The sequence below is a fragment of the Leifsonia sp. 22587 genome (genome assembly GCF_052044215.1).
GTDB classification, from domain to species: Bacteria; Actinomycetota; Actinomycetes; order Actinomycetales; family Microbacteriaceae; genus Leifsonia; species Leifsonia shinshuensis_C.
Genome location: NZ_JBQENB010000001.1, coordinates 1,456,319 through 1,640,718 on the forward strand (window position 1 = coordinate 1,456,319; position 184,400 = coordinate 1,640,718).

Annotated in this window: 179 protein-coding genes, 4 tRNA genes and 1 pseudogene (1 of these 184 cut by a window edge); 77 read left to right on the forward strand and 107 right to left on the reverse strand. The window is 70.9% G+C overall.

Annotated elements, in window-relative coordinates:
* Positions 1–277, reverse strand: the beginning of a protein-coding gene (locus ACTJI1_RS07025) for a hypothetical protein (protein WP_440742036.1). Its footprint begins 416 nt before the window's first position; 277 of the gene's 693 nt are visible here — the first part of the coding sequence; it begins with the start codon at positions 275–277; the stop codon falls past the left edge of the window.
* Positions 278–414: 137 nt separating this feature from the next.
* Here ACTJI1_RS07025 and ACTJI1_RS07030 point away from each other — a divergent pair, with 137 nt between their 5' ends.
* On the forward strand, positions 415–846 hold the full coding sequence (locus ACTJI1_RS07030) for an NUDIX hydrolase (RefSeq protein WP_310129415.1): 432 nt from the start codon (positions 415–417) through the stop codon (positions 844–846).
* 9 nt (positions 847–855) lie between these two features.
* On the opposite strand, the gene ACTJI1_RS07035 is transcribed toward ACTJI1_RS07030, so the two are convergent.
* The 6 genes from ACTJI1_RS07035 to ACTJI1_RS07060 all read right to left on the reverse strand — a co-directional run bounded on the left by ACTJI1_RS07035 (position 856) and on the right by ACTJI1_RS07060 (position 8,208).
* On the reverse strand, positions 856–1,689 hold the full coding sequence (locus ACTJI1_RS07035) for a DUF3097 domain-containing protein (RefSeq protein WP_440742189.1): 834 nt from the start codon (positions 1,687–1,689) through the stop codon (positions 856–858).
* Between the two features lie 13 nt (positions 1,690–1,702).
* On the reverse strand, positions 1,703–4,756 hold the full coding sequence (locus ACTJI1_RS07040; protein WP_440742037.1) for a hypothetical protein: 3,054 nt from the start codon (positions 4,754–4,756) through the stop codon (positions 1,703–1,705).
* A gap of 133 nt (positions 4,757–4,889) precedes the next feature.
* A complete protein-coding gene (locus ACTJI1_RS07045) occupies positions 4,890–5,978 on the reverse strand; it encodes a VIT1/CCC1 transporter family protein (RefSeq protein WP_440742038.1) in 1,089 nt (362 codons plus the stop codon).
* A gap of 10 nt (positions 5,979–5,988) precedes the next feature.
* Positions 5,989–6,990 (reverse strand): helix-turn-helix transcriptional regulator, encoded by a 1,002-nt coding sequence (locus tag ACTJI1_RS07050; protein ID WP_440742039.1) that lies wholly within the window; start codon positions 6,988–6,990, stop codon positions 5,989–5,991.
* A gap of 57 nt (positions 6,991–7,047) precedes the next feature.
* On the reverse strand, positions 7,048–8,013 hold the full coding sequence (locus tag ACTJI1_RS07055; protein WP_440742040.1) for a cation diffusion facilitator family transporter: 966 nt from the start codon (positions 8,011–8,013) through the stop codon (positions 7,048–7,050).
* A gap of 110 nt (positions 8,014–8,123) precedes the next feature.
* Positions 8,124–8,208 (reverse strand) — tRNA-Leu (locus tag ACTJI1_RS07060).
* A 131-nt stretch (positions 8,209–8,339) separates the two neighbouring features.
* On the opposite strand from ACTJI1_RS07060, the gene ACTJI1_RS07065 reads away from it, so the two are divergent.
* Together ACTJI1_RS07065 and ACTJI1_RS07070 are read left to right on the forward strand one after the other, a co-directional pair.
* A complete protein-coding gene (locus ACTJI1_RS07065) occupies positions 8,340–9,659 on the forward strand; it encodes a M20/M25/M40 family metallo-hydrolase (protein ID WP_440742041.1) in 1,320 nt (439 codons plus the stop codon).
* 46 nt (positions 9,660–9,705) lie between these two features.
* Entirely contained in the window at positions 9,706–10,569 is an 864-nt protein-coding gene (locus ACTJI1_RS07070; RefSeq protein WP_440742042.1) for an undecaprenyl-diphosphate phosphatase, read from the forward strand.
* A 27-nt stretch (positions 10,570–10,596) separates the two neighbouring features.
* Here the strand turns inward: ACTJI1_RS07070 and ACTJI1_RS07075 are convergent, their stop codons facing one another.
* Positions 10,597–11,544: a proteasome assembly chaperone family protein gene (locus ACTJI1_RS07075; protein ID WP_310129402.1), complete on the reverse strand. Its 948-nt coding sequence runs from the start codon at positions 11,542–11,544 to the stop codon at positions 10,597–10,599.
* An 87-nt stretch (positions 11,545–11,631) separates the two neighbouring features.
* On the opposite strand from ACTJI1_RS07075, the gene ACTJI1_RS07080 reads away from it, so the two are divergent.
* The 10 genes from ACTJI1_RS07080 to lnt all read left to right on the forward strand — a co-directional run bounded on the left by ACTJI1_RS07080 (position 11,632) and on the right by lnt (position 22,083).
* Positions 11,632–12,372 (forward strand): HAD family hydrolase, encoded by a 741-nt coding sequence (locus ACTJI1_RS07080; protein WP_440742043.1) that lies wholly within the window; start codon positions 11,632–11,634, stop codon positions 12,370–12,372.
* Entirely contained in the window at positions 12,369–13,409 is a 1,041-nt protein-coding gene (locus ACTJI1_RS07085; protein ID WP_310129399.1) for a tRNA (adenine-N1)-methyltransferase, read from the forward strand. Before ACTJI1_RS07080 ends, ACTJI1_RS07085 begins: the two co-directional genes overlap by 4 nt.
* Before the next feature lie 40 nt (positions 13,410–13,449).
* Positions 13,450–14,367, forward strand: a complete 918-nt coding sequence (locus tag ACTJI1_RS07090; protein ID WP_440742044.1) for an FKBP-type peptidyl-prolyl cis-trans isomerase — start codon at positions 13,450–13,452, stop codon at positions 14,365–14,367.
* Positions 14,368–14,388: 21 nt separating this feature from the next.
* Complete coding sequence (locus tag ACTJI1_RS07095) at positions 14,389–15,492, forward strand: helix-turn-helix transcriptional regulator (protein WP_440742045.1); 1,104 nt, start codon at positions 14,389–14,391, stop codon at positions 15,490–15,492.
* On the forward strand, positions 15,485–16,480 hold the full coding sequence (locus ACTJI1_RS07100) for a helix-turn-helix transcriptional regulator (RefSeq protein ID WP_310129395.1): 996 nt from the start codon (positions 15,485–15,487) through the stop codon (positions 16,478–16,480). Before ACTJI1_RS07095 ends, ACTJI1_RS07100 begins: the two co-directional genes overlap by 8 nt.
* 9 nt (positions 16,481–16,489) lie before the next feature.
* Entirely contained in the window at positions 16,490–16,849 is a 360-nt protein-coding gene (locus ACTJI1_RS07105; protein WP_440742046.1) for a hypothetical protein, read from the forward strand.
* Positions 16,850–16,853: 4 nt separating this feature from the next.
* Positions 16,854–17,177 carry a Sec-independent protein translocase subunit TatA gene (tatA, locus tag ACTJI1_RS07110; protein WP_440742047.1) on the forward strand — a complete coding sequence of 108 codons (324 nt, stop codon included), beginning with the start codon at positions 16,854–16,856 and terminating at the stop codon, positions 17,175–17,177.
* A 43-nt stretch (positions 17,178–17,220) separates the two neighbouring features.
* Positions 17,221–17,973, forward strand: a complete 753-nt coding sequence (gene tatC / locus ACTJI1_RS07115) for a twin-arginine translocase subunit TatC (RefSeq protein WP_310129390.1) — start codon at positions 17,221–17,223, stop codon at positions 17,971–17,973.
* A 21-nt stretch (positions 17,974–17,994) separates the two neighbouring features.
* Complete coding sequence (locus ACTJI1_RS07120; protein ID WP_440742048.1) at positions 17,995–20,427, forward strand: DEAD/DEAH box helicase; 2,433 nt, start codon at positions 17,995–17,997, stop codon at positions 20,425–20,427.
* A 72-nt stretch (positions 20,428–20,499) separates the two neighbouring features.
* Complete coding sequence (lnt, locus tag ACTJI1_RS07125) at positions 20,500–22,083, forward strand: apolipoprotein N-acyltransferase (RefSeq protein ID WP_440742049.1); 1,584 nt, start codon at positions 20,500–20,502, stop codon at positions 22,081–22,083.
* Positions 22,084–22,131: 48 nt separating this feature from the next.
* Here lnt and ACTJI1_RS07130 read toward each other — a convergent pair whose 3' ends face one another.
* The 4 genes from ACTJI1_RS07130 to ACTJI1_RS07145 all read right to left on the reverse strand — a co-directional run bounded on the left by ACTJI1_RS07130 (position 22,132) and on the right by ACTJI1_RS07145 (position 24,873).
* Positions 22,132–22,503: an RNA polymerase-binding protein RbpA gene (locus ACTJI1_RS07130; protein WP_310129385.1), complete on the reverse strand. Its 372-nt coding sequence runs from the start codon at positions 22,501–22,503 to the stop codon at positions 22,132–22,134.
* A gap of 122 nt (positions 22,504–22,625) precedes the next feature.
* Positions 22,626–23,375: a glycerophosphodiester phosphodiesterase family protein gene (locus ACTJI1_RS07135; protein WP_440742050.1), complete on the reverse strand. Its 750-nt coding sequence runs from the start codon at positions 23,373–23,375 to the stop codon at positions 22,626–22,628.
* On the reverse strand, positions 23,372–24,376 hold the full coding sequence (locus ACTJI1_RS07140; RefSeq protein WP_440742051.1) for an SPFH domain-containing protein: 1,005 nt from the start codon (positions 24,374–24,376) through the stop codon (positions 23,372–23,374). Before ACTJI1_RS07140 ends, ACTJI1_RS07135 begins: the two co-directional genes overlap by 4 nt.
* Positions 24,373–24,873 (reverse strand): NfeD family protein, encoded by a 501-nt coding sequence (locus tag ACTJI1_RS07145; protein ID WP_310129381.1) that lies wholly within the window; start codon positions 24,871–24,873, stop codon positions 24,373–24,375. The genes ACTJI1_RS07140 and ACTJI1_RS07145 overlap by 4 nt, the downstream gene beginning before the upstream one ends.
* A gap of 106 nt (positions 24,874–24,979) precedes the next feature.
* On the opposite strand from ACTJI1_RS07145, the gene ACTJI1_RS07150 reads away from it, so the two are divergent.
* Positions 24,980–25,750: an SDR family oxidoreductase gene (locus tag ACTJI1_RS07150; protein ID WP_440742052.1), complete on the forward strand. Its 771-nt coding sequence runs from the start codon at positions 24,980–24,982 to the stop codon at positions 25,748–25,750.
* The gene (locus ACTJI1_RS07155; protein ID WP_440742053.1) at positions 25,747–27,741 is read left to right on the forward strand and encodes a S9 family peptidase; all 1,995 of its coding nucleotides are present in this window, start codon (positions 25,747–25,749) and stop codon (positions 27,739–27,741) included. Before ACTJI1_RS07150 ends, ACTJI1_RS07155 begins: the two co-directional genes overlap by 4 nt.
* Positions 27,742–27,797: 56 nt before the next feature.
* Here ACTJI1_RS07155 and ACTJI1_RS07160 read toward each other — a convergent pair whose 3' ends face one another.
* Together ACTJI1_RS07160 and ACTJI1_RS07165 are read right to left on the reverse strand one after the other, a co-directional pair.
* Positions 27,798–28,439, reverse strand: a complete 642-nt coding sequence (locus ACTJI1_RS07160) for an HdeD family acid-resistance protein (protein ID WP_310129374.1) — start codon at positions 28,437–28,439, stop codon at positions 27,798–27,800.
* A gap of 128 nt (positions 28,440–28,567) precedes the next feature.
* The gene (locus ACTJI1_RS07165; RefSeq protein ID WP_440742054.1) at positions 28,568–29,122 is read right to left on the reverse strand and encodes a TetR/AcrR family transcriptional regulator; all 555 of its coding nucleotides are present in this window, start codon (positions 29,120–29,122) and stop codon (positions 28,568–28,570) included.
* Between the two features lie 39 nt (positions 29,123–29,161).
* On the opposite strand from ACTJI1_RS07165, the gene ACTJI1_RS07170 reads away from it, so the two are divergent.
* The 5 genes from ACTJI1_RS07170 to ACTJI1_RS07190 all read left to right on the forward strand — a co-directional run bounded on the left by ACTJI1_RS07170 (position 29,162) and on the right by ACTJI1_RS07190 (position 37,427).
* Complete coding sequence (locus tag ACTJI1_RS07170; protein WP_440742055.1) at positions 29,162–29,884, forward strand: MBL fold metallo-hydrolase; 723 nt, start codon at positions 29,162–29,164, stop codon at positions 29,882–29,884.
* Between the two features lie 109 nt (positions 29,885–29,993).
* Positions 29,994–33,071, forward strand: a complete 3,078-nt coding sequence (locus ACTJI1_RS07175; RefSeq protein ID WP_440742056.1) for an FtsX-like permease family protein — start codon at positions 29,994–29,996, stop codon at positions 33,069–33,071.
* Complete coding sequence (locus ACTJI1_RS07180) at positions 33,068–35,767, forward strand: FtsX-like permease family protein (protein WP_440742057.1); 2,700 nt, start codon at positions 33,068–33,070, stop codon at positions 35,765–35,767. Before ACTJI1_RS07175 ends, ACTJI1_RS07180 begins: the two co-directional genes overlap by 4 nt.
* Positions 35,764–36,663, forward strand: a complete 900-nt coding sequence (locus ACTJI1_RS07185; protein ID WP_440742058.1) for an ABC transporter ATP-binding protein — start codon at positions 35,764–35,766, stop codon at positions 36,661–36,663. The genes ACTJI1_RS07180 and ACTJI1_RS07185 overlap by 4 nt, the downstream gene beginning before the upstream one ends.
* The gene (locus ACTJI1_RS07190; RefSeq protein WP_440742059.1) at positions 36,660–37,427 is read left to right on the forward strand and encodes an ABC transporter ATP-binding protein; all 768 of its coding nucleotides are present in this window, start codon (positions 36,660–36,662) and stop codon (positions 37,425–37,427) included. The genes ACTJI1_RS07185 and ACTJI1_RS07190 overlap by 4 nt, the downstream gene beginning before the upstream one ends.
* Before the next feature lie 29 nt (positions 37,428–37,456).
* Here ACTJI1_RS07190 and ACTJI1_RS07195 read toward each other — a convergent pair whose 3' ends face one another.
* On the reverse strand, positions 37,457–37,921 hold the full coding sequence (locus tag ACTJI1_RS07195) for an SRPBCC family protein (RefSeq protein WP_440742060.1): 465 nt from the start codon (positions 37,919–37,921) through the stop codon (positions 37,457–37,459).
* An 84-nt stretch (positions 37,922–38,005) separates the two neighbouring features.
* On the opposite strand from ACTJI1_RS07195, the gene ACTJI1_RS07200 reads away from it, so the two are divergent.
* Positions 38,006–38,764, forward strand: coding sequence for an SRPBCC domain-containing protein (locus tag ACTJI1_RS07200; protein WP_440742061.1), 759 nt, complete (start codon positions 38,006–38,008; stop codon positions 38,762–38,764).
* 94 nt (positions 38,765–38,858) lie between these two features.
* Here the strand turns inward: ACTJI1_RS07200 and ACTJI1_RS07205 are convergent, their stop codons facing one another.
* Positions 38,859–39,362: an NUDIX domain-containing protein gene (locus ACTJI1_RS07205; protein ID WP_440742062.1), complete on the reverse strand. Its 504-nt coding sequence runs from the start codon at positions 39,360–39,362 to the stop codon at positions 38,859–38,861.
* 61 nt (positions 39,363–39,423) lie between these two features.
* On the reverse strand, positions 39,424–40,008 hold the full coding sequence (locus tag ACTJI1_RS07210; protein WP_440742063.1) for a 2'-5' RNA ligase family protein: 585 nt from the start codon (positions 40,006–40,008) through the stop codon (positions 39,424–39,426).
* A gap of 104 nt (positions 40,009–40,112) precedes the next feature.
* On the opposite strand from ACTJI1_RS07210, the gene ACTJI1_RS07215 reads away from it, so the two are divergent.
* Positions 40,113–40,661: an adenylyl-sulfate kinase gene (locus tag ACTJI1_RS07215; RefSeq protein WP_440742064.1), complete on the forward strand. Its 549-nt coding sequence runs from the start codon at positions 40,113–40,115 to the stop codon at positions 40,659–40,661.
* Positions 40,662–40,704: 43 nt separating this feature from the next.
* Here ACTJI1_RS07215 and ACTJI1_RS07220 read toward each other — a convergent pair whose 3' ends face one another.
* A complete protein-coding gene (locus ACTJI1_RS07220; protein WP_440742065.1) occupies positions 40,705–41,529 on the reverse strand; it encodes a LysM peptidoglycan-binding domain-containing protein in 825 nt (274 codons plus the stop codon).
* 395 nt (positions 41,530–41,924) lie between these two features.
* On the opposite strand from ACTJI1_RS07220, the gene ACTJI1_RS07225 reads away from it, so the two are divergent.
* Positions 41,925–42,305 (forward strand): carboxymuconolactone decarboxylase family protein, encoded by a 381-nt coding sequence (locus ACTJI1_RS07225; RefSeq protein WP_440742066.1) that lies wholly within the window; start codon positions 41,925–41,927, stop codon positions 42,303–42,305.
* 617 nt (positions 42,306–42,922) lie between these two features.
* A complete protein-coding gene (locus ACTJI1_RS07230) occupies positions 42,923–43,447 on the forward strand; it encodes a hypothetical protein (protein WP_440742067.1) in 525 nt (174 codons plus the stop codon).
* Positions 43,448–43,489: 42 nt separating this feature from the next.
* On the opposite strand, the gene ACTJI1_RS07235 is transcribed toward ACTJI1_RS07230, so the two are convergent.
* The 5 genes from ACTJI1_RS07235 to ACTJI1_RS07255 form a co-directional block, all read right to left on the reverse strand.
* The gene (locus tag ACTJI1_RS07235) at positions 43,490–44,023 is read right to left on the reverse strand and encodes an AAA family ATPase (RefSeq protein ID WP_440742068.1); all 534 of its coding nucleotides are present in this window, start codon (positions 44,021–44,023) and stop codon (positions 43,490–43,492) included.
* A gap of 190 nt (positions 44,024–44,213) precedes the next feature.
* Positions 44,214–45,263 carry a glutaminase A gene (glsA, locus tag ACTJI1_RS07240; RefSeq protein ID WP_440742069.1) on the reverse strand — a complete coding sequence of 350 codons (1,050 nt, stop codon included), beginning with the start codon at positions 45,261–45,263 and terminating at the stop codon, positions 44,214–44,216.
* A gap of 30 nt (positions 45,264–45,293) precedes the next feature.
* Positions 45,294–45,635 (reverse strand): hypothetical protein, encoded by a 342-nt coding sequence (locus ACTJI1_RS07245; RefSeq protein ID WP_310129343.1) that lies wholly within the window; start codon positions 45,633–45,635, stop codon positions 45,294–45,296.
* Between the two features lie 61 nt (positions 45,636–45,696).
* Positions 45,697–46,422 carry an alpha/beta fold hydrolase gene (locus ACTJI1_RS07250; protein ID WP_440742070.1) on the reverse strand — a complete coding sequence of 242 codons (726 nt, stop codon included), beginning with the start codon at positions 46,420–46,422 and terminating at the stop codon, positions 45,697–45,699.
* Between the two features lie 91 nt (positions 46,423–46,513).
* Positions 46,514–46,783, reverse strand: coding sequence for a hypothetical protein (locus ACTJI1_RS07255; RefSeq protein WP_310129340.1), 270 nt, complete (start codon positions 46,781–46,783; stop codon positions 46,514–46,516).
* Between the two features lie 117 nt (positions 46,784–46,900).
* On the opposite strand from ACTJI1_RS07255, the gene ACTJI1_RS07260 reads away from it, so the two are divergent.
* The gene (locus ACTJI1_RS07260; RefSeq protein WP_310129338.1) at positions 46,901–47,503 is read left to right on the forward strand and encodes a TetR/AcrR family transcriptional regulator; all 603 of its coding nucleotides are present in this window, start codon (positions 46,901–46,903) and stop codon (positions 47,501–47,503) included.
* Positions 47,500–48,342 carry a class I SAM-dependent methyltransferase gene (locus tag ACTJI1_RS07265; RefSeq protein ID WP_440742071.1) on the forward strand — a complete coding sequence of 281 codons (843 nt, stop codon included), beginning with the start codon at positions 47,500–47,502 and terminating at the stop codon, positions 48,340–48,342. Before ACTJI1_RS07260 ends, ACTJI1_RS07265 begins: the two co-directional genes overlap by 4 nt.
* Before the next feature lie 18 nt (positions 48,343–48,360).
* Here ACTJI1_RS07265 and ACTJI1_RS07270 read toward each other — a convergent pair whose 3' ends face one another.
* Both ACTJI1_RS07270 and ACTJI1_RS07275 read right to left on the reverse strand, forming a co-directional pair.
* Entirely contained in the window at positions 48,361–48,672 is a 312-nt protein-coding gene (locus ACTJI1_RS07270; RefSeq protein WP_440742072.1) for a putative quinol monooxygenase, read from the reverse strand.
* A 133-nt stretch (positions 48,673–48,805) separates the two neighbouring features.
* Entirely contained in the window at positions 48,806–49,537 is a 732-nt protein-coding gene (locus ACTJI1_RS07275) for a flavodoxin family protein (RefSeq protein ID WP_440742073.1), read from the reverse strand.
* Positions 49,538–49,665: 128 nt separating this feature from the next.
* Here ACTJI1_RS07275 and ACTJI1_RS07280 point away from each other — a divergent pair, with 128 nt between their 5' ends.
* The gene (locus ACTJI1_RS07280) at positions 49,666–50,589 is read left to right on the forward strand and encodes a S1C family serine protease (RefSeq protein ID WP_440742074.1); all 924 of its coding nucleotides are present in this window, start codon (positions 49,666–49,668) and stop codon (positions 50,587–50,589) included.
* A 51-nt stretch (positions 50,590–50,640) separates the two neighbouring features.
* Here the strand turns inward: ACTJI1_RS07280 and ACTJI1_RS07285 are convergent, their stop codons facing one another.
* Both ACTJI1_RS07285 and ACTJI1_RS07290 read right to left on the reverse strand, forming a co-directional pair.
* Positions 50,641–51,255, reverse strand: coding sequence for an MBL fold metallo-hydrolase (locus tag ACTJI1_RS07285; RefSeq protein ID WP_440742075.1), 615 nt, complete (start codon positions 51,253–51,255; stop codon positions 50,641–50,643).
* 51 nt (positions 51,256–51,306) lie between these two features.
* The gene (locus ACTJI1_RS07290) at positions 51,307–51,798 is read right to left on the reverse strand and encodes an AAA family ATPase (protein WP_440742076.1); all 492 of its coding nucleotides are present in this window, start codon (positions 51,796–51,798) and stop codon (positions 51,307–51,309) included.
* A 64-nt stretch (positions 51,799–51,862) separates the two neighbouring features.
* Here ACTJI1_RS07290 and ACTJI1_RS07295 point away from each other — a divergent pair, with 64 nt between their 5' ends.
* From ACTJI1_RS07295 to ACTJI1_RS07310, 4 genes are all read left to right on the forward strand, one after another.
* Entirely contained in the window at positions 51,863–52,762 is a 900-nt protein-coding gene (locus ACTJI1_RS07295) for an arginase family protein (protein WP_440742077.1), read from the forward strand.
* A 44-nt stretch (positions 52,763–52,806) separates the two neighbouring features.
* Complete coding sequence (locus ACTJI1_RS07300; protein WP_440742078.1) at positions 52,807–53,457, forward strand: GNAT family N-acetyltransferase; 651 nt, start codon at positions 52,807–52,809, stop codon at positions 53,455–53,457.
* 125 nt (positions 53,458–53,582) lie between these two features.
* Positions 53,583–54,251, forward strand: coding sequence for a GAP family protein (locus ACTJI1_RS07305; protein WP_440742079.1), 669 nt, complete (start codon positions 53,583–53,585; stop codon positions 54,249–54,251).
* 72 nt (positions 54,252–54,323) lie between these two features.
* Positions 54,324–55,175 carry a G1 family glutamic endopeptidase gene (locus ACTJI1_RS07310; RefSeq protein WP_440742080.1) on the forward strand — a complete coding sequence of 284 codons (852 nt, stop codon included), beginning with the start codon at positions 54,324–54,326 and terminating at the stop codon, positions 55,173–55,175.
* A gap of 14 nt (positions 55,176–55,189) precedes the next feature.
* On the opposite strand, the gene ACTJI1_RS07315 is transcribed toward ACTJI1_RS07310, so the two are convergent.
* The 3 genes from ACTJI1_RS07315 to ACTJI1_RS07325 all read right to left on the reverse strand — a co-directional run bounded on the left by ACTJI1_RS07315 (position 55,190) and on the right by ACTJI1_RS07325 (position 56,663).
* Positions 55,190–55,633 (reverse strand): VOC family protein, encoded by a 444-nt coding sequence (locus ACTJI1_RS07315; protein WP_440742081.1) that lies wholly within the window; start codon positions 55,631–55,633, stop codon positions 55,190–55,192.
* Between the two features lie 209 nt (positions 55,634–55,842).
* Positions 55,843–56,319 (reverse strand): MarR family winged helix-turn-helix transcriptional regulator, encoded by a 477-nt coding sequence (locus ACTJI1_RS07320; protein ID WP_440742082.1) that lies wholly within the window; start codon positions 56,317–56,319, stop codon positions 55,843–55,845.
* The gene (locus ACTJI1_RS07325) at positions 56,316–56,663 is read right to left on the reverse strand and encodes a VOC family protein (protein WP_440742083.1); all 348 of its coding nucleotides are present in this window, start codon (positions 56,661–56,663) and stop codon (positions 56,316–56,318) included. Before ACTJI1_RS07325 ends, ACTJI1_RS07320 begins: the two co-directional genes overlap by 4 nt.
* A gap of 225 nt (positions 56,664–56,888) precedes the next feature.
* Here ACTJI1_RS07325 and ACTJI1_RS07330 point away from each other — a divergent pair, with 225 nt between their 5' ends.
* Positions 56,889–57,317 carry a nucleotidyltransferase domain-containing protein gene (locus ACTJI1_RS07330; RefSeq protein WP_440742084.1) on the forward strand — a complete coding sequence of 143 codons (429 nt, stop codon included), beginning with the start codon at positions 56,889–56,891 and terminating at the stop codon, positions 57,315–57,317.
* 43 nt (positions 57,318–57,360) lie between these two features.
* Positions 57,361–57,729 (forward strand): META domain-containing protein, encoded by a 369-nt coding sequence (locus ACTJI1_RS07335; RefSeq protein ID WP_440742085.1) that lies wholly within the window; start codon positions 57,361–57,363, stop codon positions 57,727–57,729.
* A 6-nt stretch (positions 57,730–57,735) separates the two neighbouring features.
* Here ACTJI1_RS07335 and ACTJI1_RS07340 read toward each other — a convergent pair whose 3' ends face one another.
* Positions 57,736–58,947 carry an RNA polymerase sigma factor gene (locus tag ACTJI1_RS07340; RefSeq protein ID WP_440742086.1) on the reverse strand — a complete coding sequence of 404 codons (1,212 nt, stop codon included), beginning with the start codon at positions 58,945–58,947 and terminating at the stop codon, positions 57,736–57,738.
* Positions 58,944–59,273, reverse strand: a complete 330-nt coding sequence (locus ACTJI1_RS07345) for a YciI family protein (RefSeq protein ID WP_440742087.1) — start codon at positions 59,271–59,273, stop codon at positions 58,944–58,946. The genes ACTJI1_RS07340 and ACTJI1_RS07345 overlap by 4 nt, the downstream gene beginning before the upstream one ends.
* A 193-nt stretch (positions 59,274–59,466) precedes the next feature.
* On the opposite strand from ACTJI1_RS07345, the gene ACTJI1_RS07350 reads away from it, so the two are divergent.
* The 5 genes from ACTJI1_RS07350 to ACTJI1_RS07370 all read left to right on the forward strand — a co-directional run bounded on the left by ACTJI1_RS07350 (position 59,467) and on the right by ACTJI1_RS07370 (position 63,665).
* Positions 59,467–59,874 (forward strand): hypothetical protein, encoded by a 408-nt coding sequence (locus tag ACTJI1_RS07350; RefSeq protein ID WP_310129304.1) that lies wholly within the window; start codon positions 59,467–59,469, stop codon positions 59,872–59,874.
* A gap of 27 nt (positions 59,875–59,901) precedes the next feature.
* On the forward strand, positions 59,902–60,273 hold the full coding sequence (locus ACTJI1_RS07355; protein WP_440742088.1) for a DUF7882 family protein: 372 nt from the start codon (positions 59,902–59,904) through the stop codon (positions 60,271–60,273).
* 28 nt (positions 60,274–60,301) lie between these two features.
* The gene (locus tag ACTJI1_RS07360) at positions 60,302–61,006 is read left to right on the forward strand and encodes a GAF and ANTAR domain-containing protein (RefSeq protein WP_440742089.1); all 705 of its coding nucleotides are present in this window, start codon (positions 60,302–60,304) and stop codon (positions 61,004–61,006) included.
* A complete protein-coding gene (locus ACTJI1_RS07365) occupies positions 61,003–61,713 on the forward strand; it encodes an ANTAR domain-containing protein (RefSeq protein WP_440742090.1) in 711 nt (236 codons plus the stop codon). The genes ACTJI1_RS07360 and ACTJI1_RS07365 overlap by 4 nt, the downstream gene beginning before the upstream one ends.
* Before the next feature lie 80 nt (positions 61,714–61,793).
* Positions 61,794–63,665 (forward strand): alkyl/aryl-sulfatase, encoded by a 1,872-nt coding sequence (locus ACTJI1_RS07370; protein ID WP_440742091.1) that lies wholly within the window; start codon positions 61,794–61,796, stop codon positions 63,663–63,665.
* A 40-nt stretch (positions 63,666–63,705) separates the two neighbouring features.
* Here ACTJI1_RS07370 and ACTJI1_RS07375 read toward each other — a convergent pair whose 3' ends face one another.
* Positions 63,706–64,335: an MBL fold metallo-hydrolase gene (locus tag ACTJI1_RS07375; protein WP_440742092.1), complete on the reverse strand. Its 630-nt coding sequence runs from the start codon at positions 64,333–64,335 to the stop codon at positions 63,706–63,708.
* 147 nt (positions 64,336–64,482) lie between these two features.
* Here ACTJI1_RS07375 and ACTJI1_RS07380 point away from each other — a divergent pair, with 147 nt between their 5' ends.
* From ACTJI1_RS07380 to ACTJI1_RS07400, 5 genes are all read left to right on the forward strand, one after another.
* Positions 64,483–65,304 (forward strand): cytochrome c oxidase assembly protein, encoded by an 822-nt coding sequence (locus ACTJI1_RS07380; RefSeq protein WP_440742190.1) that lies wholly within the window; start codon positions 64,483–64,485, stop codon positions 65,302–65,304.
* A gap of 117 nt (positions 65,305–65,421) precedes the next feature.
* On the forward strand, positions 65,422–65,826 hold the full coding sequence (locus ACTJI1_RS07385) for a PadR family transcriptional regulator (protein ID WP_440742093.1): 405 nt from the start codon (positions 65,422–65,424) through the stop codon (positions 65,824–65,826).
* A 2-nt stretch (positions 65,827–65,828) separates the two neighbouring features.
* Positions 65,829–66,209, forward strand: coding sequence for a DUF1048 domain-containing protein (locus ACTJI1_RS07390; protein ID WP_310129295.1), 381 nt, complete (start codon positions 65,829–65,831; stop codon positions 66,207–66,209).
* The gene (locus ACTJI1_RS07395) at positions 66,206–66,994 is read left to right on the forward strand and encodes an ABC transporter ATP-binding protein (protein ID WP_310129294.1); all 789 of its coding nucleotides are present in this window, start codon (positions 66,206–66,208) and stop codon (positions 66,992–66,994) included. The genes ACTJI1_RS07390 and ACTJI1_RS07395 overlap by 4 nt, the downstream gene beginning before the upstream one ends.
* A complete protein-coding gene (locus tag ACTJI1_RS07400; protein WP_310129291.1) occupies positions 66,994–67,758 on the forward strand; it encodes an ABC transporter permease in 765 nt (254 codons plus the stop codon). Before ACTJI1_RS07395 ends, ACTJI1_RS07400 begins: the two co-directional genes overlap by 1 nt.
* A 230-nt stretch (positions 67,759–67,988) precedes the next feature.
* On the opposite strand, the gene ACTJI1_RS07405 is transcribed toward ACTJI1_RS07400, so the two are convergent.
* From ACTJI1_RS07405 to ACTJI1_RS07415, 3 genes are all read right to left on the reverse strand, one after another.
* Complete coding sequence (locus ACTJI1_RS07405) at positions 67,989–68,399, reverse strand: YciI family protein (protein WP_440742094.1); 411 nt, start codon at positions 68,397–68,399, stop codon at positions 67,989–67,991.
* An 88-nt stretch (positions 68,400–68,487) separates the two neighbouring features.
* On the reverse strand, positions 68,488–69,231 hold the full coding sequence (locus tag ACTJI1_RS07410) for a class I SAM-dependent methyltransferase (RefSeq protein ID WP_440742095.1): 744 nt from the start codon (positions 69,229–69,231) through the stop codon (positions 68,488–68,490).
* A 33-nt stretch (positions 69,232–69,264) separates the two neighbouring features.
* The gene (locus tag ACTJI1_RS07415; RefSeq protein WP_440742096.1) at positions 69,265–71,124 is read right to left on the reverse strand and encodes a diguanylate cyclase domain-containing protein; all 1,860 of its coding nucleotides are present in this window, start codon (positions 71,122–71,124) and stop codon (positions 69,265–69,267) included.
* Between the two features lie 198 nt (positions 71,125–71,322).
* Between ACTJI1_RS07415 and ACTJI1_RS07420 the strand changes: the two genes are divergently transcribed.
* Positions 71,323–71,547, forward strand: a complete 225-nt coding sequence (locus ACTJI1_RS07420) for a hypothetical protein (protein WP_440742097.1) — start codon at positions 71,323–71,325, stop codon at positions 71,545–71,547.
* A 34-nt stretch (positions 71,548–71,581) separates the two neighbouring features.
* Here ACTJI1_RS07420 and ACTJI1_RS07425 read toward each other — a convergent pair whose 3' ends face one another.
* Entirely contained in the window at positions 71,582–71,971 is a 390-nt protein-coding gene (locus ACTJI1_RS07425; protein WP_440742098.1) for a RidA family protein, read from the reverse strand.
* 331 nt (positions 71,972–72,302) lie between these two features.
* On the opposite strand from ACTJI1_RS07425, the gene ACTJI1_RS07430 reads away from it, so the two are divergent.
* On the forward strand, positions 72,303–72,791 hold the full coding sequence (locus tag ACTJI1_RS07430) for an FBP domain-containing protein (protein ID WP_310129281.1): 489 nt from the start codon (positions 72,303–72,305) through the stop codon (positions 72,789–72,791).
* Positions 72,792–72,830: 39 nt separating this feature from the next.
* On the opposite strand, the gene ACTJI1_RS07435 is transcribed toward ACTJI1_RS07430, so the two are convergent.
* Positions 72,831–73,673 carry a class II glutamine amidotransferase gene (locus ACTJI1_RS07435; protein WP_310129279.1) on the reverse strand — a complete coding sequence of 281 codons (843 nt, stop codon included), beginning with the start codon at positions 73,671–73,673 and terminating at the stop codon, positions 72,831–72,833.
* A gap of 142 nt (positions 73,674–73,815) precedes the next feature.
* On the opposite strand from ACTJI1_RS07435, the gene ACTJI1_RS07440 reads away from it, so the two are divergent.
* Complete coding sequence (locus ACTJI1_RS07440) at positions 73,816–74,040, forward strand: hypothetical protein (protein ID WP_310129277.1); 225 nt, start codon at positions 73,816–73,818, stop codon at positions 74,038–74,040.
* Positions 74,041–74,052: 12 nt separating this feature from the next.
* Here ACTJI1_RS07440 and ACTJI1_RS07445 read toward each other — a convergent pair whose 3' ends face one another.
* The 5 genes from ACTJI1_RS07445 to ACTJI1_RS07465 form a co-directional block, all read right to left on the reverse strand.
* Positions 74,053–74,481, reverse strand: a complete 429-nt coding sequence (locus tag ACTJI1_RS07445) for a VOC family protein (RefSeq protein ID WP_310129274.1) — start codon at positions 74,479–74,481, stop codon at positions 74,053–74,055.
* Between the two features lie 101 nt (positions 74,482–74,582).
* Positions 74,583–75,650 (reverse strand): zinc-ribbon domain-containing protein, encoded by a 1,068-nt coding sequence (locus ACTJI1_RS07450; RefSeq protein WP_440742099.1) that lies wholly within the window; start codon positions 75,648–75,650, stop codon positions 74,583–74,585.
* Between the two features lie 203 nt (positions 75,651–75,853).
* Entirely contained in the window at positions 75,854–76,606 is a 753-nt protein-coding gene (locus ACTJI1_RS07455) for a 3-oxo-5-alpha-steroid 4-dehydrogenase (protein WP_440742100.1), read from the reverse strand.
* A 98-nt stretch (positions 76,607–76,704) separates the two neighbouring features.
* Entirely contained in the window at positions 76,705–78,978 is a 2,274-nt protein-coding gene (locus tag ACTJI1_RS07460; RefSeq protein WP_440742101.1) for a glycoside hydrolase family 3 C-terminal domain-containing protein, read from the reverse strand.
* A gap of 23 nt (positions 78,979–79,001) precedes the next feature.
* Entirely contained in the window at positions 79,002–80,312 is a 1,311-nt protein-coding gene (locus ACTJI1_RS07465) for an MFS transporter (RefSeq protein ID WP_440742102.1), read from the reverse strand.
* Between the two features lie 99 nt (positions 80,313–80,411).
* Here ACTJI1_RS07465 and ACTJI1_RS07470 point away from each other — a divergent pair, with 99 nt between their 5' ends.
* Positions 80,412–81,059, forward strand: a complete 648-nt coding sequence (locus ACTJI1_RS07470; protein WP_440742191.1) for a TetR/AcrR family transcriptional regulator — start codon at positions 80,412–80,414, stop codon at positions 81,057–81,059.
* On the opposite strand, the gene ACTJI1_RS07475 is transcribed toward ACTJI1_RS07470, so the two are convergent.
* Positions 81,019–81,091 (reverse strand) — tRNA-Val (locus ACTJI1_RS07475). The genes ACTJI1_RS07470 and ACTJI1_RS07475 overlap by 41 nt on opposite strands.
* 124 nt (positions 81,092–81,215) lie before the next feature.
* Positions 81,216–81,686 (reverse strand): peroxiredoxin, encoded by a 471-nt coding sequence (locus tag ACTJI1_RS07480; protein ID WP_440742103.1) that lies wholly within the window; start codon positions 81,684–81,686, stop codon positions 81,216–81,218.
* Positions 81,687–81,886: 200 nt separating this feature from the next.
* On the opposite strand from ACTJI1_RS07480, the gene aceE reads away from it, so the two are divergent.
* From aceE to ACTJI1_RS07510, 6 genes are all read left to right on the forward strand, one after another.
* Entirely contained in the window at positions 81,887–84,613 is a 2,727-nt protein-coding gene (gene aceE, locus ACTJI1_RS07485) for a pyruvate dehydrogenase (acetyl-transferring), homodimeric type (RefSeq protein WP_440742104.1), read from the forward strand.
* A 22-nt stretch (positions 84,614–84,635) separates the two neighbouring features.
* Entirely contained in the window at positions 84,636–85,835 is a 1,200-nt protein-coding gene (locus ACTJI1_RS07490; RefSeq protein WP_310134907.1) for a PucR family transcriptional regulator, read from the forward strand.
* Positions 85,836–85,932: 97 nt separating this feature from the next.
* Positions 85,933–86,853, forward strand: a complete 921-nt coding sequence (locus ACTJI1_RS07495) for an ACP S-malonyltransferase (protein ID WP_440742105.1) — start codon at positions 85,933–85,935, stop codon at positions 86,851–86,853.
* Between the two features lie 20 nt (positions 86,854–86,873).
* On the forward strand, positions 86,874–87,878 hold the full coding sequence (locus ACTJI1_RS07500; RefSeq protein ID WP_310129258.1) for a beta-ketoacyl-ACP synthase III: 1,005 nt from the start codon (positions 86,874–86,876) through the stop codon (positions 87,876–87,878).
* A 45-nt stretch (positions 87,879–87,923) separates the two neighbouring features.
* On the forward strand, positions 87,924–88,175 hold the full coding sequence (locus tag ACTJI1_RS07505; protein WP_018190963.1) for an acyl carrier protein: 252 nt from the start codon (positions 87,924–87,926) through the stop codon (positions 88,173–88,175).
* A gap of 104 nt (positions 88,176–88,279) precedes the next feature.
* Positions 88,280–89,515, forward strand: coding sequence for a beta-ketoacyl-[acyl-carrier-protein] synthase family protein (locus ACTJI1_RS07510; RefSeq protein WP_310129256.1), 1,236 nt, complete (start codon positions 88,280–88,282; stop codon positions 89,513–89,515).
* Positions 89,516–89,630: 115 nt separating this feature from the next.
* Here the strand turns inward: ACTJI1_RS07510 and ACTJI1_RS07515 are convergent, their stop codons facing one another.
* A complete protein-coding gene (locus tag ACTJI1_RS07515; RefSeq protein ID WP_310129254.1) occupies positions 89,631–90,134 on the reverse strand; it encodes a DUF3145 domain-containing protein in 504 nt (167 codons plus the stop codon).
* 187 nt (positions 90,135–90,321) lie between these two features.
* Between ACTJI1_RS07515 and ACTJI1_RS07520 the strand changes: the two genes are divergently transcribed.
* Positions 90,322–90,903 (forward strand): PadR family transcriptional regulator, encoded by a 582-nt coding sequence (locus ACTJI1_RS07520; protein WP_440742106.1) that lies wholly within the window; start codon positions 90,322–90,324, stop codon positions 90,901–90,903.
* A gap of 230 nt (positions 90,904–91,133) precedes the next feature.
* Here ACTJI1_RS07520 and ACTJI1_RS07525 read toward each other — a convergent pair whose 3' ends face one another.
* Positions 91,134–91,994, reverse strand: a complete 861-nt coding sequence (locus tag ACTJI1_RS07525) for a DUF1684 domain-containing protein (protein ID WP_440742107.1) — start codon at positions 91,992–91,994, stop codon at positions 91,134–91,136.
* 67 nt (positions 91,995–92,061) lie between these two features.
* The gene (locus ACTJI1_RS07530) at positions 92,062–93,801 is read right to left on the reverse strand and encodes a bifunctional 3'-5' exonuclease/DNA polymerase (RefSeq protein WP_440742108.1); all 1,740 of its coding nucleotides are present in this window, start codon (positions 93,799–93,801) and stop codon (positions 92,062–92,064) included.
* 113 nt (positions 93,802–93,914) lie between these two features.
* On the opposite strand from ACTJI1_RS07530, the gene ACTJI1_RS07535 reads away from it, so the two are divergent.
* Positions 93,915–94,250 carry a hypothetical protein gene (locus ACTJI1_RS07535; RefSeq protein WP_310129244.1) on the forward strand — a complete coding sequence of 112 codons (336 nt, stop codon included), beginning with the start codon at positions 93,915–93,917 and terminating at the stop codon, positions 94,248–94,250.
* 14 nt (positions 94,251–94,264) lie between these two features.
* Here the strand turns inward: ACTJI1_RS07535 and ACTJI1_RS07540 are convergent, their stop codons facing one another.
* Entirely contained in the window at positions 94,265–94,723 is a 459-nt protein-coding gene (locus tag ACTJI1_RS07540) for an NUDIX domain-containing protein (RefSeq protein WP_310129242.1), read from the reverse strand.
* Between the two features lie 76 nt (positions 94,724–94,799).
* Between ACTJI1_RS07540 and ACTJI1_RS07545 the strand changes: the two genes are divergently transcribed.
* From ACTJI1_RS07545 to ACTJI1_RS07560, 4 genes are all read left to right on the forward strand, one after another.
* Positions 94,800–95,279: an NUDIX domain-containing protein gene (locus tag ACTJI1_RS07545; RefSeq protein ID WP_440742109.1), complete on the forward strand. Its 480-nt coding sequence runs from the start codon at positions 94,800–94,802 to the stop codon at positions 95,277–95,279.
* Positions 95,280–95,344: 65 nt separating this feature from the next.
* Positions 95,345–95,707 (forward strand): hypothetical protein, encoded by a 363-nt coding sequence (locus ACTJI1_RS07550; RefSeq protein WP_310129236.1) that lies wholly within the window; start codon positions 95,345–95,347, stop codon positions 95,705–95,707.
* Between the two features lie 113 nt (positions 95,708–95,820).
* Complete coding sequence (locus tag ACTJI1_RS07555; protein ID WP_440742192.1) at positions 95,821–99,774, forward strand: Pls/PosA family non-ribosomal peptide synthetase; 3,954 nt, start codon at positions 95,821–95,823, stop codon at positions 99,772–99,774.
* Positions 99,771–101,075, forward strand: coding sequence for a M1 family metallopeptidase (locus ACTJI1_RS07560; protein WP_440742110.1), 1,305 nt, complete (start codon positions 99,771–99,773; stop codon positions 101,073–101,075). The genes ACTJI1_RS07555 and ACTJI1_RS07560 overlap by 4 nt, the downstream gene beginning before the upstream one ends.
* On the opposite strand, the gene ACTJI1_RS07565 is transcribed toward ACTJI1_RS07560, so the two are convergent.
* The 5 genes from ACTJI1_RS07565 to ACTJI1_RS07585 form a co-directional block, all read right to left on the reverse strand.
* Positions 101,045–101,695, reverse strand: a complete 651-nt coding sequence (locus ACTJI1_RS07565) for a 4'-phosphopantetheinyl transferase family protein (protein WP_440742111.1) — start codon at positions 101,693–101,695, stop codon at positions 101,045–101,047. The genes ACTJI1_RS07560 and ACTJI1_RS07565 overlap by 31 nt on opposite strands.
* A 42-nt stretch (positions 101,696–101,737) precedes the next feature.
* Positions 101,738–102,298 carry a hypothetical protein gene (locus ACTJI1_RS07570; protein ID WP_440742112.1) on the reverse strand — a complete coding sequence of 187 codons (561 nt, stop codon included), beginning with the start codon at positions 102,296–102,298 and terminating at the stop codon, positions 101,738–101,740.
* Between the two features lie 238 nt (positions 102,299–102,536).
* Positions 102,537–102,610: transfer RNA gene (locus tag ACTJI1_RS07575), tRNA-Ile, on the reverse strand.
* Between the two features lie 19 nt (positions 102,611–102,629).
* A complete protein-coding gene (locus tag ACTJI1_RS07580; RefSeq protein ID WP_310129224.1) occupies positions 102,630–103,883 on the reverse strand; it encodes a glycosyltransferase in 1,254 nt (417 codons plus the stop codon).
* A gap of 93 nt (positions 103,884–103,976) precedes the next feature.
* Complete coding sequence (locus tag ACTJI1_RS07585; protein ID WP_440742113.1) at positions 103,977–104,942, reverse strand: multidrug DMT transporter permease; 966 nt, start codon at positions 104,940–104,942, stop codon at positions 103,977–103,979.
* Between the two features lie 40 nt (positions 104,943–104,982).
* Between ACTJI1_RS07585 and def the strand changes: the two genes are divergently transcribed.
* Positions 104,983–105,549, forward strand: coding sequence for a peptide deformylase (def, locus tag ACTJI1_RS07590; RefSeq protein ID WP_440742114.1), 567 nt, complete (start codon positions 104,983–104,985; stop codon positions 105,547–105,549).
* Positions 105,550–105,598: 49 nt separating this feature from the next.
* Here the strand turns inward: def and ACTJI1_RS07595 are convergent, their stop codons facing one another.
* Together ACTJI1_RS07595 and ACTJI1_RS07600 are read right to left on the reverse strand one after the other, a co-directional pair.
* The gene (locus ACTJI1_RS07595) at positions 105,599–106,477 is read right to left on the reverse strand and encodes a sensor histidine kinase (protein ID WP_440742115.1); all 879 of its coding nucleotides are present in this window, start codon (positions 106,475–106,477) and stop codon (positions 105,599–105,601) included.
* A gap of 67 nt (positions 106,478–106,544) precedes the next feature.
* Positions 106,545–106,856 carry an SHOCT domain-containing protein gene (locus ACTJI1_RS07600; RefSeq protein ID WP_310129217.1) on the reverse strand — a complete coding sequence of 104 codons (312 nt, stop codon included), beginning with the start codon at positions 106,854–106,856 and terminating at the stop codon, positions 106,545–106,547.
* 187 nt (positions 106,857–107,043) lie between these two features.
* On the opposite strand from ACTJI1_RS07600, the gene ACTJI1_RS07605 reads away from it, so the two are divergent.
* The 3 genes from ACTJI1_RS07605 to ACTJI1_RS07615 all read left to right on the forward strand — a co-directional run bounded on the left by ACTJI1_RS07605 (position 107,044) and on the right by ACTJI1_RS07615 (position 109,276).
* Positions 107,044–107,247: a hypothetical protein gene (locus ACTJI1_RS07605; protein ID WP_310129214.1), complete on the forward strand. Its 204-nt coding sequence runs from the start codon at positions 107,044–107,046 to the stop codon at positions 107,245–107,247.
* 83 nt (positions 107,248–107,330) lie between these two features.
* Complete coding sequence (locus ACTJI1_RS07610) at positions 107,331–108,617, forward strand: histidine kinase (protein WP_440742116.1); 1,287 nt, start codon at positions 107,331–107,333, stop codon at positions 108,615–108,617.
* Complete coding sequence (locus tag ACTJI1_RS07615; protein ID WP_440742117.1) at positions 108,614–109,276, forward strand: response regulator; 663 nt, start codon at positions 108,614–108,616, stop codon at positions 109,274–109,276. Before ACTJI1_RS07610 ends, ACTJI1_RS07615 begins: the two co-directional genes overlap by 4 nt.
* 66 nt (positions 109,277–109,342) lie before the next feature.
* On the opposite strand, the gene ACTJI1_RS07620 is transcribed toward ACTJI1_RS07615, so the two are convergent.
* From ACTJI1_RS07620 to dusB, 11 genes are all read right to left on the reverse strand, one after another.
* Positions 109,343–109,415: transfer RNA gene (locus ACTJI1_RS07620), tRNA-Asn, on the reverse strand.
* A 78-nt stretch (positions 109,416–109,493) separates the two neighbouring features.
* Positions 109,494–110,492: a D-isomer specific 2-hydroxyacid dehydrogenase family protein gene (locus ACTJI1_RS07625; protein ID WP_440742118.1), complete on the reverse strand. Its 999-nt coding sequence runs from the start codon at positions 110,490–110,492 to the stop codon at positions 109,494–109,496.
* Positions 110,489–111,361: an ATP-binding cassette domain-containing protein gene (locus ACTJI1_RS07630; protein ID WP_440742119.1), complete on the reverse strand. Its 873-nt coding sequence runs from the start codon at positions 111,359–111,361 to the stop codon at positions 110,489–110,491. Before ACTJI1_RS07630 ends, ACTJI1_RS07625 begins: the two co-directional genes overlap by 4 nt.
* Before the next feature lie 10 nt (positions 111,362–111,371).
* Positions 111,372–113,060 carry a dipeptide ABC transporter ATP-binding protein gene (locus ACTJI1_RS07635; protein WP_440742120.1) on the reverse strand — a complete coding sequence of 563 codons (1,689 nt, stop codon included), beginning with the start codon at positions 113,058–113,060 and terminating at the stop codon, positions 111,372–111,374.
* Entirely contained in the window at positions 113,057–114,127 is a 1,071-nt protein-coding gene (locus ACTJI1_RS07640) for an ABC transporter permease (RefSeq protein WP_440742121.1), read from the reverse strand. The genes ACTJI1_RS07635 and ACTJI1_RS07640 overlap by 4 nt, the downstream gene beginning before the upstream one ends.
* Position 114,128: 1 nt before the next feature.
* The gene (locus ACTJI1_RS07645) at positions 114,129–115,226 is read right to left on the reverse strand and encodes an ABC transporter permease (protein WP_310129202.1); all 1,098 of its coding nucleotides are present in this window, start codon (positions 115,224–115,226) and stop codon (positions 114,129–114,131) included.
* A 93-nt stretch (positions 115,227–115,319) separates the two neighbouring features.
* The gene (locus ACTJI1_RS07650; protein ID WP_310129201.1) at positions 115,320–116,945 is read right to left on the reverse strand and encodes an ABC transporter substrate-binding protein; all 1,626 of its coding nucleotides are present in this window, start codon (positions 116,943–116,945) and stop codon (positions 115,320–115,322) included.
* A gap of 196 nt (positions 116,946–117,141) precedes the next feature.
* A complete protein-coding gene (gene dnaG / locus ACTJI1_RS07655; protein WP_440742122.1) occupies positions 117,142–119,046 on the reverse strand; it encodes a DNA primase in 1,905 nt (634 codons plus the stop codon).
* Positions 119,047–119,105: 59 nt separating this feature from the next.
* Positions 119,106–120,380: a DUF4282 domain-containing protein gene (locus tag ACTJI1_RS07660; protein ID WP_440742123.1), complete on the reverse strand. Its 1,275-nt coding sequence runs from the start codon at positions 120,378–120,380 to the stop codon at positions 119,106–119,108.
* A gap of 89 nt (positions 120,381–120,469) precedes the next feature.
* Positions 120,470–121,780, reverse strand: coding sequence for a deoxyguanosinetriphosphate triphosphohydrolase (locus ACTJI1_RS07665; RefSeq protein ID WP_440742124.1), 1,311 nt, complete (start codon positions 121,778–121,780; stop codon positions 120,470–120,472).
* A 1-nt stretch (position 121,781) separates the two neighbouring features.
* Positions 121,782–122,972: a tRNA dihydrouridine synthase DusB gene (gene dusB / locus ACTJI1_RS07670; RefSeq protein ID WP_310129194.1), complete on the reverse strand. Its 1,191-nt coding sequence runs from the start codon at positions 122,970–122,972 to the stop codon at positions 121,782–121,784.
* A 33-nt stretch (positions 122,973–123,005) separates the two neighbouring features.
* Between dusB and ACTJI1_RS07675 the strand changes: the two genes are divergently transcribed.
* On the forward strand, positions 123,006–123,524 hold the full coding sequence (locus ACTJI1_RS07675) for an aminoacyl-tRNA deacylase (protein ID WP_310129191.1): 519 nt from the start codon (positions 123,006–123,008) through the stop codon (positions 123,522–123,524).
* Between the two features lie 9 nt (positions 123,525–123,533).
* On the opposite strand, the gene ACTJI1_RS07680 is transcribed toward ACTJI1_RS07675, so the two are convergent.
* The 4 genes from ACTJI1_RS07680 to recO form a co-directional block, all read right to left on the reverse strand.
* Positions 123,534–123,656: a hypothetical protein gene (locus ACTJI1_RS07680; protein WP_310129188.1), complete on the reverse strand. Its 123-nt coding sequence runs from the start codon at positions 123,654–123,656 to the stop codon at positions 123,534–123,536.
* On the reverse strand, positions 123,653–124,324 hold the full coding sequence (locus ACTJI1_RS07685) for a DsbA family oxidoreductase (protein ID WP_440742125.1): 672 nt from the start codon (positions 124,322–124,324) through the stop codon (positions 123,653–123,655). The genes ACTJI1_RS07680 and ACTJI1_RS07685 overlap by 4 nt, the downstream gene beginning before the upstream one ends.
* Positions 124,325–124,386: 62 nt before the next feature.
* The gene (locus ACTJI1_RS07690) at positions 124,387–125,211 is read right to left on the reverse strand and encodes an isoprenyl transferase (RefSeq protein ID WP_440742126.1); all 825 of its coding nucleotides are present in this window, start codon (positions 125,209–125,211) and stop codon (positions 124,387–124,389) included.
* Positions 125,208–126,047 (reverse strand): DNA repair protein RecO, encoded by an 840-nt coding sequence (gene recO / locus ACTJI1_RS07695; protein WP_440742127.1) that lies wholly within the window; start codon positions 126,045–126,047, stop codon positions 125,208–125,210. Before recO ends, ACTJI1_RS07690 begins: the two co-directional genes overlap by 4 nt.
* Positions 126,048–126,118: 71 nt before the next feature.
* On the opposite strand from recO, the gene ACTJI1_RS07700 reads away from it, so the two are divergent.
* A complete protein-coding gene (locus ACTJI1_RS07700; RefSeq protein ID WP_310129179.1) occupies positions 126,119–126,880 on the forward strand; it encodes a trimeric intracellular cation channel family protein in 762 nt (253 codons plus the stop codon).
* Between the two features lie 201 nt (positions 126,881–127,081).
* Here ACTJI1_RS07700 and leuA read toward each other — a convergent pair whose 3' ends face one another.
* The 15 genes from leuA to hrcA all read right to left on the reverse strand — a co-directional run bounded on the left by leuA (position 127,082) and on the right by hrcA (position 145,104).
* On the reverse strand, positions 127,082–128,854 hold the full coding sequence (gene leuA / locus ACTJI1_RS07705) for a 2-isopropylmalate synthase (RefSeq protein ID WP_310129177.1): 1,773 nt from the start codon (positions 128,852–128,854) through the stop codon (positions 127,082–127,084).
* Between the two features lie 134 nt (positions 128,855–128,988).
* On the reverse strand, positions 128,989–131,490 hold the full coding sequence (locus ACTJI1_RS07710; RefSeq protein ID WP_440742128.1) for a bifunctional lysylphosphatidylglycerol flippase/synthetase MprF: 2,502 nt from the start codon (positions 131,488–131,490) through the stop codon (positions 128,989–128,991).
* Positions 131,487–132,833 carry an alpha/beta hydrolase gene (locus ACTJI1_RS07715; RefSeq protein WP_440742129.1) on the reverse strand — a complete coding sequence of 449 codons (1,347 nt, stop codon included), beginning with the start codon at positions 132,831–132,833 and terminating at the stop codon, positions 131,487–131,489. The genes ACTJI1_RS07710 and ACTJI1_RS07715 overlap by 4 nt, the downstream gene beginning before the upstream one ends.
* Positions 132,834–132,920: 87 nt before the next feature.
* Positions 132,921–134,366, reverse strand: coding sequence for an FtsX-like permease family protein (locus ACTJI1_RS07720; protein ID WP_440742130.1), 1,446 nt, complete (start codon positions 134,364–134,366; stop codon positions 132,921–132,923).
* Positions 134,363–135,118, reverse strand: a complete 756-nt coding sequence (locus ACTJI1_RS07725; RefSeq protein ID WP_440742131.1) for an ABC transporter ATP-binding protein — start codon at positions 135,116–135,118, stop codon at positions 134,363–134,365. The genes ACTJI1_RS07720 and ACTJI1_RS07725 overlap by 4 nt, the downstream gene beginning before the upstream one ends.
* A gap of 105 nt (positions 135,119–135,223) precedes the next feature.
* Positions 135,224–135,913 (reverse strand): response regulator, encoded by a 690-nt coding sequence (locus ACTJI1_RS07730; protein WP_440742132.1) that lies wholly within the window; start codon positions 135,911–135,913, stop codon positions 135,224–135,226.
* Entirely contained in the window at positions 135,910–137,775 is a 1,866-nt protein-coding gene (locus ACTJI1_RS07735; RefSeq protein WP_440742133.1) for a sensor histidine kinase, read from the reverse strand. The genes ACTJI1_RS07730 and ACTJI1_RS07735 overlap by 4 nt, the downstream gene beginning before the upstream one ends.
* Before the next feature lie 91 nt (positions 137,776–137,866).
* Positions 137,867–138,760: a GTPase Era gene (gene era / locus ACTJI1_RS07740; protein WP_310129163.1), complete on the reverse strand. Its 894-nt coding sequence runs from the start codon at positions 138,758–138,760 to the stop codon at positions 137,867–137,869.
* Positions 138,757–140,202, reverse strand: coding sequence for a hemolysin family protein (locus ACTJI1_RS07745; protein ID WP_440742134.1), 1,446 nt, complete (start codon positions 140,200–140,202; stop codon positions 138,757–138,759). The genes era and ACTJI1_RS07745 overlap by 4 nt, the downstream gene beginning before the upstream one ends.
* A gap of 8 nt (positions 140,203–140,210) precedes the next feature.
* The gene (gene ybeY / locus ACTJI1_RS07750; RefSeq protein ID WP_121260820.1) at positions 140,211–140,672 is read right to left on the reverse strand and encodes an rRNA maturation RNase YbeY; all 462 of its coding nucleotides are present in this window, start codon (positions 140,670–140,672) and stop codon (positions 140,211–140,213) included.
* Positions 140,673–140,679: 7 nt separating this feature from the next.
* A complete protein-coding gene (locus ACTJI1_RS07755; RefSeq protein ID WP_440742135.1) occupies positions 140,680–141,792 on the reverse strand; it encodes a PhoH family protein in 1,113 nt (370 codons plus the stop codon).
* A complete protein-coding gene (locus ACTJI1_RS07760; protein ID WP_440742136.1) occupies positions 141,779–142,135 on the reverse strand; it encodes a histidine triad nucleotide-binding protein in 357 nt (118 codons plus the stop codon). The genes ACTJI1_RS07755 and ACTJI1_RS07760 overlap by 14 nt, the downstream gene beginning before the upstream one ends.
* Positions 142,136–142,176: 41 nt before the next feature.
* Complete coding sequence (locus tag ACTJI1_RS07765) at positions 142,177–142,905, reverse strand: 16S rRNA (uracil(1498)-N(3))-methyltransferase (protein WP_440742137.1); 729 nt, start codon at positions 142,903–142,905, stop codon at positions 142,177–142,179.
* 5 nt (positions 142,906–142,910) lie between these two features.
* Positions 142,911–144,026: a molecular chaperone DnaJ gene (gene dnaJ / locus ACTJI1_RS07770; RefSeq protein WP_310129154.1), complete on the reverse strand. Its 1,116-nt coding sequence runs from the start codon at positions 144,024–144,026 to the stop codon at positions 142,911–142,913.
* A 55-nt stretch (positions 144,027–144,081) separates the two neighbouring features.
* Positions 144,082–145,104, reverse strand: a complete 1,023-nt coding sequence (hrcA, locus tag ACTJI1_RS07775) for a heat-inducible transcriptional repressor HrcA (RefSeq protein ID WP_310129152.1) — start codon at positions 145,102–145,104, stop codon at positions 144,082–144,084.
* Positions 145,105–145,261: 157 nt separating this feature from the next.
* On the opposite strand from hrcA, the gene ACTJI1_RS07780 reads away from it, so the two are divergent.
* Both ACTJI1_RS07780 and ACTJI1_RS07785 read left to right on the forward strand, forming a co-directional pair.
* A complete protein-coding gene (locus ACTJI1_RS07780) occupies positions 145,262–145,780 on the forward strand; it encodes a DUF4870 domain-containing protein (protein WP_310129150.1) in 519 nt (172 codons plus the stop codon).
* A gap of 94 nt (positions 145,781–145,874) precedes the next feature.
* Positions 145,875–146,255 (forward strand): DUF4870 domain-containing protein, encoded by a 381-nt coding sequence (locus tag ACTJI1_RS07785; protein ID WP_310129148.1) that lies wholly within the window; start codon positions 145,875–145,877, stop codon positions 146,253–146,255.
* Here the strand turns inward: ACTJI1_RS07785 and hemW are convergent.
* From hemW to ACTJI1_RS07805, 4 genes are all read right to left on the reverse strand, one after another.
* Positions 146,248–147,498, reverse strand: a complete 1,251-nt coding sequence (gene hemW, locus ACTJI1_RS07790; protein ID WP_440742138.1) for a radical SAM family heme chaperone HemW — start codon at positions 147,496–147,498, stop codon at positions 146,248–146,250. The genes ACTJI1_RS07785 and hemW overlap by 8 nt on opposite strands.
* On the reverse strand, positions 147,498–148,163 hold the full coding sequence (locus ACTJI1_RS07795) for a DUF1990 family protein (protein WP_440742139.1): 666 nt from the start codon (positions 148,161–148,163) through the stop codon (positions 147,498–147,500). Before ACTJI1_RS07795 ends, hemW begins: the two co-directional genes overlap by 1 nt.
* A 55-nt stretch (positions 148,164–148,218) precedes the next feature.
* Positions 148,219–150,069: a translation elongation factor 4 gene (lepA, locus tag ACTJI1_RS07800; protein ID WP_440742140.1), complete on the reverse strand. Its 1,851-nt coding sequence runs from the start codon at positions 150,067–150,069 to the stop codon at positions 148,219–148,221.
* Between the two features lie 111 nt (positions 150,070–150,180).
* The gene (locus ACTJI1_RS07805) at positions 150,181–151,401 is read right to left on the reverse strand and encodes an amidohydrolase (protein ID WP_440742141.1); all 1,221 of its coding nucleotides are present in this window, start codon (positions 151,399–151,401) and stop codon (positions 150,181–150,183) included.
* An 88-nt stretch (positions 151,402–151,489) separates the two neighbouring features.
* On the opposite strand from ACTJI1_RS07805, the gene ACTJI1_RS07810 reads away from it, so the two are divergent.
* Together ACTJI1_RS07810 and rpsT are read left to right on the forward strand one after the other, a co-directional pair.
* Positions 151,490–152,371, forward strand: coding sequence for an NAD-dependent epimerase/dehydratase family protein (locus ACTJI1_RS07810; protein WP_440742142.1), 882 nt, complete (start codon positions 151,490–151,492; stop codon positions 152,369–152,371).
* A gap of 190 nt (positions 152,372–152,561) precedes the next feature.
* On the forward strand, positions 152,562–152,822 hold the full coding sequence (gene rpsT / locus ACTJI1_RS07815; RefSeq protein WP_310129135.1) for a 30S ribosomal protein S20: 261 nt from the start codon (positions 152,562–152,564) through the stop codon (positions 152,820–152,822).
* A 126-nt stretch (positions 152,823–152,948) separates the two neighbouring features.
* Here rpsT and holA read toward each other — a convergent pair whose 3' ends face one another.
* The 5 genes and pseudogenes from holA to ACTJI1_RS07840 form a co-directional block, all read right to left on the reverse strand.
* Positions 152,949–153,989 (reverse strand): DNA polymerase III subunit delta, encoded by a 1,041-nt coding sequence (gene holA / locus ACTJI1_RS07820; RefSeq protein WP_440742143.1) that lies wholly within the window; start codon positions 153,987–153,989, stop codon positions 152,949–152,951.
* Between the two features lie 293 nt (positions 153,990–154,282).
* Positions 154,283–156,427, reverse strand: a pseudogene (locus tag ACTJI1_RS07825) (ComEC/Rec2 family competence protein); the annotation flags it as partial.
* The gene (locus tag ACTJI1_RS07830; RefSeq protein ID WP_440742144.1) at positions 156,427–157,143 is read right to left on the reverse strand and encodes a ComEA family DNA-binding protein; all 717 of its coding nucleotides are present in this window, start codon (positions 157,141–157,143) and stop codon (positions 156,427–156,429) included. The pseudogene ACTJI1_RS07825 and the gene ACTJI1_RS07830, both read right to left, overlap by 1 nt.
* Before the next feature lie 120 nt (positions 157,144–157,263).
* Positions 157,264–159,876 carry a leucine--tRNA ligase gene (gene leuS / locus ACTJI1_RS07835; protein ID WP_440742145.1) on the reverse strand — a complete coding sequence of 871 codons (2,613 nt, stop codon included), beginning with the start codon at positions 159,874–159,876 and terminating at the stop codon, positions 157,264–157,266.
* A 128-nt stretch (positions 159,877–160,004) separates the two neighbouring features.
* On the reverse strand, positions 160,005–161,405 hold the full coding sequence (locus ACTJI1_RS07840) for an anthranilate synthase component I family protein (protein WP_440742146.1): 1,401 nt from the start codon (positions 161,403–161,405) through the stop codon (positions 160,005–160,007).
* Between the two features lie 17 nt (positions 161,406–161,422).
* Here ACTJI1_RS07840 and ACTJI1_RS07845 point away from each other — a divergent pair, with 17 nt between their 5' ends.
* A complete protein-coding gene (locus ACTJI1_RS07845) occupies positions 161,423–162,232 on the forward strand; it encodes an aminotransferase class IV (protein ID WP_310129130.1) in 810 nt (269 codons plus the stop codon).
* 25 nt (positions 162,233–162,257) lie between these two features.
* Here the strand turns inward: ACTJI1_RS07845 and cydC are convergent, their stop codons facing one another.
* From cydC to ACTJI1_RS07865, 4 genes are read right to left on the reverse strand one after another with little or no spacing between them, the layout of a single operon-like run.
* Entirely contained in the window at positions 162,258–163,931 is a 1,674-nt protein-coding gene (cydC, locus tag ACTJI1_RS07850; protein ID WP_440742147.1) for a thiol reductant ABC exporter subunit CydC, read from the reverse strand.
* A complete protein-coding gene (gene cydD, locus ACTJI1_RS07855) occupies positions 163,921–165,570 on the reverse strand; it encodes a thiol reductant ABC exporter subunit CydD (protein WP_440742148.1) in 1,650 nt (549 codons plus the stop codon). Before cydD ends, cydC begins: the two co-directional genes overlap by 11 nt.
* Before the next feature lies 1 nt (position 165,571).
* Positions 165,572–166,603 carry a cytochrome d ubiquinol oxidase subunit II gene (cydB, locus tag ACTJI1_RS07860; protein WP_440742149.1) on the reverse strand — a complete coding sequence of 344 codons (1,032 nt, stop codon included), beginning with the start codon at positions 166,601–166,603 and terminating at the stop codon, positions 165,572–165,574.
* A gap of 13 nt (positions 166,604–166,616) precedes the next feature.
* Positions 166,617–168,029, reverse strand: a complete 1,413-nt coding sequence (locus ACTJI1_RS07865) for a cytochrome ubiquinol oxidase subunit I (protein WP_310134902.1) — start codon at positions 168,027–168,029, stop codon at positions 166,617–166,619.
* Between the two features lie 90 nt (positions 168,030–168,119).
* Here ACTJI1_RS07865 and ACTJI1_RS07870 point away from each other — a divergent pair, with 90 nt between their 5' ends.
* From ACTJI1_RS07870 to ACTJI1_RS07880, 3 genes are all read left to right on the forward strand, one after another.
* Positions 168,120–168,488 (forward strand): BlaI/MecI/CopY family transcriptional regulator, encoded by a 369-nt coding sequence (locus ACTJI1_RS07870; protein WP_310129124.1) that lies wholly within the window; start codon positions 168,120–168,122, stop codon positions 168,486–168,488.
* Entirely contained in the window at positions 168,485–169,441 is a 957-nt protein-coding gene (locus tag ACTJI1_RS07875; RefSeq protein ID WP_440742150.1) for a M56 family metallopeptidase, read from the forward strand. Before ACTJI1_RS07870 ends, ACTJI1_RS07875 begins: the two co-directional genes overlap by 4 nt.
* 283 nt (positions 169,442–169,724) lie before the next feature.
* On the forward strand, positions 169,725–170,417 hold the full coding sequence (locus tag ACTJI1_RS07880; RefSeq protein WP_440742151.1) for a DedA family protein: 693 nt from the start codon (positions 169,725–169,727) through the stop codon (positions 170,415–170,417).
* Here ACTJI1_RS07880 and ACTJI1_RS07885 read toward each other — a convergent pair.
* From ACTJI1_RS07885 to ACTJI1_RS07905, 5 genes are all read right to left on the reverse strand, one after another.
* Entirely contained in the window at positions 170,410–171,336 is a 927-nt protein-coding gene (locus ACTJI1_RS07885) for an ABC transporter substrate-binding protein (RefSeq protein WP_440742152.1), read from the reverse strand. The two genes, ACTJI1_RS07880 and ACTJI1_RS07885, sit on opposite strands and share 8 nt — an antisense overlap.
* A gap of 65 nt (positions 171,337–171,401) precedes the next feature.
* The gene (locus ACTJI1_RS07890; RefSeq protein ID WP_310129118.1) at positions 171,402–172,139 is read right to left on the reverse strand and encodes an ABC transporter permease; all 738 of its coding nucleotides are present in this window, start codon (positions 172,137–172,139) and stop codon (positions 171,402–171,404) included.
* Positions 172,136–172,825 carry an ABC transporter permease gene (locus tag ACTJI1_RS07895; protein WP_310129116.1) on the reverse strand — a complete coding sequence of 230 codons (690 nt, stop codon included), beginning with the start codon at positions 172,823–172,825 and terminating at the stop codon, positions 172,136–172,138. The genes ACTJI1_RS07890 and ACTJI1_RS07895 overlap by 4 nt, the downstream gene beginning before the upstream one ends.
* Positions 172,822–173,721 (reverse strand): ABC transporter ATP-binding protein, encoded by a 900-nt coding sequence (locus ACTJI1_RS07900; protein ID WP_440742153.1) that lies wholly within the window; start codon positions 173,719–173,721, stop codon positions 172,822–172,824. Before ACTJI1_RS07900 ends, ACTJI1_RS07895 begins: the two co-directional genes overlap by 4 nt.
* Positions 173,722–173,984: 263 nt before the next feature.
* Positions 173,985–174,641, reverse strand: a complete 657-nt coding sequence (locus tag ACTJI1_RS07905) for a TetR/AcrR family transcriptional regulator (RefSeq protein ID WP_310129113.1) — start codon at positions 174,639–174,641, stop codon at positions 173,985–173,987.
* A gap of 202 nt (positions 174,642–174,843) precedes the next feature.
* Here ACTJI1_RS07905 and ACTJI1_RS07910 point away from each other — a divergent pair, with 202 nt between their 5' ends.
* The 3 genes from ACTJI1_RS07910 to ACTJI1_RS07920 are packed head-to-tail and all read left to right on the forward strand — an operon-like array spanning position 174,844 to position 178,195.
* Positions 174,844–175,944, forward strand: a complete 1,101-nt coding sequence (locus ACTJI1_RS07910) for an App1 family protein (protein ID WP_440742154.1) — start codon at positions 174,844–174,846, stop codon at positions 175,942–175,944.
* A gap of 40 nt (positions 175,945–175,984) precedes the next feature.
* Positions 175,985–177,091, forward strand: a complete 1,107-nt coding sequence (locus tag ACTJI1_RS07915; protein WP_440742155.1) for a winged helix DNA-binding domain-containing protein — start codon at positions 175,985–175,987, stop codon at positions 177,089–177,091.
* A 9-nt stretch (positions 177,092–177,100) separates the two neighbouring features.
* Positions 177,101–178,195: an FUSC family protein gene (locus ACTJI1_RS07920; RefSeq protein ID WP_440742156.1), complete on the forward strand. Its 1,095-nt coding sequence runs from the start codon at positions 177,101–177,103 to the stop codon at positions 178,193–178,195.
* Positions 178,196–178,261: 66 nt separating this feature from the next.
* Here ACTJI1_RS07920 and ACTJI1_RS07925 read toward each other — a convergent pair whose 3' ends face one another.
* Positions 178,262–180,028, reverse strand: a complete 1,767-nt coding sequence (locus tag ACTJI1_RS07925; protein ID WP_310129108.1) for a proline--tRNA ligase — start codon at positions 180,026–180,028, stop codon at positions 178,262–178,264.
* A gap of 57 nt (positions 180,029–180,085) precedes the next feature.
* Here ACTJI1_RS07925 and ACTJI1_RS07930 point away from each other — a divergent pair, with 57 nt between their 5' ends.
* Positions 180,086–181,537: an RNB domain-containing ribonuclease gene (locus ACTJI1_RS07930; protein ID WP_440742157.1), complete on the forward strand. Its 1,452-nt coding sequence runs from the start codon at positions 180,086–180,088 to the stop codon at positions 181,535–181,537.
* Positions 181,538–181,541: 4 nt separating this feature from the next.
* On the opposite strand, the gene ispG is transcribed toward ACTJI1_RS07930, so the two are convergent.
* Complete coding sequence (ispG, locus tag ACTJI1_RS07935) at positions 181,542–182,675, reverse strand: flavodoxin-dependent (E)-4-hydroxy-3-methylbut-2-enyl-diphosphate synthase (protein WP_310134900.1); 1,134 nt, start codon at positions 182,673–182,675, stop codon at positions 181,542–181,544.
* An 88-nt stretch (positions 182,676–182,763) separates the two neighbouring features.
* Entirely contained in the window at positions 182,764–184,086 is a 1,323-nt protein-coding gene (locus tag ACTJI1_RS07940) for a M50 family metallopeptidase (RefSeq protein ID WP_310134897.1), read from the reverse strand.
* Positions 184,087–184,400: the final 314 nt, after the last annotated feature.

Consider the following 184,400-nt stretch of genomic DNA (forward strand, 5'->3'; position numbering starts at 1 on the left):
CCGCGCCGAAATCGGGCATGCCCACCACACCGCACCAGGCGCCGGCCGCGCTCGGACCGGCGAGCATCGCCATCAGCAGGGTGGTCGATCCCTGCACCGAGTAGGCCGCCCCCGCCTTGAGCGCGCCGCCGGGGAGGAGGGGCGAGAGCGCGGGATGCGTCTGCAGCGTCCGGCTCTCGAGCTTGGTCGCCTGCATCTGCCGGATGCGGGTCTGCAGCTCGTGCACCTGCGCCCGGTCGACGACCGGTTCGCTGAGTGAGGAGGCTGCGAGTGACACCCTTCTATTTTCGAACATATGTTCGAATCTCGCAAATGAAATCTGGCGGTATCGACCCGGTTTCGGAAGGGGGTCGAACCGGCGCAGAGCTGTGCCGTCACTGTACGCCGGACGACCGACAGCGGACACAATGGAGGGTGCGCACCACCTACCCTGCGGCCGTCTACCTCTGCCTCTTCGACGGCGATCGCCTCCTGCTGCAGCGTCGTATGGGCACGGGCTACCGGGACGGCGAGCTGTCCCTCCCCGCCGGGCACGTCGAGCCGGGGGAGTCGGCCACCGCCGCGGTCCTGCGGGAGACGCGCGAGGAGATCCGGGTGGAGCTCGACCCGGGCGACGTGCGGCTCGCGCTGGTCCAGCACGGGCGCGCGGACGGCGACGCCTACATCGACTTCTTCTTCGTCGCCGACCTTCCACCCGGCGCGCAGCCGACGATCGGCGAGCCCGACAAGGCGTCCGAGCTGGTGTGGGCGCATGTGGATGCGCTGCCCGCGGACGTCATCCCCGTCATCCGGAACGGCATCGAGGCGCTGCTGCGTGGCGAGACGTACACGGAGTACGGCTGGTAGCGCCGCCCGCTACGGTTCGGTGACGAAGTCGATGAGGTGCTCGACCCGGCCGAGGAGCTCCGGTTCGAGGTCGGAGAACGACCGCACTCGACCGAGGATGCGCTTCCACGCGCGGGCGATGTCGGCCTGGGTCTCGTGCGGCAGCCCGAGCGCCGCGCAGATGCCGTGCTTCCACGGCACCGAGCGGGGGATGGCCGGCCAGGCGTCGAGGCCGACCCGCTCCGGCTTGACCGCCTGCCAGATGTCCACGAAGGGATGCCCGACGACCAGGACATGCGCTCCGTAGGGCCCGCGCGCGACCTGCTCGGCGATCCGGCTCTCCTTCGAACCGGGCACCAGGTGGTCGACCAGCACGCCGATCCGACGGCTGCGGTCGGGGCGGAACTCCTTCACGATCGCATCCAGGTCGTCCACACCTTCGAGGTATTCGACGACGACGCCCTCGACGCGGAGGTCGTCCCCCCAGACGCGCTCCACGAGTTCGGCGTCGTGCCGACCCTCGACGAAGATGCGGCTGGCGCGCGCGACGCGCGCCTTCTGGTCGCCCACCGAGAACGACCCGGAGGCGGTACGGGCCGGTCCCCCCGCCGCGCGCGACGGGACGACGAGCCGCACCGGTTCGCCGTCGATCAGGAACGAACCGGTGAGCGGGAACACCCGCTTCTTGCCGAAGTAGTCCTCGAGCTCGACGGTCTGCGCCTCCAGGCGGGTGATCGCCCCGCAGAAGCCGCTCGCGGCATCCTCGATCACCAGGTCCCGCACGGCCTCGACGGTCGGCACGGCCTTGCGGCCCGCGTTTTTCCAGTCGCCGGACAGGACATCGGTTCCGTAGCGGTCGTCCATCACCCGATGGAGGCTATGCGACCGGATGCGCCTGGTGCGGGAGGCACGCCCGCCTCAGTCGAACACGCGGACCAGCCGCCACGACCGCTCGACGGCGTCGTGCCGGACGTCGAACACGTGGGCCACGCCGTCTTCGCTCGTGCCCTGGAACCGCCACCCGCCGATCTCCCGGGGCAGGCTCCCGATCGTGTAGCGATGCTCGCCGAACGGTCGCCACCAGGCGCACACCTCCGCCCAGACCGTGGGCGTGTCCGACACGCGGTACCGGGTGGACCGCCACACCAGGCGCGTGGGGACACCCTCGTCGGTCGTCCAGACGGCGACCGCCTCGTCGATCTCGGTCATGCTGCTCACCTCGCCACTCGAACAAATGTTCGAGAACGAGTGTAACGTCCACCCGCCGGCAGCGCACCTCCGAGTGCTCGCTCATCCGGCTCGCCGCCGTCTCAGCAGCAGGCAGGAGCCGAGCACTCCCGCGGCGCCCAGCGTGCCGCCTCCGGCGATGGTCAGCGTGTCCGTTCCCAGCCCGCCGGTGAAGGGGAGGGCGGGGACCGGGAGCTGTGTGTTCGCGATGTCCGGAAGCGCGACCGCGGAGTCCGTCCTCGACACCACGACCGGGATCGGGCGTGGATCCCGGAGGAAGCCCTCCGGCGCACGTGTCTCCACCAGCTGAGTACGTGATCGTCGCGCTCCCGCCCGGGGACAGAGAGCCTGTCCATCGCAGCGTGGGTGCCACGTAGGTCACCGTCCCCGTCGTCGCCCGCTGGTCGTCTGTCAGGGTCGCCTCCGCGAGCACATCGCTCAGGTCGTCGGTCACGACGGCCTCCGCGTAGGCCTGCGAACCCGTGTTCCGGATGAGGATCTCGTACTCGACGCGGTCGCCGGGCCGCGCGTCCTTCACAGAGGACGCCTTGGTGAGGGCGAGCGAGCACCGGGCGGGGTCCTGCCTGACCTGGAAGACGGCGGCCCCGCTCGAGTTGCCGCTCGGGGCGTCCGACCCGGCGGCCGAGGTCGTCACGGCGCTCGCCGAGTTCGACAGCGTCGGCGGCGCGGCGTCGTCGCAGGTGCTCGCGGGCGCGGTGGTGGCGAAGCACATCTGCGGCGGATCCCCCCACCAGGCGACGACGATCTGGGCCCCGCGGACGTTGGCGATGTCGGTCACGCCGTTGAGGGTGACGCTCGCCGTGAGCTGCGTCACCGTCCGTGGGATGTCCGAGATCTCCCAGGCGAGCGCTCCGGCGTTGAGGGTCAGGGCCCGGTCGTGCCATCCCGGGATGACGGATCCGTTCTGATCCTTGAGCGTCACGGACCCGGTCCGGTACGCGGCCGTGTCGAGGCCGGACAGGCTGAGGGCGTGCCAGAGATGGAACGACGCGGCTCCCGTGCCGCAGTAGAAGCTCTCGGGCTTCACCGTCACCGATGTCGTCGCCGGAGGGATGCACGCTCCACCGGTGACGGCGTCGAAGAAGGTGATCTGGCCGCCGTCGCCGGTCGCGACGAGGCAGTCCGGAGTGAACGACGTCGCGGGACGCGTGGTGTAGTTCTTGCTGTTCGCCGGCTTGGTGAAGCCGGCGCAGCTGGGCACCGTGCCCGACCCGGAGTAGCGCCCGAAGTCGAGGCAGGTCACGACGTCTCCGGCGGGCGCGTACACCTTCGTGCCGATCGTGTAGACGTCTCCCGAGCCGTTGCCGCCGGCGCCGATGATGGCGCCCGTCCCGGAGTAGGGGTTGGTCGGCTGCGCCACCCCGGTGAGGCTCCAGCAGGCGGAGGTCGTGCCGGTGCCGTTCGCCAGCGTGCAGATCCCGCTGAGTGCGCCGGTGGCCGACAGCCGCGGAGCGAACGGAGTCCCCGCTTTGGCGAGGGACGAGGACGTGGCCACCGGCCACGAGCCGGCGCACAACGCCTTCGTCGCCAGGTCGTAGCAATAGGTCTGCCACGAGCCGGCGCTGGTCTGCTGGACGCTCGCGAATACGTGGTCGCCGAACACCGCCGACGTGTAGACGTTCGCGGTGGTGACTCCGGTCGTCAGCCGGACCTGCCCGCAGGTCGCGGAACTCGGCGTGATGCAGACCAGGTAGGCGGAACCGGAGCCGACGGCACTCGCCCAGGTGTTGCCGTCGGATGCCGGGAGGCCCGTTCCTCCGATCGTCGCGGCGACCTGGGTGTTGCTGGTGGTCGCGCCGATCGGGACGGACGAGAGGCCGCAGCTGGTCGGGGTCGTGGTCGCCAGGTCGAGGCAGGCGATGACGACGCCCGAATTGTCGTCCGGCCCCATGTACCAGTGCAGTCGGGTGCCCTCCAGCCAGGTGCCGTTCTGCTGGGCGCTCTTGCCGGGGTAGACGATGTCCGTGCCGATCGGCGTCCCAGTGGTCGACGACCAGCTCTGGACGTTGCTCGACGTCGGCCACCCCGGGCACGTCGCGCCGGTGGGCGTTGCGCAATAGACGATCGCCCCCGAGCTGTGGTGCCAGATCGCGTAGATCTTGCCGTTGTGGACGACCGCGTTGTAGGCGTCGCCGCCCGCGACACGGAGGTCGACCGGAGGACTGATCGTGAACGGGGGCGACGCCTGCTGGGTGCGGGGGAGCATGCCGGACGCCTTGAACCCGACGCCGGTCGCATCGGCCGGCGGGGCGCCCGTCGCCCACGAGACGCCGCCGTTCGTCGAGTACTGCGGGGTCACCGCGCCGGCCGGATTCGACGGGGGCGGGAGAACCAGTGAACCGGGGACGTACGTTCCGGCCCGCGTCAGCACGTCGGTGAGCGACACCTCCGCGGGCGCATCGCTGTTGTTCTGGTAGCCGACGACCCACGACACCGTGTCTCCCGGCCGCGCAGTGCCGGTGGCCGGGCCGCCGGGTGCATCCGGCGCGGCCGCCCTCGATCCGTTTTCCGTGTCGGTGCCCGTGGCCTGGATGGTGGAGAGCGCGGTCGTCGATGCGGCGGCGAGCGGAGGCGGCGCAACCAGCGCAGCGGCGACGACTCCGACGGTGGCGCACAGGACCAGGCACGCGGCTGCCCACCACGCGCGCGGTCGTCGCGCCGCGGGCCCGAGTCGATGCGCCATGGTGAGTGCTGCCCCTCCGCCGTCGGGGACGGATGTGTCCCCGCTTAACGAAGACGACGGGGATGCGGTCGCATAACGCGGGTGGCGGTCCTATGCATTCAATGTTTCGGCGGCGCCGCTGAACCGCCCCCGGTCAGCCGACGGTCGCGCCGAACAGCAGCCCGAGCAGATACGTGGCGGCTGCGGCCCCGTACCCGATGAGCAGCTGGCGGATCGCGCGCTTGAGCGGCGACGCGCCCGACAGGAGCCCGACGACGGCACCCGTCCCGAGCAGCACGATGCCGACGAGCAGGGCCGAGACGATGATGGCGGCCGTGCCGGTGAGCCCGAACAGGAACGGCAGGATCGGGATGAGCGCGCCGGACGCGAAGAAGCAGAAGCTCGAGAGCGCGGCGTTCCAGCCGGTGCCGATCGCCTCGTGCTCGTCGTCGGCGGCGGCCGGAGCGATCGGGATCGGGGAGGTGACCGCCTGGAGGCTGGAGAGCACCTCGCGGGCGTGTGACGCCGCCTCGTCGGGGGTCATACCGCGCGCCCGGTAGACGAGCGTGAGCTCGTTCGCATCCACGTCGAGGTGGGGGAGCGCCGAGCCGGTCGCCGGGTTGGGGGTGGACGCCTCCAACAGCTCGCGCTGGGACCGCACCGAGACGTACTCGCCGGCGCCCATGGACAGTGCTCCCGCCAGCAGGCCGGAGATGCCGGTCAGCAGCACGACGTGCGTCGGGACGCCGCTGGCGCTGACCCCGAGGACCAGCGCGAGGTTGCTGACGAGTCCGTCGTTCGCCCCGAACACGGCCGCCCGGAACGTGCCGGACAGGCGCTGCCGGCCGCGCGCGGCCAGGGCGCGCACGACCTCCTCGTGCACCTGCTCGTCGGCCGCCATCTGCGGCGTCGCGTCGCTGTCGGACGCATAGGGGGAGCGGGCTTCGGCGCGCTGCGCCAGCGCCAGCACGAAGACCGAGCCGAAGCGGCGCGCGAGCCAGCCCAGCATTCGGGTGCGCACGTCGCCGCGCAGGGGCCGGCCGGCCTGTTCGCCGAGGAGATCGACCCAGTGCTGCTCGTGCCGCCGCTCCGCCTCCGCCAGGGAGAGCAGGATGTCGCGCTCCTCGCCCTCGCGACGGCTGGCGAGATCGCGGTACACCGCGGCCTCCGCGCGTTCGTCGGCGAGGTAGCGTCGCCACCTCTTGATGTCGGCGGGGCTCGGGGTGCGTGCTGCGGTCGTCATCCCCTCCAGTTTAGAGCGGGCCGTCCGGGGCCGGTCCGGGAACGGCCTCGATTCCCAGCGCCGCCGCAGATCGCGTGAAGCGCTCTCCCCACTCGGCGGCGGCGTGCACGGCCTCCTCCGGTCCGACGATCCGGAACGGGGCGTCGACCGCCGCCAGGCCGAACAGCGCCCAGTCGGAACTGTCCGCGGTGATGCGGACGGCGCAGGTGCCGTCGCCGTTGTCCTCGACGGTCGACCAGCGGCCGAGCACCTCGAGGACGCGATCATAGGGCGCTTCCACCACCGCCTCCACGACCAGGGGCTCGACGACATTGTGGAGCGATTCACGGACGTACTCGGCCGCATCCTCGGCCGGCAGGGCGCGCGGACGGAAGCGGGTGCCGGTCGGCCGGGGCTCCGCGATCCGGTCGAGCCGGAAGCTGCGCCAGTCGAAGCGGGTCAGGTCGTAGGCGACGAGGTACCAGCGCCGCTCGATGGACACCAGACGGTGCGGCTCCACGGCGCGCGTGGACGCCTGGCCATCGCGCGCGACGTAGGCGAACTCGATCCGCTCCTCGTCGCGGCACGCCTGCGCGAGCGCGGTGAGAATGGCGGCGTCGGCGGTCGGCGCCGGGCCCAGTGCGGTCGACAGGGTCGTCGTGCGCAGCGCATCCACCCGCCGCCGGAGCTTGGGCGGCATGACCTGGACGATCTTGGCGAGGGCGCGGACGGACGCCTCGTCGACACCGGCGATCCCGCTCTGCGCCGCGGTGCGGAGCCCGACCGCCAGGGCCACCGCTTCATCGTCGTCGACCACGAGCGGCGGCAGGGAGGCGCCCGCGGCCAGCTGGTAGCCGCCGGCGACGCCGCGCGTCGCGTCGACGGGGTAGCCGAGGTCGCGCAGTCTCTCCACGTCGCGCCGTAGGGTGCGCGGGGAGACGCCGAGCTTGTCGGCGAGCTCCTGACCGGGCCAGTAGCGATGGGTCTGGAGCAGGGAGAGGAGCTGAAGCGCTCGCGTACCGGTGCTTGCCATACTTCGATTGTGCACGGCAAGCGGTCGGAAGCTGGCCGCTATGACCGCAATAGCGGTTCAGTCCGCCGATTCGGGCACAGCCTCGAGGTGCAGCGCGGGTGCTCCGGGGCGTGACAGCGTCAGCACCGCCTCGGTCACCCAGGGGGACTCCTCGACCTCGGCCTCCACCCGCTCCAGATCCGCGGCGACGTCGGACTCCCGGTCGTCGCCCACGAGGTCGACCGCCGCGACGAGGTAGAACCGCTCGGGCCCGACGTACTCCAGGTGCAGATAGGTGACCTTCTCGACCTCGGGATGCTCCAGCAGCATCCCGAGCGCGGTCTGCCAGGCCCGGTCGGACCCCGGCTCGCCCAGGAGGAACCGTCGGTTGCGCTCGATCAGCACGACGGCGACGACGGCGAGGAGGACGCCGATGAGGATGGACCCCAGCGCGTCCCAGAACCCGTTGCCGGTGAGCTCGTGGAGCAGCAGCCCGAAGAATGCGATGACGAGCCCGATGAGGGCCGCCGAGTCCTCGGCGAACACCGCGCGCAGGGTCGGGTTGGAGGTGCGGAGCACGTGCTCGAACGTCCCCGTTCCGCTGGAGGACGCCTTCGCGTGGGCCTGGCGGTACGACTGGATGAACGAGATGCCCTCGAAGACGAACGCCGCGGCGAGCACCAGGTAGCCGACCAGGTAGTCGGTGTCCTCCTCCTTCGACGACAGCGCCTGGACGCCGTGCATGATCGACACCACCGCTCCCGCCGTGAACAGCCCGACGGCGGCGAACAGGCTCCAGACGTACGAGTCGCGGCCGTAGCCTCCCGGATGGGCGGAGTCGCGCGGCCTGGCCGCCGAGCGCTCGGCCTGGATGAGGAAGACCTCGTTGCCGGCGTCCGCCCAGGAGTGGGCCGCCTCGGCGACGAGCGACGCGGAGCCGGTGAGCACGGCGGCGATGGTCTTCGCGATGGCGACCAGGATGTTCGCCGCGAAGGCGAGCAGCACGGTGAACAGGCTGGAGGAGGACCGTTTGCTGCGGGACACAGCGACACCATAGTCCCGGACGGGGAGCGGCGCTCCCGGACGAGGTGGCGAAAAAGCGGAAGGCCCCGGTCTCGCGACCGGGGCCTTCTCTACTGTGTTCTGCTCTTCTGTGTCCGAGGGGGGACTTGAACCCCCACGCCCTATACGGGCACTAGCACCTCAAGCTAGCGCGTCTGCCATTTCCGCCACCCGGACAGGTGGACGGCTTCCGGACTCGTCCGGCTGCCGAAGAAAGACGATAGCACGGTTTTCCCCAGCGGCAGCACTTGTCCACACACCCCGGGCGTGGCGGGGCGGGGGCCGTGATCGCCCGGTAGCGTTGGGGGATGACCGACGAACTCCGCGCCTCCGGGTCCGGCCTCGACGAGACCGCGATCATCGCCCGTGACCTCATCCGTTTCGACACCACCAACTACGGCGAGGGCCGTTCGAACGGCGAGGCCGACGCGGCGGAGTACCTCGAGGCGAAGCTCGTCGAGATGGGGCTCGCACCGCAGGTCTTCGAGTCCGATCCCGGTCGCGCCAGCGTCATCGCCCGCGTCGAGGGCGCTGACCCGTCGAAGCCGGCGCTGGTGGTGCACGGTCACCTCGACGTCGTGCCCGCCGACCCGCGCAACTGGACGGTCGACCCGTTCGGCGGCGAGATCCGCGACGGACTGCTCTGGGGCCGCGGCGCGGTCGACATGAAGAACATGGATGCAATGATCCTGACCGCGGTCGGCGACATCCTGGCCGCCGGCGAGCGTCCGGCGCGCGACCTGGTCGTCGCCTTCTTCGCGGACGAGGAGGACGGAGGCCGCCGCGGCTCCCACTACCTGGTCGACACGCACCCCGAGCTGTTCGAGGGCGCGACGGAGGCGATCAGCGAGGTCGGCGGGTACTCGATCGACCTGGCCGGGCGGCGCGCCTACCTGCTGCAGACCGGCGAGAAGTCCCTGGTCTGGATCAAGCTGATCGCGCGGGGGCGGGCGGCGCACGGCTCGCGCCTGATCCGCGACAACGCGATCACCAAGCTCGCCGAAGCGGTCGTCGCGCTGGGTCGCGAGGACTGGCCGGTCCAGCTGACCGCGACGACCACCCGCCTGATCGACGAGCTCGGCCGCCTGCTCGACGTCGACCCGGAGCGCGTCGGACCCGACGAGGTCGTGCTGCGCACCGGCACCGCGGCGGGCTTCATCCTGGCGACGCTGCGCGCGACGACGAACCCCACGCTCCTCGAGGCCGGGTACAAACACAACGTGATCCCCGACACGGCGGAGGCGCTGATCGACATCCGCACTCTTCCGGGCGACGAGGACATAGTGCTCGCGCGGGTGCGCGAGTTGATCGGCGAGGACGTGGAGATCGAGGTCATGCACCGTGACATCGGCCTGGAGGCGGAGTTCGGCGGCGGTCTGGTCGACGCCATCACGGGCACGCTGCGGCGTCACGATCCGGGAGCACCGGTGCTGCCGTACCTCCTCTCCGGCGGCACGGACAACAAGGCGCTCAGCACGCTCGGGATCACCGGGTACGGCTTCGCGCCGCTGAGACTTCCGGCCGAGCTCGACTTCCCCGGCATGTTCCACGGCGTCGACGAGCGGGTGCCGCTCGACGCGCTAGTGTTCGGGAGGACCGTGCTCCGCGACCTGCTGCGCTCCTACTGAGCCGCGCTACCCGCCAGAACGCCCCTCCGGAACAGGACACCGACTCTTGGACTTCATCAACGCGCTCATCCTCGGCTTCGTGCAGGGGCTCACCGAGTTCCTCCCGATCTCGTCGTCGGCGCACATCCGCATCGTGGGAGAGCTGCTCGGCACGGGCGCCGACCCGGGCGCCCGCTTCACCGCCATCATCCAGCTGGGCACCGAGGCGGCCGTCCTGCTGTACTTCTGGAAGGACATCACGCGCATCATCGCGCAGTGGTTCCGCGCCCTGTTCGGTCGCATCCCGCGCAACGACCCCGACGCACGGATGGGGTGGCTCGTCATCATCGGCAGCATCCCGATCGTGGTGCTGGGGCTGCTCTTCCAGAACCAGATCGAGACGGTCTTCCGCTCGCTCTGGCTGGTCGCCACGACGCTGATCGTCTTCGGCATCCTGCTCGGCATCGCCGATTGGGTGGGTGCGAAGACCAAGCGGCTGCGCGAACTGACCTGGCTCGACGGCATCATCTTCGGCCTCGCGCAGGCCCTCGCCCTCATCCCGGGCGTCTCGCGCTCCGGCGGCACGATCACGGCGGGACTCTTCATGGGCTACCAGCGGCGTGCCGCCGCGCGGTACTCGTTCCTGCTGGCGCTGCCGGCGGTCTTCGGCAGCGGGTTCTACCAGCTGTACAAGGCGGTCAAGGAGCCCTGCACCCAGGCGCTCGCGAGCGCCGGGACGTGCACCCCCGAGGTCTTCGGTCCGCTCGAGACCGCGGCCGCGACCGTCGTCGCCTTCGTCGTCGGGCTGCTCGTGATCGCGTTCTTCATGGGCTACATCTCGCGGCGCAGCTTCCTGCCCTTCGTGATCTACCGCATCGTGCTCGGCGTGCTGCTGATGATCCTGCTCGCCACGGGCGTGCTGCAGGCCTAGCGGCTACCGGCCACCGGTGACCGAGCGCTAGCCGCGCCGCGGGTCGTCCGGCCCTCGCCCGGCGGTGCCGCCGTCGCGACCGCCGTCCCGGCCGTCCCCGCGCCGGCGCAGGTAGCGCTCGAACTCCTGCGCGATCGCCTCGCCGCTCGCCTCGGGGGAGTCCACGGTGTCGCGCGCCTGCTCGAGCTGCTGGATGTAGGAGGCCATCTCCTCGTCGTCCGCGGCGAGCGCGTCGATCCCCGACTCCCAGGCGGCGGCCTCGTCCACGAGGGTGCCGCGCGGGATGGTCACGTCGACGAGCTCCTCGAGCTTGTCGATCAGCGCGAGCACCGCCTTCGGGCTCGGGGCGTTGTGCACGTAGTGGGGCACGGACGCCCAGATCATGATCGTGGGGATGCCCACGTCCTCGGCGCCTTCGGCCAGCGCGCTCAGGATGCCGACCGGCCCCTCGTAGCTGGAGCGCTCGACGCCGAGCTCGGCCCGGACGGCCGCGTTCTCACTCGACGCGAAGACGGAGATCGGGCGGGTGTGCGGAACGTCGGCGAGCATCGCGCCGAGGAAGACGACCGCTCCGATGTCGGCGGCGAGCGCCACATCCATGATCTCGGCCGTGAAGCTGCGCCAGCTGCGGGAGGGCTCGGTGCCGAGCAGCAGGAAGATGTTGCCGGCGTTGTCGCCGGTGACCGTCAGCTCGGCGTCGCCCGCGAGGTCTTCGCCGATGTGCCCGGGGAGGGAGGGGCCGTAGACCACCGCGGACGGCCAGATCAGGCGCCTGCGCCCGTCGTCGTCGGTCACCACGGGCCGGTTGAACTGGAAGTCGAAGTAGAGCTCGGGGTCGACCTCGGCGATGGGGACCACGTCGAGCTGCTCCTTGAGCGTCTTCACCGCGCCGCTGGCCGCCTCGCCGGCGTCGTTCCAGCCTTCGAACGCCACCACCAGGATGCGGCCTCCGAGGATGTTCTGTCCGTCAGTCACGAAGTCGTCCCTCGTCCTTCCCGGCGTCCGGTCGGGGCGCCATCCCTCAAGAATAGGCCCGCCCCTCTCCGGATAGACTTGCCCGTTGTGACCGCGTCTTCCCCCCGCAGCGAACAGGCCCCTCTCGACCGCGAGACCGCCGGCTCGTCCGCCGCCGTCCTCCCCGCCGCCGTGCTGTGGGACATGGACGGCACCCTCGTCGACACCGAGCCCTACTGGATGGCCTCCGAGCAGGAGCTCGTCGGCTCGTTCGGCGGCACGTGGACGCACGAGGACGGCCTGCTGCTGGTGGGGCTCGGTCTCTGGAACTCGGCGGAGATCCTCCGCTCGCGCGGTGTGGCGATGGAGGCCGATGAGATCGTCCACTGGCTGACCGATCGGGTGCAGCAGAAGCTCGACGAGGAGGGCGTGCCGTGGCGGCCCGGCGCCCGCGAGCTGCTCGAGTCGTTGCGTCAGCGGGGCATCCCGACCGCCCTGGTCACCATGTCCGTCCGCCGGATGGCGGAGCAGATCGTCGGCCACATCCCGTTCGACGCCTTCGACGTCATCGTCAGCGGCGACGAGGTGGAGGAGCCGAAGCCGGCGCCCGAGCCGTACCTCCGCGCCGCCCGCCTGCTCGGCGTCGAGCCGCGCGACACCGTCGCCATCGAGGACTCGCTGGTCGGCCTGGCCTCCGCCGTCTCGTCGGGTGCCGCCACCATCGGGGTGCCGCACATCGTGCCTCTGCCCGAGTCCGACGAGCACACGCTGTGGGAGTCGCTGAAGGGACGCACCGCGGACGACGTCGTCGCCGTCGCCCGCGCGCGCCGCGAGGGGGAGACCCGATGAACGAGAGCCGACGCAGCTCCGGCCCGTTCCGCGCGGGCGACCGCGTGCAGCTGACGGGCCCCAAGGGCCGCATGAACACGATCACCCTCGAGCCGGGCAAGCTGTTCCACAGCCACCGCGGGGTGCTGGAGCACGACGCCATCATCGGCCTCCCGGACGGCTCGGTCGTCACGAACAACGCGGGGGTCGAGCACCTGGCGCTGCGGCCGCTGCTCACCGACTTCGTGATGTCCATGCCGCGCGGCGCCGCGATCGTCTACCCGAAGGACGCGGCGCAGATCCTGGCGCTGGCGGACATCTTCCCCGGGGCCACCGTGGTGGAGGCGGGTGTCGGCTCCGGCGCCCTGTCGCTGTGGCTGCTGCGCGCCATCGGCCCCGAGGGACGCCTGCTCTCGTTCGAGCGCCGGGAGGAGTTCGCCGACGTCGCACGCGGCAACGCCGCGACCTTCCTGGGCGGCGACCCGGAGAACTGGACGCTCACCGTCGGCGACCTGCAGGATGCGCTCCCGGCGGCGGTCGAGCCCGGCACCGTGGACCGCGTGGTCCTCGACATGCTCGCCCCGTGGGAGACGCTGGACGCGGTCACCGACGCCCTCAAGCCCGGCGGCGTCGTGATCTGCTACGTCGCGACCGTCACCCAGCTGTCGCGCGTCGCCGAGGCGATCCGCGCCTCCGGCGACTACACGCACCCGCAGTCGAACGAGACGATGGTCCGCGGCTGGCACGTGGAGGGCCTGGCCGTGCGCCCGGACCACCGCATGATCGCGCACACGGGCTTCCTGATCACCGCGCGCCGCCTCGCACCGGGAACCGTTCTGCCGGAGCTCAAGCGCCGGCCCTCCAAGTCCGACTACTCGGACGCGGATGTCGAGGCCTGGACCCCCGGCGCGCTGGGGGAGCGGGAGTCGAGCCCCAAGAGCCTGCGGAAGCGGATGCGCGAAGCGGCCGCGAGCGCCGATCTCGCGAAGTCGCGCGACACCGCGACCGTGCACGAACCCTCAGGCGACGCGGACGAGGACGCTCCGGGCGTCGGCTAGCATGAATGGGCTGCTCCCAGCCCCGATCGAAAGAGAACCCGTGCGCAGAGTGACCATCGGAAGAACGTCCGCGATCGTGGCCGCCGCCGCTCTGGTGGCCGTCGCGCTGACCGGATGCTCGACCAACCCGAACGCCGACTGCGGCTCCGCACTGCCCACGGGCAACGCGTCGAACCTCGTCGAGGCGACCGGGAAGATCGGCTCGAAGCCGAAGATCACCGTTCCGACGCCGCTCGACACCACGAAGTCGGAGCGCACCATCATCACCGAGGGCACCGGCGAGAAGGTCCAGCGCGGCCAGGTCGTCGAGATCCAGTACACGATCCTCGACGGTGCGACGGGAGAGGTGCAGCAGACCTCCTACGGCAGCGGCGACACGTACCCGCTCGCGCTCGGCTCGGGCAACGAGGCGCTGAGCAAGGGCCTGCAGTGCGCGCCCGTCGGCTCGCGGGTCGCGGTCGTCGTCTCGCCGAAGGACGCCGGCGGCAGCGGCGCGACGACGTCCGGCATCATCGTCGTCGACATCATGAAGGCGTACCTCCCGAAGGCGGACGGCGCCGTCCGTCCCTCGCAGAACGGCTTCCCGACCGTCGTGCTCGCCCCGACCGGGCAGCCGGGCATCACCATCCCGTCGGCCGGCGGCGCGCCGAAGACGGTCCGCACCGAGGAGCTGAAGTCCGGCGACGGCGCGTCCGTCAAGAAGGACTCCATCGTCATCCTCCAGTACACGGCCGTGGGCTGGGAGAACAAGAACGTCGTCTTCTCGAGCTGGCAGTCGGGTTCGCCCGACCTGGTGTCGATCAAGAGCGGCCAGAGCCAGCTCAACCAGGCGCTGCCGCAGGGCGTGCTGGATCAACTGGTCGGCAAGAAGGTCGGCTCGCAGGTCGTCATCAACGCGCCCGCCGAGGGCCAGGTTCCGGCCGCCGCCTGGGTGGTCGACATCCTCGGGGTGCGCTGACCCGCGGACTAGGATGGACGGGTGTCCCGTTCACCCGTCTCGCCCGCGCGCGTCCCCGTCGAGGAGCGTCTGTTCAGCCTCGTGCTGGCGTTGCTCGCGACGGAGAACGGCCTGACCAAGAGCGAGATCCTCTCGACCGTGCAGGGCTACCGCCAGCGGTATGAGCCGCACGGCGACAACAGCAGCCTGGAACGGCAGTTCGAGCGCGACAAGGATGACATCCGCGAGCTCGGCGTCCCGCTCGAGACGGTGGAGGCGCCCGAGGCGTCCGGCAACAATCAGCTGCTGCGCTATCGCATTCCCAAAGGGGCATACGACCTCCCGTCCGATGTGAGCTTCTCGCCGGAGGAGCTGACGCTGCTCGGTCTCGCCGCGGCGGTGTGGCGCGAGGGGTCGCTGTCGGGCGAATCCCGGCGCGCGCTGATGAAGCTCCGCTCCCTGGGAGTCGAAGCGGACGACCCGGTAGTCGGCTACGCACCGCGGCTGCGGGTGCGCGAGGCGGCGTTCGAGCCATTCAGCCAGGCGCTGGAGCGCCACGTCATGGTGCAGTTCCCGTACCTGAAGCCCGGCGAGAGCGCGTCCCGGCAGCGCACCGTCGCGCCGCTCGCGCTGGTGCAGCACCAGGGCCGCTGGCACCTCCAGGGCATCGATCAGGATGCGCTCGAGTCGCGCACCTTCCTGCTGTCGCGCGTCGTCGGTCCGGTGAAGCTCACCTCGCGGGTCTTCGACCCCGAGCAGTACCGCGTCGGCGGCGAGGCGTTCGCCGAGCGCGCCCTCCTCGAGCTGGAGCGGATCTGGGAGTCGAACGTCGCCGAGATCGAGGTCACGGCCGGCACGGATGCGGCGACCCGGCTCGGTAAGCGCTACGGTGACGCCGTCCCGGTGGGGGCCGACGGCGAGCCCGTGCGGCTCACCGTGAACTTCTCGGACAGCAACATCCTGGCCGACCAGCTGGCCTCCTTCGGCCCCGAGGTGCTGGTGCTGGCGCCGCAGGAGCTGCGGGAGCAGGTGCTGCAGCGGTTGGAGGCGGTGGTCGACGCTCACGCCGGCGCCACGAGCTCCGGCGCCGCACATTCCGGCGCCGCAGACGAAGGTGCAGCGACGGGGGAGCGCGCCGATGGCTGAACGGCGGAAACCGATGCAGGCGCAGGACAAGCTCGCCTTCCTGCTCGCCCTCGTGCCGTACCTGATGGACCGCGACCGCGTCAGCGTCGCCGAGGCGGCCGAGCACTTCGGCGTGGAGCAGGACCAGTTGCGCGACGCCGTCCGCCTGATCGCCGTCTCGGGCATCCCCGGTGAGACGAACGCGTACCAGCCGGGCGACCTCTTCGACATCGCCTGGGACGACTTCGAGGAGAACGACCAGATCGTCCTCACCCACCAGGTCGCCATCGACGACTCCCCGCGGTTCTCGGCCCGGGAGGCGGCGGCCCTGATCGCCGGGCTGCAGTACCTCACGGCGCTCCCCGAGAACGCCGACCGCGACGCGATCGGCTCGCTGATGGCCAAGCTGGCGCGCGGCGCGTCCGCCGCACCGAGCCAGCTCGCCGTCGCGCGATCCGAGACCGACGAGGCGCTGGCGACGATCCGGGATGCGGTCCTCGCGGGCGTGCAGGTCGAGTTCGACTACCTCAGCTCCCGTGGTGAGCGAGAGCGCCGGCGCGTCGACCCGCTGCGGATCGAGTCCGTCGACCAGGACTGGTACCTGCGCGGATGGGACCATCTGCGCACAGCGATCCGCACCTTCCGCCTCGACCGGATCGACGACCTCGTCGCCACGACGGAGCCGATCACCTACCGCCCGGGCGACGTGAAGCTGCCGGAGACGCTGTTCACCGGCACGCCGGAGGACCTGCTGGTGACGGTGGAGGTCTCCGCATCCGCCATCCCGCTGATCGAGGACTACATCCCCGAAGGCGCGGAGCGTCAGGAGCGCGGGGGCGTCATCCGCACGAGCCTGCGGGTCGCGCACTTCCACGGACTCAAGCGACTGGTCGCCGGCCTCTCCGGCGTGCTCACCGTGCTCGACCCGCCGGAAGCGCGTCAGGTCGTCGCGGGGTGGGCCCGGGCCGGGGTGGAGCGCTACCGCGACGCCGCGGAACCCGGCCGCTAGGCTGTCGGCATGCCCTGGTGGTCGTGGCTCGTGATCTGGACCGTGCTCGTGCTCGGTCTGCTCGGCGAGCTCGCGTACTTCGCCTGGTCGCTCTTTCGCAAGGTGGTCGCCGCAGGACGGGAGGCGGCCGCGCTGATGGACAAGGCCGAGGTGCTGTCGCAGCGGGCCGAGGAGCTCCACGACACCTTCGAACCGGCGGTACTCGCCGACGTGGACGTGCTGCGGGCGGAGCGCGAGCAGCACCTCACCGAGCGCGCCTATGCGCGGCAAGCTCGCAGGGACGCCCGGGTCCGACGCGGTAGACTACTGGTCGATGTGGATCCGGCTACGGTTCCGGATCGCTTCGCCCACCTTTTGAGAAGGACCTGATCTCATGTTCGCAGGACTGACCGGATGGCATCTGCTCATCATCCTCGCCGTGATCCTGCTGCTGTTCGGTGCGCCGAAGCTCCCCGCGCTCGCCAAGAGCATCGGCCAGTCGATGCGCATCTTCAAGGGCGAGGTCGACGAGCTCAAGAAGGACGGCAAGTCCGACCAGCCGGCCGACGGCTCCGCGCAGAACACCACCGCACAGAACACCGCCGCGCAGAACACCGCCGCGGCCAACCCGGTCGCGCAGGCTCCGGTGGCGCAGGCTCCGGTGGCGCCGACGGTCACCCCGGTCGACCCTTCGACCGAGCCCAACCCGAAGTCCTAGTCCGGTGGCCTCCACGAAGCGAGGCTCGAACCGCGAAGGACGGATGACGCTCGCCGAGCATTTCATCGAGCTTCGCAAACGCCTCTTCCGCTCGGCTCTGGCCCTCCTGGTCGGTTCCGTCGTCGGCTGGTTCCTCAGCGACTACGTGATGAATGCGATGCGCGGCCCGATCACGGCGATCGCGACGCAGCAGGGCCGTGAGGCGATGCTCAACTACGACAGCATCACCGGCGCCTTCGACCTGAAGATGCAGGTCGCCATCACGATCGGCGCCATCATCTCCAGCCCGGTCTGGCTCTACCAGATCTGGGCGTTCTTCGTCCCCGCGATGACGCGGAAGGAGAAGAAGTACGGTTTCGGCTTCTTCTTCACCGCCGTGCCGCTTTTCGTGGCCGGCGGCGTGTGCGGCTGGCTGCTCGTGCCGCACATCGTCAGCCTCCTCACGAGCTTCGCCCCGGAGGCGGACTCGGCGATCATCGGCGCGAAGACGTACTTCGACTTCATCCTGAAGCTCGTCATCGCCGTCGGCATCGCGTTCGTCCTGCCGGTGTTCCTGGTGCTTCTCAACTTCGTCGGCGTGCTCAGCGCGAAGTCGATCATCGCCTCGTGGCGCTGGGCGCTCATCCTGATCGCTCTCTTCACGGCCATCGCGACGCCCGCGGCGGACGTCCTCTCGATGTTCCTTCTGGCGATCCCGATGGTGGCGCTCTACTTCGCCGCGTACGGCGTCGCCTGGCTGCACGACCGGCGCGCGGCGAAGAACCAGCTGCGGCTCGAAGCCGAACTCGCCGCCTGATCGGAGGCATAGGCTGGTCGTGTGACCGACCAGACGCTCTCGCCGGCGGAGCGGTACGCCGCCTCCCGCGACCGGGCCCGCCAGCCCCTGCTCGAGACCTTCCGCGAAGGGCTCCGGTTCGATCTGGACCCGTTCCAGCGTGAGGCGTGCGCCTCGCTCGAACGCGGCCGCAGCGTGCTCGTCGCGGCGCCGACCGGCGCGGGTAAGACGATCGTCGCGGAGTTCGCGGTGTTCCTCGCCATGCGCGAGGCGAACGCCAAGGTGTTCTACACGACGCCGATGAAGGCGCTGAGCAACCAGAAGTTCCAGGAGTTCGTCGAAGCGTACGGCCCCGAGTCGGTCGGCCTCCTCACCGGCGACACCAACATCAACTCGCGCGCCCGGATCGTCGTGATGACGACCGAGGTGCTGCGCAACATGCTGTACGCCGACTCGGACCTGCTCACCGACCTCGCCTACGTCGTCATGGACGAGGTGCACTACCTGGCCGACCGCTTCCGCGGGGCCGTGTGGGAGGAGGTCATCATCCACCTGCCGTCGGAGGTGCGGATGGTGTCGCTCAGCGCCACGGTCTCGAACGCCGAGGAGTTCGGCGACTGGCTGCAGGCGGTGCGCGGCGACACGGACGTCGTCGTGTCCGAGGAGCGCCCGGTGCCGCTGGAGCAGCACATCCTGATGCGCTCGAAGCTGATCGACCTGTTCGACTCGTCGGGTCTGGCGGCGACGAACCGGGTGAACCCCGAGCTCGTGCAGATGGCCCGCTACGGCGGCCGGGTACTGAGCAGCCGGCAGATGCGCGACGTCGGGCGGTACCACTCGAAGGGCGGCCGCCCCGACAGCTTCCGGATGAACCGCGCGGACCTGGTCGCACTGCTGGATGACCGCAACCTGCTGCCCGCCATCTTCTTCATCTTCAGCCGCAACGGCTGCGACGCCGCGGTGAAGCAGGTGCTGCGCGCGGGGGTCCGGCTCACCGAGAAGCACGAGCGCGATGAGATCCGCGAGATCGTGGAGGAGCGCTGTCGCACGCTGCTCGACGAGGACCTTGCTGTGCTCGGCTACTGGGAGTGGCTCGAGGGCCTGGAGCGCGGCGTCGCCGCCCACCACGCCGGGCTGCTGCCGGCCTTCAAGGAGGTCGTCGAGGAGCTGTTCCGCCGGAAGCTCGTGAAGGTGGTCTTCGCGACGGAGACCCTCGCCCTCGGCATCAACATGCCCGCCCGCACGGTGGTGCTGGAGAAGCTGGAGAAGTTCAACGGGGAGGCGCGCGTCCCGATCACGCCGGGGGAGTACACGCAGCTCACCGGCCGTGCCGGCCGCCGCGGCATCGACGTCGAAGGTCACTCCGTCATCCAGTGGGAGGACGGGCTCGATCCGCAGTCGGTGGCGTCGCTCGCCTCCCGCCGCAGCTACCCGCTGAACTCCAGCTTCCGTCCGACGTACAACATGGCGGTCAACCTGATCGATCAGTTCGGGCGGCCGCGCACGCGCGAGATCCTGGAGTCGTCGTTCGCGCAGTTCCAGGCCGACCGCGCCGTGGTCGACCTGGCGCGCAAGGCGATGCAGCAGGAGCAGTCCCTCGCCGGGTACGAGGAGGCCATGGCCTGCCACCTCGGCGACTTCCGCGAGTACTTCAGCATCCGCCGCGAGCTCACCGACCTGGAGCGCAAGGGATCGCGCATCGAGAACGCGTCGAACCGCGAGCGGGAGCAGCGCCAGCAGCAGCTCGCGGCTCTGCGCAAGCGGATGAAGGACCACCCCTGCCACCGCTGCACCGAGCGGGAGCAGCACGCCCGCTGGGCGGAGCGCTGGTGGAAGCTGAAGCGCGACACCGATCGCCTGCGGTCGCAGATCCAGTCGCGGACCGGAGCGGTGGCGAAGGTCTTCGACCGCGTCTCCGACGTCCTCCTCGAGCTCGGCTACCTGGCCGACGAGGACGGCGAGACCGTGCTGACGGTGCACGGTCGCACGCTGAAGCGCATCTACGGCGAGCGTGACCTGCTGGTCGCGGAATGCCTGCGCCGCAACGTCTGGGAGGACCTCGACGCGCCGGGCCTCGCTGCGATGGCCTGCGCGCTCGTCTTCGAACCGCGCCGCGACGAGGGGCTCGCGAGCGAGCGCACGCTGCCGCGCGGCGCCTTCCGGCCGGCGCTGGAGAAGACCACCACGTTGTGGAGCCGCCTCGACGATCTCGAGCAGGAGAACCGGCTTCCCGGCAGCGAACCGCCGTCGACCGCGATCTCGCTCGCGATGTGGATGTGGTCCCGCGGCTCCGGGCTGGATGCGGTGCTGACCGAGGCCGACATGGCCGCCGGCGACTTCGTCCGCTGGGCCAAGCAGACGATCGACCTGCTCGACCAGTTGTCGCTGGTGGCGCAGGGGAACGTGGGCCGCGTCGCCCGCCAGGCGCTCGAGTCGATCCGCCGCGGGATCGTCGCCTACTCGTCCGTCGCCTGAGCGACGCGGCGCCGCGACGCCCCGGTAGTTCCTGAGCCGCCGCCACATCCGGATGCTTTAGGCTCTCCCTTCGTGCGCACCCCCTCCCGAGCCCCGCTTCCGCTCTGGCTCGCGGTGCTGCTGGCGGCGGCTGCAGGCCCTGTGCTGGACGCCGGTTTCCCGGACAAGGATGTGTGGCCGCTCACGTTCGTCGGCATCGCCATGGTGCTGCTGGCCCAGCGGGGACGCCGTGCCGGCTCGGGCTTCCTCGTCGGCTTCGTCGCGGGCGTCTCGTTCTACCTCGTGCACGTCGCCTGGACGGCCCTCTATCTCGGACCGGTGCCCTGGGTCGCGCTGTCGGTCTTGGAGGCGCTGTTCTGGGGCGCGGGCGGCGTCCTGCTGACCCTCGCGTACCGCTGGGTGCCGCGGGCGTTCCCGACGATGCTCGGGCGGCTCGGCCTGCTGCCCGTGGTGATCGGCGGCCTCTGGGTGCTGCGGGAGTTCGTGACCGGCACGTGGCCGTACGGCGGCTTCTCGTGGGGGCGCGTCGCCGAGTCGCAGTCGACCAGCCCGCTCGCGCCGATGGTCGCGTGGCTGGGGATCTCGGGCGTCAGCTTCGTGATGGTGTGGCTGGTCGCCCTCCTGGTGGAGTCGCCCTTCACCGTGGAGATGCGCTCGGCATCCCGCGCCCTGCTCGCCGGGATCGCGGTCGCACTGGTCTTCGCGGTGCCCGCCTGGCCGGCGACGACGCACGGGACCACGCGGATCGCGGCGGTGCAGGGGAACGGCCCCGCCGGGTACTTCGACAACGCGCCGGAGGGCGCCGTCTTCGACACGCAGGTCACCGAGACTCTGCAGATCCCGGCGAAGGAGCGCACCGGCGCGAACCGCGTCGACATGGTCGTGTGGCCGGAGGGGTCCGCGCTGCCGGATCCCACCCGCGATCCCCAGACGGCGGAGGCTCTGGATGCGCTCGGGCGGCTCTACAAGGCGCCGTTCATCGTCGGCACGATCACGCAGCGCGACGACAAGCTGTACAACACGTCGCTGCAGTGGGAGGCCGGGCGCGGCGCCGTCGACTACTACGACAAGAAGCACCCGGTGCCGTTCGGGGAGTACGTGCCGGACCGGGCGTTCTGGCGGCCGTTCGCGCCGTCGCTGATCGATTTGATCGGCCGCGACTACACGCCGGGGACCCGGGACAACGTGTTCGACGTGGGCGGAGTGCGCGCGGGCATCTCGATCTGTTTCGACATCGTGGACGACCAGCTGCTGACCGACATGATGCGCGGGGGAGCGCAGGTGATCCTGGCGCAGACGAACAACGCCGACTTCGGTGAGACGGACGAGAACCAGCAGCAGCTCGCCATCGCCCGGCTGCGGGCGATCGAGTCCGGCCGGTCGCTGGTCAACATCTCCACGGTCGGCAGCAGCCAGATCATCGGGCCGGACGGGAGCACGATCAGCTCCATCGCGCCGTTCAAGCCGGGTCACATGGTCGCGGACGTGCCTCTCGGGACGACGACCACCCCGGCGACGCTGCTCAGCCGGGGGATCGAGTTCCTGGTCGCGGGGCTGGGCCTGTTCGGGCTGTTCGCCGCGTTTGTGGGCCGACGGAACCCGTCACTGCTGCCTCTCGTTCCGCTGCAGGAGCCGCGGCGCACGCAGCGGACATGAAAAGGCCGTCCTCACCTCGACGGTGAGAACGGCCTCCGCCTGCTGATGTCAGGCGCTGTGCTTGTGCTCGCTGGTTCCCCGGCGCGCCCGCAGGTACTGCAGGCGCTCCTCGAGGAGCTCCTCCAGTTCGGCGCGGGTGCGGCGCTCGAGCAGCATGTCCCAGTGGCTGCGCGGCGTCTTGACGTCCGAGTGGTCGACCTCGACGGGGGTGTCACCGACGAGCAGAAGGGCCTCATGCCCGCAGTGCTTGCACTCCCAGGTGTCGGGGGCCTCGGCCTCGGCCGAGAACACCACCTCGGTGTCCTTGCCGCAGGCAGAACACAGGTAGGTGTAACGGGAACGCGGAGAGTAGACGACGCCTTCTTCGCTCTGTAAGCTCTGGGCGCCGAGTCTCATACCGCGCAAGCTTCGATCTGCCATTGTGTGGTCTCTCCTCTGTGCGCGAATCCTCACAGTTATAAACCGTCAAGCTGGGGATTATCTTTCCGGGGCGCCGTTTCTCCCAGTGCCCTCACAGAGTCACCGGCGCCGCGGCGGCGCGTTCAGCGGCGGGCGTCGACCGCCCGGCGGAGCACGTCGCAGCGGTCGGTCACGATGCCGTCGACGCCGGCGTCGAGCAGGCGGATCATGTCGCCGGGCTCGTTCACCGTCCACACGTGCACCTCTGCTCCAGCGGCATGGATGCGCTCCACCGTCCGCGGGGTCACGATGCGCAGAGGTCCGCGCCGCTCGGGCACCTGGACCGCGGCGAACGGGGCGAGCGAGCGGCGCACGAGGGCCGAGAGGCCGAGCTTGGCGCCGGCGATCACCGGCAGGAACTCGGAGACGGCGGGGGAGCAGGCGACGCCGGGCAGCTGATCGGCGACGGCCTTCCGCCGGTCGGCGGCGAAGCTGGTGATGAGCACGCGGTCGGTGGCGCGGGCCGCGCGGATGGCCTCCACCGCGGAGGCGGCGGCACGCGCATCCTTGACGTCGATGTTGAAGCGCGCGGCGGGGAACGCCTCGAGCGCCTCGGCGAGCGAGCAGAAGCTCTGGCCGTGACCGAGATCGATGCGGCGGAGCTCGGAGAGCGTCAGCTGCGCAACCTGGACGTTGCGTCCGGCGACCCGGGAGAGGTCCGGGTCGTGGGCGATGACCGCGACGCCGTCGGCGGACGCGTGGATGTCCGTCTCGAGGTGCGTCGCGCCCGCGTTGAGCGCGCGGAGGAACGCCAGGAGCGTGTTCTCCGGCGCGTCGAGTGCCAGGCCGCGATGCGCGATGACGCGCGGCGGCCTGCCGTCGAGGAAGCTCACGATCCGGGCGGGGGAGCGGGCGATTCCGTCGGTGCGATGGGCCCGGCGTCTGCGGTCGCCGCGGTCGCCGCGGCCGCCGCCGTCGGCGCACCGGCCGCAGGCGCCGCACCGGGCGCGAACGCGGTGCCGATGCCCTTGAGGGCCTCGGTGAGCTCGCTCGGGATGATCCACAGCTTGTTCGCGGGGCCGTCGGCGAGCTTCGGAAGCGTCTGAAGGTACTGGTAGGCGAGCAGGAGGTTGTCCGGGTTCCCCTTGTGGATGGCCCCGAACACCGTGGTGATGGCCTGCGCCTCGCCCTCGGCGCGTAGCACGGCGGCCTTCGCGTCGCCCTCCGCCTTCAGGATCGCCGCCTGCCGCAGACCTTCCGCGTTCAGGATCTCGGACTGCTTGGTGCCCTCGGCGGTCAGGATCACCGCACGGCGGTCCCGCTCGGCGCGCATCTGCTTCTCCATCGAGTCCTGGATGGAGAGGGGCGGCTCGATCGCCTTGAGCTCGACGCGCGCCACCCGGATGCCCCACTTGCCGGTGGCCTCGTCGAGGACGACGCGCAGCTGTCCGTTGATGTTGTCGCGGCTGGTCAGCGCCTCTTCGAGGTTCAGCCCGCCGACCACGTTGCGGAGCGTGGTGGTGGTGAGCTGCTCGACGGCGCCGAGGTAGTTGGCGATCTCGTAGGTCGCGGCGCGCGCGTCGTTGACCTGGAAGTAGACGACCGTGTCGATCGACACGACCAGGTTGTCCTCGGTGATCACCGGCTGCGGCGGGAACGACACCACCTGCTCGCGCATGTCGATGAGCGGGCGGACCTTGTCGATGAACGGCACGACCACATTGAGCCCCGGCATGAGCGTCTTGTGGTACCGGCCGAGCCGCTCCACCACTCCGGCGCGGGCCTGCGGGATGATGCGGATCGCCCGGAACAGCGTGACCAGCACGAAGATCGCGATGATCAGGACGATCACGCTCACGACGATGGTCACGACGAGCTGGGTCGAATCGGTCACGGCGCGATCCTCTCGGTAATGCCGTCGGTTCCAGCGGAGACCGGTGCGGGGGCGACGACGGCGGTGGCCCCCTCGATCGAGACCACGACGACCTGTTCGCCCGGCACGAGCTCCGTTCGGGAGCCGTCGGGGGAGTCGAGCCGCGCGGTCCACGTCTCGCCGACCTGCAGCTTCACGAGGCCCGTGGCGCGGGTGACGGTGGAGACGACGACGCCGCCCATCCCGATCAGCCGGTCGACGTTGCTCTTCGCCGGGTCTCCGCCGCGCTTCAGCGCATGCAGGAGGGGCGGCCGGATGAAGAAGATCAGCACGACGGACAGCACGGCGGCGATGATCAGCTGCAGCCACCAGGGCGCTCCGAACAGACCGGAGAGGAGCCCGCCGAGGCTGCCGATGGCCATCATGAGGAAGACGAAATCGAGGCTCAGCATCTCGATGATGACGAACACGAGGATGAGGACCAGCCACACGATCCAGGCGAAGGATGCGATGTCCATGGCGTCCCCCTTTCACTGCTTGATATGACCGTACCAGGACGCACCGGCGGCGGATCCGACCCACTTGGTAGTCTCAGGATGCAGACATCGACGCCGAGGAGTATTCGTGGCAAACCCCCTTCCCCCTGGTTCGCTGACGGGCAAGCGCGCCCTCGTCACCGGCTCGTCGCGCGGTATCGGAGCCGACACCGCGCAGTACCTCGCGGAGGCGGGTGCGAGCGTGGTGATCAACTACCGCAACAAGGAGGCGCGCGCGATCAAGCTCGTCGACTCCATCGTCGCGAACGGCGGCACCGCGATCGCGATCGGCGCGGACCTGACCGATCAGGAGTCGGTTGCGGCCATGTTCCGGTCCGTCTCGGACGCCTGGGGCGGCCTCGACGTGCTCGTGCTCAACGCGTCCGGCGGCATGGAGTCCGGCATGGCCGAGGACTACGCGATGCAGCTGAACCGCGACGCGCAGGTCAACACCCTGACCGCGGCCCTCCCGCTGCTCGGCGAGGGCGCCCGGGTCGTCTTCGTGACCAGCCACCAGGCGCACTTCATCCAGACGACGCCGACGATGCCGGAGTACGAGGCCGTCGCGCTGAGCAAGCGTGCGGGTGAGGACGCGCTGCGCGCGCTGCTCCCGCAGCTCGAGGAGAAGGGTGTGGAGTTCGTGGTCGTGTCGGGCGACATGATCGAGGGCACCATCACCGCCACGCTCCTCAACCGGCTCAACCCGGGCGCGATCGACGCCCGCAAGGAGGCGGCCGGACGCCTGTACAACGTCAGCGAGTTCGCGGCCGAGGTCGCCGCGGCCGTGATCGACCCGATCCCCGCCGATCACACCCGCCTCGTCGGCGACGTGTCGAGCTTCACCCCGATCGCCGAATGAAGGCCGCCGATCTCGACCTGCTGGTCGGCGTCTCGACCCCGACGGTCCACCCCGGAGGGGGCCGGGCCGTCGTCGCCGTCACGCACCCCTCGCTCAGCGCCGACGCGACGGTCGGTCAGCTGTGGACCATCCCGCTCGGCGGTCACGCCGCACCGAAGCTCCTGACGCGCGGCTTCCGCGACACCGCGCCGCGGTTCTCCCCGGACGGGCGGCTGCTCGCCTTCCTCCGTGCCGAGCCGAAGCGCCCGCCGCAGCTCTTCGTGGTCGACGCGGCCGGCGGGGAGCCCGTCGCGGTCACGGACCGCAAGCTCGGCGTGACCGAGTTCGACTGGTCGCCCGACGGCCGCACGTTGGCGTTCGTCAGCCGCGAGCCGGAGCAGGGCCGCTACGGCACCGTGGAGGGCATCGACCCGAACGGGGAGCCCGCGCGGCGCATCCAGTCGCTCAAGTATCAGGCGAACGGCGTCGGCTACACGATCGACCGGCGGGCGCACGTCTTCGTCGTGTCCGTGCCCGACGTCTGGGCGGCGCCGTCGCCCGTCCCGGCGCCTCGGCCGGACGGGTCCTCGGACCCGGCGCCCGCCGTGGCCGAGCCGCGTCAGCTGACCGACGGTCCGTGGGACGACGGCTCGATCTCGTTCTCGCCCGACGGGCGGAGGATCGCCTTCATCTCGGCACGCCACGCGAGCCGCGACGTCGACCTGCGATCGAACGTCTTCACCGTTCCGGTGGAGGGCGGGGACGCGCGCGACCTCACCGGGCCGCACGGGTCGTACAGCATGGTGGACGCCCGCTTCGCTCCGGGTGGCGCGCTCTTCTTCACGGCTCAGGATGTGGGCGAGAGCGGCCGCGACTTCGTCGCCAAGAACACGGCGCTGTACGTGATCGAGGCCGACGGCGAGACGCCCCGGAGGCTCACGGATCCGGAGCCGGTCGACCTGACCGAGTCGTCGATCGTCCCGGTCCGCGACGACGCCGTGCTGGTGCAGGACCGTCGTCGCGGAGCCCTCGTGCTGGTCGAGGTCGACGCGGCGGGGGAGAGTCGCGACCTGACGGACGAGCGCACCGTCGTCGGCGGCGCCGGCGTCGCGGGCGAGACCGTCGTGGTGTCCTTCGCCGACGCCCGGACCTCCGGCGACGTCGCCGTCGTGGACTCGGGCGGCCTTCACCGGCTGACCGACCTGTCGGCTCCGCTTCGCGCGACCGGCATCGTCGAGCCCGTCGAGCTCACGGTGACCGGTCGCGACGGCTACCCGGTGCACGGGTGGGTGCTCACGCCGGAAGGCGAGGGTCCGCATCCGGTGCTTCTCAACATCCACGGCGGCCCGTACGCGGCCTACACCGGCGCCCTGTTCGACGAGGCGCAGGTCTACGTCGCCGCGGGCTACGCGGTCGTGATGTGCAACCCGCGCGGCGCTGCAGGTTACGGGCAGGAGCACGGTCGCGTCATCCGTCAGCGGATGGGCACGGTCGACCTGGCCGACGTGCTGGACTTCCTCGACGGCGCCATCGCCGAGACGCCCGGTCTCGACCGGGAACGCGTCGGCATCATGGGCGGCTCGTACGGCGGCTATCTGACGGCGTGGACGATCGCGCACGACCACCGCTTCGCGGCGGCGATCGTCGAGCGCGGGTTCCTCGACCCGGACGCCTTCGTCGGGACGAGCGACATCGGCAGCTTCTTCGGCGACGAGTACACCGGCACCGACCCCGAGCTGATGCGGTCGCAGAGCCCGCAGGCGGTCGTCGACCGGGTGCGGACGCCGACGCTCGTGCTGCACTCGTCGAGCGACCTGCGCTGCCCGCTCAGCCAGGCCGAGCGCTACTACGCGGCGCTGAAGCGGCGCGGCGTGGAGACGGAGCTGGTCGTCTTCCCCGGGGAGGACCACGAGCTCAGCCGGAGCGGACGGCCGCGGCACCGCCGGGAGCGCTTCGACATCATCCTCGACTGGTGGGCGGAGCATCTGCCCAGCCGCAGCAACCACCGCTGAACGACGAACGGCCCCGCTCGCATCCCGAGCGGGGCCGTTCCGTGTCGTGCGTGCGGTCAGGCGACGCGCGGTGCGGCCGGGGTCGTGTCCGTGGCCTTGAGGACGTCGCGGCCGAAGGTGAAGGCGCGGACGATCCCGATGACGCCGAGGACGATCAGCGCGATCGCCGCGAACAGCAGCAGGAACGCGGCCGACGAGACCGGCAGGACGAGCACCACGATGCCCGCGAGGATGCTCAGGATGCCGAACGTGATCGACCAGCCCGCGGAAGCGGAGCGGCCGGCTTCGGCCAGCGCCATGACGCCCTCGATGATCCAGCCGACGCCGATGAACGCGACGGTGAAGATCACCAGCGTGACCGCTGCGGCGGAGACGTTCTTGAGCGCCACGATCCCGACGAAGATGAGCAGCACGCCGAGGATGATGTTGAGCGCACGCGCGCCCCCGCGCATCCCGCGGCTGAAGATCCCGACGCCGAGACGCAGGATGCCGGCGACCAGGAAGTAGATGCCGAGGAAGACCGCGAGCACGGCGATGGTCTTCTCGGGCCAGAACAGCAGCACGATGCCGAGGATCACGCCGATGGCGCCGCTGATGCCGAGCGCGGTGCGGATGGCGTTGATGGCGGAGCGCGTCATCTGACGGGCGTCCAGGGAGAACTCGTGCAGCATCGGGTCGGTGGGGTCGTTCACGCTCATTGCTTCATCCCTTCGCAGTGGCGGCCGCCAGTGTGGCGGTTGGTGCTGACATTAGCGCTCCGGACGCGCGGTGTCAGGAGGTGTTCTGCGGCGCGCTCGTAGGGTGGCACGGCGGGCAGGCCGCTGAGTCAGCGGGTGGCGGCGGAGATGATGCGTTCGAGGCCCCAGCGCCAGGCCTCGTCGACGTCGCCGCCGAGGCCGAACAGCCCGCCGAGTTCCATGGTGATGAACCCGTTGGCCCACGCGGTGAGCAGGCGGGCGGCGTCCAGGGCGTGATCCGGACCGGCCAGCTCGGTGACGGCGTCGAGGAGGGGAGTGGCGCTGCGCGCGACTGCGTCCGGGTCCGGTCGGGGTGCGCTGTGCGCGGCGAACACCAGTCCGAAGCCGGCGGGGCGCTCGTGCGCGAAATCGCGGAGCGCATCCGCCTGCGCCGCGAGCCGGCGTGCCGGGTCCGGCTCGCCACGCGTGTCTTCGAGGCGCGCGGTCAGGTCGTCCAGGGTCGCGGCGACGACGAGCGCCAGAAGCTCACGACGGTCGCGCACCCTCTTGTAGAGGGATGGCGCCCGCACTCCCACACGCTCGGCGACGGCCTGCATGGTCAGGCCGTCGAGGCCGCCGGTCTCGAGGAGCTCGCGCCCTGCGGCGACGATCGCATCGCGGGAGGTCTTATCGGGGGTCGGCATGCTTGCATCTCCTGCTCATAGCTAACTAGCATAGCCATCATGGAACTCGCACCGGGACTTCGCCGCATCGGCAACGACATCATCGCCGTGCACCTCATCGTCACCGACGAGGGGATGACCCTCATCGACACGGGCCTGCCGGGACACTACGCCGACCTGACCCGGGAGCTGGCGGCTCTCGGACGGCCGCTCAGCGACATCAAGGGCATCGTGCTCACCCACGGCGACAGCGACCACACCGGCTTCGCCGAACGCCTGCGGTCGGAGCTCGGCATCCCCGTCTATGTGGGCGCCGGTGATGCCGCGCGCGCCATGGGGGAGAAGCCCCCGTCGCCGCCCAAGGACCGGCGCCGGATCGGCCCGGTGATCGGCTTCTTCGCCTACGCGATCCGCAAGGGCGGCGTGAAGATGCCGCGGGTCAAGGAAGTCGTGCCGGTGGACGACGGGGATGTGCTCCCTCTGCCGGGAGCGCCGGAGATCATCGGGATGCCCGGTCATTCACCGGGCAGTGTGGCCATCCACGTGCCCGCTGCCCGGGCAGTGTTCGTGGGTGACGAGCTGACCACCCGCAGTGTTCTCACCGGCGAGAGCGGCCCTCAGCCGGCGCCGTTCACGGACGACCAGGCCGGGTCGTCGGCGTCGCTGGAGAAGCTGGCCGGGTTGGACGTCGACTTCGTCATCCCGGGGCACGGCCCGGTGTGGACGCAGGGCGCGCCCGCGCTGGTCGCCGCGTACCGAGCGGCGGAGGCGGCCCGCCGCTGATCGACGACGGGCGGTCCCGAGCGCTGACCTTCTGACGCGGCCCCCGGACACACGACGGGGCCGGTGCGCGGTGCAGGGACGCGGGGTGCTCTCGCGCTACGTTTAGAAAATGCGTGCAGACGACGGGCGGCTCGGTCGAGTCCGCCCGTTCTGGCTGCTGCGGAGCCGTGCGCAACGCGGGACGCTCGTGTCGACCGGTCTCGTGGTCGTGGTGATCGCGTTCCTCGCATCCGTGATGACCGGATTGGCGCTTCGCTCTCCCGGCACCGCCGTGCGGGCCACGCTGGAGCACGAGCCGTCAGCGGCGACGTCGCTCGCACTGCAGGCGTCGCAGGGCTCCGACCCGCGGGTTCAGGATGCGGCGGTCCGGTCCGTGGTGGCGCGGCAGTTCCGCGGTGTGCCTCTGCGGATCGCGCAGACCACGTTCGTCCCGACCGTCCCCGTGGCCGGCGGCGGCAGCTCGACGCTCCTGGTGGCGACGGATGCGCTGCATGAGCGGGTGCGGCTGACCTCGGGACGCTGGCCCGAATCCACCTCGACCCCGGCCGTGGGTGAGACGGCGCTCGACGCCGGCTTCGCACGTACGCACCGCCTCGCCCTGGGCGACACGGTCGTCCTCTCCGGACCGGACGGCCCCGTCACCGTCACGGTGGTGGGCATCTGGCTTCCGGTCGCCCCGGCGTCGCCGGCGTGGCTCGGACTCGCGAGCGGCGCCGCGGGGACCGACGGTCGAGCGATCGTCTCGAACGCCGTGGCGGACGAAGCAGGCGACGGCACCTCGGTGCAGTGGGTTCTGACCCCGGACCCGGCCCGCATCACCGCGGCGCAGCTCCCGCTGCTGCACAACGGTCTCGCCGACGTCGCAGACGCTCTGAGCGAGGACTCGACCGCGGCGGCCAGCCCGTTCTCGTCGAGCGGTCAGGCGCTCGCGACGACGACGGCGATGGAGCGTTCGGTCGTCGCACTGCGCGCCGTCATCCCCATCCCGCTGAGCGTGCTCGCGGTGTGCGCGGTGATCGCGCTCGCCCTGCTCGGCCGCTTGCTCGCCGACGCGCGCCTGGTCGAGACCCGCCTGCTCCGATCACGCGGTGTGACGCTTCCGCGGCTCGCCCGCGCTGCGGCCGTGGAGTCCGGCGCGGTCGCTCTGGTCGCGGTGATCGTCGGCACCGCTGCCGCTCAGCTCGTCCTCTGGACGCTCACCGGCGGCCCCACCGCCGGTCTTCCCGGAGCGATGGATGTGCTGCTCCCGCCGCTCGCCACTCTCGCCGCCGCGGTGGCCACCGCCACACTGACGGCCGTGCTGTCGGCGCGTTCCCTCACCGACGCTCCGGGTGCCGTCGAGGCGGGTCGCGGCCGGACGGCCGTCTCGGCGGGTCTCGCGGTGCTGGCGCTCGTCGCCGCGGCGGTGGCTCTGTGGCGGTTCGTGGTGTTCAGCTCCTCGACCGCCTCGGGAGGCGGGGGCGGGATCGATCCGGCCGGTGTCGTCGCCCCGGCGGCGGTTCTCTGCGCGATCGCGCTGCTCGGGCTGTCGCTCTTCGGTCCGGCCGCGGGAGCCGTCGAACGGCTCGCCGGCCGTGGACGCGGCGTCGCCGGGGTGCTCCCCGCCCGCCAGGTGGGCCGCGGGATCGCGCTGTTCTCCGGCCCGGTCGCCCTCATCGTCCTCACGGTGGGCGTGCTGACGTTCGCGGCGGGATACGCGGGCACCTTCTCCGGCTTCCTGCGCGACTCCACCCTGCTCACGACCGGGGGAGAGGTGCGGGCCGACCTCGGCGTCGGCGGCAACCCCAACGACGGCGGCGATCTGTCGGGGGCGGATCGCATCCGGGAGACCGGCATCACCGCGGCGCCCGCCATCGTCGACGACGCCACCATCGGCGACACGGACGCCACCCTGATCGTCACGGACGCCAGCCGCCTTGCTGCTCTGGTTCCCGTCGGTGGATACCTTCTCGACGCCGGTGACCTCGCGGCATCCCTCGCCGGCGGAGTGGGGCTTCCCGGTGCCGACCTTCCCGCCGATACGAAGTCGGCGATGTTGCGGGTGACGGCCGTCTCGGGGGACACCGCGGCAGCCGGCGTCGCGGCGCCGACGGAGGTGACGGTGTGGATGGCGACGAACGCCGGTGAGGCCGTCCCGATCATCGCGCGACCGGCGGCCTCCGGTGACGTGCTCATCGCTCTGCCCAAGGATGTCGGCCGACGTCTCGTCGCCGTCGACGTCACAGCCGAGGCCGCCGACGCGACCGACGTGACGGTCGCGGTGACAGGACTGCCCGTCGCCTCGAAGCCCGCGGGGGACTGGTCGCTTGCGCGAGCCGCGTTCGACTCCGACACGCCGTTCCGTGGAGCGGGGGCCGGGCGCGCGACCGCCGCACTGCTCGACGGAAAGGCGACCGCGCGTTTCGTGCCGGACGCCGAGCCGACGCTGCGCGTCGCCGTCACGACGGCTCTCGCCGCCGACGACTCACTCCGGGTGGGGCAGCAGATCGACGTGAACAGCCCGATCGGGGGACTGACCGCGACCGTGGCGCGCATCGTCCCGGCGCTGCCCGGGACGACCGCGGAGCGCGCCGTCCTCGCCGACTACTCCGCGGTGACCGCCCAGCTGCTCCGCACCACGCCGTCGGTATCGCGCGCGACCTCGATCTGGGCCACCGGAGACGACCCGGCAGCGGTGGAGCGCGCCGTCGCGGGCGTCGTCGGACGCGACGCGGTCGTCACCACCGCCGAGGGCGGCTTCGTGTCGCGCTTCCTCAGCGGCGCCGTGCTGAGCACCTGGCTGGGCGCGGCCGGCTGCGCGCTCCTGGCCGTCGCCGCGGTGGCCGCCTCGATCTCCTCGGCGCTGCGCCGCCGCCGTGGCGAGGTCGTCGTGCTGCGTGCGGTCGGCCTGTCGGCGAAGCAGCAGGCGTGGACGCGACGGGCCGAGGTGATCGGCGTCTCCGCGGCAGCAGCCCTGTTCGGCCTGGCCGGCGGCGTGGTCGTCGTGCTGCTCGTCGGCAACACGCTCGCGCGGCTCTCGGTCGTGACGGCGCCGTCGACCTTGTCCGTGCAGGGCCGGGTGGATCCGCTCGGCATGGGGGTCGGCGTTCTCGCGCTGGTCGCGGCCCTCGCCGTCGCCGTCTGGGCGTACGGGCGCTCTGTGCGGCGTCAAGCTCACGACACGGCCTACCGGGAGGAGACACGGTGAGCGCGCGTTCCCTCTCGGACCTCCAGCTGTTCCTGCGCTCGCTCCGGGCCTTCGGCGGCGGCCTCGCCCTGCTCGGCGTCGTCACTCTGGTGACCGCGACCGCCCTGGCCGCCTGGCCGCGCGTGAGCAGCGAGATCCTCGGCGGGGAGCTCCGCCACGAGCTCCAGCAGGCGGGAGCCGGCGGCCGCGACCTGACCACGGCGATCCGCACCGGGGTGGTGTCGAACGGGCCCGCCGTCGACCCGGCCCGGCTGTGGAACGCGCTGCCGGGGATCGCGGAGAAGGTGCGTGACCGGATGGCACCGACTCTTCGCGCCGCGACGGCACCGGGCGACAGCGCGGCGCGGAGCGACGAGCTCCCGACCTCGGCTCCCGTGGGCGCGGAGAGCAACAGCCGCTACACGGTCACCGTCGAGGCCTACCGAGACCTGCGGAAGACCGCGCACCTCGTCGAGGGCAGCTGGCCCACGTCCGCCGGGGGAACGACGGGAGCGCCCATCCCGGTGGTGCTCACGGTGGAGGCCGCGCGCTTGCTCGACTGGCACGTCGGCGAGGACCGGCGATCATCGGCGGAGCCCGGGCAGGACCTCTCCTTCCGTCTGAGCGGAACGGTCGCACCCGACGATCCCAAGGCCGACTTCTGGGATCTCGACGTCAGCCGGTCTCGCGGTCACTTCGTCGATGGCGGCGACTCCGGCAAGGAGTTCGGAGGGGTCGCGTGGGTCGATCCCGAAACCTGGACCGTGCTCGCGCCGCGCCTCGGCGCGACCTTCGCGTCGGTCTGGTTCCCCGTGGAGCCGCAGCGGTTCACCGCCGAGGCGCTTCCGGCCGTGCGGAGCGCTCTGGGGGGCTTCCTGGCCACACCGCTGTCGGTGACGGTGGGCGATGCGACCGTCCCACTCGCCATCGCCACGGCGGTGCAGGGGCCACTCGACGAGTTCGTCGCCCGTGCGCAGCCCGCGCAGACCTTGTTCGCGATCCTCATCAGCGGCCCTCTCGTGGTCGCGTTGACCGTTCTCGCGCAGGGCGCCCGCCTGGTGCTGGACCGGCGTCGGCCCGCACTCGCGCTGATGTCCGCGCGCGGCGCATCCCCGGTCCGTCTGCGCACCGAGCTCGGGATGCAGGGGCTGCTCGTCGCCGTCCCCGCCGCGGCGCTCGGACTGCTGGCCGCCGTGGCTCTCACGCCCGGCGGTGTTCCCTTGGCGCTGCCGGTCGCCCTCGCCTCGTTCTGCGCCGTCCTGCCCTCGATCGCTCTGGTGGTGGCGGCCGGGCCGCTGTCTCCCGCGGCAGGAGAGCGCGGTCGGGGTCGCTGGACGTGGGTCGCCGAGACCGTGGTCATCGGCTTGGCCGCGCTGAGCGTCGTACTGCTCACCCGGCGTGGTCTCGCCTCTCCGGGCGCGGGCCTCGAGGTCGACCCGCTCACCGCGGCCACCCCGGTCCTCGTGGCGCTTGCCGCCTGCGTGGTGGTGGTCCGGCTGACCCGGTACCCGATCGGGTGGATCGCGGCCGGCTTCCGGCGCGGTCGCGGCCCGGTGGCGTTCCTCGGCGCCTCGACGGCAAGGCGGTCGCGGTCAGGACTTCTCTGGCCGGTGTTCACCCTCGTCGCCGGAGTGAGCATCGCGCTCTTCTCGGTGAGCATGCTGGCGACGGCGACAGCCGGAGTGGGGGAGGGTGCGCGGATCCGGGTGGGCGCCGACCTGTCGCTCACTGCCGCATCCACCCTCAGTCAGCGGCAGCTCGACGCGGTCGGCGACCTCCCGGGCGTGCAGCGCACGGCGACGGTGGAGTGGGCCGGTGGGCTGCGCCTGACCGCGGGGGGAGTGTCTTCCGACGTCTCCGGGTACCTCGTGGACCCGAGGAGGCTCGACGCGGTGCAGGCCGACCTTCCGCCGGAAGCGCGGCTCTCCACCGCACTGACGGGCGGCATCCGCGGGCGCACCGCCGCCGCGCTCGGCGGCTGGTCCAGCCAGATCCCGATCACCAGCGCGCTCGTGGTCACCGGCGGCACCAACGTGCACCTCGGCGTCAAGGAGCTCGACTTCGTCCCCGGCGTTTATGTGCGGGACGCGGAGTGGGTCTACCTGGACGCCACGGCGCTGCCCGCGTCGAGCGACATCTCGGGCCGCCCGCAGACCGTGCTCGTGAAGCTCGCTCCAGGGGCGGATGCGGCGCGCGTCCACGCCGAGCTCTCCCGCATCGGCGGCAGGGGAGCCGTGGTCGGAGACGCGATCGCGGAACGCGACGCCCTGCGGTCGTCCCCCTTGGTCGCGGGCACGGAGCTGGTGGCCGCGCTGTCGATCGCGCTGACGGTCCTGCTCTGCGTGGCGGCGCTGCTGCTGACCCTGGTCATCAACACGTCGGCGCGGGTACGTCTCGTCGCGACCCTGCGGACCATCGGGTACAGCTCGCGCCAGACCGCCGGAGTGCTCGCCTGGGAGCTGGGGCCCGTGCTGGTGGTCGGCATCCTCGCCGGCGCGGTCGTCGGGCTGGTGCTGCCCGCGCTCGTCCTGGAACCGCTGGACCTGCGGGGTTTCACCGGCAGCCCCGTCCAGCCGCCGGTCGTGCAGGACCCGCTGCTCGTCTCCGCGGCGCTGGCCGGCTTCGTCGTCGTCGCCACTCTGGCGACGCTCGTCGCGCTCGCGACGGCACGCCGCCATACGGCGGCGGCCGTGCTGAGGAACGGAGGAGGAGAATGACCACCGTGACCGCCCCCGCCGACGCAGCCATCGACTGCACCGACCTGGTTCGCATCTTCACGGCCGACGGCATCGAGGTGCAGGCGCTGCAGGGGCTCACGCTGCGCGTCGAGAGCGGCGGTCTGGTCGCCATGGTCGGGGCGTCCGGCTCCGGCAAGTCGACGCTGCTCGGCATCCTCTCCGGCCTCGACAAGCCGACGGCCGGCACGGTCACCGTGGCCGGGCGCGACCTCCTGGCGCTGCGCAGTCGCGAGCGCGTCGACTATCGGCGCCGCACGGTCGGTTTCGTCTGGCAGCAGACGTCCCGCAACCTCCTCGGCTATCTGACCGCGCGTGAGAACCTGGCCCTCGCGATGTCCGTCGCCGGCACCGGCGACCGCGACCGGCGCGCGACCGAGCTTCTGGAGCTGCTCGAGGTCGGGCACTGCGCCGACCGTCGCCCCACGGAGATGTCGGGAGGCGAGCAGCAGCGTGTGGCGATCGCGGTCGCTCTGGCCAACGAGCCGCGCGTGCTGCTCGCCGACGAGCCGACGGGCGAGCTGGATGAGGCGACCAGCGCCGAGGTGCTGGAGGCGATGCGCGGGGTGAACCGCGAGCTCGGCGTCACCACACTCATCGTCACGCACGACCCCGCCGTCTCGGAGCACGTGGCGCGCACCGTCCAGATCCGCGACGGCCGCACGGCGACCGAGGTGCTCCGGCGCACGGGCGTCAACGAGGAGGGCCACGAGCACACCGTCGCCGAGGAGTTCGCAGTGCTCGACCGGGTGGGGCGGCTGCAGCTCCCGCAGGAGTACCTCAGCACCCTCGGGATGCGCGACCGCGTCCGCCTGGCGCTGGAGCAGGACCACGTGGGCGTCTGGCCGCACGTCGCAGACGAGGAGGAGCGCGCATGACGATCGCGGAGACCCGGACGGACCGAACGTCCGACCGGACGGACGTCCCGCTGCTCATGGCGGAGTGCGTATCCCGTACCTTCGACACCGCGGCGGGCCAGGTGACGGCGCTCGCGGAAGCGAGCCTGAGCGTCCGTCCGGGCGAGCTCGTGGTGGTGAAGGGTCCGTCGGGTTCGGGCAAGACGACCCTCCTGAACGTGCTGAGCGGACTGGACCGCGCGAGCGGCGGCCGCGTGGTCCTCGACGGCGTCGACCTGTCGACCGCGTCGGAAGCCCAGCTGGTCGAGTTGAGGCGACGCAGCACCGGTTTCGTCTTCCAGTCGTTCGGGCTGGTGCCCGTGCTCTCGGCGGCCGAGAACGTCGAACTGCCCCTCCGCCTGCTCGGCGTCGCCCCGGCCGAGCGGGATGCCCGGGTGGATGCGCTGCTCGACAGCGTCGGACTGTCCGGCCATGCGCGGCAGCGGCCGACCGAGCTCTCCGGCGGCCAGCAGCAGCGCGTCGGAATCGCGCGTGCGTTGGCGGGGGAGCCGCGCATCCTGTTCGCCGACGAGCCGACCGGTCAGCTGGACAGCATGACCGGGCGCGCGATCATGGACCTGCTGGTCGACCTCGTGCACGGCCAGGGAATCGCCGCCGTGGTGACGACGCACGATCCGCTGCTGATGGCGCGCGCCGACCGGGTGCTGGAACTGCACGACGGACGCCTGGGCGCCGGCACGTCACGCCCGCGCGGACGGCACGCGGCGCCCTCGGTGGAGGGCTAGGCGCGGCAGCGGATGCGCGGCAGACGGATTCACCGCGCAGAGACGAGCTGCGCCAAGTTGTCCAGCTCGTTGGCGCGCCCGGCGAGCAGCCGCTCGGTCCAGACGTCGTCGTGCAGCTCCTCGACCTGCATGACCACGCGCGTGCCCTCGCCTGCCGGCTCGAGGTCCACGACCGTGAGCTGCTCGTAGGGCTCGTGGTCGGGCACGAAGTCGATGACCGACCGGTAGGCGATCCGGCTGGGCTCACGGAGTTCGGTGAATACCTTCCGCGCCTGTGTGCTGAGCGGCAACCTGTTCTGCTCGAGGAAGGCGACCTGCGCCGGGTCCACCGCGGTCATCGTGTAGAGGAGCTCTCCATCCGGGCGGAGGTCGATGCGGTCGACCTCCGTACGGAAGCCGTCCGGCGCCCACCAGCGGGAGATGCCGTCGGCCGTGGTCCAGAGCTGCCATACGGTCTCGGGTGAGGCCGGGATGGTGCGCTCGATTGTCTTCATGGTTGCGTCCTCTCTGACTCGGATTGCGTCAGTGCAAGCCAGACGATATATTCGTTACGACGAATGTGTCAAGAGGGAGTCGAGATGGACGTTCAGCAGGCGCTCGCGGCGATGGGGGAGCCGACCAGGTTCCGCATCCTGACCCTGCTCGCCTCGGGCCCGCGCACGGTGGGGGAGGTGGCCGCCGAGATCGGCGCACTGCAGCCGCAGACCACCAAGCACCTGCAGCTGCTCGAAGCGGTGGGTGTCATCACGGTGGAGCCGATCGGCCGCCGCCGCCTGGCGCGCATCGACCGCGACGCCGTACTTGAACTGGCCGACTGGCTGGGCGGCCTGGCTTCCTCCACGACGGACGACGAAGCTCTGCGGCAGTATGCGGACGCCGTGCGCTCCGCCGGGACGGCAGTCGACATCCTGCTCGAGCGCACTTTCCTGACATCGCCCGAGGCGGTGTGGCGAGCCTGGACGGATCCCGCGCAGGCAGCGCGTTGGTGGGCTCCACGGCACTTCGACGTCGTCCGCTGCTCCGTCGCGGCCGAGGTCGGCGCGGCGGTCGAACTTGTGCTGCGGGAGGGCGACGGAACGGAGTACACGTCGGCCGGAGTCGTCCGGCTTGTCGAGCCGGGGCGCCGGATCGTCTTCGACCTGTCGCCGCTCGACGCCACCGGGCGGCCGTTCTTCGAGGTCGTCGTGGAAGCCGCGCTCGAGCCCTCGGACGAGAGCGTCGCCCTACGCGTGCGCATAGCGGCGGAGGGTGCCGACGCCGCCGCGGCGCCGATGCTGGCAGGGCTGGAGCCCGGCTGGAGTCAGCAGCTCGACCGGCTCGGCGCGCTCCTGCAATGAACGCAAGGTGCTACCGGCCGGGGTCGAGGCGCCGACGGATAGGGGAGTCATCCCGCGCGAGTCTGAGCGGGCTGGGCACCGACCAACTCGACCTCTACCTTCTGCACTGGCAGGGCGATGAGCTGGTGAGGCGAAGGAGATCGCCCGACCGTGCGACGGCGTCACGAATCCATTCGTTCGCCTCGCGCGGATAGAGCGGCACATCCAGGTCTGCGTCGTCGACCGGTCGCCATACGACCGGGGCCACTGAGCCGTCCGACTCCGTGAGACTTCCGCCTTCGGCTGCCGGTTCAGGATCCAGGATGCCCGCGTACAAGGCGACGATCTCGTGGCCGAGTTCACCGTTGAAGCGGAAGATGTTCTCGATCATGCCCAGATACGTCAGACCGAGGATCGCGGCGCCGAGTTCTTCGTCCACCTCGCGGACGATCGCCGCACGGTGCGTCTCGCCGAGTTCGACCCCACCGCCGACGAGCCGGTGGTATCCGAGCGGATTCTCGCTCGTGGGCGGATTGCTGCTGACGAGATGGCGTGAGCCGTCGGCGCTCAGCGCGATGAGCATCGCCTTGACGCGGATGCGGGAACGATCTACGGGCATACCGCCATCATCCTGGTTCCGCGGGGCGTGCGTCTGGAGGGCTTACGTCGTGCGGTGGAGGTCAGTCGGCCGCGATCCCCAGAGCGATCCTTTCGGTGTGCTCGGAGCCGTTCTGGTACCAGACGAATTCCGCCACGGTGAGCAGCTCGCTCGGACGCTCGACGACCTCTCGCGAGTTATTCGCGTATGTCTCCTGCCAGTCGTCACTGCTCAAGGCGTTGCAGTATGCGAGTGACATATGGAAAGTCCACTGGTCGAGTGGGAGCTCACCAATGCGCTGGAGGTCAGTGGCGTTCAACACCGAAGTGAGGCTCCCGTACGCGTCGACCAGTGACGCGGTTCGGTGGAGCCGCGCGATCAGGATCTGGAACGGCGTCGGAAATCCATCGACAGCCTCGACGCGGACCTCGATCGGCGCTTGCTGTCTTGCCCATGCCGTAATCGTGTCCTTCAGCTCGTGGACGCGCGTCGGCTCAGAGAACCCGCGCAGGGTCACGTGTCCTGTGTGTGGATGAGCAACCGCCTCCGGCAGCCGCGACTTCAACGACGTTTGCTCGGCCCGGTAAAACTCACCCACGGGACCGGTTGGCCTCAGCACGAGGTATTGCTGGCCCTCAAGAGAAGCCAGTAATCCCGGATCAGTCATGAATGCACGCGCCAACGGGGCCCTCCATCCGCTCAGTCAATCGACCGTATCGGGCCGCCATGCCCGGATGTGCAGTGTTACGAGGCGTGTGCCACGCTTGAGGTGTGAATGCTGACGCGCCCACCGAAGTGCTTTTCATCGGCGGCCGGGCTGGCGTGGGGAAATCGACCGTCGCGGCCGAGGCGTCTCACCTGCTTGCGTCCGCAAAGGTCCAGCACGCACTGATCGAGGGCGACAACCTCGATCAGGCATACCCGGAGCCCTGGCGCGGAGGCGTCGACCTGGCCGAGCAGAACCTGGCGGCGATGTGGAAGAACTACCGCAACGCGGGGTACCGGCGGCTCATCTACACGAACACTGTCAGCATCCTGCAAATTGAGCCGCTGATCGCCGCACTCGGAGGCACGGTCCGGAGCGTGGGCGTGCTGCTGATTGCGAGCGACGAGGCGACGCGATCCCGACTCGCACTGCGCGAAATCGGTTCTGCTTTCGAGGAACACGTGCAGCGCAGCGCTGCTGCTGCACGAAAGCTTGCTGCAGAGGCCGAACCCGCCATCCATCGCGTGGACACCGATGGACGGACGGTCAACCAGATCGCCCGCGAGATCGTTGGCTTGACCGGGTGGTCTCGTGCGCAAGATCGCTCCGTCTGACGCCGATGCCCGACACGACCCTTCTGCGTGCGAGCCGAAGGGCTCAGCGCCGACCGGGATCCAGGTTGACGCCGATCCCGTACTTCAGATAGGGCTGCGGCGAACCGATCAGCAGCTCCGGGTTGAGCCACACCAGCTGTGCCTCTGTGAGGCCGAAGCGGCGCGACACCTGGTAGATCGTGTCGCCCTGGCCGGGCACGTAGTAGGCGAGGGTTCCGCCGTCGAGGACGGTCCGGCCGCGGGCGTTCGCCACTGAGCCGTGGTCCGCCGCCGCGAGGCCCGGGTACGCCGGGGGCAGCGTCCAGTCGATGGTCGCGACGGCGAACACCCGCGCGTCGCCGGGCGGTGACTCCTCCAGCGAGTGCAGAAAGGTCGGGTCGCCGGCGGCGGGGGAGTCGAGCGGCAGCCTCATGACGAGGTCGCCGGCGGTGCTCGACGGGCCGGCCACGAGGCCGTAGTAGTTCTCGTCCTGGATGTTCTCGGGTTTGCCGTCGTGCCGCTTCCCGGTCATGGTCAGCATGATGTCTCCGAGGTTCACCGCCGAGGGGTCGTCCGGCGTGATGTGCACCTCCAGGCCGCGATCCTGACCGACCACGATGCGCACCGCGCCGGTCAGGGGATGGTCGGTGACCGTGCCCGGGATCGGCTCGTGCTCGATCACTCTGAGCTGACCGGTGCCGATGGTCTGGCCGGCCACAAGCAGGTTCGGGAGCTGCTGCGCGATCGGCACCGGATCCGGGTCGGGACTCGCCGTCGATGTCGTCGTCGGGTGCGCTGGAGTGTTCAGCAGCGTGCATCCTGAGACCAGTGCGAGCACCGTCGCAGCGCCGACCGCGACCATGGCCGCCTTCATCCCCCCGTGGATCATGTGTCGATACTAGTGAGCGGTGGCCGGGGCACTCCACCGGCACGCGTTCCGCACGTCAGGCGGGAACTATTGCTTCCGATCCGGCAGCCGCCGGGCGAGGATCGCTCCTTGCGGGCGAGCGCCCGCCTCTACCCGCTCAGACGTCTCAACGATTTCGAACCCTGCGGCCTCCACCTCCGAGGCGAGTCGGTTTAACGGTCTAGGCAGGCAGTAAACTTAGTGCAACGCAGTTGCATTACTTAGCGCAATGGTGTTTCATTAACTCATGAGTCGGGTGCGGCTCGCCACGGGGTCTGCGCGAGGCTTCGGTCGCGCTCTTGTTCTCGCGGCGGATGAGTCGTCGCGACCGCAACATCCCAAACCCCGAACGCAAGGAGATAACAATGTCAGAGTCAATGGATCGCGATTACGCGACCGCGCTCAACGAAGCCGAGAAGCTCCTCGGCTTCCGGCTCGAGCGCTTCCTCGAGACCGGCCCGTCCGAGCCGGAGAACGCTGAGGACTTCAAACGGATCGCCACCATCCAGGCGTTCGGAGACGCCTGGCCGCGCACCGACCACCTCGACACGCGCACCCGCGCGCTCGTGTCGGTGACCATCGCGGCGTCCCTCGGCGTCCTCGAACCGCTGCGCGGGCAGCTGCGGATCGCGCTCAACAGCGGAGCGACCAAGGAGGAGATCGTGGAGGTCTTCATCCAGATCGCCGCCTACGCCGGCGTCGCCCGTGCCTTCGAGGGCTACGGCATCGCGGCTGAGGTCTTCGCAGAGCAGGCCTGAGCGAGCAGGCGGATCTCGTGCAACCCGCGTGAATCGTATCGCTGATAATGCACATTATGTCAGGTTAAGGCGGGTGTACTTGCGAGTTCTGCAGGAACACCCTCCCCGGATAACCTCAAGCAAGCGACGTCGATTCGCTCAGGACCAGGTGTTTGGTGAGCAGGCGACATCTCTGGACTGCGACTTGAAGGGGAAATTAGCGGGTATAGAGAACGGGTACTGATCAGCGATTCTGTGTCATCCTGTTGCAGGAATTGCATCCCGTCTGCAATGTTTGCATTCGATGAGGTGGGTTGATGAGTGACCGGTCCGGGCGGCTGACCCCAACTTGGGCCGATCCCGAATTCAAATCACAGCAGTTCACCCCATCCAGAAAGAGAACCTCATCCAGGGCCTGAAGTTCGATGCGCGCGTGTTCCGCAATCAATATGAGAACGGGAACCTGGGCGAGGACGAGTTATGCAACGTGTGGGCGGCACAACCTTCTACACCGATCTCGATCAGTCGCTGGCACGGAATAACATGACTCTCTGGTGGTACCACGCCCAATTGGGCGACCAGCGATACCACGCGAGCCTCCGATCCGCGACAGCCGCCTGCAGCAAGGACTGGTGCACATGGTGAAAGACGACGACGTCATTCGGTCAATCAGTGGAGACCTTCAACACGTCACGGCCGACCGCAACCAATTGTCGCCCGACGAGATGCTTGCCATTGTTGAGGGCGGTGCTTCCGACCAGCGGCTGGAGCTAGCGCTGGCCGGCGATCTGCCCCAGGCCATTTCGTTACGCCTCCTTCACGACGACGGCCTCGGCGTTGTTGCCGCAGTTCTCTGGACCAACACCTTTGACACGGCGGATCTAGCTCAGCTCGAGGCGCGCCTGAGAGCAATGTCGCGGTCCGAGGACATCGAGGTGGTGCTCTTGCGCTTAGGGGAACAACCGCGGGCCAGCACTCGCGCGAAGCTAGACGTTCGGTTCAACGATCTTCAACGCGAAAGCATCCAGGACGCGCTGGACGAGCTCCGGGTGGTCGGCCCAGCTCGCGCGCGCGTGCTGGGGACGTGGAGAAAGAACAGCAAACGGGAGCGCTGGACCTTCCGCGAAGTTCTGACTGCGGCTGGCGTCGAGGCCGCCGGCTAGATGCTCTGCCTTATCTCCGGCGGCACGCGCAGTCCCACGCAATCAGTTGGTGAGTCGGTCCGCGATCAGAACGGCGAGATCCGCGGGGGCAAGGCTGGTGTTGTCGAGAACCAATTCGTCCGCGAACTGGACGTGTTCGAGAATCGCGGCTAGTTCGGGATGCCGCCTTTCATGCCACTCGAATTCGTTTGTGTTCTCGCCGTGCCGAAACTGCAGACGGGCGAGGGCCACATCAGCATCCAGAACCAGCCGCACCATTAGCGGGCGCTTCGAGCCGAGAGCACTCACGCAACGGTTGAACTGCTCAGTCGTCTCAACCACGCCGGCAGCCACGATCACCTTCGCGCCGCGTGCATGAAATTGCGCGGCGACGGCGCGGATGTTTGCCACGGCAAGGTCGAACTGGAACGGGTCTTGTTGTTGAGACGGCCAGGCACGACGGAGCCAGTCGACGTCGATAACCGCACCTGGAACGCCGCGCTTCTCTAGCTCCTCGCCCAGCTTGTCAGCCGTGGTGGTTTTGCCCGCGCCGACGCTCCCGTTGATCCACACTGCGTCGTGAATGGGTTGAGACATATGCGAAACCATACCGTCGCGCTGGGGGCCCATTCTGGGGCGTCCTGTAGCCAATGGTCATGCGGGCGGTCGGGGACGCACTCAAACGGTCGCCAGGTCGGCTTCCCATTTCCTGCAGGTCGCCCCTCCCCCGATACGGCCATGACCGGACTTGCGATTGCGTTTGACCAGCCGTTCGCGATCAAGCGGATCAAGTCCCACCCGGAGCCGAAGCGAAGATATCGAGCCCGAGCGAGTGAGAGAGGAACCGCGCCGCCCGCTGCCCCCGCACGCTGTTGCCGGCGGGGTCGAGGCGCGGTGAGAAGGTTCCGAGGCCACCCTTGCCCGGTGCGACCGTGACGATACCGCCCGAGACACCGCTCTTCGCTGGAATGCCCACTTCGAACAGCCAGTCCCCCGAGAACTCGTAGAGTCCGCTCGTCGCCATCACGGCGAGTGTGTCACGGCAGACGGATGCATCGATGACCTTCTCCCGGGTGATCGGATTGACGCCTCCATTTGCAAGAGTGGCGGCCATGACCGCCAGGTCCTCGGCGGTCACCAGGAGTGAGCACTGTCTCGTGTAGACGTCGGTCGCCTGAATCGGGTCGAATTGCATCCGCCCATAACTTTGGAGGAGCCGGGCGATCGCCATATTGCGCTGGTTGGTGGCCGACTCCGATGCGTAGACCTCATCGTCGATCTCGAGCCGCCGCCCGGCGAAGCGGGAAAGTCCCCGTTGGACGAAGTCCCACTTCTCTGCCGCCGTCGAGCCGGGCGCCAGGCTCGTCGTCGTGATCGCGCCCGCGTTCACGAGTGGATTCCTGGGGTCGCCCTCGCTCAGCTCGAGAGCCATGACCGAGTTGAACGGGAGGCCGGTGTTGTTGACGCCGACGCGGCGTGACACCTCCGAGTGCCCCAGTTCATGACACACCAGGGCGAACACGAACACCTTGGAGATCGACTGGATCGAGAAGGGGTGGCTGGAGTCACCGACACTCGTCGTCTGGCCCCCGACACCGCACACGCTGATGCCGAAGAGGGCCGGATCAGCTTCACCGAGCGACGGGATGTAGTCGGCGACCTTCCCGTCATCCAAGCCGCGGTAGCGTTCGTGGGCGGTTTCGATGAGCGCGTGGACTCGTTCGACGTCCGGAAGGGTGCCCGTGGAGACCACATTCTCCTGCGCGGGCACTTCGTCCGAATGGACGGCGTCGGTCGAGAAATCGGGCAGCGGAGTCTGTCGTTCAAGGTAGGCCATCGGGTCCTCCGTCTTGATGCGGATCGCGGTTCAGTTGGACCGCATCAGCCGCGCCAGCGCCAACCCGGCCGCTGAGACCAGCGGAGCGGCAGCGATGATCACGGCGACCGGGTTCGGGCGGAAGGTCGGCCCGTGGGGTCCTCCGATGTAGGCGCCGATCGGTATCGTGTAGCCGCCTCCACCTCCGCCGCTCCCCTCGCCTCGCTCGGCGCCGTCCGCATCCTCGCCGGAGCCCTCGCCGCCCCCGAAACCGAAAGCGACGATCGCGACCGGGAGGATGTCGTGGCCGTCGAGCGTTGTCTTCTCGCCGTACGCGAGCCGGGCACCCCAGGTGGGCACGGAGTCAGCCAGTCTTTCGATGAGCGTTGTCATGGCACCAGACCGTACGCGCGTCAGTGGCCGGCGACCACACTCAATTCCGCTCTTGCGTGGGTCAACTCGACGCGCCGCCGCTGCCGGCCACGGCGCGTTCGATGACGTCCGCGACGTCTTGCGGGTTGGTCTGCATCACCAGGTGCGGGGCCTTCAGCTCGGTGACGTCCGCGATGCCGGCGCGCTGGTAGCCGAAGCGTTCGACGTCCGGGTTGATCGTGTGGTCGTCGGCCGAGACGATCCCCCACGCCGGCTTGGTCTTCCATGCGGCCGCGGGAGCCTCCTCGTCGAACACGGACGCGGCCAGCGGTCGCTGGGAGACGGCGAGGACCTCGCTGACGCGCGGGTCGAGGCCCGCGGCGAAGATGCGCGGGAACGCGTCGATCTTCACGGAGACGTCGGAGCCGTCCTCCTGACCAGGGATGGGGAATGGCGTGAAGACGAGGTTCGCGATGAGTTCCGAGTCGGGGAATCCCCCCTGCAGCTTCGAGATGGTCTCTCCGGCGTCCAGGGCGTAGCCCGAGACGTAGACGAGCCCGACGACGTTGGCCGCCTCGCCCGCGATCGTGATGACCGCGCCGCCGTAAGAGTGACCGGCGAGCAGGACCGGCCCGTCGATGTGCTCGACGAGGGCCCGCAGGGATGTGGCGTCGGCAGCGAGGCTCCGCATGTACAGGGGCGGCGCGAGGACGGTGTGGCCCCGATCGAGCAGAAGGCGGGTGACGGGCGCCCAGCTGGCGGCGTCAGCGAACGCTCCGTGGACGAGGACAATCGTTGGGGACGGCATGACATTCTCCTATCGCTCTCCGTTTGGTCGGCAGGATAGGGCCGGCCAATCGTGGGCGGCAAGCGAACTCCTGCTGAACGGTCCCCGCGGCTCATCCGCTCGGGTGCGGGTTGGGCGGGCCGTCCCAGTAGCCGTGCGAGACGTTGTTGTCGTACCTCACGAGGTCGTCGGCGCGTTCGAGCGACGGGCACACCGCCATGAGCCGCCTCTTCGACGGATCCAAGTCCCATCGGATCAGCAGGTACTGATCGTGACCGCCCTTGTCCGTGTAGCGCCGGATCACAGCCTTCGGCACCACGACGTCGTCTCGCATCACCAGCCAGGTGTCTCTGTCGTAGCGGATCGGCTTCGGGCGGGTCACGATTCCATTAGAACATATGTTCGAATCTGCTGAAGGGGTGAACTCCCCCCTCAGGGCGCGAGAGCGACGCCGGATGTGTTATAAGTAACAGGTTAGTTACTTGCAGAGGAGACGCGAGTGGATGCTTCGACGACGGTTCGCCGGCGGGACGCGGCGGCCTCCACCGCGCGGCTGCTCGCCGCTGCGACCGAGGAGTTCGCGGCGCACGGTTACGAAGGGGCACGCGTCGACCGGATCAGCGCGTCGTCCGGCCTCAACCGCGCCCTGCTCTTCCACCGGTTCGGGGATAAGGAGGGCCTGTACCGCGCGGTCCTCGCCCAGGTGGCGCAGGATGCGGCGGCGACGAGGTCCGCAATCACCGCGGATCGATCCGCACCAGGCGATCGTGTCGAGTTCGTCGGGATGGTCCGCGAGCTCGTTCGCGCGACCGCTGACTTCTTGCTCGGCCATCCCGATGCTGCCCGAATCCTCGCGTGGGAACGCGCGGCGGGTTGGGCCGCGTTCCACGCTGCACGGCCGGAGTCGGACGACCCCGCCGCAGAGCAGATCACGGAATGGTTCCGACAGGGAGCCGAGCGCGGGTGGCTCAGAGAAGGGCCGTCCCCGGATCGACAGCTCGCCCTCGTCCTGGAGCTGGTGACGGCCGTACTCAGCGAGGGCCCGGAGTTCGTCAAGGACGCCGTTACAGCGGCGCTGATGCGGGAGGAGAAGACCCGGTGAATCGTCTGCCACTGCCCCCTGATCTGTCGCCGGTCGAGCGCTCGGCGCTGCTGCCCATCCTCGGACGTGCGCGTGACGCCGCCAGCGAGAGCCCCATCCTCGGCGACGTGTGGTCCCAGGTCGTGGTCGGTGCGTTGGCCGTCGACTGGGAGGACCTGGGCCTGCCCCGGAAGGAGGCGTCCAGCGTTGCCGCCCGCGGCCGACTCATCGACGATGGATGTCGTGCTTTCCTGGCCGCGAACCCCGACGGTGTCGTGCTCGATCTCGGCTCCGGTCTCGACGACCGGGCTCAACGCGTGCAGCCCCCTGCCGGCTCGCGGTGGTTCGATCTCGACCTCCCCGGCATCCTGGCCCTGCGCCGCACGCTGCCGGAGCGTCCCCCTGTGCGCGCCGACTACAGCGAAGTCGAGGCGGATGCGACGTCGTCCGACTGGATCTCCGCGCTGCCGGCCGATCGCCCGCTCGCGATCCTGGCCGACGGCTTCTTCCCGTTCCTCCCGCCCGACGCCTCCCGTCAGCTCGTCCACCGGCTGGTCGACCGTGCGCCCGCCGGAGAACTGCTCATGAACGGTTACACGACACTGGCGCGCTCGCTCATGCCGCGCGTGAAGGCCATCCGTGACCTCCACATAGACACCGCCAACGGCACCGCCTTCGACGACCCGCGCGAACCCGAGAGCTGGCATCCGCGGTTGAGACTGGCGGAGCGGACGATGCTCAGCCGCTCCCCCTACGTCGACCGGATGCCCCGGCGCGTCCAGAGAGCGATCCGGATCATGAACGCATTCCCGCGACTCGCCGAACGCAGCGACCTGGGCGTCCTGCGGTTCACCTTCTGATCTGGTCGGCGACTTCCGTCAGTCGCCGCTCTCGTGCTTGACGGCGAGCAGGTCGACGGTGTTCAACTCCGGGTCCTTCGCCAGCAGGTCCGGACCCACCTGGCCCAGAGCCTTCGGGATCTCTCCGTTGAGGTGCGCTTGACGCGCATCCTCGTCGGCGAACGTGTCGAAGATGCCGAAGTGCGTGTCGTCGATCTGGAAGGCGTACCAGGTGCGGGTTCCGGGCTCCTGGTCGACGATCGTCTTGCCGCCGATCAGAAAGTCCCTAAACTCCCCTGCCTTGTCGGGCTTCGCCTCGAGCAGCGCCAGTACGCCGAGCTTCAGGTCCATGTCATCTCTCCTAGCGGATCGGGACGTCTCGTCATCCGAATACCGAAGGCGTCAGGGCGGACGCTACCCCTCGGGCGGCGCGTCTGCCATTCCCTGCGGTCGCACGAAACGGGACGCTGAGGCCCGTGTCGTCCTACGACCGGTACTCCGGGTTCGGGAAGTCGAACCGCGTTCCCGCGTCCCACTCGCGGCGCTGGTTGCCGTAGTCGGGGAAGCCGCCCGCGTCCTTCAGGAGACGGGCCAGGTGGAGGAGGTTCCAGGTGAGGAAGGTCGTGTTCCGGTTGGTGAACTCGTTGTCGAATCCCACGCGGCGGCCGTCGCCCAGGTCATCGCCGTAGCTCGGGCCGGGGCCGGCCTCGCCGATCCAGCCCGCGTCCGCCTGCGGCGGCACCGCGAAGCCGATGTGCTGCAGGCTGTACAGCACGTTGGATGCGCAGTGCTTGATGCCGTCCTCGTTGCCGGTGATGAGGCAGCCGCCGGTCCGGCCGTAGTAGAGCCACTGGCCCTTCTCGTTCAGCTCGCCCGAGTGCGCATAGAGGCGCTCGATGACCTTCTTCGTCTCGCTGCTGTTGTCCCCCAGCCAGATCGGGCCCGCGATCACGAGGATGTCCGCAGCGAGCACCCGCGGGAAGAGCTCCGGCCACGCGTCCACCTCCCACCCGTGCTCACGCATGTCCGGGTGGACGCCCGTGGCGATCGGATGGTCGACCGATCGGAACTGATCGACCTGCACCCCCTGCTCGGCCATGATCGAGGCGCTCGCATCCACCAGCGACTGCGTGTGACTGCGCTCGGGAGACCGGGTGAGGGTGGTGTTGATGAAGAGCGCGCGCAGATCGCTGAAGTCGGTATCTGTGGATGCCATGGCTCACGGTAACGCGGGATGCACGCTGAGGGGCTGGCCGATCGTGACCGGCCCGGCGCCCGCTCCGCATCGGTAAGCCGCTGGCGAACGGTCCCCCGGCGTCGCCTCTGAACGCGCACACTCGTCTCATGTCGGATGCCGAAGCCCTGGATGCCTACTCCTCCGTGGTCGTGCGCGTCGCCGCCGCGGTCAGCCCGGCGGTCGCCGCCGTGACCGCGCGCACCGCACGAGGCGTGGGCCTCGGAAGCGCGACGGTCGTCTCGCCCGAGGGCCATCTCCTGACCAGCGCGCACGTCGTGGAGGGCACGACGAGCGTCGACCTGGCGTTCGGAGACGGGACCCGGGTGCGGGCGCAGGTGGTCGGCCGGGATCCGCTCTCCGACCTCGCCATCCTGAAAGCCGACGAAGCGACGCCTCCCCCGGTCGAGCTGGGCGACGCCGCCGCGCTCCAGGTCGGGCAGCTCGTCGTCGCGGTCGGCAATCCGTTCGGACTCGCGGGAAGTGTCACGGCCGGGATCGTGTCGGCGCTGGGCCGCTCGTTGCCGACCCGCGCCGGACGGGTGGTCGACGAGGTCATCCAGACGGATGCCGCCCTCAACCCCGGGAACAGCGGCGGCGCGCTCGCCGACAGCTCCGCCCGCATGATCGGGGTGAACACCGCCGTCGCGGGAACCGGCCTGGGTCTCGCCGTGCCCGTCAACGCCACGAGCAGGCGGATCATGGAGACGCTCATGCGCGACGGCCGCGTGCGTCGCGCCTGGCTCGGCATCGCGGGCGCCGAGATCACGCTGCAGGAGGCCGTCGCGCGGAAAGCCGGCGCGAGGACCGGCATCCAGGTGATGACGGTCGTGCCCAACAGTCCCGCGGACCTCGCGGGCGTCCGGCCCGGCGACGTGCTGATCTCCCTCGACCGGACGCCCATCCACTCGGTTGCCGACCTTCAGCGCCTCATGATCGCTAGCACGATCGGCCGGCGGCTCGAGCTGACCGTGTGGCGCAACGGCGCCCTCGTGGACGCGGTCGTCGAGCCCACCGAGCTCGCCGACGCGTGAGCGGGCCGGCGCCCCTTCAGTCCTTGCGCACGCCGGACGCCGAGGCGGTCGTTACGGCGTCCACGGCTCGTCGGCGTGCGACAGCCAGACCTGCTGCGGGTCCAGGGAGCGGATGAGGAGCTGGCCCTCGGTCTCCGGCTCGTCGAGCTGGGCGCCCCACACGGCCGTGTCCCCGGCGATGACGATGGGCCGCTCCCCCGCATCCACCACCACGATCTGCGATCCCCGGGTGTGCCCGGGTGCCGGGACGAGCCGGGCGCCGGGCAGCAGCTCCAATTCGCCGTCGACCGGGACGTAGTCGACACCCGGAGCATCCACCCACTCCCGGATCGTGTAGTCGTCCAGCGTCCGCGCGTCCTCGAGTTCAGCCCGCTGCACGTAGATCGGGCGGCCCGCGAAGAGGTGGTTCCCGCCGCAGTGGTCGAAGTGCAGGTGCGTGTTGACGACCGCGGTGATGCTGCCGAGATCCACGTTCGACTGCTCGTTCAGGGGCTCAAGCTGCGGGTCCATGTCCGCGACGGCAGGGTGCAGGGCGGTCAACCCGGTGTCGACGAGGATGCTGCCGTCCGGGTGATCGATGAGGTGGACGAACACCGGCAGCCGTTCATCCTCTCCCACGAGGAGGCTGGCGACACGGATCGGGGTGACGGTCACAGACGCGGTCATGCGGTCACTGTACCGGCCGGTGCGCCGTAGGGAAGGTCGCGCTCGCCCGCCTCAGCCAGCGGTGTGCACGGTGTACGCGTCGAACAACACCAGCTCGGCCGGCTCAGGCGCTTCGAACCTGTGCACGCTCTCCTCGAGGACCTCCTGTGTTATCGGCACGACCCCATGCGCCGGGGACGCGTTGCGGGCGTCGAGCCGGCTCCGCAGAACGTCCAGTGGGAGGTCGAAGTAGTGGAGTTCGACCCTGGCCTGGCGTGCGCTCGCGAAGCGGCGGATCTCGTCGCGTTCCGCACGCTTCCAGCTTCCGTCCTCGAGGATGACGCTGACCTGGTGTTCGACCAGTTGCCTCCACAATCTGTCAAGGCGGGCCTGCAGGCGGTCGCGGACCTGGTCGAAGTAGTCGAAGCCGAGATCAGCCATCCACTCGTCGGTGCTGAAACGGACCGCGCCCCTCTCCCGCTCCACCTTGCGCGCGAACGTCGTCTTGCCTGATCCCGGGAGGCCGCACAAGACGATCACCTCGGGCCGTACCTGAACGTCCATCCCTCGAAGCTACGCCGATCGGTCGCCGGGGACGCCGTGGCGCAGACCTCATAGAGTGGTCGCGATGATCACGCTCGTCTCCGCTCCCACCAACCTGGGACTCCGGCCACCGCAGCCCGGCGGCGTCCCCGGCGCGGCGAAGGCCCCGGAGGCGTTGCGCGAGGCCGGGCTGTACGACCGGCTCTCGTCGGCGGGTGCGCGCGACGGCGGTGTGGTGCTGCCCGGCCGCTACGTGGACGACGACGCGACGCGCGCACCGGGGAGGGTCCGGAATCAGGACCCCCTGGTCGATCACACGTGGCGGCTCGCCGAACGGATCGAGCGCGTCTGGGACGACGGCCGCACTCCCCTCGTCGTCGGGGGCGACTGCAGCGTGCTCCTGGGCGCCGGGGTGGCGACCGCTCGGCGCGGGCGCGCGGGACTCATCCACATCGACGGCCACACCGACTTCCGTCACCCGGGCAACAGCGACGCGTGCGGCAGCGTGGCCGGAGAGGACCTGGCCGCCGCCGTCGGCCTGCACTGGAGCGGACTGTCCGACCTCGCGGGCCTCTCCCCCTACGTCGAACCCCGCCGCGCCGCGCACATCGGGCACCGTGCGGACGATGAGTACGCTGCCGAAGCGCGCAAACGGCTCGGGTGCGTGCTGCCCGCCGCCGCCCTCTCCGAGGTCGGGGTGGAGGCGGTGAGCGAGCAGCTGCGGAGGGCGGCGGGACCCGACTACTGGGTGCAGGTCGACGTGGATGTGCTCGACCCGTCGATCATGCCGGCGGTGGACAGCCCGGACGACGGCGGGATCACCGCCTCCCAGCTCACGGACCTTCTGCGGGCCCTCGCCCCGGATGCGATCGGCGCCTCCGTGACGGTGTTCGACCCCGATCTCGATCCGCACGGGGACTACGCGCGGCTGCTCGTCGACATCCTGGTCCCCGGCCTGTCGTCGCTCGGCGGCGGTCGCCGGTGATCCGAGTGCGGACGTTCCGGCGCGAGGTCTGAAATGCTGGGGCGGTGACCGTGTCAGACCTCTCCAGCGCGTTCCCTCCGTTCGGCCTTACCATCCGGGCGGGGTCGCTGACCCTGCGCCCGATCACTGACGAGGTTCTTGCGCGGCTGATCCAGGTCGCGGCCGCTGGAGTCCACGACCCCGAACGGATGCCGTTCTACTATCCGTGGACGGACGCGGCCGCCGACCGACTGCCGACGGAATTCGCGCAGTACCACTGGGGTACGCGTGCAAGGTGGTCGCGCAGCGCCTGGACGCTCGAGTTCGCCGTCGAGGACGACGGGGTGATCGTCGGCACTCAGGCCTTCTCCACACAGGACTACCTCGTCACGCGCTCGGGCGAGACCGGGTCCTGGCTGGGTCTGCAGTACCAGGGACGGGGCATCGGCACGCGGATGCGGCAGGCCGTCTGCGCGTTCGTGTTCGATCACCTGGATGCGGAGGAGATCGTGTCGGGCGCATTCACCGACAACCCCGCATCCCTCGCCGTCAGCCGCAAGGTCGGTTACCGGACGAACGGGACCAAGCGGGTGGCACGTCGTGACGCCCTGGCCGTCGACCAGCGCCTGGTCCTGACGCCGGACGATTTCGTACGCGGCGATCCGATCGAGGTCACCGGCCTGGACGCGTTCCGTTCCTTCATCGGCCTCCCCTGAATCCATTCCTCAGTTTCTCCCGCGACACGCCGGCCGCACGTGGATCAAGTGAGGAAGCGATAGTGGAGGTGGGGCCTGTCCGGGAGGGGCGGGGCTGCCGTAGCCTCAGCGGCGAGGAGGGTCGCATGCTGAGCGTCATCGGACAGCTTCTGCCGCTGGCTGTCGCGGTCGCGCTGAGTTCCGTCCCGATCCTCGCGGTGCTGGTGCTGCTGCTGGAGTCGTCTCGGCCGCTGGTGCCCACGCTCTTCGTCGTCGGCTACGTGGTCGGCCTCGTCATCATCACGTCGCTGTTCGCGATCTTCCTGCACGCCATCCCGGCGAACACCTCCACCGGCCCGGAGCCTTTCGTCGGCGTGCTGGAGATCGTGGTGGGCATCGCCCTGCTCGTCTACGCGGTGATCGAGGTGCGCCGCCACCCGCAGGCGGCGGAACGCGAGTCGCTCCCCCGCTGGATGGTGGCCCTCGGCCGGATGCGCACGCTGCCGGCTCTGGGACTGGGCTTCGGGCTCAACATCCGGCCGAAGTCCGTCCTGCTCGCCATCGCGGCCGGCCTCGTGATCGGCCCGGCGCAGCTCCCGGTGTCGCAGGACGTCGTCGCCATCGCGGTCTACGTCGTGATCGGCGCCAGCTCGGTGGCCACGCCCGCGCTGTTCGCGCTGATCCGGCCGGACAAGGCCCGTCCGGCACTGGCCGCGACCCAGCGCTGGCTGCTCCGAAACGACACCACCATCGCGATCGTCGTCGCGACGGTGATCGGCACGGTCATCATCGGGAACGGCCTCACCCGGTTCTGACCCAGCCTTCTGTCTGCCCGGGGGCGGCCGCTGGGGAGTAGCTTGTGCCCGATCGAGAGAGCGGGCGCAAACATGGACGACCACACCGAACCGCATGCCGCGCGCGTGCACCTGCACGACCCGGCCCCGGCGGGCTTCGACCCGTTCGACGCGGCACCGCAGGAGCTGGCCCGGCACGGACTGCCCCGCCGGCCGGACCGCGGATCCGAACCCGATCTGGCGGCGCTCTGGGAACGGAAAGCCACGCACTACCGCGACTTCGAGCACCTGCCGCCGCTGGTGATCGAGCCGTCTCCCCCGCTGCCGGGCACAGGTCCCGCGCTCGGACCGGACCCGGTCGACTCGTGCGGCTACTCCCTCACCAGCAGCGCCGGTCCCTTCACGTCCCTCTTCCTCACCTGGACGATCCCCGACCTGCGGTTCGACCCCGACCCGTTCGGCATCAACAGCATCCACGTCTTCGCGGGTCTCGGCTTCCTGGACGTGCACACGCAGCTGACGGTGAACGCGGCGCAGACGGTGACGTGCTCACTCTGGGCGCAGGGCGTGGGGACCATCGGGCTCGGCGTGCGCCCCGGCGACGTGATCAGCGCATCCCTCTGCCTGAACACCAACGCGGCGGGCACTGCGGCGTACTTCTTCACGAACGAGACGACCGGCCAGACGATGAGCGTGAGCGTGGACACAGGCTACCCTCCGGCCGTCACGGTGGATGCGGGGGTGACGAGGGATGGGGTCCTCCGGCCCGGGCAGACGCTCGCCAGATTCGGGACGGTCTACTTCGACGAGATCAGCGCCTACAACTCGGCGGGCCACCAGTCGCTGCTCTCCGGACAGGCCATCACGATGACCGACGGCACCACGGTGCTCGCCACCCCGTACGCGCTCACGGACTACGCGTTCAAGGTCGTGAGAGGGCGATGACGGGCGGTTCCCGGTCAGTCTGAGGCGGGTCCGAGCGCCTGGGCGAGCATCAGCAGGAAGCCGTCGGGACCGCGCAGGTAGGTGAGCTTGTAGACGTCCTGGTAGTTCGCCACGCCGCGCAGGGGAAGGTAGCCGTGCCGGGCCGCGATCGCGAGCGACTCGTCGATGTCGTCGACGGAGAAGGCGACGCGGTGCATCCCGATCTCGTTGGCGAGCGTCGGGGTCGTCGGGATCGCATCCGGGTGCAGGTACTCGAACAGTTCGATGCGGCCGTGGCCGTCGGGGGTCTGCAGCACCGCGATCTTGGCGTGGTTGCCGTCCAGGCTGACGGCCGTGTCCGCCCACTCGCCGCTCACGGTGTCCCGGCCGACCAGGGTGAGGCCGAGGTCGGTGAAGAAGGCGATGGTCGCCTCGATGTCGCTGACGGCGATGCCGACGTTGTCGAGTCGGATGGGCATCGAACTCCTCGGGGGGTTAGTGCGGGCGGTGGCCGGGGGCGTTGGCCGGGCGACCGGGATGCCCGCCACACTACCGTCGGAGAAAGGGTCCCAAATCTCCGACGCAACGCTCTGTGGAGGGAGATTTCGGGCGGAACGCCCCGGATCTCCGACGTACGATCGCAGATCTCCGACGATCGGTGGGCGGTCGGGTGACGGATGCCCGGCAGTCACTTGGGGGCGGGCGTTTCGCGGGCCTGGGCGAGGTTCGTGCGGAGCCGGCGCGCCACCGCCGTGGCGGCGGCGAGCTCGGCCGGGTCGAACGGCGCCGCCGTGCGTTCGGCCCAGGCCAGGCGAGCGGGGCGGATGCGGTCGAGCGCCGCTCGTCCCTCCGCCGTCAGGGTGACCAGCGGTGCCCGGGCGTCCGCCGGATCGGGGGTGCGGACGACGAGGCCCGAACGCTCCAATGCGGCGACGCTCTCGGCGGCGGACTGGCGGCGCAGACCCCGGCGGCGTGCGATCGCGGCGACGCTGAGCGGTCCGTGGGCGACGGCGCCGAGGGTGAGCCAGCGCGCGGCGGTGAGTCCCTCCCCGGCAACGATGTCGTCGCCCGCGCGGGTCAGTTCGTCGGTGAGGCGGAACACCTCGTCGACGAGCTCCGTCAGCCGGCGGGCGGATGCGTCGCCGGCGGCGGCTCGCTCCGTCACTGCTCGACCAGGCAGACGAGGTGGCCGTCGCTGTCGCGCACCACGGCCATCCGCTCACCCCACGGCTGCTCGGCGGGAGGATCGACCACCGCTCCCCCGGCCTCGGCCCATCGCTCGACGACCCCGGAGAGGTCGGGCACCGCGAACGTGAGGGCCACAGCGGTGTCGGATGCGGTCGCGGGACGTTCGTGGACCATCAGCTCGACGCCGTCCGCGCTGCGCAACCAGGCGAATCCGTCGGCCGTGCGCTCGACGCGTAGCGCGAGCACTTCCCCGTACAGGGCGAGAGCGTCGGGCAGGGATGTGGATGACAAGACGATGCGGTGGAGGGAGGTGGTGGTCACTCGCCAATCGTGACGTTTCGACAGGTGCCTGTCAATACGGCGCTAGGGGCCGCTGGTCGTATTCGACCCGCTTCTATCGTCGGAGAAAGGGTTCCAAATCTCCGACGCAACGCTCTGTGGCGGGAGATTTCGGGCGGAACGCCTCGGATCTCCGACGCACGATCGCAGATCTCCGACGATCGTGTGCGGGGGCATGGCGGTCGCGCCGCATGGCACCATGGCGCCATGACCGCCCGTCTGAAAGGCCGCCGGCGCGAGGTGGCGCGCCTGCTCGGACGGTTCGCGGACTGGGCGGCGACCGACAGGGCTGTCGAGGCCGTCATCCTTGTCGGGTCGTACGCCCGGGGCGCCGAGCGGATGGCGAGCGATGTGGATGTGGTGATCGTCACGTCCGATCCGGACCGACTCGCACGGAGCGACAGCTTCGCGCCGGTCCTCCGCGGTGCCGTGCACCTCCGCGACGCCCGCTGGGGGCCGGTCCGTGAGCGCCGGTACCGCCTGCCGTCGGGGCTCCAGGTGGAGATCGACCTTGCGCCGCGCGAGTGGCTCGCGATTCCGCTGGACGCCGGGACGGAGCGCGTGCTCCGCGATGGGTACCGGGTCGTCTACGACCAGAACGGCCGGATGGACGCGACCGGGGTGGGCGCCCGCTGACGGCTGTCTACTGCCGACGGCGCCCGCGCTCTACGGTGATCCCATGATTCGCACGCGCAAGCTCACCGTGACCCTCACCGTCCTGGTCGCGCTCAGCGCGCTCGCCCTGGGTGGATGCTCGTCGGCGGGTTCCGGGTTCACCGGCTCGTGGGGTTCGACCGCCACCGGGCAGCCCCACCTGACGATCACCGCGGACGGGAGTTTCTCCGGGTCGGACGGCTGCAACGAGCTCTCCGGCACCGGCACCGTGAGCGGCGACACCTTCACGTTCGGGCCGTTCGCGTCCACCCTGAAGGCGTGCGAGGGCGTCAACCCGTGGCTGAGCCGCGCGCACACGGCGAAAGTGTCGGGCGACGAGCTCGTCGTGTACGCCAACGGCGGTCAGAAGGTCGGAACGCTGGCCAAGAAGTGACGACCCTCAGAGGTCGTCGCGCCGCCCGGCGAGGTAGGCGATCTCGGCGAGGTTCGCCGTTGTCGCGATCGCGGCGTCGTACGCGTCGCGCGCCTCCGCCAGGCGTCCCACGCGCACCAGCAGGGCCGCCCGCGCCGCGTGATACGCGTGGTAACCCGACAGCTCCGGTTCGAGCGCGTCGAACTCGGAGAGGGCCGACGCGGCGCCGTCGCGCTCGCCGAGGGCGACCGCCCGGTTCAGGCGGACGATCGGCGACGGGTCGAGCCGCACCAGCTGGTCGTAGAGGGCGACGACCTGGGTCCAGTCGGTCGTCTCGCCGTCCGTGTGCACCGCGTTGATCGCCGCGAGGAGCTGGTAGCGCCCGGGCGCGACACCGGACGCGAGGCGTTCGCGCACCAGGGCGTGTCCCTCCGCGATGAGCCGCGCATCCCAGACGCCACGGTCCTGCTCCGCCAACGGGACCAGCTCGCCGGCGGACGACACCCGCGCCGCACGCCGAGCCTCGATGAGCAGCATCAGCGCCAGCAGCCCGGCGACCTCGCCGTCGTCCGGGAGCAGGGTGTGCAGCAGCCGTGCCATCCGCAGGGCCTCGCCGGTGAGCTCCGCACGGACCGGCCCGGCGTCCGCGCTCGAGGCCAGGTACCCCTCGTTGAAGATGAGGAAGAGAACGGTGAGCACCGCATCCACCCGGCGCGGCAGGTCCTCGCGGGCCGGCACACGGTACGGGATGCGCGCAGCGGCGATCTTCGCCTTGGCGCGGGTGATGCGGGCGCCCATCGTGGTGTCCTGCACCAGGAACGCGCGGGCGATCTCCGGCACCGAAAGACCGCCGACCATGCGCAGCGTCAGAGCCACGCGGGCCTCGACGGACAGCGCCGGGTGGCAGCAGGTGAAGATGAGCCGCAGCCGGTCGTCGTCGATCGCGCCGACCGGCGCACGGTGCGGATCATGCACGAGCAGCGCCTCCCTCTGTCTCGCTTCTCCGATGCCCTCCCGGCGCAGGCGGTCGATGGCCTTGCGCGTCGCGGTGGTGCTCAGCCACGCGCCCGGGCTCGGCGGGATGCCGTCGGCCGGCCAGCGCTCGGCGGCGACTGCGAACGCCTCCGCGGCCGCCTCCTCGGCGATGTCCAGGCTGCCGAACCGCTTGGCGAGCGTCGCGACCACCCGGGACCACTCCTCGCGGTGCGCCCGGGTGAGCGCGTCACGCGCGTCGGTCACGCGACCAGCAGGGGTCGCACCTCGAGCCGGCGGTTGCACGCCTTGGAGCCGTCGGCCATGAGCGACAGTGCGACGTCGAGGTCGGGGGCCTCGATGATCCAGAATCCGGCCGCCCACTCCTTGGTCTCCACGAACGGGCCGTCGGTGAAGACCGGCTCCTCGCCGCGGCCGTCGATGACGGTGGATACGGCCGGATCGGCGAGCCCCGCGGCGAACACCCAATGACCACCCGCGCGCAGACGGTCGTTGAAGGCGTCGATGGCGACGGCCTCCTCCTCGGTCCCCGATTCGCTGCGGTTGTCGATGACGTTGACGAGATACTGCATGGTCACATCCTCCCTGGATCGCGTTGCCTCCGGCAGTGCCGGCCTCACCCCTGCTACGAACACCGACCGGGGATTTCGACAGCAGACTGGATCTCATCGTGCAGCACCCGCTTGACTGCTCCCACCGACACGGGTTGCGTACGCAGTGAAGACATGCCCCGGACACTGGCGTCTCACGACGAAAGGAGGGGACATGAAAACCGTCGCGACGCGATCCGCGTCCTTCCACACCGGCACCGCGATCGCCGAAGCGGTGCAGTCGTACGCCCTCGAACTGGCGCGCCGGGGTCAGGTCGACGTGGTCGACATCCCCGTGGCGCTTCCCGGCGGCGGCGTCGGCCGGGCGGCCTTCATGGTGGGCTGGCTGATGGATGCCAGCACGGTGGACACCGCCACCGCCGACGCACCCGTCACAGAACACGAAGCGTCCGTCCCGGCGACCGATCGCGCCGAGCTGGCCGACCGGGCCACGCTCGACGATCTGCGGACGCGCTCCGCACTGCTCGCCATGCCCCACGGCGTCCCGTTCTCGTTCGCCGACCTGGCCGCCGACTGGCCCGATCTGGATATGGACTTTCCCGCGGCGCGCGAGCACAGTTGACGTGGAGGGGATCGAAGGGAGCACCCCATGGGCACGCTGCGCTACGACGGGGTCATGATCGAGTTCGAAGACCGGCTGCTCGCCCACCTGCAGATCGTCATCGCGCAGAAGGTCCGCCGCGGGGAGAGCTTCTTCATGGCGTGGCGGGACTCGCCCGAGACCGGGGACGGCCACAGTTCCATCTGGATCCACCCCACCCAGAACCTGTACTTCAAGTTCAGCGGCAGCCGCTTCCCGAAGATCAACTCCGACTGGGTCGAAGCACTGATGAACTCCGCCAACAGCTCGAAGGGTCTGCTGATCATGACGGAGGACAGCGTGACCACGATCGAGACCGACTCCATCACCCTCGCGACCGCATCGCCGCATCTGCAGGATCTGCGGCCGCGGCACTCCTGAGCGTGATGGATTCGATAGCGTTGGCGGAATGGAGAGCGGCCGCATGAGCGACGACGGGCACGATACGGAGCTGGCGCGCGACGACTACGCCCGTGTCTTCATGGAGGCGCTCCCCGTGGCGGGAACCGCGGTCTCGACCATCGGCGACCTCCTCGGCACGGAGACGGTGTCCGCCAGCGATACTGTCGCCGCCCGCCTCGATGAACTGCAGTTCGACCTCGGCGAGGGGCCGTGCTGGGATGCACTGCGCTCGCGCCGCCCGGTGTTCGAACCGGACCTGCGGGAACGACCGACGTCGCTCTGGCCGACGTTCAGTCCCGCTGCGCTGGACGTCGGCGTCGCCGCACTGTTCGCCTTCCCGATGCTCATCGGTCCGCTCCAGATCGGCGCGGTCGACATGTACGCCCGGGAACCGCTGATGCTGGACGAAGCGGACACCCGGCACGCCGGCCGGCTCGCGGAGCTGGCGGCCCGCCGCATCCTGCACGACGCCCTGAGCACGATGTCCGACGAACTCCGGTCGCACGACGGCAACCCGTTCTCGCGCCGGGTCGTGCACCAGGCCACCGGGATGGTGCTGGCCCAGCTGGATGTCGACGCCGACGACGCACTGATGATCATTCAGGCGCACGCCTACGCGACCGATCGATCGATGATGGAGGTCTCGCGGGAGGTCCTCGAGGGACGGCTCGATTTCGGGAGCTCGAACGCAGGCGGGAGCGGGCCGCGATGACGCTGACAAGGGAGCAGGGCATGCTGCGGGCGTTCGCCGGCCTGGCGGACACGATGGTCGCCGACTACGACGTCGTGGACCTGCTGCAGAACCTCGTCGATTCGTCGAGCCGCTGGCTCGGCGCGTCGGCGGCGGGCGTGATGCTCGCCGACGAGAGGGGCGAACTGGACCTGATCGCGTCCACCAGCGAAGCCAGCCGGCTGGTCGAGGTGATGCAGCTGAGCGCCTACGCCGGCCCGTGCATCGAGAGCTTCACCTCGGGGGCCGTGGTGTCGGTGCCGGACATCTCAGAGGTCCCCGAGCGCTGGCAGGCGTTCCATGAGCGCGCCGACGAGCAGGGCTTCGCGGCGATCGACGCGATCCCCATGCGCCTTCGCGATCAGACCATCGGCACGCTCAACCTCTTCCGCACCTCCCCCGGCGACCTGCCCGAAGACGACCTGGTCGCGGCCCAGGCCTTCGCCGACGTGGCGACCATCGGCATCCTGCACCAGCGCACACTGGCGGAGAGCGATGCGATCCGTCAGCAGCTGCAGTTCGCGCTGAACAGCCGCATCGTGATCGAACAGGCGAAGGGCGTCGTCGCCCAGACCCGTGGCGTGTCGATCGACCGGGCGTTCGAGCTGATCCGCGACCACGCGCGACGCAACCGGCAGGGCATCTCGGTGGTCTCCTCCGCCATCGTGGAGCGGCGCGTGCGGCTCTGACCCGCGATGCGGTCTAGCCGCGGACCGCCGTCCGACGGGATGCTGTGCGCAGAAACCGCACCATCACGGGAGGGCGTGACATGCCGCAGAACCAGCCGACCGAATCCATCGTCACCGCGAACCGGGCGTGGCTCGACCGAGCGGAGTTCCGCGACACCGCGGACTTCGCGGACGCCGACCGCGGCTTCCTGGGCACCCGCGACGACCCCGCGATCCGGCGCGCCGACGGGACGGTGGTGTTCGACCCGTCCGACTTCGCGTTCCTCACCGGGGACGCGCCCGACTCCGTGAACCCCAGCCTGTGGAGGCAGGGCGAGCTCATCCGGCGCCACGGGCTGTACGAGGTGGTCGACGGGCTGTACCAGGTGCGAGGCTTCGACCTGTCGGTGATGTCGCTCATCGAGGGCGACACCGGCGTCATCGTCGTGGACCCGCTGGTGTCGCAGGAGACCGCCGCGGCGGCGCTCGAGCTCTACCGGGCGCACCGCGGCGACCGGCCGGTGGCCGCCGTGATCTTCACCCACTCGCACATCGACCACTTCGGCGGCGTGCTCGGCATCGTCGACCCGGCCGACGTGGAGGCGGGCAGGATCGCCGTGATCGCACCGGAGGGGTTCCTCGAGCATGCCATCGAGGAGAACGTCTACGCGGGCACCGCGATGGCCCGGCGGGCGAGCTACATGTACGGCGCGGTGCTCCCCCGCGGCCCGCTCGGCCAGGTCGGCTCGGGCCTGGGCCCGACGAACTCCATCGGCACCCCGGGCATCCTCCCGCCGACCCTGAGCATCACTCCGGACAGCCTCCGGCACACCATCGACGGGGTCGAGTTCGAGTTCCAGCTCGCCCCGAACTCGGAGGCTCCGGCGGAGATGCACTTCTACCTGCCGCGCTTCCGGGCGCTGTGCATGGCCGAGAACGCTACTCACAACCTCCACAATCTGCTCACGCTGCGCGGCGCGCTCGTTCGCGATCCCCGGATGTGGTCGCGGTACCTCACCGAGGCGATCGAGCAGTTCGCCGGCCGGTCGGATGTGCTGTTCGCCTCCCACCACTGGCCCACCTGGGGCAACGACCGCATCCTCCACTTCCTGGGCGTGCAGCGCGACCTGTACGCCTACCTGCACGACCAGACACTGCGGCTGCTCAACCAGGGGCTGAACGGCGCCGAGATCGCCGAGGGCTTCCGGATGCCGCCGGCGCTGGAGGCGGAGTGGAGCACGCACGGATACTACGGCTCGGTGTCGCACAACGTCCGGGCGATCTACCAGCGCTACATGGGGTTCTTCGACGGGAACCCGTCGCGGCTGTGGCCGCATCCCCCGGTGGAGCAGGCGCAGCGCTGGGCGGCGCTCGTCGGCGGGGTGGACGCGCTGATCGCCGGCGGCCGGGAGGCCTACGCCGCCGGCGACTACCGCTGGGCGGCGACCGTGCTCGACACGGCCGTGTTCGCCGATCCGCAGAACGACGAGGCGAAGGCGCTGCTCGCGGACACCTACGAGCAGCTCGGCTACGGCGCGGAGAACGCCACCTGGCGCAACTTCTACCTCTCCGGCGCCACCGAGCTGCGCGACGGCAACTTCGGGACGCCGATCCAGGCCAACGCGCCGACGATCGTCGCCCACCTCTCCCCCGACCAGCTGTTCGACGCCATCGCGATCCAGATCGACGGTCCGGCGGCCTGGGACCTCGACCTGGCGATGGACGTCACGTTCAGCGACCTGGGCCGCAGCTTCCGCATCACCCTGCACAACGGGGTCCTGGTGCACGTCGAGAAGGAGCCCGCCGCGGATGCGCAGCTGCACCTGACGGCGACGCACCCGCGATTCCTGGCCCTCGCCGCCGGAGACACCGCATCTCCGGGTCTCACCCTCGACGGCGACGCCAGTGTGCTGACGCGGCTCACCGCGGTACTCGACCCGGGCGACCCGGACTTCGAGATCGTGGTGCCGTAGGCGCGGAGACACGCGGCACGCGGCGCCGGCGCCGGCGCCGTCAGGCCGTGATGCGCCCCGGTTTGCCGTGGCCCGGGCAGACGAGGCGGGGTGAGCGGGCGGCGATGAGACGTTCGGTCTCCTCCGCCTGTGCCCGGTCGCTGGTGAGCACGCCCGGCATCTGCACAAGGCGGCCCTTCGACACGCGCACCGAGTCGCCCGCGAACACGATGCCGCGCCATGCCACGATGACATGGCCAGGCGTGTGCCCGGGCGCGGGAATGGCGACCACTCCGGGTGCGACCTCGGTCTCCTCCGTGGCGGACAGCTCCTGGAGGTCGGCGGGCACCTCGCTCCGCGGCCACACCCGGGCGAGGAAGCGGCGGAACCGGGTCGGCGGTGCATCCTGACCGCGCAGGATGCGCGCATCCCTCTCGCCGATCCACACCCGTGCGCCGGTCTGCCGCTGCAGCACCGCCGCCGTGCCCGCGTGGTCCGGGTCGTAGTGCGTCAGCACGATATCGGTCACCGGCGACACCCCGCGTTCGTCGCGCAGCTCGGCGGCCAGGGCGGACGCTCCCCCGCGCGTCCCGGTGTCCACGACGACCGACGACTCGCCGGTGTCGATCAGGTAGGCGTTGGCGCCGGTCGCCTTCTGCAGGCGGTACACGCCCTCGGTCAGGAGCTGCATGCGCTCAGCTTCGCACGACGCGCGGCACGGAGCACAGCGCCGGACGGGTGAGAATGGGAGCACGACGCCCACCGATCGGAGCAGCCCACGCCACCCCTCTCCGTCCTCCTGACGACCTGGTCGTTCGACCCCGCCGCGGCAGCCCTGCTGGCCGCGGCCGCTGCGCTCTACCTGCTGGGGGTGCTCCGGCTGCGGGCGCGCGGCCACCGCTGGCCCGCCCGGCTCACCGCGGCCTTCCTGGCGCTCGGACTCGGGTCGTACGCCGTCGTCTCCTTCGGGTTCCTCGGGGCGGAGAGCACCGACCTGCGCTGGGCGTTCACGACCCGGATCGCGCTGCTCCTGTTCGTCGTGCCCGCCCTCGTCAGCCTCGGCCGGCCTATTGCGCTCGCCCGGGTGGCGCTGGGACCGGCCGGCCGTCGGCGCGCCGACCGGGCGACGAGGTCGTGGCCCGCGCGGGTGTTCGGCAACGCGATCTTCGCGCCCGCCTTCGCCTGCGCGGTGTTCCTGGTGTTCCTGACGCCGGTCGCGGCGATCCTCCGCGACTCGGTGTGGTCCGAGTGGTCGATCTCGGTCCTCGTTCCGCTGTGCGGGCTCCTACTGGTGCTCCCGATCGCCGCGCACTCGGTCATCCGCACCGGGTTCTTCATCACGGTGGAGTTCCTGCTGGCGTTCGTCGAGCTGCTGCTCGACGCGATCCCCGGGCTGCTACTGCGGCTCAACGACGGGGTGCTCGATCACGCGCCGGCGATCCTCGGCCGGCTGCCGCTCTGGTTCCCCACTCCCCTGCACGACCAGCACCTCTCCGGCGACCTGCTGTGGTTCATCGCAGAGATCGCGGACGTGCCGGTGCTCGTCCTGCTCTTCGTGCGCTGGATGCGCCTGGACCGCCGCGAGGGCCGGCGCCTGGACGAGCTGAGCGACGAGGAGATGGCGGAGCTGACCCGCCAGCATCTCGGCCACCGCGGCTGACGCGCGGGCCCCTGTTTCGCATCCCCTCGAAATTCTTCGGTATTCAGTGTTGCCAAGTACCGGTACTCAGTGTTACTTTCTACCAGTAGTCAACATCACTGAGTAGGAGGTGACCCGATGGGCAACCAGATGACGGAGATGCTGAAGGGCACTCTCGAAGGCATGGTCCTCGCGATCCTCGCGGACCGGCCGGCGTACGGGTACGAGATCACCGCCCGCCTGCGGGACCAGGGCTTCACCGACCTCGTCGAGGGCACCGTGTACGCGCTCCTCGTCCGGATCGAGCAGCGCGGATTCGTCGACGTGACGAAAGTCCCGTCCGAGAAGGGTCCGCCGCGCAAGGTGTTCTCCCTCAACGACCAGGGCCGCGCGCAGCTCGACGAGTTCTGGACGACGTGGGAGTTCCTCTCGCAGCGCATCCAGTGGCTCCGCGGCGACAGCACCGACAGCACCGACAGCAGCACCAGCACCGACAGCACCGACACAGCGGCGGACGCCGCAGACACCGAAGGGAACGACTGATCATGGCAGCGAAGTGGTTCGAAGCCCTCACCGGCTCGCTCGAGCAGAAGAAGCAGTACAAGCAGTACGTCGCGCGCATCGACGCGCTCCCGGAGCCCTACCGCGGTTCCGCCAAGGCCTTCCACCGCTACTTCATGTACCAGGGCGGCCTGGTCGACGGCGAGGTGCTGGTCACCATGCTGGGCGACTTCGCCGACCTGTGGGAGCGCGCGGCGACGGACGGCACGCCCATCCGCGAGCTGGTCGGCGACGACCCGGCCGAGTTCGCTCAGACGTTCACCGAGGCCTACACGGGCCAGCGGTGGATGGACAAGGAGCGCGACCGCCTCACCCAGGCGATCGACACGGCCGTCGACGAGGAAACGAAGGGGAAGAACGCATGAGCACCGCAACACTCGAACCGGCCATCCGGGTCCAGGGCATCACGAAGTCGTTCAAGGACCTGGAGGTGCTGCGCGGCGTCGACTTCGAGGTCGCGCCGGGCACCATCTTCGCCCTCCTCGGCTCCAACGGCGCAGGCAAGACCACGCTCGTCCGCATCCTCGCCACCCTGATCGCGGCCGACGGCGGCGCCGCCTCCGTGCACGGCTTCGACGTGGCGTCCGCCCCGGCGGACGTCCGGAGGTCGCTCAGCCTCACCGGCCAGTTCGCCGCGGTGGACGAGGTGCTCACCGGACGCGAGAACCTCATCCTGGTGGCGAAGCTCCGGCACCTGCGCGACGCGGGCGCCGTCGCCGACCGGATGCTGGAGCGGTTCTCGCTCACCGAGGCGGGCGACCGCAAAGCCGGAACCTACTCCGGCGGCATGCGCCGGCGGCTCGACATCGCGATGAGCCTGATCGGCGAACCGCCGATCGTGTTCCTCGACGAGCCGACGACCGGCCTCGACCCGCAGGCGCGGATCGAGGTCTGGGAGACCATCACCGGTCTCGCCCGGAGCGGCACCACGGTGCTCCTCACCACGCAGTACCTCGACGAGGCGGAGCAGCTGGCCGACCGGATCGCGATCCTGCACCAGGGCACCATCATCCAGAACGGCACGCTCGCCGAGCTGAAGAAGCTCCTCCCGTCGGCCACGGTCGAGTACGTCGAGAAGCAGCCCACCCTCGAGGAGGTCTTCCTCGCCCTCGTCGGAGACGAGACCGGCACCTCACGGAAGGAACTCTGATGAGCACCTACGTCCTCAGCGACACGCGCACACTCACGGGCCGTTCGCTTCGCCACATCCTCCGCAGCCCGGACACGATCATCACCACCGCGGTCACCCCGATCGCGCTGATGCTGCTGTTCGTCTACGTGCTCGGCGGCGCGATCCGCATCGGCTCCGGTGAGTCGTACATCGACTACATGCTGCCGGGCATCCTGCTGATCACCATCGCCTCGGGGATCGCCTACACGGCCTACCGGCTGTTCCTCGACCTGCAGGGCGGCATCTTCGAACGGTTCCAGTCGATGCCGATCGCCCGGTCGTCCGTCCTCTGGGCGCACGTGCTGACGTCGCTCGTCGCGAACGTCATCTCGGTCGCGCTGGTGATCGGCGTCGCGCTGATCATGGGGTTCCGCACCGGGGCCTCCGTCGGAGCGTGGCTCGCGGTCGCGGGCATCCTGATCCTGTTCACGCTGGCGCTGACCTGGATCGCCGTGATCGCGGGGCTCTCGGCGAAGACGGTGGACGGCGCGAGCGCGTTCAGCTACCCGCTGATCTTCCTGCCCTTCATCAGCTCGGCCTTCGTCCCGACCGAGTCGATGCCGGCGCCGGTGGCCTGGTTCGCGGAGAACCAGCCCGTCACCTCCATCGTCGACACGATCCGGGCGCTGTTCTCCGGCCAGCCGGTGGGCACGGACATCTGGGTGGCGCTGGCGTGGCTGGTCGGCATCCTCGTCGCCGCCTACGCGTACGCCATCGTGAAATATCGGAGGAAGTTCAACTGATCACGCGACGACGCCGCCCGTCTCCCCCTCGGAGGCGGGCGGCGTCGTCGTCGTGGACGGGCCGTCCACCCCGTCAACTGTTGACGGTTTCTGTCCGCCGAATTGAGGACACGGCCCGCGGCTCGATAGCGTTGTCGAGGCCCGGGGATGCCGGCCCCGACGCGGAAACGAAATCCTTCGAACGGATACGTCTCAACCCGACGCGAACGGACGGCATCCCGGGGGAACCACTACCCGGCGACCGGCGCTGAAGCCTCCCGAGCCTCCGCCTCGGCACGCTGCTCGGCGCTGTGATCGACGAGCGGCTGCACCTGCACCCCGCTGTGGTCGTGCCGGGCCTCCGCGAGCAGCGAGGCGAGCGCGACGGCCGCCTCCCGGTCGGGGACGTCGATCACGTAGAACCCGCCGACGACCTCCTTCGCCTCGGTGAACGGGCCGTCGACCGCGATCGGCTCGCCGTCCGCGCCGCGGCGCAGTGTCACCGCCGTCCGCGGTCCCTGCAGCTCGCCGGAGGCGAGGATCGCCTCCCCCGCGCGCTGCCGGAACGTGCGGTGCGCCGCATCGATCTCGGCGCGGTCGGCCTCGCTCATCGACTCCCAGCGCTGCGCGTCCCCCTGGATCAGGATGATGAACTCGCTCATGACATGTCCTCCTTCGTCTCGGATGATCTCCTGACCAGACGTCGAACGGGAAGACCGCGGATCGACAGGGGTGCCGCTCCTGCGCCGGTCAGCCGGCCGGAGCGAGCACGATGAGCGGCGTGACGTAGTGCTCGACGACCGTCCCGCCCAGCTCGCGGACGGCCTCCGCCGCCTGCTCGGCCTCGGCCTCCGACCAGTCGCTGAAGGTGGTGAAGAGCGCCTGGATGCCGTCGGCGTCGAGCACGATGCTCCAGCGGAGCTCCTCGCGATGGTCGACGACGAACAGCCCTCCGGCCGTCAGCAGCCGCGCCCACGCCTCCGTCTCCGTCTCGTCGGGCCCGGGCCGTGCCGAAGCGTCCCGCCGGTCGGCGATGGCCTGGACCCGTCCACGGAAGGGCGACGGCGGCACGCTCGTGTCGCCGTACACGGTGCGCCAGACGGCGACGCGGCCACCGGGCGCGAGCGCCCGCCGGAGCGACGGGAGGACACGGCCGAGGTCGAACCAGTGCACAGCGGTCGCGATCGTGACGAGGTCGAGGGAACCCGGCTCCGGTACGTACTCCTCGGCCGTGGAACGGACGACGTGCACCCGGGGGAACCGCTGCTGCAGGATGTCCGCGAGGGCCGGACCCGGCTCGACGGCGGTGACGTCCATCCCTGCGTCCACCAGCAGTCGTGTCGCCTGACCGCTGCCGGCCCCGAGGTCGAGGGCGCGGCGTCCCGGCGTCAGGAGCCCGAGCTGCCGCAACCGGTCGCGCAGGCTGTCCGGGTACGGCGGCCGCGCGCGGTCGTAGAGCGCGGCGTGGCGATCGAAGTGCATCGGATCCGGCATGCCGCGCAGCCTACGCGGACGACGGCCGCGGGATCAGAGGGAGACGCGGTTGCGGCCGGAGTTCTTCGCGCGGTACATGGCCGCATCCGCCGCATCCACGAGCTGCTTCGCCGTCTGCCCCGGCTCGATCGCGATGACGCCGCACGACGCGGTGACCGTCATCGGGCCGCGGGCCGTGTCGATCGGGTCGGCGATGTCGCGCACCAGGCGGGCGGCGAACGCCTCCCCGTCCTCGTGGCCGGTGCCGCCGCTCAGCACGACGAACTCGTCGCCGGCGAGACGCGAGATGACGTCGGACGAGCGGCTGTCCCGGGCGAGGCGCTGGGCGATCGTGCGGAGCACCGCATCCCCCGTCTCGTGCCCGTGCCGGTCGTTGATCGACTTGAACCCGTCGAGGTCGAGGAACAGCAGCACGCCGCCCTCCCCCGCCGACACCGCCTTCTCGAGCTCGTGCTCGAACGACCGGCGGTTGTGCAGCCCGGTCAGGTGGTCGATCATCGCGAGCTGGGCGAGCTGCGCCTCCCGGCGACGGTCGAGCGCACGCGCCAGGTCGCGGCCCAGCTCGCGGGCCTCCTCGGCGACGGAGCCCCAGGGCAGCGCGCTGCCCTCGACGCTCTGGCGCCACTCGGAGAACGAGCGTCGCGGAGACAGGGCGGTCTCGCGGTTGGCGGCGGTCTGGTCGCCCAGCCAGCGGATCACGCGGGTCACTTCGTGGCGGAAGAACAGCAGGACGCCGTGGGCGCCCACCGGCACGACCATCAGCCCGGCGAACCCCGGCATCAGCGCCGCCAGTCCGGGGTGCGAGCGCTCCAGCTCGTTCGTGCTCAGCGACTCGGTGCCCGTGGCCGAGAGGAGCAGGCTGCGGTCGATCAGCGGCACGTCGCCGATGCTGCGGCTGACGCCGTCCAGCGCGAGGATCGCGCCGTCGGCGCCGACCAGCCGGCAGAGCTCCTCGCCGCTCTCGACGAGCGTCAGCAGCGGGTCGTCGGAGGACGGGACGCCGGCGAGTACCGCCGCCCGCTGCTCCCGGATGGTCAGGTCGCGGCGCAGACGGCCGATCGACTCGAGCGCGCCGAGCTGCAGGGTCAGCTGCGTCGCCAGCACCTCCAGGGCCCGGCGGAGCAGGATCGGCATCCGGCGCTGGCTCCGGTGCGCGCACGTGATCATTCCGACCAGGCGGTCGTCCTGGATGAGCGAGAAGGAGACGGTCGACGCCTGGCCCATGTTGCGCATGAACTGCAGGTGGTGGGGCGAGACGGCACGCAGCTCGGCGCTGCTGAGGTCGAGCGGTGCGGACTCCGCCACCGAGACGAGCGGCGTGCCCACATCCTCCGTACTGACGATCTGACGCGAGAGCTTGGTGAGGTAGAGCGAGCGCGCCTGCTGCGGGATGTCCGACGCCGGGAAGTGCAGGCCGCGGTACGACTCCATGTCGGGTTCGGACGCCTCCCCCGCGACCTCGCCGTGGCCGTCCTCGAAGAAGCGGTACACCATCACACGGTCGAAGCCGCTGATGCGCTTCACCTCATCGGCGGCCGCCTGGCGCAGTGCGTCCGCATCCGCCAGCAGGCCGAGCGACCGGATCGCGGCGACGACGGACGAGTTCGGCACGTCGGGTGCGTCGGCGGGCTCCAGCTCGATCAGCACCTGCTCACCGAGGCGGTGCGTGATCGCGTCATACGGCGCGCCCTGCAGGTCGATCCGGATCGGGTCCCCGTGCGTCTGCGCGGTCACGCTCCACTCGAGCGTCGGGCTGCCCAGCTCGGAGACGGATCGGCCCAGCCATTCGGCGGCGTTCTCGCTCGCGGTGACGATCTCGTACGTGGCCACATCGACCACGAACAGCATCCCGAACGATTGGATGCGGCCCGGCGTCCGGATCGGCTCTTTCACGCATTCTTCGAGCCTTCGACGCTCCGAAGCGTCGGACACGGCACCACCATCCACCACCACTCGACCCTAGTACAGGATCGGCAGAACATTCAGTTCGGTCGTTATTCGAATTGGGCGGGTGTGCTCTTCGCGAACGCGGGGGATGATGCCGGTGAGGGATATCCGGGACGCATGCGCCCGACGAGCGAGGAGGACGAGATGACGCACGACGACGCGAACAGCGACCGCAACGACGAGTACCCGGACGACGCCGGCTACCCCGACGGCGAGGGCACGCTCGACGAAGGCACCGGCGCGTTCCAGTCCGGTCCGACCGGTGACGAGGCCGCCGACGACGGCGGGCGCGACGACACCGGCGCGGAGGGCGAGGCGGTCGTGGAGGAGCTCGAGGAGTTCGACGGGCCGGACTCGCGGGACGAGTGACCGCGCGTCCTGTGACGCGTCCGGCCTGCTCGGCTCAGACCGGGACCGCCGCCACGGCGTCGATCTCCACCAGGGCTCCCGGCCGGGCCGGCGCCACGGTCAGCACGGTGACCGCGGTGCGGTGGTCGCCCCACACGGTGCGGGTCGCCCCGTAGGCCTCGGTCGGGTCGATCCCCGGTGCGAGGTGGATCGTCAGCCGGGCGACGTACTCGGGACCACTCCCGGCCGCGGCCAACACCGCCAGCAGATTGCGGAGCGCCTGCTCGGTCTGGGCCGCGAGGCCCTCGAGCAGTGCGCCTTCGGCGTCGACGCCGTTCTGCCCTCCGACGAACAGCAGCGGACCGGCGGGCGCGATCATCCCCTGGGCGAAGGCCGGGCTCCGGTACAGCTCCGGCGGGTCGACGGGGGTCACCTGGGCGGACATGAGGTCTCCTCTCGGTCGTGAGACCCATGGTCCCGCTCACCACCGACAGCGGGAAGACGCTCTCGGGCCCGCGGCGCCCGGGCGCGGCCGCGATAGAGTGGTGGCGTGAACCCGCTCATCTCGCAGCCCGCTGCAGCCACGGCCGTCGCGCCGTCGGCCGCTGGGCGTCTGGAGGTCGTCGGCGCGCTCAGCGCCGGCGCGAGATAGCACTGTCCCCCTCTCGGTGATTCCCGCGCGCCCTGGCGCGCACCTGTCGCTGCGGCATGCCCGGCGACCTCTCGCGGACCTTCCGTCCGCTCACGACCGATTCACGACAGTCAGGCGTTCATCCATGCTTCCGCTCACTGAGCAACAACTCCGTTCCTCCTTCGTCAACGCGTCACAGCGCGAGCGCAAGGAGCTCACCATCCCCGACCTCGCGGACATCCGCTGGGACCAGCTCGACTTCCTCGGCTGGCGCGACCGACGGCAGCCGCAGGTGGGCTACGTCGTCGCGGAAATCGACGGCGCGCCCGTCGGCGTTCTCCTGCGCCAGGCCGAGGGCCGCATCCGATCGCGTCCCCAGTGCTCGTGGTGCGAGGACGTGCACCTGCCGAACGACGTGCTGTTCTTCATCGCCAAGCGCGCCGGCCGGGCCGGGCGCAACGGCAACACCCTCGGCACGCTCGTGTGCGCCGAGTTCCAGTGCTCCGCGAACGTCCGCCGCCGCCCTCCGACCGCCTACGTGGGGTTCGATGTCGAGGCGGCGCGGCAGCAGCGGATCGACGCGCTCCGCGAGCACGTTGACGCGTTCGTGCGCAAGGTGATGGACGGCGACTGACCGTCGTTCAGCTGTGTTTCACCCGGGCGGGGCCGCCGTTCAGGCGGCCTCGTCCAGGAACGGCTCGTGGTGGTAACCGGACGCGTCGACGATCGCGAGGGTCGACTCCGGCACCTCGACGAAGGCGCCCGGGAGGTCGGTCAGCGGTTCCGACACCACGACCTTGGCCTTCTCGCCGAAGACCTCGAGGCGCGCCGCGTCCGGATACAGCTCACGGAGCTCGGGGATGTCGACCGAGTGGTAGAGCGTGCGGCTCTTGTGCGACGTGGAGTAGCGGAACGCCCAGAGCGTCGAGCCGTCCGACACCGCGACCGTGCCCTGCATCGGGAACTGGATGCCCTTGCTCTGCCCCACCTGCTCGACCATCCGGATGGCGCGCGCGAGTCCCGCGGCGGGGTCGTCCTGCAGGCCCATCGTCAGCGCGAGGTAGAACAGCACCTCCGTGTCCGTGGTCCCGTGGATCAGCGGATACAGCGACGGGTCGATCGCGAACGCGAGGTCGCGCTTCATCTTCAGGAATCCATCCAGGAAGCCGTTGTGCATGAACAGCCAGTTCTCGTGGCGGAACGGGTGGCAGTTCGACTGCTGGATGGGTGGACCGGCCGCCGCGCGGACATGGCCGAAGAAGAGCGGGCTCGCGATGGAGCTCGTCAGCTCGCGCAGGTTCTCGTCGTGCCAGGCCGGCTCGATGCTGTGGAAGAGAGCCGGCACGTTGCCGTGGCTCGTGTCCTCGGGGTACCAGCCGAAACCGAAGCCGTCGCCGTTGACCGTCTCCGCGCCGAGCGGCGAGTTCAGCGACTGGGCCACCAGCGAGTGCTGCGTGTCCAGGATCAGTTCGGAGGGCTTCAGCGGCTCTCCCCAGTATGCGAGCCAACGGCACATGACGACCTCCACGGCGTTCCGGATGCGGACGGCTGAACCATAGCTCCGCCCGGGGACGCGCGGGAATACAGCACTCCTCACACCCGCGGCTGTCAGCTGTCAAGGCCTGGCCGCAGAACGGCCGGTCCACTTGGCTGGTGTCATGAAAACGCACGCGAGGTTCGTCCGGCAGGGGCTGGAGGTGTCGGAGATCTCGGACCACGAGTGGCGGGTGAGCGACACCCGCGTCGCCGCGATCGGCGCGCCTCCCGTCGTCGGGTTCATCCTGCAGCTGGACGCCATGTACGAGGTGACGCAGATCGGCCGCCCCGGCCGCCGCACGTACTTCCGGTCGTTCGACGCCGCTCTCGCCGAGCTGCACGGCTGAGCGGGTCGGGCGTCAGCCCTGCTGCTCGGGCGGTGTGCCGGCGATGTTGACCAGCCACTGCACGCCGAACCGGTCGATCGCCATGCCGAAGCTGTCGCCCCACGGCGCCTTGTTGAGGGGCTCGATGACGTTGCCGCCCTCGACGAGCTTCTCCCAGTAGCCGGTCAGCTCGGCCTCGTCGTCTCCGCTGAGCGAGATGGAGATCGAGGAGCCCTGGGTGAAGTCCATGTGGGCCGGCACATCCGCAGCCATGAGCGTGAAGCCCGCCGGGCTGGTCAGCTGCGAGTGCATGATCAGGTCGTTGTCGGCCGGATCTTGGGCCATCTGGTATTCGGCGAAGGTGCTGCGCTGCACCTCCCCGCCGAAGACGGACCGGTAGAAGTCCATGGCCTCCCGGGCGGAGCCGCGGAAGTTGAGGTACGGGTTCAGGATCGACGGCATGGTGTCCTCCTCGTGAGAGCTGGTGGATGCCGGTTCGCCGCCCAGCGTAACGGCCCTGCGCGGCGGCCCACCAGAGGGCGGATGCCCTGAAATGCAGGCGTTCAGCGCCGGTAGGCGGCGACGAACAGCTCGCCCCGGATCTCCCCCAGCCGGTCCAGGATCCGCTCGACCAGCGCATCCGTGACCCCTCCGGCCTGCACGTCGTACGGCCCTAGCGGCTGGAGCTTGCCGCACCGCACGCGGACGACCTCCCAGCCGACGGCGCGCAGCAGCCGGTCCTTCCGCCGGTCGGACGTCTCGCGCGGCCCGACGTGCTCGAGCCCGTGCCGGCCGGTGGTGTCGTACTCGATCGCGACCTTCAGCTCGGGCAGCAGGATGTCGGGCCAGACCTCCAGATGCGAGTGGAACGGCGTCGCCACCCGAACCGCGTTCCTGCTCAGGTCGAGGTCGAGCCGTGCGGCCAGCCGTCGCTTGAGCTCGGGCTCGGCGGCGGAGGCGGGCGCCGGAGCCCAGCGGCTGATGAACGCTTCGCCGACGGGCACGCGGTCCGCGCCGCCGCGGGCGTGCCGGCAGATCGGGCACCGCCGCCCGCCCAGGATGCGCTCGATGCTCGCCTGATAGGACGGATGCCCGGCGTCGCACTGCCAGGAGTAGGTTCCGGCGGTTCCGTTCTCGTTCGACACGGCGACCCGCGCGCCGGGCGTCGCCATGCTGACCAGCTGCTCCCGCGTCAGGCTCTCGCGGTCGAGGCGGCGGCACAGGTAGCAGCGGTCGTCGGCCGGGTCCGCCTCGATGCGCCGCGGGTCGCGCGCGTGCCCGCAGACGTGGGTGCCCGCGTCGGGGGTCGGCGTCCGAACGGGGCGGGGCGCCGCCGCTTCGGCGCAGTCCGGGCACCAGGCCGACCGGCGCCGGGTTCCGCCCGGACGGGAGCGCTGCTCCTCCGGGGTGGCGACGAACCGGTGACCGGCGTCGCACTCCCAGACCAAGAAGACGTCGGCCGCGGGCGGCACCTGGGTCAGGGTGATCCCATGGTTGAGGTCGGGATGGTACTGCCGGACGAGCACCGGGTACCGCTCCCAGTCGCGGCGGTACCGTCCGATCTCGTAGGGCACGCTGGCGCCCTTCGACCACTGGCGGCGCGCCCACCACTGCTCGACGCTCTCCGGCACGGCATCCCTCCTCCCTCCGAGGCTAGAACGCACCACCGTCACTCCCGCCTCCCCACCCCGCCACATTCGTCACGAATGCACCTTCCGCGCCCGCCTGAGTCGACATTCGTGACGAATGCGCGCCCCGCACCGCCGCGGACATTCGTCACGAATGCGCGCTTCGGACCCGCGAGAGCGGACAATCGTGACGAATGCGCGCGGGGTCAGAGCACGAACGGAATGAGCGCGCGGCGCTCCGGCGGATAGTCCGGGAACGTCTCGCGGTACCAGCGGTGGTTCGCGAACGCGCGTGGCGCGAGGTTCGCGAACGTGTAGAGCGCGAAGGAGGCGCCGGCGAGCGACCAGGTGGCGACCGCCCATCCCGTCCACTCGATCATCTCGCCCAGATAGTTGGGGCTCGAGACGTACCGGAAACCACCGCCCCAGGGGATGCGGTACCCGCCTCCCGACCGCCGCAGCAGCCGCAGCGTGCGGTCGGAGCGCACGTTCAGCGCCAGACCGCCCGCGAACAGGACGACGCCGGCCCAGAACCGCCCGTCCGCGAGCCACGCCACCGGGTAGTCCCCGTACTCGGAGATCCAGCGCGCGTTCACCCACGCGTTCAGGAGGTTGAAGCCGATCGCCAGCAGCATCACGAGCACCGGCATCCGCGACCCGGAGCGCATCAGGAACGGGTAGACGAACGCCCGGTACACGTAGTGCACCAGCCAGAGCGCCAGGAACAGCAGCGGCACCGGTTCGAAGCGGTGCGACCCGAGCAGGTAGAACACCACGAACAGGATGGACGCGGGCGCCTCCATCACGACCCACCCGACCCGGGCGGGCACGGTCGGACCCCATCCACCGCGTCCGTGGCGCCCGCCGTAGGGCGCGACCACGAACAGCAGAGCGACGAACGTCACCGCCGCCAGTGCGAGCTCGGCGTACACGAACCAGCGGTACGGTCCCTCGGGCATGCGGTCAGGCTAGCGCGCGGCACCCCCGCCGGCACGGCACCGGCGCCGACACGCCGCGGCGGGTGCGCCACCGCGGCATGCCGGTTCCGGCCTCCGGCTCAGCCCTGCTGCGCGTTCGCCGCCGCCAGCAGGCCGTCGATCATCTCCGTCGTGACCTGGCCTCCGGCCATCATCCCGACGCGGCCGATCGGGAAGGAGTTCATCATCTTCTCCATCGACACCCCCTCCGGCATGATCGCCGAGGCGCCCTCCATCATCTGCGCCATGCCGGCCAGCGCCGACCGCACCATCGGGCCGGCGACGGGATGCGCCATCACCTCGCCGAGCGAGGACTCCCGCGTGAGCGGCAGACGCAGCTCATCGCCGTCGACGGACACCGTGGTGCGGGAACGCAGGTCGCGGCTGCTCGCACCCACCTCGACGGTGTACTCGCCGCCCTCGACCACCCAGCGCTCCGCGCGGATGTCCCAGTACGCCAGGTCCGAGCGACGGACGGTGATGACGACCTCACGCGACTCCCCCGCCGCGAGCTCGACCGAGGCGAAGCCCTTCAGCTCGCGCACGGGACGCTGCACCGACGAGTCCGCGAGCGACGTGTAGACCTGGACGATCTCGCGCCCGGCGCGGTCGCCCGTGTTCGTGACGGTGACCCGCACCTCCACGTCGCCGCTGCCGGTGACGGCCGCCGTCGCATCGCCGTAGGAGAAGCTCGTGTACGAGAGCCCGTGGCCGAACGGGAACGCGACGGCCATCCGCCGGGCGTCGTACCAGCGGTAGCCGACGAACAGCCCCTCGCCGTAGCGGACGTGGCCCTCCTCGCCGGGGAAGTTGAGGAACGCGGGGGTGTCCTCGAGTCGCAGCGGGATGGTCTCCGTCAGCTTGCCGGACGGGTTCACCGCGCCGAACAGCACGTCGGCGGTGGCCGACCCGCCGGCCTGACCGAGCAGCCACGCCTCGACGATCGCGGGCACCCGCTCCGCGAACGGCAGCGCGACGACGGCTCCGTTCGACAGCACCACGACGGTCCGCGGGTTGGCGGCGACGACCGCATCGATGAGGGCGAGCTGGTCGGCCGGGAGGTCGATGTCCTCCCGGTCGTAGCCCTCGGACTCGAGGCGTGCGGGCAGCCCGGCGAAGACCACGGCGACGTCCGCCGCAGCGGCGGCCTCGACGGCCTCGTCGCGCAGGCGGGCCGTCTCGTCCTCCGGCGCATCCGCCGCCAGCGAGAAGCCGGCCGCGTAGACGGCGTCCGGCGCGACCGCGCGGATCGCCGTGAGTGCGTCGTCCAACCGGGTCGGGTGGATCATCGACGAACCGGCGCCCTGGTAGCGCGGCTTCTCCGCGAAGGCGCCGATGACCGCGAGCGAACGGTCCGCCGCGAGCGGCAGGAGGGGCTCGGCTCCGTCGTTCTTGAGCAGCACGATCGACCGGGCCGCCGCCTCACGCGCCAGCTCGTGGTGCGCATCCACGTCGAGCGGACCCTCGACGCGCGGCGTCGCCGCCCAGCGCACGGCCAGGTCCGCGTTCCGCTGCGCGGACGCATCCAGCAGCGCCTCGTCGAGGCGGCCCTCCGCGAGGGCGGCCACCACCTCGGCGTCGGACTGGCCGCCGTTGCCCGGCATCTCCAGGTCCAGACCGGCGCGCAGAGCCGCGACGCGGTCGCTCACCGCGCCCCAGTCCGAGACGACGAGGCCGTCGAAGCCCCACTCCCCGCGCAGCACATCCGTCAGCAGCCAGCAGTTCTCGGACGCGAACACGCCGTTGATGCGGTTGTACGAGCACATGACCGTGTGCGGCTGCGCATCCTCGACCACCCGCTGGAAGCCGCGCAGGTAGATCTCGCGCAGCGGGCGCGGGTCCACGTCGGACGAGGAGCGCATCCGGTCGTCCTCCTGATTGTTCGCGGCGAAGTGCTTCAGCGACGCGCCGACGCCCTGCGACTGGATGCCGCGCACGATCCCGGCGCCGAGGACGCCGGAGACGATCGGGTCCTCGCTCAGGTACTCGAAGTTGCGGCCGCACAGCGGCGACCGCTTGATGTTGATGCCGGGGCCGAGGATGACAGCGACGTCCTCGATCGACGACTCGACCCCGAGGGCCGTGCCGATGCGCTCGGCCAGCTCGGCATCCCAGGAGGAGCCCAGCGCCACCGCGGGCGGGAAGCAGGTGGCGGGCACGCTGTCGCCGATCCCGAGGTGGTCGCCGCCCTCGCGCTGCTTGCGCAGGCCGTGCGGACCGTCGGTGAGCATGACGGACGGGATGTCGCCGACGGCCTTCGTGCGCCAGAAGCTCTCGCCGCTGGTGAGCGCCGCCTTCTGCTCGACGGTCAGGCCGGTCAGATCGGCGCGGGGGCCGGTCAGGGTGTCGGTCATGGGTTTCCTTTCGATGGTGATGGTCAGCGGGTCGCCTTGATGGGCCACACGGCCAACGCCCCCAGGATGCCGAGGACGATCGCGATCGGGAAGAGCGCGCTGTAGCCGAAGGCGAGGACGATGGCGCCGGCCACTCCGGGAGCCAGTGTCTGCGGCAGCGTCGCGGCGATGTTGACGACGCCGAGGTCCTTCGCGAACGACTTCGCGGACGGGAGCACCTCGCTCATGAGCGCCGTGTCGACGGCCTGGAACATCCCGAACCCGAAGCCGGAGATGATCGTCATGATGATCCAGGCGGTCACGTCCGGCCACACCCACGGCAGCAGGAAGCCCAGGCTGACGACGGCGGCGGAGGCGAACACGAACGGCTTGCGACGGCCGAACCGGTCCGAGAGCGGGCCGGAGACGACGGTGGAGACGATGATGCCCACCAGGCTGAGCAGTCCGAGGAGCGGGATGAGCTGCTCGGGATGCGCGACGTGGAAGTAGTCGGTGAGCAGGAAGAGCTGGAACCCGGTCACCGCGAAGTAGCCGGTGTACAGCAGCAGGCGGCCGGTGAACGCCCAGAAGAAGTCGGGATGCGCGACCGGGTTCACCCAGAACGTCTTGAGGAAGTCGACCAGCGTGAACGGCTCGCGCTCCAGCCGCGCGCTCGAGTAGTCCGGGTTCGCGAGGACGAACAGGCTGAGCACGACGAGCGAGAACACCGCGAAGAAGATGTAGCCGACCGTGAGGCTGTTGAAGAACAGCGATCCTACGATCTGGCCGCCGAGCGCGCCCACCATGAGGCCGATGCCGGAGAGCGCGGCGAAGGTGCCGCGGCGCTTCAGCGGCACGCGGTCGGGCATGATCGCGGTGAGCGGGCCCTGGGCGAAGTTGTAGCTGATCTGCACCAGGGTCCAGGCGATGACGACGCCGACCAGCGAGTTCGCGAAGGCCAGCCCGACCAGCGACAGGCCTCCGGCGAGCGACCCGATCACGATCCACGGTGCGCGGCGTCCGAAGCGGGAGCGCGTCCGGTCGGAGATCTGACCGGCGATCGGCTGGGCGATCATCGCGGCGAACGCGCCGATCGTCGCGGCGATCGCCAGGTTGGCGACCTTGTCCTGCTCCCCGAACAGCTGCGTGATCTGCTGCGGGAGCAGGATGCCGGGCAGCGCTCCCCAGATGAGGTAGATGCCGAGGTTGGCGGGGATGATCCACACCATCAGCCGGCGGAGGCCCTTGATGGGGGCGGGCGGGTCGTCGTTGCCGGAGGCGGTGCCGACGAAGGTGTTGGTGGTGACGGGTCCCGGGGCGTTCTCGCCCGTCGGTACGGAGGTGTCTGACGTCATTGTCGATGGGGTCCTCTCACCATCCGCCGTGGATGGTGAGCAAAACCTTACGTCACTCGGTTTTCAGAATGCAAGCGCCGTTCGGTTTATGGTGGAGGCATGGCACGACGTGGTTCCTACGCGAAAGGCGTGGCGAAGCGGGACGAGATCCTGGAGAGCGCCCTCGAGGTGATCGCCCGGGAGGGATACCGCGGCGCCTCGGTGAAGGAGCTCGCGGACGCCGTCGGCCTCAGTCAGGCCGGCCTGCTGCACTACTTCGACAGCAAGGACGAGCTGTTCACGGCCATCCTGCGCAAGAGGGATGAGGTGGACTCGCGCCGCTTCGGCGAGGTCGACGCCGATCCCACCCCCGAGCGGCTGCGCGAAGGCTACGTCGGCGTCGTGCGCCACAACGCCGAGGTGCCCGGGTTGGTGCAGCTGTTCTCGCGCCTGGCCGTGGAGGCCGGCGATCCGGCGCATCCCGCGCACGACTACTTCGTGGAGCGCAGCGCGGCCTTGCGTGCGATGTTCGCGCGGACGTTCGAGGCGCAGCAGCAGCGGGGCGAGCTCCCGCACTCCGTCGACGCCGACACCCTCGCGCGCCTGGTGCAGGCGGTCTCGGACGGCCTGCAGCTGCAGTGGCTCCAGGACCCCACCGTGGACATGGCCGCCGCCGTCGACGCGCTGTTCGCGCTGCTCACGCCTGGAGCGTCGTCCACTCAAGATGTGGGCCCTGCCGGGATCGAACCGACGACATCCACGGTGTAAACGTGGCGCTCTACCAGCTGAGCTAAAGGCCCTGAACGCCCTCCACCCTACCGAACCCGCCACCGCCCCGAAGATTTGTGCCAAATCGCGGTTATGCGACGCCCGTAACCACTATTTGGCACAAATCGTCGCCCAGCGGGGCCGACGAGGGGTGCGTCAGACGTGCGCGGGGAGGCGGTCGAGGGCGGCGCGGTAGGCCTCGATCGAGCGGGCCTCCCCCGGCGCCGTGATGAAGGAGGCGCGGATGATGCCGCGCTCGTCGATGAGGAAGGTCGCCCGGTTGGCGATCCCCTTCTCGGGGAGGAACACGCCGTACTCCTTGGCGATCTCGCCGTGCGGCCAGAAGTCCGCCAACAGCGAGAAGCCGTAGCCCTCCTGCTCCGCCCACGCGCGCAGCGTGAACTTGGAGTCGACGGAGATCGCCAGCAGCTCGACGCGGTGGTCCTCGAACAGGCCCAGGTTGTCGCGCAGCTCGCACAGCTCGCCCGTGCAGGTGCCCGAGAACGCCAGCGGGAAGAACACCAGCGCCACCGCCTTGCGCCCGCGGAAGTCGCTGAGCCGCACCGTCTCTCCGTACTGGTTGAGCAGTTCGAAGTCGGGTGCCTGGGTGTCGTTCTCGAGGGCCATCGGTCGTCCTTTCAGGCCGGCGCGACGTGGCTCCGCGCAGGCACGAGCACACAGCATAGACCCGCGTTCTCCGAGCGCCAAGCGACGGTCATCAGCACCTCCCGAGTGAGGCTAGGCTGAACGATGGTGCCCGCAGTTGTCGAGAACCGACAGCGCTCCGGCACGTCCACGATCCATCCGACACAAGAAAGAGGTCGAGGGTGACTGTAAACGACCAGGACCCGTACTCGGTGAACAACATCGATTCGGACCCGGAGGAGACCGCCGAGTGGCGTGAATCCCTCGACCAACTGGTTGCGGCCCAGGGCCACGAGCGTGCTCGCGAGATCATGCTCAGCCTGCTGAAGCGCTCGAAGGACCTGCACGTCGGCGTCCCGATGGTGCCGACTACCGACTACATCAACACCATCTCCCCCGAGAACGAGGCGGAGTTCCCCGGCGACGAGGAGATCGAGCGCCGCTACCGCGCCTGGGTCCGCTGGAACGCGGCCGTCATGGTGCACCGCGCGCAGCGCCCCGGCATCGCCGTCGGCGGCCACCTCTCCAGCTACGCCTCCAGCGCGACGCTGTTCGAGGTCGGCTTCAACCACTTCTTCCGCGGCCAGGACCACCCGGGCGGCGGCGACCAGGTCTTCTTCCAGGGCCACGCCTCCCCCGGCGTCTACGCCCGCGCCTTCCTCGAAGGGCGCCTGAGCGCCGACCAGCTCGACGGCTTCCGCCAGGAGAAGTCGCACGCCGGCGGCGGCCTCTCCAGCTACCCGCACCCGCGCCTGATGCCGGACTTCTGGCAGTTCCCGACCGTGTCGATGGGTCTCGGCCCGATCAACGCGATCTACCAGGCCCAGCTCAACAAGTACCTCACCAACCGCGGCATCAAGGATGCGTCCGACCAGCACGTCTGGGCGTTCCTCGGCGACGGCGAGATGGACGAGGTGGAGTCGCGCGGCCAGCTCCAGGTCGCTGCCAACGAGAAGCTCGACAACCTGACCTTCGTCATCAACGCGAACCTCCAGCGCCTCGACGGACCGGTGCGCGGCAACGGCAAGATCATCCAGGAGCTGGAGAGCTACTTCCGCGGCGCGGGCTGGAACGTCATCAAGGTGATCTGGGGCCGCGAGTGGGACGACCTGCTCGCCCGCGACACCGACGGCGCGCTGGTCAACCTGATGAACCAGACGCCGGACGGCGACTACCAGACGTACAAGACCGAGAACGGCGCCTACGTGCGCGAGAACTTCTTCGGCCGCGACCCGCGCACCCTCAAGCTCGTCAAGGACTACAGCGACGACCAGGTGTGGGGCCTCAAGCGCGGTGGCCACGACTACCGCAAGGTCTACGCCGCGTTCAAGGCGGCCGTCGAGCACAAGGGCCAGCCGACCGTCATCATCGCGAAGACGATCAAGGGCTACGGCCTCGGTCCGTCCTTCGAGGGCCGCAACGCGACCCACCAGATGAAGAAGATGACCCTCGACAACCTGAAGGCGTTCCGCGACGCCATGCGCATCCCGGTGTCGGATGCGCAGCTCGAGGAGAACCCGTACCTCCCGCCGTACTTCAACCCGGGCGCCGAGGACGAGACGATCCGCTACCTGCACGAGCGCCGCCGCGACCTGGGCGGCTACGTGCCGGAGCGCCGCGCGAAGTACACGCAGCTGAACCTGCCGGACGACTCCGCCTACGCGATCTCGAAGAAGGGCTCCGGAACGCAGGAGGTCGCCACCACGATGGCGTTCGTCCGCCTCCTGAAGGACCTGCTCCGCTCGAAGGACTTCGGCCACCGCATCGTTCCGATCATCCCGGACGAGGCCCGCACCTTCGGCATGGACGCGTTCTTCCCGAACGCGAAGATCTACAACCCTAACGGCCAGCACTACACGTCGGTCGACCGCGAGCTGCTCCTCGCCTACAAGGAGAGCCCGCAGGGCCAGATCATCCACGTCGGCATCAACGAGGCGGGCGCGCTGGCCGCGTTCACCAACGTCGGAACGTCGTACTCGACGCAGGGCGAGCCGCTCATCCCGGTCTACGTCTTCTACTCGATGTTCGGCTTCCAGCGCACCGGCGACGCCCTCTGGGCGGCCGGCGACCAGATGGCGCGCGGCTTCCTCATCGGCGCCACCGCCGGACGCACCACGCTGACGGGCGAGGGCCTGCAGCACGCCGACGGCCACTCCCCGCTGCTCGCGGCGACCAACCCCGCCGTCGTGCAGTACGACCCGGCCTACGGCTACGAGATCGGCCACATCGTGCGCGCCGGCCTCGAGCGGATGTACGGCGGCAACCACCCCGACCCGAACGTCATGTACTACCTCACGGTGTACAACGAGCCGATCGTGCAGCCAGCCGAGCCGGAGGGCGTGGATGTGGACGGCATCGTCCGCGGCGTCTACAAGCTCCGCGCCGGCGAGGGCGACGGGCCGAAGGCCCAGCTGCTCGCCTCCGGCGTCTCGGTGCCGTGGGCGCTCGAGGCACAGCACCTGCTCGCGCAGGACTGGGGCGTGTCCGCCGACGTGTGGAGCGTCACCTCGTGGGGCGAGCTGCGCCGCGACGGCCTGGCCGCAGAGGAGCACAACTTCCTCTACCCGCAGCAGGAGAAGCAGGTGCCGTACGTCACCCGCAAGTTCCAGGGCTCCGAGGGTCCGTTCGTCGCCGTGACCGACTACTCGCACGCGGTGCCGGACATGATCCGTCAGTTCGTCCCCGGCGAGTACGCCACCCTGGGCGCCGACGGCTTCGGCTTCTCGGACACCCGCCCCGCCGCCCGCCGGTTCTTCAAGATCGACGGACCGTCGATGGTGGTGCGGACCCTCGAACTGCTCGCCGCGCAGGGGAAGGTCGACCCGAACGCTCCGGCGTGGGCGATCGAGAAGTACCTGCTGCACGACGTGAACGCCGGCACCACCGGCTCGGCGGGCGGCGAGGCGTAACACCGCCGTGGCAGGCAGCCCGGTGGAGAGGACGAAGCCCGAGACGCTCGCGTGGTTGCGCAAGATCTCGGGTGAGCTGGCGACGACCACGCTCAAGCGACTCGAGGACACCCTTCCCTGGTACCGCGACATGCCACCGGGCCGGCGCAGCGCCGTCGGCCTGGTGGCCCAGGCGGGCATCTCGTCGTTCATCTCGTGGTACGACGACCCGCGGTCGACGCCGTGGATCGCCGCCGACGTGTTCGGCGCGGCGCCGCGTGAGCTGCTGCGGAGCGTGAGCCTGCAGCAGACGCTCCAGCTGATCAAGATCACCGTCGAGGTGGTCGAGGAGCGGGTGAAGAGCGGAGGCGGCGAGGACCTGCGGGAGGCGATCCTGCTGTACTCGCGCGAGATCGCGTTCGCCGCGGCCGACGTCTACGCCCGCGCCGCCGAGGCGCGCGGCCTGTGGGACGCACGGCTGGAGGCGCTGGTCGTCGACAGCATCCTGACCGGCGAGTACGACGACGAGCTCCCCAGCCGCATCGCCGCGCTCGGCTGGCACGGTCACGGCGAGGTCAGCGTCCTGGTCGGCACCGCGCCCAAGATGCTCGACGTCGACCAGCTGCGCCGCACGGCCCGCCATATGTCGGCGGATGTGCTGATCGGCGTGCAGGGCAGCCGCCTGGTGCTGGTGATCGGCCGCGCCTGGCCGAGCAACAGCACGCCCGAGGATGCGATCGGGCCCGCGCCGGTCGTCTCGTTCCTGGAGATCGCCCAGCAGCTGGAGCCGGGCTTCGGCGCCGGGCACCTGGTGCTCGGTCACGAGGTGCCCAGCCTGGTGGATGCGTCCAAGAGCGCGAAGGCGGCTCTCGCCGGCTTCGCGGTCGCCAAGGCGTGGCGCAACTGCCCGCGTCCGGTGCACGCCGACGACCTGCTTCCGGAGCGCGCGCTCGCAGGAGACGGCCTCGCCCGGGCCACGCTGATCAGCCGCATCTACCGGCCGCTGCAGGCGTACTCGACCGAGCTGCTGACCACCCTGTGGTGCTACCTCGACAACGGCCGGTCGCTGGAGGCGACCGCCCGCGAGCTCTTCGTGCACCCCAACACCGTGCGGTACCGCCTGAAGCGCGTCTCCGAAGTGATCGGGTGGGATGCGACCGGCGCGCGCGAGGCGCTCATCCTGCAGGCCGCGCTCATCGTCGGCTCGATCAACGAGCCCGACTCGCCCCGCCGCGGCGGGTGAGCACCGCCTCCCGCTTGTAGACAACCACAAGCATTCTCCGCAGACTTCGTATCCATCCGACACATCCGCCCCGCGGAAGATTGGCAGACTGGAAACCGTGATCGTCATCGTGTGCCCCGGGCAGGGATCCCAGACCCCCGGGTTCCTCACCCCCTGGCTCGCCGAGTCCTCGTTCCGCGATCAGCTCACCGGCATCTCCGACGCGGTCGGCATCGACCTCGTCGCGCACGGCACCGTGAGCGACGCCGGCACCATCCGCGACACCGCGGTCGCACAGCCGCTCATCGTCTCGGCCGGCTTGCTGACGCTGTCCGCCCTGTTCGCGGACGGCCGTCGTGACCGCATCGGCGGCATCGCGGGCCACTCGGTCGGCGAGCTCACCGCCGCGGCCGGTGCGGGCGTCCTCAGCGAGACCGACGCCGTCGCCTTCGTGCGCGAGCGCGGCACGGCCATGGCCCGGGCGGCCGCCGAGGTCGAGACCGGCATGAGCGCCGTGATCGGCGCCGACGAGACCGAGCTGCTGGCGCGGCTGGACGAGCTGGGCCTCTCCCCGGCCAACTACAACGGCGGCGGCCAGATCGTGGTCGCCGGCGCCCTGGATGCGCTGGCCCAGCTGGCCGAGAACCCGCCGGCTCGCGCCCGCGTCATCCCCCTTCAGGTCGCCGGCGCCTTCCACACCCGCTACATGGCGCCCGCCGTGCCCGCGCTGGAGCAGTTCGCCGCCACGCTGACCACCGGCGACCCGACCCTGCGGCTCTGGACCAACAAGGACGGCTCGGAGGTGACCGACGGCGCCGAGTTCCTGCGGCTGCTGGTCGGCCAGGTGTCCTCGCCGGTGCGCTGGGACCTCGACATGAAGGCCTTCGAGGAGGCCGGCGTCACCGGCCTGATCGAGGTCGCCCCCGCCGGAGCGCTCGTCGGCCTCGCCAAGCGCGGCCTCAAGGGCGTGCCGACCGTCGCCATCAAGACGCCCGACGACCTGGCCGCCGCATTCGACCTCATCGACCAGGCCGCGTAAGGCCGCAAGGAGCTCCCCCGATGACCCACCCCACCCTGCAGCAGTCCCACGGCCCGCAGTACACCCGCATCCTCTCGATCGGCGCCGCCCGTGGCGAGAACGTCGTCCCGAACGACGACCTGGTCGGCCCGATCAACTCGTCCGACGAGTGGATCCGCCAGCGCACCGGCATCATCACCCGCACACGGGCGGGCCGCGACGTGCTCGCCGTCGACCTCGCCACCGAGGCGTCGAAGGAGGCGATCGAGAAGTCGGGCGTCGACCCGAAGCTGATCGACGCCGTGATCGTCGCGACCGTCTCGAACGTGCAGCAGACCCCGTCCATCGCGGCCGTGCTCGCCGACCGGGTGGGCGCAAACCCCGCCGCGGCCTACGACATGAACGCCGCGTGCGCCGGGTACGCCTACGCCGTCGCCCAGGCGGATGCGCTCATCCGCACCGGCGCCGCGCACTACGCGCTCGTCGTCGGCGCCGAGAAGCTGTCCGACGTCGTCGACCCGACCGATCGCACCATCTCGTTCCTGCTCGGGGACGGCGCCGGCGCGGTCGTCATCGGCCCGAGCGACTACCCGGGCATCGCCAAGACGGTGTGGGGCTCCGACGGCTCGAAGGCCGACGCGGTCGGGATGGGCAACACCCTGCTCGAGTACCGCGACGGCGAGAAGCCGTGGCCGACGCTGCGCCAGGAGGGCCAGACGGTGTTCCGCTGGGCCGTCTGGGAGATGGCCAAGGTCGCCAAGCAGGCGCTCGACGAGGCGGGGGTCTCCCCCGACCAGCTGGCCGCCTTCATCCCGCACCAGGCCAACATGCGGATCGTCGACGAGTTCGCCAAGCAGCTCAAGCTGCCGGACACGGTCGCCATCGCCCGCGACATCGAGACGACGGGCAACACGTCCGCCGCATCCATCCCCCTCGCGACCCACCGGCTGCTCCAGGAACACCCGGAGCTGAGCGGCGGACTGGCGCTGCAGATCGGCTTCGGGGCCGGTCTGGTCTTCGGCGCGCAGGTCGTCGTGCTGCCCTAGACTGTTTCCCGGTCACAACGACACCCCCTCAAGGAGAGATAAACCATGGCATTGTCCACCGAAGAAGTTCTCGCCGGCCTGGCCGAGCTCATCAACGACGAGACCGGCATCGCGACCGACACGGTTGAGCTGGACAAGTCGTTCACCGACGACCTCGACATCGACTCGATCTCGATGATGACCATCGTGGTCAACGCCGAGGACAAGTTCGACGTCAAGATCCCGGACGAGGAGGTCAAGAACCTCAAGACCGTGGGTGACGCGGTCGAGTTCATCGTCAAGGCGCAGAACGCCTGAGCTTCGCGCATGCTTCCGCGCGGGCGGCACGCTGAGTGGCCGCCCGCGCGTGCGTCGCGCTCCCCTGAGCGCGTCGTCGTCCTGATTCACGGAGAGTTGCCGTTATGACCAAGAAGATCGTGATCACCGGCGTGGGCGCATCCTCGCCCCTCGGTGGCACCGCGCCCGAGAGCTGGGCCGCACTGCTCGCCGGCGAGTCCGGCGCGCGCACCCTGGAGCACGACTGGGTCGCCCAGTACGAGCTCCCCGTCACATTCGCCGCCGAGGCCAAGGTGCGCCCGGAGGAGGTGCTCGAGCGGCCGGTCGCCAAGCGCCTCGACCCGTCCAGCCAGTTCGCCCTCATCTCCGCGATGGAGGCCTGGGAGGACGCCGGCCGTCCGGACGTCGCCCCCGAGCGTCTCGGCGTCGACTACGCCACCGGCATCGGCGGCGTGTGGACGCTGCTCGACGCCTGGGACACGCTGCGCGAGCGCGGCCCTCGCCGCGTGCTGCCCATGACCGTGCCGATGCTCATGCCGAACGCCGCCTCCGCCGCGGTGTCCATGCACTTCGAGGCCCGGGCGTTCGCCCGCACCGTCGCCTCCGCGTGCGCGTCGAGCACCGAGTCCCTGGTGAACGCCTACGAGCACCTGCAGGCGGGTCTCGCCGACGTGGTGATCGCCGGCGGCACCGAGTCCGCGATCCACCCGATCACGGTCGCCTCCTTCTCGTCGATGCAGGCCCTCTCGCGCCGCAACGACGACCCGGCCCACGCCTCCCGCCCCTACAGCGTCGACCGCGATGGCTTCGTGATGGGCGAGGGAGCCGCCAGCCTGGTGCTGGAGACCGAGGAGCACGCGCTCGCCCGCGGCGCCCGCATCTACGCGGAGCTCGCCGGCGGCGGCGTCACCGCCGACTCGTACCACATCACCGCGAACGACCCCGAGGGCCGCGGCGCCAGCCGCGCGGTGCACATCGCCCTGGAGCGCGCGGGCGCCACCCCGGACGAGGTCACCCACATCAACGCGCACGCCACGAGCACGCCGGTCGGCGACCCGTCCGAGTACGTCGCCCTGCGCGAGGTGTTCGGCGAGCGGGTGCACACCATCCCGGTGTCGGCCACCAAGGCGTCCACCGGCCACCTGCTCGGCGGCACCGGCGCCCTGGAGGCCGTGTTCACCATCCTCGCCATGCGCGACCGTCAGGCGCCGCCGACGATCAACATCACCGAGATGGACCCGGCCATCCCGCTGCAGGTGAAGAGCGAGCCCCAGCCGCTCGGCGACGGGCCCCAGCTGGCGATCAGCAACTCGTTCGGATTCGGCGGCCACAACGCGGTCGCCGCGTTCCGCACCTACTGAGCGGACTCCCGTCGACAGCAGAAGGCCCCGGTCGTTGCGACCGGGGCCTTCTGCGTGTCACCGCCTGCGGGCGGCCGGAGCCCGGCCCGCCGCGGGACGTCTGGGGTGGAGCGGGTCAGCCCACGTTGTGCAGCCAGATCACCGAGGTGTCGTCGTGGGCGTGGCGGAACGGCTCCAGCTCGTCGTCCCAGGCCTGCCCGAGGGCCAGGCGCAGTTCGCGGTGCAGCTCGAGCGCGTTGGCGCCGGCGATCTCCATGGCGTAGCGGATGCGGTCCTCCGGCACGACCATGTTGCCAGCGGTGTCCACCTGGGCGAAGAAGATGCCGAGGTCGGGGGTGTGCATCCAGCGGCCGCCGTCGGTGCCGTGGCCGGCATCCTCCGTCACCTCGTAGCGCAGGTGCTCCCACCCGCGCAGGGCGGACGCCAGCCGGGCGCCGGTCCCCTGCGGGCCGTCCCAGAAGAACTCCGTGCGCTGGGAGCCCTTCAGCACAGGCTGTGCCTCCCAGGTGAAGTTGACAGCGCGACCCAGGGCGCGACCGGCCGCCCACTCGATGTGGGGGCAGAGCGCGCTGGGAGAGGAGTGCACGTAGAGCACCCCTCGAGCTGCGTGTGCCGACATGATTCTCCTCCGTTCGTTGGTGCGTCTTCCCCTACGACCAGGAACGGATGGGATGCTTCGGCGGTGTGAAGTTGGACGCGCTCACGCGCGTTGCCACGATTATGCCTGAGAACCGCGGGTAGTTACAAGATTGTGATTCGGCGATTCGGTCGCCTGGCGAACGCCGGAGCGGAATAGCATACCGAGTATGTCCGTGCAGAACGGTTTTCTGGCCCTGCTGACGCAGGGCCCCGCCTACGGGTCGCAGCTGCAGAGCGAGTTCCTCTGCCGCGCCGCCCACCGCCGCCAGCTCAACCCCGGCCAGGTGTACTCGACCCTCGACCGCATGACGGACCAGGGCCTGGTGGCCTCCGCCGGGGCGACCGACGACGGCCTCCCCCTCTACGAGCTGACGCCGGCGGGGCGCGAGGCGGCGGACGCCTGGCTTTCCGGCGGACCGGCAGACGGCCGCCCCGACTGGGATGAGATGCAGGACCAGGTGCTGATCGCCGCATCCCTCGACGGGGTGGATGCGCTCGCCATCGTCGACGGCTACCGCGCCGCCTACGCCGAGCGCATCCGCTACCTGACGCACGAGGCGGACTCGCGTGCCCTCCTCGCCGCGAACCGCGCGGCCGAACTGGGCGCGAAAGCGGCCATCGAGTGGCTGGACGAGGTCGCGGCGACCCTGGCGGCCCATCCGGGCGCGCTGGTGCAGGCCCGCTCGCCCGAGCGGCCGCGCCGCGGGCGCCGCCCCGCCGCCGAGGCGCCGGCCGCCACGGGCGGCTGACGCGGGGCGTTACTGCTACAGGGCGCTGCGTTGCCGTGCGTCGGACATCCGGCACGCTACGTCGGAGATCCGGAACGTTGCGTCGGAGATCCGGCGCGCTAAATCGGAGTCTTGCGGCGATTCGGCCACAGACTCCTGCCGCAGAGCGTTGCGTCGGAGATTTCGGGCCCTTTCTCCGACGGAAGGTCAGCCGGGCGCGCCGAGCACGACCGGCGCCGGCCGACCCGGGTTCAGTGCAGCAGCTCGCCCTGCTTGTTGAGGACGTTCTTCTCGCCGGCCTCGATCGGCACCGCGAAACGGTTCTGCGCCGGCGGCAGCGGGCAGTTGAAGTTGTAGCTGAACGCGCACGGCGGCAGCACGGCGAGGTTGAAGTCGAGGGTGACCGTCCCGTCGTCGTTCGGGACGACGAACAGGAAGCGGCCGACCGAGTAGGTGCTGTCGCCGTTCGTGGTGTCCGCGAACACGAGCTGCAGCGCACGGCCGGCCTTGAAGGCGGCGAGGTTGTAGTCGACGCCGTCCTTGGTGAAGGTGATCTCGCCGGGGACGACCATGTCGCGGGTCGCGCCGTCGTCCTTCAGGTGCTCGAAGCCGACGGTCTTGCCGCCTTCGATGGGGGTGAATGCCGCCTTGATGATCCACTCGGGGTTGAACGGGAACGCGTCGATCGAGCCGAACTCCTGGATGGCCTCGGAGTCCGCATCCCAGACGCGGAGGGCGTAGTCGCCGTCCTCGCTGGCGATGACGAAGCCGGTCTGCGTGTCGCTGAACCGGATCGCCGACGGGTTGGGGTCGTCCTTGCCGCGTACGATCGCGGACCCGTCCACCAGCACCTCGTCCACGAAGATGTTGTCGGTGGCGGAGGCGGTGACCTTGAGGCCCGACTGCCCCTTCGGGAGCGGCGACCACAGGCCCGGGACGCCCCAGATCGGCTGCTCGGTGTCGGGGTCGCCGGTGATCCACTGCGTGTTGACGAGCGCCAGGTTGCCCTGCGGGGCGGTGACCGCCTGCTCGCGGCGGGCTCGGTAGCGCGCCAGCACGTCGTCGGGAGTGGGCTTCGCGGTCTCGTCGCGGGCGGTGGCGGTGTCGGTCATGGTGTCCATCCTCGGTCAGGTCCCCAGTGAGAACCAAGTCCGACACTCGGGCATTCCGCCCGCGGACTCATTTCGCCTCGGCGTAGCTGTCGACGATCGCGGCGGTCACCGGGAACTCGACCGGGAAGGCGCCGAAGAGCAGCCGTCCCGCCTGCTCCGCGGCTGCCCGGACGGCCGCCGCGACCTCTTCCGCCCGGTCGGCCGGCGTGTGGACGATCACCTCGTCGTGCAGGAAGTACACGAGGTGCGGCGCCTCCGTGAGGGCGGCCCCCGGCGCCAGCGCCGTGAGGCGGTTGCGCAGCTCGGCCATCCAGCACAGCGCCCACTCGGCCGCGCTCGCCTGCACGACGAAGTTGCGGGTGAACCGGCCCCAGTCGCGCGCCCGGCTGCGGGCGCGCCGCTCGTCAGCCGCCGTCGAGTCCGCCGCGAACGCCGCCGCCTGTGCGGCCGCCCAGCCGGTGCCGGGCAGCGGCGAGCTGCGGCCGAGCCGCGACGTCACCTTCTCGCCGCGCTCCCCCGCGCGCGCGGCCTCCTCCACCAGGGCGACGGCCCGCGGGAACGCACGCTGCAGGCGGGGCATCAGCCGCCCGCTCTCCCCCGTCGTCGCGCCGTACATCGCGCCGAGCATGGCGACCTTCGCGTGCGCGCGCTCGTCCACCGCTCCGGACGCGACGATCCCCTCGTACAGATCCTTGCCGCGGCCGGCGGCGGCCATCGCCTGGTCGGCGGCGAGCCCGGTGAGGACGCGCGGCTCGAGCTGTGCCGCATCCGCCACCACCAGCTTCCAGCCGGGATCCGCGACGACCGCCCCGCGCACCTGCTTCGGCAGCTGCAGGGCGCCGCCGCCGCGCGTGGCCCAGCGGCCGGTGACGACGCCGCCGGGCACGTAGTCGGGCCGGAACCGGCCGTCGTGCACCCACGCGTCGAGCCACGTCCATCCATTCGCCGTGAGGAGCCGCGACAGCTTCTTGTACCGCAGCAGCGGCTCGATCACGGGATGCTCGATGCGGCGCAGCTCCCACGACCGTGTGGAGGTGGCCATCACCCCGGCGCGCTGCAGCGCCTTGAGCAGGTCGGGCGGGCTGTCCGGGTTGAGCTCGGGGCTGTCGAGCCCGTCGCGGATGTCGCGGGTGAGTTCTTCGAGCACCGCCGGCCGGCCGTAGGCAGGACGCGGACCGAGCAGGCCGGTGAGCAGCTCGTCGTGGCGCTGGGCGCTGTACGGAAGGCCGGCGTGTTGCAGCTCCACGCCGATGAGCGCGCCGGCGGATTCGGCGGCGAGCAGCAGGCGCAGGCGCCGCGGATCGGCGCTCTGCGCCACGGCGTCCTCCTGCAGGGCGAACTCGGCGCGGGCGTCACGGCCGGCGGTGGCGCCGACGGTCGCCGCCGAGCCCGTCGTGGATCCTGCGGGTTCGCCCGGCGCGTCGTCCAGGTCGAACAGTGCGGTGTGCCGCGGCGCCGCCTCCACCACCGGCTCCTCCATCGCATCCCACGGTCCCGGGTCGGCCGTGGCGAGGGCCGTCGCCGCCGTCAGCGTCGAGGTGCGCAGGATGGCGTGGCACAGCCGCAGGTCGACGCACCGCTCGACCCGGACGCCCGCCGCCAGCAGGGCGGGATACCAGCCGCGCGTGTCGTCCCACACCCAGCGCGGCCGCTCGCTCGCCGCTTCCTCCGCGGCGACCAGACCGGGCAGCTCGGCGAGCGGCACGATGCGGCTGCGCTCGGGAGCCGCATCCGCATCCCGTCGCGCGGACTCGACCCACGTGAGCCGCGCGGCGTCGCGCCCGGAGCGCTCGAGGAGGATGTGCACCCTCCCATTCTCGGGCCCGCCGCCGACACCCGTCGGCGCGTCTCTTGCGCCCGGCGCAGGGTGTGAGGATAATTCACGGAACGACGATGCCGACCCGAAAGGCATGATCGACGATGACCGTCTACCTGCATGACAGCCAGGGGGTCTGGATAGCGTTCCGGACCGACCCGAGGTCCCGCGACCTGTTCAACCCCGATGGCGACTGGATCGGCTGGTTCCCCTGGGGGGACGACGACGCCGTCACCCCCGAGGGCGACTACCTCGGCACGATCCGCGGCGACCGGCTGTTCGCCCGCAACGCCTACCACTACCGCGGCTCGCCCGGGTATCCGGGCGCCCCCGCGTATCCCGGCGCCGCGCCGTATCCGGGCGCCGCGTCGTACACGGGCCTCCCCGACGACTGCGAGGACGTGCCGAGCTCCCTGCTCTGGCCGCGCGTCGCATCCTGACGCGCGCCGCCGCGCTAGTCCGACAGGGCCGCCAGGCGCGCGCGCAGCGACGGCCAGGATGCGGCGAAGCCCGGGTGCAGCGGCAACGACACCACCTGGTCGACCGGCACCCAGCGCAGTTCGATGCTCTCGACGTCCGCCATGTGCGGCTCGAACGAGCGCACCGCCTGCGCGACGACCGTCGTGTACGACCAGAAGCCGAGATCGAGCACGCTCTCGAACAGCACGTGGAGCGCGTCGGGCGGCACCGCCGCCTCCTCGGCCGCCTCGCGGAGCGCACCGTCGACCGCGCTCTCCCCCGCGTGCCGCGCGCCTCCCGGAAGCCCCCAGGTGCCGCCGAAGTGGCTCCAGTCCGCCCGGTGCTGCAGCAGCACCCCGCGCCGCAGGTCGTGCACGAGCAGCCCGGCCGCGCCGAACCGGCCCCAGAACCGCTGGCCGTCCGGCCCTTCCACCCACGCGTCACCCGAGTCCACGTCTCCACGTTAGTCGCGCCCGCTGGGGCGGACGCACGAGGTGTCACACGGGGACGCGCGGTGGGAGGCTGTGCTCATGACCGTCCGCAGCGCCGCCCTGCTCCTGTACCGCCGTCGCGCCGGGGTGGAGGTGTGGATCGCCCACATGGGCGGTCCGTACTGGGCCCGCAAGGACGAAGCCGCGTGGTCGTTCCCGAAGGGCATCGTCGAGGAGGGCGACCTCGGTGATGAGCTGGCTGCCGCTCGGCGGGAGTTCATGGAGGAGATCGGCACCCCGCCGCCCGACGCCGACTACGTGCCGCTCGGCGAGTTCCCCGGGTCCGGCAAGACGATCGTGGTCTTCGCCGCCGAGAGCGAGTTCCAGCCGGATGCGGTGCGCAGCAACACGTTCGAGCTGGAGTGGCCGCCGCGGTCCGGCCGCATGAGGTCGTTCCCGGAGGTCGACGACGCCCGCTGGTTCCCGCTGGAGGAGGCGCGCCCGAAACTGACGAAGGCCCAGCGGCCCATTCTGGACGCGCTGCTCGCGCGCCTCGAGGAGGACGCGGAAATCCACTAGCCCGCGAAGCCTCCCGCGCCCGTATGGTTGGCCCCACGAGGGGGCATACCTGCGAAGGAGGCACCGTGGCGAAGAGCAAGGCCGAGAAGGCCGCCGAGAAGGCGCTGATGACGGCGCGCGTCGCCGTCGGCGAGGCCGAACAGGCCGTGAAGAAGCTCGACAAGAAGACCCGGCGGGAGGCCGAGGACCTGGCCGACCGGCTCGCGCAGGCCGCGAAGGACGCGAAGAAGGCGGTCCGCCGCGCCAAGAAGACGGCGGTGGAGGCGCGCACGTCCGCGACGTCGGTGGCCGAGCACGTCGCCGGGCCTGCGTCCAGCACCGGCATCCCGACCTTCCGCGAGCTGCGGGACCGCGCGAAGGCGCGCGGCATCCAGGGCTACTCGCGGATGAACAAGGCGCAGCTGCTGCACGCGCTCGGGGAGGGCTGACCACGTCCGGCGTTCACCGGCGCTTAACCCGCCGCCCGTAGCGTGCGGACGTGCCCGACGTGCCCGACGCGGTCCAGCGACCGACAGCCGACCTTCCGCTCGAGGACGACCCGATCGGGCCCGTCCGCGCCGCGGGTCCTTCTGCCGGGCTGCTGCTGCGCGGCGATGCCGCACCTCCCCCGCGGACGCTGATCGACATCCTCACCGACACCGCCCGGCGCTACCCGGACGCCTCCGCGCTGGAGGATGCCGCCGGCGCCTTGAGCTACCGCGAGCTGCTGGCCCGGGTCTGGGCCGGGACCGCCCGGCTGCACGAGAGCGGGGTGAGCCGCGGCGACCGCGTCGGCGTGCGGATGAGCTCGGGCACCCGGGAGCTGTACCTCGCCATCCTGAGCGTGCTCGCCGCCGGCGCGGCCTACGTGCCGGTGGATGTGGACGACCCCGAGGAGCGCGCCGAGCTGGTCTTCAGTGAAGCGGGTGTGCGTGCCGTGCTCACGGATGCCGGACTCCAGGTGCACGGCGAGGCGCGGCCGGAGCCGGTGTTCGCGGCCGAGGCCCCGCATCCGAGCACCGCCGCCGTTCCGGTCGTCGAACCGCCGACGCCGGAGGACGACGCGTGGATCATCTTCACCTCGGGCTCGACCGGCACGCCGAAGGGCGTCGCCGTCCGGCACCGGTCGGCGGCGGCGTTCGTGGATGCCGAGGCGCGACTGTTCCTGCAGGAGGAGCCGATCGGCCCGCAGGACCGCGTGCTCGCCGGCCTCTCCGTGGCCTTCGACGCGTCGTGCGAGGAGATGTGGCTGGCCTGGGGCCACGGCGCGTGCCTCGTCCCGGCGCCCCGGTCGCTCGTGCGCACCGGCATGGATCTCGGCCCGTGGCTCTCGGCCCGGCGGATCACCGTCGTGTCGACCGTTCCGACGCTCGCGGCGCTGTGGCCGGTGGATGCGCTCGACAACGTCCGGCTGCTGATCTTCGGCGGCGAGGCGTGCCCGCCGGAGCTGGTGAGCCGGCTCGCCGTGCCGGGCCGCGAGGTCTGGAACACCTACGGCCCGACCGAGGCCACGGTGGTTGCCTGCGCCGCTCCCCTCGTCGCGGGCGAGCCGGTGCGGATCGGCCTGCCGCTCGACGGCTGGGACCTGGCGGTGGTGGATGCGCAGGGCGCCCCGGTCGCGGACGGCGACAGCGGCGAGCTCGTCATCGGCGGCGTCGGCCTGGCCCGCTACCTCGACCCCGCGAAGGACGCCGAGAAGTACGCCCCGATGCCGTCCCTCGGCTGGGAGCGGGCCTACCGCAGCGGCGACCTGGTGCGCTTCGATCCGGATGGGCTGTTCTATCTGGGCCGCGCCGACGACCAGGTCAAGCTCGGCGGCCGCCGCATCGAGCTCGGCGAAGTGGAGGCGGCGCTCCAGCAGCTGCCGGGCGTCTCGGGCGCCGCGGCGGCCGTCCGGCGCTCCTCGGCGGGCAACGACGTGCTGGTCGGCTACCTGGCCGTGCCGGACGCCGGCGCGTTCGACCGCCGCGCCGCGCTGGCGCACCTGCGCGAGACACTGCCTGCCGCTCTGGTGCCGCTGCTCGCGGTGGTGGACGAGCTGCCCGTCCGCACCTCCGGCAAGGTGGACAAGGCCGCCCTCCCATGGCCGCTCGAGGATGCGGACGGCGGCGACGGCGCCGTCACCGACGACCCGATCGCGCAGGCGCTCGCCGACGACTGGCGGAGCGTCCTCGGCCTGCCCGTCTCGGGTCCGGACGACAACTTCTTCGACCTGGGCGGCGGGTCGCTGGCGGCGGCGCAGCTCGTGTCGCTGATCCGCCGGCGGCATCCCGACATCACGGTCGCCGACATCTACGCGACCCCGCGCTTCGGGGCGATGGTGCAGGCGCTGGCCGAGAGCTCGCCGTCGGCGTCCGCCGCCTCCACCCACGTGGTGCCGCCCACCCCGCTCCGGATGCGCGCGCTGCAGACCGTGCTCGGGGTGCCGTTGTTCATCCTGGGCGGCATCCGCTGGCTGCTCTACCTCCTGACGGCGGCCCTCCTGCTGCGCCCGGTCGGTGGCTTCGACGTTCTGCCCGTCGTCGACCCGGTCTGGCTGATCGCGGGGCTCATCGTGTTCGTCACGCCGTGGGGCCGCATGGCGATCGCGGTCGTCGCCGCCCGGCTGCTGCTCGCCGGGGTCAAGGCCGGCGACCATCCGCGCGGGGGCGGCGTGCACCTCCGGCTGTGGCTCGCCGAGCAGGTGGCGCACCAGATCGGCGCCGCCAGCCTCGCCGGTGCGCCGTGGATCCTCTACTACGCGCGAGCGCTCGGTGCGACGATCGACCGCGGCGTCGACCTCCACACCCTCCCGCCGGTCACGGGGATGCTGCGCATCGGCGCGGGCGCCTCCATCGAACCCGAGGTGGACCTCGCCGGGTACTGGATCGACGGGGACGTCGTCCGCATCGGGGAGATCCGGATCGGCGCCGGCAGCGCGGTCGGCGCGCGCAGCTCGCTGATGCCCGGCACCAAGATCGGCCGGAACGCGACGGTCGCCCCCGGCTCGGCGGTGTTCGGCCGCGTGCCCGCCGGCCAGAACTGGTCGGGCTCCCCCGCCGTGCGCGTCGGCCGCGCGCACGACTGGTGGCCGGCCGAGCGTCCGCCGCGGCGGACCCGCTGGGTGGCTGCGTACGCGCTCGCGTCCCTGGTCGTCTCGCTGGTGCCCGTCGTCTCGCTCGCGGCCGGCGCGGCGGTCGTCGCCGCGTTCGTCCGCGGCGCCGTCTCGTGGGGCGACGTCGCCGCCCGGGCGGCCGCCGGGCTCGTCCCGGGCACCCTGGCGGCCGGGCTGGTGCTCGCCGTCAGCGTGGTGCTGTTCGTGCGCCTGCTGGGCATCGGGATGCGCGAGGGCGTCTACCCGGTGCGCAGCCGCGTCGGCTGGCAGGCGTGGTCGACCGAGCGGTTACTCGACCTCGCGCGCACCGTCCTCTTCCCGCTCTACTCCAGCCTGTTCACCCCTGTCTGGCTGCGGATGCTCGGAGCGCGCGTCGGCAAGGACGTCGAGGCGTCCACGGTTCTCCTCCTCCCCCGGATGACCCGCATCCGCGACGGCGCGTTCCTCGCGGACGACACGCTGGTCGCGTCGTACGAGCTCGGCGGCGGGTACGTGCGCATCGCCGCGGTCGACATCGGAGCGCGCGCCTTCCTCGGCAACTCCGGGATGGCCGGGGCCGGCAACCGCGTGCCGCGCGACGGCCTCGTGGCCGTGCTGTCGTTCGCCCCCCGCAAGGCGAAGGCAGGGTCGTCGTGGCTCGGCTCCCCGCCGGTGCGGCTCCGCCGTCAGGCCCAGGATGCGGACCTCAGCCGCACGTTCGAGCCCCCGACGGCCCTGCGCGTCGCGCGCACCGCGTGGGAGCTGCTGCGCATCGTCCCCGTCTTCGTCACGTGCGCGATCGGGCTGGGCGTCGTGATCGGGCTCGGGGCGATCGACACGGCGTGGGGAACCGTCTGGGCGGTGGTCCTGAGCGGACCGGTGCTCCTGCTCGCGGGCGCGGTCGCGGCGGGCGTGAGCACCGCCGCGAAGTGGGCGCTGCTCGGCCGGCTCAAGCCCGGCGAGCATCCGCTCTGGTCGTCGTTCATCTGGCGCAGCGAGGTCTCCGACACGTTCACCGAGATGGTGGCGGCGCCCTGGTTCGCCTGGGCGGCGGCGGGAACGCCCGCACTGGTCTGGTGGCTGCGCAGCCTCGGCGCCCGCATCGGCACCGGCGTCTGGATCGACAGCTATTGGCTGCCGGAGGCGGATCTGGTCACGCTCGGGGACGCATCCACCGTGAATCGGGGCTGCGTCGTGCAGACGCACCTGTTCCATGATCGAATCATGAGCATGGACCAGGTCACCATCGAACGCGGCGGCACGCTCGGCCCGCACAGCGTCATCCTGCCGGCCGCCGACATCGGACCGGAGGCGACCGTCGGACCGGCGTCGCTCGTCATGCGCGGCGAGACGGTCCCCGCGGGCAGCCGCTGGAGCGGCAACCCGATCGGCCCGTGGCGCGAGGTCGTGGTGCGCGAGTACCGGGCGCGGGTCGGCGGATGACGGACGCCCCACCGCACAGCTACCTGCCCCGGTCGGGCACCCACGACTACTCGGTGCTGAGCTACGACCTCGACCTGAACTACCGGGTCGCGACCAACCGGCTGGACGCCACCGCGGTCATCCGTGGGCGCGCCACCGTCGAGCTGCGCGCCGTCGTGCTCGACCTCGTGCACCTGAAGGCGAAGCGCGTGCGGCTGGACGGCCAGAAGCGCGTCCGGTTCTCGCAGAACGCCACGCATCTGCGCGTCCTCCCGGGATCGCCCATCCCGGCTGGCGCCGAGTTCACGGTCGAGGTGGCCTATGACGGCTCCCCCGCTCCGCGGCGCACGCGCTGGGGCTCCCTGGGCTGGGAGGAGCTCACCGACGGCGCGATCGTGGCGGCGCAGCCGTCCGGCGCGCCCACGTGGTTCCCCTGCAACGACCGGCCGTCCGACAAGGCCGCCTACCGCATCCGCGTCACCACCGAGCAGGCGTACACCGTCGTCGCCACCGGCGAGCCGACCAGCCACAGCGTCGGCGGCGGACGCGGCACCTGGGTCTTCGAACGCGAGGAGCCGACCGCGACCTACCTCGCGGCCGTGCAGATCGGCCGATACACCCTCGAGCGGAGGCACACGGCCGGTGTCGAATGGGCTGTCGCCTACCCGCCCGCGCTCGCCCGGCGGGTGCTGCACGACTTCGAGCCGGTGGGGCGGATGCTCGAGAGCTTCCAGGAGCTCTTCGGGCCGTATCCCTTCCCGTCGTACACGGTCGTGGTCACCGAGGACCCGCTGGAGATCCCCCTCGAATCGCAGGCGATGGCGACCTTCGGGTCGACGCACGCCGACGGGCGTGGAGGGTCTGAGCGGCTGATCGCGCACGAGCTCGCGCACCAGTGGTTCGGGAACAGCGTGGGCCTCGCATCCTGGCACGACATCTGGCTCAACGAGGGGTTCGCCTGCTACGCCGAGTGGCTGTGGTCGGAGGCGTCCGGCGGGCTCTCCGCCGCGACGCACGCCCGTGCCCACCACGCCCGGTTGCGGATCGCGCCCAAGGACCTGCTGCTCGGCGACCCGGGACCGGACGCGATGTTCGACGACCGGGTCTACAAGCGCGGAGCCTGCCTGCTGCACGCGCTGCGGAACCGCATCGGCGACGAGCGCTTCTTCGGCCTGCTGCGCGAGTGGACGCGGATCCACCGCTTCGGGACGGTCACGAGCGCCGACTTCGAGGCGCTGGCCGAGCGGGTCGCCGAGGAGCCGCTGGGGACGTTCTTCGACGAGTGGCTGCGTCAGACGCGGCTGCCGTCGCTCTCCGGGTAGAGGGTGGCGGGGCGGCCGGGCGTGCCCGCCGCGCCACGCCCGTCCGCCGGAGGCAGCAGCTCGGCGACGGTGACGACGCACCCCGCGGCGTGCGTGGTGCGGACACGATATCGCCGGTCGTCGAGCCGTGCGCGGCGGAATCCGAGCCGCACCTCGCCGGGTGCGACGCGAAGGCCCCGGCCGTCGGCCTTCAGCACCGCCTCGGCGGCCGTCCAGCGGCGGAGCGGATGCGACCGGCCGGGCGCGAGGGCGTCGATGGCGGCGAGCCGTGCCGGCGGGGTCATTACGGGCTCCGCGTCGATGCCCACCGGGGTGCGGGACGCCACGGCGAAGGCCGCGCCGGCGGCGTGCGCGAGCGAGAGATAGAGCGGCGCCTCGGCACCGGGCGCCGTGGGCCGGCCGTGCGAGCGGCCGCAGTCCGGGCAGGTGGCGTCGATCAGGATGTCGCGCTCGCCCAGCCGCGCGGCGGCCAGCAGCAGGGCCGACCGGCCCGCGAGCAGACGCCGTTCCGCGCCCGCGTCGTCGCTCAATGCGGCGAGGCGGGCGCGGTCGCCGGGCGAGAGCGCCGCGACGATGGACGGGTCTGCGGTGTCGTAGGGCACCACGACGAAGGGGGGCATCGCGTCCTCCGTCCGTGCGTTCGACGGACCGATGCTACGGGATCAGCGGCCGGTCGTGCTGCTGCCGTCGTCGAAGCGGGGCGCCTCGTGGCGCGGCCCGCGCGCGGCGGAGTCGTCGACCGGGGCGGCCGGAGCGGCGGGAGCGGCGTCGGGCGCGGTGTTCGCCGGGGCGGTGCCGGCGGGTGCGGTCCCGTCGGGCGCTGCGCCTGCCGCGGCGCGGTCGTCGGCGGCACGCGCGCCGTCGTCGACGCGGTTGCCGTGGCGGTCGGTGCGCACGTCGGGGTCGACGTGGTCGGCCTTCCGCAGCTGCTCATCCGACTGGGCGCGCGCGTCGGCTGCGGCGGACTCGCGCTCCTGCGCCTCACGGCGCAGGCGCTCCGCGTCAACCTCGGCCTGCTTGGCGTCGGCGGCGGCACGGGCGGCCTTCGCTTCGCGCTCCTGCGCATCGAGCTGCGCCTGCGCGGCGTTCTGCCGCATCTCCTCGGCGCGACGGCGGTCCGCCTCGCGCTTGCGGTTGCGGCCGACGGTGGCGGCGATGATGGCGATCACCACGATCACGACCACCACGACGACGATCAGGATGATCCATCCAGTTGTGTTCATGAAGCGTCACGGTACTCCGGACGCGCGGAATAGCTAGGGGATTGAACGATCCGCCGTCGGCTGTCGCGGTGGTCGCCGGAAGCTGGGTTCGCCCAACCTGAACCTTCCCGCTCGCTTCAGGTTCATCCGTCTCTAGACTCCGACAGGAGAGGGTACAAGGAAGAGTGAGCGAGCAAGCCGCGCCGCGACATCCACGCTACGTTCCGGATACTGGCTGCTGGCGTCAAGCACGCGTGCGTAGGGCGGACGGGACTTGAACCCGTGACCGAGGAATTATGAGTTCCCTGCTCTGACCAGCTGAGCTACCGCCCCGGTCGCGCGACGGCCCCGGTCACTCCGGGGCGGACACGCTGGAGGCCGCTTCCGTCTCCGGGTCGGCCACCGGCTCACCACGATACAGGCTTTCGAAGGTGCTGATCGTGGTCTGGATGTCGTGCGCCGCGACGATGCGCAGCGACGCGTGCTTGAGGCGGTCGAGCTCCTCCTGGGGCAGCGTGAGGACGCTCTCCAGCTTGTCGGCCAGGTCCTGCGCGTCGCCCGGGCGGAACAGGTGCCCGTTCTCTCCGTCGTGCACCAGGTGGGGAAGCGCCATGGCGTCGGCGGCCACCACGGGGAGGGCGGAGGCCATGGCCTCCATCGTCGCGATCGACTGCAGCTCGGCGATCGACGGCATCGCGAAGACCGTGGCCCGCGTGTACGCCTGGCGCAGCTCCTCGTCGCTGACGTAGCCGAGGAACTCGACGCGGTCGGAGATGCCGAGCGTCTCCGACATCGTCTGCAGGTTCTTCAGCTGGTCGCCGCCGCCGACGATCTGCAGCCGCGCATCCAGGCTCTCGGGCAGCAGCTTGACCGCGTTCAGGAGGACGTCGATGTGCTTCTCGCCGGTCACGCGGCCGACGAAAAGGATGCGGTTGGCCGTGCGCGGGGAGAAGTCGGGCGTGTAGTTGTGGGCGTCGATGCCGCAGGAGACCGCGTGGACGCCGCGCAGGCCAGTCGACGCCTCCAGGAACTCGGCCGCCTTCCGCGTCGGCGTCGTGACCGACTCGGCGCGGTCGAAGCTCTTCCGGGCGTCGGCCCAGGCGAGCTTGACGAACGTCTTGCGCAGGAACTTCGGCAGCAGCGTGAACTCGACGATGTTGTCGGCCATCACGTGGTTGGTGGCGACGATGCGGATGCCGCGCTTCTCGGCCTCCGCGGCGAGACCGCGGCCGACCACGATGTGGGACTGGAAGTGCACGACGTCCGGCTTCACGGCATCCAGCACACGACGCGCGTTCGCCTTGCTCATCCACGGCAGGGCGAAGCGCAGCCAGTCGTGCGGGTACCAGCGCCAGCTGCGGAGCCGGTGGGCGGTCATCTTCTGACCCTCGTGCTCCTCGATCCACGTGCCGTGGGTGCGGCTGGCCGCGGGGGCCACGATGTGCACGTCGTGGCCGCGCTCGACGAGGCCGGCGGCGAGGCGCTCGGCGAAACGGGCGGCGCCGTTGACGTCGGGTGCGAAGGTGTCGCACCCCATGACGATGGTCAACGGCTTCTTGACTGCCGGGGCGGGCGGGGTGGGATGCGGTCCGCTCGTATCAGGCACGTGGTTCGTTCCCTACGGTCGTGGGCTTCGGATGGCGAATCCGGCGACGGCGTTCGCGGCCCGGGCTCGTGTTCGCCCGGTCGGTTCAAGCGCTTAGTCTAAGCCGCTTTGGCTCGCCACGTCCGTAATGCGGTCGGCCACCGGCGCGTCCGAGGCGCTCTGCGGGTGGTACTTCGCGAGCCGGAACACGCCGAGCACGGCGACGGCGCCGGTCACGGCGAACCCGACCATCGCCCACCACGGCGCACCGGCCGCCTCGTTGAGGACGACGATGCCGATCGTGACGGCGACCATCGGGTCGATCACCGTGAGACCGGCGATGACCAGGTCCGGCGGGCCGGACGAGTAGGCGTTCTGCACGAAGTACGCGCCGAGCACGGCGGCGAGCAGGAGGGCGACGATGCAGGCGACGAGCAGCCAGTCCCACTCCTGGTTGGAGATGCGGTCGATGGCCACCTTGGCGAGCGTCGCAACGAAGCCGTACAGCACGCCGGCGCCGACGATGTAGATGATCGCCTTGAAGCGGTGCCGCAAGAATGCGAACAGCACGCCGAAAGCGATGAGCACGACCGCCAGGATGATCAGGATGACGACCAGCGCCCGGCTGGTCACCGGCAGGTCGCGCGCGAAGACGGCGGCCAGCAGCACGAACGCGCCGACACCGCTGACACAGAGAGTGACGGCGATCACCGACTGGTGGTTGAGCTTCACACCGCTCACCCGGGCGTTCAGGATGCTGGTGATGACCAGTCCGACGACGCCGAGCGGCTGCACCAGGATGATCGGCGACAGCTTGAGGCTGACCAGCTGGAAGACGATGGAGAGACCGAGCAGCAGGGTCCCGATGACCCACGACGGCCGCGCGAGCAGGAGGCCCAGCTGGCGCGGGTTCAGCCCGCTCTCGGCGCGCCCCGCGGTGGCCTCGACCTTCGCGACACCGTGGTGCTGGAGCTGAGCGCCGACGGACAGGAACACGGCACCGACGAGCGCGACCGGGATGCCCAGGAGCTGGCTGGGCTGATAGGACAGGTCGAAAGCGTCCATCAGTTCCGTACCCACCCCACGACCCTACCGGGAATGATCCGGATAGTCTTGCTGAATGGCCGTCCTCCCCATCCGGATCACCGGTGACCCCGTCCTGCACTCCCCCGCCCGCCCGGTCGCGGAGATCGACGACGAGATCCGCACGCTGGTGGCCGACATGTTCGAGACCATGGATGAGGCCCCGGGCGTCGGCCTCGCGGCGCCCCAGGTCGGTGTGCCCCTCCGCCTCTTCGTCTACGGCTGGACGGACGACGACGGCGTGCAGCACCGCGGTGTCGCGATCAACCCGACGCTCTGGCTCAGCCCGGCGGCCGTCGGCGAGCCGGACGAGGACTCCGAGTCCGAGGGGTGCCTGTCGTTCCCCGGCGAGCGGTTCCCGCTGCGCCGGTCGCAGAGCGCCATCCTGCAGGCGACCGACCTCGACGGCGCCGCCTACGAGGTGCGCGCCGAGGGCTGGCTCGCCCGAATCTTCCAGCACGAGTACGACCATCTCGACGGCATCCTCTACGTCGACCGGCTGACGCATCCCTACGGCAAGGCCGCGTTCAAGACGCAGCGCAAGAACAGCTGGGGCGTGCCCGGGCTCAGCTGGCTGCCGGGGCGCGATCACCTGGAGGACTGACCTCACCCGCCGCGGGCTTCGGCAGAGGGCGGCGCCACCGCGCGCAGCGTCAGCGCCGGAGGTCGACCCCGTGCACGCCGTTGTGGTGGCGGAGAGCCGGGAACACGACCGACAGCGTGAAGCCGACGCCCGGGATGGTCTGCGCGGTGAGCGTCCCGCCGAAGAGGGCCGCCCGCTCGCGCATCTCGATGATGCCCGCGCCCTCGTAGTGCTCGGTCAGCGCTTCCACGTCATCGCGGATCGTGTAGGCGGTCGCCTGGTCCACGCCGTCGCGGTCCAGCCCCAGCCGGCGGGCGGCGGCGCGGATGCCGTCGTCCTCCACACTGACCTGCAGGCCCTCCGTGGTCCACGAGAAGGCGACGGATGCGTTCGTGCCGGGTCCGCCGTGCTTCAGCGCGTTCTCGAGGCTGGTCTGCAGGATGCGGAACACCGCGAGCTCCGCCCCCTGGCGCAGCTCGAAACGCTCCCCGTTCTCGTGGAACGTGACCGCCAGTCCGGCGTCGCGGAGCACGCGGAACAGGTCGCGCGCCGAATGGAGGCTGGGCTGCGGCAGCGCCGCATCCTGCGCCTCACGGGCGACCGCCTGGAGCCGGCGGAGGTCGCCGAGCGCCTCGCGGGCGGCGCTCTCGAGCGCCCCGACGGAGCGGACGGCCGCCGCCGGGTCGGCATCGGCCGAATAGCGGACACCCTCCGCCTGGGACACCAGCCGCGAGACGGACTGGATGGCCACGTCGCCGAGGTCGCCGACGATGCGGAATCGCCCCGCCTGCTCGGCGAGGTCGAGTTCGCGGTCGATGCGGTCCCACTCCGACTCCTGACGGGTGTCGCGCAACCGGATGCGGCGGGTGCGCTCCGTGAGCCACAGAACGAGGAAGAGGATGGCGGCGACGGCGGCGACGATGGCGGCCACCAGGGCGACGGCGTCCATCGCTCCTCCTCTCCGCCGCGCGCTGCGCGGCCCGGTCGATCCTACCGGGCCGCGCGGAGCGGGATCCTCAGGCGCTGTCGCGGTTGGCGCGCAGCACCTCCAGGCGGGCCCGGTACTCCTGCTCGTCGATGTCCCCGTTGGCGTACCGCTGGGCGAGCGTCTGCTCGGCGGAGCGGGTGGCGCCGCGCGGGCCCCAGCCGTCGTAGCCGCCGCGCATCGCGGCCGCACGGCGCCACCGGCGACCGGCGAAGCCGAAGATGAGGACGAACACGAGGATCCAGAAGATCGGGATGAAGATCCACCACCAGCCGACGAACGGCGGGCCGTAGGCGACGACGCACGGAGCGGCGGCGACGGCGGTGGCCAGTGTGCTGAGCATGATGTGTCCAATCGATGAGGGTCCGCGACTCTCGCGGACAGCACTGTCAGCCTCGTCCGCGGCGCGCTCCGGCGAATCCGCCGGCGGGTGCGACGCGGCCTACTCCCCCGGGAGCACGCGGAGCGTCGCCGCGCCACGGGAGGATGCCCCCTGTCGGAGCGCCGCCGCACCGACGTACGATGCGCGCATGGACCAGGACGAGGCACGGCACGACGACCACAGCACCGAGGAACCGGACGACGAGGTCGCGGCGTACGAGAACGACGACGCGGAGAACCGCGAATCGCTCGAACGGGAGGCCGGCCTGACGTCGTTCGGCGGCCCGACCTTCGGGCACCTGTTCGATCGCCATCCGGACGACGGCGGCTTCAACGCGCAGAACAACCCGTGAGGCGCCCGGGTACTCCCCCGGGAGTACCCGCGAGACACCGATCGGCCGACGTCCGCACAGGAGCGCGTGGCTAGCATGAGGAGATGCCCTGGAATGCGCCCGCCGATCGAGGCGCGGACGCGCGCTCCGGAGGTCCGGACGCCTCGGTGAGCGCGCCGACCGGCGGCTGGGGACGGCCGCCCTGGACCGACCGCGGCCGGCCCCGGGGTGCGCGCTGGTTCGCCGTCATCGTCGCCGTCCTCATCCAGCTGCCGGGGGTCGTCCTCGCGGCCCGGGACGCGGCGACGGATCCCGTCGCCCTCGGTTTCACGCTGCTCGCCTTCGCCGCCTCCTTCCTGCTCCTCGCCGGGCGCAGCCATCCCGGTCTCACGGTCGTGCTGGTGGCGGCCCTGTGCGCGCCGGCGATCGCGGTGACGACGGGCCCGCCGTTCTCGGCGGTCCCGCTGGCGTTCGCCGTCGTCGGTGCGGTCGTGCGCGGCGCCCGGGTCTGGGCCTGGTGGACGCTCGCCGGCTTCGCTGTGGCCGGACCGGCGGCCGCCTATCTGCTCCGCGGCCAGCCCGCGGCCATGATCCGGCCACTGATCGTCGCTCTGCTGCTGTGCCTCCTGGTCGGCGTGGGCGAAGCGGTCCGCAACCGGCGGGAACGGTACCGGGAGGTGGCCCGCTCCGTCGCGGCGCGCCGCGAGGCGGCGGCGGAAGCCGAGCGGCTCCGGATTGCCCGCGAGCTGCACGACGTGCTCGCCCACTCGCTGTCGCAGATCAGCGTGCAGGCGGGGGTCGGCCTCCACCTGTTCGACTCCCGGCCGGAGAAGGCGCGCGAGAGCCTGGAGGCCATCAAGACCACCAGCAGCCAGGCGCTCGAGGAGGTGCGCGGGGTGCTCGGCTTCCTCCGCGGCCCCGACGGGTACGCCGCCCGCTCTCCCGAACCCGACCTCGCCCGCGTGCCCGTGCTCGTCGAGACGTACCGGAAGGCCGGGCTGACGGTCGACTACCGGCCCGACCTGCACTCCACCCCGTCCGCCGCGAGCCAGCTCGCCCTGTACCGCATCGTGCAGGAGGCGCTCACGAACATCGGCCGCCACGCGCAGGCCAGCCGTGCGACCATCCTGCTCACGGAGGAACCCGGCTGGTACGTGCTGAGCGTGCAGGATGACGGGCGCGGCCTGCCCGGCGATGTCGCGGACGCCGACACGGGCAGCACCGGGCGCGGGATGCTCGGGATGCGCGAGCGCGCGGAGCTGCTCGGCGGCACCTTCGACGCCCGCACCCCGGCCGAGGGCGGTCTGCTGCTGGAGGCGCGCATCCCCGCCGCTGTACCCGCCGCGTCGTCCCGTCCGTCCTCGCCGTCGCATCCGGGCGGCCTCTCGTGATCCGGGTCGCGCTGGCCGACGACCAGCACCTGGTCCGGGCCGGCTTCCGTGCGCTCCTCGAGGCGGAGGACGACATGGACGTCGTCGGCGAGGCGTCGACCGGCCGCGACGCGGTGGAGCTCGTCCGCCGCGAGCACCCCGACGTGGTGCTGATGGACATCCGGATGCCGGACGGCGACGGCCTGTGGGCGACCGGCGAGATCGTCGGCGACGCGGCTCTCGCCGGCACCCGGATCGTGATCGTGACGACCTTCGAGCTCGACGAGTACGTCGCGCAGGCGATCGTCGCGGGCGCGAGCGGCTTCCTCGTCAAGGACACCGAGCCCGTCGAACTCATCCGCGCGGTGCGCGTGGTCGCGGCCGGCGACGCCCTGCTGTCGCCCGGCGTGACCCGGCGGCTGATCGAGCGCGTATCGGGCGGCCTGCGTCCCGCCCCCGACTCTGCGCGGCTCGAGCAGCTGACCGAGCGCGAGCGCGAGGTGCTGGCGCTCGTCGCGCACGGACTGACCAACACGGAGATCGGCGAGCGGCTCTACCTGAGCCCGCTGACCGCGAAGACCCACGTGTCGCGGATCATGACGAAGCTGGATGCGCGCGACCGCGTGCACCTGGTCGTGCTGGCCTACGAGACCGGCCTGGTGCAGCCGGGCTGGCAGTAGCCGCCGACGGTCGCCGGGCAACGAGAAAACCCCCGGTCTTCCGCAGAAGACCGGGGGTTTCGATCGCTCCCCGACTTGGACTCGAACCAAGAACCTGCCGGTTAACAGCCGGCTGCTCTGCCAATTGAGCTATCGAGGAATGCTTGATCAGCGAAGCTACTCTAGCAAGATTCGCCGCCGCTCCGGAAATCGGCCCGGCATCCCGGGTGCGTCGAGGTCAGTAGCCGGCCCGAGGGTCCACGACGCCCACGAAACGGCCGTCGTCGAGGAACGCACGGACGTTCAGCCGGATGCGCTCCGCCAGCAGCGGCGCCGTCATCTCGGGGGTGTCGGCCTGGTGCGGGGTGATGATGACCGTCGCCTCGTCCCAGAGCGGATGGCCGTCCGGCAGGGGTTCGGGATCGGTGACGTCGAGCCCCGCGCCCGCGATCGCGCCGCTGCGGAGGGCGTCGAGCAGCGCATCCGTGTCGACCAGTCCCCCGCGCGCGATGTTGACCAGGTACGCCGTGTCCTTCATCGCCGCGAACTCCGCGGGCCCGAACAGGTGCCGCGTCCCGTCGGTGAGCGCTGCGGCGATCACCACGAGATCGGCGGACGGGAGCACCTCGTCGAGGTGGTCCGCGGTCACCGTGCGGACGGCGCCGGCGACCGGCGACTCCGACCGGCGGACGATCGTCACCCTGACGCCGAACGGCTCCAGCAGCCGCATCAGCTCCAGCGCGATGCCGCCCGCGCCCACGATGACGACGTCGAGGCCGTAGAGCGAACGCCCCTCGGGCTCCGTGGCCCACGACCGGGCACGGACGCGCTTCGGCAGCACCCGCAGCAGCGCGAGGCTGAGCACGAGCGCGTGCTCGGCGACCGGCTGGGCGTACGCGCCCTTGGCGCTGGTCCAGACCAGCCCGGGCCGGTCCTCCTCGGCGATGATGCGGCTGAACGCATCCACACCGGCGAAGGGCAGCTGCACCCAGCCGATGCCGGGATGCTCCTCCAGCACCGCGGGGAACGCTGCGGCGTCCTTGTTCGACAGCCACACGACGCCGCGGGTGCGCTCCGACAGCGGTTCCACGGTGCCGCCGGCCGCTTCGACGGCGTCGACGAACTGCCGCTCGGGGTTCGGCAGCACGGCGATCGGACCCGGCTCCGGGCGCTGATCCTCGGGCAGTGCGGTGACCTCGTCCGCGAGCACCGCGCGGTGCCGTCCTTCGCCGTTCATCCGTTCTCCTCGGGTCTCGGGCGTGCCGCGGCACGCTGCGGTCGTCGCTCGGTGCGTCGCTGGGGCGGCTTGAGCGCGCGGGCGAGGCCGGCGACGAAAGGGTGCGCCGGGTCGGCGAGCACGTCCTCGATGGGCCCGTAGCCGACCGGCCGGCCGGCCTGGAGCACCAGCGACACATCCGTCGCACGGCGCAGCACGGCGAGGTCGTGGCTGACGACGACCGCCGTGAAGTCCTTGTGCTCGCGCAGCTGGCTCAGCAGGTCGATCACCGCGTCGCGCACGGTCGCGTCGATCCCGGCGGTCGGCTCGTCGGCGACCAGGATGCTGGGCCCGAGCACGAGCGCCCGCGCGAGGGCCACACGCTGACGCTGCCCCGAGCTCAGCTCGTACGGGTACTTGTTCAGCACGCTCAGGGGCAGGTGCACGGTGTCGAGCATCGTCGCCGCGCGCTCCCCCGCGGCCCGGCGCGGGTAGTGCTCGTCGCGCTCGAAGATCGGGAGGGCGACGTTGTCCTGCACGCTCAGCGAGGGCTCCAGCGTGGCGGCGGCCTCCTGCGGCAGGTACCCGACGTGGAAGGTCACCTCCGCCAAGTCGCGCTTCTTCGCCTTGCGCAGCCGGTGCCCCAGCACCGACGCCTCGCCGCCGCTGATCCGCGGCCCGGGCTCCGACGCGCGAGGCGGCAGCACCCGCCCGGCGAGCACCTGGGCGAGCGTGCTCTTGCCCGAACCCGTCTCACCGAGGACGCCCAGCACCTGGCCCTGCTCCAGACGGAAGCTGACCCCGCGCAGGGCGACGCACGAGGCGCTCGGGCCCCGCGCGGGGTACTCGACGGACAGGTCGCTGACGGCGATGGCGGGCTCGGAACTCACACCCTCGACCCTAGGCGCTCTGGGTCTGCAACCGGTGCAGCCCCTCCCGCCGGTCGGCCTGTTGGATCGGATCGGGCACGGGCAGGGAGGCGAGCAGGCGCTGCGTGTACGCCTCGCGCGGGTTGCCGAGCACTTCGGCGCCGGTCCCCTCCTCGACCAGCTTGCCGCGGTGCAGCACCGCGATGCGGTCGGCCAGGAGGTCGACCACGGCCAGGTCGTGGCTGATGAACAGCGACGCGAACCCGAACTCCTTCTGCAGGTCGGCGAAGAGCTCCAGCACACGGGCCTGAACCGACACATCCAGGGCGGAGGTCGGCTCGTCGGCGATCAGCAGGGTCGGCTCGAGCGCGAGCGCCCGCGCCAGGCTGGCGCGCTGACGCTGGCCGCCCGACAGCTCGTGCGGGAACCGGTCGCCGTACGCCTTGGGAAGCTGCACGGCCTCCAGCAGCTCGTCGACACGGCGGCGCGCCTCGAGGGCGTTGGATGCGCGTCCGTGCACCACGAGCGGCTCGGCGACGCACTCCGCGATGGTGAGCAGCGGGTTGAAGCTCGACGCCGGGTCCTGGAACACGAAGCCGATGTCGCTGCGCACCTTGCGGAACTGTCGCTCGCGTACGCCGTTCATCTCCAGGCCCAGCACCTGCAGCGAGCCGCCGGTGACCTTGTTCAGCCCCGCGATGGCGCGCCCGATCGTCGTCTTGCCCGACCCGGACTCGCCCACCAGGCCGAGCACCTCACCCGGCCGGATGTCGAACGAGACGCCGTCGACCGCGACGAACCCGGGACGGCCCAGCCGGCCCGGGTACTGGATGCTCAGATCGCGCGCCTGCACCACCGGTGCCTGCTGCGGGCGCTCGGCCCGCGCGATCGCGCGGTCCTGCGTCGCGGCGAGGCCCTGGCCGATCTTCGGAACTGCGGCGAGCAGCTTCTTCGTGTAGTCGGCCTGCGGCGACGCGAACAGCGTGCGCACGTCGGCCTCCTCGACAAGCTTGCCCTGGTACATGACCGCGACCCGGTCGGCGAGGTCCGCGACGACGCCCATGTTGTGGGTGATCAGCACGATGGCCGCGCCGAACTCGTCGCGGCAGCGGCGCAGCAGGTCGAGGATCTCGGCCTGCACCGTCACATCGAGTGCCGTGGTCGGCTCGTCGGCGACGATCAGGCCCGGGTTCAGCACCAGGGCCATCGCGATGACGATGCGCTGCTTCTGGCCGCCCGAGAACTGGTGCGGGTAGTACTTGACCCGCTTCTCCGGCTCCGGGATGCCCACACGGCCGAGGATCTCGATCGCGGTGGCCTGGGCCTCCTTCTTCGACAGCTTGCCGTGGGCACGCAGCCCCTCGGCGATCTGCCAGCCCACCGGGTAGACCGGGTTGAGGGCCGTGGACGGCTCCTGGAAGACCATCGCGACATCCGTGCCGCGCACCTCGCGCAGCCGGTGCTTGTCGATAGTGACGATGTCCGCCTCCGTCTTCCCGTCGCGGCTCCGCAGGACCACGGCGCCCGAGGCGGTCGCGGTCTCGGGAAGCAGGCCCAGGATGGTCTTCGCGGTGACGGTCTTGCCCGAGCCGGACTCGCCGACGATCGCGAGCACCTCGCCCGGCCCGACGGTCAGGCTGACGCCGTCGACCGCCTTGACGGCGCCGGCGTCGGTGGAGAAGGAGACCGACAGGTCGTCGATCCGGACGACGTCGCTCATGGACGCACCTCGATTCCGTGCTCGTCGAAGGACTCCCCGCCCTCGAGACCGTCCACCCCGCCGGGGCCGGCGGTGAGGGTTCCGCCCGGGACCACCGAGGTCTCGGCGACCTCCCCGGAGGCGGCGGCGGCGCGGCGGCGCCCGCGCAGCCGCGGGTCCGCCAGGTCGTTCAGGCTCTCGCCGACCAGCGTGATGCCGAGCACCACGAGCACGATCGCGAGGCCCGGGTAGATCGCCGTCCACCAGATGCCGCTGGTCACGTCGTCGACGGCCTTGTTGAGGTCGTAGCCCCATTCGGCCGCCGCGGTCGGCTCGATGCCGAAGCCGAGGAAGCCCAGGCCAGCGAGGGTGAGGATCGCCTCGGACGAGTTCAGCGTGAAGATCAGCGGCAGCGTCCGGGTGGAGTTGCGCAACACGTGACGCGCCATGATCCGGGTGTTGCTGGCGCCGACCACCTTCGCGGCCTCGACGTACGCCTCCGCCTTGATGCGGACGACCTCGGACCGGATCACCCGGAAGTACTGCGGGATGTAGACCACGGTGATCGAGATCGCCGCGGCCAGGATCCCGCCCCAGAGGCTCGACTGGCCGCCGCTGATCGCGATGGCCATGACGATGGCGAGCAGCAGCGACGGGAACGCGTAGATCGCGTCGCAGATGACGACGAGCACGCGGTCGAGCCAGCCGCCGAAGTAGCCGGAGATGAGCCCGAGGAACACGCCGAGGAAGATCGACAGGATGACCGCGACGATGATCACCAGGATGGCGGTCTGCGTTCCCCAGATCACGCGGGAGAACACGTCGTACCCGCCGGACGTGGTGCCCCAGATGTGCGCGGCGCTCGGCGGCTGCTGCGCACCGAACGACTTGCCGTCGGCCTTCGACTGCGCGAAGCCGTACGGGGCGACCAGCGGCGCGAAGATCGAGAGCAGGATGAAGACGGCCGTGAGCACGAGGCCCACGATGAGCATCCCGCGCTGCAGGCCGACGCTCTGCCGGAGCTGGTGGACGACGGGCAGGCGGTCCCAGAGCGGACGCTTGCGGGTGGTGAGTGATGCCGTCGACATGTCAGTACCTCACTCTCGGGTCGATGAGGGCCGCGATGACGTCGACCACGAAGTTGGTGAGGGTGACGATCACCGCGAGCAGCACGACCATGCCCTGCACGGCGACGAAGTCGCGCGCCTGCAGGTAGTGCACCAGCTGGAAGCCGAGGCCCTTCCACTCGAACGTGGTCTCGGTGAGCACCGCGCCGCCGAGCAGCAGCGCGATCTGCAGTCCGATGACCGTGATGATCGGGATGAGGGCGGGACGGTAGGCGTGCTTGCGGAGCAGCCGCGACTCCGTCACACCGCGCGAGCGTGCCGCATCCACGTAGTCGGTCGACAGCGTCCCGATCACGTTGGTGCGCACCAGGCGCAGGAAGATGCCGGCCGTGAGCAGGCCCAGGGCGACCGCGGGCAGGATCGCGTGCAGCAGCACGTCGCCGACCACCGCCGGGTCACCGGTCTGGAAGGCGTCGATCAGGTAGATGCCGGTCTTGTTCTCCAGCGTCTGCATCTCCAGCTCCGAGCCGGTGGATGCGCGCCCCGAGACGGGGAGCCAGCCCAGCCAGATCGAGAAGACGAGCTTGAGCACCAGGCCGACGAAGAAGACGGGCGTGGCGTAGCAGAGGATCGCGAAGACGCGGAGGCTCGCATCCTGGGCCTTGTCGCGGAAGTACGCGGCGACGAGACCCAGCGGGATGCCGACGATGAACGCGACGATGAGCGCGTAGAACGCGAGCTCCAGAGTCGCCGCGCCGTAGGTCAGGAGCACCTGGGTCACCGGCTGGTTGTCGGTGAACGTGGTGCCGAAGTCGCCGCGCAGCAGCTGGCCGAGGTACTCGAAGTACTGCACGATGATCGGCCGGTCGTACCCGGCCTCGTGCACGCGCTGGGCGAGCTGCGCGGGCGGGAGCTTGCCGCCGAGCGCCGCCGTGATCGGGTCTCCGGTCGACCGCATCAGGAAGAAGACGACGGTGACCAGGATGAAGATGGTGGGGATGATGAGGACGGCGCGGACCAGGATGTAGCGGCCGAGGCCGCCTCCCGATCGCCGCTTCGCCTTCGTCCGTTCGGGACCGGGGGCAGTTCCCGCGCCCGCGGTGCTGACAGTCGCTGTCATGGAAGCCAATCGTGGTGGTTCGTGGAAGGGGGTGGCTCGCTGCGTGAGCGAGCCACCCCCCGGTCGGCTCAGAGCTGGTGGCTCCGGGCTTTCTTACTTCGAGAGCGCCGCGTAGCGGAACTTGAACGACGGGTCGAGCGTCTTGTCGGCGCCCTTCACGTCCTTGCCGACGACGGCGACCTGCGAGCCCTGCAGCAGGGGCAGGGTGCTGAGGTCGGCGCCGACCTTGGCCTGGATCTCCTCGATCAGCTTGGTGCGCTCGGCCTTGTCGGTCGTGCCCGCCTGCTTCGCGATGAGGCCCTGGACCTCGGCGTTGTCGTAGTGGTTCGCCAGGAAGTTGTCCTTGATGAAGAACGGCGACAGGTAGTTGTCGGCGTCGGAGTAGTCCGGGAACCAGCCCAGCTGGTAGGCCGGGTAGACGTCGTTCGTGCGGTCCTTGGAGTACTGCACCCACTCGGTCGACTGCAGGTTGACCTTGAACAGGCCGCCGTTCTCCAGCTGCTCCTTGACCAGCGCGTACTCGTCACCCGAGGACGGGCCGTAGTGGTCCGGGTTGTACTGGAGGTTCAGCGAAACCGGAGTGGAGACGCCGGCCGCCTCGAGGGCCTGCTTGGCCTTGTCGAGGCTGGGGCCGCCCTTGCCGTCGCCGTAGAGGTCCTTCAGCACCGTGGTGGCGCCGGTCAGCCCGTCCGGGACGAACGAGTAGAGCGGCGTGTAGGTGCCCTTGTAGACCTGGTCGGCGATCGCCGAGCGGTCGACGAGGTCGGCGGCCGCCTGGCGCACCGCGAGGGCCTTCTTGGCGTCGGCGTCCGAGGTGGTGGCGCCGAAGGGCTGGGTGTTGAAGTTGAACACGATGTAGCGGATCTCGCCACCGGGGCCCTTGACGACCTTCACCTTGTTGTTGTTCTCCAGGCTCGCGATGTCGGTCGCCGAGAGGCTGCGGTAGGCGACGTCGATGGCGTTCTTCTGGATGTCGAGCTTCAGGTTCGACGACTCGGCGTAGTACTTCACGTTCACCTTGGCCGTCGCGGGCTTGCCGAGCAGGCCCTTGTAGCCGTCGAAGGCCTTGTAGGCGATCAGGTTGTTGAAGTCGTAGCTGCTGATGTCGTACTGGCCGGCGAACGGGTGACCCTTGACGATCGTGTTGTCCGGCGTGACCTTGTCGGCCGAGAAGACCTGCTCATCCACGATCGGACCGGCGGGGCTGGACAGCACCTGCGGGAAGGTCTGGTCGTTGGGGACCTTCAGCTTGAAGACGACGGTGGTCTTGTCCGGCGTCGACACGCTGTCCAGGTTCGCGAGCAGCGACGCGGGACCGTTCGGGTCGTTGATCTTGATCTGACGGTCGAAGGTGAACTTCACATCCGACGAGGTGAGGTCGTGGCCGTTCGCGAACTTGAGACCCGGCTTCAGCTTGACCGTGTACTCGGTCGGGGAGGTGAAGTCCGCGCTCTCGGCGATGTCCGGCTTGACGTCCGGGCTGCCGTACGGGGTGTTCAGGAGGAACGGGTAGACCTGGTTCATCACGGCGAAGGAGCCGTTGTCGTACGAACCGGCCGGGTCGATCGAGGTGATCTTGTCGGTCGTGCCGACGGTGAGGGCGCCACCGCCCCCGGAGCCGTTGTTGCTCCCCGAGCAGCCGGCGAGCACCAGTGCCGCGGCCGCGAACGCGGCGGAGACGGCGAGCAACCGCCGTCCGCCGTTGTGTGCGGATGTCATATCCGAATACCTCTTCCTGGTGTGGGATGCGCGGCGGCGTCGTTGCAGGCGTGCGTGATCGCCGTTTCGCGTGAGAACTTTCCTAGCACGGAATGCTCGTGGACCCCGCATCCGGAGGCGGATCCGGCCGTGATCTTTACACGGACGCAACAAAAGCGCGCTCATCCGCGCGGCCGACGGAGGATTCCGTCTGCCGTCACTCGCCGCGGAGGCGCCGCCGTTCGGTCTCGATGGCGACCATGGCGATGGAGATCTGGCGGCGCAGCTCCGGGTCCTCCGTGCGGCCCAGACGCGACGTGAGCTCCGCCTTCTCGCGGAGCAGGTCGCGATCGATCAGCCCGTCGACGATCGAGCGCGCGTAACGTCCCGGGTCGCCGCCCTGCGGCAGCTCGGCCACGGCCAGAGCGTTGACCGTCGGGGCGTACGCCTGCGGGACCTCCGCGAGCACGCGATCCACCCATCCCGGCTGGGCCATCGTCGGGAGCTGACTCGCGATGGCGTCGCGCACCACCGCGTGGGTGGGGTTCACGAAGGGCACCTGCACGGCGCGGGCGGCGCGCTCCTGGCCCACCTCGCCCGGGAGCTGCAGGAGGACCATGAGGCTCTCGCGCTCGGTGCGCTGGGTGGGGTCGGTCGGCTCGGCGAGCGGGACCGGGTGGGATGCGCCGTCGCCGGGGCGGTCGTCCGGGTACCCGCTGGACGTGGGTGCGCCGGGGGCGCTGTTCCGGCCGCCGTCACGGGAGTCAGCGCGGCCGTCGCGGCCGTTCCCGGCGCCGGTGCTGCGCTGGGCAGCTCGCACGGCGCGGATCGCGTCCTGGAGGTCGGCCCCCGACAGGCGGGCGAGTTCGCGGGTGTAGCCGTTCTGCGAAGCGGGGTCGCGGATCGTGGCCACGATCGGCGCTCCCGCGCGCAGGGCCGCCGTGCGTCCCTCCACCGAGTCGAGGTCGAAACGCTCGACGACCTGACGGATCATGAACTCGAACATCGGCTTGCGGGCGTCGATCATCCGGCGGACGGCGTCGTCGCCCTTGCTGAGCCGCAGGTCGCACGGGTCGAGCCCGTCCGGTCCGACGGCGACGTACGTCTGGGCGGAGAAGCGCTGCTCCTCGCCGAACGCGCGCGTCGCCGCCTTCTGGCCGGCGGCATCCGGGTCGAACGTGAAGATGACCGACCCCTGGCTGTTGTCGTCGCCCATCACACGGCGGATCACCTTGATGTGGTCGACGCCGAAGGAGGTGCCGCAGGTCGCGACGGCGGTCGTGATGCCGGCGAGGTGGCACGCCATCACGTCGGTGTAGCCCTCGACCACGACGACCTGGTCCTGGCGCGAGATGTCGCGCTTGGCGAGGTCGAGGCCGTAGAGCACCTGCGCCTTCTTGTAGACGGCCGTCTCGGGGGTGTTCAGGTACTTGGGGCCCTTGTCGTCGTCGAGGAGACGCCGCGCGCCGAAGCCGATCGTCTGCCCCGTGACATCGCGGATGGGCCAGACCAGCCGGCCGCGGAAGCGGTCGTAGACGCCGCGGTCGCCCTGCGACACGAGACCGGCCGCGAGCAGCTCCTCCGGCGTGTAGCCCTTGCTGCGCAGGTGCTTGGTCAGCTCGTCCCAGCTCTTGGGTGCGAAGCCGACGCCGAAGTGCGCGGCGGCGACCGAGTCGAAACCGCGCTCCCCGAGGAAGCGGCGGCCCGGGTCGGCGTCGGGGGCGGAGAGACGGTCGCGGAAGAACTCCTCCGCCGCCGAGTTGGCGGCGAGCAGGCGTGCGCGGTTGCCGCTGCTCTCGGAGGGACCGCCGCCGCCCTCCTCGTAGTGCAGCTGGTAGCCGATGCGGGCGGCGAGCCGCTCGACCGCGTCGGTGAACGAGACGTGGTCCATCTTGAGCAGGAACTCGTAGACGTCGCCGCCCTCGCCGCAGCCGAAGCAGTGGTACCGGCCGACGCCCGGGCGCACGTAGAAGCTGGGGCTCTTCTCGTCGTGGAACGGGCATAGGCCCTTCAGCGCCCCGACGCCGCCGGTCTTGAGGCTGACGTAGTCGCCGACGATGTCGCCGATGTTGGTGCGGGCCTTGACCTCTTCGATGTCGCTCTGTCGAATCCGGCCGGCCATGCTTCGATTCTAGTGAGCCGGACCGACGCTCATCCCGCGCACCGGCGCTTCGGCTCCCGTCACTCCCCCGGCGGCCGCCGGCGGCGCGTGTTCTGGGCGATCTCGATGATGGCGCAGAACACTTCGATGCCGACGCGGAGCAGCAGCACCGAGAGCATCGCCCCGACCAACGTGATCAGCACGCCGAAGAGGAAGACGAACGCGCCGATGGGCGAATGCGTCGCGATGGCCGACGTGAGCGAGTTCGCGAAGCCGACGACGATGCCGAGGCCGATCAGCACGAGCCCGACGACGTACACCGGACCGGCCAGCTTGCGCGTGACGTAGTTGGTGAACGTGAAGTCGAACAGCGACGAGAAGAAGCGCGAGTCGTCGAGCCGGTCGGCGAGGTCGTGGACCGTACGGCCCTGGTGGGCGGCGTGGGGGTCGGCGGGGTGGGTGCCGGGGGTATGGGCGTCAGCGTCTTCGGTAGCGGGCGGCGTCACGGCCTCGGTCTCGGCGGAGTCCGCGGCTGCGGTGGATCCGGATGCGGTGGATCCGGATGCGGCGGGCACCGCCGCGGGCACTGCGGCTGCGGCGGTCGCCGGTGCCACGTGCTCGCGCTCTTCGCCCGAAGCCGCGAACGGTTCCGGGTCGGGGCCGGCGGCGACCGCCTCGTCGGCGCCCGCGGGCACCTCGGCTGCGTCGGAGGCGGGCACTGCTGCGGGCACTGCTGCGGGCACCGCTGCGGGGGCGCTTGCGGACGCCTCCCCGTAGAGCTCGGCAGCGGTCGGGAGACGCTTCGTCGTCGCATCGCCCGTCGTGTCGTCAGCGGCGCCGTCCGTCTCCACCAGCGGTTCGGCCGGCGACGACGAGGTGTCGGTGCCGGTCGCCGTGGCCGGTGCCGGCGCGGGTGCGAGCGGCTCCTTGGCGCCGAGGGTCGCATCCATGATGCCGGGGGCCTCGCCTTCCGGGGCGATCGGGGCGGCCTTCGCGGTCGTCCGGCGCGTCCGCGGCGTGGTCGGCTTCTTCGCCGCGGTCGTGGCGGTGCCGGCGGGCTTGCGGGCAGCCGGAGCCTTGGCAGTTGCAGACGAGCCGCCGGCCGGCTTCTTGGCGGCGGGCTTCCGCGCGGCCGGGGTCTTCGGTGCGTCTTGCTCGGCCTGTACAGCGTCCGGGTTGGGGTTCGCGTCGTCGGCCGCTGCGGCCGCGGTGGAGCGGGAGCTCGAACGAGCGGCACCGGTCCCCGTGGACGCGCGCGGCGTGCGGCGGGGAGCCGCCGGCGTCGCCGGGCTCGCCTCCGCTGCTCCGCCCTGTTCGGGGCGGTCGCCGTCCGACGGTGGTAGTGCGTTGCTCATTCGTCTCCTCCCGAAGGCCTGACCTCAAGCATTCTGCACACGGTCACCGGTTTCAACCCCGGTCGTGCGCGCATCCCGTCGGCGGCCCGTCAATGCTGCACGAGTCGTTCGTACCAGCTGAGCGCGGACTGGTCCGTCAGGCTGGCCACCTGGTCCACGATCACCCGGCGGCGCTCGTCGTCGCTGCCGGCGTCGCGCCAGTCCTCCGCGAACCCGGGGTCGAGCTCGGCCGGTCCGCGCTGGTAGAGAAGGTCGGCCAGGGTGGTGAGGATCTGCCGCTGCTGCGCGTAGATCGGCTGACGGGTGTTCCGCGACATGACGAAGGTCGCGACGATGCCCTTCAGCACGGCGATCTCGGCGCGGATGCCGAGCGGCACCACGACGTCGGCGCCGAAACGGATGAGGTCGGTGCGGCCCGCCGCCTCCTTGGTCGCGTGGACGGCCGCGTGGGCGAAACGCCCGATGAGCTGGCTGGTCAGGTTCTTCAGGCGGGCCTGGGAGCGGCGGGAGCCGTCCCAGCCGTCCAGCCAGATGTCCATGCTGTCGAGCCGGTCGAACGCTTCGATGAGTTCCTGGTGGCTGACCTCGCCTCCGACCCACTCGTGCATGGACTCGACGAGGTCTTCGTGGTCGACCCGGCTGCCGAGCGCGGCGACGTCGATGTAGCCGTTGACGACCGCATCCTCGAAGTCGTGCACGGAGTAGGCGATGTCGTCGGAGAGGTCCATGACCTGCGCCTCGATGCAGCGCTGGCGGTCGGGCGCGCCGGCGCGCATCCACTCGAACACCGCCCGGTCGTCGGGGTAGAAGCCGAACTTCGCGCGTCCGCTGGGGTCGGCGACCGAGGACGTCGCGGGCCACGGGTACTTGCAGCTGGCGTCGAGGCTCGCGCGGGTCAGGTTGAGCCCGTAGGGGCGGCCGTCGCGTCCGAAGACCTTGGGCTCCAGGCGCGTGAGCAGTCGCAGGGTCTGGGCGTTGCCTTCGAAGCCGCCGATGTCCTCCGCCCAGGTGTTGAGCGCGCGCTCGCCGTTGTGACCGAACGGCGGATGCCCGATGTCGTGGGCGAGGCACGCGGTGTCGACGATGTCGGGGTCGAGGCCGAGGCTGTTGGCGAGCTCGCGGCCCACCTGCGCCACCTCGAGGGAGTGCGTGAGCCGGTTCCGCGCGAAGTCGAGGCCTGCCGTGGGGCTCAGCACCTGCGTCTTCGCCGCCAGACGGCGCAGCGCGCTCGAGTGCAGGAGGCGCGCCCGGTCGCGGGCGAAGTCGCTCCGGCGGTTGGAGTGGTGCTCGGGCAACCACCGCTCGCGGTCGTGCTCGGTGTACCCGGCGTGCGCTGATGCGTCGTGCGCCGCTGCGTCGGCACCCGCTGCGTTCGCCGCCGCCGCACGCGTGCTCGCCACGTCATCCACCACTGTTGTGCACCTCCGCGTCGGCGACCTCGGCGCGCTGCACGCCGTCGAGGTCGCGGCTCTGCAGCCAGCCGTCCGGCAGGGCCGGGCGCTTGGGAGAGCCGGCTCGTCCGCGCTGGCCCTCTGCGGCCTCGCCCGGGTACTCCTGGTCCCAGTCGAGGGTGGCGAGCAGGTCGTCGAGGTGCTGCAGTGTGTCGACGGTGGCGAGGCTGGCCCGGAGGTCGCCGCCGACCGGATACCCCTTGAAGTACCAGGCCACGTGCTTGCGGATGTCGCGGCAGCCACGCTCCTCGCTGTCGAAGAACTCGACCAGCAGTTCGGCGTGACGGCGGAACGTCTGCGCCACCTGCCCCAGCGTGGGGTGCGCCTGCGCGGCGTCGGCCTCCGCCTGGGTGAGCTCGCCGGCGCGGGCCCGGAAGGCCGCCGCCAGGTCGCCGAACAGCCACGGGCGCCCGAGGCAGCCGCGGCCGACCACGACGCCGTCGCAGCCGGTCTCCTCCACCATCCGGATCGCGTCGGCCGCGGACCAGATGTCGCCGTTGCCGAGCACCGGCGTCGACGTGACCGTCTCCTTCAGCTTCGCGATGGCCGACCAGTCGGCGTGCCCCGAGTAGAACTCAGCGGCCGTCCGCGCGTGCAGCGCCATCGACGCGACGCCCGCGCCCTCGGCGATCCTGCCCGCCTCGAGGTAGGTGAGGTGGTCGCCGTCGATGCCCTTGCGCATCTTGATGGTGAGCGGGATGTCGCCCGCCGCCTCGACGGCGCCCTCGACGATCTCGCGGAACAGCCCGAGCTTCCACGGCAGCGCGGCCCCGCCGCCCTTGCGGGTGACCTTGGGCACCGGGCAGCCGAAGTTGAGGTCGATGTGGTCGGCGCGATCCTCCGCCACGAGCATGGTGACGGCCTCGCGGACCGTCTTCGGGTCGACGCCGTAGAGCTGGATGGAGCGCGGCGTCTCGGACTCGTGGTGGGTGATCAGCCGGAGCGACTCGGGCGTGCGCTCGACGAGCGCGCGCGACGTGATCATCTCGCTCACGTAGAGCCCGGCCCCGAACTCGCGGCAGAGCCGCCGGAACGCCGTGTTGGTGATCCCGGCCATGGGTGCGAGGACCACGGGCACGTCGAGCGCCAGCGGACCGATGGTCAGCTGGGGGGCGTGGCTTATCGTTGCAGTGGTAGACATCTCACTCGATTCTCCCAGAAAGCGTGCTGAGCTATGGCCGAGAGCCCGGAATCCGTGGAGTACTCCCCCGACGGCGGTCCTGTGGACGAAGGACGGCAGCGTGTAGCGGCGGATGCCGCGGCCCGCGGCGTCGAGATCCGGATCGTCGAACGACCCGCCGCCCGCAGCCTCCACGAGGCCGCCGAGCTGCTCGGCATCCAGCCCGGTGACATCGTCAAGACGCTCGTGGTCAAGCGCAGCGACGACACATTCGTCTTCGCGCTCGTGCCCGGCGGCCGCAAGATCGCCTGGCCGAAGCTGCGCTCGGTGCTCGGCGTCAACAAGCTGCAGCTGCCCGACGCGAGCGTCGCCCTGGCCGCGACCGGCTACGAGCGCGGGACGATCACCCCGTTCGGCAGCACGACGGCGTGGCCCGTCGTCGCCGACGCGACGATCCCCGGGCGCACGGTCTCGATGGGCGCCGGCGAGCACGGCTACTCGCTCTACGTCGACGCGGACGCCCTGATCGCCGCCTTCGGCGCGACGGTCGCCGACATCACCGACCCGGAGTAGCCGGCCCGCTCACGGGATGACGCAGGTGTCGCCCTCGCAGGCGGCGGCCGGTGCGCCCAGCGGGATGAGGGACGGACGCGCAGCGGGAGCGGGAGCGGCCGCCTCGGGCGTGGCGCCCTGTGCGCCGCTCACGCGGTCACCGCCGCGCGCTCGGACCAGACCTGCTCCAGGACCTGCGCGAACGTCTGAGCGTCCTGGGCGCCGGAGACGCCGTAGCGGCCGTCGATCACGAAGAAGGGGACACCGTTGATGCCGTACTCGGCCGCGGTCGCCTGGTCGGCGCGCACGGCGGGCTCGAAGCGGGACGACTCCAGGGCCTCGAGGGCCTGCGCGCGGTCGAGGCCGACCTCGGCGGCGAGGTCGGCGAGGTCCTCGATGCGGCCGACGTGGCGTCCCTCGACGAAGTACGCCCGGAACAGGCGCTCGGCGAGCTCCAGCTGCTTGCCCTGCTCCTTCGCGAAGTGCAGCAGCTCGTGCGCCTTGACGGTGTTGGTGTGCTTGAGGTTGTCGAAGTCGTAGTCGAGGCCGACGGAGGAGGCGATGCCCGCCACGCGCTCCAGCATCTGCTCCACCTGGCCTGCCGGAAGACCCTTGTGGCCCGCGAGGAAGTCCACCTCGCTGCCCTCGAAGTCCACCGGGGTGTCAGGCGACAGCTCGAACGAGTGGTACTCCACCTCGACGCCCCGGCCGTCACCGGCGCCGGCGAACAGGCCGCTGCCCGCCTCGAACTTGCGCTTGCCGATGTAGCACCACGGGCAGGCGATGTCGGACCAGATGTCGATCTTGATAGGTTCGCTCACGCTGAGGACAACGCTGCAGTACTGCACCTATTCCGGCAGCGCGCCATCCGGCAGCCCGGCACTCAGGACGCGGCCTCCGCCGTTCCCGCGCGGGGCGCATCCACCGCTCCCCCGAACCGGCGGTTGCGGCTCAGGTACAGCCCGATCGCATCCCACAGGTCGGTCCGGCTGAAGTCGGGCCAGAGCGTGTCGAGGAACACCATCTCGGCGTAGGCGCTCTGCCACAGCAGGAAGTTGCTCGTGCGCTGCTCCCCCGAACTCCGCACGAAGAGGTCCACGTCCGGCATGTCGGGCAGGTAGAGGTGGCGCTGGATGGTCTTCTCGCTGACCGCGGACGGGCGCAGGCGACCGGCCGCCACGTCGTCAGCGATCGACCGCACGGCATCCGCGATCTCGGTGCGGCCGCCGTAGTTGACGCACATCGTCAGGGTGAGCACGTCGTTGCCGGCGGTCAGCTGCTGGGCATACTGCAGCTCCTTGATGACGGAGGACCACAGGCGCGGCTTGCGCCCGGCCCAGCGGACGCGCACGCCCCACTCGTTCAGCTGGTCGCGCCTCCGGTGCAGCACGTCGCGGTTGAAGCCCATCAGGAAGCGCACCTCCTCGGGCGACCGCTTCCAGTTCTCGGTGGAGAATGCGTACACGCTGAGGTGCTTCACCCCGGCCTGGATGGCGCCGGCGACGACGTCCAGGAGGGCCGCCTCTCCCGCGCGGTGGCCCTCGATACGGGTCAGGCCGCGGCGGTTCGCCCACCGGCCGTTGCCGTCCATGACGATGGCGACGTGCTCCGGGACGCTGCCCGCCGGGAACGCGGGCGGGTACACCCCGGTCCAGTCGAGCGGCCGGTATTCGACCGCATCCTTGTGCGTGTACGGCTTGGGACTCATCCACTCGCCTTCTGGTCGGTGGGCACGGGGTCGGTGAGCACAGGGTCGGTGGGCACGGGCTCAGCGGGCGGGATGCGCGTCGCGGCCGGCGCCGGAGCACCCGAGCGGGCCCGGTCGTGCTGCACGTGCTGCAGCGACCGCAGCCCGCGCTCCAGGTGCCACTGCGTGTAGGCCGCGACCACGCCGTTGGCGCGCCCCTGCGTCGTCTCGGACGCGGCCTCCGCCGCCTCCCAGTCGCCCGCCAGCAGCGCGCCGAGCAGCGCGATCGTCTCCGGGTCGACCCTCGGCGCACCCTGCGGGGCGCAGTCGGGGCACACGACTCCGCCGAGCTGGACGACGACCGCGGTGTGCGGGCCGGGGGCGCCGCAGCGCGAGCAGTCCTGGAAGCTCGGCGCCCATCCCGCCAGCGACAGCGCGCGCAGGAGGTACGAATCGAGCGTCAGGCCCGGTCCGTGCTCGCGCCGCGAGAGGGAACGCAGGGCGCCGACAAGGAGCAGGTACTGCTGCAGCGAGGCCTCGGCGTCGGTGAGCCGGTCTGCCGCCTCCACCATCGCGTTGGCGGCGGTGTAGCTGGCGTAGTCGTCCGCGATCAGGGCGCCATACGCGCCGAGCGTCTCGGCCTGCGTGATGGTGTCGAGGCTGCGGCCCTCGTACAGCTGCACGTCGGCGACCATGAACGGCTCCAGCCGGGAGCCGAAGCGGGACGCCGTGCGCCGCACGCCTTTCGCCACCGCGCGGATCTTGCCGTGCTGGCGGCTGAGCATGGTGACGATGCGGTCGGCTTCCCCCAGCTTGTGGGTGCGGAGCACGACGGCTTCATCACGGTAGACAGGCACACTCCAGTATCGCGCCTGCGGCTGACAGCGCGGCGGACGGCGCGGCGGACCGGGGATGGTACACATGAAGCGTGAGCACGACCGCCCTCAACATCGGCGCATTGGCCATCCCGCTGTGGGGCGACCTCCTCGCCGTCGGCGTGGGCAGCCTCCAGGGCGCGATGTTCGCCTCCGGCTTCCGCGACCGCCGGCTCGACCTGCTCGGGGTCGCGATCATCGGCGTCGCCACGGGCGTCGGCGGCGGCCTGCTGCGCGACATCCTGCTCAACGTGACGCCGGTCGCGCTGCAGTCGAACTGGTACCTGCCGATCACCGTGGTCGCGGCGCTGCTCGGGATGCTCTTGGTGCGGCTGTTCCGCCGGCTCGACCCGATCATCACGTTCCTGGATGCGCTGACCATCGGCCTGTTCGGCGCGATCGGCGCGACGAAGGCGCTCGCGCTCGGGCTGCCGGAGGTTCCGGCCGTGTTCGTGGGCGTCGTGTCGGCGGTGGGAGGCTCGATCCTCCGCGACATGCTGCTCAACCTGCCGATCGCACTGATGCACGTCGGGTCCCTCTACGCGGTCGCCGCGGGCGCGGGGACGATCGTGCTGGTCGTGATGGTGGACCTGGGCGTCCCGCTCATCCCTGCCGCGGTGGTGTGCGTCGTCGTGACGCTGATCATCCGGCTGCTCGCGGTGCGTTTCGGCTGGAGCCTGCCCGAGCAGCGCGAGCTGGGCCGCCTCCCCCGGATGCGCTGGCCGCGCTTCACGCGCCGCCAGAGCGCCGCGCAGACCGACGAGCGCACCGAGACCGGCGCCATCCCGCGCTACCGCATCGACCGCGGCGAGTAGCGCGCCCGGCTTCCGCCCGGCGGGGACATTCGTCACGAATGTCGCCTCCGCACCCGCGTAACGCGACATTCGGCACGAATGTCCGGCAGCGCAGCGGGACGCATTCGGCACGAATGCGCGCCCCGCACGCACGGAACCCGACATTCGGCACGAATGTCGGGTTCCGCAGCAGAAGCGAACGCGCACAGGGCGCGACCGGGGTCACACCCCGACGAGCTGCTCCTCCGAGCGGCCGGCGCCCGAGCGCACGGCGCGGTTGACGGCGGAGACGACCGCCTTGAAGGATGCCGTGGTCGTGTCCGCGTCGATGCCGACGCCCCAGCGGCGCTGGCCGTCGACATCCACCTCGACGTAGGCCGCCGCCAGGGCGGACTCGCTCGCCGACAGCGTGTGCTGCGAGTAGTCGTAGAGGTGGGCGTCCACACCGTGCTGGTGCAGGATGTCGAAGAACGCCGCGATCGGGCCGTTGCCTTCCCCTGTGGCCTTCGACACGGTGTCCCCGTCGCGCAGCGTCACCGTGAGCACGACGTGGTCGCCGGTCTCGTTCGACGTGGTGGTGCTGCCCAGCTCGAAGCGGCCCCACTTGGCGTCCGGGTCGGAGGTCGGCGCCGGCAGGTACTCGTCCTGGAAGATCTCCCAGATCTGGTCGCTGGTGACCTCGCCGCCCTCGGCGTCCGTCTTGGCCTGCACGACGCCCGAGAACTCGATCTGCAGCTTGCGCGGCAGGTCGATGGAGTGGTCGCTCTTCAGCAGGTAGGCGACGCCGCCCTTGCCGGACTGCGAGTTGACGCGGATGACCGCCTCGTAGCTGCGGCCCAGGTCCTTCGGGTCGACCGGCAGGTAGGGAACCGCCCACACCAGGTCGTCGACCGACACGCCCTCGCGCTCGGCCCGCGCCTCCATCGCCTCGAAGCCCTTCTTGATGGCGTCCTGGTGCGACCCGCTGAACGCGGTGAAGACGAGGTCGCCGCCCCAGGGGCTGCGCTCGCCGACGGGCAGCTGGTTGCAGTGCTCGACGGTGCGCTTGATCTGGTCGATGTCGCTGAAGTCGATCTGCGGGTCGATGCCCTGCGTGAACAGGTTGACGCCCAGCGTGACCAGGTCGACGTTGCCGGTGCGCTCGCCGTTGCCGAACAGGCAGCCCTCGATGCGGTCGGCGCCGGCCATGTAGCCGAGCTCCGCGGCGGCGACGGCGGTCCCGCGGTCGTTGTGCGGGTGCAGCGACAGGATGACGTTCTCGCGGTGGTTCAGGTGGCGCGACATCCACTCGATCGAGTCGGCGTAGACGTTCGGCGTCGCCATCTCGACGGTGGCCGGCAGGTTGATGATGACCTTGCGCTCGGGCGTCGGCTCGAACACCTCCAGCACCTGGTTGCAGATGTCGGCGGCGAACTCGAGCTCGGTCCCGGTGTAGCTCTCGGGCGAGTACTCGTAGTAGATCGTCGTTCCGGGAACCAGCTCTTCGAACTGCCGGCACAGGCGCGCGCCGCTCAGAGCGATGTCGATGATGCCCTGCTGGTCGGTGCGGAACACCACCTCGCGCTGCAGGATGCTGGTCGAGTTGTAGAGGTGCACGATGGCCTGCTTGGCGCCGACCAGCGACTCGTAGGTGCGCTTGATGAGGTGCTCGCGCGACTGGGTCAGCACCTGGATGGTGACGTCGTCGGGGATCGCGTCCTCTTCGATCAGGCTGCGGACGAAGTCGAAGTCGGTCTGGCTGGCCGACGGGAAGCCGACCTCGATCTCCTTGTAGCCCATCCGGACCAGCAGGTCGAACATGATGCGCTTGCGCTCGGGGCTCATCGGGTCGATCAGCGCCTGGTTGCCGTCACGGAGGTCGACGGCGCACCAGCGCGGCGCCTTCTCGATGCGGGCCGAGGGCCAGGTGCGGTCGGGCAGGTCGACGCGGATCTGCTCGTGGAACGGACGGTACTTGTGGATCGGCATGGCGCTCGGCGCCTGCGTGTTCTTCATGGTCTTCTTACTCCTCGCGGTGTGTCTGGAGAGCCGACGACGAACTCCGCGACGAGTGAGGCCCGGAACTAGGACTCGTCGCGGCAGCTAAGAAGGAGCAGACCGTACACAGCACCGAGAGTACCACCTCCGGGTCAGCCGCGCCCCCGCACGAACGTCGCCGCCTGGCGCACCGACAGCCCGGGCAGGTAGGCGCGGACCAGCGCGATGCCGATGGCCGGCAGCGCCACCGGGTCCGGGTAGGCCATGATCAGCGGGTGCAGTTCGGGCTGGAACTTCTGCTTGAACTTCAGCAGCGAGCGGAAGCCGTACACCGGCTCGAGCGACGAGCTGAGGTAGCCGAGGAGCCGGTCCGTCGTGTCCTTCTCCCCCTCCTGCGCCCCCGCGGTGTGGGCGAGCGGGGCGGCGGAGAGCGACATGAACTCGATGCCGTCCGCCTTCATCCGCGTCGCCGCCTCCGCGATCAGGAACTCCATGACGCCGTTGATGCTGTCGGGACGTCGGCGCATGAAGTCGAGCGTCCATCCGACCACGATGCCGTTGCGGTAGGTGGGCAGCCAGCTGGTGACGGCCTCGATGCGGCCGTTCTCCGGCCCGTCGCCCTCGTTGACGGCGAGCATGAGCCGCACCTCGGGGTCGCGCAGCTCGTCGAGCCCGCCGAGGGTGAACCCCATCTCGGGCAGGTCCTTCTCGGCCACCCACTGCTCCGAGATGTCGGAGAGCTGCACGGCCGCCGTCAGGCCCAGCGCGGCGAAGGTCGTCCACTCCGAGCGGATGCCCGCACGCTCGGCCCGGTTGATGGAGGAGCGGACGTCCTGCCACTTCTTGCCGGTGGTCGCCCACAGCTGCGGGCGGATGACCGTCTCCTCGGCGACCGTCATGGTCGACCAGCCGAGGCGCTCGAACAGACCGGCGTGGTGCGCCTCCACGCTGTAGAACACCGGGATCCAGCCGTTGTCGTCGCAGAACCGCGCGAAGCCCTGGATCCCTCCGTCCTTCGGGCCCGGGTCGCCGAACGGCCCGCCGGTGGTCAGCGCCACACGTCCCTCCACCCGGTACGCGATCGCTCCGCCCCCGATGGGGTCGAACCAGTACGAGTTGCCCGGCCAGGTCGCCATGAACGAGATCGCGTCCCCGCCGCCGCGGTGCAGCAGCTCGCGCACGTGCGCGGCCTCGCCCGTGCCGCGCCGCCGGAGGCCGCGGCCGAGCATCGCGGGGATGGCGCCGATGATCGCGACCAGCCAGAAGACCGTTCCGATGTTGTGGTAGACGATCGTCGCGAGCGGGGTGGTCGGCAGGTACTGCACCGGCTCCCGCCGCAGGAAGCTCACCGGGACGAAGCGTTCGAGGACGTCGTCGAACAGGTCGCTGAGGTCGATGGGCCGCGTGAAGCCGGTGTCCTTCTGCAGCCAGCCGACCAGCACGTACAGGCCGATCAGCGCAACGCCGGTGATCGTCACCAGGAACAGGTACCGCCGGACGGCCCGCGCCGAGGGCATCACGGTGAAGTGCCGGCGGAAGACGATCAGCAGCACCGCCATCGCCAACGGCACCAGCGTCGACAGGGCCAGGATGGCCGTGATCTCCCAGTACCGCGGCGACACCTCCGGGCGGGCCGACGCGATCGGCAGGATGCCGTAGTAGAGGGCGGAGAGGAGGGCGAGCAGGCCGTTCACCGCGACGGCGAGCCAGACGGCGAACCGCCGCCCGCGCAGGAGGCCGTATGCGGCGACCAGCAGCAGCAGGAGCGGGAGCACCGAGAGGAGGACCGGCCCGAGGCCGTTGATCCGCTCGAGGGTGAGGTCGCGCACGCACTGCCGGGTGACGGCGAAGGCCTGGCAGCGTTCGATCACAGAACTCGCGTTCGGCGCCTCGTTGCTGAACAGCAGACCGACCGGCGACAGCATCCCGTAGCGGGTGGAGCCCAGCAGGCCTATCACCGGTCCGAGCGCCGTGATGGTCACGGCGGAAGCCAGCAGCACCCGGACCTCGTGGTGGGAGCTGCGCAGCCAGTCCGCGGCGATCGTCGTCTGGCGGAGCAGCGGCCCGAGGGCCAGCCCGGTCAGCACGGCGAGCAGGCGGTAGAGGTCGGAGGGAAGCCCCGAGTAGAGCACGTACATGATCGCGACCAGGAGCGTGATCACGCGGATGCGGCGCCGCCAGAGCGTGCCGGCGAAGGCGCTCGCGGTCATGATCGTGCCGCCGATCGCCGTGAACGCGTCGAGCACGAGGAGGCCGTGCACGTTGCGCGCCCACAGCTCGCCGATGTCGTTGGCCGCGACCTGCAGCACAGCGCCGACGACGATCCCGACGACCGCGGTGCCGAAGAAGGCGAGCGCGGTGCGCCACGTCCCCATGAGCCGCTCGGACGCGCCCACGAGCACCACGGTCAGCACGAGCACGACGATCAGCTCGAGCAGGTCGTCGGTGAAGAGCACCGCGGTGAAGGGCGACCACCAGTGCCCGTCCAGCAGCTGGACGGCGCCGGCGCCGAGCCAGCCGCGGAGAGGTCGGTGCGGTCCGCGAAGGGGTCCGGTCGCCAGGGCCAGCACCAGGATGAGCAGCGTCACCCCGGTCGTGAAGGGATGCTGCGCGATCAGGCGGCCGGTCCGCGTGAGCAGAGCGGCCGGTTTCACGACCCCAGCCCCATCTGAGCGGCGATAGCTGGGAAGCCGTGTGCGAGCACGTAGCGGACGGTCTTCCAGTCGTGGGCGGTGCCCGGCGAGCTCAGCAGCTGGGCGCGCACCCCCGCGCGCTCCGCGTCGCCGTAGAGCGTCCGGGCGAACGCGCTGTACTTGGCGTCGTTCGCTCCGGCGCCGAAGACCATCACCGAGTCGCGGTACGGCGCGTTCTTCGTCATCATGGCGGCGGGCTGCGCCGCCTCGTAGGCGGCCTTCGACCCGTCGAACCCCGTGCTGATGGTCAGTCCCTCATCCCCCAGTGTCGGCCCCAGCTCGCTCGAGGAGGCCAATGCCGAACCGAACAGGTCCGGTCGGCCGCTCGCGAACTGGACGGCGCAGGTGGCGCCCTGCGAGTAGCCGAACACCCCCCATCCTGCCGGGTCACTGCTCACCCGCAGGTTCGAACGCACCCAATTCCGCACATCCGTCAGCAGATACGTCGCCGACTTGCCGTAGTCGCGCGAGTCGACGCACATCGGGTTGCGCCCGGGCCCGCCGAGCTGGTCGGCCGCGACGACGATCGGCGCGTAGCCGCCGTGCGCTGCGGCGAACCGGTCCATCGCCGCCCCCACGCCGCCGGCGGTGAACATGTCGGCGGGGGCGCCGGGCTGTCCGGAGAGCGCGTAGAGCACCGGAAGTGCCGGCGGGTTCGCGGTCAATGCGATCGGGGGCAGGTAGACGACGGCCTTCCGGGCCGGGAACCGCGACTCCGTGCCCGGGATGCGCACCGTGCCGACCTCCCCCTTGGCGGGGATCGCGCCGGGATCGCCCACGCCCGCCGTGGCCTTCCAATCCGTGCCGGCCACGACCTCCCCCCGCTCGGTGTGCAGGTCGAGCGCCTTGTAGGGCACCACGCCGAGCGCGTCGTTGAGGTTGCGGTAGGCGCCGAAGTCCACGTTGATCCCGCAGAACGCCGCGGCCAGGAACACCGGGATGCTGACGATCGCGATGACCTTGCGCCACCACCGCGAGCGGAACAGGTTGGCCACCGCGAGGCTCACGCCGCCGAAGCCGAGCGCCGTCCAGAGCGTGGTGACCGGTGTCAGCGCCACGCCGAACAGGTCCATCGCGTCGGTCAGCAGCCAGACCAGGAACCACCCGACGAGACCGCCGAGGAGTGCCGCGGTCAACCCGGCGAGCGTGCGCTTCCAGGTCGGGCGGATCAGCAGGTACAGCGCGAGAACGGCGGCGAGGACGTCGAGCGCGATGAGGAACGGCGGCTTGTCGATCCTCAGGGTCAGCAGCCAGTTCAGGGCGGGTCCTCTCGGTACGGGCGTGGATGCGGTGCTCGGCGGCACGGCCGGGTTCGATTATTCAGTGCCCAGTTCACCGATAGCTGAGGCTCTGTGAGAGTTCAGCCAACATTCAGCGGCGATCTGCGGCGGTCACTCGACCGCCAGCGCCTCCACCGGGGACACGCGGGTCGCCCGGCGGGTCGGCGCCAGCGCCGCCAGCACGGCGAGAGCCGCCGCGGCGACGACGATCGACGCGAGGAACGGCCATGGGAGCGCGGGCACCAGCAAGCCGCCGCCGGGGATCGTCCCGAGCAGCGACTGCGCGCCGATCCACCCGTACAACGTGCCGAGCACCAGGCCGGTGAGCACCGAGGCGACGGTCAGCTGCGCGCTCTCCGTCAGGATCATCCGTCGCACCTGGGCGGCGCTGAAGCCCAGTGCGCGCAGCAGCCCGAGCTCGCGAGCACGCTGGAGCACGCTCAGCGACAGGGTGTTGACGACGCCGCACGCGGCGATGACGGCGGAGAAGCCGACCAGCACCGTGAACACGGCCAGCGTGCCGCCGATCACTCCGTCGGCGCCCTCGTACATCCCCGGCTCCTGGGCGGCCGCCTCGTGGATCAGCTGCTGCCAGCTCGACGCCGCCACCACGAACATCGTGATGAGCGTGACGCCGATCACCAGGCCGATCGCGGTGCGCGAGCTGCGCTCGGGGTTGCGCACCGCGTTGGCCGCCGCGAGGCGGCCGGCGGCGCCGCGCCCCACGAGCAGGCCGACCGCCCGCAGCACACCGGGCAGGAAGAACGGCGCCGCGAGCACGATCCCGGTGAACGAGAGGATGCCGCCGAGCATCGCGACGAGCACCCCGTACGGCGACAGGGTGGCGAGGGTCGCACCGAGCCCGGCGAGCACGCCGAGGCCGAGCAGGAGACCCAGGGTCAGCAGTCCGCCACCGGCCACGATGAGCATGACGGAGACCGCGAGCCGCCCGCGGCTGCGCACCGAAGCGGCCGGCCGCTCCTGCGCCGCGCCGAGCGCCTGGATGGGCGTGACGGCGAGCACCCGGCGGCTGCCGACCCAGGAGGCCAGCCAGGTGGTCAGCACGACGATCACGGCCGGCGGGATCATCGTCCACGACAGCACCGGGTAGAGGGCGTCGGGCAGCACGCTTATGAGGACCAGCGCGCGGACCGCCACGAGCGCCAGGACGGCCGCCACCGCTCCGCCCAGCACGGACCCGAGCAGGCCGACGGCGAACCCTTCCCCGGCCACCGAGCGGCGCTGCGCACGTGCGCTCGACCCGATGAGCCGCAGGAGGGCGATCGTCCGGGTGCGTCCGGCGATCACCGTGGCGAAGGTGTTGGTGGTCACGATCGCGCCGACGTACACGGCCACGACGAAGAAGATCCCGGCCACCACGGTGATCGCGAGCTGCACGCTCCCGTGCTCCCCCATGGCCGATCGGCCGATGTAGGCGCCGAGCACGTTCACGCCGCCGACCAGGGCGACCCCGAACGCCGCGCTCAGGGCGGCGACCAGGAGGCCGGCGCGGTGGTCGCGGGCGTTCGCGCGGAAGGCGGAGAAGGGCCGGCTCACGCGCCCGCCTCCATCCCGAGCATGAACGAGGAGATCTCCTCGGCGCTCGATGCGGGACGCTCGGCGACGACGCGGCCGTCCGCGAGGAACACGATGTGGTCGGCGAAGCTGGCGGCGACCGGGTCGTGGGTGACCATGGCGATGCTCTGGCCGAACGTGCGCGCCGCCTCCTGCAGCACGCCGAGCACCTCGCGTCCGGTGCGCGAGTCGAGGTTGCCGGTCGGCTCGTCCGCGAAGACGAGGTCCGGGCGCGTGGCGAGTGCGCGGACGATGGCCGCCCGCTGCTGCTGCCCGCCGGAGAGCTCGTGCGGGCGGTGGGTCAGCCGTCCGCGCAGGCCGAGCGTGTCGATGAGGTGGTCGATCCACTCCATCTGGGTGCGCGTGGGCTTGCGCCCGTCGAGCTCGAACGGCAGCAGGATGTTGCCCCGCACATCCAGCGTGGGCACCAGGTTGAACGACTGGAAGACGAAGCCGACGCGACGGCGCCGCAGCAGCGTCAGCTCCGCATCCCCCAGGTGCGTGATCTCGGTGTCCCCGAGGAACACGCGGCCGCTCGTCACCGAGTCGAGGCCGGCCATCACGTGCATCAGCGTGGACTTGCCCGAGCCGCTCGGGCCCATGATCGCGGTGAAGGCGGCGGCGGGGATGCCGATGGTGACGTCGTCGAGCGCGTTCACGCGCCCGGCTCCGCTGCCGTAGGTCTTCGTGGCCGCTTCGACGCGCGCCACCGTTCCGGTGAGAGTCAGTTCCATGCCTTCAACGCTAGGGAGCGGGCCCGGTGCGGCGGATCGGGCGGCGGGCCGATCCTGTGTCCTCCCTGAGGATGACGCGGACCCGGCGCGGGCGTTCCCCGAGGGCTACTCCGCCGCGGTCAGACCGTGCTCGAAGGCGTAGACGACCATCTGCACGCGGTCGCGCAGCCCCAGTTTGGCGAGGATGCGCGAGATGTGCGTCTTCACGGTCGCCTCGCTGAGGAACTCCGACCCGGCGATCTCGGCGTTGCTGAGCCCGCGGGCGGCGAGCACGAAGATCTCGCGCTCACGCGAGGTGAGGGACGCGAACTCCGGCGGCTCCGGCCTGGTCGGCTGGGCGGACGAGAAGTACTCGAACAGCTCGCGCGTTGCACCAGCGGCGATGACCGCGCTGCCCGCGTGGACCGTCCGGATGGCGGCGAGCAGGAACTCCGGCTCCGCGTCCTTGAGCACGAACCCGCTCGCGCCGCCCCGGATCGCCCGTGCGGCCGCCTCATCGAGGTCGAAGGTGGTGAGCACGACGATCCGCGGCGGCGTCCGGCCCGCGCGCTCGGCGTCGGCGATGATGGCGCTCGTGGCCGCGATGCCGTCCATGACGGGCATCCGGATGTCCATCAGCACGACGTCGGGACGCGTCTCCGCGGCGAGCCGCACACCCTCCTGTCCGTTCCCGGCCTCGCCGGCGAACTCCAGGTCCTCCTGCGATCCCAGCAGCATCCGCACCCCGGCGCGGAACAGCGGCTGGTCGTCCACCAGCAGCACCCGGATGCGCGTGCTCACCCCGGTGCCGGTCATGCGGCCGCCCCCGGGAGGAACGCCGACACGACGAACTCCTGCCCGTCGGGTCCGGCGGTCAGCGAGCCGCCGGCAAGGGACGCGCGCTCGCGCATCCCGGGCAGGCCGTGGCCGATGCGCGACAACGAGCCGGTGGTGGTCGGTTCGACGGTGGTGTCTCTCATGGTGTTCCTCACGGTGATGATGAGTCCTTGACCCCGCTCCTCCGGGGCGTCGGCGAGCACGACGCTCGCGGGATGCGCGGTGTCGCCGTGGCGCAGGGCGTTGGTGAGCGCCTCCTGCACGATGCGGAAGGCGGCCAGCTGCTGCGCCGATCCGAGCGCCTCCCCGGTCGTGGTGCGCTCGAGGGTCACGTCGAGGCCAGCCGAGCGGATGTGCTCGACGGTCTGGTCGAGGTCCGCGAGCGACGGCTGCGGGCCGTCGTGCCCGGACGCGCCGCCAGCAGAGTCGGCGGGATGCGACTGCCGCAGCTCGGCGAGCAGCACGCGGACGTCGCCGAGGGCGGAGCGCGCAGTGGAGGCGATCGTGCTCAGGGCCTCGTCCACGGCATCCGGATCGGAGTGCCGGGCGTAGCGCGCGCCGTCCGCCTGCGCGATGACGACCGCGAGCGAGTGGGCGACCACGTCGTGCATGTCCCGCGCGATGCGGGTGCGCTCCTGCTCGACCACGACATCCTCGACGGCGCGGTCGCGGTCGAGCTCCGCCGCCTGCCGCGCGCGTCGCGCCACCCGGGCGTTCCGCCAGGTGCGCACCAGCAGGCCGAGAACCCAGGAGAGCCCGAGCACCGTCACGCTGACCACGAACAGGAACGCGAACTGCAGCGCGACGCTCGCGATGGCGCTCGACAGCAGGTCGTAGTACCCCTGGGCGACGGCCGCCGTCACTGTCAGATAGAGGGCCGCGACGAGGGCGCCGAGACCGGCGGAGATGAGACCGGCGGCCCGCACGATGCGGTCGCCGTAGGCCGCGGTGGCGTAGAGCACGATGAGCACGCCGAGGTCGCTGACCAGGATGCTGTGGCCGGTCGTCATCTGCACGACCGCCGCCAGCCACGCCAGGGAGAGCGCCACCGCCGGCGACATGCGGCGCAGGGCGACGGCCACCGCGAAGACGGTGATCACGACGAACGCCGTGCGGTCCTGCTCGCCGACGACGAGGCAGAACACCTCGAACACGACGGCGCCGATGATGTCCGCCGTCAGCTGGGTGCGCGTCAGCCGCCGCACCAGCTGGGCGCGGTCCGGGTCGTCCTCCACGACCTCCGCCCCTCCGCTCGACGCCAGCCACACCAGCACCGACGAACCGTCGGAGCCGGGCCCGGCCTGCGCGGCACGCTGCCGGGCGACCAGGAACCCGAGCAGCCAGCCGGCGACGAAGATCACCGCGAGCAGCAGGCTCATCAGCAGGAAGCCGATCCCCTGGCTGGTGTAATACCCGCCGATCACGGGACCGAACTGCGGAAACTTGAGCTCGCCGCGCACCGTGAACAGGTACGCCATCGCCGGGGCGAGCAGGATGGCCGACGCGAAGTCGACCCAGCGCAGCACGCGGCCGCTGTGCGCGGCGACGCCCACCAGCGCGGTCACCACGGCGATCGCCGCGATCACGCGGAACGCGCCGTGCGCCGACTCCTGCTCCGTCAGCTCCAGCAGCACCGCCACCCACACCAGCGCGAGCGACACGGCGGGCAGGATGCGCGACAGCGCGACCGCCCCGCAGTAGAACACGAGCGCGAGCGCCGCCGCGAGCTCGAACGGCAGCCCCGTCACGAACCACGCCCCGAACAGCGCGACGGCCAGCGCGGGCTCCAGCACCCAGCGGTACGGGGCCAGCGCGCTCAGGAGTCGGCGGCGGGAGGGCATGCTTCTACCGTAGAGTCCGTCCCTCCGGCTCCGGGCATCCGGGCGGCGGAATCATCCTCGGGATGTACGGGCGTGGCGCTCGGCCGCCGCCTCAGAAGCCGAGGCGCCCCAGCTGCTTCGGGTCGCGCTGCCAGTCCTTCGCGACCTTGACGCGGATGGACAGGAACACGTGCCGGCCCATCAGCTGCTCGATGGGTGCGCGGGCGGCGGCGCCGACATCGCGGATGCGGCTGCCGCCCTTGCCGATGACGATCGCCTTCTGGCTGTCGCGCTCCACGAAGAGGTTCGCGTAGATCTCCACCAGGTCTTTGTCGTCGCGCTCGACGATGTCGTCGATGGTGACCGCGAGCGAGTGCGGGAGCTCGTCCTCGACGCCCTCGAGCACGGCCTCGCGGATCAGTTCGGAGATGCGGTCCTCGAGGCCCTCGTCGGTGGTGGCCTCGTCCGGGTACAGCGGCGCGGGCGACGTCGGGAGCAGCTTCATGAGCTCCGAGGTCAGCGTCTCCAGCTGGATGTGGCTGACGGCGGAGACGGGCACGATCGCCTCCCACTCGCGCAGGGCGGACACGGCGAGGAGCTGCTCGGCGACCTGGGCCTTGCCCACCGCATCCACCTTGGTGACGATGGCCACCTTCTTGGCGCGCGGGTACTCGTCGAGCTGGTCGTTGATGAAGCGGTCGCCGGGGCCGATCTTCTCGTCGGCCGGCACGCAGAAGCCGATCACGTCGACGTCGCCGAGCGTCGACTGCACGAGCGTGTTGAGACGCTCGCCGAGCAGGGTGCGGGGGCGGTGGATGCCCGGGGTGTCGACCAGGATGAGCTGGCCGTCCTTCTGGTGCACGATCCCGCGGATCGCCCGGCGGGTGGTCTGCGGCTTGGAGCTGGTGATCGCCACCTTCTCACCCACCAGGGCGTTGGTCAGCGTCGACTTGCCTACGTTGGGGCGGCCGACGAACGAGACGAATCCGGCGTGGTACTCGGTCACGATCTTGTCTCCTGCGCGGTGTGACGGTGGTCGGTGCGGGCGGTCTGCCGCTCGGTCTGGTGCCGCTCTGACGCGTGCCGCTCTGACGCGTGCCGCTCTGATGCGTGCCGCTCTGATGCGTGCCGGTCGGGTCGGTCCTCGTCCTTCGGCATCGGGACGTGCCCGCCGTCGGGTTCCGGCAGCAGCGCCACATCCCGTTCGACCAGCACGGAGGCGACGTGCTTGTGCTTGCCCTCGATGCGGTCGACCGTGAAGCGGAGCCCGTGCACGTTCACGGTCGAGCCGACTTCGGGCAGCCGCCCCAGCGCCTTGGTGACGAGGCCGCCGACGCTGTCCACGTCCTCGTCCTCGATCTCCAGGTCGAACAGCTCGCCCAGGTCGTCGATGGGCAGGCGCGTCGCGATGCGGTAGCGTCCCTCGCCGAGCGGCTGGATGAGCGCGACCTCGTGGTCGTACTCGTCCGAGATGTCGCCGACCAGCTCCTCGATGAGGTCTTCGAGCGTGACCAGGCCGGCGATGCCGCCGTACTCGTCCACCACCATCGCCAGATGGTTCGACTCGCGCTGCATCTGCGCGAGCAGCGCATCCGCCTTCTGCGACTCGGGCACGAACAGGGCCGGCCGGGCGAGGTCGCGCACCGTCAGCTCGTCGGCGCCGAGGGGGCGCTCGAAACTCAGCTTGGCCGCATCCCGCAGGTACAGGATGCCGACCACCTCGTCCGGGTCGCCGCCGTCGATCACCGGCATGCGCGACACACCGGTGGAGAAGAAGAGCCCCATCGCCGTGCCGAGGCCCGCTGTCGCGTCGACGGTGATCATGTCGGTGCGCGGGATCATCACCTCGCGCACGACGGTCTCGTTGAACTCGAAGATGGAGTGGATGAGCTCGCGGTCGTCCTCCTCGAGCACATCGAACTCGGTCGCCTCGTCCACGATCGAGAGCAGCTGCTCCTCGCTGGTGACCGGGGCCGACCGGGCGCGGGACGGCGTGACGCGGTTGCCGAGCGCCACCAGCCCTCCGGGGATCGGGCCGAGCACCACGCGCACGAACCGCACGACGGGCGCCGTGAGGCGCAGCAGGAGCGTGGAGTTCGCCCGGCCGACGCTCCGCGGGCTGACGCCGACGAGCACGAACGACACGGCGGTCATGATGAGGGCGGCGAGGATGAGCGACACCCACCACTCGGCGAAGATCTGCTCGAACGCGAGGGTGACGAGCACGGCGGCGGTCGTCTCCGCCAGCAGGCGCGTGAAGCTGACGGCGTTGAGGTACGCCCCGGGGTCCTCCGCGATGGATCGCAGCGACTTCTTGGCGCGCGATGTCTCCGCCAGGTCTGCGATGTCGCCGCGCGACTGCACCGCGAGGGCGGAGTCGACGGCCGCCATGAGGCCGCCGAAGGCCACGAGCAGGAACGCGACGACGAAGAAGAGCGCCTGCAGCATCCCGCCCCCTAACGCTGTCGGTCGTAACGGGCGAAGCCCACGAGGATGTCGCGCTGGATCGCGAACATCTCGCGCTCCTCCGCCGGCTCGGCGTGGTCGAAGCCGAGCAGGTGCAGGATGCCGTGCGTGGTGAGCAGGAGCAGCTCGTCCATCAGGGAGTGACCGGCCGTCTCGGCCTGCACCTGGGCGACCTGCGGGCAGAGCACGACGTCGCCGAGGAGGCCGGCCGGGGAGGGCTCCTCCTCGGTGCCCGGGCGCAACTCGTCCATCGGGAAGCTGAGGACGTCGGTGGGACCCGGCTCGTCCATCCACTGCACGTGGAGCTGCTCCATCGCGGCCTCGTCGACCAGCACGATCGCGAGCTCCGCATCCGGGTGCACGTGCAGGATGTCGAAGGCGTAGGTCGCCAGCCGCTGCAGGGCGGCCTCGTCGACCTCGATGGTCGACTCGTTGTTGATCTCGATGCTCACTGCGGCCCTATCGTCGCTTCGGGAGGTGGTCGCGCGGGGTGCCGCTGCGGCGCTCGGCGCGGTTGGCGAACTCGGCCGCCTGCTCGCGCTCGTAGTGCCGCGCCTGCTGGCGCGCGTCGTACTCGGTGTAGGCGTCGACGATCCGGCCGACCAGGCTGTGCCGCACCACGTCTTCGCTCGTCAGGCGGGCGAAGTGGATGTCGTCGATGTCGTTGAGCACGCGCGTCACCAGCCGCAGACCGCTGGCCGAGTTGGGCAGGTCGATCTGGGTGATGTCGCCGGTCACGACCATCTTCGAGTTGAAGCCGAGGCGCGTCAGGAACATCTTCATCTGCTCGGGCGTCGTGTTCTGCGCCTCGTCGAGCACGATGAAGGAGTCGTTGAGCGTGCGACCGCGCATGTACGCGAGCGGGGCCACTTCGATCGTCCCGGCCGCCAGGAGCTTGGGGACCAGCTCCGGGTCCATCATCTCGTTGAGCGCGTCGTAGAGCGGGCGCAGGTACGGGTCGATCTTGTCCGTCAGAGTGCCGGGCAGGTAGCCCAGCCGCTCCCCCGCCTCCACCGCCGGACGCGTCAGGATGATGCGGGTGACCTCTTTGCGCTGCAGGGCCTGCACGGCCTTCGCCATCGCCAGGTAGGTCTTGCCGGTTCCGGCCGGGCCGATGCCGAACACGATCGTGTTGTGGTCGATGGCGTCGACGTACTGGCTCTGACCGAGCGTCTTCGGGCGGATGCTCTTGCCGCGCGCGGTCAGGATGGCCTGGCCGAGAACGTCGGACGGGCTGAGGTTGAGATCGCTGCCGAGCATGCGGGCGGAGCTGGTGACCTCGGCGGCCGACAGCTCCTGGCCGTTGCGGACCATCTGCAGAAGCTCTTCCACCAGCCGCTGCGCCGCAGCCACCTGGGTCGGGTCGCCCGCGAGCGTGATCTCGTTGCCGCGCACGTGCACGTTGACGAGGGGGTACTGCCGCTCGAGCGTGGTGAGCAGCCGGTCCTGCGGCCCGAGCAGGCGGACCATCTGCACACCGTCGACGCTCAGGTGCGCCTCGGCGGCGCTGCCCGGGTTGCCGGCGTCGCCCTCCGGGATCGCTCCGGGGGCGGTGGAATCAGAGTTGGCCAAGGCGTCCTTCCTCGAGCTGACCGCTCAGTACGTGCGCGTGGACGTGGAACACGGTCTGACCCGCGCCCGGTCCGGTGTTGAAGACGAGACGGAAATCACCGTCGGAGTGCTCGGCGGCGAGCTTCTCCGCCGTCGCGACGAGCTCCGCGAGCAGGTCGGGGTCGCCGGCGGCGAGCTCCGTCACATCGCGGTACAGCTCGGTCTTGGGGACCACGAGCAGGTGGAGCGGCGCCTGCGGCGCGATGTCGCGGAACGCGATGATCCGCTCCGAGTCGTACACCACGTCGGCCGGGATCTCGCCCGCGATGATGCGCGAGAAGATCGAACGCTCCGTCTCTGCCATGCCTCTATCCTATTCGCGCGCGCCGACAGCGCGCCGGGCGTTCACCAGCGGCGGAGCGCCGCGTTGAGCACGGCGAGGGCGGCAGGTCCCGCGGTGGAGGTGCGCAGCACCGTCCCGCCCAGCCGGACGAGCTCGGCGCCCGCGTCCCGGAGCGCTGCGAGCTCCTGCGGCGCGATGCCCCCCTCGGGCCCGACCACCAGCACCAGGTCGCGGTCGTCGGGCACGATGCCGGTCAGCGGCACCTCCGCATCCGGTTCGAGCACGAGCACGCGGGCGGTCGCCGCCAGCGCGGCCAGCTGCTTCGTCGTGGCCAGCTCGCCGACCTCCGGCGTCCAGGCGCGGATGGACTGCTTGGCCGCCTCCCGGACGATCGAGGTCCAGCGCTCCCGGCCCTTCCCCACCTTGGCGCCTTCCCAGCGCGAGACCGAGCGGGATGCGGACCACGGCACCACCGCATCCACCCCGAGCTCCGTCGCCGCCTGGATCGCGAGCTCGTCGCGGTCGCCCTTCGCCAGCGCCTGCACCAGCGTGATCGCCGGGGCCAGGCGCTCGACGCGCGAGACGGCCTCGACGTCGATCGTCAGCTCGGTGTTCGTCGCCACCAGCACCTCGCCGGACGCGACGAGCCCCCGGCCGTTGCCGATCAGCACCGACTCGCCGGGCCGCGTGCGGTTGACGGTCGCGGCGTGCTTCGCCTCGGCGCCCGTCAGCGACAGGCGCGCTCCGACCTCGACGTCGTCGAGGTCCTCGCGCAGGTAGAGGGACGCCATCAGGGTTACAGGTTGAGGAACCGGTCGCGGAGCTTCGCGAACAGGCCCTGCTGGAAGTGCGCCAGCGAGGGCTCCTGCGTCCGGTGGGACGCCGCGAACTTCTTGATCAGCTCCTTCTCCTTGTGGTCGAGCTTGGTGGGCGTGACCACCTGGATGCCGACCCGAAGGTCGCCGCGGCCGCTGCCGCGCAGGTGCGTGATGCCGCGGTCTTTGACCGTGATGATGTCGGCCGACTGGGTGCCGGGCTTGAGCTCGAGGCGGATGTCGCCGTCGAGGGCCTTCACATTCGCGGTCGTGCCGAGGATCGCATCCGTCATCGACAGCTCGAGCGTGCAGAGCAGGTCGTCGCCGTCGCGGCTGAACACCTCGTGGTGCTTGACCTTGATCTCCAGATAGAGGTCGCCATTGGGGCCACCGGCCGGACCGGCTTCGCCGCTGCCCGGCATCTGCAGGCGCAGGCCGGTGTCGACGCCGGCGGGGATGTCCACCGGCACGGTGCGGCGTGCGCGCACGCGGCCCTGGCCCTGGCAGGTGACGCACGGGGTCGCGATGACGGTGCCGTACCCGCGGCAGGTGCCGCACGGGCTCGACGTCATGACGTTGCCGAGCAGAGAGCGCACCGAGCGCTGGATGCTGCCCGTGCCGTGGCAGATGTCGCAGGTCACCGGCTGGGTGCCGGGCTGGCAGCACGAGCCGTTGCAGGTCTCGCACACCACGGCCGTGTCGACCTCGAGGTCGCGGTGCGTGCCGAAGATGACCTCGTCGAGGTCGACCTCCACCCGGAGAAGCGCGTCCTGGCCGCGCTCACGCCGCGACCGCGGACCGCGCCCGCCCGGGGCGCCGCCGCCGAAGAACGTCTCGAAGATGTCGCTGAACCCGGCGAAGTCGGCGCTGCCCGCGCCGCCGCCGAATCCCCCGGAGCCGCCGAGATCGTACTGCTGCCGCTGCTGCGGGTCGCTGAGCACGTCATACGCGTGCGTCACGAGCTTGAACCGCTCCTGCGCCTCGGAGCTGGGGTTCACGTCCGGGTGCAGCTCGCGCGCGAGCCGGCGGTACGCCTTCTTGATCTCGTCGGGGCTGGCGTCGCGCTCGACGCCGAGGACTTCGTAGTGGTCGGCCACGTGGGCTGTTCCTTCTTCTTTCGTCGCGTGTGGTGGTCGAGGGATGCCGGACGGCCTACTGGTCGCCGAGCAGCCGGGAGAGGTAACGGGCCACGGCGCGGACCGCCGCCATGTTGCCCGAGTAGTCCATGCGGAGCGGTCCGAGCAGTCCGACGCGGGCGACATCCGACCCCGCCGCACTGTAACCGCTGGAGAGGACGGATGCTTCCGTCAGGCCGAAGCCGGCGTTCTCGCGCCCGATGCTGACGGCGACGCCGTGCTGGTCGGAGGCCATCTCGTCGAAGAGCCGCAGCAGCACCACCTGCTCCTCGATCGCCTCGAGGACCGGGGTGATGGTGCCGGGGAAGTCGAGCTCGGTGCGCACGAGGTTCGCCGCGCCCGCCATGACGAGCTTCTCCTGCCGGTTCGCCGCGATCTGGTCGAGCAGGGCGCTGACCACGGGCTCCACCAGAGCGCGCGTGCGCTCCGTGAGCGCGCCGGGCAGCTCGCGCAGCCGCGTGGTCGCCTCGGCGAGGGTGAGTCCCGCCGCCGCGCCGTTGATCGCGCCGCGGATCTCGGCCACGTCTTCGTCGCTCAGCTCGGCGATCGGCTCGATGACACGCTGCTCGACCGCTCCGGAGTCCGTGATCAGCACGCTGAGCAGCCGGCGCGGGGCCAGGGCGACCAGCTCGATGTGACGGATGCGCGAGCGCGCGACCGTCGGGTACTGCACCAGCGCCACCTGATTGGTGAGCTGGGAGAGCAGGCGCCCAGTGCGCGAGAGCACGTCGTCGAGGTCGACGGACTGGCCGAGGAAGGTCTCGATCGCGGTCCGCTGCGCCGACGTGAGCGGCCGCATCTCTGCGAGGTGGTCGACGAAGAGCCGGTAGCCCTTGTCGGTCGGCACCCGGCCGGACGAGGTGTGCGGAGCCGCGATCAGCTCCTCCTCTTCGAGCAGGGCCATGTCGTTGCGGATCGTCGCCGCGGAGACGCCGAAGGAGTGCCGCTCCACGATGCTCTTGGACCCCACGGGCTCGCGCGACGCCACGTAGTCCTGGACGATGACGCGCAACACCTCGAGGCTGCGTTCCGAGACCATACCCGCCTCCCGTCGATCGATTAGCACTCGCTGATCCTGAGTGCCAATCCTACCGCGCCGAAACGCCCGCAGGATGATTGCTGGCTGAGACACGGCGGCAGTACCGTATGGGCACCGGTTCGACCCGCTCGCAACCGATCACGAAAGGGTTCCGCAGATGACAGACCCGAACCAGCCCGCCGACCCGGCAGGCGGCGTCCCGCCGCAGCAGCCCGGAGGCGTCCCTCCCCAGCAGCCCTACGGCAACGTGCCGCCCCAGCAGCCGTACGCGCAGCCGGCCGGAGCCGGCCAGCAGCCTTACGCCGCCGCGGGCGCCGCGCCCCTCGACCCCGCCCAGGACAAGCAGTGGGCGTCGTTCGCCCACCTGGGCGGCATCCTCTGGTTCCTGCCCTCGCTCATCATCTGGCTCGTCTTCAAGGACCGCGGCCGTCTCACCGACCAGGAGGCCAAGGAAGCCCTCAACTGGCAGATCACCTGGATCATCGCCTGGGTGGCCTCGCAGGTCATCGGGATCATCATCGGCAGCTTCACCTACGGCATCGGCTACCTGCTCTTCGGCCTGCTGATCCCGTGGGCGCTGTACATCCTGAACCTGGTGTTCTCGATCCTCGGCTTCGTGCGCGTGAACAGCGGCGGCACCTACCGCTACCCGGTGAACTTCCGCTTCATCAAGTAGCGGTCGCGCGTTCAGGCTCTTTTCAGCCTACGGCGCTGCGCCCTAGGCTGGATGGACCACGTCCACCCCTGGCCAGTCAGAGGAGAACAGCACCATGTCCGCCACACCCCCGCCGCCCCCGCCGCAGCAGCCTTACGGCGGCGCGCCGCAGCTCAGCCCGGCCGACGAGAAACTCTGGGCGACGCTCGTCCAGATCGGCGGCATCTTGTTCAGCTGGATCCCGGCGCTCATCGGCTACCTCGTCCTCAAAGACCGTGGGCCGTTCGTGCGCGCGCACACCGCGACCGCGCTGAACTTCCAGATCACCATCTTCATCGCGTACGTGGTGGGCGGCATCCTGTCGATCGTCGTGATCGGCATCTTCATCATCATCGCCGCGTGGGTGCTGAACATCGTGTTCAGCATCATCGCCGCGGTGAAGGCGAACCAGGGCGAGTTCTACACCTACCCGGTCGCCATCCGCTTCGTCAGCTAGCGGTCCGCTCCGCGGCGTCCTCGGCGAGCAGCCGGCGGACGACCGCGTCGGCCAGGAGCCGCCCCCGCAGGGTCAGCACGATCGACCCGCGGAGGGCGGCTCTTCCGTCGATCAGGCCGTCGGCGATGAGGGCCGGCACCTCGCGACGGCCGGCGTCGCCGAGCTCCGCGGTCCGCACACCCTCCCGGATGCGGCTCAGCAGCAGGACGCGCTCGACGTGCCGCGTCTCCGCATCCAGCGTCTCGCGCCCCGCCGCCGGGGACTCGCCGGCCAGCACGCGCTGCGCGTACGCGGCCGGCTGCTTGACGTTCCACCAGCGGACGCCGCCCACGTGACTGTGCGCCCCCGGCCCGATCCCCCACCAGTCGTGACCGAGCCAGTAGGCCAGGTTGTGGCGGGAGCGATGCGCCTCGTCGGTCGCCCAGTTGCTGACCTCGTACCAGTCGTATCCCGCGTCGGCGAGCCGCTGGTCGGCGAGCTCGTACATGTCGGCCTCGAGGTCGTCGTCGGGCTCGGCCACCTGGCCGGAGCGGATCTGCCGCGCCAGCTTCGTGCCGGGTTCGACGATCAGCGCGTACGCGGACAGGTGGTCCGGCTCGCACGCCAGTGCCGCGTCGAGGCTGCGGGACCAGTCGTCGAGCGACTCCCCCGGTGTGCCGTAGATCAGGTCGAGGCTCACCTGCAGACCGGCCTCGCGCGCCCAGCCGACCACGAGCGGGACGCGCGCCGGGTCGTGCGTGCGCTCCAGCGTCTCCAGCACGTGGGGCACGGCCGACTGCATCCCGAACGAGACGCGGGTGAAGCCCGCGTCGGCCAGCCGTCGCAGGTCGTCGGCGTCGACCGAGTCGGGGTTCGCCTCCGTGGTCACCTCGGCGCCGTCGGCGAGACCCCACGCGTCGCGGACCGCACCGAGCATGGCCGTCAGGTCGCCGGGCGGCAGAAGGGTCGGCGTGCCGCCCCCGAAGAACACCGTCGACACCGGGCGGTCGGGGACGCCGCTCGCGCGCAGCGCCCGCGCGGCGAACTCCACCTCGCGGACGGCATGACCGGCGTAGTCGGACTGGGAGACGCCGCGCAGCTCGGTCGCGGTGTACGTGTTGAAGTCGCAGTAGCCGCAGCGCACGCGGCAGAACGGCACGTGCAGGTAGACGCCGAAGTGCCGGTGGGCGGCATCCACCGCGGTGGATGCGGGCAGCAGGCCGTCGGCGGGTGCGGGGTCGCCGAGGGGAAGGGTGCTGGGCATCAGGCGGAGCTCACCGGGTGCAGTGCGCGCAGGTACTTGGCGGTGAAGCGGCGCTGCATGAAGGACAGGACCGGCGAACCCAGCCGGTAGAAGGCGTTGGACGGGCGGGACAGGGCGCGCAGCACGAACCAGACGGTGCCGTCCTCGCGCTGCTCAACCAGGAACAGCTCCTCACCGCTCTCCGGGTGCCCGTGCAGCGTCCCGTAGGCGAAACCGCGCCGGTGCGGCTCATCGACGACGTACACGACCCGGATCGGGGCGGACACGCGGAACGGGCCGAACGGGATCTTCAGCACCGCGGTCATGCCGTTGCGCACGAACGGCGTGCCGTCCTCGGAGAACACGTCCTCCTCCGGGCGGTTGGCGCGCATCCGCATCGGCGTGCCGTCGGGGCCGAACTCGACGCCCTCGTACTGCACGCCGGTGCCCTCGCGCACATCCGTCACGTGGATGCCGCTCCCCTTCTGCACGCCCCACGCCATGAGGGCGGTGGCGGAGGTCTCGAAGCGCTCGTCGCCGCTGCCCAGCCGGATGCTGCGCTCGAGCGGCTTGTAGCCCTTCGGCGGGTAGTACAGCAGATCGGCCGCCTGGGTGGCGCCGACCGCACCGTACGTGACGGGTTGGTCGGTGAAGCTCGAGCGGCGCATGTACTCATCTTCCGCCATGACGGAGGGGTTCGCGAAACGGGGTTCCGCCGCGCGCCGGGCGGCGCGCTGGAGCTTACTTCTTGTCCTTCTTCTCCGTGTCGCCGGAGAGCGCGGCGATGAAGGCCTCCTGGGGGACCTCGACGCGGCCCACCATCTTCATGCGCTTCTTGCCCTCCTTCTGCTTCTCGAGGAGCTTGCGCTTTCGGGTGATGTCACCGCCGTAGCACTTCGCGAGGACGTCCTTGCGCATCGCGCGGATGTTCTCGCGCGCGATGATGCGGGCGCCGATTGCGGCCTGGATGGGGACCTCGAACTGCTGGCGCGGGATCAGCTCGCGCAGCCGCGACGCCATCATGGTGCCGTAGGCGTAGGCCTTGTCGCGGTGGACGATCGCGCTGAACGCATCCACCGTCTCGCCCTGCAGCAGGATGTCGACCTTCACCAGGTCGGACTCCTGCTCCCCGAACGGCTCGTAGTCGAGCGAGGCGTAGCCGGCGGTCTTGGACTTGAGCTGGTCGAAGAAGTCGAAGACGATCTCGCCGAGCGGCATCGTGTAGCGGATCTCGACCCGGTCCTCGCCCAGGTACTCCATGCCGAGCAGCGAGCCGCGGCGGCTCTGGCACAGCTCCATGATGACGCCGACGTAGTCCTTGGGGGCGAGGATGGCCGCCTTGACGACCGGCTCCTCCACCTTGTCGATCTTGCCGCCGGGGAACTCGCTCGGGTTGGTGACCGTGACCGTCTTCTTGTCCTCGGTCGTCACCTCGTAGATCACGCTCGGTGCGGTGGTGATCAGGTCGAGGCCGAACTCGCGGGAGAGGCGCTCGGTGATGATCTCGAGGTGCAGCAGGCCGAGGAAGCCGCAGCGGAAGCCGAAGCCGAGGGCGACCGAGGTCTCCGGCTCGTAGACGAGCGCGGCGTCGGAGAGCTTGAGCTTGTCCAGCGCCTCGCGGAGCTCCGGGTAGTCGCTGCCGTCGATCGGGTACAGGCCCGAGAACACCATGGGCTTGGGCTCGGTGTACCCGGGGAGCGCCTCGGTGGCCGGCTTCGCGGCGGTGGTGATCGTGTCGCCGACCTTGGACTGGCGGACGTCCTTCACCCCGGTGATCAGGTAGCCGACCTCGCCGACGCCGAGCCCCTTGGAGGGCGTCGGCTCGGGCGACGAGACGCCGATCTCGAGGATCTCGTGGGTGGCACGGGTCGACATCATCTGGATGCGCTCGCGCGGGTGCAGCGTGCCGTCGACCATGCGGACGTAGGTGACGACGCCGCGGTAGCTGTCGTAGACGGAGTCGAAGATCATCGCGCGGGCCGGGGCGTCGGCGACGCCGACGGGCGCCGGGATCTCCGCGACGACCCGGTCGAGGAGCGCCTCGACGCCCATCCCGGTCTTGCCGGAGACGCGGAGGACGTCTTCGGGCTTGCCGCCGATGAGGCTGGCGAGCTCCTGGGCGTACTTGTCCGGGTCGGCAGCGGGCAGGTCGATCTTGTTGAGCACGGGGACGATGGTGAGGTCGTTCTCGAGGGCCAGGTAGAGGTTGGCGAGCGTCTGCGCCTCGATGCCCTGGGCGGCATCCACGAGGAGGATGGCTCCCTCGCACGCCGCGAGCGACCGGGACACCTCATAGGTGAAGTCGACGTGGCCCGGTGTGTCGATCATGTTCAGCGCGAAGGTCTGGCCGTCGACCTCCCACGGCATCCGGACGGCCTGGCTCTTGATCGTGATGCCGCGCTCGCGCTCGATGTCCATGCGGTCGAGGTACTGGGCGCGCATGTCCCGCTCGGCGACCACGCCGGTGATCTGCAGCATCCGGTCGGCCAGCGTCGATTTGCCGTGGTCGATGTGCGCGATGATGCAGAAGTTGCGGAGGGAGGCCGGGTCGGTCGCGGCGGGCTCGAGGGCCTGGAGAGCTCGTGGTGACATCGTCCGGCCATTCTCCCATGTCCTCGGGCCGCGCAGCGCACCCGCGCGCGCACCCGGCAGCGCACCCGGGTGCGGGCCCGCGTGCGCGCCCGGGACGACCGCGGCCCGCGGTCAGGCGAACCGCTCGGCGCGCTCGACCACGCGCCCCTGTCCGTCTTCGAACCGGTAGACCTCGGCGCCCTGGATGAACACGCGCTCGGCGCGCGAGTTCACGTCGAGCGGGTCGCCCGACCACACGACCACGTCGCCGTCGAGACCGGGCGTCAGCGAGCCGACGCGGTCGTCCAGCCGCAGGAATGCGGCCGGGTTGACCGTCAGCGCTTCGAGCGCCGTCTCGCGCGGCAGCCCGTCCTTCACCGCGAGGGCCGCCTGGTAGATCAGGAAGTTGATCGGCACCACCGGGTGGTCCGTCGTGATCGCGACCCGCACGCCCGCCTTCGCCAGCACCGCGAGGTTGGCGATGGCACGGTCGCGCAGCTCGACCTTGGACCGCGACGTGAACATCGGCCCGAAGATCACCGGGATGTCGCGCTCGGCCAGCACGTCGGCGATCTTGTGCGCCTCGGTGCCGTGGTTGACGACCAGGCGGTAGCCGAACTCGTCCGCGAGGCGCAGCGCGGTGGCGATGTCGTCGTGGCGGTGGGTGTGCTGATCCCACGCGAGCTCGCCGTCGAGCACCCGGACCAGGGTCTCCTTCGACAGGTCGCGGTCGAACGGCTTGCCCTCCCGCTCGGCGTTGTCGCGCTGCGCCCGATAGTTCTGGGCGGCGACGAACGCCTCGCGGATGATCATGGCGACCCCCAGACGCGTGCTCGGCGTCTGGTTCTTGCCGCCGTAGACGCGCTTCGGATTCTCGCCGAGAGCCGACTTGACGCTCACCGCCTCGTGGATGATCTGCTCGTCGATGATGCGACCGCCCCAGGTCTTGATCGCGACGGTCTGACCGCCGATGGGGTTGCCCGACCCGGGCTTCACGACCACCGAGGTGACACCGCCGGAGAGCGCGTCGCGGAACCCCTCGTCGTCGATGTTGATCGCGTCGATCGCGCGGACGGCCGCCGTGTTCGGGGTCGTCATCTCGTTCGTGTCGTCGCCGGCAGGCCCGTTCGCCTCCTCGTGGATGCCGACGTGACCGTGCGACTCGATGAAGCCCGGGAGCACCCACTTGCCGGCCGCATCCACCACCGTGACGCCGTCGGGAATCGTCACCTGGTCGGCCGGCCCGACCGCCTCGATGACGCCGTCGCGGACGAGGACGGTGCCGTTCTCGATGGGCGGCTGGGCGACGGGGACGACGTGACCGTTGACGATGGCGATGGTGGAGGAAGTCATGATCCGAGCGTACGCGCGTCGCGTGCGGGCCCATCGCGACCGATGCGATCTGCGGAATATTCATTCGCTCCGTCAGTTGTGGACGATTATGAACATCCTCCTCACCGGCGCGACCGGCTTCATCGGATCCTCCGTGCTCACCCGCCTTCTCGACGAGGGCCACAGCGTCACCGCCCTGGTCCGCGACGCGGACAAGGCCTCAGCGGTCGAGGCCGTCGGCGCGTCGGCGGTCGTCGGCGACGCGTCCGACGCGGACCTCGTGGAGCGTACGGCGCGCGTCAGCGACGGCGTCATCCACCTGGCGTCGGGCAAGGACGTCGACGCCGTGCTGGTGCCTGCCGTCCTGGCCGGTCTCGCCGGGTCGGGCAAGCCGTTCGTGCACACCGGGGGGATCTGGACCTACGGATCGAACGACGACATCACCGAGGAGTCGCCCGTCGCACCGCCGGCGATCACCGCCTGGCGCTCGGCGGCCGAGGACCTGGTCCGCGGCGCCGAGGGCGTGCGCGGGACCGTCGTGGTCCCGTCGATCGTGTACGGGCACGGCAAGGGCCTGCCGAACGTGGTGGCCGACGCTCCGCGGACCGAGGGCGCCGCTCCGGCCCTCCGCCTGATCGGCGACGGGTCGCAGCACTGGGCGACCGTGCACGTCGACGACCTGGCCGCTCTGTACGTGCTGGCCCTGGAGCACGGCACCGCCGGCGCAACGTACATCGGCGCGGGTGGGCAGAACCCGACCGTGCGCGAGCTCGGCGAGGCGGCCGCGCAGGCCGCCGGCCTCACCGGCGGGGCCGTCGCGGAGCCCGTAGACGAGACGCGCTCCCGCCTCGGCGAGGGCCTCGCGGAGGCGCTTCTGCTCGACCAGCAGGCGCGCGGCTCGAAGGCCCGGATCGACCTCGGCTGGGAGCCGAACGGCGCCACGCTGCTGGAGGAGCTGCTCGTCGGTTCGTACGCGCCGGCGCGGGTCTGAGCCGGCTCGCGCGTCCGCGCCTGCCGGGCCGTCTCAGCGATTCTGTCTCAGCGATTTTGGCGGGATGCGGGACCCGCTGGTAGAGTTGTTTGTTGGCTTGCGTGTGGATGTGTCCGCACGAAACGCCGCAAGGCGCCCTCTCCGCTGAGCGGCACATCCCTAACTCACTCAGAAACGAAAGTGACCACTCGTGGCAAACATCAAGTCGCAGATCAAGCGCAACCGCACCAACAAGAAGGCGCAGGAGCGCAACAAGGCCGTCAAGAGCGAGCTCAAGACCGCCATCCGCGCCACCCGTGAGGCCGTCGTCTCCGGCGACAAGGACAAGGCGACCGCGGCGCTGCGCCTCGCTGCGAAGAAGATCGACAAGGCGGCCAGCAAGGGCGTCATCCACAAGAACCAGGCGGCGAACCGCAAGTCTGCGATCGCCAAGCAGGTCGCCGCGCTCTAAGCGACGACCGACCGCGGGACCTGTCCCGCGCCGCGAGCGAGCCCCCGCTTCTGGACCACGGTCCGGGCGGGGGCTCGCTGCATGTGCGGACGCGGTCGAGTCGCGTTCCCGGTCCGACCGCGCGGTTCAGTCGCGCCCGCGGGCGCTGACCACGCGGATCATGCGCTCGAGGGCGAACACCGGGTCGCGGCCGCCGCCCTTGACGTTCGCGTCCGTCTCGGCGAGGAGCTCGATGCAGCGTCCGAGCCCGTCCTCCGTCCAGCCCTGGAGGTCGCGGCGCGCCCGATCGACCTGCCAGGGCGCCAGCCCGAACTGCTGAGCGAGCTGCCCGGATCCGCCTCGTGCGCCGGAGATCTTGGCCATCGTGCGGATCTTGCTGGCGAAGGCCGCGACCATGGGCACGGGATCGGCCCCCGACGCGAGCGCGTGGCGCATCGTGACGAGCGCCTCACCGTGGCGGCCGGCGATCGCCGCGTCCGCCACCTGGAACGCATTCGTCTCGACGCGTCCGCCGTAGTACTTGTCGACCGTCGCCTCGGTGATCTGCTCGGCTGAATCGGAGAGCAGCTGCTGGCATGCGGCCGCGAGTTCGGCGAGGTCGTCGGAGAACGCCGACGTGATGGCGCGAAGCGCTCCGGGAGTCACCTTGCGGCCCGCGGACGCGAACTCGGCCTGCGCGAAGTCGTACTTCTCCGCATCCTTCTTGAGCTCGGCGCAGACCACCTCGATGCCGCCGCCGGTGCCCGCACGGATCGCGTCGAGCAGCTTCTTGCCGCGCACGCCGCCGGCATGCCGCAAGGTCACCACGGTGCCGTCGGCGGGGGCGTTCAGGTAGTCGAGCATGTCGGCCAGGAACGCGTCGTTGCACTTCTCGACGGCGTCCACCCGGATGAGGCGCGGCTCACCGAACAGGGAGGGGCTCGCGAGGGTGAGCAGCTCCCCCGGCGCGTAGTCCCCCGCGTGCAGATCGCTGATCTCGAGACTGGGGTCGTCGGCCTTGAGTGCGTCGCGCAGTGTGCGCACGGCCCGGTCGGCGAGGAAGCCCTCCGAACCCGTGACGAGCACCACCGGGGCCGTGCGGATCTGGTTCCACGGGAGCTGCGGGATGGCGCTCGCGGCGGGCCGCGTCTTGCTCGCTCCACCTCTGCTGCCGGCTCGGGTCGCCACGTGTCTCCTTGCGATCGTGCGGATCCGGCGTCGGGCCGGTTCACTCCTCCAGGATACGGGGGACCACCGGCACTCGACGCGGACGGCCGTTCGCTCCAGACGCGGATCCCGTCCGGCCCGGGTGACACGAGGACCAGCCCCTGCTCATCGGTCCGTGCCACGGGTGTCCCGCAGGACGCCAGCAGATCGAGTGCCCGGCGCGTGGGATGCCCGTAGCCGTTGTGGACGCCGACCGAGACCAGTCCCAGGCGTGCGCCGAGCGCGCGATACATCGCCGGGCTCTGGTCGGCCGATCCGTGGTGCGCGACTTTGACCACGTCGACGGGACGGACCGCCCGGGTGGCGAGCACGGCATCCTGCGCCTCCTCCCCCAGGTCGCCCAGGAACAGCGACCTCAGCCCTCGGCCCTCCGCCTCGACGGTGAGACTGCCGGGGTTGCCGGTGTCCATTCCGGACCCGCCGGTCGCCGTCGGCCAGAGCAGTCGCCAGCTGAGTGCGCCCAGTTCGCCGTGCAGTCCGGTGCTCCCCCGCTCCACCGGCACGCCCGCTGCGCGCAGGACGTCGAGCGTGCGCTCGTCGGCATCCCGCACCGGGCGTTGCACGATTGCGCGCCGGACGCGCGAGGCGACCCCTGCCACACCGCCGACGTGGTCCGCGTCGAAGTGGCTGAGGATCAGGACATCGATGTGCTGGATCCCGAGCCGGTCGAGGCACGCGGCGGCGGGCTCGGGGTGGCGCCCGACATCGATCATCCCGACCGCGTCGCCGTCGCGCAGGAGCAGGGCGTCTCCCTGACCCACATCGCATGCGGCCAGCTGCCAGTCGGCGGGCAGGGCGACGGCGCGTCCGACGACGGCTCCACCGAGGGCGCCGAGGTACCCGACGACGCCGATGAGGAGGGCGGCGCACGCGACGATCGCGACGGCACGCGGCGCACGCCGTCCGAGGACCAGAACGGCGACCGCCACCAGCACAGCCCCGCTCAGGGCGACGCCGAGCGGACCGGGAGCCCACGGCAGCGCCACACCGGGAAGCGCGCTCATCGCGGTCGCCACCTGGGCGATCCAGGCGGCCGGCAGCCACGCCAGCCGGACGATCAGCTCACCGAGTGCCGGCGCCCAGGGAAGCACGGCGCACGCCAGGCACCCGAGCATGGTCGCGATCGGCGCGGCGGGCTCGGCGAGCAGGTTGGCCGGGACGCCGTACAGCGGGAGGGTCGGCGAGAGCAGCACCAGGACCGGCTGGCAGGCCAGCTGAGCAGCGGTGGGGATCGCCAGGGCGAGCGCCAGCGCCCGCGGCATCCACCGCGTCAGCACCGTCGCGAGCGGTCCGGCGAGCACCAGCAGCCCGGCTGTCGCGACCGCGGACAGGACGAAGCCGTAGTCGCGGGCCAGCCAGGGGTCGTGCACCAGCAGCACGATGCCCGCCAGCGCGAGAGCCGGGACGCCGTCGGCCGGACGTCCGCGGGCGAGCCCGATGAGGACGACGCCCGCCATCGCGGCCGCACGGATCACGCTCGCGCCGGGCCCGACCAGCGCGACGAAACCCGCGAGCGCTATCCCGGCGGCCACGATACGCGTGCGCCGGCCGGCTCCGGCGGCGCGGGCGATCAGGAACACCAGCCCGATCACCAGAGCGCAGTTCGCCCCGGACACGGCCGTCAGGTGGCTGAGCGATGAGGCGGTCATCGCCTCGTCGAGCGCGGGTGAGAGGTCGGTCTCGTCGCCGATGGCGAGGCCGGGCAGCAGGGTGCCGCCCTCGCCCGGCGTCCGCGCGGCAGCTGCAGCGAACGTCGTCCGCGCCGCGGCGGCCCATGCCAGCCAGGGCGGCGGAGGCTCTGTGATTCTCACCGCGTCGGCGCCCGAGCTGCGCACCGTGTAGCTCGTCACCTCTCCCGGGTCGTCACGGCGTGGCACTCCCTCCGCGCGTGCCGTCGCTCCGAGGGCGAAGGCGCGCGCTTGGTCCGGTGCCGCGTCGAACTGCACGCTGACCGGGACCCCGCGCGGCTCCTCCACGGTCGTGCCGCGCAGCGTCCAGCGAGGCTCCGAACCGAAGCCCCCGGCCATGCGGTGCGGCGGACGCTCGACGCGCACGACGACCTGGACCACGTCGGAGCGCCGAGCGGCGCGGTCCAGGTCCTGCGCATCCCGGCCCGGCGCTTGCGCCGCCACCACCCCTGCTCCGAGCGCGACGGCACCGAGCATGACGGCGACGCAGGCGAGCATCCGTCCCGGCCGGTCACGGTCGGGTCGATTTCGACCGGCGCGCACCGGCCTCTCCGACCTCCATCGCGCAGGGGCCAGCGCGACCCCGATGCACGCGGCACTGGCGATCGCCGCCGCGGCACACACCGCGGCCGCCGCATCCGTCAGCCCGATCAGCACCGCGCACGTCGCCCAGAGGCACACGGCGGGCAACGCGAGCCGAAGGTCCGGCATCAGACCACCACCCGGTCCTTGAGCCCGTCGAAGAGCTTCTGGCCGATCCCGGTCACCTTCATCAGATCGGTCACCTGGGCGAAGCGCCCGTTCGCCTGACGCCAGTCCAGGATGCGCTGCGCGAGCGCCGGCCCGATGCGTGGCAGCGTCTCGAGCTCCGCCTGCGTGGCGGTGTTCAGGTTCACGGTCGCCCCGCCGGCCGGCGCAGAGCCGGTCGCCGAAGCCCCGGTACCGCCCGCACCCGGCGCGGCGGTCGGCGCCGTCTCGCCGACGCGGGGCACCGCGAGCTGCTCACCGTCGGCGACCGGCCGCGCGAGGTTCACCCCGGCCGCCTCCGCGTCGTCCGTGAGCCCACCGGCCGCGGCGACCGCATCCACCACTCGTGCTCCCGGCGCCAGCGACACCAGCCCCGGTTTCCGCACGGCCCCCGTGACGTGGACGAGTACCGAACCCCCGGCGTTCGGGACCGCCGTGCCTGACGCATCCGGTCCAGCCCCGACAGACGAGTGCGGGCTGGGCGTGGACAGCCCCAGGGAGTGCCCCTGCTGCGCCCCTGCGGAGACCAAGACCGCGACGACTCCCGCGAGAATCAGCAGCACCACCGCGGCGCCGACTCCCAAGCGCAGCCGCCTTGGCGCCGTCGGAGAAGCGCCGGCGGCAGACAGGTCGGCATCCACGGCATCGTCCGCCGCGGAGGGATGTGCTCGGTGTCGCATCCCCTCACGCTAGAAGGCGGCACTCGTCCCGTGCGCGCCGACGCCGAATCGGTGCAGAAACGCCGAAAGCGCCGGGCTGTGGAAACAACCCGGCGCTTTCGCGCGATGACGACCCGGCGCTCAGCCCCGCGGCTTGGTCGCGATGTTGACCAGGCGCGGCGCCCGCACGATCACGTTGACGACCTCGCGGTCGCCGACCGAGCGGCGCACGGCGTCCGACTGACGCGCCAGGGCCTCCAGCTCGTCCGATGCGATCTTCGGCGACACCTCGAGGCGGTCGCGCACCTTGCCGTCCACCTGGACCACCGCCGTGACCGACTCCTCGATCAGCAGCGTCGGGTCGGGCTTGCGCCACTGCGCCAGGGCGACCGACGGCTCGTAGCCGAGCTTCTGCCACATCTCCTCCGCCGTGTACGGCGAGAACAGGTTCAGCGCCATGGCGATGACCTCGGCCGCCTCGCGCACCGCGGCGTCGGCCGGGCCGGCGCCCGAGTCGATCGCCTTGCGGGTCGCGTTGACGAGCTCCATCAGTCGTGCGACGACGACGTTGAACTTGAAGGACTCCACGAGCCCGGGCGCGTCGGCCAGGAAGCGGTGCGTCACCCGGCGCAGTGCCGGGTCGCCCGTCTTCCAGACCACGTCGGGCGCGCTGGTGACGTCGTCCGCGATCCGCCACGCGCGGGCCAGGAACTTGGCGCTGCCGGCGGGCGACACGTCCGCCCAGTCGATGTCGTCCTCCGGGGGCCCGGCGAACGCCATCGTCAGGCGCACCGCATCCACACCGTGCTCGTCGAGCTGCTCGGACAGCTTCACCAGGTTGCCGCGCGACTTCGACATCGCGGAGCCGTCCATGAGCACCAGACCCTGGTTGAGCAGCGCCGTGAACGGCTCCGTGAAGCTGATGTAGCCGAGGTCGAACAGCACCTTCGTGATGAAGCGCGCGTACAGCAGGTGCAGGATGGCGTGCGTGACGCCGCCCACGTACTGGTCGACGGGCGCCCACTTCTCGGCCTCGCGCGGGTCGAACGCCTGGGTGTCGTCCTTCGGCGACAGGAACCGCAGGAAGTACCAGGAGCTGTCGACGAACGTGTCCATCGTGTCCGTGTCGCGCTTGGCCGGGCCGCCGCAGCTCGGGCAGGAGACGTTGACCCAGTCGGTCGCTCCGCCCAGCGGGCTCGTGCCCTTGGGCTGCAAGTCCAGACCGTCGGCCGGCGGCAGGAGCACGGGCAGGTCGGCCTCGGGCACCGGAACCTCGCCGCACTGCTCGCAGTGGATGATCGGGATGGGCGTGCCCCAGTACCGCTGGCGCGAGATCAGCCAGTCGCGCAGCCGGAAGTTCTTCGCGGCGGCTCCCAGATGCGCCGCCTGCAGCGCCTCGGTGACGCGACGGATCGCGTTCGACTTGCTCAGCCCGTCGAACGGGCCCGAGTTGATCAGCCGGCCCTCGCCGGTCAGCGCCACGCCCGTCTCGGACGGGTTCTCGAGCGCCGCCTCCTCCGGCAGGATCGGCTCGCCGGTCTCAGGGTCGGTGTGGATCACCGGGATGGCGCCGGTCACCGGCTGCGTCGTGTCGACGACCACGCGCACGGGCAGGTCGAATGCGCGCGCGAAGTCGAGGTCGCGCTGGTCGTGCGCGGGGACGGCCATGATCGCGCCGTGGCCGTAGTCGCTCAGCACGTAGTCGGCCGCCCAGATCGGCAGCCGCTCACCGGTCAGCGGGTTGATCGCGTGGCGCTCCAGGAACACACCGGTCTTCTCGCGCTCGCTGCTCAGCCGGTCCATCTCCGTGGTGCCGCGCACGGCCTCCAGGTAGTCGTCGAAGCGCTTGCGCACCTCGGGACGCGCATCCTGCACCAGCTCGGCGGCCAGGTCGGAGTCGGGTGCGACCACCATGAAGGTGACGCCGTACAGCGTGTCGGGACGGGTCGTGTAGACCGTGACCGGCTCGTCGCGCCCCTCGATCTGGAAGGTCACGTCGGCGCCCGTGGACCGGCCGATCCAGTTGCGCTGCATCGAGATGACCTTGGACGGCCAGGCGCCCTCCAGCTGGTTCAGGTCGTCGAGCAGGCGGTCCGCGTAGTCGGTGATGCGGAAGTACCACTGGGTCAGCTTCTTCTTGGTGACCAGGTTGTCGCAGCGCTCGCAGCGGCCGTTCACGACCTGCTCGTTCGCCAGCACCGTCTGGTCGAAGGGACACCAGTTGACCTGGCTGGCCTTGCGGTACGCCAGGCCCTTCTCGTACAGCTTCAGGAACAGCCACTGGTTCCAGCGGTAGTAGGCCGGGTCGGAGGTCTGCAGCACGCGGTCCCAGTCGAAGCTGGGCGCGTAGCGGCGCATGCTCGCCTTCTGCTGGGCGATGTTGTCGTTGGTCCAGCCGGCCGGGTCGAGGCCGCGCTTGATGGCGGCGTTCTCGGCGGGCAGGCCGAACGAGTCCCACCCGATCGGATGCAGCACGTTGAAGCCCTGCTGACGCCAGTAGCGGGCGATCACGTCGCCCAGCGCGTAGGCCTCGGCGTGACCCATGTGCAGGTCGCCGGACGGGTAGGGGAACATGTCGAGGATGTACTTGCGCGGGCGCTTGTCGGCGGGGTCGTCGGTCGCGAAGGGTCGCAGCTCCTCCCAGACCGGGAGCCACTTCTCCTGGATCGCCGCGAAGTCGTACTGCTGGCGGTCGGGTGCGTCCTGCGGGGTGCTCGCGGCCGTGGTGCCGGCTGCGTCGTGCTCGTGTGCCACGTGACTCTCATTCTCGGTTCCGTCGTGCCGCGGGCGGGATCGGGCGGCACGGAAGAGGTCCGGGCGAGATGGCCCGGGTCTCCAGAGTACTAAACGTCGGCGCCGTCCAGTCCGTTCCCAGCGCGCCCTCAGTTCGCCGCGGGCGTGACGTCCGGAGGGTCCTGCGCGGTCAGGCCAGCGGCAGCGAGCAGCGCCGAGGCCTTCACCCGCACCTCCACGAGCTCCTCCTCCGGCACGGACAGCGCCGTGATGCCGCCGCCGGCCCCGATGCTCACCGTGCCGGCGGTGAAGTGGAGGCTGCGGATCACCATGGCGAGCCGGGCGCTGCCGTCCAGCGCGAAGCAGCCGAAACAGCCGGCGAACGCACCGCGCGGACCGTCCTCCAGCCGGTTCAGGATGCGCATCGCGCTGAGCTTCGGCGTGCCCGTCATCGAGCCTGCCGGGAAGCACGCGGCGACCGCATCCACCGCCCCGAGTCCGGCGCGCAGCCGCCCCTCGACGGTCGAGACGAGCTGGTGGACCTGCGCGTAGCTCTCGACGGCGAGCAGGCTGGTCACCTCGACCGTGCCGAGCTCGCACACGCGGCCGAGGTCGTTGCGCATGAGGTCGACGATCATGACGTTCTCGGCGCGCTCCTTCTCGCTGGCCTCCAGCTCGGCCCGGAGGGCGAGGTCGTCGGCGACGGTCGCGCCGCGCGGTCGCGTTCCCTTGATCGGACGGGTGCGCGCGCGTCCGCCCGCGTCGACGCGGAGAAACTCCTCGGGCGAGGAGCTGACGAGCACGTCGCCGCCGATCCGGACGAACCCGGCGTGCGGCGCGGGGCTGGCGCGGCGGAGCCTCAGGTGCACCGCAAGCGGATCGGCCGGGGTGCGGGCCTCCGCCCGGTTGGTGAGGCACAGCTGGTAGGCGTCGCCGGCCCGGATGGCCTCCTGACAGGCCGCGATCGCGGCCAGGTACGCGGTGTCGTCGTGGCGCCAAGTGGCGGTGGCGTCCGGCACGGTGTGCTCGGCGAGATGTGCCGCGGCCGCGCCGCCGCAGTGTGCCAGGACCTCGCCGGTCGCCCCGATCCAGGCCCGCCCGTCCGCATCGTCGGCCGCGACCAGCTCGACGGTCCGCGCCGCGTGGTCGAACGACAGGAGGCGGTCGACCAGCAGGAGGGCCGCGTCCGGGATCCCCGTGGGGGCGACGGGCGCGCCGGCCGCGGCGGCACCGGCCTCGTATCCCAGCCGTCCCCACCACCCCAGCGGATGACCGGACGTCTCGCCGGTCGCTCGGCCGGCCAGGTCGTCGCGCAGTGCGCTCAGGATGTCGCCCTCACGAGTGCGCCCACCGAGCGTCACGGTGCCGTCGGCGACCGAGGCGGTCGCGGTGACGGTGCCGGTGCCGATCAGGCTGCGGCCCTCCGTCGCCTCCATACCTCTGTCGAGCCAGACGGCGTCGCCCGCGTCCGGCGCAGCGAACAGCGCGGCGAACGCGTCCGCCGGGTCGACCCAGGTGTCGAGCCGGAGCACGCGGAGCGGTGGGGCCACCGGACTAGCCTAGGCGAGTGGATGCGCGCACGACGGAACCCCTGACGACCCTCGCCGACTGGGCGGACGGCGAACTGCGGATCCGTGACGACTGCGAAGTGGTCGAGACCGAGCTGCTTGCCGCCGACTCCTTCCTGGTCCGTCACGGCGCGGCCCTCGCGCTGCGGCTGCACCGCTCGCGCTTCGCCGACACGGTGCGCGAGCAGGGCTACGGCGGGGACGACCTCGCGGAGTTCTGGGAGGCGGGCGTGGCGGCGCTGCCGCGCACCGGCGTCTGGTTCCCGCGGTTCGAGCTGGTGCGCGTGCGCGACGCGCTGCGGTTGCGCGTGCGGGTGCGTCCGGCGCCCGAGCTGACGGAGCGCCTGGTGGTGGCGACCGCGGAACGCGACCCGCGCCAGGTGCCGCATCTGAAGGGCCCGGACATCGAACGACTGAGCGCGGCGCGCCAGGCCGCACAGCGGCGCGGCGCGCAGGAGGCGGTCCTCCTCGACGACGGACGCGTGGCCGACGGCGCCACCACGGCCCTGCTGTGGTGGCGCGACGGGACCCTGTTCACCCCGCCGCTCGCGCTGCCGCGCGTCGACAGCGTCGCCGCGCGGACGGTCCGCGGGATCGCCGCGGCGGTCGGCGTGCCGGTCGACGAGGAGGAGGTGCGCCCGGCGCAGCTCGAGGGCGCCGTGCTGTGGGCGGTCAACGCGCTGCACGGCATCCGTGCGGTCACCGCCTGGGTCGACGGTCCGGCGCTCGCCGCCGACCCGGCGCGCACGGATGCGTGGCGCGCCCGCTTCGCGGCGCTCGCCCGGCCGCTGCCGGAGCCGGGCGAGTAGCGACCCACCGGGTCCGCGCCCGCGCTCAGGCGACCAGCCGCCCGTCCTCCATCCGGAGGCTGCGGTCGATCAGCTCGCCGGGCACCTCGGTGTGCGAGATGAGCAGCACGGTGCGTCCGTCCTCCGCTGCGGTCGTCAGCACATCGCGGACGATCCGATCCGCGACCGCGGCATCCACGTTGGCGGTCGGCTCGTCGACGATGAGCACCGGGAAGTCGGCGAGCAGCGCCCGCGCGAGCGCGATCCGCTGAGCCTGCCCGCCCGAGACCAGGGCGCCGCGCTCGCCGACGGGCGCGGAGAGCCCGCCGCGTTCGAGCACCCACTCGCGCAGCCCGACCCGGTCCAGCACGCCGAGCAACTCGTCGTCGCTCGCGCTGTCGCGGGCGAAGAGCAGGTTCTGGCGGATGTCCGCGTCGAACAGGTGCGGTCGCTGCTCCACAAGGCCGACCGCCTGGCGCACGTCGTCCTGCCGCAGGCCCCGCGTCTCCCGGCCGGCCAGCCGGTAGCCGCCGTCGTGGTCGAGCAGCCGGGTGAGGACGTGCGCGAGCGCCGTCTTTCCCGCACCGGTGGGGCCGGTGAGCAGCACCCGCTCCCCCGGCGCCAGCCGGAGCGTCAGATCGCGCAGCACCGGCGTGTGCTCACCGGGCCAGTGCGCCGACAGCCCGTCCAGCCGCACCTCGGGCACGCCGGGACCGGCGAAGTATGCGGCGTCCCGCGCATCCACGGGGATGCCGTCCGGCACATCCACCGGAGCCGTCGTCGCGATCCGCTCGGCGCTCGTGCGGACACGACGCCAGGCTCCCAGAGCGAGCGGAACGGCCCCGAAGACCTCGAAGACCGCGAGCGGCAGCAGGGCGATCACCGTGAGCGACGGCGCGTCCATCCCCGCGGCGAGGGCGGGGACGCCGACCACCAGGGCGCCGAGCGTGGCCGCACCGGCGAACAGCGAGACGGCGCCGGCCGTGACACCCAGGCCGACCGCACGGCGGCGTGCGACGGACGTCAGCCTCTCGCTCGCCGCCCGGACGCGCTCCTGCGCGCCCGCGAGCGCTCCGAACGCTGTCAGGACGTCCAGGTTGCTCACCAGGTCGTGGAGCGCGTCGTTCAGCGCCGCCCGCAGCGGGGCGATCCGGCGCTCGGCCGTGCCGGTCGCCCACCGGTTCACCAGCACCCCGGCCGCCAGCGCGCCCGCCAGAGCCACGGTCAGCACGACGGCCGCGCCCGGGAGCACCAGCGCGGTGACGACGACGCTGCCCACGACGACGATCCCCGCGGTGACCAGCGGCTGGACGACCCGCAGCGACAGGTTCTGCAGCTCGTCCACGTCGTCCGCCAGCCGCGTGAGCAGGTCGCCCGAGCGAACGCCCCGCAGCCCGTCCGGAGCCAGCGGCTCGAGCCGGCGGTAGAGGCGGGCGCGGACCGTGCCGAGCTGCCGGAAGGCCGCGTCGTGGCCGGACAGCCGCTCGAGGTACCGGAAGAAGGCGCGGCCGAGAGCGAAGGCGCGCACCCCCACGATGGCCAGCGAGAGGTACATCAGCGCGGGCTGCTCCGACGCGCGGGTGATCAGCCACGCGGAAACGCCCAGCAGGGCGACGGCGCTTCCGCCGCTCAGCACGCCGAGGGCGATGGCGGCCCACAACCGTCTCGCGGGCGGCAGCGCGAGCCGGAGGATGCGACGGACCTCGGGATCAGCCGACATGGGCCACCTCCTGACGTGCCTCCAACGCGATCTCTCGGCCGGCGGCCGAGGCGACCGCCTCGCGGTGGCTGACCACGAGCACGGCGACGCCCTCCGCGGCGATCCGCCGCAGGCCCGCGACCAGCCGCTCCTCGGTCCGGGCGTCGAGGGCGGACGTCGGCTCGTCGAGCACCAGGATGCGGCAGCCCCGCGAACGCAGCCGGTACAGCGCGCGGGCGACCGCCACCCGCTGCGCCTGCCCGCCCGACATCCCGATGCCGCCCGCGCCGACCACGGTCTCCGGGTCGAGCTCGTCCGCGGCGGCCTCGCGGAGCGCGCGGGCCACGAGCTCGGCGTCCGGGTGCTCCTCGCCGAGTGCGACGTTGTCTCCGATGGTTCCGGCGAGGAGCCCGGGACGCTGACCGGCCCAGGCGAGCGCCTCGCGCCGTCCCCCGGCGTCCACGCGCCCATCGGCGACGATGTTGCCCTCGAACGCGACGAATCCGAGTGCCGCCGCGAGCAGCGTCGACTTGCCGGCGCCGCTCGGGGCCCGCAGCACCGTCAGCTCGCCGGGCAGCGCCGTCGCGGAGAACCCGTCGACCACGGTCCGGCCGTCGTAGGCGACGGTCACGTCCTCGAACACCAGTCCGCCCGGTTCCGAGGCCTCGCGGCTCGTGCCCTCCTGCTGCGCGGCGCCATCCGCCGCCTCCGCCTCCTCGATCACGGCGAACGCCCGCGCCGCCGCCTCGATCCCCTCCGCGGCCGCGTGGTACGACGCGCCGACGTTGCGCAGCGGCAGGAACGCCTCCGGCGCCAGCAGCAGCACGAACAGCCCCACCGAGAGGTCGAGGGAGCCGCCCAGCAGCCGCAGTCCGATCGTCACCGCGATCACCGCGACCGACAGGCTGGCCGCCAGCTCCAGCACGAATCCCGAGAGGAACGACATCCGCAGCACCCGCATAGTGTGCACGCGGTACTGCTCGCTCACCTCCCGGATGCGCGCCTCCTGACGATGCTGGCGCCCGAACAGCTTGAGGGTGGGCAGCCCCGCGACGACGTCGAGGAACCCGCTCGACAGACGCGACAGCGCCGTCCACTGACGCTGCTGCGCCGCCTGCGTCGCCCATCCGACCAGCACCATGAAGACCGGGATGAGCGGGAGCGTCACCAGCAGCACGATCGCGCTGGTCACATCCCGCCACCCGATCGTCACCACGAGCAGCGGGGTCGCGACCGCGGTGCCGATCAGCTGCGGCAGGTACTTCGCGAAGTAGCCGTCGAGCGCCTCCATGCCCCGGCCCGCGACCAGGGTGACGTCGGCACTGGTGCGGCGGGAGGCCCATCCCGAGCCCAGCCTCCCGACGGCCGTGACCAGCCGCTCGCGCAGCTGCCCGACCGCCCGGGCGCCTCCGCGGGACGCCACTGCGTCGACGGCCCAGAGCAGCACCGCGCGGGCGGCGATGACGACGCTGAGCAGCACGAGCGTCCCGCTCAGCTCCGGCAGCCGCTCCCCCGCGATCGCGCGGACGATCACGTCCGTCACCAGCCACGCGAACGCGATGATGGATGCGGTCTGCAGTGCTGCGAGCGCGGCGCCGGCCGCCAGCGTGCCGCGCGTGGCGGACGCGTAGCGGAGCAGGCGCGGGTCGAGCGGGCGCACGTCAGACCGTCACGGTGGGGACGACGGGCTCGGCCGGCTCCTGCGGGATGTGGTCGCGCGTCACCCGCTTGCGGAAGATCCAGTACGTCCAGGCCTGGTACACGAGGATCAGCGGCAGGAAGATCGCCGCCACCCAGGTCATGATGGACAGCGTCGTGGCCGAGCTCGACGCGTTCGCGATGGTGAGGCTGTTCTGCGGGTTCGGCGACGACGGCATCACGTCCGGGAAGAGCGCCGCGAACAACGACACCACTGCGAGGGCGATGGTCGCCGCCATCAAGCCGAACGACCAGCCCTCGGCGCCACGCAGGTTCGCGATCCAGGATGCGACGAGCGCGATCGCCGCGAAGAGCGCGAGGGCCAGGAACACCGGCGAGAAGTGCGTCACCGCGGTCCAGCCGAGGAAGGACGCGGCCACGACCACCGCCAGGGCGCCGGACACGGTGGCCAGGCGGCGCGCCCTCCGGCGCAGGTCACCGTCGGTCTTCAGCGACAGGAACACGGCGCCGTGGGTGAAGAACAGCAGCAGCGTCGTCAGGCCGCCGAGCAGCGCATAGCCGTTGAGCAGGTCGAAGAACGTCCCCGTGTAGTCGTGGTGCGCGTCGAGGGCGACACCCTGGACGATGTTCGCGAACGCGACGCCCCACAGGAAGGCGGGAAGCGCGGAGCCGACCACGATCATCCCGTCGAACCACCGCTTCCACCGGGCCCCGGCGCGCTGGTGCCGGTACTCGAACGACACGCCGCGCACGATGAGCGCGAGCAGGATGAGCAGGAGCGCCAGGTAGAAGCCGCTGAACAGCGTGGCGTACCACTCCGGGAAGGCCGCGAAGAGCGCGGCGCCGCCCACGATGACCCACGTCTCGTTGAGGTCCCACACCGGGCCGATGGTGTTGATCATCACGCGGCGGTCGACGTCGTCGCGGCCGAGGAACGGCAGCGCCATCCCGACGCCGAAGTCGAAGCCGTCGAGCACGAAGTAGCCGACGAAGAAGAACGCGACGATTCCGAACCAGAGAACTGCGAGATCCATTGCCCTGCTCCTCCTAGTAGACCGTCGCGACCGGGATGGGCTCGCCGGCCTCGTCGAGATGCTGGTCGATGTCCTGCGGGCCCTTCTGCGCCGCCCGCTTGATGAGCAGGAACTCGACGACGGCGAGGGTGCCGTAGACGGCGGTGAACGCGATCAGCGAGATCAGCACCTCGACGCCCGTCGTGCCGGGCGAGACGCCGTCGGCGGTCTTCATCAGGCTGAACACGATCCAGGGCTGGCGGCCCATCTCGGTGAAGATCCAGCCGACGACCATCGCCAGCAGCGAGAGCGGCATCGCCCAGATCGCGATCTTCCACATCCACGCGCGGGGTGGGGTGCGGCCCTTCCGCGTCAGCCAGAGGCCGACCACCGCGATCAGGACGTGCAGCATCCCGAGCCCGATCATCCAGCGGAAGGCCCAGTAGGTGACCCAGATGACCGGCGTGTAGTCGCCAGGGCCGTAGAGCTGGGTGTACTGCGCCTGCAGGTCGTTGATTCCCTCGACGGTGCCGTTCAGGCTGTGCGTCGACAGGAACGACAGCAGGTACGGGATGCGGATGGAGAACAGCTCGTGCACGCCGTCCGGTGTGCCGAGAGTGAAGATCGAGAAGGATGCGTCCGCGCCGGTCGAGGTCTTGTAGAGCGCCTCCGCGGCCGCCATCTTCATCGGCTGCGTCTCGACCATGGCGAGGCCCAGCTGGTCGCCGCTGAGGACGGTGCCGATGCCGGCGCCGACCATCAGCCACAGGCCGAACTTCAGGGCGGGACGCATCGTGTCGAGGTGCCGGTTGCGCGACAGGTGCCAGGCGGCCACCGCGATGATCAGGCCGGCCGACACCATGAAGCAGCCGAAGATCGTGTGCGGGAACGCGGCCAGCGCCACCTTGTTGGTGAGCACGGCCCACAGGTCGGTGAGCTCGGCGCGTCCCTTGGCGGGGTTGAGGTGGTAGCCCACCGGGTTCTGCATGAAGGCGTTCGCCGCGAGGATGAAGTACGCGGACAGGATGCTGCCCACCGAGACGACCCAGATCGTGGCGAGGTGCAGACCCTTCGGCAGACGGTCCCAGCCGAAGATCCAGAGGCCGATGAACGTCGCCTCCAGGAAGAACGCGAGCAGTCCCTCCAGCGCGAGCGGTGCGCCGAAGATGTCGCCGACGAAGCGGGAGTAGTTCGACCAGTTCATGCCGAACTGGAACTCCTGCACGATGCCGGTCACGACGCCCATGGCGAAGTTGATCAGGAAGATCTTGCCGAAGAAGTGGGTCAGCTGCAGGTAGTGCGGCTTGCCGGTGCGGTACCAGGCGGTCTGGAAGACGGCGGTGCAGGTGACCAGACCGATGGTCAGCGGCACGAAGAGGAAGTGGTAGATCGTGGTGAGCCCGAACTGCCAGCGCGACAGCAGGAGCGGGTCCAGCAGTTCGTTCACGTGCATCCCTCCGACTGTTCTACACAACGTAGAACTTCTACTTCTACAGAGTGTAGAACATTCTCAGCCGGTTCGCGCTACCCTGGATACGTGGCCAATCTGGGTGAACTCGAACGGGCGGTGATGGACGCCCTGTGGGACGGCGACGCCCCCCTCAGCGCAGGCGACCTCCGCGACAGGCTAGCGACGGCGCGCGAGACCGGAAAGGCACCGGCGCTGACCACGGTCCTCACCGTGCTCTCCCGTCTCGAGGCGAAAGGGTTCGTCGGGCGCGACCGCGACGCGCGGCCGCACCTCTACTACGCCGCGCTGTCCCGCGCCGGGCACGTCGCCGACCTGATGCGCGAAGTGCTGGAGTCGTCCTCCGACCGCACCGAGGCGCTCGCCTACTTCGTCGGCTCGGTCGACGAGTCAGAGGCCGAGGTGCTCCGCCGCCTCCTCGCCGACCGCAGCGTGTGAGCACCGACCCGGCCGCGCCGCTCGCCGGCGCGATCTTCCTGGGCGCGCTGGCCGTCGCGCTGGCGTGGCCCGTGCCGCTGCTCCTCGCCCGGGCGAAGTGGCCGTCCGCCGCGCCGACGCTCGCCCTGGCGCTCTGGCAGTCGATCGCCCTCGCCGGGGGCATCTCCATGATCGGCTCGCTGCTGCTGGCGGGACTCGAACCGTTCGGCGACGACCTGTGGAGCCGCATCGGCGGAGCCTGGGCCTCGCTCTTCCACGGTCCGCTGCCGCACGCGGTCAGCCTCTTGAACGCGTTCCTGCTCAGCGCGGCCGTGCTTCTCACCGCGCACCTCGTGCTCAATCTCGCGCTCACCTCGGTGCGGAGCCGCAACCAGCGGCACCGTCACATGGAGCTGCTGCGCCTGCTCTCCTCCCCGCTGCCCGACGTTCCGAGCACACGCGTGATCGACCATCCCGCGCCCGCCGCGTACTGCCTGCCCGGGGCACGCAGCGTGACCGTGCTGTCCGAGGGCATGATCGAGCTGCTCTCCCCCGCCGAGCTGGATGCGGTGGTCGCGCACGAGCGGGCCCACCTGCGGCAGAAGCACCACCTGCTGCTGGACGCGTTCCGCTCCTGGAAGCGCTCCCTCCCCTGGTTCCCGATCGCCACCCGGGCGCAGGACGCGGTGGCCCTGCTGATCGAGATGCTCGCCGACGACACGGCGCGCCGCACCTCCGGGGATGCGGTGCTCGCCGAGGCGATCCGCCTCGTGGACGCCACCGGCCCCGCCGGCGCCGCCCTCGGCGCCCCCAAGGACCGGCGCACGCCCGAGCAGCGGCGCGCCGCCCTCGTCGCGCGCGAGGAGCGCCTCACGGACGGCCGGCGCACCGTCGGCCCGCTGCTCCGCACGTCCGTGGTCGTCGCGACAGTGCTGCTCGTCGTGGTGCCGCCCCTCGTGATCCTGCTGAGCTGACGCTGCCGCCGCGTCCCGCTGGCGCCGCTCGCGCCCTTGGGGGCCGAGATTTGTGCCAAATCGCGGTTATCGCGCCGCCATAACCACGATTTGGCACAAATCGTCGAATACAGCGCGACGCGATTCGTGCCGATTGTCGCCCATCAGCGCGCTGGAACGTGCATTCGTGACGAATGGCGCCCGCGGGACGGTACGGGACTCGGCGCGAAGGCCCAGCGGCGGCTCAGGGGGCGACCAGCGGGCGCCGCTACGCTGCGGGTATGCCGAGACGTGAGCCGTCGACATGAACGAGGCACTGACGTGGGTGCTCGACCTGGTGCAGGGCGTCGACCCGGTGCTGCGGACGCTGCTCGCCGGGCTCGGCATCCTGTTCGAGACGTCCATCCTGGTCGGGCTGATCGTTCCCGGCGACACCATCGTGCTGGTGGCCGCCACGGGCGTCGACGGACCTGCGGAGTACGCGGCCCTCGTCGCCGCCGTGATCGTCGGCGCGCTGTGCGGGGAGTCGATCGGCTTCGCCCTCGGGCGGTGGTTCGGTCCGCGCATCCGGGTCAGCGCGCTCGGCCGGCGGGTCGGAGTGCGCAACTTCGACCGCGCCGAGGCCTACCTTGCGCGGCGCGGCGGCATCGCGGTGTTCCTCTCGCGCTTCCTGCCGGTGCTGCACTCGCTCATCCCGCTGACCGTCGGGATGAGCCCCATGCGGTACCGCACGTTCCTCGCGTGGACGGCGCCCGCGTGCGTGCTGTGGGCGTTCGCCTACGTCAGTGTGGGTTCCGCGGCGGCGGGGAGCTATCGCGAGCTGTCGCGCGAGCTCCATGGCGCCGGCTACGTGTTCGTGGCGGTGATCGCCGTGTTCCTGGTGGCGGTCTTCGTCGTCAAGAAGGTGCTGTCCGCCCGCGAGGCCAAGCACATGGAAGCGGCGGCCCGGGAACCCGGACCGCCGCTCGATGAGACCGAAGAGCCCTCGGCTACTTGATCGGGTGGTCCTCCAGCCACTTCTTGGCGAGCACGTCGGGCTGCGTCTTTCTGGAGCCCTGGTTCTCGCCGTTCAGGTCGATCAGGTCGGAGGTGGTGAGCTCCTTGGAGACCTTGTCCAGGACGTCCTTGACCTTGTCCGACGCCTTCGAGCTGTTGATCAGCGGCACGATGTTCTGCGCCGCGATCAGGTTCTTCGGGTCCTTCAGAGTCACGAAGCCGTTGTCCTTGATGGCCGGCGTGGTCGTGTAGATGTCGGCGAGCTGCACGTCGCCGTTCTTCAGCGCGGCGACGGTCAGCGGGCCGCCCGAGTCGCTGATCGGCTTGAGCGTCGCGGTGACGCCGTAGGCCGACTTCAGCCCCGGGATGCCGTAGGGCCGCGTCCCGAACTCAGGGTTCGCGCCGACCGTGAGCGGGTCGGTGACCTTCTTCAGGTCGTCGAGGCTCGTGACGCCCCACTTCTCCGAGAACTCCTTGGTGACGTTGTAGGAGTCGGCGTCCTGGGCCTCCGACTGGTCGAGCACCTCGTAGCCCTTGGGCAGGGCGTCGTTCAGGGCGGCGTAGACGTCGTCGCTGGAGGTCGCGGTGCTGTTCTTGTCGTAGAACTGCAGCAGGTTGCCGCTGTACTCCGGGATGAGGTCGATGGAGCCGTCCTGCAGCGCCTTCAGGTAGACGTCGCGCTGGCCGATGCTCGGCTTGTACGCGACCTTCACGCCGTTGGCGGCCAGGGCCTGGCCGTAGATCTGCATGAGGATCTCGGACTCGCCGAACGCGGCGGAGCCGACCGTGACGGTGTCACTGGACGACGAGGCGGAACCGGTGCTGAACGCGCCGCCCCCGGAGGAGCAGGCGCTGAGGGCGAGCAGCGCCCCGGCGGCGAGCACGCCGGCCGCGAGGCGGCTCTTCTTCGATGCGAACATGATCTTCTCTTCTCTTGGGTGCTCCCGGTCGGGGAGGCTGGTGTGCTGGGTTGGACAGGACGGGTTCAGGTGGTGGGGGCGCCTTCCGGCACCGGGCGGGCGGCCGAGCGGCCGCCTTCCGCGCTGTCGCGGACACGCCCCGCGGTGACACCCCGGGGCACGACGAGGCGCTGGACGATGGCAAACAGCCCGTCCGCGACGAGGGCGAGGGCGACCACGATGATGGAGCCGCCGAGTACCTCCGGGTAGTTCTGCACCGAGAGGCCGTCGAACAGGAAGCGGCCGAGACCGCCGACCGGCAGGATCGCCGCGACCGTCCAGGTGGCGATCACCTGCAGACCGCCCGAGCGGATGCCGCCGATCACGAGCGGCAGCGACAGCGGCAGCTCGACTTTCGTGAACACCTGCCAGCCGGTCATGCCGATCGCGCGCGCGGCGTCGATGGGCGCCCGGTCGACCGACTCGAGTCCCGAGTAGGCGCCCGCCAGGATCGGTGGGATCGCGAGGATCGTCAGGGCGATGAGCGACGGCACGATGGTGAGGTTGGTGGTCAGCAGCGCCAGGTAGATGACGAGGCCCAGCGTCGGCAGCGCGCGCAGCGCTCCGGAGACGCCGACCGCCAGCCCGCGGAACCGGCCCGAGTGACCGATCGCGAACCCGATCGGCAGGGCGATGATCGCGGCGAGCAGCAGTGTGAGCAGCGAATAGACGATGTGCTCGCCCAGACGGGCGGGGATGCCGCTCGGCCCGGACCAGTTGGCCGGGTCGCCGATCCACCCGAAGGCGGCCAGGATGTCGGTCATGCGCCGGTCACCGCCCTCATCGCCGCGCGCCGGCTGAGCCGTGCTGCCCGCCGGTTGGATCGCGTCCAGGGCAGGAGCAGACGGCCGAGCCCCACGAGGATCAGGTCGAAGACGAGCGCCACCACCATGATCAGGATGATGCCGACCGCCACCTCCTCGGTGTACGAGCGGTTGAGGCCGTCGGTGAACAGGTAGCCGAGGTTCGGGACGCCGAGGAGCGCTCCGACGCTGACGAGACTGACCGTGCTCACCGACACCACGCGGAGTCCCGCGAGCAGCACCGGTCCGGCCAGCGGGAGTTCGACGGACCAGAACCGGCGCCAGGACGAGAACCCGACGGCGGTCGCCGACTGCAGCACGTCACCGGGAACCGAGCCCAGCGCATCCGCCGTCGTGCGCACCATGAGCGCGAGCGCGTAGATGCTCAACGCCACCACCACGTTGAGGGGCGACAGGATCTGGGTGCCGATCAGCGCGGGCATCGCGAAGAACAGCGGCAGCGACGGGATCGTGTAGAGGATGCCGCCGATGGTCAGCAGCACGCCGCGGCTCCACCGGTAGCGGTTCGCGACCCACCCGATGGGCAGGGAGACCACGAACCCGATGACGATCGGGAGAGCGGCGAGCCACACGTGGGAGACCGTGAGATTCCAGACCTGGCCGAGGTTCGACCACAGAAAACTCACGACGCGTCCTCACCCTGCGCCGGAGCACCCGCGACCGAGACGGTCGCGGCCTTTGCCTCGGAGGGAGCGGCTGCGCCGCGCGGCGAGCCGGAGAGCACGCCGGCGGCGCGCCCGTCGCTGTCGACGAGCACCGAACCGGTCGGCGTCTCCTCGACGTGGAGTGCACGGCGGCCGCGGTCGGCGCCGACGAACGACGCGACGAAGTCGTCGGCCGGGTCGGCGAGGATCTCGGCGGGCGTGCCCTTCTGGGCGACGATGCCGCCCTTGCGGAAGATCACGACCTGGTCGCCCAGCTTGAAGGCCTCGTCGATGTCGTGCGTCACGAAGACCACGGTCTTGTCGAGGTCGCGCTGCAGGTGCAGCAGCTCGTTCTGCAGGTCGTCGCGCACGATCGGGTCGACGGCGCCGAAGGGCTCATCCATCAGGAGGATGTTCGGGTCGACCGCCAGCCCGCGGGCCACGCCCACGCGCTGCTGCTGGCCGCCCGAGAGCTGGCTCGGGTACCGGTCGGCGAGCGAGCGCTCGAGGCCCACCGTGTCCATGAGCTCCAGCGCGTGCTCGCGCGCCTCTTTCTTCTTGACGCCCTTGAGCAGCGGGACCGTCGCGATGTTGTCGACGACCTTGCGGTGCGGGAGCAGGCCCGAATTCTGCATGACGTAGCCGATCGAGCGGCGCAGGGCGACCGGCTTGAGCGACAGCACATCCTGGCCGTCGATCTCGATCGACCCGGACGTCGGGTCCACCATGCGGTTGATCATGCGCAGGATGGTCGTCTTGCCGCTTCCGGAGGAGCCCACCAGCACGGTGATCCGCCGCGACGGGATGACGAGCGAGAAGTCGTCGACGGCGAGCGTCCCGTCCGGGAAGCGCTTCGTCACGTCGCGGAACTCGATCACGAGAGCTCTCCCCGGATCGGGGTCGCTGCGCGATCGGAATCGCTCCTGGGGGCGGGGGCGTATGCGGCCATCTCCTCCACCCAAACAAAACCGCGCGGTTTTGGCAATGAAAAGAGACGAATCGTGACGTTCAGGGTCGGTCGCATTCCGGCCCCCCTTCGTTCGGTGATGTGGCCGTTCGGGTTCTGCGCACTCTGTTCGGAGCACTCACCCGTGTGGATGGCAACCTGCCACCCACCACCGACATTCCCGATCCGACGGGATCAGTGCTGCGGGTCGAAGCGCCGCTCGAGGTACTCCTTGGCCACGGTCCTGGCCTCGGCGATGTAGCGCTCGTCGCCGTTCGGGTCCTCCACGAATGCGCGGTTGATCAGGGAGTCCATGATCTCGACGACCACGTCGAGGCGGAACGCCAGGTCGTCCCCGGCGGGCAGGCCGTACTCGTCGGAGAGGATCTGCGCGAACTGGCGGGCGAACCCGGCGTCGCGCACGACCTCGTCCTCCGGGACGCCCGCGCGCTCGGCGTCGGCGAAGCGGATGATGCGGAAGCCCGGCTCGGTGCGGAACATGTCGACGAAGGCGTCGATCGCAGCCTCCACGGCGTTCCACCAGTGCTCCGGCGACTGCGCGTCGATGGCCTGCACGACGGAGTGGCGGTAGCGCAGGAGCGCGCGGTCGCGGAGGGCCTGCAGCAGCACGATGCGGTCCGGGAAGTACCGGTAGACGGTTCCGATGGAGGCTCCGGCTCGCTCCGCCACCATGGCGGTCGTCAGCCGGTCGAATCCGATCTCATCCACCACGGCCGCGGCCGCGTCGAGCAGCGCGTCGATGCGTGCGGCGCTGCGCTCCTGGATGGGCTCCGTGCGGACGAGCGGTGCTCCGACCGTGCTCTGTCCGGCCACCAGATCGTTGATGGGCACGAGGGCGACTCCTTTTCTCAGTCGAACAAGGCGGTGTTTCGGGTCCCCAGCCCGGCGACAGGATCACCGTCGCACTCAGACGATCATATTCGTGGAAACCTCACTTCCGCTGTGGAATACCCTTCGACGCGCCGCAGAAACAGTCCCCCAGATCTGGGGGATGCATTCGTGTGCACGTTCACTCCGTGAGAAAATGCCTTAGATGCCCTCTTCCGATTCGCGCCATGACAAGGTCTCCGGCGACCCCATCGTCCGTCGCGGCGCGGCGGTCGAGCCGATCATGCACCGCGCCGCCCGCATCGAGGACGCGTTCCACGAGTTCCGTGCGCGCCGGGCCCGCAAACGCGGTTTCCTGGCGACGGTGGTGCCGTACACCGGCTACGGCTCGCCCTCCTGGGTGCGCATCCTGGGCCGCGTCGTGCTCGCCAAGGAGCCGCGCCCGGGGAGCCGCGCCGAGCGGCTGCACCGCAGGCGCGAGGAGTCGATCCGCGGCTGGCGCTCCTTCATCAGCGTGCCGCTCGCGGAGACGACGGTCACGGTCGAGATCGAGGGCGACCGTCACGAGGTGACGACCGACCGCGGCGGCGTGATCGACTCCGTGGTCCCGGTGCAGCTCTCCCCCGGGTGGCACACCGTTCGCCTGTCCACCGCGGAGTCGACGCGCGTGTTCGAGGCGCCGGTCTTCGTGCTCGACCCTAAGGCCACCTTCGGCGTGATCTCCGACGTCGACGACACCGTCATGGTGACGGCGCTCCCCCGGCCCCTGCTCGCCGCGTGGAACACCTTCGTGCTCGACGAGCACGCCCGCGTCCCCACCCCGGGCATGTCCGTCCTCCTCGAGCGGCTCTCCGCCGCGCATCCCGGAGCACCCGTCGTCTACCTGTCGACGGGCGCCTGGAACGTCGCGCCGACACTCACCCGGTTCCTGTCGCGCAACCTCTTCCCGGCCGGCCCGCTGCTCCTGACCGACTGGGGGCCCACGCACGATCGCTGGTTCCGCAGCGGCCGCGAGCACAAGCGCACCAGCCTCGAACGGCTGGCGCAGGAGTTCCCGGGGCTGAAGTGGCTGCTGATCGGCGACGACGGGCAGCACGACGAAGACCTGTACGGCGAGTTCACGGTCGCGCATCCCGACAACGTCGCCGCCGTCGCCATCCGCCAGCTGTCGAACAGCGAGGCGGTGCTCGCCGGTGGCCGGTCGAAGGCGGACAAGCACCGGGAGCTCTCGGGCACGCCCTGGGTGTACGCGCCGGACGGCGCCGGTCTCAGCGAGCAGCTGACGGAGCTCGGACTCCTGCCGTAGCGCACGCCGACGTGTCGGTGGCGTCTGCCAGGCTGGTGCCATGTCCTCCGGCCCCATCGCGCACGCGAACCGCGCCGACCTGCTCCGGATGCGCCGGCTCGCGCAGGCGATCGACGGCCCCCGCGAACAGGATCCGGCCGCGGTGGCGCGCCGGCTGCTCGCCCTGCAGGGCCAGGACTTCGCGGCGGGATGCTGGGCTCTCGCCGTGCGCACCGACCGTGCCACGCGTGACGACGTCCTCGCCGAGCTCGACGCCGGTCGCATCATCCGCTCCTGGCCGATGCGCGGGACGCTGCACTTCGTGCCGCCGGACGACCTGCGATGGATGCTCTCGGTCACGACCGACCGGATGGTCGCCGGTCTGGCACGCCGGCACGAGCAGCTCTCGCTGACCGCCGCCGACTTCGCGCGCGCGGCCGATGTCGTCACCGGCGCGCTGGAGGGCGGCGGCCGCATCGGGCGCGCGGAGCTGATGGAGCTGTGGGAGTCGGCCGGGATCGGCACGTCCGGTCAGCGCGGCTATCACCTCATCTACTTCCTCTCCCAGACCGGCCTGCTCTGCTGGGGCCCGGTGGTCCGCGGCCCGAACGGCACGCTGGCGCAGGCGCTCGTCCTGCTCGACGAGTGGGCGCCCGCCCCGCCGGCGATCGGAGCGGACGAGGCGAGCACGCGGTTCCTCCTCCGCTACCTGACCGGCCACGGCCCGGCGACGATCCGCGATTTCGTCTGGTGGATGAAGGGCACGATCGGCGCCGCGAAGGCGGCCCGTGCGGAGCTCGGCGACGCGCTCACGGCGATCGAGTGCGACGGAGCCGAGTACCTCGTCACGTCCGAGCTCGCCGACCGCGCAGCGGCCACCCCGGCCACGCGCGCCGAGAGGGAGGCGGTGCACCTCCTGCCCGCGTTCGACGAGTACCTGCTCGGCTACCAGGACCGCTCCCCCATCCTCGACGACGAGCACTCCGAGCTCATCGTCCCGGGCGGCAACGGCATCTTCCAGCCGATCATCGTCGCCGGCGGCCGCATCGTGGGTACGTGGCGCCGCGACGGGGCCCGCGTCGTCCCCGCCCCGTTCGCCGAGCTGAGCGGCGCCCGCCGGGCGCGCCTCGGGAGGGCCGCTTCGGCCTACGCCCGGTACGCCGGGTAGCGTTGAAGGGTGGCACGCACCCGCTCGACCCCTCGCCGGCTCCCGGCCGGCATCGCGCTCCCCGCCACCATCCGCACATCCACCCGCGCCCCGTTCCTCCAGGTCGTCAAGACCGCCGTGGCGATGATCGTCGCGTGGGCGGTGGCGAGCGTCTTCGTGCACGGCGAACTGCCGATCTTCGCCACGATCGCGGCCCTGCTGGTCGTGCAGCCGAGCGTCAACCAGTCGGTGGGGCGCGCGATCGAGCGCTCCCTCGGTGTGATCGGCGGTGTCGTCGTCGCCTACCTGATCGGGCTGGCCTTCGGCACCAACAGCTGGATCGTGCTCCTGGCGGTCGTCGTCTCGGTGCTGCTCGCCTGGGCGCTCAAGCTCACCCCCGGGACGGCGAACCAGGTGCCGATCACGGCCATGCTCGTGCTCGCCATCGGCGCCTCCGACCCCGAGTACGCCCTCGCCCGGATCGTCGAGACGGTGCTGGGCGCGGCCGTCGGCGTGATCGTCAACGTCGCGATCGTCCCCCCGGTGCTCACCGCGCCAGCCCGAGAGGCGGTGGTCGCGCTCGGCACGGAGATCGCGTCCACGCTCGACCGGCTCGCCGACGCACTCACCACCCGGCACACTCGAGGCGAACTGGATGCGCTGCTCATCGAGGCGCGCCTGCTGCGGCCGATGGAGGCCAAGGCGCAGAGCGCGATCACCGCCGCGGACGAGAGCCTGTCGCTGAACCCGCGCCAGCGCAAGCACCGCGTCTACCTGGAGCATGACCAGCGACTGTTCGACAGCCTCCGCCCGCTGATCAACCGCACGCTCGGGATGACGCGGGCCTACCACGACCACTACGACGACAGTCTCGCCGGCGAGCCGACCATCCACGCCATCGCGGACGAGCTGCACCGCGCCGCGCACGACCTGCGGCTGCTGGCGCGCGACCCGGACGAGCCGATCGCCGAGCCCGGCACGGAGACGGCGGGCATCCCGGTGCTCACCGCGCCCTTGACGGTCGCGACGCCGGACCCGCGCCACTGGTTGCTGATCGGCTCCCTCGTGGAGGACATGCGCCGCATCCACGTCGAGATCGCGGGCGACGACGCCTCGTCCGGCTGAGCTCCGGCTGAGCTCCGGCTCCGGCCGAGGCGCGGTGCCCGCGGCGCGGGCCGGCTGCGACCGGGGCTAGGCCGTCAGCTCGGCGACCGCCTCGGCCACCGGCAGAGTGCGCCGGTCACCGGTGCGCCGGTTCCACAGCTCGACCTCGCCGTCGGCCGCGCCGCGACCGACCACGAGCACGCGCGGCACGCCGATCAGCTCGGCGTCGCCGAACTTCACACCGGGCGACACCTTCGGCCGGTCGTCGTAGAGCACGTCGAGCCGGGCGTCCTCGAGCTGGCCGATGATCTCCTCCGCCAGGTCGTAGGCGACCTGGTCGCGACCGGTGGCGACGACGTGCACGTCGAACGGAGCGATCGACTCGGGCCAGACCAGCCCGCGGTCGTCGTTGTTCTCCTCGGCGAGGATGGCGAGGATGCGCGTCACACCGATGCCGTACGAACCCATCGTGACCGTGACGAGCTTGCCGTTCTCGTCGAGCACCTTGAGGCCGAGCGCCTCGGCGTACTTGCGGCCGAGCTGGAAGACGTGGCCGATCTCCATGCCGCGGGCGAGCTCCACCGGTCCGGAGCCGTCGGGCGCCGGATCGCCGGGCTTGACCTCGGCGACCTCGACCACCCCGTCCCACGAGAAGTCGCGGCCGGCGACCAGGCCGAAGACGTGCTTGCCCTCGATGTTGGCGCCGGTGATCCATCCCGAGCCGTCGACCACGCGCGGGTCGACCACGTAGCGGATGCCCGTGGCAGACTTCTCGCCCAGCACGGGGCCGTCGGCCGACCAGGGGCCGATGTAGCCCTTCACGAGACCGGGGTTCTTGGCGAAGTCGTCGTCGGTCGCGGCGTCCACCTCGGCGGGCGCGAAGGCCACCTCGGCGCGCTTGAGGTCGACCTCGCGGTCGCCCGGCAGGCCGACGACGACCAGCTCGCGGGTTCCGTCGAGGTTGGTCAGGGCCAGGACCACGTTCTTCAGCGTGTCCGCCGCCGTCCAGGCGCGCCCGTCCGGACGCGGGTGCTTCTCGTTCGCCACCTCGACCAGCGTCTGGATCGTGGGCGACCCGGGGGTGTCGAGCACCTCCTGGGGCGTCAGCTTCTCGTACGAGCGCGCGGGAGGCGCGATCGTCGTGAACGCCTCGACGTTCGCGGCGTACCCGCCGGGCGAGCGCACGAAGGTGTCCTCGCCGACGGGCGTCGGGTGCAGGAACTCCTCCGACCGCGAGCCGCCCATCGCTCCGGCGTCCGCCTGAACGATGACGTACGACAGGCCGAGCCGGGTGAAGATGCGCTCGTAGGCCTCGCGCTGGGCCATGTAGCTCGCGTCGAGTCCCTCATCCGTGGCGTCGAACGAGTACGCGTCCTTCATCGTGAACTCGCGGCCGCGCAGGAGGCCGGCACGCGGGCGGGCCTCGTCGCGGTACTTGTCCTGGATCTGGAAGATGGTCAGCGGCAGGTCCTTATAGGACGAATAGAGGTCCTTCACGAGCAGGGTGAAGACCTCCTCGTGCGTCGGCGCGAGCAGGTAGTCGGCGCCCTTGCGGTCCTGCAGTCGGAAGATGCCGTCGCCGTACTCCTCCCAGCGGCCGGTGGCCTCGTAGGGCTCGCGCGGCAGCAGCGCGGGGAAGTGCACCTCGTGGGCGCCGGCGGCCGCCATCTCCTCGCGGATGATCCGCTCGATCTTCTCCTTCACGCGCAGCCCCAGCGGCAGCCACGCGAAGATACCCGGCGCCTGGCGGCGGATGTAGCCGGCGCGCACCAGCAGGCGGTGGCTGGTGACCTCGGCGTCCGAGGGGTCTTCACGGAGGGTGCGGAGGAAGTAGTTGCTCAGGCGTGTAGGCACCGTTCCATGTTAAGGGGAGCCGGAAGGCGGCACGGCCACGGAGACTAGGGTGGCGGCATGCCCGACCGCAGGACCCGCGTCGCCGCCTCCCCCGCGGCCGCACCGCTCGCCGCATCGCTCGCCGCGTTCCGTCAGGAGCTCGGGCTGCCGGAGGCGTTCCCGCCCGCCGTCGAGGCCGAGGCGCGCGCGGCCGCGGCCGCGCATCCGCTGCCGGACGCCGATGCGACGGACGTGCCGTTCCTCACCATCGACCCCGCCGGGTCCACCGACCTCGACCAGGCGATGCACCTCTCGCGCGCGGGCGACGGCTTCCTGGTGCGGTACGCGATCGCGGACGTCCCCGCCCTGGTCGCGCCCGACGGGGCCGTCGACCAGGAGGCGCGCGGCCGCGGGCAGACCATCTACGCCCCGGACGGACGCGTGCCCCTCCACCCCGACGTCATCGGCGAGGACGCCGGCTCGCTGCTCCCCGACGTCGTGCGCGGGGCGTTCGTCTGGGAGATCGCCCTCGACGGCGACGGCCACCAGACGTCCGCGCACGTGTCGCGGGCGCGCATCCGCTCGCGCCGCCGCTGGAGCTACGAGGAAGCGCAGGCCGCGCTCGACGACGGGAGCGCGCCGCCGGAGCTCGCGCTGCTGCGGGAGATCGGGGAGGCCAGGATCGCGTGCGAGCGCGAGCGCGGCGGAGCGAGCCTCAACACGCCCGACGAGGAGGTCGTCGTGCGCGACGGGACCTACGCCCTGGAGCGGCGCGCGCCGCTCCCGGTCGAGGAGTGGAACGCGCAGCTGTCGCTCCTGACCGGGATGGCGGCGGCGCAGCTGATGATCGAGGGCCGGGTCGGCATCCTGCGGACCATGCCCGCGCCGACCGACGAGGCGTTCCAGACCTTCCGCGCGCAGACGGTCGCGCTGGGCCTGCCGTGGGCCGAAGGGATGCCGTACGGCGCCTACCTGCGCACGCTCGACCCGGTGCACCCGCTGGCGGCGGCCGTGCTGCAGGCGGCCACGGCGCTGTTCCGTGGCGCCGGTTACGTGGCGTTCGACGGCGAGCCGCCGCACGACCCGCAGCAGGCCGCGATCGCCGCACCGTACGCGCACGTCACCGCGCCCCTGCGGCGGCTCGTCGACCGCTGGGGCCTCGTGATCTGCGAGGCGCTCTGCGGCGGACGTCCGGTGCCCGAGTGGGCGCGGACGTCGCTCGGCACCCTCCCGTCGATCATGGGCGCCTCCAGCCGCCTCGCCGCTCAGGTCGAGGCGGGCGCGGTGGACCGGGTGGAGGCCGCGCTGCTGAGCTCGCGCATCGGCGCGGAGCTGGGCGCGACGGTGCTCGCGGTGCGCAACGGGACCGTGCTGGTGCAGCTGGACGAGCCGGCCGTCACCGCGTCGACGCCGCGCTGGGACGGCGTCGAGCCGGGCGACCGGATCCGTCTCCGCGTGATGGCGGCCGACATCGGGACCGGACGGGTGGCCTTCGAGCCGGTACCGTCCGACGCGGTCCGTCAGCCCTGACGGTTCAGTGAGCCCCGACGCTGACCGTCGGCTCGCCCGACGGGCGGTCGGCCATCTCGTCGGCGAGGCGGTTGGCCTCCTGGATGAGCGTCGCGACGATCTCGGACTCGGGCACGGTCTTGATGACCTCGCCCTTGACGAAGATCTGGCCCTTGCCGTTGCCGCTCGCGACACCGAGGTCGGCCTCGCGGGCCTCTCCGGGGCCGTTCACGACGCAGCCCATGACCGCGACGCGCAGCGGAACGCTCATGCCCTGGAGGCCCTCGGTGACGCTGTCGGCGAGCGAGTAGACGTCCACCTGCGCGCGACCGCAGCTCGGGCAGGAGACGATCTCGAGCTTGCGCTCGCGCAGGTTGAGCGACTGCAGGATCTGCAGGCCGACCTTGACCTCTTCCGCCGGCGGCGCCGAGAGCGACACGCGGATGGTGTCGCCGATGCCCTCGCCCAGCAGGATGCCGAACGCGGTGGCCGACTTGATGGTGCCCTGGAAGGCGGGGCCGGCCTCGGTGACTCCGAGGTGGAGGGGCCAGTCGCCGCGCTCGGCGAGCATCCGGTACGCCTTCACCATCACGATCGGGTCATTGTGCTTGACCGAGATCTTGAAGTCGTGGAAGTCGTGCTCCTCGAACAGGCTCGCCTCCCAGACGGCCGACTCGACGAGCGCCTCCGGGGTGGCCTTTCCGTACTTCTCGAGCAGGCGGCGGTCGAGCGATCCGGCGTTCACGCCGATACGCAGCGAGACGCCCGCCGCCTTGGCGCGGCGTGCGATCTCCCCCACCTGGTCGTCGAACTTGCGGATGTTGCCCGGGTTGACGCGGACGGCCGCGCACCCGGCGTCGATCGCCGCGTAGACGTAGTTGGGCTGGAAGTGGATGTCGGCGATGACCGGGATCTGGCTCTTCTTCGCGATGATCGGCAGCGCCTCGGCGTCGTCGCGGCTCGGGACGGCCACGCGGACGATGTCGCAGCCGGACGCCGTCAGTTCGGCGATCTGCTGCAGCGTGGCGTTGATGTTGGTCGTCGGCGTGGTGGTCATCGACTGCACGCTGATCGGGGCGTCGCCGCCGACCAGCACTTTGCCCACGCGGATCTGGCGGGACTTGCGACGGGGGGCGAGGGTTTCGGGGACTTTGGGCATCCCCAGATTGATTGCTGCCACGTCCCCAATCCTACGCGGCTGCGTGGGAGTCGGCTGGGCACCCGGTGCGCGCGACCCGTGCGCCCGGTCAGCCGAAGAGGTTGACCGGCTTGACGATGTCGGCGTACATGAGCAGGACGCTCATCCCGCCCAGCACGATCACCACGGCGAAGGTCAGCGGCATCAGCTTGGCCATGTCGACCGGGCCCGGGTCGCGGCGCCGGAACAGCTTCGCGAACGTGCGCCGCAGTCCCTCCCACAGGGCGCCGGCGATGTGGCCGCCGTCGAGCGGGAGCAGCGGCACCAGGTTGAACACGAACAGCGCGATGTTCAGCGAGGCAAGCATCCCGATCATCGTGTAGACCTTGTCCACCACCGGGACGCCGTCGAGCGCGGTGAGCTCACCCGCCGCGCGGCCGATGCCCACGACGCTGATCGGGCCATTCGGGTCGCGCGGCGCCGAGCCGAAGGCGGCGTTCCAGACGTCGACCATCCGCTGCGGCAGGTGGGCGAAGACGTTGACGACAGCCCCCGTCTGCGCGCCCACCGCCGGGAGCACCGCGGTGATGGGCTGCGGGACGAGCTTGGCGACCGGGCCGATGCCGACGAACCCGACCGTCAGCGTCTCGATGCCGCCGGCCGCGTTCTTGACGACCGCGCCGTTCGCGTCGGTCTTGGCGACCTTGTTCACGACGGGCGTGACCTGCACCGTCCGCTGCTCGCCGTCGCGGCTGAGCACCACCGTGAGCGTCTGACCGGCCGACTTGCGGATGATCGCGGTGGACTGGTCCCAGCTGGTGATCCGGGTGCCGTCGATGCTCACGATCGTGTCGCCGGGCTTCAGCCCCGCGGCGGCGGCCGGCCCCTGGGTCGCGTCGGCCGGGCACGCCTTCGCGGTGCTCCCGGCGGGCAGCACGCACTGGCTGACCGTCGCGACGGTCGTCGAGCTCTGCGGCGCACCGAAACCCATCAGGAGCACGCCGAACAGCAGCACGCCGATCAGGAGGTTCATGAACGGGCCGCCGAACATGATGACGATGCGCTTCCAGACGGGGAGGCGGTAGAAGGTGCGCTCCTCCTCGCCGACGGCGACCGTCTCGGAGCTCGCGACCCGCGCATCCTGCACCATCTGCTGCATGAACCCGGTGGTCGCGTTGCGCCCGCGGCCGCCGTCCTTGCCCGGGGGGAACATCCCGATCATCGAGATGTAGCCGCCGAGCGGGATGGCCTTCACGCCGTACTCGGTCTCGCCGCGCCGGAACGAGAACAGCGTCTTGCCGAAGCCGATCATGTACTGCGTCACCTTGACGCCGAACAGCTTGGCCGGGACCAGGTGTCCGATCTCGTGCAGCGCGATCGACAGAGCGACGCCGATCAGGATGATGACGACGCCGAGGACGAACAGGAGCACGGAATCCACGGCTTCAGGCTAGCGGCGTACGCCTTGGAGCTGGCCGCGAAGCCGCCCGGTGCGCGCTATGCCGCGGCTGGGAAGTCGGGGTGCCGCCGCGGCGCGGCGACCCGCGCCTCGCCCTCCCGTCCTGCGTCCCTGTTCCGCGTCCTATCGTCGGAGATTCAGCGCGAATCCCTCCGGATCTCCCTCCAGAGAGCGCTGTGTCGGAGATTTGGACACCTTTCTCCGACGATCGGCCGGTGGGGAAAGGTCGAGGCGGCCTACGGCCGGCGTCCGGGCAAGCGCAGGCTGCACCCTCCGTCCGGTCCCCT

Bases quoted from the DNA above. Each gene is read 5' to 3' on its own strand.
- ACTJI1_RS07035 (WP_440742189.1), bottom strand. From the start codon at position 1,689: ATGGACGACCGCTACGGAACCGATGTCCTGTCCGGCGACTGGAAAAAC.
- ACTJI1_RS07040 (WP_440742037.1), bottom strand. From the start codon at position 4,756: ATGGCGCATCGACTCGGGCCCGCGGCGCGACGACCGCGCGCGTGGTGG.
- ACTJI1_RS07045 (WP_440742038.1), bottom strand. From the start codon at position 5,978: ATGACGACCGCAGCACGCACCCCGAGCCCCGCCGACATCAAGAGGTGG.
- ACTJI1_RS07050 (WP_440742039.1), bottom strand. From the start codon at position 6,990: ATGGCAAGCACCGGTACGCGAGCGCTTCAGCTCCTCTCCCTGCTCCAG.
- ACTJI1_RS07065 (WP_440742041.1), top strand. From the start codon at position 8,340: ATGACCGACGAACTCCGCGCCTCCGGGTCCGGCCTCGACGAGACCGCG.
- ACTJI1_RS07085 (WP_310129399.1), top strand. From the start codon at position 12,369: ATGAACGAGAGCCGACGCAGCTCCGGCCCGTTCCGCGCGGGCGACCGC.
- ACTJI1_RS07100 (WP_310129395.1), top strand. From the start codon at position 15,485: ATGGCTGAACGGCGGAAACCGATGCAGGCGCAGGACAAGCTCGCCTTC.
- ACTJI1_RS07105 (WP_440742046.1), top strand. From the start codon at position 16,490: ATGCCCTGGTGGTCGTGGCTCGTGATCTGGACCGTGCTCGTGCTCGGT.
- tatA (WP_440742047.1), top strand. From the start codon at position 16,854: ATGTTCGCAGGACTGACCGGATGGCATCTGCTCATCATCCTCGCCGTG.
- tatC (WP_310129390.1), top strand. From the start codon at position 17,221: ATGACGCTCGCCGAGCATTTCATCGAGCTTCGCAAACGCCTCTTCCGC.
- ACTJI1_RS07130 (WP_310129385.1), bottom strand. From the start codon at position 22,503: ATGGCAGATCGAAGCTTGCGCGGTATGAGACTCGGCGCCCAGAGCTTA.
- ACTJI1_RS07145 (WP_310129381.1), bottom strand. From the start codon at position 24,873: ATGGACATCGCATCCTTCGCCTGGATCGTGTGGCTGGTCCTCATCCTC.
- ACTJI1_RS07155 (WP_440742053.1), top strand. From the start codon at position 25,747: ATGAAGGCCGCCGATCTCGACCTGCTGGTCGGCGTCTCGACCCCGACG.
- ACTJI1_RS07160 (WP_310129374.1), bottom strand. From the start codon at position 28,439: ATGAGCGTGAACGACCCCACCGACCCGATGCTGCACGAGTTCTCCCTG.
- ACTJI1_RS07165 (WP_440742054.1), bottom strand. From the start codon at position 29,122: ATGCCGACCCCCGATAAGACCTCCCGCGATGCGATCGTCGCCGCAGGG.
- ACTJI1_RS07170 (WP_440742055.1), top strand. From the start codon at position 29,162: ATGGAACTCGCACCGGGACTTCGCCGCATCGGCAACGACATCATCGCC.
- ACTJI1_RS07175 (WP_440742056.1), top strand. From the start codon at position 29,994: ATGCGTGCAGACGACGGGCGGCTCGGTCGAGTCCGCCCGTTCTGGCTG.
- ACTJI1_RS07185 (WP_440742058.1), top strand. From the start codon at position 35,764: ATGACCACCGTGACCGCCCCCGCCGACGCAGCCATCGACTGCACCGAC.
- ACTJI1_RS07190 (WP_440742059.1), top strand. From the start codon at position 36,660: ATGACGATCGCGGAGACCCGGACGGACCGAACGTCCGACCGGACGGAC.
- ACTJI1_RS07195 (WP_440742060.1), bottom strand. From the start codon at position 37,921: ATGAAGACAATCGAGCGCACCATCCCGGCCTCACCCGAGACCGTATGG.
- ACTJI1_RS07200 (WP_440742061.1), top strand. From the start codon at position 38,006: ATGGACGTTCAGCAGGCGCTCGCGGCGATGGGGGAGCCGACCAGGTTC.
- ACTJI1_RS07205 (WP_440742062.1), bottom strand. From the start codon at position 39,362: ATGCCCGTAGATCGTTCCCGCATCCGCGTCAAGGCGATGCTCATCGCG.
- ACTJI1_RS07210 (WP_440742063.1), bottom strand. From the start codon at position 40,008: ATGACTGATCCGGGATTACTGGCTTCTCTTGAGGGCCAGCAATACCTC.
- ACTJI1_RS07220 (WP_440742065.1), bottom strand. From the start codon at position 41,529: ATGATCCACGGGGGGATGAAGGCGGCCATGGTCGCGGTCGGCGCTGCG.
- ACTJI1_RS07225 (WP_440742066.1), top strand. From the start codon at position 41,925: ATGGATCGCGATTACGCGACCGCGCTCAACGAAGCCGAGAAGCTCCTC.
- ACTJI1_RS07230 (WP_440742067.1), top strand. From the start codon at position 42,923: ATGGTGAAAGACGACGACGTCATTCGGTCAATCAGTGGAGACCTTCAA.
- ACTJI1_RS07235 (WP_440742068.1), bottom strand. From the start codon at position 44,023: ATGTCTCAACCCATTCACGACGCAGTGTGGATCAACGGGAGCGTCGGC.
- glsA (WP_440742069.1), bottom strand. From the start codon at position 45,263: ATGGCCTACCTTGAACGACAGACTCCGCTGCCCGATTTCTCGACCGAC.
- ACTJI1_RS07245 (WP_310129343.1), bottom strand. From the start codon at position 45,635: ATGACAACGCTCATCGAAAGACTGGCTGACTCCGTGCCCACCTGGGGT.
- ACTJI1_RS07250 (WP_440742070.1), bottom strand. From the start codon at position 46,422: ATGCCGTCCCCAACGATTGTCCTCGTCCACGGAGCGTTCGCTGACGCC.
- ACTJI1_RS07270 (WP_440742072.1), bottom strand. From the start codon at position 48,672: ATGGACCTGAAGCTCGGCGTACTGGCGCTGCTCGAGGCGAAGCCCGAC.
- ACTJI1_RS07275 (WP_440742073.1), bottom strand. From the start codon at position 49,537: ATGGCATCCACAGATACCGACTTCAGCGATCTGCGCGCGCTCTTCATC.
- ACTJI1_RS07280 (WP_440742074.1), top strand. From the start codon at position 49,666: ATGTCGGATGCCGAAGCCCTGGATGCCTACTCCTCCGTGGTCGTGCGC.
- ACTJI1_RS07285 (WP_440742075.1), bottom strand. From the start codon at position 51,255: ATGACCGCGTCTGTGACCGTCACCCCGATCCGTGTCGCCAGCCTCCTC.
- ACTJI1_RS07290 (WP_440742076.1), bottom strand. From the start codon at position 51,798: ATGGACGTTCAGGTACGGCCCGAGGTGATCGTCTTGTGCGGCCTCCCG.
- ACTJI1_RS07295 (WP_440742077.1), top strand. From the start codon at position 51,863: ATGATCACGCTCGTCTCCGCTCCCACCAACCTGGGACTCCGGCCACCG.
- ACTJI1_RS07305 (WP_440742079.1), top strand. From the start codon at position 53,583: ATGCTGAGCGTCATCGGACAGCTTCTGCCGCTGGCTGTCGCGGTCGCG.
- ACTJI1_RS07310 (WP_440742080.1), top strand. From the start codon at position 54,324: ATGGACGACCACACCGAACCGCATGCCGCGCGCGTGCACCTGCACGAC.
- ACTJI1_RS07315 (WP_440742081.1), bottom strand. From the start codon at position 55,633: ATGCCCATCCGACTCGACAACGTCGGCATCGCCGTCAGCGACATCGAG.
- ACTJI1_RS07330 (WP_440742084.1), top strand. From the start codon at position 56,889: ATGACCGCCCGTCTGAAAGGCCGCCGGCGCGAGGTGGCGCGCCTGCTC.
- ACTJI1_RS07335 (WP_440742085.1), top strand. From the start codon at position 57,361: ATGATTCGCACGCGCAAGCTCACCGTGACCCTCACCGTCCTGGTCGCG.
- ACTJI1_RS07345 (WP_440742087.1), bottom strand. From the start codon at position 59,273: ATGCAGTATCTCGTCAACGTCATCGACAACCGCAGCGAATCGGGGACC.
- ACTJI1_RS07350 (WP_310129304.1), top strand. From the start codon at position 59,467: ATGAAAACCGTCGCGACGCGATCCGCGTCCTTCCACACCGGCACCGCG.
- ACTJI1_RS07355 (WP_440742088.1), top strand. From the start codon at position 59,902: ATGGGCACGCTGCGCTACGACGGGGTCATGATCGAGTTCGAAGACCGG.
- ACTJI1_RS07360 (WP_440742089.1), top strand. From the start codon at position 60,302: ATGGAGAGCGGCCGCATGAGCGACGACGGGCACGATACGGAGCTGGCG.
- ACTJI1_RS07365 (WP_440742090.1), top strand. From the start codon at position 61,003: ATGACGCTGACAAGGGAGCAGGGCATGCTGCGGGCGTTCGCCGGCCTG.
- ACTJI1_RS07370 (WP_440742091.1), top strand. From the start codon at position 61,794: ATGCCGCAGAACCAGCCGACCGAATCCATCGTCACCGCGAACCGGGCG.
- ACTJI1_RS07375 (WP_440742092.1), bottom strand. From the start codon at position 64,335: ATGCAGCTCCTGACCGAGGGCGTGTACCGCCTGCAGAAGGCGACCGGC.
- ACTJI1_RS07385 (WP_440742093.1), top strand. From the start codon at position 65,422: ATGGGCAACCAGATGACGGAGATGCTGAAGGGCACTCTCGAAGGCATG.
- ACTJI1_RS07390 (WP_310129295.1), top strand. From the start codon at position 65,829: ATGGCAGCGAAGTGGTTCGAAGCCCTCACCGGCTCGCTCGAGCAGAAG.
- ACTJI1_RS07395 (WP_310129294.1), top strand. From the start codon at position 66,206: ATGAGCACCGCAACACTCGAACCGGCCATCCGGGTCCAGGGCATCACG.
- ACTJI1_RS07400 (WP_310129291.1), top strand. From the start codon at position 66,994: ATGAGCACCTACGTCCTCAGCGACACGCGCACACTCACGGGCCGTTCG.
- ACTJI1_RS07405 (WP_440742094.1), bottom strand. From the start codon at position 68,399: ATGAGCGAGTTCATCATCCTGATCCAGGGGGACGCGCAGCGCTGGGAG.
- ACTJI1_RS07410 (WP_440742095.1), bottom strand. From the start codon at position 69,231: ATGCCGGATCCGATGCACTTCGATCGCCACGCCGCGCTCTACGACCGC.
- ACTJI1_RS07420 (WP_440742097.1), top strand. From the start codon at position 71,323: ATGACGCACGACGACGCGAACAGCGACCGCAACGACGAGTACCCGGAC.
- ACTJI1_RS07425 (WP_440742098.1), bottom strand. From the start codon at position 71,971: ATGTCCGCCCAGGTGACCCCCGTCGACCCGCCGGAGCTGTACCGGAGC.
- ACTJI1_RS07430 (WP_310129281.1), top strand. From the start codon at position 72,303: ATGCTTCCGCTCACTGAGCAACAACTCCGTTCCTCCTTCGTCAACGCG.
- ACTJI1_RS07435 (WP_310129279.1), bottom strand. From the start codon at position 73,673: ATGTGCCGTTGGCTCGCATACTGGGGAGAGCCGCTGAAGCCCTCCGAA.
- ACTJI1_RS07440 (WP_310129277.1), top strand. From the start codon at position 73,816: ATGAAAACGCACGCGAGGTTCGTCCGGCAGGGGCTGGAGGTGTCGGAG.
- ACTJI1_RS07445 (WP_310129274.1), bottom strand. From the start codon at position 74,481: ATGCCGTCGATCCTGAACCCGTACCTCAACTTCCGCGGCTCCGCCCGG.
- ACTJI1_RS07455 (WP_440742100.1), bottom strand. From the start codon at position 76,606: ATGCCCGAGGGACCGTACCGCTGGTTCGTGTACGCCGAGCTCGCACTG.
- ACTJI1_RS07460 (WP_440742101.1), bottom strand. From the start codon at position 78,978: ATGACCGACACCCTGACCGGCCCCCGCGCCGATCTGACCGGCCTGACC.
- ACTJI1_RS07465 (WP_440742102.1), bottom strand. From the start codon at position 80,312: ATGACGTCAGACACCTCCGTACCGACGGGCGAGAACGCCCCGGGACCC.
- ACTJI1_RS07470 (WP_440742191.1), top strand. From the start codon at position 80,412: ATGGCACGACGTGGTTCCTACGCGAAAGGCGTGGCGAAGCGGGACGAG.
- ACTJI1_RS07480 (WP_440742103.1), bottom strand. From the start codon at position 81,686: ATGGCCCTCGAGAACGACACCCAGGCACCCGACTTCGAACTGCTCAAC.
- ACTJI1_RS07500 (WP_310129258.1), top strand. From the start codon at position 86,874: ATGACCCACCCCACCCTGCAGCAGTCCCACGGCCCGCAGTACACCCGC.
- ACTJI1_RS07505 (WP_018190963.1), top strand. From the start codon at position 87,924: ATGGCATTGTCCACCGAAGAAGTTCTCGCCGGCCTGGCCGAGCTCATC.
- ACTJI1_RS07510 (WP_310129256.1), top strand. From the start codon at position 88,280: ATGACCAAGAAGATCGTGATCACCGGCGTGGGCGCATCCTCGCCCCTC.
- ACTJI1_RS07515 (WP_310129254.1), bottom strand. From the start codon at position 90,134: ATGTCGGCACACGCAGCTCGAGGGGTGCTCTACGTGCACTCCTCTCCC.
- ACTJI1_RS07520 (WP_440742106.1), top strand. From the start codon at position 90,322: ATGTCCGTGCAGAACGGTTTTCTGGCCCTGCTGACGCAGGGCCCCGCC.
- ACTJI1_RS07525 (WP_440742107.1), bottom strand. From the start codon at position 91,994: ATGACCGACACCGCCACCGCCCGCGACGAGACCGCGAAGCCCACTCCC.
- ACTJI1_RS07535 (WP_310129244.1), top strand. From the start codon at position 93,915: ATGACCGTCTACCTGCATGACAGCCAGGGGGTCTGGATAGCGTTCCGG.
- ACTJI1_RS07545 (WP_440742109.1), top strand. From the start codon at position 94,800: ATGACCGTCCGCAGCGCCGCCCTGCTCCTGTACCGCCGTCGCGCCGGG.
- ACTJI1_RS07560 (WP_440742110.1), top strand. From the start codon at position 99,771: ATGACGGACGCCCCACCGCACAGCTACCTGCCCCGGTCGGGCACCCAC.
- ACTJI1_RS07565 (WP_440742111.1), bottom strand. From the start codon at position 101,695: ATGCCCCCCTTCGTCGTGGTGCCCTACGACACCGCAGACCCGTCCATC.
- ACTJI1_RS07570 (WP_440742112.1), bottom strand. From the start codon at position 102,298: ATGAACACAACTGGATGGATCATCCTGATCGTCGTCGTGGTGGTCGTG.
- def (WP_440742114.1), top strand. From the start codon at position 104,983: ATGGCCGTCCTCCCCATCCGGATCACCGGTGACCCCGTCCTGCACTCC.
- ACTJI1_RS07595 (WP_440742115.1), bottom strand. From the start codon at position 106,477: ATGGACGCCGTCGCCCTGGTGGCCGCCATCGTCGCCGCCGTCGCCGCC.
- ACTJI1_RS07600 (WP_310129217.1), bottom strand. From the start codon at position 106,856: ATGCTCAGCACACTGGCCACCGCCGTCGCCGCCGCTCCGTGCGTCGTC.
- ACTJI1_RS07605 (WP_310129214.1), top strand. From the start codon at position 107,044: ATGGACCAGGACGAGGCACGGCACGACGACCACAGCACCGAGGAACCG.
- ACTJI1_RS07610 (WP_440742116.1), top strand. From the start codon at position 107,331: ATGCCCTGGAATGCGCCCGCCGATCGAGGCGCGGACGCGCGCTCCGGA.
- ACTJI1_RS07625 (WP_440742118.1), bottom strand. From the start codon at position 110,492: ATGAACGGCGAAGGACGGCACCGCGCGGTGCTCGCGGACGAGGTCACC.
- ACTJI1_RS07635 (WP_440742120.1), bottom strand. From the start codon at position 113,060: ATGAGCGACGTCGTCCGGATCGACGACCTGTCGGTCTCCTTCTCCACC.
- ACTJI1_RS07640 (WP_440742121.1), bottom strand. From the start codon at position 114,127: ATGTCGACGGCATCACTCACCACCCGCAAGCGTCCGCTCTGGGACCGC.
- ACTJI1_RS07645 (WP_310129202.1), bottom strand. From the start codon at position 115,226: ATGACAGCGACTGTCAGCACCGCGGGCGCGGGAACTGCCCCCGGTCCC.
- ACTJI1_RS07650 (WP_310129201.1), bottom strand. From the start codon at position 116,945: ATGACATCCGCACACAACGGCGGACGGCGGTTGCTCGCCGTCTCCGCC.
- dnaG (WP_440742122.1), bottom strand. From the start codon at position 119,046: ATGGCCGGCCGGATTCGACAGAGCGACATCGAAGAGGTCAAGGCCCGC.
- ACTJI1_RS07660 (WP_440742123.1), bottom strand. From the start codon at position 120,380: ATGAGCAACGCACTACCACCGTCGGACGGCGACCGCCCCGAACAGGGC.
- dusB (WP_310129194.1), bottom strand. From the start codon at position 122,972: ATGTCTACCACTGCAACGATAAGCCACGCCCCCCAGCTGACCATCGGT.
- ACTJI1_RS07675 (WP_310129191.1), top strand. From the start codon at position 123,006: ATGGCCGAGAGCCCGGAATCCGTGGAGTACTCCCCCGACGGCGGTCCT.
- ACTJI1_RS07690 (WP_440742126.1), bottom strand. From the start codon at position 125,211: ATGAGTCCCAAGCCGTACACGCACAAGGATGCGGTCGAATACCGGCCG.
- leuA (WP_310129177.1), bottom strand. From the start codon at position 128,854: ATGAAGAACACGCAGGCGCCGAGCGCCATGCCGATCCACAAGTACCGT.
- ACTJI1_RS07725 (WP_440742131.1), bottom strand. From the start codon at position 135,118: ATGGAACTGACTCTCACCGGAACGGTGGCGCGCGTCGAAGCGGCCACG.
- ACTJI1_RS07730 (WP_440742132.1), bottom strand. From the start codon at position 135,913: ATGACCGGCACCGGGGTGAGCACGCGCATCCGGGTGCTGCTGGTGGAC.
- ACTJI1_RS07735 (WP_440742133.1), bottom strand. From the start codon at position 137,775: ATGCCCTCCCGCCGCCGACTCCTGAGCGCGCTGGCCCCGTACCGCTGG.
- ACTJI1_RS07745 (WP_440742134.1), bottom strand. From the start codon at position 140,202: ATGCTGCAGGCGCTCTTCTTCGTCGTCGCGTTCCTGCTCGTGGCCTTC.
- ACTJI1_RS07760 (WP_440742136.1), bottom strand. From the start codon at position 142,135: ATGGCAGAGACGGAGCGTTCGATCTTCTCGCGCATCATCGCGGGCGAG.
- ACTJI1_RS07765 (WP_440742137.1), bottom strand. From the start codon at position 142,905: ATGGCGTCCCTCTACCTGCGCGAGGACCTCGACGACGTCGAGGTCGGA.
- hrcA (WP_310129152.1), bottom strand. From the start codon at position 145,104: ATGGTCTCGGAACGCAGCCTCGAGGTGTTGCGCGTCATCGTCCAGGAC.
- ACTJI1_RS07780 (WP_310129150.1), top strand. From the start codon at position 145,262: ATGACAGACCCGAACCAGCCCGCCGACCCGGCAGGCGGCGTCCCGCCG.
- ACTJI1_RS07785 (WP_310129148.1), top strand. From the start codon at position 145,875: ATGTCCGCCACACCCCCGCCGCCCCCGCCGCAGCAGCCTTACGGCGGC.
- hemW (WP_440742138.1), bottom strand. From the start codon at position 147,498: ATGCCCAGCACCCTTCCCCTCGGCGACCCCGCACCCGCCGACGGCCTG.
- ACTJI1_RS07795 (WP_440742139.1), bottom strand. From the start codon at position 148,163: ATGGCGGAAGATGAGTACATGCGCCGCTCGAGCTTCACCGACCAACCC.
- lepA (WP_440742140.1), bottom strand. From the start codon at position 150,069: ATGTCACCACGAGCTCTCCAGGCCCTCGAGCCCGCCGCGACCGACCCG.
- ACTJI1_RS07805 (WP_440742141.1), bottom strand. From the start codon at position 151,401: ATGACTTCCTCCACCATCGCCATCGTCAACGGTCACGTCGTCCCCGTC.
- ACTJI1_RS07810 (WP_440742142.1), top strand. From the start codon at position 151,490: ATGAACATCCTCCTCACCGGCGCGACCGGCTTCATCGGATCCTCCGTG.
- ACTJI1_RS07830 (WP_440742144.1), bottom strand. From the start codon at position 157,143: ATGCGACACCGAGCACATCCCTCCGCGGCGGACGATGCCGTGGATGCC.
- cydC (WP_440742147.1), bottom strand. From the start codon at position 163,931: ATGTCGGCTGATCCCGAGGTCCGTCGCATCCTCCGGCTCGCGCTGCCG.
- cydB (WP_440742149.1), bottom strand. From the start codon at position 166,603: ATGGATCTCGCAGTTCTCTGGTTCGGAATCGTCGCGTTCTTCTTCGTC.
- ACTJI1_RS07880 (WP_440742151.1), top strand. From the start codon at position 169,725: ATGAACGAGGCACTGACGTGGGTGCTCGACCTGGTGCAGGGCGTCGAC.
- ACTJI1_RS07885 (WP_440742152.1), bottom strand. From the start codon at position 171,336: ATGTTCGCATCGAAGAAGAGCCGCCTCGCGGCCGGCGTGCTCGCCGCC.
- ACTJI1_RS07890 (WP_310129118.1), bottom strand. From the start codon at position 172,139: ATGACCGACATCCTGGCCGCCTTCGGGTGGATCGGCGACCCGGCCAAC.
- ACTJI1_RS07910 (WP_440742154.1), top strand. From the start codon at position 174,844: ATGCCCTCTTCCGATTCGCGCCATGACAAGGTCTCCGGCGACCCCATC.
- ACTJI1_RS07915 (WP_440742155.1), top strand. From the start codon at position 175,985: ATGTCCTCCGGCCCCATCGCGCACGCGAACCGCGCCGACCTGCTCCGG.
- ACTJI1_RS07930 (WP_440742157.1), top strand. From the start codon at position 180,086: ATGCCCGACCGCAGGACCCGCGTCGCCGCCTCCCCCGCGGCCGCACCG.
- ispG (WP_310134900.1), bottom strand. From the start codon at position 182,675: ATGCCCAAAGTCCCCGAAACCCTCGCCCCCCGTCGCAAGTCCCGCCAG.